The sequence below is a fragment of the Bradyrhizobium sp. AZCC 1578 genome (assembly GCF_036924675.1).
GTDB lineage: Bacteria > Pseudomonadota > Alphaproteobacteria > Rhizobiales > Xanthobacteraceae > Bradyrhizobium.
Genome location: NZ_JAZHRZ010000001.1, coordinates 3975264 through 4203860 on the forward strand (window position 1 = coordinate 3975264; position 228597 = coordinate 4203860).

Here is a 228597-nt window from a genome sequence, read left to right on the forward strand (position 1 = left end):
CGGATAAAGGCGCGGCGCTTCGCTTTTGCTTGGACTGGTCACCGGCAACTCCTCGCATTGCGTTACCTCACTAGTATCGCGAGGCGAGGGCGGTCGGCTTGAAGATTTGTTACCTGACCGGCTACGCGTCCAGTGCGTCCAGCGGGCGCAGCAGGCGGCTGTCAGTCAGCGCCAGCCGGTGGGCCCAGGCCGTTGGCGATTCGCCGGCAAGGGTTGAAAATTCGCGGGCGAGATGCGCCTGGTCGGCATAGCCGCTTTCGGCCGCAATCCCTGCCCAGCCGCTTCCCGCTCCCGTCCGCGCCAGTCGGCAGGCTTCGTGAAAGCGCATCATGCGGGCAACCGGCTTCGGCGCCAGACCAATTTCCGCTCGGAAGCGATCGACCAAGTGCTTGCGGCTCCAGCCGATCTCTCTTGCAAGCGCAGTGATGCGCACGCTGCCCGCGCTGCGTGCGAGCCGTCCATAGGCGAATGCGATCTCGGGCGAAGGCCGATGGCTGGCACGCCCTGCAACAAAATCCTCGACCAGATCGAAGCGATCCTGCCAGCAGGATATCGCGCCAAGCCGCTCGCGCAGGTGCGGTCCCTCAGGCCCCAGTACGTCACCGATGTCGACCATGCGCGCGGTGAGATCGGCGACGGCCCCGCCAAAGAAGCGATAGGCGCCAAGCGGCGTGAAATCCACCTGCACGCATTCGGCGCCGCCATCGGATTCGATATGAACCGGACCGGCATAAAGCCCGGCGGCGAAACTCGGCTGCCGATCATCAGCGTCAGGATCGCGTCCGAGAGCGATCAGGAACGGTGTGCCGAAGCTGATGATCAGCGGGACTACCAGACCTGCGGTTTCGCGCTGGAAGAACCGGCCGGGCGCGGTTTCGCGATAGCCCGTCATGCCGGCGATCAGGCCTGTCATGCGCTGCGATGGCGCACGACGAATCATCTCGAACGCGAGTGGAGCCGCTGGACCTGACATCCCAAACCCCTGAAGCGGGCAAGACGAACGCACTAGGCCGCGATATCGCCCGACTGGATGCGCTTGACGCCGGCCTTGGTCATGTCGGCCCAGGCTTTTGCGAGCGAGCCCTGGGTGTCGATGCCGCGGCAGGCGTCCTCGATCACGTAAGTCTCGAAGCCCGCCTTGCGCGCATCCAGCGCGCTCCATGCCACGCAGAAATCGGTCGCGAGGCCAGCGAGGAAAACCCGCTTCACCTTGCGCGCCTTCAGGTACGCCGCGAGCCCCGTCGTGGTCTTGCCGTCGGCCTCGGTGAAGGCCGAATAGCTGTCGATGTCCTTGCGAAAACCCTTGCGGATAACGAGGCCGGCATGCGGGATCGCGAGGTCCTTTGACAGCGACGCACCCTCGGTCCCCTGCACGCAGTGATCCGGCCACAGCACCTGATTGCCGTAGGGGAGATCGATGGTTTCGAACGGCTTCTTGCCGGAATGGGTGGAGGCGAACGAGACGTGGCCCGCGGTGTGCCAGTCCTGCGTCATCACCACATTGGCAAAGCCCTTGGCGATGCGGTTGATGACGGGCACCACTTGATCGCCGTCTTTCACGGCAAGGCTGCCGCCTGGCAGGAAGCAGTTTTGCACGTCGATGACGAGGAGCGCGGAGGCGTTGTCGGGTTTCATCGGTGCAGCCCATGGCGTCGTTGGAACGAGGGCGAGGACGGATGCCGCGCCAAAGCCTGTCAGAACCAGTCTGCGAGAAAGCATAGCGCGTCTCCCTGCCATGAACCCGGCAGGGGGAAGGCTAGTTCCATTGGTGTACGAACGAAAGCCCGAAATTTCAGCGCGTCCTGAATATCAGGGCGCGCTTTTTTCGAATTCGCGATCAGGCTCGCGGCCGGATTCCGTCGCGCACGGCGCGGAAGCGTGGAAAGGCCTTGGTCCAATCATCGCGCGGCGAAGAGCCGATGATGCGCATCGAGGTCTGGGCGCCGAACCGCAGCCATTGCACGATCGTCACCGGCGTATTGTCCTTGCCGCTGATGGCGTCGATCCGGGTCTCGTAGCCGGGCTGGCCATCGATGCGGACCGGCTCCGACATCGTGATCCTGCCATCGCGGACGCCGGGAATGGTGGTCGCGATCTGCTGGGCAAAGCGGCCGCGATCGTCAGGCGACGCCGCCGTCGAGCCGATCAGGCCGATGATCATGAACGGCGCGACCTCGAAGCCTTTCTTTTCGTCGCTGTCGGAGAGAATGAGGGCGGCGCCCGGCGCCAGCGTACGGACGTTCTTGAAGCTCGAGAGTTCGCCGATCTTGAACGGCATCATCCCGAGCTGTTCCTCGACAGGAACCTCAACGCGGATCACGGCAGATGCGAACATCTGACGCACGGCATCGTCGGTATAGATCTTCGAGGCGTTCTCCGGCACCTGCACGGCGACGTAGCCGGAGAAGGTAGGGCCGGGCAGGATCATGGAATAACGGCGCACGCTGGTGGCGCCGTCCTTGGCGTTTTCGACGGTGTAGTAGGCGAGCCCCGCTTTGGTCTCGATGCTTTCCGGCTTGATGCCGCCAGTGCCGCCGGGATTGGCCTTGAAGGCATTGGCGACCTCGCCATAAGCCTCGGCGGGCAGGTCGGCGACCAGCACCTTGACGCCCTGGTCTTCGGTCTCGAATCCCGTGAACGCCCTGGCCTTGTTGAGGCCGACCAGCGGCGTCATGCCGACCCTGGCGCCCGGCGGGAAAACCGGGTCCGCGGCGAACGCGGAGGAGGTGGCGGCAACGAGGAGGGCAACCGCAGCAAAATATCTAAGTGGCTTCATGGAGGGTCTACCGGGTTTGCATGGAGGCCGTTCAAAGATCGGACGGTGGTGGAATCTGGGCCTCGGGGCGCGACTGGGTCGTTCCGTTCGGCCCGCTTTTAGCGGTTTTGGTGTCCCTGCAACAGGGCAGGACGGGCGTCCGTTCCCCCGCCTCGCTCCTATTTCGCGGCATTCTGCCCGGCCTCCGAGCTCTTTTTTTGGGCGCTTCCAGCGGCCAAATACCGCGTCCCCTCAACCGGCGGCCGGTCCACGCCGTGAGGATGCTGCCGTATCGCTGTGCAACGCTTCGGGGTGTGAGCGATAAAGGAGTTGCCGATTTCTTAACGCCGGTCACGGCACGGGGGCCCGGCCCCAGGCGGCACAATCTTTCAAACGCCAGCCTTTTCAGGCCCTAAGCTTGCGCTCGGTCCTTGCAGGCACAACCCCCCCTCCTATATGAGGCTCACCGTCGCAATATCGCGAGTATTTGAACGTTGGGGGTTCGGTTAGGTGCGCCGTCCAGGGCCCAGCCAACCTGCCGCAAAAAGAAGGATATGAGGACCATGGGAAAGGTCATTGGGATCGATCTCGGCACCACGAATTCGTGTGTCGCCGTAATGGATGGCAAGACTGCAAAAGTCATCGAGAACGCGGAGGGCATGCGCACCACGCCCTCGATCGTTGCCGTCACCGATGACGGCGAGCGCCTCGTCGGCCAGCCTGCCAAGCGCCAGGCGGTGACCAATCCCGAGCGGACATTCTTCGCGGTGAAGCGCCTGATCGGCCGCCGCTATGACGACCCGATGGTCGAGAAGGACAAGAAGCTCGTTCCCTACAAGATCATCAAGGCATCGAACGGCGACGCCTGGGTCGAGGCCGACGGCAAGACCTATTCGCCCTCGCAGGTCTCTGCCTTTATCCTGCAGAAGATGAAGGAGACCGCGGAAGCCCATCTCGGCCAGAAGGTCGACCAGGCCGTCATCACCGTTCCCGCCTACTTCAACGACGCGCAGCGTCAGGCCACCAAGGATGCCGGCAAGATCGCTGGTCTTGAAGTGCTGCGCATCATCAACGAGCCGACGGCGGCAGCGCTCGCCTACGGTCTCGACAAATCGAAATCCGGCACCATCGCGGTTTACGACCTCGGCGGCGGCACCTTCGACGTCTCGATTCTCGAAATCGGCGACGGCGTGTTCGAGGTGAAGTCGACCAACGGCGATACCTTCCTCGGCGGTGAAGATTTCGACATGCGCCTGGTCGGTTATCTCGCCGACGAATTCCAGAAGGAGCAGGGTATCAACCTGCGCAACGACAAGCTCGCCCTGCAGCGCCTGAAGGAGGCGGCCGAAAAGGCCAAGATCGAGCTGTCTTCGACGACGCAGACCGAAATCAACCTGCCGTTCATCACGGCCGACCAGACCGGGCCGAAGCATCTGACGATGAAGCTGACGCGCGCCAAGTTCGAGGCTCTCGTCGACGATCTCGTTCAGAAGACCATCGAGCCCTGCCGCAAGGCGCTGAAGGATGCGGGGCTCACCGCCGCCGAAATCGGCGAAGTGGTGCTGGTCGGCGGCATGACCCGCATGCCGAAGGTCCAGGAGGTCGTGAAGCAGTTGTTCGGCAAGGAGCCGCACAAGGGCGTCAACCCGGACGAAGTCGTCGCCATCGGTGCGGCCATTCAGGCGGGCGTGCTGCAGGGTGACGTCAAGGACGTGCTGCTGCTCGACGTGACACCGCTGTCGCTCGGCATCGAGACGCTGGGTGGCGTGTTCACCCGCATCATCGACCGCAACACCACGATCCCGACCAAGAAGAGCCAGGTGTTCTCGACCGCCGAGGACAACCAGAATGCCGTTACCATCCGCGTCTTCCAGGGCGAGCGTGAAATGGCGGCCGACAACAAGGTGCTCGGTCAGTTCGACCTGATGGGCATTCCGCCGGCGCCGCGCGGCATGCCGCAGATCGAGGTCACCTTCGACATCGACGCCAACGGCATCGTCAATGTCTCGGCCAGGGACAAGGCGACCGGCAAGGAGCAGCAGATCCGGATTCAGGCATCCGGCGGCCTCTCCGAAGCCGACATCCAGAAGATGGTCAAGGACGCCGAGGCCAACGCGGCCGAGGACAAGAAGCGACGCGAGGCGGTCGACGCCAAGAACCATGCCGACGCGCTGGTGCATTCCACCGAGAAGGCGCTGGCCGAGCACGGTTCGAAGGTGGAAGACTCAGAGCGCCGCGCCATCGAGGACGCCGTCAGCGATTTGAAGGAAGCGCTGAAGGGCGACGACGCCGAGGCCATCAAGGCCAAGACCAACACGCTGGCGCAGGCTTCGATGAAGCTCGGCGAGGCCATGTACAAGCAGCAGGCCGAGGCGGACGCCAAGCGGGATGCTGCCAAGGATGACGTGGTCGACGCGGAGTTCACCGAGGTCGACGACGACAAGAACAACAAGAAGTCAGCATAAGCGGGCTTTCGATCATGACCCTCATCCAAAAGAGCGCACGGCTCGCGTTCGATGGGTGGGGGTCATTTTTCTTTAAGCCGATGGCGGCATCTTCGATTGAAGGTGCTTTCGGCATGAAGGCGAATTTCGGGCGGGTTTGACTGATGTCCACCAAGCGCTGCTATTACGAAACCCTGGAAGTCGAGCGGAACGCGGACGAATCCAAGCTCAAGTCGGCCTTCCGCAAGCTCGCGATGAAATGGCATCCGGACAGGAATCCAGGTGATGCCACCAGCGAAATGAAATTCAAGGAAATCAACGAGGCCTATGAAGTCCTGAAAGACGGCGACAAGCGCGCCGCCTATGACCGCTACGGCCATGCCGCGTTCGAGCAGGGCATGGGCGGCGGTGGTCCTGGCTTCGGCGCCGGCTTCGCCTCGTCGTTTTCAGATATTTTCGAGGACCTGTTCGGCATGGCCGGGCAGCGCGGGCGCGGCGGCGGACGCGAGCGCGGCGCCGATCTGCGCTACAACATGGAAATCACGCTGGAGGAAGCCTACCTCGGCAAGACCGCGCAGATCGAAATTCCGGTCTCGGTCACCTGCGAGCCCTGTTCGGGCACCGGCGCCAAGGCCGGCACCAAGCCGAAGACCTGCGCGGTGTGCGGCGGCGCCGGCCGCGTCCGTCAGGCTCAGGGCTTCTTCACGCTGGAGCGGACCTGCCCCGGCTGTCAGGGCCGCGGTCAGATGATCGAGGACGCCTGCCCGAATTGCGCGGGCACGGGACGGGTGACGCGCGACCGAACGTTGTCGGTCAACATTCCGCAGGGCGTCGAGGACGGCACGCGTATCCGGCTGGCCGGCGAAGGCGAGGCCGGTGTCCGCGGCGGCCCGCCCGGCGACCTCTACATTTTCTTGTCGCTGGCCACCCACGAATTCTTCCAGCGCGACGGCGCCGATTTGCACTGCCGGGTTCCGATCTCAATGGTCGCTGCCGCGCTCGGTGGCGAATTCGAGGTGCCCACCATCGACAAGGGCAAGACCAAGGTGAAGGTGCCGGCGGGAACGCAGTCCGGCCGCCGTTTCCGCATTGCATCAAAGGGCATGCCGGTGCTCCGATCGCGCCAGACCGGCGACATGTATGTCCAGGTCATGGTCGAAACGCCGCAGAATCTGACCAAGAAGCAGCAGGAACTGCTCGCCGAGTTCGAAAAGCTGTCCTCCGGGGCAACCCAGCCGGAGGCGTTAGGCTTCTTCACCAAGGTCAAGGACTTCTTCGGCAGCCGCGCTGGCTCCTGAACCGTATGCACGTCGCCGGGGCGAGCGCCGTTCTCGCCCCGGCAGTCATGATTCATTCAGCTTGCACAGGGTGTTATCGCCGGATCGCGGGCACTTTGGCGCGTCTGGCGCATTACCGTCTGGCTTGACCATATCCCCGTCGACCTATACGTGTTCATGACTGTTTTTTGACATTCCCGCCCGTCAGCGGGTCCCGCCTGGTAGCGACATGCCTTTGCAATCGTCCGTGCGTGCGTTGAAGAAGCCTCGTCTCGACGACGAGGTGCGCTTCCTTCGTTCATGGATTGAAAAGCCGCTGCACATGGGCGCGGTGATGCCGTCGAGCAAGGTGCTCGCCCGCACCATGGCGCAATATGTCGATGTCGATTCCGAAGGGCCGGTCGTCGAACTTGGGCCCGGGACCGGCGCGATCACCAACGCGCTGATCGAACACGGCGTGGATCAGAAGCGGCTCGTGCTGGTTGAATATAATCCGGGTTTCTGCGCCCTGCTGCGCGATCGCTATCCTCAGGCCAAGGTCGTACAGGGCGATGCCTACACGCTTCGCGCTTCGCTCGGAGATGCGCTGGATGCGCCGGCGTCTGCCGTGATCTCCGGCCTGCCGCTCGTGACAAAACCGATGCTGACCCGCCTAAAGCTGATCCGCGACGCCTTCCTGGCGCTGGCGCCGGGCGCGCCCTTCGTGCAGTTCACCTATTCGGTGGCGCCGCCGATTCCGAAATCGCTGCCGGGCGTGTCCACAGAGGCCTCCGAGCGGATATGGATGAACCTTCCGCCCGCGCGGGTCTGGGTGTATCGCAAGGGCTAGGCCGTCCGCCTGCGCGGCCGGTTGGCCCCGAGTGCGATTTCTAAGAAATGTCCGCGTTGAAAATCCTCGTGATCCCGGGATCGCTCCGCACCGGCTCGCTCAATGCGAGGCTGGCGGCGGTGGCCGTGCACGAACTGGCGCAGGCCGGCGCCGAAGTCACCCGCATCTCGCTGGTTGATTTTCCGCTGCCGATCTATGATGGCGACCTGCAGGCGAAATCGGGCGTGCCGAAACACGCGGTCAACCTGAAGCGGATGATGGCAGCCCATCATGGCGTGCTGATCGTGACGCCGGAATACAATTCCTCGGTGCCGGCGCTGGTGAAAAACACCATCGACTGGGTCAGCCGGGTGCAGGATGCGCACGAGACCCGCGGCCAGGTGTTTCGCGATCGGGTGTTTGCGATTGCGTCGGCCTCCGGCAACCGGCTCGGTGGCGCCCGCGCGCTGGCCGCGCTGCGGCTGATCCTGTCGGCGTGTCATGCAACCGTGATACCGAACCAGTTCGCGCTGGCATTCGCCGACGATGCCTATGACGAGATGGACCGCCTGAAGAATGCTGCTGATGCCGAGGGGCTGAAAGCGCTGGTGCGGCAGTTGATCGACGTTTCCCAACGCATGATGTGAGGTGACATGCAGCCAGCCAGTATCGCGCCGAAGGATCGGCTGATCGTTGCGCTCGACCTGTCCGAAGTGTCTGAAGCGGAAGCGTTGATCGCGCGGCTCGGCGACAGCGTGAGCTTCTACAAGATCGGCTATCAGCTCGCCTATGCCGGCGGATTGCCGCTGGCGCAGCAACTGGCGAAGTCAGGCAAGAAGGTTTTTATCGATCTCAAGCTGCACGACATCGGCAATACGGTGGCGCGCGGCGTTGAGAGCGTCGCCAAACTCGGCGCGACCTTCCTAACCGTGCACGCCTATCCTCAGACCATGAAGGCCGCGGTCGAGGCGCGCCAAGGCTCGGGTCTGAAAATCCTCGCCGTCACCGTGCTGACCTCTTATGACGATGGCGACCTGCATGCCGCCGGCTATCGTCTCAACGTCTCCGACCTGGTGGAAGCGCGCGCCCAGCAGGCGCAGGTGCTCGGCGTCGACGGCCTCGTCAGCTCGCCGGAAGAGGCGGCCGCGTTGCGCAAGATCGTCGGTCACCAGATGCATCTGGTGACACCGGGTATCCGCCCGGCGGGCGCTGCGACCGGCGACCAGAAGCGCATCATGACGCCGGCGAGGGCGATTGCCGCGGGTGCAGACTATCTGGTGGTCGGACGCCCGATCACGGAAGCCGCCGATCCCAGGCTTGCTGCGGATGCCATTCAGGCGGAAATCAAGCAGGCGATCACGTAACAACAAGAAGGAGATTGAGATGGCCAAAGGATACTGGATCGGACGCGTCGACGTTCACAATGACGAGGGCTACAAGCCGTATATGGCGGCCAATCCGGCCATCTTCCAGAAATTCGGCGGGCGCTTCATCGTGCGCGGCGGCAAGTTTACCGCGGTCGAAGGCCAATGCCGCTCGCGCAATGTGGTGATCGAATTCGACAGCTATGAGAAAGCGCTGGCCTGCTACAATTCGCCGGAATACCAGGCCAACATCAAGGTCCGTCAGCCGCACTCCATCGCGGACCTCATCGTCATCGAGGGCTATGACAGCCCGCAGCCCTGAGCGCGCATTATTTCGCGATCTATATCTGCGCGCCTCAGTGGCCAACGCAAAGATGCGGAGGTCCGGTAGAAGCGGCTAGTTTCGCGCCGCTTCGCGGGACCCCACCGTCTAAAGAAAATCGCATCAAGAAATATGTGCGAATGTTTCCGATCGTGCCTGGCCGATCGGCTCCCGTCGAAAAATAGCAAATAGCTGATCGTCATTCCAAGCGAACGCGGGGTCTGCGGGCCCAACGTCCGCTATCCGACATTTCTTTTGTCCCCAACTGGGGATTGTGACGCCGCCCCGGCTTCATCAAGTTGCGCGCCATCGAACTCCACATGGATCGTGATGGAAATCGAGCCAACACAAAATCGCTAGTGCATGACGGGCCGCGAGCCGACCCGCATCGCGAACGCGCGGGCGCAAGGAGTAGAAACCATGGCACTCATCAATGGAACGGCTGGCGACGACACATTACCTGGCACGGCAATGGACGACCAGATTAACGGCCTCGCCGGCATGGATACGATAACCGCGTTGGAAGGCGATGACGAGGTGAGCGGCGGGCCCGGCGACGATGTAATCGACGGCGGGGCGGGCAACGACACGCTGAATGGCAATGCCGGGAATGACGAGGTCACCGGTGGCGATGGCGATGATGAGATCAATGGCGGCGCCGGAGACGATACGCTGAACGGAAACGCCGGCATGGACACGATCAATGGAAACGCCGGTAACGACATTATCGACGGCGGAGCTGACGATGATGTTCTGTCTGGTGGCGCAGGCGATGACGACATCCACGGTGGAGATGGAAACGATACCGTTAGCGGCAACGCCGGTGTCGATACCCTCTGGGGCGATGCCGGTGACGACACGCTCAATGGCGGTGCCGGCAACGACGAGCTGAACGGCGGTGACGGCGTCGATACGCTGAATGGCGGTCTCGGCGATGATGTCCTGAACGGCGACGCGGGAACCGATACGCTCAACGGCGGCCTGGGCAATGACGAGTTGAACGGCGGTGCCGATAACGACGTTCTGAATGGTGGCGCCGGCAACGATACGCTGAATGGCGACGACGGTGACGACACCATGAATGGTGGCGCCGGCGCGGATACCATGGATGGCGGTGCCGGCAACGATACGATGTCTGGCGACGCCGGCGACGACGTCATGGCCGGTGGCGCGGGTGACGACGTCATGAGCGGCGGCGACGGAGACGACGAGCTCAGCGGTGGCGACGGCACCGATACGTTGGACGGCGATGCCGGAGATGACACGCTCGATGGCGGCGACGGCAGCGATACGCTGAATGGCGGCGACGGAGCCGACATACTGGCGGGCGGTGCCGCCGCCGACACTCTGAACGGCGATGCCGGTGACGACGAGCTGGACGGCGGCGCTGGCGCCGATGTCCTCAATGGTGGAGCCGGCGACGATCTGCTGACCGGCGGTGGCGGAACGGATACGCTCAACTTCGGCGATGGAACCGGAGCCAGCTTCGGCGACGACGAAGTCACCGATTTCAGCTTTGACGACGGCGATCAGATCAATGTCGATGCCGCAGTCGGATTTGATCCGACCACGGTCGTCGTCGATGACGACGGCACCAATACGGTGATAGACTTCGGCTTCGGCAGCATCACGCTCGATGGAATCTCGGGTGGCGCAACGGCATTCACGTCGATCGACGACATCAACGACGCCGCCGGCGATACGCTTATCGAAATCGTGTAATGCCTGCTTCGGTGGGGCGGCCGCCGGGCCGCCCCGCTCCGGCCCTCTGCAGTACTCAATTCGTGACAGTGCCGGCCGCTCATGCACTTGCGTACTCGTTGTGAAACTCCAGCGCAGCGCTCGCTGCTTGGATTGATTCCGGGGCGATCCGCATTGATGTGGATCGTCGCCTTCAGCGTGTCGATCAACATGCTGCTCCTGGTCGTGCCCTTGTACTCTATCGAAGTGTTCGATCGGGTGATCAGCAGCGGTAGCGTCGAAACGCTTGTCGGTCTCACCGTGATCGCCGTAATTGCTCTTGTTTTCAGCGCCGCGTTCGACACCCTGCGCAGCCGGCTACTCAGTCGCTTTGCGGTTAGATTTGAGCGCCACATCGCTCCCATCGTGCTTGAAAGCATGATTGTTGATGCCACCAATCGCGGCGACAGCAGGGCGCAAGATCTTGTAAGGCTACGCGAGTTGAGGACGTTCCTTTCCAGCGCAACGATTGCATCGCTGCTCGATGCTCCCTTTCTTCCGGCGTTTATTTTCATCCTGTTCTTTCTGCACCCCTGGTACGGCCTGATTGCGCTGGTCGGATCGGCGATTCTGCTCGCCATGGGCATCGCCAGCCGCTGGATCGCGCGCACTGAAATTGCGCAGTCGTCCCAGGCCGCACAGAAGACCCAGGCTGCTCTCGACGGAATTGTCCGGCATTCCGCTCTGGTGCGTGCGATGGGCTGGACCAGAGGTGCCATCCGCGAATTCATGGACCTCAACGACCAGGCCTTGTCTCCCGTGGTTCGAGCCAGCGAGCGCGTTTATGCAATCGGCGCTGCGGCGCGCATGGTGAGAACGATATTGCAGGTAGCCGCGATCGGCGCAGGTGCCTGGCTCGTTCTACAGAGCGAAGTGCTGGCGGGCAGCCTGATTGCGAGTTCGATCCTGATCGCCCGCACGCTGCAGCCGATGGAGGGTCTGATCTCGGCGCGGCGCGTGCTTACATCCGCGCGCGAGGCCTGGACACAAGTTCAGGCTGCTGCAGCGCCGGTTCTTGTTCGAGAGAAACGTACGCTGCTTCCGTCGCCATCCGGCAGAATTGAAGTCGAGCGGGTGACATATCGGACGGCTACGATGCCGCGCCCAATCCTCGCAGGCATAAATTTTCGATGCCCGCCTTCCAGGCTAGTCGTCGTGATCGGTCCAACTGGCGCCGGAAAATCGACCTTGCTGCGCCTGATGGCAGGGCTGGAACGACCGAGTGGCGGCACGATCCGGCTGGACGACGCGGCCCTGCATAACTGGGACCCTGACCAGCTTGGTCAGTTTGTCGGTTACCTTCCTCAGGACGTGCAGCTTCTGGGCGGCACGGTGGCCGAAGCTATCGCCGGCTTTGAAGAGCATGCGCGTGACCAGGACATCGTTGCCGCGGCCATGCTCGCGCAGGCTCATGAGATGATCCAGTCTCTGCCAGCCGGCTACCAGACCGAAATAGGGCGCGACGGTAGCAAGCTTTCCGGTGGCCAGCGCCAGCGTATCGGTCTTGCCCGTGCCTTCTTTGGCAATCGCAAATTAGTCCTGCTGGATGAACCAAATGCCAATCTCGACCCGGAGGGCGAGCAAGCGCTATGTTCCGCCATCGAGCTGGCGAAAGCGCGCGGCACGACACTGGTCATTGTCACCCATCGGCCTCGACTATTGACCATCGCAGATGCGGTGCTCTTTTTGAGGGATGGCGTGCAGCTCGCTTTCGGGCCGCCTGATGACGTTCTCCGTTTCCCTGTCACCTCCGTCTCGAAGCCGCACGTAGTCCGGCACAGTACGGAATCTCCGAAACTGGCCACGGGGAGAACTGCTCGATGACGGAAAGAGATCAAGATCGTGCAGTCGTCGTTCTCCACAAGGAACGGCCACGATCCGATATGCGGCGGATCGTCGGATGGGGATGCGTGCTGCTCGTTCTGCAATTCTGCTGCTTCGGGGTGTGGGCTATGACAGTCCCGCTTCGCGGCGCGGTTGTGGCATCAGGTGTCATAAAGGTTCATTCGAAGCGCAAGGCAGTCCAGCATCTTGAAGGAGGAATAGTAAGATCGATTCACGTCAGGGAGAACGATCAGGTCAAGGCCGGCCAGCTCATCGCCCGGCTCGACACCACCCAGATTGAAGCAAACCTCGGCTCGTTGGCGACGAAATATTTCTCGGTCCTGGCGATGGAGGCGCGGCTGGCGGCAGAAGAGGCCGGCGCAGAATCGATCTTGTTTCCTGACGAACTGAAGAAAAACGCGAACCATGCGTCCGCGCGCATTGCCATGCAAACGCAGGAGGCCGAGTTTGCGGCGCGACTGGCCGCGATCGAGAATGAGCGCAAAATGATCGATCAGCAGATGCTGCAATTGACGGACTCCATCCGCGGCTTCGAAAGCAGCACCAAGGGTGTCGAGCAGCAACTTGCGTTATTGCAAGAGGAAATAGCTGACACCAGCTATCTCCTCTCAAAGGGCCTCGCCCGAAAGCCACGGCTGTTGGCCCTGAAGCGAGCCGAAGCCGAAGCCAGCGGGCAGATTGCTCGCAATTCGGCGTCGGTGGCGGAGAAGCGAGGCAAAATGGCGGAGCTCGAGGACAGGCGTCGACAACTCGGCTTCAATCAGAATCAAGAAGTCGCGAAGCTGCGGCATGCGGCGAGCGAGCGAGATTGGGGATCTGCGACATCGAATTGCCGCTTTGCGGGATCAATTGAGCCGGTCTGAACTGCATGCTCCCGAGAGTGGAAAGATCGTGGGCCTCAACAGCCGAGATCTTAGAGCCGTGCTTGCGCCCCGCGAAACGCTCCTCGAAATCGTTCCAACAGAGGACCGGCTTGTCATCGAGGCAGCATTGAAACCAATAGATCGGGAGGAGGTTCATGCCGGACAGGCCGCGCGCGTGCGGGTTCACGCCCTGAATATTCGTCGCCGCCCCATGCTCGATGGAAGAGTCGTCGCCGTGGCGGCAGACGCGCTGACCGATGCCAAGAGCGGCGTCACGTCCTACATGGCGGAGGTGGAACTCGATACCGACGCGCCGACCGCCTCGTACTTCTCTTCGTTAGTGCCGGGAATGCCCGTTGAGATATTTATCGAGACGGGAGAAAGAACCTTTGCGGAATATTTACTGCAGCCAATGGAACTGCGTATCAACCGCGCGTTTAAGGAGCACTAAGCCGTCGGCATGAGTTCGACGGCATCTTGTTACGGGAGGCGCCCGTGCATGAAAATGGCAAAACACTACCCTCCAGGCAGGGTGGATTTCGCTTCAATGACGCTGAGCGCGGCGAGCCTCTTCAGTACGCCGAAGATCCTCCGATAGGGGGCCCTGCGAAGCAAGGCCCAGACCGGAGCGCGATGGAATATTTCGGCAAGGCTGTTGCCGAACTGTTCGATTGCAACAGTTGCTACGTCGCGGCCATGTCTCACACCGGTGGATCGGAGCTTAACGAGGTCCGGATCGGACACGCCGCAATCGATCCCTCGTGCACCATGACCGTCGCCCGAATTGCCCGCAAGGGCGCCGGGGCAGATTGCGCCTTTCTCGAACCTGTCAACGCACGCACCACGTTTGTGCGGAGACTGATCGGCTCCGAGCCAGGAACAAGCGGTCATTCCGTCATCGGCAGATTTGCCTCTCGCGACAGATCGACCGTAGTGTTTGTCGCAGGTTGGCGGCAGGCTGCGCTGGTTCGGGCCGAAATTCCGTGTCTCGCGCGTGCGGTGCGTACGGTTTGGGAGACGGCTCATTCCCTCGTGCAGTGTTCACCCAATCGACATCCGGACGCAGAAATCTGGCTGGAAAACCTGGCATTCCCTGCGTTCATCGTGGACGAAGGCCTGCATGTTCACGAGGTCAACCGCTGTGGTCGAGCACTATCTGCAAGGGGCGAACTTCTCAAGGTGGATGGTGGCAGGCTCGCAGGGTCCAGCAGACTGGTAACCGAGCGTTTGAGGGTGGCGATCCGCGAGGCGTTGATTCCCAGGCCCGGTCAGGGCTGGCTGAACACAACCGTGCCCCTCTCTACCGAGCGTCAGCAGTTTGCCTTCGCCAAGATCGGAGCCGCACCAACACATTGCGACAGGGGGATGGCGTTGGTCATCGTGCCGCAATTCGATGAAGTGCTGGGGGCACACCGTATTGCATCCGCCTTCGGCTTGAACTGGGCTGAAGAGAGAATCATCGCCCGGATTCTTCAATTCCAGAGTCCACGTGATATCGGCGCCGACCTTCGGTTGACCGAGGCGACCGTAAGAACCTACACCAAGCGCATCATGCTCAAGTTGGGAATTAATCGGCAGGCCGAGTTCTTTCTGCTTTATCATCTCACGCAGTCCCCATTCGGAGCCGGCAGGCGCGAAAAGGCCGTCGCGCCGATATCACCGGATTGCCGGTTGCTCTGTGCGGCTGATAAGCGGCCTCCGAATTGATGCGCCAGCTTTTGCGATGGTCCAGGACTTCAAGCGTCGTGTGACTTCTTATCGAGCCTTTGCCATCGCGGCGGCACTGGGCTTTTCTTCCAATGCGATCGCCGAGAGCATTCAATTGAGCATGCACGTGGCACCTACAAGGCCACATATGGAGCGCGACGGCCGGATGGTTCTGGAGAGAAAGCTGGAACTCACCCTCTAGAGCAACCCGTCTTCGGGGCATCTGGTTTCGGTCGGCGGACACGACGCCGACCGATCCCGATCATGGCAGGATCGAGTAGGGCATGGCAGGATCGCCACCCTGATTGCCCCTCGCCTCCGCCCGTCCGGATCGCCTTGGCCGCCGGCGGGAGCCGCAAAAGCGCCTGATTGGTTGCCGGATCGGCCTCATCCCGCTATAGGGCGTGCAGAGGTAAAAGCCATGGCCGATATGCGATTGATCGTAGCGGGGGCCGGCGGCCGGATGGGCCGCGCGCTGGTGCGCGTCATTTCGGAAACGCCGGGTGCGGTGCTGACCGGGGCGCTGGAAGCGCCGGGCTCGGAACTTCTGGGCAAGGATGCCGGCGTGCTCGCCGGCCTGCCGGCCAATGGCATCGAGTTGTCGGCGGACCTGTGGAAATTGTCCGCCAATGCCGACGGCATTCTGGATTTCACCGTGCCCGCCGCCACCATCGCCAATGTCGCGATCGCCGCCGAACGCGGCCTGGTGCACATCGTCGGAACCACCGGCCTGTCGGTATCAGACATGGCGGTCATCAAGAGCGTCACCTCGCGTGCGGTGGTGGTGCAGTCCGGCAATATGAGCCTCGGCGTCAATCTGCTCGCCGCGCTGGTCAAGCGCGTCGCGCAGTCGCTGGACGAAAGTTTTGACATCGAAATCCTCGAGATGCACCACAAGGCCAAGATCGACGCGCCCTCGGGCACGGCCTTCCTGCTCGGTGAAGCTGCCGCCGCCGGCCGCGGCGTCGACCTCCACGCCCGCTCCGCGCGCGGCCGCGACGGCCAGACCGGCGCCCGCCGACCCGGCGATATCGGCTTCGCTTCGCTTCGCGGCGGCACCGTCACCGGCGATCACTCCGTGATCTTCGCGGGTCCGATGGAGCGGATCGAACTGACCCACCGCGCCGAGGACCGGACCATGTTCGCGCAGGGCGCGATCAAGGCGGCGCTGTGGGCGCGGGGCAAGACGCCCGGCTTCTACACGATGACCGACGTGCTGGGGCTCGCCGACTTCTAACCATCGAAAAACGGAATCCTGGAATGAGCGATCGTCTTCTCGTGCTCGTGCGGCACGGCCAGAGCGACTGGAATTTGAAGAACCTGTTCACCGGCTGGAAGGACCCCGACCTCTCCGAACTGGGTGTATCGGAAGCAAAAGAGGCCGGCCGCAAGCTGAAGGCGCAGGGATTGACGTTCGATGTCGCTTTTACCTCGGTGCTGAAGCGGGCGCAGCGCACGCTCGACCTGGCGCTGGCCGAGATCGGCCAGACCGGATTGCCGACCAAATGCGATCTGGCGCTCAACGAACGCGATTACGGCGAGCTCTCGGGACTCAACAAGGATGACGCCCGCAAGAAATGGGGTGAAGAGCAGGTCTTGATCTGGCGCCGCTCCTATGACGTGCCGCCGCCCGGAGGCGAAAGCCTCAAGGACACGCTGGCGCGCGCGCTGCCGTATTACGTGCAGGAGATTCTGCCTGGCGTGCTGCGCGGCGAGCGCACGCTGGTCGCCGCCCACGGCAACTCGCTGCGTGCGCTGATCATGGTGCTGGAGAAGCTGACGCCCGAGCAGATATTGAAGCGCGAACTCGCGACCGGCGCGCCCGTGATCTACCGGCTCAATGCCGATTCGACGGTCGCGTCGAAGCTCGATCTGGCGGCGTAGGTAGGCAAAGCCAACGGGTCGCGCGAATGCGCGCCGGCGACGAGCGCAAGGCCGCTCGCGGAGTGATGACAGGCTCCGCGTGCCCACCATTTCAGTTGACGATCAGGAGAGATGGTGGGCACGGCGCAAGAGCGCCTTTGCCCACCCTACGAAATTCAATGCAATCCGACCTGCCCCGCTTCCCAGCCGAGCATCGCCTGCTTGCGCGTGATGCCCCAGTGATAGCCGGTTAGGGCGCCGCCTTTGCCGAGGGCGCGATGGCAGGGCACCACGAACGACACCGGGTTGCGGCCGACCGCGGCGCCGACCGCGCGCGAGGCTTTCGGGCTTTTGATCTTGGTGGCGATGTCGGAATAACAGACCGCGCGGCCCATCGGGATCTTCAACAGCGTCTCCCACACCCGCACCTCGAAATCGGTGCCGATCAGCACCACGCGCAACGGCTGGTCCGGCCGCCACAGCCGCGTATCGAAGATGCGTTGGGCGAGGCCAACGGTGCCGTCATGGTCCTCGACATAGGTCGCATTCGGCCAGCGCCGCTTCATGTCGGCGAACGCCGTCGGCTCGTCGCCGGGATCGGCGAAGGCGAGCCCCGCAAGGCCTCGCTCGCTCGCGATCACGATTGCCGTGCCGAATGGCGAAGCATGGAACCCGTAACTCAGCGTCATGCCGGCGCCGCCATTCTTCCATTCGCCCGGTGACATCGCTTCATGGGTGACGAAGAGATCATGCAGCCGGCCCGGGCCAGACAGCCCCGAGTCGAGCGCGGCATCGAGCACGCTCGCGGAATCGCGCAACAAGCCCTTCGCATGGTCCAGGGTAAGCGCCTGCATAAACGCCTTCGGCGTCAGTCCGGCCCAGCGGCGGAATAGATGATGCAGTTCGTCCGGCGTCACGGCGGCGGCATCCGCCATCGCCTCGATGGTCGGCTGCGTCCGCCACTGTTCCGAAATGAACGCGATGGCCCGGCGCACCGAGTCATAGTCGCGCAGCGCGGCGCTCTGGTGGCCCGGCTTGGCCAGGCGCTGGTCATGTATGGCTGATATCATCATAGGGTCTGATTTAGGGGGCATGCGGCCTCCAAACCACCCGATTTCTGACAACCACCTCAAGCCACCGGATTATAGGTCAGCCCGCGCTTGGCGACCTGTAGTGCGGCCAATAAGGCTTTGGCAAAGCTGGCTTTTTCGTCGGGTCCCAGGACTTGGCCGATCGATACCCGGTGGCCGCGGGAGACCAGGTAAAGCCGCTCGATGCCGAATTCCGGGTCGCCGGTCTGCTCCAGTTGCACCCAGAGCGGATTGCACGACCATTCCATCAGATGGCCGCGATGGCTGACCCGCCGGACGCGCAACTCCGTCGGCGTCACCATGATGTCCTCGGTGGCATCAGCACTGCGAAAATTGACCCGGAACGCCCAGTAAATCACCAGCACATCAAGGCCGAAAAAGCCGACCACTGGCCAGGCGCCCATCAGCATAAATGCGATGCCGGCGACAAAGCTCACGCCGCCGATGAAAATCATCAGCACCAAAAAGCCGGTGCGGTTGAGCGAACGATGCGGCGTCACCCGCGCCGAAAACAGCGTCGGCTGATCAAGCGTCGGATCAAAGTCGTTGCTTGCGGTCATCGCGTATCAGTATATCCCCGATCATGGCCAAAATCATCCGCGCTTCCGGCGCCAAGACCAATGTTCCGTCCGTGCCGAAGAAGCCGACGAAGAGGGGCGCCAAGGCGTTGCCCAAGCCGAAGAAATCGCCGAAGCCAAAACCCTGGACGCCGGCCGAGATCCACGAGGCCTTCAGCCGATTTCGCAAGGCCAATCCGGAGCCGAAGGGCGAACTCGAACATCTCAACCCTTACACGCTGCTGGTGGCGGTGGTGCTGTCGGCGCAGGCGACCGACGCCGGCGTCAACAAGGCGACGCGCGCGCTGTTTGCGGTGGCCGATACGCCGGAGAAGATGCTGGCGCTCGGCGAAGACAAGGTGCGCGACTACATCAGGACCATCGGGCTCTATCGCAACAAGGCGAAAAACGTCATCGCGCTATCGCAAAAGCTGATTGATGAATTCGGCGGCGAGGTGCCGCGCACCCGCGCTGAAATCGAATCGCTGCCCGGCGCCGGGCGCAAGACCGCCAACGTCGTGCTCAACATGGCCTATGGCGAACACACCATGGCGGTCGATACGCATGTGTTCCGCGTCGGAAATCGCACCGGTCTCGCGTCCGGCAATACGCCGCTCGAGGTCGAGCTAGGGCTGGAAAAGGTGATCCCGCCGGAATTCATGCGGCACGCCCATCATTGGCTGATCCTGCACGGGCGCTATACCTGCCTCGCCCGCAAGCCGCGCTGCGAGGTGTGCTTGATCAACGATCTGTGCCAGTGGCCCGAAAAGACGGTGTGAGTCCCTTCTCCCTCTCCTCGCGAAGAGCGGGAGAGGGAGAGGGAGAGGGAGAGGGAGAGGGAGAGGATTACACCACCGGCATGCCCGGCTTGCGCGCGGGCTCGATCAACTCCGGCCGCGGGCCCGATAACCGCTTGTGCATGTGGACCATGAAGGCCATGCCGAATAGCGGCGTCGCCAGATTGACGATCGGAATCGACACGAACGCCGCAATGAAGAGGCCCGCGGTAAACACGGTCGCGGCGTGATCCCTGCGCATCGCGTTGGCTTCCGCCGGCGGGCGAAAGCGCATGGCGGCGAGTTCGAAATATTCGCGGCCCAAAAGCCACGCCGTGGCGATGAAGAAGATCAGGAAGCCCGCGCCTGCGAACAGCACGAAGGGCAGCGCAATCAGGTAGACCAGAATGGTGAGCAGCGCCGTCTTGATGCCCTCGGGGATGGCGACGCCGAGCGGCAGCGCGTCGCCGGGACGCTCCGCCGGATAGTGTTCGCGCTCGACATGCTCGGCGACGTCATCGACGAACACGCTCGCAACCAGCGAGGTGACCGCCGGCATCAGGAAGATCCCGCCGAGCACGACGCCAAGGCCGGCCGCGATCGAGATGATCCAGGAAAGGATATTGAGCGACGTGTGGAAGCCCGGGCCGAGCATCGCCTCGGCCCAGACTTCGCCGTACTCAGCGAACCAGCTCAACGCGCGCTGCAAGCCAACGGCCAGCACCGTAATCAGCACCAGCGCCAGCCCGATCGAGCGCCACAGGATGGTGCGCATCGGCGGCGACAGGATCTGCGAAAGCGCCTTGGCGGCGGCGTCCAACATGGCGGTTCTGCCTCTTGTGAAAAAGCCCTCGCGAGAGGTAGATAGCCGCAAGGGCTTCGGCAAGAGCCTGCCCCCCGGGAGGCGAGACTGCCGTCAAGAACAATGCCGCATGAGGCTGCCATGACCCGTGTTGAGGAGATCTATCCCGACAACAAGATCGTGCTGCGCGAGGTGGGCCTGCGCGACGGCCTGCAGCTCGTGAAGAGATTTCCGTCCACATCCGCCAAGCAGCGCTGGATGCACGATGAGTATGCCGCGGGTGTGCGCCATTTCGAGGTTGGCTCGTTCCTGCCGCAAAAGACGTTTCCGCAGTTCGCCGATGTGCGCGACATCATCGGGACCGTGGCGTCGCTGCCCGGCGCCTACGGCATCGCGCTGACGCTGAACGAGCGTGGCGTCAACGAGGCGCTGGCGTCTGGCGTGGCCGAAGTAGCTTCGGTGGTTTCGGCTACTGAAGAACACAGCCAGGCCAACGCCAACCGGTCGCGCGCATCCGCAATCGACACCGTCAGGCGGCTCTGTGAATTGCGCGACGCCAGCGCGCACAGACCGGTGGTGAACGCCGCGATCTCGATGGCGCTGGGCTGTTCGATCGTCGGGCCGGTAGACCCTGCCGAAGTGCTGCGGCTGACGGAAAAGCTGTTCGAGGCCGGCGTCGACATGGTCGCGATCGCCGACACGGTCGGCTATGCCGGGCCGAAGCAGGTCGGCGAACTCGTCGCAGGCGCAGTGAAGATCGCAGGTGGAAAGCCGATCTGCATTCACCTGCATGATACGCGCGGCATGGGGATCGCCAACGCTTCCGCCGCGCTCGATGCCGGCGCGCGCGTGCTCGATGGATCGCTCGGCGGCCTCGGTGGTTGCCCGTTCGCGCCGGGCGCGACCGGCAACGTGGTGTTCGAGGATCTGGTGTTTCTGTGCGAGAGCAAGGGATTTGCCACAGGCATCGATATTGAAAAGTTGATCGCGGTGCGCGGCATTCTGAAATCGGAAATGCCGGGTGAGACGCTGTATGGCGGGCTGGCACGCGCCGGATTGCCGCGCGGGAAGGCGGCCAAGGCGGCGTGATGGGCGTCGACTGAGTTGGCTTACGACGACGCTTCTACACGGGAAGTATGTTCCCTCCCCCCTTGCGGGGGAGGGTTAGGGAGAGGGGTGGCCGCAACGGCAGTGCTCGTTGTCAACGGGACCCGTGGGCAAAGCTATCGACGATCTGTCCGGTCCGTGCGCGTGGAGAGAACCCCTCTCCCCAGCCCTCCCCCGCAAGGGGGGAGGGAGCTCACCGTTCGTGCGGTGAGAGTGTCGCACATTGCCCTATCGTCGTCCGGAGCGACTCCTACAGCCGCGCCAGCCGCAATCGCAGCGCGTTGCCGACGACGCTGACCGACGATAGCGCCATCGCCGCCGCCGCGATGATCGGTGACAGCAATAGCCCGAACGCCGGATAGAGAATGCCGGCGGCTATCGGGATGCCGGCGGCGTTGTAGATAAAGGCGAAGAACAGGTTCTGCCTGATATTGCGCATGGTGGCCTGCGACAGCCGGCGGGCGCGGACGATGCCGCCGAGGTCGCCCTTGAGCAAGGTGACGCCGGCGCTTTCCATCGCAACATCCGTTCCGGTGCCCATTGCAATGCCGACTTCGGCTGCGGCGAGCGCCGGCGCGTCGTTGACGCCGTCGCCGGCCATCGCAACGATCTTGCCGGCCTTCTGCAGTTTTGCGACCACCGCGCTCTTCTGATCGGGCAGCACTTCCGCCTCGACCTCGGCGATACCAAGGCCGCGTGCGACGGCGTTCGCCGTGGTCCTGTTGTCGCCGGTCAGCATGATGACCTTGATGCCGTCCGCCGCAAGTGCCTTTAGGGCGTCAGGTGTCGACGCCTTCACGGGATCGGCGATCGCGAACAATCCCGCAAGCTTGCCGTCAACCGCCATGTTGATCACCGTCGCGCCGTCGCCGCGCAGACGTTCGCCCTGTTCGTTCAACGGGCTGGCATCGATGCCGAGGGACTGCAGGAAGTTCGCGTTGCCGAGCACGATGGTCTTGTCGTCGACCTTGCCGGTGGCGCCCTTGCCGGTCGGCGAATCGAATGTTTCGACCTTGCCGAGATCGAGATTGCGCTCTTTGGCCGCCCGCACGATGGCGTCGGCCAGCGGGTGTTCGCTCGCCCGCTCGACACTCGCCGCCAGCCGCAGAATTTCTGCCTTTTCAAATCCCGCGGCCGTCACGACGCTGACCACCTTCGGCTTGCCCTCGGTCAGCGTGCCCGTTTTGTCGACCACCAGCGTGTCGACCTTCTCCATGCGCTCCAGCGCCTCGGCATTCTTGATCAGAACGCCGGCCTGGGCGCCGTGGCCGACGCCGACCATGATCGACATCGGCGTGGCGAGGCCGAGCGCGCAGGGGCAGGCGATGATGAGGACGCTGACGGCGGCGACCAGGCCAAATGCCATGCGCGGCTCCGGTCCGAACCAGGCCCAGGCGCCGAATGCGATCAGCGCCACGGCGATGACAACGGGCACGAACCAGCCGGAAACCTGATCGGCCAGCCGCTGGATCGGCGCATGGGAGCGCTGCGCATCCGCCACCATTTTCACGATCTGGGAAAGCAGCGTATCGCGGCCAACTTTGTCGGCGCGCATGATGAAGCCGCCGGACTGGTTGAGCGTGCCGGCGATGACCTTGCTGCCAGGTTCCTTGGTGACCGGCATGGATTCGCCCGTTACCAGCGCTTCGTCGAGCGAGGAGCGGCCTTCGAGGATGACGCCGTCGACCGGCACCTTCTCGCCGGGCCGGACCCGCAGTTTGTCGCCCACCGCCAACGCGTCGATCTTGACCTCATGATCCGTGCCGTCGTCGCCGATGCGGCGCGCGGTCTTCGGCGCAAGTTGCAGCAACGCCTTGATCGCGCCTGACGTCGCTTCGCGGGCGCGGAGTTCGAGCACCTGGCCCAGCAGCACGAGCACGGTGATGACCGCCGCCGCTTCGAAATAGATCGCGACCGCACCGCCATGGCCGCGGAAGGTGGCCGGGAAGATGCCGGGCGCAACCGTCCCGACCACGCTGTAGGCATAGGCCACGCCGGTGCCCATCGCGATCAGCGTGAACATATTGAGATTGCGCGTTACCAGCGACTGCCAGCCGCGCACGAAGAACGGCCAGCCGGCCCAGAGCACGACCGGGGTGGCGAACGCTAGCTGAATCCAGTTCGACAGCGTCTGGTCGACCCAGCCATGGCCGCCGACGAGGTGGCCGCCCATTTCGAGGACGACGGCCGGCAGCGCGAGCACGAGGCCGATCCAGAAGCGACGCGTCATGTCCGCCAGTTCTGGATTGGGCGGCGCATCGAGGCTTGCCACCTCCGGCTCCAGCGCCATGCCGCAGATCGGGCAGCTTCCAGGACCGACCTGGCGGATCTCGGGGTGCATCGGGCAGGTGTAGATCGTACCCTCCGGTACGGCGGCCTTCGGTGCCTTGTCCTTATGGAGATAAGCGACGGGATCGGCGGCGAATTTGGTGCGGCAGCCGGCCGAGCAGAAATGAAAAGTCTCGCCATGATAGTCGAAGCAGTGCTTGCTGATCGCGGGGTCGACGGTCATGCCGCAGACGGGATCGCGCACCGTTGCCGAGCCGGCGGCTTGATGGCCGTGGTGGCTGTGACTGGCGTGGCCATGCCCGCCGCAGCACGCGCCCTTCGAAGCGCCGTTTCGATCGGCGTTTTCATTGTTGTTCATCATCATCTCCGGCACTTGAAACCTATACCCTGTGGGGGTATATAGGCCGCATGCGAAAAGACATCAAGGCGTCCTGTCAGAAGCGTCTCAACCGGATCGAGGGCCAGGTCCGCGGCCTGTCACGAATGGTTGATGAGGACCGTTATTGCATCGACATCGTCACCCAGATCTCCGCCGTCCGGGCAGCGTTGCGGCGCGTCGAGGAGGAGGTCTTGCGGGATCACGTGGCGCACTGCGTCGAGCACGCCATCACCAGCGGCAACAAGGCCGATCAGCGCGAAAAGATCGCTGAACTGATGGACGTGATCGGGCGCTCGGACCGGTAGCATCGCGGCAATGGTCTCGTGAGATGGTCGGCGATTGTTGCTTCCGAGCCAGCCGCCGCCTTGATCCAGATCAGCGTCAGTCGTGCCGGTGCGTGTGCCTGCGCGCCCGCGGTTTCTTCTCCGAAGACGTCGGGATCATCACCACGCGTCCGTAACGCACGCCGCGCTCGGCGATGATGTGATCGGCCAGGTGCTGGACCTCGCCGCTTGCGCCCTTCAGCGCTGTCACCTCCATGCAGCTATCGTCGTCGAGATGCACATGCAGCGTCGCCAGCGACAGATCGTGATGGCCGTGGAAATTCTGTATCAGCCGTTTCGAGAGATCCCGCGCGGCATGATCGTAGACGTAGACCAGTGCAGCGACGCATTGGCTCGACGGCGTGGCGTTCTCGGCGCTTTGCTGCAGGCCGGCGCGGGCGAGATCGCGGATGATCTCGGAGCGGTTCTGGTAGCCGCGGGCTTCCGCGGCCGCGTCGATCTCGGCAAGCAGTTCGTCTTCGATGGTGATGGTGATCCGTTGCATCCCAAATCCGTCCTGACGCAGTATGATATTCCTGTTGAGTCGTCATACTTCACTTGCTAACATGAGGCGCCCGGTCAAATCGAACTGATGCGGTCGCGCGCCGACTGTAGCAGTTATCATGCGGGGGCATGAGCGTTGCGTAGAGCTGCCTGGGGAGTGTTTTCCGCCGCGTCATTATTTGTCATGGTGCCCGCAGCGGACGCGCAGAACGTCGCGGCGCCTGCGTCCGGCGAGCTTCCTGCCGTGACCGTCTATCCCCCCGAAGCGAGGCCGCGCAACCGGCCCAGGCCGCCGCGCCGCGAGCGTACCGCGCGAAATCCATCAGCAATTCAACCAAGCGTGCCCGTTCCACCGCAGGTCAGCACCGGCGTGACGTCGGAGTCCGCGACTGCAGGGCCGGCATACATGCAGCCCACCGCTGCCAGCGCCATGACCATCAGCGGCGCGGAAGTGAACGCGCAGCCATTCGCGCGCGTCGGCGAGGCGCTGGAGGTGGTGCCAGGGCTGATCGTCATCCAGCATTCCGGCGAAGGCAAAGCCAACCAGTATTTTCTGCGCGGCTTCAATCTGGATCACGGCACCGACCTCGCCATCACGGTCGACGGCATGCCGGTCAACATGCCGACCCATGGCCACGGTCAGGGCTATGCCGACATCAATTTCATGATTCCCGAGCTGGTGCAGTCGATCACCGTGCGAAAGGGGCCTTACTTCGCCGACCGCGGCGACTTTGCCTCCGCGGGCTCCGTTGCCATCGACTATATTAACAGGCTCCCGAAGAACATCGCCGAGCTAACGTTCGGAAGCTTTGGCTACCGCCGCGCGCTGGCGGCAGGATCGACAGCGGTCGGCGCGGGCACGTTGCTCGCCGCCTTCGAGGGCGTCAGGAATGACGGTCCGTGGGACGTGCCTGACAATGTGCGCAAGCTGAACGGCGTGCTGCGCTACAGCCAGGGCACCGCTACCGACGGGTTCACGCTGTCGGCTATGGCCTATTCCAACGGCTGGAATTCGACCGACCAGGTGGCGCAGCGCGCGATCGACCAGGGTTTGATCGGCCGGTTCGGGACGCTCGATCCGACCGATGGCGGCGTCTCGAGCCGATTTTCGCTGTCGAGCAATTGGGCGCAGTCGAGCCAATACGGACAGAGCAAGGTCAACGCCTATGTGATCAATTCGTCGCTGCGGCTCTACAACAACTTCACCTATTTTCTCGACGATCCCGTCAATGGCGATCAGTTCAGCCAGATGGATCGACGCACGGTCTATGGCCTTAACGCCAGCCACGCCTTCGATGTACGCGTGGGCGGGATCGAAACGCAGACCCGCATCGGATTGCAAACGCGCGGTGATGATATCCTGGTCGGCCTGTTCAAGACGTTGCAGCGCGAGACGCTTTCGACCGTTCGCGAAGACAGCGTGAGAGAAGGCAATGTCGGCCTGTGGGCCGACACGACGGCGCGCTGGACCGATTGGCTGCGCACCACGGTCGGTATTCGTGAGAACTATTTTGCGGGCCGCGTCGTCAGCGACACGCCGCAAAATTCGGGAAACGCACAGGCGTCGATGACGAGCCCCAAAGCCGGTATCGTGCTGGGGCCGTGGCACAAGACCGAGTTCTACGGCAATGCCGGTTACGGCCTGCACTCCAATGATATCAGAGGTACGACCATCACGGTCGATCCGATCGACAAGGTGACGCCGCAGGATCGCGTGCCGCTACTGGTGCGATCAAAGGGCGCCGAGATTGGCGTCCGCACCAAGGCGGTCGAAGGCCTCACCAGTTCACTTGCGGTGTTCGTACTGGACTTCGATTCGGAGTTGCTGTTCGTCGGCGACGCCGGGACGACCGAAGCCAGCCGGCCGAGCCGGCGCGTCGGCGTCGAATGGACCAACCAGTATCAGGTGCTGCCGTGGATGCGGCTCGATTTCGATGTCGCCTACACCCGCGCCCGCTTTACCGATGTCGATCCGGTCGGAAATTTCATCCCGGGCGCGCCGGCATGGGTCGCGAGCGGCGGTGTGACATTTGGCGGCGAGGCCGGCTGGTTCGGCGCGCTGCGGGGACGCTATTTCGGCCCGCGTCCCCTGGTCGAGGACGACACCATCCGTTCGCAATCAGCGCTGATCTTCAATGCACGCGCGGGCTACAAATTCGACAATGGCCTGCGGCTGCAGCTCGACGTGCTCAATCTCTTCAACGCAAAGACCAACCAGATCGAGTACTACTACTTGTCGCGATTGCCGGGCGAGCCGACAGGCGGCGTGGCCGATCGTCATGTTCATCCGGCCGAGCCGTTGGCCGTGAGGCTGACGCTGGCGGGAAGATTTTAGATTGGAGGGTAGGCAAAGGCGCGTCAGCGCCGTGACCACCATCCATCCGGAGTGTCTCTCTTAATGGTGAGCATTTAATGGTGGGCACGCTTCCGCCTTCGCTCGTTGAGCTACGGCGGACAAGTCGCTTTGCCCCCTCTACACCGTCATCTCCGGTGTGCGCGGCCTCATGCGGCGCTCCGGCTGGCGGACCGGGACATATTCGACGGCGAGATAATGTTCCGACACGGTGATGCGTTCGATCATCGCGGTTTCGACGGTGACTTCCTCAACAGTCACTTCTTCAGCCGCAGCCGGAAGCGGCGTCTCTTCGTCAATCTCTTCAGGAACAAGCGGCGGCGACTTGACCTCTGGAAACACACCGAATTGGCCCGCTACCTCCGGGAGCGGCTTCTGCTTGTCGGCCCAGTGCAGGGCCGTGTAGTCGAAGCCGTGCACGATGGTGGGTTTGACGACTTCGAAATAGGGCGAGATGTCGAAATCGCGCGGCATGTAGAGCGAGGAATCACGGATATGCAGGATTTCGCGCCGGGCCTTTCGCGAGGCGGCGCGGGTAATCTTCGGCAGGATCGGATAGCGCACGGCGTCGAATGCCTGCGCGATCAGCGCCGAGCAGATGATCTTGGTGGGATCGCCGGAGCCGAACGCGATCATGCGCCGCCGCCATCGCTGCGGTATCGGCAACGGAATCAGATAGCGCATCAGGTCGACGATGTTCTTGGTGTCGTAGCCGAAGCCGATCCGGTTGATGGCGTAGCGGCACACCGTGGTGCGGTCCTCGTAGGACAGGCCGACCGGCCGACAGATCCGGGTGTGATAGGGAAAATATTTCGACAGCGGCGCCGAGGTGACGCCCTCGCCGATATTGGCCTCGATCAGCACATGCGGCTCGCCGTCGGGCTCGGTGGCGCCGTCAACCGGGCCGACATAGAGCGCGCCATGCGACCAGGTCGACTGCGTGAGGTATTTGATGATGCCGGAGATCCGGTTGTTGCCTTCGACCAGCAGCACATCGCCGGGCTCGATGACGCCGCGCAGATGTTCGGGGTCGCTGGGCGTGAACGGCTCATAGCCCGGGACTTCCTTCTGCAGGTAGCCCGCGATCAACTGGCCGATGGTGTCGAGCATTACGCCCATGAAACTCCCCCAGAGCGGCTTTTCTTCCGCTTTTTTTGTTTCCTTATCATGGTCGCAAGCCGTTTCAATTTAGTTCATGCGAGATGCGGGTCAATCATGATTGATTTACCATGAGTGTTGCTGCGTCACGTGAGATGCTGCACAGTTCGCTAGCTGTTCTCGCGTCCTTCAGGTCCTGGAAACCATGACATGACATTGACCCGCCGCACCTTTCTGTCGGCGTCCGCAGGCCTGGCGGCGGTTCCGGTTTTGTCTGGTTCACGTGCGGGGGCCGCGCCCTTGCCGCGGGATGCCGACATCGTGGTGATTGGCGCAGGCGCGGCCGGCATTGCTGCGGCGCGGCGGATCATGGCGGCGAACCGCAGGGTGATCGTGGTGGAGGCAGCAAGCCAGATCGGCGGCCGCTGCCAGACCGACGTTTCGACTTTCGACGTACCGTTCGACCGCGGCGCGCGCTGGATGCACAATCCCGAGACCAATCCGATGATCAAGCTGGCGCGGGCGGCCGGGCTAGAGATCACGAGCGCGCCATCGGGCCAGAAGATCCGCATCGGCCGCCGCAATGCCCGCGCCGGCGAGACCGAAGAGTTTCTGGCAGCGCTGGTTCGTACCAACCGCGCCATCGACGACGCCGCGCGGCGGTTCGATGTTTCCTGCGCCTCGGTGCTGCCGAAGGATCTCGGCGTTTGGGCGGGCACGGCAGAATTTGTGCTCGGGGCCGGCTTCTCCGGCAAGGATCTGAACGACGTCTCGGTCGGCGACAAGTCGCGCGCGCAGGACCGCAACATCGCGATTGGCTGCCGCCAGGGACTGGGCACGCTGATCGCAAAACTTGGCGAGCAGGTGCCGGTGGCACTGTCGACGCCCGCCAATCGCATCATCTGGAGCAACCGCGACGTCATGGTGGAAACACCTGCCGGAAAGATCGTCGCCCGCGCTGCCGTCGTCACAGTGTCGAGCAACGTGCTGGCGGCCGGCAATATCAAATTCGCGCCCGACCTCCCGAAGCGCATGCTCGACGCGGCTTCGAAACTCAGCCTCGGCAGCTACGACCGGATCGCGCTGCAGATGACGGGCAATCCGCTCGGCCTCGCCCGTGACGACGTCGTCATCGAGCAGAGCAATTCGACCAAGACGGCGCTGATATCAGCCAATATCGGCGGCTCGTCGCTCTGCACCCTCGATGTCGGCGGCTCGTTCGGCCGCGATCTTTCCGCGCAGGGCGAGAAGGCCATGGTGGCGTTTGCGGTGGAATGGCTGACGAAGCTGTACGGCAGCGAGGCGGCCGCCGCGGTGACGAAATCGAGCGCGACGCGCTGGAACGCCGCGCCGTTCGCGCTCGGCGCGATGTCAGCGGCCGGTCCTGGCGGGCAGTCATCGCGAAAGGTTCTGACCGATCCGATCGGCTGCATGTATCTCGCGGGCGAGGCGACCCATGAAACGCTGTGGGGAACGATCGACGGCGCCTGGGAGAGCGGCGAACGCGCGGCGGATGCGGCACTGCGGCGGATCGGTGCGTTGAAGGACCCCGAACCGGAGGCGCGGCCAGCGAAGCAGCGGCGGCGCGCACCGTCTCCGAGCAACTGATGGCCCGTCCCAAAGCACTGATCTCCTGGTCGAGCGGCAAGGATTCAGCCTTTGCGCTGCATGAAGTGCTGCGCGCGGGAGAATTCGAGGTGGTCGGCGCGCTGACCACGGTGACCGAGACGTTCGGCCGCGTCTCGATCCATGGCGTGCGGCAGGAGATCTTGCAGGCGCAATGCGAGGCCGCCGGCCTGCCGCAGCGGGTCGTGGCAATTCCCTATCCCTGTCCGAACGAGATTTATGAAGCGCGGATGGGCGAGGCAGTCGCGCAAGCGGTTGCCGACGGCGTCACGCACATGATCTTCGGCGATCTGTTCCTGGCCGACATCCGCGCTTATCGCGAACAGAAGCTGGCAGGCACCGGAATCACGCCGCTGTTTCCGCTCTGGGAGCGGCCAACGCCGGAGCTCGCGCGAGCAATGATCGCAAGCGGGCTGGAAGCCCACATTGCGACCGTCGATCTGAAGAAGCTGCCGGCGGAATTTGCCGGTCGGAAATTCGACGCAACGCTGCTCGCCGACTTGCCGGACGGTATCGATCCCTGCGGCGAGAACGGCGAGTTTCACACCTGCGTCGTGGCAGGGCCGATGTTTTCGCGACGACTTGCGGCGATGACCGGCGAGCGCGTCGAGCGCGACGGGTATGCGTATTGCGATCTGGTGTTGGATAGTGAATCTTCCGTCGTCCCGGCCAAGCGAAGCGCGAGCCGGGACCCATAGCCACAGTGGTAGTGCTGTAGCGCGCTGGGGCTACATCCAATTCGAATCCCAAGCGCCTGTGGTTATGGGTCCCTGCGTTCGCACTAGGGCATCTACACGCTTGCCGGGCCATATACGAGGAGTTGGAAGCGAGCCATTCCCATGTGGAAGGTGATTGGTCCAGGTGGGCGATGAGAGGCGTAACCGGTCCATCCGCCGAGCTTTGCGATGATCCATGCCGCCCAGGCGACAGTGTTGGGGCGATGGTGGTTCTTCTGGAGCTCGGTGCGGCCTTTCAGGGTTTTGTTGATGGCCTTGAGCGCTTCGATCTCGTCCGGCGTGAACACAAATTCGACCTGCAATTGTTCGCCGCCATTGCGGGCTTGAACGAGCTGGATGACGATACATGCTACTCTGGTGGCGATCGCCACGAGTTTGATCAGGCCTTCAGCGCTGTCGAGCTGACTATCCTCGATGCGCAGACCCTGGCTCTTCAGCGAGCGAAAGAGCTGTTCGATGATCCAGCGCTGCTTGTACCAGGAGACGATCCGCCAGGCATCGGCGGCGGTGACGACCGGATGAGTGGTCAGGAGCAACCAATGAATGGGCTTGGCGCTCTTCGGGGGGTGCAACTCGACGACCTCCACGAAGCTGACTTTGACGCCCTGTGGCAGGTCTTTCACGCCGGGGCGCTGCGGTCGTTTGAGCACAACGGTTCCCAGGCGCATGGAGAGGTGGGCCTGGCGACCGTGGCGATCCATTCGCTTTGGTAGATCGATCACCGCCTTGTCGCAGAAGCGGGCCCGCGCGACCGCCTGATAAAGCGTGCCGCCATCGACCAGCGCATGGTCGTGCATGGCGCGCGACAGGAGGTGGACATTGTCAGCGGGTGTCAGCGACCAGTGAGCAAAGAAATCCCCCTCGCGGTCGTTGACGACGGTGATCATACGAGCAGCGACCAGAACCTCGCAGCCTTGCTTAGCCGTCGTCACCCAGCGCGCCGATTCCTTGTCGGCCAAGGCGCGCTTCTCGTGAGCGATCCTGGCCTTGCGCTTGCGCGTCCACACCTCACCGCCGGTGAGCCCGAGACAGACCCCGCTATCGGCATCGACCGCCATCATGGCATGCAGCAGCACGCCGCAGCATTGCCTTTGCCGACCTTGCCCAAGTCGCGCCGATGTCCCGGACGAGTGTGGAAGTTGATCTCGCTGGTGTCCTGGATCGACAGCACATGACGCCCGCTGACCGCCATCGACGTCTGCAGGCTCCAGCCTTCAATCAGCTTGTCGATCGTGACTTGCGGATTGTTCACAAACCGCCAGAACGCCATGTTCGCGGCCCAGTTGCCCTGCGCCATCTGGCGCAAACAGACACTGCGCGTGCAAAGCATAGCCCGGAGAAGCGCCGCCCCCTTTTATCGAGGCGAACGTCTCCAAACTTACCCAGGGACAAATCCGGTTCCTGCTGCATCTCTGGCGCTCCTTCGAATCAAAGCGCCAGAGAGAGAATCATACAAAACGCTGCGGCGAACGCACATCATGCCGCCCCGAGTCAATCTGTCGCGTCCCCAAGACGTGTAGATGCCCTAGTGCTTTCGCAGGGACGACGGTGACGTCACCGCAGCACTCCATCCAGCGCCGGCAACCCGAAGATCACCGCGGCCGCGATCAGCGCGTAACAAATCGAGCGGAATACGGCTTCGCTGGCCTTGCCGAACAGCGATGCGCCGAACCAGACGCCGATGCCGTAGACGGGGCCGACCACCAGCGCGAGCTTGATCGCATCCATCGTGATCAGTCCGGTCGCGGTGTAACTCACGGCGGAGAAGAAATCCGAGGCGCCGAAGAACAGCACGATGTTGGCGCGGGCGATCACGGACGGAATCGGGCGGCCGAGCCAGTAGCCGACGATCGGTGGGCCGCCGGTCTGGGCCAGCCCGCTGCAAAAGCCTGACAGCCCGCCGATGCCGATCGAGACCGCCACGTGGTCCTTGCCGCGGTAACGCCAGCCCGAGAGCAGCAGCAACAGCAATGCGAACACGAAGACGGAAATGACCCAGCGCGTCGTCACCGGCTCTAACCGGCTCAGGAAATAGGTCCCGATCGGCACGCCGATCAGCGCGCCCACCACTATGACCGCAGTCGCCTTGCGGTCAGCCTTCTCCCACGCATTCGGCAACAGCGGCGCGGCGGCGACGAAATCGATGATCAGCAGCAGTGCGGCCACCAGCCGCGGGTCGGCGATCGAGCTGGCCAGCGGCATGAAGATCAGCGCCGCGCCGAAGCCGGAAAAACCCCGCGCCGTTCCCGAGACGAAGGCGACTGCGCAAATCGCGAGGGCGGCGTTGAGACTGATGTCGGGTGGAATCAGGCCAAGCGAGTTCATTCTTTAGCGCCTGAGATTGGGTTGAGCTGCGACCGCATCAGAGGTGGGCTCCTTCTCCCGCTTGCGGGGGAAGGCTGGGATGGGGGTGTCGCAACAAATGAGACTGTTCGAGAGGAGGGAGCCCCCACCCGCATCGCATCTTTCGATGCGATGCGACCTCCCCCGCAAGCGGGAGAGGTTGCAGCTCGTCGTGCGGTTATCCTGTCAGACCCGTCGGCTCATCCCCGCAACGTGCCGCCGGTCTTCTTCGTCACTTCGGCCACGATCTTCGCCGCTACGGCGTCGATCTCCTGATCCGTCAGCGTCTTCTCGCGCGGCTGGATCGTTACAGCGATCGCGATCGACTTTTTGGCCGGATCGATGCCCTTGCCTTCATAGACGTCGAATACGGCTACGTCCGTGATCAGCTTCTTGTCCGCGCCTTGCGCCGCGCGCACCATGTCGCCGGCCTTGACGGCGCGATCGACGATGAAGGCAAAGTCGCGCGATACCGGCTGGAACGCGGAGAGTTCGAGCAGCGGCTTGGCGCGGGTCGGCCTCTTCTTGGCGTCGGGAATGCGGTCGAGGATCACCTCGAACGCGATCATCGGGCCATCGGCGCCGAGCGCCTCCAGCGCGCGCGGATGCAGCTCGCCGAAATAGCCGAGCACGTTCTGCGGTCCGATCTGGATCGTGCCGGAACGGCCGGGATGCAGCCACGCAGGTCCACCGGGAACGATCTGCAGCGCCTGCATCGGCGCGCCGGCCGCCGCGAGCACCGCGAACGCATCGGCCTTGGCGTCGAGCGCGTCGGTCTGAGCAGAGCCGGACCAGTGCCGGCCCGTGCCGTTCGAAGAGGCATAGCCGTGGCGCACGCCGGAGGCTGCAACCAGTTGATCTCCCGGCTTGTCGCCGGCGAAGACCTGTCCGACTTCGAACAGTGCCAGATCCGGAACACCGCGGTTGATATTCGCCTGCGCCGCCGTCGCGAGACCGGGCAGCAGGCTCGGCCGCATGTCGGACATATCAGCCGCGATCGGATTGGCCAGCGACAGTTCAGGGTGGCCGCGGCGGTTCGCCAGCGCATGGTCAGGCAAAGCGCTGGGCGGATCGCGGTCGAACATCTCAGCGTGCGGCTTGGAGATGAACGACCACGTCACGGCTTCCACCATGCCGCGTGTGGCCAGCGCGCGCTTGGCGCGGCGGGTGCGGGACTGAATCGTGGTCAGCACTGGCTTGCGCGCTTCGTCGCCGCGCTCGAACGGCGTCATCGGCACCTTGTCGACGCCGACGATGCGGACGATTTCCTCGACGATGTCGGCCTTGCCGTGCACGTCGGTGCGCCAGGAGGGAACGGCGACCTTCACCACCGGGCCGTTGCCGGCCACCATGAAGCCGAGATGGCCGAGGATGCGCCGCATCTCGACCAGCGGCACCTCGATTCCCGCCAGACGTTTGACCTCGCTCAGCGGGAAATCGATGATGCGGTCATCGCCGAACGCATTGCCGACGACCACCGTCTCGGACGGCGTGCCGCCGCAGAGCTCCATCACCATTTTGGTCGCGAGCTCGAGCCCCGGCACCATGAAGGCCGGATCGACGCCGCGCTCGAAGCGGTAGCGCGCATCCGAATTGATGCCGAGCTTGCGCCCGGTTTGCGCGATGTTGATCTCATTCCACAGCGCCGATTCGATCAGCACGTCTGATGTATTCTCGTCGCAGCCGGAAGTCTCGCCGCCCATGATGCCAGCGAGCGATTCGACGCCGTGCTCATCCGCGATCACGCAGATCGAGGGATCGAGCGTGTAGGTGCGGCCGTCGAGCGCCAGCAGGCTCTCGCCTTCCTTGGCGCGGCGCACTGTGAGATTGCCCGTCACCTTCCTGGCGTCAAACACATGCAGCGGGCGGGCGCGGTCGTAGGTCATGAAGTTGGTGATGTCGACCAGCGCATTGATCGGCCGCAGCCCGATCGCGGTCAGCCGCGTCTGCAGCCATTCCGGCGAGGGGCCGTTCTTGACGCCGCGCACCAGCCGCAGCGCGAAGCCCGGACACAGCGTCGCATCTTCGACCGTCACTCTCACCGGGCAGGGGAATTCGCCCTTCACCGGCCTGATGCCGGGGTCGATGAGCTTGCCCATATCGGCGGCGGAGAGATCGCGCGCGATGCCATGCACGCCGGTGCAGTCCTGCCGGTTCGGCGTGAGGTTGATTTCGAGCACGGGATCGCCAAGCCCAGCCCATTCGGCATAACCCTTGCCGATCGGCGCATCGGCCGGCAATTCCATGATGCCGTCATGGTCCTCGGAAAGCTGCAGCTCCGCCGCCGAGCACAGCATGCCGCGGCTCTCGACGCCCCGGATGGTGCCGACGCCGAGCGTGATGTTCTTGCCCGGGATGAACGTGCCGGGCGGCGAGAACACGCTGACGAGCCCAGCGCGCGCATTCGGCGCGCCGCAGACCACCTGCACCGGCGCAGCACCATTGCCGGTGTCGACCATGCAGACCCGCAGACGATCGGCATTGGGGTGCTGCTCGGCCGAGATCACCCGCGCGATGGAGAATGGCGCGAGCGCCTTCGCCTTGTCCTCGATGCTCTCGACCTCGAGCCCGATCATGGTGAGCTTGTCGGCAAGCTTTTCCAGCGGCTCGTCGGTGTCGAGATGTTCCTTCAGCCAGGAGAGCGTGAATTTCATTGTGTGTTCCTAGAAAACCTCGACCAGCCGGAATCGTTCACACATCAGCGTCATGTCTTCGCTGAACCGGCCTAGCCGTCCGAAATATTTGCGGTGTGCCTGCCGCCAGTAGGCGAGACTGCGGTCGCCTTCGCCTTCTTCACAGGCAAAGGCAGCATCCACCTCGGGGAAGCGGCGGTAGCTGACTTCGATCGTCTCAATCACGCAACGTGGCTCGCCGCGCCCGTCGAGCACAATCCATTGCTCGCCCGGCGTCGACGTGTTCGGCTCGTCCTCGGTAGAGCAGGTCGCGGTCTTCACGCCCTTGATCACCAGGTCGAGCAGTTCGTCGGCAAGCTCCGGCCCGTCGCCGAACGCGAAGGAGCGCAAACCCTGATATTTCGCAGGGACGGCACTCACGTGCTCAATCCCCCCGCCAGCGTCGGCACGTCGAGCGCCTTGAAGCCGTAATGCGAGAGCCAGCGCACGTCGTTCTCGAACAATTGCCGGAGATCGGACATGCCGTATTTCAGCATCGCGATGCGGTCGATGCCCATGCCCCAGGCAAAGCCCTGATAGACATCAGGGTCGATGCCGCAGGCGCGCAGCACGTTCGGATGCACCATGCCGCAGCCAAGAATCTCCAGCCAGTCCTCGCCCTCGCCGAAACGGATCTCGCCCTTGTCGCGGCGGCACTGAATGTCGACCTCGAGCGAGGGCTCGGTGAACGGGAAGAACGACGGGCGGAACCGCATGTTGATATGGTCGACCTCGAAGAACGCCTTGCAGAACTCGTGCAAAATCCATTTGAGGTGGCCGAGATGCGAGCTCTTGTCGATCACGAGGCCTTCGACCTGATGGAATTGCGGCGTATGGGTCGCGTCCGAATCGATGCGATAGGTGCGGCCCGGGCAAACCACGCGGATCGGCGGCTTCTGCGACAACATCGTGCGCACCTGCACCGGCGAGGTGTGGGTACGCAGCAGCATGCGCGAACCGTCTTCCTTCGGATTGAAGAAGAAGGTGTCATGCATCTCCCGCGCCGGATGGCCCTCGGGGAAGTTCAGTTTCGTGAAATTGTAATCGTCGGTCTCGATATCAGGACCTTCGGCGATCGCAAATCCCATATCGGCGAAGATCGTGTTGACTTCCTCGAAGACCTGGCTCAGCGGATGGATGCGGCCCTGTTCGGCAGGCGTCTCGCGCAACGGCAAGGTGACGTCGATGGTCTCGGAGGCAAGCCGGGCATCGAGTGCGGCCGACTTCAGGATGTCGCGGCGCGCCGAGAGCGCCTGCGTCACCTTATCCTTGGCGAGGTTGATCGCGGCGCCTTGTGTCTTGCGCTCGTCCGGCGACATCTTGCCGAGGGTGGCGAGCAGCGCGGAGATTGAGCCCTTCTTGCCGAGTGCTGCGACGCGCACGGCTTCGAGCGCGGCTTCGTCGCCGGCGGCAGCGATCTGGCCGAGAATTTGGGATTCGAGTTGAGCTAGGTCGGACATGGCGACGGTACCTTTGGGCAACGCGCGCTCGCAGTCCAAACGGGACCCTCACCATCCGCGACTTGTCCGCCGAAGCTCAACGAGCGAAGGCGGAAGGCGGATGATCCAGTAACCCCCGGAGTCAAAATGTCGGTCGGTGGTTACTGGATGCCCCGCCCCAGTGCGCAATTGCGCACAAGGCGGAGCATGACACCGGAATTGCAAGAACGCCGCAGCGATTGCGAATTAGGCCGCCAGCGCGGCCTTGGCCTTCTCGGCAATCGCCTGGAACGCCGCCGGCTCGTTGATGGCGAGATCCGACAGCACTTTTCGATCCACCGTGATGCCCGACTTCGAGAGGCCGTTGATAAAGACGCTGTAGGTCATGCCGTACGGACGCACGGCGGCATTGAGACGCTGGATCCAGAGCGCACGGAAGGTGCGCTTCTTGCGCTTGCGGTCGCGAAACGCATATTGCCCGGCCTTCTCGACCGCGGCCTTGGCGGCGCGGATGGTGTTCTTGCGGCGGCCGTAAAAACCCTTGGCGGCCTTGTAGACTTTCTTGTGCTTGGCGTGAGCGGTCACACCGCGTTTGACGCGAGACATGACTGGTATCCTTGATCAGAAACAAGATGACGGGATCGCCGCGCGGGCGCGGCTCGGCTGTAATGACGTGAACGCGATCAGGCGTTCGGCAAGAAGTACTTCTTGACGTTGTCGCCGTCGGTCTTGAACAGCACGCGGGTGCCGCGGAGCTGACGAATCTGCTTCTTCGTCCGCTTGATCATGCCGTGGCGCTTGCCGCGCTGGGCGTGCATCACTTTGCCGGTGGCAGTCACCTTGAAGCGCTTTTTAGCGCCTGACTTGGTCTTCAGCTTGGGCATTTGGCTCTCCTGTGGCCGCAGAAAAACGCGCCCGAGGGGCGCTTTTGCGGCTTAAAATGCTCGTTAGAGCGTTGAAAGTGCTCAGGTTTTTCTCAAAAGCGAGGCAACCCGCACGGACATCGACACGGCAGCCCTTGATCAGCCGGGCGATGAAGGTCGGGCTTATGGCAGAGGAAGCGCCAAATGGCAACGATGAACCGCGAAAGGCAGTGTCGCTACCTACCCGCTGACGTCATTTAACCATCCGCGCCCGGAGCAGGAACAAATGGCCCATTTTCAGCGATTGATCGCCCGTTTTGGCGCTTCTTTTGGCCTGCGCACCGCGCGCTGGCTTCCTGTTTTCGTCGCGCTGGCCGTGATGGCAGCCCCGGACACAGCCGAAGCCGCGCGGAGGGGAAGCAGGGCGGTCCGAGCCTATGATGGCATCTGGAACGTGGTGTTTGCCACGACGCGGGGTAATTGCAGTTCCGGTTATCGCGTTCCCTTCACCGTTATCGGCAGCCGGGTTTCATCGGCTGGCGGCGGCAGGGTTTCAGGATCAGTCAGTCGCACTGGTGCGGTTGCGGTCAGTGTTTCGGTCGGCGCATCCCGCGCGAGCGGCGGCGGCCGGCTTGTGGGCAGCTATGGTGCAGGCCGGTGGCGCGGCATCATCACCGGTGACTACTGCAGCGGCACCTGGCAGGCCACGCGGACCTAGATCCAACTCGTGTCCCGGACGCGATGCAGCGCGACAAGCGCGTGAACGCGCTGTTGGCGTTGCGCAGCATCCGGGGAACGCAATCGTCACCAACGAAAACGGCCCGCCGGATCATCCGACGGGCCGCTTTCGATTCTACTAACTCAACTTAGCGCGGCGCCAGCACCATCACGACCTGGCGTCCCTCGAATCTGGCGTCCTGCTCGACCTTGGCGAATTCGGCGACGTCGGCCTTCACCTTGTCCAGGAGCTTGGTGCCGATCTCCTGGTGCGCCATTTCGCGGCCACGGTAGCGCAAGGTGATCTTCACCTTGTCGCCTTCCTCGAAGAACCGCTGCATGGCGCGCATTTTCACGTCGTAATCGTGATCGTCGATCATCGGCCGCAGCTTGATCTCCTTGATCTCGACGATCTTCTGCTTCTTGCGCGCCTCGGCGGCTTTCTTCTGTGCCGAATACTTGAACTTCCCGTAGTCCATGATCTTACAGACGGGAGGATTGTTGTTCGGCGAAATCTCGACAAGATCCATACCCGCCTCGAGCGCCATCTTGATGGCGACCACGGTCTCGACCGTTCCGTGGTTGGTGCCGTTCTGATCGATCAGTTGGATTTGCGCGTTGCGGATATCATCATTGGTGCGCGGCCCGTCTTTGGTTGCAGCGGGCGGGGCTCTGTTGGGACGGCGAATGGGTAACTCTCCAAAGTTGTGAAAGAAGGGCCGCAGTTTGAAGCAATACGCTCAAGACAGCAAGCGAACTCGCGGTCTGCGCCCGAAAACCGTCAAATGCGAGGCATTTCGGTCACGTCCGGCAAATATAGCGCGGCGGCCTGATCCGCAAGCGCCGGGCGGTCTCGTGCTTGACCGATAGAGCGCGCTCGCGGACAAAGCGGCAGGGCGAGAGTGACAGATCCATGACTGATTCAGCGACAAATTCAGCGCAAATCGACCAGGAACCGACCTTTATCGAGGTGGGGGAGCGTGCCGCCGGCCGCCGGATCGCGGTGCGCGCCCGCGCCGGCAGCGGGCCCGGGCTATTCTGGCTCGGTGGCTTCAATTCCGACATGCGGGGCACCAAGGCGCTCGCGCTGGACGCTTGGGCTGCGGAACATGGCCGGGCCTGTATTAGATTCGATTATTCCGGCCACGGCGAATCGGGCGGCGCTTTCATCGATGGCACTATCGGACGCTGGCTGGAAGACAGCGTTGCTGTATTCGAGCAGTTCTGCCGGGGCCCGCAGGTCGTGATCGGCTCATCGATGGGCGGCTGGCTGGCGCTCCTGCTGGCGCGCGCCATCGCCGAGCGTGAGGCAGCGCCTGCGACGCTTGCTGGCCTGGTGCTGATCGCACCGGCGCCTGATTTCACCGAGCAATTGATGTGGAACAGCTTCTCCGACGAGGTTCGCGAGGAGATCAGGACCAAGGGCGTGTGGATGCGGCCTTCGGAGTATGGCGACGGCGCACCCTATCCGGTCACGCGCGCACTGATCGAGGAGGGCCGCAACCACCTGTTGCTCGGCAGCGCTATCGAGGTTGGATGCGCCGTGCGCATCCTGCAGGGTGCGCAGGATCCCGACGTGCCCTGGCAGCATGCCTTCGCGCTGGCGCACCGGTTGCCGGCCGAGGACGTGGTGCTGACCATGATCCAGGACGGCGACCACCGTCTGTCCCGCCCGCAGGACATCGCGCGGATCATCGCTGCGGTGGCGGAGATGGGGTAAGTTCTCACCGGTAGCTACGGTGTCATCGTCCGCGAAGGCCTTCGCGGGGCATGACGAGTTCGGGAGGCAACACCGTGAACACCACAACCATGCTCCGCGCCTTCTGCGACGCGGTCGAGCAGCGCAACGGCAGGGCGTTCGCGGAACTGTTTACGGAAGACGGCGTCTATCACGACGTGTTCTATGGTGCGTTCGAGGGCCGGGCCAAAATCGCTGACATGATCGACGACTGGTTCTACCGCACGGCGACCGATTTTCGCTGGGACATGCATGATCCCGTCAGTGACGACCACGCGCTCTATGCGCGCTATACGTTCAGCTATCGTTCGACGCTGCCGGAAGCAAAAGGGGCGCGGGCGATGTTCGAGGGCGTCGCGATCATGCGGCTGCGCGACGGCAAGATCATGGAATATCACGAGGTCGCCAACACCGCGCCGGCCTTCGTCGACCTCAAATTCGCGCCTGAGCGGATCGCCAAGATCGTTGCCAAGCAAGGCGCGGCGCTGAAGGCGCGGCCGGAGATGAAGCGGCATTTGGCCTGAGCGCTAATCTCTCCGCCGTCATTGCGAGCGAAGCAATCCATAGTTCGGCGTATGCGGGACGATGGATTGCTTCGTCGCTTCGCTCCTCGCAATGACGGGTGAGATCTACGGCGGCGGCACGTTCGCCACCGGCTTGCGTTGCGCCAGGGTTAGGCGCCACTCTTCGCGCACATTTATGTCAGCCTCGGCGCTTATCGCCCTCGCAGCCAGCGCGTCGAATCTCTCCTGCTCCATCAATTGCGACAGCGCCCAGACCGCTGCGCCACGCACGAGCGGGCTTGCATCGTCAAGCAATCGCTCTGCTTCAACCGCCAGCGCCGCATCCCCGGCATTGCCGATCGCGATCAGCACGTTGCGGACAAACCGGTCACGGCCGATGCGCTTGACCGGCGATTTCGAAAACAGAGCGCGAAATGCGACGTCGTCGAGCCGCGCCAACTCCCCTAGCGAAGGCGCGCGCAATTCCGCGCGCGCGGCGAGTTTGGTTTCTCGGCCTTTTTGCGCGAATTTGTTCCACGGGCACACGGCGAGGCAATCGTCGCAGCCATAGATGCGGTTGCCGATGCTCTTGCGAAATTCGTGCGGGATCGGGCCCTTGTTCTCGATCGTCAGGTAGGAAATGCAGCGCCTGGCATCGAGCTTGTAAGGTGCGGGGAACGCAGCAGTCGGGCAGATCTCCTGGCAGGCGTTGCAGGTTCCGCAATGGTCGGTGTCGGCAGTGTCGCGCGGCAGCTCGGCGGCGGTGAAGATCGCGCCGAGAAACAGCCATGAGCCGAACTCGCGCGAGACCAGATTGGTGTGCTTGCCTTGCCAGCCTAGCCCTGCCGCCTGCGCCAGCGGCTTTTCCATCACCGCTGCGGTATCGATGAACACTTTCACTTCCTCGCCCGATGCCGCGACCAGCCACCGCGCCAGCGTCTTCAGGCGCTTCTTGATCACGTCGTGATAGTCGTCGCCCTGGGCATAGGCGGAGATTGCGCCACGTGTGCGCTTTTCGAGGAGCGCGAGCGGATTGTCATCGGGTCCGTAATTGAAGCCGAGCATGATGATCGACCGTACGCCCGGCCATAGCACGCACGGATCCATCCGCCGCTCGGGCTGAGCGGCGAGCCAGTCCATGTCGCCATGCGCGCCGGCATCGAGGAACTCGCGGAAATACTTTCCGGCATTGCCGAGCGCGCCGGGATCGGTGACGCCGATGCAATCGAAACCGAGCGTCGCGGCTTCGCGCATGAGCGCGGACTTTAGATCGCTGGCGGAGAGCTTGACGGCCTGGTTCAGAAGTCGAGGTCCACGTAGGTGCGTGACGCCGGCACGCCCGCCAGCCACTCGCTCAAGAGCGGGCGGAACGACGGGCGGGATTTCACCCGCGCGTACCACATCTTTGCCGCTTCGTCCTCGCTCCATGGCACATCGCCCAGATAATCGATCGCCGAAAGGTGCGCCGCGGCGGCGAGATCCGCGTAGCTCAGCCGGTCGCCGGCGAGGAAGTTCCGCGTCTGCGCCAGCCAGCCGATATAGGCCAGATGATAGCGCACATTGGCCTTGGCTGCGCGGATCACATCGGCCGCCGGCGCGCCGCCGCCATTCTCCTCGCTCATGAAACGCTTATAGATGCGCTCGGTTACCAGCGGATTCGATGCCTCCTCGAAGAATTTTTCGTTGAACCACGCCATCAGCCGGCGCACCTCGACGCGCTCCGCCATCGACGCCGGCAACAGCCGCCGCTCGCCGGCCTCCAGGCCATGCGTCTCGTCGAGATATTCGGCGATGACGCCAGCGCCGGGAATCGGCGGAAAGCCGTCAGCCATCAACACCGGCGTGGTGCACGCGGGATTGAGCGCGAGAAACCCTTCACGCCGCTCCCAGGCTCGCTCTTCCACCAGGCGCAGGTCGAGGCCGTGTTCGCCCAGCACCAGGCGAATGAAGCGCGAATGCGGACAGAACGGATGATGATAGAGCGTGTACATGAAATCCTTGAACAATTCGCGGCGACGCTCAAGGAACCCGAGCGGTCGAGCCGCGTCATGCGAATCGCAATACTAGAGCCTATTCGGTTCTGCCTGAAATCAGAACGGAGTAGGCTCTAGCCTTTGTTTTGACGCGTTTTGTTTGCGCGAACCGGGATTCAGTTCGCCCGAAAACGCTATAGCCAAGCCGGCGCAAGAGGCAACTGTCTTTGGCGTATTTTTTGCGATTGCGGCATGGGGATGAATAGGCGAGAAGGACGCGGTTTTTCCAGACAAAACGGACCCCCATCATGATGTCGGATGTAGTGAAGGCGGTGGTTCTCGGCATCATCGAGGGCGTCACGGAATTCCTGCCGGTTTCGTCGACCGGCCATATGCTGGTCGCGCAACGATTCTTCGGGCTTGGCGAGGGCGCGTTCTGGCAGAGCTTTGTCGTGTTGATTCAGCTCGGCGCGATCCTCGCCATCGTCATGCTCTATTTCGTCAAATTGTCGCGCGTCGCGCTTGGCATGTTCACCAACCCCGACGACCGGCGTTTCGTGATCGGCGTATTGCTGGCGTTTCTGCCTGCGGTGGTCATCGGCCTGGTTGCCGGCAAGTACATCAAGGAGTTTCTCTTTAATCCATGGGTGGTGTGCTTCACCCTGATCGTCGGCGGCGCAATTCTGTTGTGGGTCGATCAACTCTATCTCAAGCCGACGCAGCATGACGCCACGCGCTATCCGCTGCTGATGTATCTGTGGATCGGCATTGCGCAATGCGTGGCGATGATTCCCGGCGTGTCGCGCTCCGGCGCCAGCATCGTGGCGGCGATGCTGCTCGGCGGTGACAAGCGATCGGCCGCGGAGTTTTCGTTCTTTCTCGCGATCCCGACCATGATCGGCGCGTTCGCCTATGATTTCTACAAGAACCGCGCCGAGATGACGACCGATCACATCGGCATCATCGCGGTCGGCTTCGTGGTCTCGTTCATCACCGCGGCGATCGTGGTGAAGACGTTCCTCACCTACGTCACCCGCCACGGATTCACGTTCTTTGCGTGGTGGCGCGTCGCCATCGGCGCGCTCGGCCTGATCGCACTGGCGCTGGGGAGGTAGGTCTCTGTCGTCCCCGCGAACGCGGGGACCCATAACCACGAGTGCACGTGGTTATGCCGTGCTGGCGGCCCAGCGGGTTAAACAACCATCAATGGTGGTTATGGGTCCCTGCGTTCGCAGGGACGACGAAAACCTACGCGGTCTTCCTTTGAAACTGGCCGGCGGCGCGGAAGCGCCAGAGATATTGCGGGGCGATCGCTTCCATCGCTTCCGGCGTAATGCCGAGCCCCTGCAGCGTCAGACCAGCCGCCTTCGCTTCGTCCGACACGACATTGTCGACTTGCAGCATCGCCACCTGGTCCGGCGTCAGCTTCAACGGACCCGGCGCGAATTGCAGGAACTGCGACTTTAGCCTTGCCAGTCCCCACGGCAGCGAAATCAGCATGCGCTTGCGGTCGGTGATCTTGAGGATGATTTCCATGATCTCGCGCATGGTCAGCACATCAGGCCCGCCGAGCTCGTAGGTCGCGCCCGGCTTGGTCTTGCCCTCGGCGGCGTCGGCGACCGCGTTGGCGACGTCGGCGACATAGGCCGGCTGCACCCGCGTCTCGCCGCCGCCGATCAGCGGCAGGAACGGCGATATCCGGGCGAGCGACGCAAAGCGGTTGGTGAATTGATCCTCGGGCCCGAACAGCAGCGACGGCCGCAGGATCGTGGCCGATGGCGCTGCCGCCAGCACGGCCTTCTCGCCTAAAGCCTTGGAGCGGAAGTAGGCCGACGGCGAGTTCTCGTCGGCGCCGATCGCCGATACATGCACCATCTGCGCGCCGATGGCGGCGGCGGCCTTGGCGATGGTTTCGGCGCCTTTGGTCTGCACCGCGTCGAAGGTCTGCGCGCCGCTCTCGGCCAGGGTGCCGACCAGGTTGACCACGGTTTCGGAACCGCGCATCACCGCCTCCACCGAAGCCGGGTAGCGCAGATTGGCCTGCACGGGGTGGATCTGGCCAACGCGGCCGAGCGGTTGCAGGTGCCCGGCCAGTTCGGGCCGCCGCACCGCTACCCGAATCCGATAGCCGCGCTTGGCCAGCGCCCGGACCACGTTTCGCCCCAGAAAGCCCGATCCGCCAAATACCGTGATGAGCGTTTCCAGGTTCGCTGCCGCGTGCGATGTCATCGGGGTCAATTCCTGCCGGTCAAATTCGAAGATATCGGTGGGATTTAGCGGATTCGCGATACGCCAACGTGGGCCCGCTGTACAGCGGATTTCGGATGGCATTGAAGCGATTTGACAAGCGCGTGACTGATCCTTACTAACCCGCCCGGGCCCAGGTGGCGGAATTGGTAGACGCGCTGGCTTCAGGTGCCAGTGGCTTCACGGCCGTGAAGGTTCGAGTCCTTTCCTGGGCACCATTGCCCTTGCCCAAGTATTGCCTCCCAAGTATTGCCCATGCCCAAGTCATGTGAGCGGCTGGCGAGGCGCCGGCCGGACGCGCCCGAACATGGGCCATAGCCGTCCTATTTGATCTGATCGCCGACAGGAGCAGCATCCTGCGGATTCGGCAGCGCAGCGAAACAGCCCCGTTTCCCCACCCGACCGGTTGCCAGCGAGCCGGCTTCCATGGCTAAATGGAACTGTACGTTTGTTTTTAAGACAAGGGATATGCTGCAGTCCGGGCGAGCGTATAATTGCCGCTGGAGAATACCCATGACAGGGACCGTCAGGCTGCCGCGCAAGCTGTCCAAAGAGCGGAAGCCGGCCCTGCCTTCCGGCAGCGGGCTCGTCGTCTTGCGCGAAGCGGGCGATGGCCTGACTGGCGGACAAAATCACGGCGAACTCCGCAATTCCCGTCCTATAAGCCATGCCCAACCGCTCGCCTCCGGCGGTTTCGGGCGCTAGTGTTTCCGCCGAATCGACTGAAGACACGAGGCTTCCCTTCATGACAATCCGCCTGCATCGCGGCGACCTGCCCGATCTGTCCCGCTACAAGGATTCGGTGGCGATCGATACCGAGACCATGGGGCTCAATCCGCATCGTGACCGGCTCTGCGTGGTGCAGATGTCGAATGGCGATGGCAGCGCTGATGTCATTCAGATCCCGAAGGGCCACACCGACGCGCCGAACCTGAAGGCGCTGCTCGCCAATCCCGCCATCACGAAGATCTTCCACTTCGCTCGCTTCGATGTCGCCGTGCTCTACAACACCTTCGGCGTGATGCCGCAGCCGATCTATTGCACCAAGATCGCCTCGCGGCTGAGCCGCACCTATACCGACCGCCACGGCCTGAAGGACCTGGTGCGCGAGGTGCTCAACATCGATCTGTCGAAACAACAGCAGTCGAGCGACTGGGGATCAGAGAGTCTGAGCGAGGCGCAGCTCGCCTATGCCGCGTCCGACGTGCTGCATCTGCATGGCCTTCGCGAGCGGCTCGATGCCATGCTGGCGCGCGAGGGACGCACGGCGATGGCGCAGGCCTGTTTCGATTTCCTGCCGACCCGGGCAAAACTCGATCTCGGCGGCTGGGAGGCCGAGGACATCTTCGCGCATTCGTGACCGGGACCATTTGAAGCGCCTGGCTGCCCGCCTCCGCCCCGTTTCGGTCACACTCATCGCGAGTGTCCGGGCTGCATAATCCCGCGATTGCGGGTAGGATGACGCCCTCTTGGGCGTCTTTGGAGCCGCGGTGAACTCGATACAGAACCCAGCCTTTGCCACCGGAATGGAGGCGCGCTTCGCTGCGGCCGCCCGTCACAGCCGGATGGTGCGGGTGCTGCGGGTCGCGGTTCCGGCAGCCGTGCTGCTGGCCATGGCCGGGATCGTCGTGATCTCGATCTTTAATCCGTTCCGCATCACGGGGCTCTCGAAGCTGCCGGTCGACATGGGCAATCTCGTAGTGTCAGGCACCAAGATCACCATGGAAACGCCGCACCTTGCCGGCTTCTCCACCGACCAGCGCCCATACGAATTGTGGGCCAAGGCGGCGATCCAGGATCTGGCCAACCCCGATCACGTCGAACTCCAGACGCTGCGGGCCAAGGTCATGATGGAGGACAAGAGCACCGTGACGATGGATGCCCGCACGGGGTTTTTCGACAGCAAGCAGCAGATGCTCGACCTGCGAAAGGACATCTTCCTGCAATCCTCCACCGGCTACGAGGCGAAACTGTCGCAGGCCTATGTCGATATCAACAAGGGAACGGTGACCTCGGACGAGCATGTCGACGTGAAATTGCTGAACGGTACGCTCATCGCCGATCGGCTCAGGATCATCAACAGCGGCGAGATCGTGCGCTTCGAAGGCAATGTCGTGATGAACCTGATCATGGAAAGCCCTCCGACGCCTGAGCCTGAGCCCGAGCCGCAGCCAGCGCCCAAGACGCGGTCCATCAGCGGCAAGTCCGCCAACACGAAATGATATCTATGATGCAGTTGTTCTCGCGCAGGTTTGCGGCGGCAGCTCTTGTGCTCGCGTTGACCGCCTCCGATGGCGCCTTCGCGCAAGGTGCCATGTCGGGCGTGCCGAATGCGATGCAGGGTTTTTCGCAAAACCGCGATCAGCCGATTCAAATCGAGGCGGCGTCGCTCGAGATGCGCGACAAGAAAAAGGAGGCGACCTTTTCCGGAAACGTGAAGGTCGTGCAGGGCGATACCACCATGACCTCGAAGTCGCTGGTGGTGTTTTACGATTCCGGTCCGGCATCGGACGCGCCGCCCGTTGCACCCAAGGGATCGAAATCCGCGTCGATGCAGTCCGCGAGCCCCGGGCCTGGCGGCAGCTCGTCTATCCGCCGGCTCGAAGCCAAGGGCTCCGTCGTGGTCACGCAGAAGGACCAGGTCGTGACCGGCGAGACTGCGATTTTCGACACGCGGGCCAACCTCATCACCATGGTGGGCGGGGTCGTGCTGACCCAGTGCAAGAACGTGCTCAAGGGCGACCGCCTCAAGGTCGACATGACGACCGGCGTGTCGCGCGTCGAATCCGACAGCGGCAAGGTGCAGGGCATGTTCATCCAGGGAGAGAATTGCGGGTCGGGATCGGGCGGGTCGAAGCCCGCGCCGGTCCAGATACCCTCGCTGATCCCCGGTAAAAAATAAGCCAGATCAGCGTCTTAAAGATTATTTGGGCCGGTCACGGTTGAAGCCGGTAGCGCGAGCCTGTATCTACAAGGCAGGGCGCACGGCGGGGTGTTTCGCTGGGCAGGGACATCCATTCATTCATGGTTCGCTAGCGAAGCGATTCGCCGGCGGGCGCGTCGCGGAATCACCGTGAAAGGCTTAAGCGAAGCGGGATGGTGGATTTATTCGGCATGTTCCGTCGACGCCCCGCGAAACGCGGCCCTGTAGGCTTTGCGCGTTCGCGCGAGGACATCACCGCGCTCGGCGATTCCTTCGGCGACATGCTGGCGAGCCCGGTGCGCGATGCGCCGCCAATGGCGCGTTCGGCCTCGCTGCCCGGCCTGCAATTGCCGCAGCCCGAGCCCCACGTCGAACCCCGCGAGGAGAGAGCGCGTTCACGGCCACAGGCGCCTCGCGCCAAGGCCAATGGCGGCGAAGCGCCGCGCCTGATCAAGCGGCCCGGCTTTCTCGCTGTGCACAGCGTGGAAAAGAGTTTTGGCACGCGGCAAGTGGTGCGCGGCGTCAGCATCTATGTTCGCCGCGGCGAGGCGGTCGGTCTGCTCGGCCCGAACGGCGCCGGCAAGACCACCGTGTTCTACATGATCACCGGCCTGATCAAGGCGGATCGCGGCGCCATCGAACTCGACGGTCACGACGTGACGAAGCTGCCGATGTATCAGCGCGCGCGGCTCGGCATCGGCTATCTGCCGCAGGAAGCCTCGATCTTTCGTGGCCTCACCGTCGAACAGAATATTCGCGCCGTGCTGGAAGTCGTCGAGCCCAACCGCAAGAAGCGGGAGGCCGAACTCAATTCGCTGCTCGACGAATTCAACATCACGCGCTTGCGCAAATCGCCATCGATCGCGCTCTCCGGCGGCGAGCGCCGCCGCGTCGAAATTGCGCGCGCGCTGGCGACGCGTCCGAACTACATGCTGCTCGACGAGCCCTTTGCCGGCATCGATCCGATCGCGGTCGGCGACATTCAGGACCTGGTCCGCCACCTCACCAACCGCGGCATCGGCGTCCTGATCACCGACCACAATGTGCGCGAAACGCTCGGCCTCACCGACCGCGCCTATATCGTCTATGCCGGTCAGATACTGACCGAGGGCAGTCCGGAAGAGATCGTCAACGATCCGGATGTACGCCGTCTTTACCTTGGTGAGGAATTCCGACTATAGCGCACGACCGCAAAAATATCGGCGGTTCGGTCATAAGGTATTGCGCTCAATCAGGATTTTCTGGCGCGCCCGGGAGCGGCTCGGCTTCCCGCGGTCGCTGATCGCGCCATAGCCCAATTTTCGCATTCGTCAAGGCGTGTACAAGGGCATTGGACTAATATAAGCAAGAATCGGACCAACTTTTGGTGGATCGATTCTTGGCCTCATGGCGCTGACGCAGAGATTAGAGTTCCGGCAGTCGCAGTCGCTGGTGATGACGCCGCAATTGATGCAGGCGATCAAGCTGCTGCAACTGTCGAATCTCGACCTCTCGGCTTTCGTCGAGGAGGAATTGGAGCGCAATCCGCTGCTGGACCGGGCCAGCGACGGCCCCGAACCGCCGGTTGCAGGCGAGCCGGTACCCGAACGCGCCGAATTCTCCGATTCCGGCAGCTATGGCGAGGATGGCGGCGGCGATGCCTCCGATATGGGCACCGGCCCAGGGAGCGAGACCTTCGAGCCCGGCCAGGAGGACTGGCTGAACCGCGACCTCGGCAGCCGGACCGAGATCGAGCAGACGCTCGACACCCCGCTCGACAACGTCTTTTCCGAAGAGCCCGCCGAAGCCGCCGCGCGCGCCGCACAGGACGCGGCGCCGACCGCCTACACCGAGTGGGGCGGAGGCGCCTCCAATGACGACGAATATAATCTGGAAGCCTTCGTCGCCGCCGAGGTGACGCTATCCGGCCACCTCGCCGAACAGCTCGCGGTCGCCTTCAGCGCGCCGGCGCAGCGCATGATCGGGCAGTACCTGATCGACCTGGTCGACGATGCCGGCTATCTGCCGCCGGATCTGGGGCAGGCTGCCGAGCGGCTGGGCGCCTCGCAGGCGGACGTCGATGCGGTGCTCGCGGTGCTGCAGACGTTCGATCCGCCCGGCGTCTGCGCGCGGAACCTGAGCGAATGCCTCGCGATCCAGCTCCGCGAACTCAACCGCTACGACCCGGCCATGCAGGCGCTGGTGGAAAATCTCGATCTGCTGGCGAGGCGCGACATTGCGTCGTTGCGCAAACTGTGTGGCGTCGACGACGAAGACATCACCGACATGATCGGCGAGATCCGGCGTCTCGATCCGAAGCCCGGCCTCAAGTTCGGCTCGGCGCGCACGCAGACCATGGTGCCCGACGTCTATGTGCGGCCCGGCCCGGACGGCGGATGGCATGTCGAACTCAACAGCGACACCTTGCCGCGCGTGCTGGTCAATCAGGTCTATTACACCGAGCTGTCGAAGACGATCCGCAAGGACGGCGACAAATCCTATTTCAGCGACTGCCTGCAGAACGCGACCTGGCTGGTGCGCGCACTCGATCAGCGCGCCCGCACCATCCTGAAGGTCGCCACCGAAATCGTCCGCCAGCAGGATGGGTTCTTCACCCATGGTGTCGCGCATCTGCGACCGCTGAATTTGAAAGCGGTGGCGGACGCGATCCAGATGCATGAATCCACGGTGTCGCGGGTCACCGCCAACAAATACATGGCGACCAATCGCGGCAGTTTCGAGCTGAAATATTTCTTTACCGCCTCGATTGCTTCGGCCGACGGCGGCGAGGCGCATTCGGCGGAGGCGGTCCGCCACCACATCAAGCAATTGATCGATGCGGAAGCGCCGAGTGCGATCCTGTCCGACGATACCATCGTGGAACGATTGCGCGAATCGGGCATTGATATTGCCCGCCGCACGGTCGCGAAGTACCGCGAAGCCATGCGCATTCCTTCTTCGGTCCAGCGCCGCCGCGACAAACAGAGCATGCTCGGTAACGCCCTTTCCGCTCCCGCCACTTCCTCCGACCGGTCCCGCGATACGGCGCCGGCCTGATTGCGTTCGCGCCAGATCGCGATAGTGTCAGGTCCCCGACAGAGCGCGGCCCGGAAAGCGACGCCGGCTTTCCGAATGGGCCACGCTCCGGCAACACCAGAGTAGTCGAGGCATCAAGCGAGGCATCAAATGACCCTTCGAATCTCCGGGAAAAGCATCAGTGTCGGCGAGGCGCTTCGTTCGCGCGTCAGCGAGCGCACCGATGAGGTCTTGAGAAAATATTTCGACGGCAATTATTCCGGCCACATCACGCTGAGCAAGGATGGCTTCGGCTTCCGCACCGATTGCGCGCTGCACCTGGACTCCGGGATTACGCTGGAGGCCGACTCCAATGCTCCCGATGCCTATGCCAGCGCCGACCAGGCGCTCTTGATGATCGAGAAGCGCCTGCGCCGCTACAAGAGCCGGCTGAAGGACCGCTCGGCCCGCAAGGCCTATGCGGCCTCCGCGGCGCTGGCCGAGATCAATACCCCGGTGCTCGATGCGTCGAGCTATGTGATCGAGGCGCCGGCGGGAGGCGACGAAGAGGTCTCATCCTACAGCCCCGTCATCATCGCGGAGGCGACCACGTCGCTGAAGCGGCTTTCGGTCAGCGAGGCGGTCATGGAACTCGATCTGACGGGGGCCGCCTGCATCGTGTTTCAGCACGGGTCCAGCGGCCGGGTGAACATCATTTACCGCCGGCCGGATGGCAATGTCGGCTGGATCGACCCTCCCTCGGTTACCCCCTGAGAATCATGCCCATGGCATTGACGCCCCCACTGGCCCTCCCTATGGTCCGCCGCTCTTTAAGCAGGGCGCAGGAACTGGCCCTTCGGGAGTTGGCACCGTGCCTGCGTTGGAGTAGAAGCCGTGCAAATCGGGACCCGGGCTTAACCCCGCCTCCCGTCTCATCTTCTTGACGCCCCGGTTCTAGAACCTATCTCGCAACCTGACGGTTTAATTCACCTCGGAACGCCCCATGACGATTACCGATCTGGTCGCACCCGAGGCGATTCTCCCCGCTTTGAAGGTCATCAGCAAGAAGCAGGCGCTGCAGGAGCTGGCCGCGCGCGCTTCCGCCCTGACCGGCCAGAACGAGCGCTCGGTATTCGAGGTGCTGTTGCAGCGGGAGAAACTGGGCACCACCGCGGTGGGCTATGGCGTCGCCATTCCGCACGGCAAACTGCCGAAACTGGAAAAGCTGTTCGGCCTGTTCGCCAGGCTGGAACGCCCGATCGATTTCGAGGCGATGGACGGCCAACCGGTCGACCTGATCTTCCTGCTGCTGGCCCCGGAAGGCGCCGGCGCCGATCATTTGAAGGCGCTGGCGCGGATTGCGCGACTGTTGCGCGACCAGGACGTCGCCAAGAAGCTTCGCGCCTCCCGCGACGCTCAGGCGATCTATTCGGTACTGGCGCTGCCGCCGGCGAGCGCGGCGTAATTCCGCGCGTCGGAACGGTTTCCTGGCGGTAGTACGCCAGAATAAACGCAATTTTAAGCTAAATAGCAGCTTATTTCGGGCGCTGGGATTTTTTACTAGGCCCGGAGAACATTGCCATGACGCTGCGCCTGACGATTTCGCGCGCAATTTTGATTTTCGGATTGGTTACCGCCTTAGGCCTCGGTGCCGTGATTGCCACCAGCGTTTATGCGCTGTCGCAGCTCAAGGTCGGAGGTCCGCTCTATAGCCAGATCAAGCTCGGCAACGACCTGATCGCCGACATCCTGCCTCCGCCGGAATACGTCATCGAGGCCTATCTCGAGGCCACCCTCGTGCTGCACGATCCGGCGCAGCTTTCGTCGCATCGCGACCGTATTGCGCAGCTCAAGAAGGAATATGACGAGCGGCACGATTTCTGGACCAAATCCGATCTCGATCCGATGCTGAAGACGAAGTTGGTCGAGAAGTCCGACAGCGAGGTGCGCCGCTTCTGGACCGCAATCCAGGACGGCCTGTTACCTGCGCTCGCCAAGGGCGACGGTACGGCTGCGGCGAAATCCTATGCCGAGATCACCGCACGCTATACCGCGCACCGCGCCATCATCGACGACATTGTCAAGCAGACCAACGAGCAGAACGCGGCGACGGAGGTCGCGGCAACGGGGCGCGTCAGCACGTTCACGTGGGTGCTGTGGGGCGTTTCGGCCGCGGTGTTTCTGGTCATCGGCGCCGGCATTTTCGGTGTGGCATTCGGCGTCATACGCCCCATCGCCGAAATGACCGACGTGATGAAGGGCCTTGCCGGCGGCGATCTCTCTGTCTCGGTCCCGGCCCTCAGCCGCGACGACGAAGTCGGCGCCATGGCGCGCGCGGTTCAGGTGTTCAAGGACAACGCGCTGCGCGTTCAGTCGATGGAACAGGAGCAGGCAAGCCTGAAGTCGAAGGCCGAAGGCGAACGCAAGGCAGCGATGCAGCAGATGGCCGACGGCTTCGATGCCGCGATTGGAAAGATCATTCAGACCGTATCGACCGCCTCGTCCGAACTCGAATCATCTGCCGGACAACTAACCAAGACCGCCGAAGTGACCCAGATGCTCTCGGCAACCGTTGCCTCCGCATCGGAGCAATCCTCGGCCAACGCGCAGTCCGCCGCGGCGGCCGCAGAAGAGATGGCCTCGTCGGTGTCGGAGATCGGCCGCCAGGTCCAGGATTCGCACAAGATATCCCGCGAGGCGGTCAGCCAGGTCAAGCAGACCAATGCGCGGATTGCCGATCTCGCTCAGTCCGCCAGCCGGATCGGCGAAGTGGTCAAGATGATCAGCGCGGTCGCCGAGCAGACCAACTTGCTGGCGCTGAACGCCACCATCGAAGCGGCGCGCGCCGGTGAGGCGGGACGTGGATTTGCCGTCGTCGCCTCCGAGGTCAAGGCGCTTGCCGCGCAGACCGCGAAAGCGACCGAGGAAATCGGCGAGCAGATCGGCCAGATGCAATCGGCGACCAATCAGTCGGTGTCGGCGATCCAGGAAATCGGCGGCACGATCGGCCGCATCGCGGAAATCTCGCAGGCAATCGCGGCAGCGGTGGAAGAGCAGGGTGCAACAACCCAGGAAATCTCGCGCAACGTGCAGCAGGCGGCGCAGGGTGCCACGCAGGTCGCAGGCAGCATCACCGACGTCAACCGCGGCGCGACCGATACCGGCGCGGCATCGACGCATGTGCACGGTCTGGCCCGCTCGCTGCTGGGACAGAGCAATCATCTCAAGGGCGAAGTGGAGAAATTCCTCTCGACCGTCCGCGCGGCCTAGAGCATGATCCGGAAAAGTGCGAAGCGGTTTTCCGAAAAGATCATGCTCAAACAAAGAGATGAGATCATGATGCGATACTACGAAATCGCATCATGATATAAGCGGATTGGAATTTGCTATTGACGAAGATACGCGGGCGATGCCCGCGTATCCGAAACTCTCTTCTCGCATTCACCCGGCATCAGATCAGTCGATGCCGGCGAAGCTTCGTCAGTGACAGCAGCAAGAGCTGCGTCAGTGCACGCTGACGGCCTGAAGCTCGTTGCTCCATGCGTTGGCGATCGCAGCTTCCCGGCTGTCGGTCAGCATGATCGGGGTGCCGTCGGCGGCATGCAGCGCGAACAGCTTCAGCCCCGGCGCGATTTTCGGCGCCTGCGGAAACAGTCCCGGCACGTCCTCGGAACGGACTTGTTTCACGTAGGCGATATGGCCTTCACCAAGATGGGCCAGCGCCTCAACGGAAACCTTTTCGGATTCGAAGGTCACACTCACGTCACTCATGGTCTCGACTCCTCTGGAGACTAAGCGGTCGAGTCCGCTCCTTGTTCCACTATTATTCGTGCTCATTGATAGCGATTGTCTTAACGACCCTTTCAGGTTCCGGCCTGGCAAGGTCGATCGACAACAGCCCGTTTTTCAAATCCGCGCCCAGCACCTGCATCCCCTCCGCCAGCACGAAGGTGCGCTGGAAGTGGCGCGCGGCGATGCCGCGATGGATGTACTGCCGAGCCTTGTCGTCCTGCTGGCGGCCCCGGATCACGAGTTGGTTTTCCTCAATGGTCACATCGAGTTGGTCACGGGTAAAACCCGCCACCGCCAGCGTGATGCGCAACCGTTCGGGTTGGCCGTTGGCGCGGTCACACCGCTCGATGTTGTAGGGAGGATAGCCGTCGGCGCCTTTGACAACGCGATCGAGCGCACGCTCGATTTCGTCGAACCCAAGCAGGAACGGACTTGATAACGAAGGAACACGAGACATCACAAAGTCCTCTCGAAGCGACTTTGAGGGGCCCTTGCGGCGCCCCATTCAACCGGCCGGCCGACTTGCCGTCCGGTCAGAAGGGAATATGGGGGTGATTTGGGGAGGGTTCAAGCACCTCTGAATGCAGCGTAAATCGGCGATGGTGGGGTTTTCCACCGTCCGGATCATCCCGGAATGACGGATTACCCGCCCACGCGCTTCCTTCCATCGGCGGTAAAGAGATGCAGCTTGTCGGGCGCGGCGACCGCCGTGATTCGCTCGCCGATGGCGGGACCGATGGCGCCGGCAATCCGCACGATGATTTCCCCCGGCGGCAACTCGCCCGGGGTGGCGGCTACCCCCTGCATTTCCTGCTGCCTCGTCCCGTAGACGAATGTCTCGGCGCCGACGCGCTCGATCGCTTCCACGGTGAGGCCGAGCGCCACGCCGCCGGACACCGTTTGGTTCGAGATCACAAAGTCCTCAGGCCGGATGCCGATGATGCCGGCTTCGGCGGCGCGGGCATCGCCGGCCAGTTGCGATTGCAATTCGGAGCGCAGCGGCATCAGGTTCATCGGCGGGGCGCCAATGAAGGAGGCAACGAAGGTGGTGGCGGGCCTCTGGTAGATATCCAACGGATTGCCGATCTGCTCGACCTGGCCGCCGTTCATCACCACGAGAATGTCGGCCAGCGTCATCGCCTCGAGCTGGTCGTGGGTGACGTAGATCGATGTCGTGGACAGCCGGCGCTGCAATTTGCGGATTTCGACGCGCATGGCGATGCGCAGTTTGGCATCGAGGTTCGACAGCGGCTCGTCGAACAGAAACACCTTTGGCTGCCGCACGATGGCGCGGCCCATCGCCACGCGCTGGCGCTGGCCGCCGGACAATTGCCGCGGCTTGCGTTCGAGCATTGCGCCGAGCTCGAGAATGCGCGCGGCTTCCCCGACGCGCGTCTTGATCTCGCTCTCCGCCATGCCGCGGTTGCGCAGGCCGTAGGCCATGTTGTTGTAGACGCTCATGTGCGGATAGAGCGCGTAGTTCTGGAACACCATTGCGATGTCGCGATCGGCCGGCTCGATCTGGTTGACGACGCGCCCGCCGATATCGATCTCGCCGCCGGTGATGGTCTCCAGCCCCGCGACCATCCGCAGCAGCGTGGACTTGCCGCAGCCGGATGGGCCGACCAGCACGCAGAACTGGCCGTCGCCGACCTCGAAATCGATGCCCTTGATGGCCTCGAAGCCACCAAGGTAGGTTTTGCGGACGTTGCGGAGCGTTACATTGGCCATCGAGTATTCGCCATATTCACTTTTCCGTCTGGACCAGGCCGCGGACGAACAGCCGCTGCATGAATATGACTACCGCGACCGGCGGCAGCATGGCGAGGACCGCAGTCGCCATTGCGAGCTGCCATTCGGCCAGCTCGTCGGTCGCCACCAACATCTTCTTGATGCCAATCACGATGGTCTGCATCGAATCCTGCGTGGTGATCAAAAGCGGCCAGAGATATTGATTCCAGCCATAGATGAACTGGATGACGAACAGCGCCGCCATGGTCGTCACCGACAGTGGTAAGAGCGTATCCCAAAAGAAGCGGAAGGGGCCGGCGCCGTCGATCCGCGAGGCTTCCAGGAGTTCATCCGGCACCGTCATGAAGAACTGGCGGAACAGCAGCGTGCCGGTGGCGGATGCAATCAGCGGCAGGATCAGGCCGGCATAGGTGTCGAGCAGGCGCAAATCGGCGACTACCTTGTAGGTCGGATAGATGCGCACTTCGACCGGGAGCATCAGCGTGATGAAGATGATCCAGAACGCGGTCTTGCGGAAGGGGAAGCGAAAATAGACCACCGCATAGGCCGACAGGATCGAGATGAAAATCTTGCCCACCGCAATGCCGATCGCCGAGACGAAGGAATTGATAAGCATGTTGGCCACCGGCTCGCGGCTGGTGCGCGAACCGCCGACGAAGATGGCGCGGTAGTAATTTTCCAGCGTGCGGCTGCCGGGCGACGCCGGCATGTGGCCACCGACTACGGTCGCCGCGTCATGGGTCGAGGCGACCAGCGCGAGATAAACCGGGAAAGCGACGATGAACACGCCAAGCGTCAGGATGGCGTAGGCGATGAAATCGGTGAGCGGGCGGTGCTCGACCATCAGTACTGCACCTTGCGTTCGACATAGCGGAACTGGATCGCGGTCAGCGCGATCACGATGACCATCAGCACGACCGACTGCGCCGCCGAGCCGCCGAGGTCGCCGCCGAGACGGCCGTCGGCGTAGACCTTGTAGACCATGGTGGTGGTGGCGCCGGCGGGTCCGCCGCCGGTGACAGCGTCGATGATGCCGAACGTGTCGAAGAAGACGTAGACGACGTTGACCACCAGCAGGAAGAACGTCGTCGGCGACAGCAGCGGGAAGATGATGGTCCAGAAGCGGCGCACCGGCCGGGCGCCGTCGATGGCGCTGGCCTCGATCACGCTTTTCGGGATCGATTGCAGGCCGGCCAGGAAGAACAGGAAATTGTAGGAGATCTGCTTCCAGACGGACGCCATCACCACCAGCATCATGGCGTGGTTCTCGTTAAGCAGCGGATTCCAGTCGAGACCCATGCCGCGCAGCGGGCGCGCCAGCATGCCGAGCGAAGGCTGGAACATAAAGAACCAGAGCACGCCGGCCACCGCAGGCGCCACCGCATAGGGCCAGATCATCAGCGTCTTGTAGGCGGGCGCGGCCTTCAGATTCTTGTCGGCCTGGGTTGCGAACAACAGCGCGATCGAGAGCGAAAGCGCCGCAACCAGCGTCGAGAAGACCACCGTCGTCAGCATCGACCGGTAATATTCCGGCTGAGCGAACAGGGCCTGATAATTTTCCAGCCCGACGAATTCGGAGACCAGGCCGAACGCGTCCTCGCGCAGGAAGGACTGCCAGATCGCCTGGCTTGCCGGCCAGTAGAAGAAGACAACCGTGACGACGAGCTGCGGCAGCAGCAGCAGATAAGGCAGCAGGCGATTGTTGAAGACGGTGGACTTTTCCATTCAGGCGTCGCGGTCTTACCGGTGATGCAAGCGCTCCCTCCCGCATTGCAGGAGGGAGCGCCGGTAGTCTGGTTCAGCTTCGCCTACTTTGCAGTCTTCTCGAAAGTGCGCAACATCGCATTGCCCCGGGAGACGGCGGCATCGAGGGCTTCCTTCGCGGACTTCTTGCCGGCCAGCGCCGCCTCGATCTCCTCAGACCAGAGGTCGCGCATCTGCACCATGTTGCCGAAGCGCAGGCCGCGCGAGTTCTCGGTCGGCTCCTTGTTGGTGAGTTCCTTCAAGGGAGTCTGCAGGGTCGGGTTCTTCTCATAGAAGCCGTCCTTGATCGACTTCTCGTAGGCCGCCTTGGTGATCGGCAGATAGCCGGACTCCTGATGCAGCTTGGCCTGGCGGTTGGTGTCCGACAGGAAGGTGAAGAACTTTGCGACGCCCTTATACTCTTCCGGCTTCTTGCCGCCCATCACCCACAGCGAAGCGCCGCCGATGATCGAGTTCTGCGGGGCGCCGGCGACATCAGGGTAATAGGGCATCGGCGCCGAGGTGAAGTCGAATTTTGCGGTGCCCTTCGCAGTGCCATAGTAGCCGGACGAGGTCAGGAAGATCGCGCACTCGCCGGAGCCGAAGCGGGCTTCGTTGGTGCTGAGGCGCCCACCATAGTCGTAGGTCTTGTCCTTCTGCAGGTCGACGAGGTTCTGCAGGTGCTTCACATGCAGCGGCGAGTTGAACTTCAGCTCGGTGTCGAAACCGTCGAGGCCGTTGGCCTTGGTGCCGATCGGCACATTGTGCCAGGCGGAGAACTGCTCGATATGCGCCCAGGGGGCCCAGGCGTTGGAGAAGCCGCAGGTATCGTGGCCGGCTGCTTTCAGCTTTTTGGCGGCGGCGAACACGTCGGGCCAGGTTTTCGGGATTTCTGCGACGCCGGCCTTCTTCAATTCGTCCTTGTTGATCCACATCACCATCGAGGACGAATTGAACGGGAACGACAGCATCTCGCCCTTGGAGGTCGAGTAGTAGCCGGTGATGGTCGGCAGGTACGCCTTGGGATCGAACGGCTCGCCGGCATCCTTCATGAGCTGGTAGACCGGCTTGATGGCGCCTTTGGCACTCATCATGGTGGCGGTGCCGACCTCGAACACCTGCATGATGTGGGGTGCGTTGCCGGCCCGGAACGCTGCGATGCCGGCGTTCATGGTGTCGGGATAGCTGCCCTTGTAGGACGGGATGATCTTGTAGTCGGACTGGCTGGCGTTGAATTCCTCGGCAAGCCTGTTGACGACATCGTTGTTGCCGCCGGTCATGGCGTGCCACCACTGGATCTCGGTCACAGCGTGGGCAGGTGTTGCGAACGCCAGCGCAGCAGTGACTGCCGCGGCTGGGCCAAATTGTCGAAATGCCATGTAATTCCTCCGGGTTGGGGTCGTCACCTTCGTTTCGCGCGATAACAGCGCCGGATGACGTGCAAATGACCCTATAAGCGAAAGGATGCTAGTGGGAAAGCGTGCGCGGAGGGAAGCCGGAAAATAGGCGAAGGAGCAAATGGTAGCCGTCGCCCCTGCGAACCGCAGGGGCCCATAACCACAGCGGTCTGTGGTTGAAGCAGAGCGGCTACCATAGTGCCCAAAGCGAAGCCGCGGCGTATGGGCCCTGCGTTCGCAGGGCGACGACGTTTAGCGCTTGCGTTCGGGGCCGCAGACCGCGCCCTTGGCGACCAGCGCCTCGATCTCGCCCTTCGAGTAGCCGAACTCGCCCAGCACCTCCGATGTGTGCTGGCTGAATTTCGGCGGCGTGCGGCGCAGGCTGGGCTTGGTCCGCTCCAGCCGGATCGGGGAGGCGACGCCCTTGTACCAGTCCTTTTCAATGATATCGCCACGATGCAGCGTATGCGGATTGGTCAGCGCCTGGTCGATCTTCTGCACCGGACCGGCCGGCAATCCCGCCGCCAGCAGCCGATTGCAGAGCGGTTCGGCCTCGTGCTGGCTGAACACGGCAGCGAGCTCGGCGCGCAGCGCCTCGCGGTTGGCGATCCGGTCCTTGTTGCGGGCAAAGCGCGGATCGGTGCCGAGTTCGGGCTTGCCGATTTCCTTGGCGAGCTTGCGGAAGGTGCCGTCATTGCCGACGCCGATGAAGATGTTGTCGGTCTTGGTCGGGAAGATCGCGTAAGGAACGAGGTTCGGGTGCTCGTTGCCGGTAAGCGACGGCGGCTTGCCATGCATGAAATAGTTCGCGGTGTGCGGATGCATGATCGCGAGGCCGGTTTCATACAGCGTGGTTTCGAGAAACTGGCCGAGCCCCGAACGCTGCCGCTCCGACAGCGCCATCAGGATGCCGATCGCCGCGTAAAGCCCGGTGGTGATGTCGACCAGGGGTACGCCGATCCGCATCGGGCCGCTTTCGGGCGAGCCGGTCGCCGCGATCATGCCGGTCATGGCCTGGATGATCGCGTCATAGCCGGGATTGCCGCCGCGCGGACCGTCGGCGCCGAAGCCGGAAATCCGGCAGTGCACCAGTCTTGGAAACTTCGCGCGCAAGACGTCGTTGCCGATGCCCCATTTGTCGAGCGTGCCCGGCTTGAAATTCTCGATCAGGACGTCGGCCGTCTCCAATAGCTTCATCAGCACCGCGCGCCCGTCTTCGGACGCGAGGTCAAGGCCGATCGAGCGCTTGTTGCGGTTGATGCCGACGAAATAGGCCGCATCCTCCTCGTGGAACGGAGGGCCCCAGTCGCGTACCTCGTCGCCGGCCGGCGGCTCGACCTTGATCACGTCGGCGCCGTGGTCGGCGAGGATTTGCGTGCAATAGGGGCCGCCAAGCACGCGCGTCAGATCGATCACGCGCAGGCCGGTCATTGCGCCGGGAGAACTCATGGAGAGGACCTTCGCTCAGGATGAGAATGGAGGCTTTGAGCTAGCGGTCTTCAGGCGCGGCGGCAATGGCGTCTCGCGCACAGGCGCATGACGCGGCCGCCGTGGCACGAGGTGAAAATTCCGCGGGACGAACGGCCCGCCGATATCAGCGGCGGGCCATCGGGCATCGTCGTCAGACGACGGTGAGGCGCACGTCGACATTGCCGCGCGTGGCGTTGGAATAGGGGCACACCTGGTGGGCCTTCGCGACCAGGGCCTCCGCATCCGCCTTGGGAACGCCGGGCAGCGAAACGGCGAGTTCGATATCGAGGCCGAAGCCGCCGGCCGAGCGCGGGCCGATGCCGACGGTGGAGGTCACCGAGGCGTCCGCCGGCACCTTCGGCCCGCCCTGCGAAGCCACGAATTTCATCGCGCCGATGAAGCAGGCGGCATAACCGGCCGCGAACAGTTGCTCAGGATTGTTGCCGGCGCCACCGCCGCCGCCGAGTTCTTTCGGGGTGGCGAGCTTGACGTCGAGTGCGCCGTCGAGGGTGGCGGCGTGGCCATCGCGGCCGCCGGTTGCCTTGGCGCTGGTCTTGTAGAGCACGTTCACGGACATGTCGGTCTCCTCTGGGTTGGCCGTTTCGGTGGACTATGTATTGCACACAATTAGATTTTGCACAATCTACATTATTGCAGAGGCCGCGATTTAATTGTATGCAATTGAAATCAAGCGCTTACGGCTCCGAATCGGAGCAGGGGCGCCGCCCGTTGACGAGGTTGTGATGGCCAGAAAACACGCGGCAGACCTGCCGCTGAAGCTCGACAATCAGCTCTGCTTTGCGGTGTATTCCACCGCGCACGCGTTCAACCGCGTCTACAAGCCGCTGCTCGACCGGCTCGGACTCACCTATCCGCAATATCTGGTCATGCTGGTGCTGTGGGAGCGCGATGGCGTACCGGTGAAAGACATCGGCGAGCGGCTGCATCTGGACTCCGGCACGCTCACGCCGCTGCTCAAGCGGCTGGAGGCGGCCGAACTGATCAAGCGGACACGCAGCACCGAGGACGAGCGGCAGGTGCTGATCGCGCTGACGTCAAAAGGCGAGGCGCTGCGGGAGAAAGCGCGGGCTGTGCCGCAGGCGATCCTGGCGGCGTCGGCCTGCTCGGTCGGCGAACTCGTGGCGATGAAGAACGAGATCGTCGCGTTGCGCGACCGGTTGAATGCGGTGGTGGGCGAGTGAGGGACGGGCGCCTAGAGGCGCTTCTTGGCGAAGGCGCGGCCGGAGGCTGACTTCAGGTACTTTTCGAAGGCAGCCGCCTGTGCAGCGTTGCTGAACGCCACGTACGTCTTGATCCGCCAGGGCCCATACTTCGAAGTATGCGGGACTTCGCCGACGTTATGTTTTGCCAATCTCGCGCGCAAGTCATCGGTGATGCCGACGTAGAAATGCAGCGAATCGAGACTTTCCCGAATGTAGACGTACTTCATGGGCCTGCCTGCTGTTGGCCTCGTCTTGGAGGCTTTCGCAGAATATCGCGCTTTTGCGGGCGGCTTGAGGAGTTGTTCTGTCGCGATGGCTTGCCCCGGCCCGGCTTCGCCCTTCGGGCTACGCCGCGGCAGCCTTCGCTTGCTTCGCTACGATAGGGCACGGCGTGGCTTGCCGAGCCGTAGCTTGCGAAGCAAGCGAAGGCTGGTGGAGCCAGGCGGGATCGAACCGCCGACCTCTTGCATGCCATGCAAGCGCTCTCCCAGCTGAGCTATGGCCCCTTAAGAATCGCGCGCCTCAATTCGGCGTGCGGGCAACGACCCTGAACCACAGTTTAGGGCCGATCTCAAGTCTCTTCGTCACCTCCGACGTCGCCGATGATGTCGGTAACGTCCTCATCGCCCTCTTCCTCGTCGGGAATGAAGGTGGAATCGTCGTCGTCATCGTCCTCGATGGTCTCGTCGATCTCGATATCGTCTTCCGATTCGGGAACCACGGCCTTGACCTTGCCGGTGTTCTCCTCGGCATCGGCCTCCTCGAGCGAGACCAACTCCTCGGCCTCGGCGGCCTCCGGCATATCGGCAGCAGCGGTAGCCGACGCGGCGGCTGCAGCGCGCGCGGCATCGCCACGGGCGGCGCGCGGCGGCGCGATCGGGGCAATCGGGACGACCTCGCCGGTGTAGGGCGAAATCACCGGGGTCTTGTTCAGGTCATAGAACTTCTTACCCGTCGTCGGGCAAATACGCTTGGTTCCGAGATCGGCTTTGGCCACGTGTAGATCCTGGGAAATTCTGAAAAACGGTGCTTCACTTGGCTAGTTGAGGGGCCGGTGTCAATAGCGCTTTGAAGCTTTTGAGGGCCGCGTGACGCCGTGTGGTCCATGTGATACTGCCGCCCCGCAGAGGACCACCATCTTGACCCATTCAACCACCCAGACCCCGCTGGAATCCCGCGCCAGCGGTCCCTTGGCCGGCAAAGTCCGCGTTCCCGGCGACAAGTCGATTTCGCACCGCGCACTCATCCTGGGGGCGCTTTCGGTCGGCGAAACCAGGATCTCCGGCCTGCTCGAGGGCGAGGACGTCCTCAACACCGCCAAATCGATGCAGGCACTGGGCGCCCAGGTCGAGCGAACCGGGCCGTTTGCCTGGCAGATCAGGGGCGTGGGCGTGGCAGGCTTCGCCCAGCCGGCCTCCCCGCTCGATTTCGGCAATTCCGGCACCGGGTGCCGGCTGGTGATGGGGGCTGTGGCCGGCTGTCCGATCACGGCCGTGTTCGACGGCGATGCCTCGCTGCGCTCCCGCCCGATGCGCCGGATCCTCGATCCTCTGGAACTGATGGGGGCCAAGGCCGGGGAGACCAAGGAAGGCGGCCGCCTGCCGCTGACGCTGCATGGCGCCCGCGATCCCGTGCCGATCCTGTATCGCACCCCGGTGGCCTCGGCTCAGATCAAGTCGGCGGTGCTGCTGGCGGGACTTGCCGCGCCGGGCGTTACGACCGTCATCGAGCAGGAAGCCAGCCGCGATCATACCGAACTGATGCTGAAACATTTCGGCGCGGATATCGTCTCAGTCAGGGAAGGCAGCCACGGCCGCAAGATCGCGCTCACCGGCCAGCCCGAACTGCATGGCGCCGAAGTCGTGGTGCCTGCCGATCCATCCTCGGCGGCATTTCCAATCGTGGCGGCGCTGATCGTCGAGGGCTCCGATGTGACCTTCTCCGACGTCATGACCAACCCGTTGCGCACCGGCCTGCTCACGACGCTGCGCCAGATGGGCGCCGCCATCGAGGAAAGCGAGGTTCGCGGCGACGCCGGCGAGCCGATGGCCCGCTTGCGCGTCCGCGCCTCAAAACTGCGCGGCGTCGAGGTGCCGCCGGAACGCGCGCCCTCGATGATCGACGAATATCTGGTGCTCGCGGTCGCAGCCTCGTTTGCCGAAGGCACCACCATCATGCGCGGCCTGCAGGAACTGCGCGTCAAGGAGTCCGACCGGCTGGAGGCGACCGCCGACATGCTGCGCGTCAACGGCGTCAGGGTCGAGATTGCCGGCGATGATTTGATCGTCGAGGGCCGCGGCCACGTGCCCGGCGGTGGTCTCGTCGCCACTCACATGGATCACCGGATCGCCATGTCGGCGCTGGTGATGGGGCTCGCAGCCGACAAGCCGGTCAAGGTCGACGACACCGCCTTCATCGCCACCAGCTTTCCGGATTTCATTCCGATGATGCGATCGCTGGGAGCTGAGTTTTCATGAGGCAGGCGCGATGAGTGCAGCCTTCGATCGCGATGCGCTCCTGGACGCTTTCGATCAGATCGGGCGTGCTGCGGTCGAGGCCGGAACGAAGTTGCAGATCGCGGTGTATGGCGGGTCCGCGCTGATGCTGGCGAGCAATTTTCGGCTTGCGACCGAAGACGTGGATATTCGCGAACTTGGAACCGATTGGCCTGAATGGCTTTCGCAGGCCGTAACCGAAATCGCAGCCAAAAACGGCTGGTCGGCGACCTGGTTCAACGATGCGGTAACTTTTCATCTGAGCCCGCTGGCAAGCCATGACCGGGATCACCTCGCCTATGGTACCTTTCCAAGGCGTAGCGAGCATGTCGGTCTATCGGTGTTCATCCCGACCGCGCGCTATATGCTGGCGTTGAAGCTGAAATCGCTGCGCATTTCAGACTTCGACAAAGGCGCGCAAGACATGTCGGACGCCGCTCATCTCTTGAAGGTCCTCGGGCTGACGGATGTTGAACAGGCGATAGGTGTGTTGGCCGAATTTTTCCCGAGGAGTGCTGCAGATGCAGACAAGCAGCGCTTCGTGCTAAAACGTCTGCTCGCTGGAGATACTGCTATCGATGCGCCCCAATACCCTCGCACAGACGGCTGATCGAATCATGGCAGGGGAAACGCGCGACAAGGCGTTGTCGGAATTTCTTGACGAATTCTATCTCGCCGGAACGACCGCGCAGAGAGTAGCCATGCTCCGCGATGAGCCTAGGCCGACGGGTGACGCCCATCTCGAGGGATTGCTGGGGGCGGTCGCGGAATATCTCGCTCATCAGCATGGTCTGCCAACCGTCCCTGCGTGGGCTTTTTCGCCGAACAGGTATCTCGACCATGCGTGGCATGCGTCACCGTTTGCTGATGACGGTATGCGCGAATACCTGACCTTCAGCAGCCCGGCCGAGTTTGCTTCGCGCAACATTTTCACCGAAGAACGGCCGCTGCGACGGGCGCGCGGCCCTCATCCATCCAGGCCATAGGCAAACATGATCATCGCCATCGACGGACCGGCGGCATCCGGCAAGGGCACGCTCGGCAAACGCCTCGCGCATCATTACGGCTATCGCCACCTTGATACCGGCGTGATCTATCGCGCGGTGGCGAAGGCGTTGCTGGACGAGGGGTTCGATCTGACGGACGAGGCGCGGGCGGTCGCTGTCGCGATGGAGCTTGATCCCGAGAAGTTCGGACATCCAGAGCTGAAGACGCAACGGATTGGGGACGCCGCCTCAGTGGTGTCGGCGATCCCCAGCGTGCGCGAGGCGCTGGTCAATTTTCAGCGCCAGTTCGCGGCCGGTCCGCCGGGCGCCGTGCTTGACGGGCGCGACATCGGAACCGTGATCTGCCCGAATGCCGACGTAAAGATTTTCGTAGTCGCCGATCCGCAGGTGCGGGCTCGCCGCCGGACGCTCGAAGCCCGCGCGCGGGGCGAGGAGGCCGATGAGGCGCTGGTGCTGGCCGATATCCTCAAGCGCGATGAGCGGGACCGCAATCGCGCTGCCGCCCCGCTCAAAGCGGCCGACGACGCCCACGTCCTGGATAATTCCAATCTCGACATCGAGGCCGGCGTTCGCGCCGCGATTGCCATCGTCGAGGCCGTCCGCGCCCGGCGGAAATAGCCAGGATTTGACCCGTCGCGGCGGCCCGAACCGCCTGCAAATCGGGCATTTCCGGCTTGCCGAAAATGGCCCGTGGGGCTATATCCACGCCCATCCGGGCCGCCATCGATGAGATCAGGGCTGTCCGAGCGGGCCGGCCGGAGGTTTGAACCTCCCGCCGTCATTGGAGGAAAGCCCGCTCCAGGTTCTTGAAGTCGATATGCTCGTTTCAGGCTCCGGATTTCTGACGCTACGCGCACTCTTCCGCTGAACCGGTACCCGCTTTTGCGGAATGCGCGACATCAAACGTATCGAACGTGCAGGCATGCTGCCGGCCCGCTTTTGCGCCCTCCGCAAATGCGGTCGTCAGGGTTTGCGGACCCCTGACACTTCACGCGCGATGCGCCCTTTAACCCGAACGGCCGGCAATATCCCGCATTGGAGAACAAATGGCTTCGACTACTGCTGCTTCTTATAATCCGACCCGCGACGATTTCGCTGCGATGCTGGACGAGTCCTTTGCCGGCGGCAATCTGCAGGAAAGCTCCGTCATCAAGGGCAAGGTGGTTGCAATTGAAAAGGACATGGCCGTCATCGATGTCGGCCTGAAGACCGAGGGCCGCGTGGCGTTGCGCGAATTCGCCGGCCCCGGCCGCGAAAGCGATCTCAAGGTCGGCGACGAGGTCGAGGTGTTCCTCGACCGGATCGAGAATGCGCTCGGCGAAGCCGTGCTGTCGCGCGACAAGGCGCGCCGCGAGGAAAGCTGGGGCAAGCTCGAGAAGGCCTTCAACAACAACGAGAAGGTTCACGGCGTTATCTTCAACCAGGTCAAGGGCGGCTTCACCGTCGACCTCGACGGCGCTGTCGCCTTCCTGCCGCGCTCGCAGGTCGATATCCGCCCGATCCGCGACGTCGCCCCCCTGATGAACAACTCGCAGCCGTTCCAGATCCTCAAGATGGATCGCCGCCGCGGCAACATCGTAGTGTCGCGCCGCACGGTTCTGGAAGAGACCCGCGCCGAGCAGCGCCAGGAACTGGTGCAGAACCTCGAAGAAGGTCAGGTGATCGACGGCGTGGTCAAGAACATCACCGATTACGGTGCGTTCGTTGATCTCGGCGGCATCGACGGCCTGCTCCACGTCACCGATATCGCCTGGCGCCGGGTCAATCACCCGACGGAAGTGCTGACCATCGGCCAGACCGTGAAGGTCAAGATCATCAAGATCAACCACGAGACCCACCGCATTTCGCTCGGCATGAAGCAGTTGCTGGACGATCCGTGGCAGGGCATCGAGGCGAAGTACCCGCTGAACGCGCGCTTCACCGGCCGCGTCACCAACATCACCGACTACGGCGCTTTCGTCGAACTGGAGCCGGGCATCGAAGGCCTGATCCATGTCTCGGAAATGTCGTGGACCAAAAAGAACATGCACCCCGGCAAGATCGTTTCGACCTCGCAGGAAGTCGAAGTGCAGGTGCTCGAAGTCGATTCGGTCAAGCGCCGCATCTCGCTCGGCCTCAAGCAGACCATGCGCAACCCCTGGGAAGTCTTCGTCGAGAAGTTCCCGGTCGGTTCGGTGGTCGAGGGCGAGGTCAAGAACAAGACCGAGTTCGGTCTGTTCCTCGGCCTCGACGGCGACGTCGACGGCATGGTCCATCTGTCCGACCTCGACTGGAAGCTGCCGGGCGAGCAGGTCATCGACAATTTCAAGAAGGGCGACATGGTCAAGGCCGTGGTGCTCGACGTCGATGTCGAGAAGGAACGCATCTCGCTTGGCGTCAAGCAGCTCGAAGGCGACCCCTTCGCAGAACCCGGCGACGTCAAGAAGGGCGCGGTCGTGACCTGCGAAGTGCTCGAGGTGAAGGAAGCCGGCATCGAGGTGAAGATCTCGGGCACCGACTTCACCACCTTCATCAAGCGCTCCGAACTGGCCCGTGACCGCAACGATCAGCGCGCCGAACGCTTCGCCGTCGGCGAGAAGGTCGATGCCCGCGTGATCCAGTTCGACAAGAAGGCCCGCAAGGTGCAGGTCTCGATCAAGGCGCTGGAAGTTGCCGAAGAAAAGGAAGCCATCGCGCAATACGGCTCCTCCGATTCGGGCGCGACGCTCGGCGATATTCTCGGCACGGCGCTCAAGAACCGCGAGAAGTAAGCGTTCGCTTATTGCCTGCGACATCAGGCCCCGGTTTCGACCGGGGCCTTTTTCTATCCGTCGTCCCGGACAAGCCAACGGGTCGCGCGAATGCGCGCCCGATGACAGGCTCCGCGCGATCCGGGACCCACAGGTGGATTGTATTGGGCGCGCTGGAGCCCCATCGAATGCGACAATCAGCGCCTGTGGCTATGGGTCCCCGCGTGCGCGGGGACGAGGGAGCCTTGCTTTCTTCATATTGCATCGCAATTGATGTATTCAGGTAACGCTTCGCTCACGCTGCGACTGCAAAACGGGCTGATGCTTTCAGGAGAATTTCGATGTCGCTCGATTCGGACGTGATCGTCGATCGCCGCAGGATCCGCCGGAAGCTCACGTTCTGGCGCATCATGGCTGGCCTGGTGACCATCGCGGCGATCGTCGCCGCCGGTGCAATCGCGACAACGAGCGGGCCGGCTGCCCTGACCCCATCGGGGTCGATCGCGCGTGTCAATATCGAAGGGCTGATCCGCAGCGACCAGCAGCGCGTCGAGGCGCTGGAGCGGCTGGAGAAATCGAGCCATGCTGCGGTTATCGTGCACATCAACTCGCCGGGCGGCACCACGGCCGGCTCCGAGCAGCTCTACGACTCGCTGGTGCGCCTGAAGGCCAAGAAACCGCTCGTCGTGGTGGTGGAGGGGCTGGCCGCGTCGGGTGGTTACATCTCGGCGATGGCCGCCGATCATATCGTCGCCCGGCAGAGCTCGCTGGTCGGATCGATCGGCGTGCTGTTTCAATATCCGAATTTCACCGAGCTGATGAAGACCGTGGGCGTCAAGGTCGAGGAGGTGAAATCCTCGCCGTTGAAGGCCGCGCCCAATGGTTTCGAGCCGACCAGTCCTGAAGCGCGCGCTGCGCTCGACGCGCTGGTGAAGGATTCCTATGCCTGGTTCCGCGGCCTGGTGAGGGAGCGGCGCGGCATGGATGAGGCGCTACTGGAAAAAGTCGCGGACGGACGGGTCTTCACCGGCCGCCAGGCGGTCGAACTGAAACTGGTCGATCAGCTCGGCGATGAAAAAGCAGCCGTTGCATGGCTGGTCGCCGAGAAGAAGATCAAGAAAGATCTGCCGGTGCGCGATTACAAGCTGAATCCGCAGCTTGGCGACCTGACGTTTCTGCGAACGGCGGCTTCCATCGCGTTCGAGGCGCTCGGTTTGAGTTCCATTGCACGCCAGATTGAACAGGCCGGCGTCGCCCAGGCGGTCGATCAGCTCGCGCTCGACGGCATGCTGGCATTGTGGCGCCCCGCAGCCTCCAACTGAGCCGCAGCGGCTGCCCTTCGTGACGTTCTCCCGCATTGCGGGTGTTGCCACAAACCCCTTCCGGGCCGTTTGTCACACCATTTCGCGCTGCCCAAAAGTGAATTAGCGTCTTGACAGTGCAAGGCATTTTCACGGAAATGGAAGTCCGCACGATCCCGGACCCCAACTTCGATGATCAAATCCGAACTTGTTCAGCGCATCGCCGAGCACAACCCGCACCTCTATCAGCGGGATGTGGAGAACATTGTGAACGCGATCCTCGATGAGATCGTCGCTGCCTTGGCGCGCGGCGACCGTGTCGAGCTGCGCGGCTTCGGCGCCTTCTCGGTCAAGCATCGCCCGGCGCGGGCGGGGCGCAATCCGCGCACCGGCGCCCATGTGCCGGTCGACCAGAAGAGCGTCCCGTTCTTCAAGACGGGCAAGGAAATGCGCGAGCGGCTGAACCGCGACAACGGCTCTCCCGAGGCCGGCGCGTAACCAATTTTTGCGATCTGTAGCCGTGTTGCGGGCCTCGTGCCCGCCTTTCTCCATCACTGCGAGAAATGGTCATGCGAAAGTTCTTCACGGCGCTGGTCGTCATTCCCTTAGGGCTGATCTTCATCATTTTCGCCGTCGCCAACCGCCATTTCGTGACGGTATCGTTCGACCCCTTCAATTCGATCGATCCGGCAATCGCGGTGAGCTTGCCGCTGTTTGCCGTGATCATCACGGTGGCCATTTTGGGGGTGGCGGCGGGCGGCATAGCGACATGGTTCCGCCAACGGCACTGGCGCCGTGCGGCGCGCCAGCATGAGGCGGATGCCCGCCGGGCAAGGGCGGAAGCGGCCGATTTACGGGCCGCGGCGGCAGTTTCGCGGGGCCATCAGCAGCGGCTTCCGGCACCGTCCCAGTATGGCTTCTACGGGGCCGCCGGGCGAGACAAGCAGGGCGCGACGTTGTAGAACCCGCCCCGTCAGCCCCTGTTCCAGCCGGTTACGGGGCGAAATATGCGCCCGAGAGACCATGTCCCTGCTCGTCAAAATTTGCGGCCTGTCCACGCGTGAGACGCTCGAGGTAGCGCTTGAGGCGGGTGCCGACATGGTGGGATTCGTGTTCTTCTCCCCGTCGCCGCGTCATCTCAGCCTCGAGACGGCGCGCGAACTCGGCCGGCAGGCCAAGGGCCGCGCGGCCAAGGTGGCATTGACCGTCGATGCCGACGACGCGACGCTTGAAAATATCGCCGAGACGCTGCAGCCGGACCTGCTGCAACTGCACGGCAAGGAAAGCATCGCGCGGGTGCGCGACATCAAACAAAAATTCGGACTGCCGGTCATGAAGGTGATCGCCGTTGAAACCTCGGCCGATCTCGCCGCGCTGCCGGGCTATGCGAGCGTTGCCGACCGCATCCTGTTCGATGCTCGCGCTCCCAAGGGCGCCACCCGTCCTGGCGGGTTGGGGACCGTGTTCGACTGGCACGTTTTGGAAAAGCTCGATCTCCAATTGCCCTTCATGGTCTCCGGCGGGCTCAGCGCCGACAATGTCGCGGACGCCATTCGCGTTACCCGCGCCGGCGGCGTCGATGTATCCTCGGGCGTGGAAAGTGCGCCCGGTGTCAAGGATCCCGAGCTGATCCGCCATTTCATTCGCGCCGCGCGCGCCACCGAAGAATTGATGGTCCGATGAATCAACGCCTGCCCAATTCATTCCGCACCGGTCCCGACGAGCGCGGGCATTTTGGCAATTTCGGCGGCCGCTTCGTCGCGGAAACGCTGATGCCGCTGATCCTCGACCTTGAAAAAGCGTATGCGGTGGCCAAGGCCGATCCGTCGTTCCAGATCGAGATGAACGGCTATCTCAAGGATTACGTCGGCCGGCCGTCGCCGCTCTATTTCGCCGAGCGACTCACCGAGCATCTCGGCGGCGCCAAGATTTACCTGAAGCGCGAAGAGCTGAACCATACCGGCTCGCACAAGGTGAACAACGTGCTCGGCCAGATCATGGTCGCGCGCCGCATGGGCAAGAAGCGCATCATCGCCGAGACCGGCGCCGGCCAGCACGGCGTCGCCACCGCGACGCTGTGCGCGCGCTTTGGTCTCGAATGCGTAGTCTATATGGGCGCGGTGGACGTCGCCCGTCAGGCGCCGAACGTGTTCCGCATGGAGATGTTGGGCGCCAAGGTCGTGCCGGTGCAGTCGGGTACGCGTACGCTGAAGGACGCGATGAACGAGGCGCTACGCGACTGGGTCACCAACGTGCACAACACTTTCTATTGCATCGGCACGGTGGCGGGGCCGCATCCCTATCCGATGATGGTGCGCGACTTCCAGTCGGTGATCGGCGAGGAAACGCGCAAGCAAATGCAGGAGGCCGAAGGCCGGTTGCCGGATTCGCTGGTCGCCTGCATCGGCGGTGGCTCCAACGCCATGGGCCTGTTTCATCCGTTCCTCGACGACCCCTCCGTCGAAATTTTCGGCGTCGAAGCGGCCGGTCATGGACTGACGCAACTGCATGCCGCCTCGATCGCCGGCGGCCGGCCCGGCGTGCTGCACGGCAACCGCACCTATCTCTTGATGGACGATGACGGCCAGATCCAGGATGCGCATTCGATCTCGGCGGGCCTCGATTATCCCGGTATCGGCCCGGAGCATTCCTGGCTGCACGAGACCGGCCGCGTCACCTACCTCTCCGCGACCGATGACGAAGCGCTCGCCGCCTTCATGCTGCTGTCGCGACTGGAAGGCATTCCACCCGCGCTGGAGTCGGCGCACGCGATCGCCAAGCTCACGGAGCTCGCGCCGAAGCGGCCGAAGGACCATCTGATGGTGGTCAATCTTTCCGGCCGTGGCGACAAGGACATTCCGCAGATCACGGAGATCTTGAAAGGCAGGAAGCAGTGACCACCCGCATCGACGCACGCTTTGCCGAACTCGCAAAAGAAGGCCGCTCGGCGTTTGTCACCTTCCTGATGGCCGGCGATCCCGATCCCTTAACTTCGCTCGACATCATCAAGGCGCTGCCCAAGGCGGGCGCCGATATCATCGAGATCGGCATGCCCTTTACCGATCCGATGGCGGACGGGCCGTCGATCCAGGCCGCGGGCCTGCGCGCGCTCAAGGGCGGCATGACCCTGCGGAAAACGCTCGAGATGGTGCGCGGCTTCCGCAAGGAGGACGACACCACGCCGCTGGTGCTGATGGGCTATTACAATCCGATCTATATTTATGGGGTCGACAAGTTCCTCGCCGACGCCAAGACCGCCGGCGTCGATGGCCTCATCATCGTCGACCTGCCGCCGGAGGAGGATGATGAGCTCTGCATTCCCGCGCTGAAGGCCGGGCTCAATTTCATCCGCCTGGCGACACCCACGACGGACGACAAACGCCTGCCCGCCGTGCTCGCGAACACTTCCGGCTTTGTCTACTACGTCTCGATCACCGGCATCACCGGCGCGGCGGCGGCCGATTCGAAGGTGGTCGGCGATGCGGTAGCCCGTATCAAACGCCACACCAAGCTTCCGGTGTGCGTCGGTTTCGGCATCCGCACCCCGCAAGCGGCGCGCGCGATTGCCGAGAAGGCGGATGGCGCCGTGGTCGGCACCGCCCTGGTCGATGCGTTGCGCGACAGCCTCGACGCCCAGGGGCAGGCGACCGCCAAGACGGTGGCCATCGTGGCCGACGTCGTGGCGTCGCTGGCGCAGGGCGTCCGGGGCGCGAAGCAGGCTGCGGAATAAGCCACAATTGCGTGGAAATAGGCGTTAACAGCGGCTTGCCGGCCTTGGAGCTGGCCGCCATATATCCAGTCAATGCGTTCAACCGCATTCGGAGCGAACCATGAATTGGCTCACCAATGTCGTACGGCCGAAAATCCGCAGCATCCTGCGCCGCGAGACGCCGGAGAACCTGTGGATCAAGTGCCCGGATTCCGGGCAGCTCGTGTTTTACAAGGACGTCGAGGCCAACCAGTTCGTCATTCCCGGCTCGAACTACCACATGCGCATGGGCGCGGTGGCGCGGCTGAAGTCGATCTTCGACAACGAGACCTGGTACGACATCGCGCTGCCTGAAGTGACAGCCGATCCGCTGAAGTTCCGCGATGAACGCAAATACGCCGACCGCATCAAGGACGCCCGCGCCAAGACCGGGCTGAACGACGCCATCAAGGTCGGCTACGGCAAGCTCGAAGGCGCCGGCGTCGTCATCGCGGTGCAGGATTTCGATTTCATGGGCGGCTCGCTCGGCATGGCCGCAGGCGAGGCGATCGTGCGCGGGCTCGAACTGGCGGTGGAAAAGAAGTCGCCGTTCATCGTGTTCGCGGCTTCCGGCGGCGCACGCATGCAGGAAGGCATCCTGTCGCTGATGCAGATGCCGCGCACCACCGTCGGCGTACAGATGCTGCGGGAAGCCAAGCTGCCCTACATCGTGGTGCTGACCAATCCGACCACCGGCGGCGTGACCGCATCCTACGCCATGCTGGGCGACGTGCAGATCGCCGAACCCGGCGCGCTGATCGGTTTTGCCGGCGCGCGCGTGATCGAGCAGACCATCCGTGAAAAATTGCCGGAAGGGTTCCAGCGCGCCGAATATCTGCTCGACCACGGCATGATCGACATGGTCGTGCATCGCCACGAGATGCGTTCGACGCTGGCGCGGCTGTGTCGGCTCCTGACCAAATCGCCGCCGCTTGACGTCGCCTCAAAGCCTTTGCCGCAGGCCATAGACCCGGCCCAGATCGTCTCGGCCCCGGAAGCGGTGCCGGCTGCGCCCCACGCGTGAGCCTGCCTGCCGCCAGATCCCAGCCGCTCGGTGAATTGATCGCGCGGCTGTCTGCCTTGCATCCGAAGCGCATCGATCTCAACCTTGATCGGATGCACCGCCTGCTGGCGCGGCTCGATCATCCGGAGCGGCTGTTGCCGCCGGTGATCCATGTCGCCGGCACCAATGGCAAGGGCTCCACCATCGCCTATCTGCGCGCGATCCTGGAGGCTGCAGGCCTGCGCGTGCACGTCTACACCTCGCCCTATCTGGTCAGGATCAACGAGTGCTTCCGGCTGGGCCAGAAGGGCGGCGGCCGGCTGGCTGATGATGCCGAACTGCGCCGGGTGCTGGAGTATTGCGAGCAGGTCAACGCGGGCGATCCGATCACGATTTTCGAGATGGAGACCGTAGCGGCGTTCTGCCTGTTCGCGGAGCATGACGCCGATGTCGTGCTGCTGGAAACCGGGCTCGGCGGAAGACTCGACGCCACCAACGTCATCGACCGGCCGGCCGCGACCGTAATCACGCCAGTCAGTATGGACCATACGGAATTTCTCGGTAACACGCTGACCGCGATCGCCGGCGAGAAGGCCGCCATCATCAAGCGCGGTGCGCCGGTGATCTGCGCGGAGCAGGCGCCGGAGGCGATGGCGGTGATCGAGGCGCAGGCCGACCGCATGCGCGCGCCGTTGCATGCTGCCGGGCAGCAATGGCATGTCGGTGTCGAGCGCGGGCGGCTGGTCTATCAGGACGAGCGGGGCCTGATGGATCTTGCGGCGCCAAAGCTGTTCGGGCGGCATCAATTCGACAATGCCGGCCTTGCCATCGCCACGCTGCGCGCGATCGAGGCGTTCAGGATCGGAATGGCGGCGTTCGAGGCCGGCATCGTTGGTGCAGAATGGCCGGCGCGGATGCAACGGCTGGTCTCGGGCGCACTGGTCGATCAGGGGCCGAAGGGCTGCGAGATCTGGCTCGATGGCGGACACAATGCGGAAGGCGGCCGCGTCGCTGCGGCCGCGCTAGGCGATCTCGAAGAGCGGGTGTCGCGGCCCCTGGTGGTGATCGCGGGCATGATGGCGAACAAGGATGCCGGCGCGTTTCTCGCCAATTTCGCAGGACTGACGCGGCACATCGTGGCGGTGCCGATCCCCGGACGCGACAATGCGATGCCGCCGGACCGGCTGGCGGATGCGGCGCGCGCGCTCGGCATGCGCGTGGAAAATGCTGCAAGCGTCGAAGCCGCGCTGCACGCGCTCTCGCGTCTCGCCTACGAAGTGCCGCCGCGGATTCTGGTCGCCGGCTCGCTCTATCTCGTCGGCCATGTGCTTGCCATCAACGGCACGCTGCCGGCATAGTATTCCCCAAAATTAAATGACCGCTGGAATCGCTTCCAGCGGCCGCCCGGGAAAAAATATCGATTGCTTAATGAAACTAGCCAGCCCCGGTCTTTGCAAAGACTAGCCAAGACGCCTGAGAGCTGCGAGTCGGAACCTTCGTTCCGCAATAGGAAGTAAGGATAATGTTGCAGGCTGGCTTCACCCAAATGAGGTAGATGGCGCAGCATCGTTCTTGCAGGGCCGTGCGACAATCATCAAAGCTGGAATCCCCATGCGTTTTGCCGCCATTGCCGACGTGCACGGAAATTATCTCGCGCTGGAAGCCGTGCTGGCCGACATCCGCGCGCTGGGCATTGGCGAAATCGTCAATCTCGGCGACATGGCGAGCGGACCGCTCGACGCGCGACGCACCATGGATGCGCTGATGGCGCTCGACGCCGCTCACGTACTAGGCAATCATGATCGGTATCTGATCGACCGGCCGCCGGAGAAGATGGGATCATGGGACCGGCCGGCGCACGCGCAGCTCGAAGAGCGCCATCTCGATTGGCTGCGCGCGGTGCCGAAGACGGCCGTGTTTCGCGATCGGGTCTTCCTCTGCCATGCAACGCCCGAGCATGACGAGGTCTACTGGCTGGAAACGGTGTTGCCCGACGGCACCTTGCGAATGTCATCGCTGGATGAAATCGAGGAGCGCGCGCGGGGCGTCACGCAGTCCCTGATCCTCTGCGCGCACACCCATCTTGCCCGCGCGGTCAGGCTTCGCGATGGCCGATTGATCGTCAACCCCGGCAGCGTCGGCTCGCCCGGCTATCGCGACGTGCATCCCTTTCCGCATGTCGTCGAAGCCGGCACGCCGGATGCGCGTTATGCGATCCTCGAACTTGCTGACGGCGCCTGGCGCGTCACGTTCCGGCATGTGCCGTATGATCACGGCGCGATGGCTGCGCTCGCGCAACGGAACGATCAGGCCGAACTCGCCAGCGCGCTAGCGACAGGATGGATCAGATAGCTCCAAAACCGGCACCGGTGCAGCCGATGCATGACTACGACGCGGAATACCGCCGCCTGAAGATAGCCGGCCACCGGGGTTGGTCAGGAAGTGCGCAGGAGCGGAATCTTGCGCGCATGACCGACACGCTCGATCGGCTCGAGCGGGAATTCCTGCCCTCGCCGCCGGCGAGAATTCTCGAGCTAGGCTGCGGCAACGGCATGTCGTGGTCACTGCTGATGGCCGGAAAGGGCTACGAGGTGCACGGCGTCGACATTTCGGAAACGGCGATCGTCTGGGCAAAAGAGCAATTCGCCGAACGCGGGCTTTCCGGCGCTTTCCGGGAAGGCAATGTTTGCGAGATGCCGTTCATTCCCGACGCGTCGTTCGATACCGTGATGGACGGCAGTTGCCTGCATTGTCTGGTCGGATGCGATCGAACCCGGTGCCTTCAGGAAGTTCATCGAACTCTTCGACCCGATGGCGTCTTCGTCGTCAGCACCATGTGCGGCTTGCCGAAATCCGACGAGGCCAAGGCGCGCTTCGACGCGGCAAACTTTCAGCTCTTGCAGAACGGCCGTCCGTACCGAACGCTGAAGCCGCTGACGGATATTGAACGCGAACTGATGGACGCGGGCTTCGAGGTGCGGGACAGCAGAGTGAGCGTCAATTCCTGGTGGGATCATGTCACGATGGTTTGCCGCGTCGGAGACGGTCAAAATTCATCCAGGTAATTACCCGCTGCCGGCTTATGTTCTCGCAACGCAAACGGCCGGCTATTCGCCGGCCGTCCTCGGAAAAGTTATTAAGGGGTCGATCAAACCGCCGCGGTGATCCACTGCTGCAGCTTCGCCTTCGGCGCGGCGCCGACCTGGCGGGAGGCCATCTCGCCGCCCTTGAAGATCATCAGGGTCGGGATCGACATCACGCCGTATTTGGAGGCCGTCTTCGGGCTCTCGTCGACGTTCAGCTTCACGATCTTGACCTTGTCGCCCATGGCGCCGGAAATCTCGTCGAGCGCGGGCGCGATCATGCGGCAGGGGCCGCACCATTCGGCCCAGAAATCGACGACCACCGGCCCGGTCGCCTTGAGCACTTCGGCTTCGAAATCGGCGTCAGAAACCTTGCCAACGGCCATCGGAATTACCTCGTTCGGTTAGAAATTAAGGGGCGCGGTCAAGAATCGCGCCCGGGGATGATAGTGGCAAACCTATGAACGCGACCCTGCCGGGTCAAGCGCGGTCACGCCGAGATGATGGATGCCAGCTCGGCCTCCAGCGCGGAAGCGGAAATCTCCATCAATTCAGAGGTTTCGGTCCAAAGCAGCGCGGCCCGCACCGGGCGCTGGGGATAAAGCTTGCCGAGCACCGCCCGGTACAGCGCGAGCTGGCGGACATAGCCCCTCGGCGCCTCCTCGGGCCGGCCCGGCGGGGCGTGGTAGGTCTTGAAATCGACAATCAGGACTTCGCGCTCGGTCACCACGAGGCGGTCGATCTGCCCGGATACCAGCGCCGGCCGGCCGCCCGGCCGCTCCAGCCGCCCGACGATCGAGACTTCGGCGCGGCTTCCGGGGGCGAAAGCGTGCGCAAACCGCGCATCGGCGATCAAGGCGAGCGTGCTTTCGGCCAGCACCTGCCGCTCCTTCTCGGTCCAGCCATCGGCATTGCGGGCCAGATAGGTCAGCGCGGCCTCGCGGCGGCGCTCGGCGGCGACATCGGGCAGCGACTGCAGAAGCCGGTGCACCAATGTGCCGCGCTGCAGGGCGCGGGCGCGCTTCGTGAGCGACTCCGCCGTACGTACCGGGCGGCTGTCGCTGTCGGCGGGGTCCGAAGGCCGCAACAGACTTTCCGGGGAAATTTCGGGCTGCGCCGGCGTCAGTAGCCAGGTGGGCAGCACGATCGGCGCCGCCGGGGACGACGCAGCAGGTGGAGCGGCCGAGGGTGCGGACTCCTCGGGCCGCGTATAGCGCTTTACCCGGCCGATGGCGGTCTCGATCTCCTGAAGCTGCAAGATGGAGCCGGCGAGCCCCTTGGCGATCAGATCGTACCACGACAGCGGCCGGACGCTCTTCATGTTGCCGGGCAAGCAGCCGCCGACGATCAGGCGGTCCGCTGCACGCGTCATCGCGACATAGAGCAGGCGGCGGTATTCATCCTCGGTATCGTCGATCATCGCGGCGCGGGCGGCGGCGACAGCCGGGGGGTCCTCCGCCTTGCGGCCGGCCCACACCACCACACCCGGCGCATGCGGATCGGCATTGCCCAGCGGCAGGTTGATGAGCTTCAGCCGCTGCGTATCCGAGGGAGACGTCGTGGTGTCCACCAGGAACACGACGGACGCTTCCAGGCCCTTGGCGCCGTGCACGGTCATGACGCGAACCTCGTCGCGCGAGATCTCCATGTCGCGCTTCACTTCGAGATCGGCGGTGCGCAACCAGGCCATGAAACCCTGCAGCGAGGCCGGCGCCTTGCGTTCATAGCTCAGCGCCAGCTCCAGAAACTCATCCAGCGCGTCGTTCGCCTCGTGCCCAAGCCGCCGCAGGATTCGTGCGCGGCCGCCATCGCCGCCGAGCAGCCAGGCATAGAACGCAAACGGCGTTTCGCTGGCAAAGCGGCGCTCGCACTGTTCGAGCCGCCACAGCGCATCCCTCAGCCGGCCATCAGCCGCGGCGCGCGCGGCCAATGCGGTGCGCAACGATCCCTTGCGCTGCCAGGCGATCTTGAACAGGTCGTCATCGTCGAGCCCGAACAGCGGGCTCTTCAGCGCCACTGCCAGCGCCAGATCGTCCTGCGGCAGCAGCAGCGCGTCGGCCAGGTTCATCAGGTCGATGATCGCGATGTGCTCGGTCAGCTTGAGGCGGTCGGCGCCGGCGACCGGGATACCGGCGTGCTTCAGCGCCTGGATCACGGCGTCAAACGCGTTGCCGCGCCGGCGCACCAAGACCAGCATGTCGCCATAGCGCAGCGGGCGGCGGTCGTTTTTGCTGCCGGTCATCGCGCCGCTGCCGACCAGCGCCTTGATCTCCGCCTGGATGCGCCGGGCCAGCTTCACTTCGGGGCTGGTCGCGGAGACGCCGTCGAACGGCGCGCGCCAGCCCTCGATATCCTGCCGGTCATCGGCTTCCGCCAGCTCCCAGAGATCGATCTGGCCGGGACCTGCATCGGCCAGCGCGTGATGGATCGGATTGCCGATATCGACCGCGTGAATGCTGCGGTAGATATCCTGCTCGCGAAACACCCGGTCGACCGCGTGAAGGATCTCCGGCCCGGAGCGGAACGAATAGGTGAAGGATACCGGATCGAACTTCAGTCCGGCGCCCTCGAACTTCCTCTGCAACGCGCGGCGGCGCAGGTCGAATTCGCGCGGGGCCGCGCCCTGGAACGAAAAGATCGACTGCTTCTCGTCGCCGACCGCGAACACCGTTCGCACCACGCCGTCGCGCGCGCCGGCACCCGAAGTGAATTCGGAGATGATGTGCGCGACGATGTCCCATTGCCGCGGGCTGGTGTCCTGTGCCTCGTCAATCAGCACATGGTCGACGCCGCGATCGAGCTTGTAATGCACCCAGCCCGAGGAAACGCGGTCGAGCATTTCCAGCGTCTTGTCGATCAGGTCGTCATAGTCGAGCAGGCCGCGCTCCTGCTTCTCGCGGCGATAGTTCGCCGCTGCAGCGGTTGCGATATATAGCAGCGCCTCGGTGCGGTCGCGCGCCACCAATGCGCGGCGACGTTCGATCAGGGGAAGCACGCGGCCGACTTCCGAATCGAACAATCGACCAACCGCAGGATTCTTTTTGACAAAGCTGTTGGTGACGACCGTTGCTCGTGGCGTGCGTTCATCTGTGAGAAATAATCCGAGATACGCGTCAACTTGGGCAGCCCCGGTAAATGCCAGCGCCTCTCGAAGCCGATCGGCCTGTTTCTGGTCGGCTTTACTGCTAGTATCCAGAACCAGGGCGACTTCCTGCCATTGCGATCGCGGCAGGTTGGGTCCTTCAACGATCTCACGCTCGACGTCTTCAATGCGATCATTGGGACGGACGCCAAGTGCGGCTGAGATCTGCGCGGCAGCCGCCTGCGCGCTGCCGGCGGCATCCGTCCAGGCCATGAAATGATCGCGGCTGAGACAGGCCTCGCGCACGACGTCCTTGAAGGTGACGTCGGCAGCGCTCGCCATCGCCGTCATCAGCGCGCGCCCGGTCGCGCTATCAGGGTTGCGCGACGCCTCGAGGAAGACGGCGAGATTGGCCCGCTCCATCATCTCGTTCTGGTCGCGCTCGTCGAGCACGGCGAACCGCGCCGGCACATTGGCCTCGAACGGGAATTGCTGCAGCAGCCGCGTGCATAGCGCGTGGATGGTCTGCACCTTCAGCCCGCCCGGCGTCTCCAGCGCGCAGGCGAACAGTTTGCGCGCCGATTTGCGCAGGCGTGCGCTGGGATGGGGAATGCCGGCCTCGCGAATCGCCGCATCCAGCGCGTCATCGTCGAGCGTCACCCAATGGCCCAGCGTGGTGAACACGCGCTCCGCCATGTTGGCGGCGGCGGCTTTCGTGAAGGTGATGCAAAGAATTTTCTCCGGCGGCACGCCTTCGAGCAGTAAGCGAATCACCCGCTGAACCAGCACATGCGTCTTCCCCGAGCCGGCGTTTGCCGAAACGAAGGCGGACGCGGCCGGATCGGACGCGCGCGCTTGCGTCGCACGAACGGCGTCGGGGATGATGCGCCGGGCCTTCACCATTCCTCGATCCCCAGCCCGCCGGCCGCCGACCATTCCTTGATCCGGGCGAGGTCGTCATAGGCACCGTAGCGGTTCGACCACATCGACAGGTTCAGAGAGGTATAGGCGGTTTCCACGTTCTCGAATTTGCGGATCAGCGCCTCAAGCTGTTCGCGCGCGTAGTCGGCCGCTTCGTCCGGCCGCTGCGGCGTATCGTTGTTCCTGATTTTCAGTTCCAGCGAGCGCTGCTCGCCGGGCGGATTGTTGCCGCTGAGCCTGACATAGACGAGTTCGCCGACGGATGAGCCGGAGTGGATATTCTCAAACCCGCCCTCGCGCAGGATAGCCGCCTCCAGCGTCAGTTGCGGCGACAGGCCCATCCGCACCTGCTTGCCGGTCGGCGGCTGTCCGGTCTTGTAATCGAGGATCGCAAAGCTGCCGTCATGGCGCTGCTCGATCCGGTCGGCGCGCGCGGACAGCGTGAAGATGCGCTCGCTATCGAGCGGAATCTTGATCTCGCCCTTGATCTCGGCGGCAATCTTCTCGATGTCGTCGCGCCGCGCCTTTTCCCATTCCGCAAACCAGGTGGCGATGCGCTGAAACCGCGGCCACCACAGGGCGCGTGCCTCCGGCCGCTCCATCAATGGCGCGAAATATTTCTCGCCGATGCCGCGCAGCGCCTGCGCGGGCTCTGGCGGAAGGACGTCGGCGAATTCTTGCGTGAATTCGCCGAGCGCGTCATGGATCGCCGAGCCGCGGTCGGCCGCCGACAATGGCATGTCGACGGGATCGAGCGGATCGAGGCGCAAAATATGCTTTGCGTAGATCGTATAGGGATCGCGCAGCCAGTCCTCGATCGCCGTGACCGACAGCTTGAGCGGCCGCGTCTCGACCGGCGGCTTCGGCGCGGGCTGCTCGATCGGCTTGACCTCGTCGGGCTGATCCAGTTCGGCGGCGAAGCGGACGTAATTTTCTCCGGCACGTTTGGCTTCCTCCCAGCGCGGTTCGCCGGCCACCGCCTCCAATCGGTGCAGGAAGCGCGAGGCGACCGCCGGCGCGCCGCCGACTTTGGCCGAATGGGTGAGAATCACATCTGGCGTGCCCAGCAATTGCGCGAAATCGTGCGCGGAGAGGCCGATGCGCCGCTCCGGCAGGTCGAGGCCGAGTTCATGACGCATCGGCCGGCTCAGCCACGGATCGACCCGCGGCGCCGGCGGCCACACGCCTTCGACCAGCCCGCCAAGGATGACGCGGTCGGATTCGGTCAGCCGCGCTTCGAGTTGGCCGTAGATCTGGAGCTGCGCATTGGCGGATTCCGGCCGCCGCACCATGCGGTCGGCATAGGCGGTCTGGAACACGTCGGGGTAATCGCCGAGCTGAACCATCAGGCCGCTCGGCTTTTGCTCGGCCAGCAGGTCGTCGAACGCCGCTGACAATGCCGAGCCCTGCGCTTCCTCGAAGACGACCGCAATTCCGTTTTGATCCGAGGACAGCGCGATCAGCGTTTCACGATGGCGCAGCGCCAGTTCGGCGAAATCGTACGGCTTTGATGAGCCCAAGATTTCCAGCGGCGACAGCGCCTTCTGCAACGCCGCGATCAGCGCTTGGGCCTGATCGAGTTCGTCATCCCTTAGTTTCGCGCGTGGCTCCGAGGCGTGAAGCGAGGAAGCTTCCTTGCGCCGGAGTTTTCCGAGCTCGACGCAGAAGCGATCGAAGTCGCGTGCCAAGCCCGCCGTTCCTGCCTGCGGCCGGGTGCCGCGCAGCAGCGCCAGTTCGAGGGTCTCGATGGCGTGCTTGAACGCGCCGAATGCACCACCAAGCCGAAACAGCGGATGTTTCAGTAGCGCGAGCAGCGTCGGGGGCTCCAGCTCCTGGGCGGCGGCTTCTGCGGCGAGGCGGGCAAAAATACCGCTTGGCGTGTCCATCAGCGCGTCGCCACCGGAATCATCAAATTCGAGATTCCAGCGCCTCAGCGCCGCCATCACCCGCCGTGCCAGCGCGCGATCCGGCGTCACCAGCGCGGCGGATTTACCGAGGTGCCGCGCCTCGCGCATCGCCACCGCGATCGCCAGCGCTTCCATCTCCGAGTTGGGTGCTTCGACGACGGCGAGATTTGCCATGCCGGCAGCGATCCTGGCAGACACTTCCGCCTGCGCCAGCCGGTCGTGCCATTGCTCGGTCGCCGTCGACGGGCGCATCGTCTCCGATACCAGCACCTCGCGCCCCCGCTGCGCTGGCGTACCCAGGGTTTCGACGTCGCTTCGCTTGATGCCGAAGCGATCCAGCAATCCATGCATCGCGAATTGCGGGTGGTTCGAGGAGGGCTGCGTGGTGAATTTGCCGTGCGCGTCCCTGACGCCGCCAATCGTCTGCCAGGCTTCCTCGTCGAGATCAGTGTCGAGCCCCGGCAGCACCACCGCGCCCTGCTTCAGATGGGCTACGGCAGTGAGGAATTTCGCGGTTGCCGGCATTGAGCCGGTCGAACCTGCCGCCACCACCGGCCCCTCATGATGTGCGGTCAGGCGCGCGGCTTCCGCCTCAATCAGGCGGTCGCGCCGTTCCGCAGGTTCGATCCGGCCGATTTCCTTTAAGTGTTCCGGCCATGCCTTGCGCGCGATGCGCAGGAATTCCAGCGAGTGCTGCCAATATTTGTCGAACTGGTCGGGTACCAATTTGTCGAGTGCCTCCCAGGCGACGCCGCGCGTCACCATGTCGTCCATCAACCGCGCCAGATCGCCGGCCAGCGCTAGCGTCGAGGCCGGGCCGCCGACCACGAGCGGCGCCGACACCGGGCTTTTTGCCCATGCCGCAACCAGATGCGCCAGCGTCAGGCGGCGCTCCAGTTCGCCAAGTTTTGGCGGAACGTCGAGCGGCGCGACGCCGCTGAATTGTTCGGAACCTTCCGCAAACGCCAGCTCGTCCTCGTCGATGTCGCCGAGCGCTACGATGCGCGGCAGGATCGCAGCATCGGTCTTCAGCTCATCAAGAAATATCTCCCGCGCCAGCCGCCCGGCGCGCCGGGTCGGCAGATAGAGCGTTGCCGTTGCGAGATTCAGCGGGTCCTTGCGCGCCTCGAATCCCTCGACCAGCCGGCCGTCGACCAGCGCCGCGGATGACGGTGCGCAGGAACGGTGCGGAGACGGGAACGCTGAAAACGCGCATGGGCTTCCTGATTCGAGGTCAGACGCCAATATAGGGAGCGAGGAGGGAGAGGTCATGCGGGTGAGGCCGGCGTCCCCGCTACTCACTGCCAAAGCAGTCGCCATTCTACTTTGCATGGGCTTGTTTTCGAGATTTTTTGTCTGAGCGGTAGGGTGGGCAAAGCGAAGCGTGCCCACCATTCCTACCGAAATCCGGGATGCATGGTGGGCACGGCGCGACGCGCCTTTGCCCACCCTACGGGACTACGGAATGCGGCTAGGCCACGCTTTCCAAAAACGCCTCTTCCGCGGCCTGTACCGCGTCGGGGGTTCCGACATGCATCCATACGCCGTCGAGCCTGAGGCCAAACAGTCGTTCCTGCTCGTTGGCGCGGTCGAACATTTTGGTCAGCGAAAACTCGCTCTTAGGCGCGTCGGCAAACAGCGACGGCGACATGATCGCGGCACCCGCGTAGACGAACGGCACCACCTGGTGTTCGCGCCGCTTGCGCAGCGCGCCATCCGGCAGCATGGCGTAGTCGCCACGGCCGGCATAGCCGATGCTGCTCGTGGTCGGCGCCATCAAGAGCAGGATGTCCATGCGATCGGGATCGAAGGTTTCGGCAAGCCGCGTCAGATTGGGCCGCACGCCGTCGATCCACATCGTATCGGCGTTGACGTGGAAGAACGGCTCCTTGCCGAGCAGCGGCAGCGCCTTCACCACCGCGCCACCGGTGCCGAGCACCTGGTCGCGTTCGTCGGAAATGATGATGCGGGGCCGGCTACGGTTCGCCGTGTGCTGGATGATCTGGTCAGGCAGGTAATGCACATTGACCACGGCCTCGCTGACGCCGGCGCCGGCGAGTTTGTCGAGCACGTGATCGAGCAACGGCTGGCCGGCCACACTCACCAGCGGCTTCGGCATATGGTCGGTCAGCGGGCGCATGCGCAAACCGAGACCGGCGGCAAGGACCATGGCTTTGGTGGGCGTAACAGACATTTTTGGAGTTTCTCGAACCATCAAATTGCGCCGCGGATCATACCACGGCGATTCGCTTGAACCCAGCCAACCATGAGGCCTTAGTGGGCGCTCATGACGGCCGTACGACGGCGCGCCGGCGCTTGCCAATTTCAGGCGTCGGCGTCCTCGGCCCCGCGCTTGGCCATTTTCTTCTTCTTGTCGCCCTGCTTCAGGAAATTGACGCCGATCTGATCGCCATTGACCCAGGCCAGCTCGCAGCGCCGATAGGCCAATCCCGTCGACGACAACAGCAGGAAGAATTCCTTCAGATGCAGGCCCTCGACCGAGCCTTCGACCGTCAGCTTGGCGCCGGTCTCGGAGACGTCTTCCATCACGCAATCACGCCGCCAGGTGCCGTCGATTCCCATCATGTGCGCCGCAAAGCCGCGCTCGAACACGACTCGATCTCCCTTGCGCCGTTCCGCCGCCGCCATGGCCGTCCTTCCGCTTCAAAAGATGCTGGCCACGCCTGCGCAGCGTGCCGGTTCCAGATTAAATGCGGGGTGGCTAACAGGAGGTAAATCAGGGCAGCGGCGGCGGCACGTTGGCGGCGTACCATTCGCGAAACGCCGCCAGCGCGGGGTGCGCCAGCGAGCGGTTCAGGTAGGTCCAGATCCGGGGCTGGTGGCGCAGATATTGCGGCTTGCCGTCGCGCCCGTTGAGCCGGGCGAAGGTACCGAGCAGGCGCGTATTACGCTGCGCCGACATGATGGCGTAGAGCTCGGCAAAGCTGGCCGGATCGAATTGGCCATCTGCCGCGCGGCGCGCCTTGATGTAGCGGGTCAAAAGCGACAACTCGAGTGGTTCGGGGACGTCGATACGCGCGTCCTGCAGCAGGGAAACCAGATCGTAGGCGGCAGGGCCCAATGCGGCGTCCTGGAAGTCGATGATGCCGACACGTAAAATCCCGGTGCGATCGTCGAGCCAGATGATGTTGGGCGAATGAAAATCACGCAGCACCCAGGTTCGCGGTGCAGCCGCCGGCTTTTCCAACAGCGTTCGCCACATCGCGATGAATTCGTCGCGTTGTTGCGAACTGACTGCAGCGCCGCGAACCGGCAGATACCATTCGAGCATCAGCCCGATCTCGACCAGCCATGCATCGATATCGTAGACCGGAATTTCGTAAGAGCCCTGCGGCCCAAGCGGCGCCGTTTCGGGCAGGGTTTCGCGGTGTAACGCCGCGAGCATGTCGGTTGCCGCCTCATAGCGCTCGGCGATCGGCCGCGGCGGATCGCCTTCGACGATGCCGGCGCTGCCGAAATCCTCGGTGATCAGAAAACCGGAATCGAGATCGGCGTGGCGGATCGCGGGCGCCGAGAAGCCGTGTGCACGCAGGCCATTGTCGATGGCGACGAACGGCTTGACATCCTCGGCGAGATGAACGGCCGCGCTGTAGGATTTTCCGCCATAGATCGCCGGTCCATCCGGACGGCGCGGCGAATTCATCAGGATGGATGTGCCATCGTCGCCGATCAGACGCGCATAGGAGCGCGTCGAGGCGTCGCCGGGCATGCGCTCGCGCGCTGCATCCAGAAAGCCTGCCTCAGCGAGAAATTTGCGCAAGCTGCTTAGTCGCGCCACCTGCGCCGCTGCCTTGCCATAGCCGGTGATTTCGGCGGCCCGTGCGCTCGATCCGAGCGCGGGACGATGGCTGAAGGCGATGTCAATGCGATCTTCGGGCAGTGCGTCGGGTGCGCGCTCCGGCCACTCGATCAGCGCCAGCGTGTCCTCCGGCAGTGGCGACAAGCCGATTTCCTCCAGCTCGCTCGAATCGTTGATGCGGTAGAGATCGGCGTGGACAATCGGAAATGGCAGCTCGTAGCTCTGCGCCAGCGTGAAAGTCGGGCTCGGCACTTCGAGCGCGGGATCGTCGGCGAGATAACGGATCATGGCGCGCGCCGCCGCGGTCTTTCCCGCGCCGAGATCGCCCGACAGCGTAATGACGTCGCCGGGGCCGACCAGCAGCGCGAGGTCGGCCATCAGATGCGCCGTTGCCGCCTCGTTCGCCAACGCCACCGTAAATGTCGCGGGCGCGGTCATTCGGCAGCGTTACGGTGGGCGTTCTGGTCGATCGGGAAATCGCAGGTGACGGTCGTGCCTCTGCCGACGACCGAGTCGACGCGCACCTTGCCGCCATGCAGTTCGACGAACGAGCGTACCAGCGACAAGCCGAGGCCGGCGCCGCGGTGGCGCGAGCCGTGGGAGTGGCTCTCGAACCAGTCGAATACCTTGTCTTTCACCTCGGCGGGAATGCCGGGGCCGGAATCGGAGACGGTGAAGATCACGCGGTGCTCGGTTCGCCGCGCGCTGATCGTGACCGCGGCATCGTGCGGCGAGAACCCGACGGCGTTGGCAAGCAGGTTATAGAGCACTTGCACCACGCGCCGCTCGTCGCCGGTGAAGTTGCCGATCTCAGGATCGATATCGACCTTGAGCTCGATGCGGTCGGTCGCCAGCCGGTCCTGGATGCCTTCGGCGGCGGCCTGAATGGCTTTTTCGATATTGACCGGCCCGAGCTCGAGCTTCATGGCGCCGGCATCAATGGTGGCGAGATCGAGGATGTTGTTGGTGAGCGCGAGCAGCGCGTTGGTCGACTTGGTAACGTAGTCCAGATACTCGGCCTGCTTTGGCGTCAGCGGGCCGGTCGAGGGATCGCTGAGGAAATGTGCAAAGCCGATGATGGTGGTCAGCGGTGCGCGCAGCTCGTAGGACACGTGGTGGACGAAATCCACCTTCATCTGGTCGGCAGCTTCCAGCGCCTCGTTGCGCTCGCGCAGCGCGCGCTCGACATTTTCGGTGTCGGTGATGTCCTGGAACGTCAAAAGCGTCGCGCCGTCGGGTAGCGGCATGGTCATGCAATCCAGCACGCTGCCGTCCTTGCGCTCGAGTTTCAGCGCCACCTGCGCCCGGTTCTCGATCGCGGTGATCGCCTCGCGCAGCGCCCGCCAGGTCAGCGCGTCGTCGAACAGCGGCTTGCACCACGCTTCCACGGTCTCGATGTGGGGCTGCTCTTTGAGCGATTCCGCCGAGAGCTTCCACATTTTCAGGAAAGCGGGATTGAACAGTTCCACACGGCCGTTGCTACCGAACACGGCGACCGCTTCAGCCAGATTGTCGAGCGTTTCATGCTGGACCCGGGTCAGCCGGTCATAGCGGCGTGCGAGATCGAGGCTCTCGGTGACATTGTCGAACAGATAGGTGACGCCGCCTTCGAGGTTCGGCGTGGTGACGACGCTGACGGCGCGGCCGTCGGGCAGAAACCAGGTGTAGTTCTCCGGCTCGACGGCGCGGTAGGCGTCGTGGAGCTTGGCCTTCCAGGCGCGGAAATCGGGCTGTTCGGGCAGTTTGCGCGCCGCGCGCAGCCGGTCGAGCACGCTTGAGTCGTCGGGGTTGGAATCGAGGAAGGCTTGATCGAGGCCCCACAGCCGCCGGTACGATTCGTTGTAGAAGGCAAGCCGCCGCTGGCCGTCGAATACGGCAACCCCCGACGACAACTGGTCGAGGGTGCGGCGGTGGGCTTCCGCCATCCGCTCCATGGCGTCGCGCAACTGGGTCGCCTCGCTGGCGTCGATGGCGATGCCGGCGCTGCCGCCGCCGAGCTTGAGCGCCTGAACATCATAGATGCGTCGCTCGCCGCCGACCACGATCGGCAGCCGCGCGGCGTAGGTGGAATTGTCGTTCAGCACCCGGCCCATCTCGGAACGCTGGTCGTTCTCCAGGAGCTCGAGGTTGCGGTAGATCGTGTCCGCGACGCTTGCGCCTTCGGTGGCCCGCACATAGGCCGCGTTCGCGTAACGCAGATTGCCCTCGGCGCTCTTGGCCCAGATCGGCCAGGGCGCCGCGGCGGCGAAGTTGCGCAACAACTCGGTCTCCTCCAAAAGCGTCCTGTAGCGGAGATTGGATTCGGCGAGTTCACGGCGCAAGCCGCCGAGTTCGCGAATCCGCACAATGGCTTGTCCCCCAATGGCACGGCCCATCGCTTCGATGGCGCGGCCGCTCGAGGTGGAGAGGTTGAGCAGAAAACCTTCGCCGGCCTCGCGCAGCGCGTCGACCGCACGGTCCATGCGCAGCGCCGGTTCCGGCGGCAGCCAGGTTCCAAAGGCGAGAATGCGTTGCGGCGAATTCGACAGTGCTTCCTGCGAGATCAGAAGCGAAGTGTCGCCGCTGATCTGGGGCCGGTTGTCCCCCGCGGCCCAGGCAATCAGGATCTGCGGCTCGGCGAACAACAGCGCGCGCAGCCGGTCGGCCTGTACCTGCAGATCGGCGATGTCGGAGCGCAGGTCGAGTTCCGTCCGGGTGGCCCGAATGCGCGTGCGCATTAGCAGGATTGCGGCCACCACAGTAAAGCCGAGCAGCGATAGCGCCGTGGTCAGCGCCGCGAACTCCTGGTGATTGAGGGCGAACAAGGCGGAAATCGCCTGCGTGATGGTCAATTCGTCGGCCAAAGCGGGCTCCGGCAGCGCCGAGAAGGCGGTGGCGAGCGCAATCACGCCGTGGCGCGCCAGCGAGGTGCACGACAGCAGGGTTCGACGCATCGCAGCGACTACGCCCGACATTATTTGCCCCAAGAACGCATGACTGCAGGCACCACCCCCAGCGCATAATCCGCCAAAATGTGAGCGGTTTGCGTTGAGATTGTGCGCCGACTAAGGATTGAGCGCGCCCGGACACAAAACCGGACCCCACTTTTGCTGGTCGCGCTCTACACGAATCGGGTCGAGAGTATCCCCTTCGGAAGTCGACCGGTAAGAGTCCAGACCGTGAACGCAAAACTGCCTGTGAAAAAATCAAGGCGGCGTCGTTCCGAACCGTTCAAATTGAAAGGATTCAGCGGCCGGTCGAGCCAAAACCGCCACTGCCACGGCCGGTTGCCGTCAGCGAAGTGACGGGAACCAGTTCCGCTTGCACCACAGGCGCGATCACCATCTGCGCGATGCGCTCGCCGCGCTTGATTGGAAAGGGCGTATCGCCGTGGTTAATCAGGAGCACGTTGATCTCGCCGCGGTAATCCGCATCCACCGTGCCGGGCGAGTTCAGCACCGTGACGCCGTGTTTGGCGGCAAGCCCGGAGCGCGGCCGCACCTGCGCCTCATATCCGGAAGGCAGCGCGATCGTGAGCGCGGTCGGCACCATCGCGAATTTTCCGGGCGGGAGGATCAGCGGCGTATCCGCCGGCACCGCCGCGAGCAGGTCGAGCCCGGCGGCATCGGCGCTCTGATAGGCCGGCAGTGCGAGGCCTTCACCATGTGGCAGTTGGCAGACGTCGACCTTCACCATCACGCTCACGAATTCTTCTCCATGGTCTGCGCAATCTTCGCCACCAGTTCGGCTGCGACCTGTTCCTTGGTCATCACCGGCCAAGACTCCACTTTAATGCTGTCGACGTTGATCTCCTCGCCATCGCGCGTCAGCAGGTGAACAGTGTTGCGGTCGCCGCCCATCACACCGGAGGCAGGCGAAACGTCATTGGCGACGATCCAGTCGCAGCCCTTGCGCACGATCTTGGCCTTTGCATTGTCAATCAGATGTTCGGTCTCGGCGGCAAAACCGATCACCAGCGGCGGACGCTTCTCCTTCAGTTTCGAGATCGTCGCCAGAATGTCGGGATTTTCCACCAATGTGAGCTGCGGCATGCCGGCGGACGTCTTTTTTAGTTTCTGCTCGCCTTCATTGGCAACGCGCCAGTCGGCAACGGCGGCGGCGAAGATCGCGATGTCCGCCGGCAAGGCGGCTTCCACCCGATGCAGCATGTCACGCGCCGATTCGACCCGGATCACCGTGACGCCGGGGGGATCGCGCAAGTCGACCGGGCCGGACACCAGCGTGACGTCCGCGCCCGCGGCCTGTGCCGCGGCGGCGATGGCAAAACCCTGCTTGCCGGAGGAGCGGTTGGCGATATAGCGCACAGGATCGATCGCCTCATGCGTCGGCCCTGCCGTGATCAGCACACGCTTGCCCGCGAGCGGACGCGGTCGCGGCGGGCGCAGGATATCGATGGCGGCGGCGGCAATCTCGACCGCCTCCGACATCCGCCCGATGCCGGCCTCATTGGACTCAGCCATTTCCCCGGCGGTGGGGCCGATCATGTGAACGCCGTCGCGGCGAAGCTGCATGACGTTGCGGCGGGTGGCGGCGTTGTTCCACATCAGGGGGTTCATCGCAGGCGCCAGCAGGATCGGCCGGTTGGCTGCCAGCAGGATGGCGGTAGCGAGATCGTCGGCATGGCCGTGCGCCATCTTCGCCATCAGGTCGGCGGTCGCCGGCGCCACGATGATCAGATCGCATTCGCGCGCCAGCCGGATATGGCCGGCGTCGAATTCGCTCTCGGGATTGAACAGGTCCGTATAGACGCGCTCATGCGACAGCGCGCTGGCCGAAAGCGGCGTGACGAATTGCTGGGCGGCCTTGGTTAGCACGCAGCGGACGTGAATGTGTCGCTCCTTCAGCCGCCGGATCAGCTCCAGCGACTTGAACGCGGCAATGCCGCCGCCGATGATCAGGGTGACGTTCCGCGTGCTGGAGGCGCTGGCCGACGGCGCTGCCTCTGCGGAGGGTAGTGTGGCGCCTGATAGTTCGGGACGCCCTTGGATTAGTTCTCCCAGGATGACCCGGACTTCCTCTTCGACGGAGCGGCCGTTTCCCGCCGACCTGAGCCGCAGATAGGCTTTGACGGCTTCATCGAGTTTTCGGATGGTCAGGCTGGCCATAGGGCGGCCTCCGGCAAAATTATGCAGTCAATGCTAGCACGATATGCTAGCATTGCAATCACAACTGCAGGATCGCAAACAGAATTCCGATAAACGTCGCCGCAATGATCCAGAGCGCCACCGTGCGCCAACGGCTCTTGCGGCCTTCTGCACGGCCCAGGGCCGCAATAGTCTCCGGCGACAGCGTCAGGCCCTCGCGGGTCATCTTTTCCATGTTCTCAATCACGGCAACCGCCCGCGAGGCGATCGCCGGCAGGCCCGTCATCACGCGGCCGAGTTCGCCGGCGCCGGTCATGGCGCCCTGAACCCGCCCGAGCGGGCCGAGATTGCGCTCGATCCATTCGCGCACCACGGGGTCTGCCACTTTCCAAATGTCCAGTTTCGGGTCGAATCCGCGGGCAACGCCTTCGACCACCACCATGGTCTTCTGCAGCAGGATCAGTTCGGGCCGGGTCTGCATGTCGAACAGGCCGGTGACCTCGAGCAGCAGGGTCAACAGCTTCGCCATCGAGATTTCTTCGGCGGTGCGGTTGTGGATCGGCTCGCCGATGGCGCGGATGGCCTGCGCGAAATTTTCCACCGAATGATGCCCCGGCACGTAGCCGGCCTCGAAATGGACTTCCGCAACGCGGCGGTAGTCGCGCGTGATGAAGCCCAACAGAATTTCGGCGAGGAAGCGCCGCTCCTTCACACCGAGCCGGCCCATGATACCGAAATCGACCGCCACCAGCCGGCCGGTATCGTCGAGAAACAGATTGCCGGGATGCATATCGGCATGAAAGAAGCCGTCGCGCAGCGCGTGGCGCAGGAAACTCTGGATCACCTTGCGCCCGAGGTCGGGCAAATCGACTTGCGCTGCTTCGAGGCGCGCATGGTCGTTCAGTGCGATGCCGTCAATCCACTCCATCGTCAGCACGTTATGAGTGGTGCGGTCCCAGTCGACCACCGGCACGCGGAAATCCGGATCGTCGCGGGTGTTCTCCGCCATCTCGGAAAGAGCGGCAGCCTCAAGCCGCAGGTCCATCTCCATCGCGACCGAGCGCGACATCGTGTTGATGACCTCGATCAGCCGCAGCCGCCGCGCTTCGGCCGAATGCGCTTCCGCGTTGTGTGCGACAAAGAAGAAGTCGGAGAGGTCGCGGCGAAAGCGCGAGGCAACGTTGGGCCGGAGTACCTTTACGGCGACCGGCTGGCGCACGCCATTGCGCTGGATCTCGCCACGATGCACCTGCGCGATGGACGCGGCGGCGACCGCCGGGCCGAGGCTGACAAAGGCCTTAGCCACAGAGCGTTCCAGCGACAGCGCGATCACCGCTTCCGCTTCACTTTGCGGAAACGGCGGCAGCCTGTCCTGCAGGCTTTCCAGGTCGCGCGCCATCGCAACCCCGACCACGTCGGGGCGGGTCGCCAGAAACTGTCCGAGCTTGAGGTAGGCCGGTCCCAGCCGCGTCAGCGCGCGGGATAGTCGCGGGCCGGATTTGGCACCGGGCCGCTCGATCAATCGCGCCAGCCGCAGCGCGAGCTGCCCGGGCGCCGGCACCAGGCTCGGATCAATGACGCCGAACACGCCCTCGCGCGCGAACACGTAAGCGGCGCGGACAAGCCGCGCGATGTGGGTCGCCGCAGAAATCACAAGCGCCAGCCCGAATGCAGCGCCACGATCCCGCCGGACAGGCTTTCCCACTTCACCCGCGCAAAGCCGGCGCCGCGGATCATCTCGGCAAATACATTGGGCCGGGGAAATTTCCGGATCGATTCGACGAGATACTGATAGGATTCGGCATCGCCGGTCACGGCGCGGCCGAGCGGTGGGATCACCTTGAACGAGAACTGGTCGTACAGCCAGTCCAGTCCGGGAACGTCGACGGTGGAGAATTCCAGACAGAGGAATCGGCTGCCCGGCCGCAGCACGCGATAGGCTTCGCGCAGCGCCACATCGATCCGCGGCACGTTGCGAATGCCGAAGGCGATCGTGTAGGCGTCGAACGAACGATCCGGGAAAGCCAGCGTCTCGGCATTGCCTTCGACGAAAGACACCTGATGGTCGAGATGCTGCGCCAGCGCGCGGTTGTGACCCACTTCCAGCATATCCGTATTGATGTCGCAGACGGTGGCGCGGAAGCCAAAGCCTGCGGCCTTGGCCGCGCGGAAGGCGATGTCGCCGGTGCCGCCGGCGACATCGAGCAGCGCAAACGGCGCATCACTTTTCGGCGGGTTGAGCGCCGTGATCATGACGTCTTTCCAGACCCGGTGCAGGCCCGCCGACATCAGGTCGTTCATCAGGTCATAGCGCCTTGCCACGCTGTGAAACACGTCGTTCACCAGCGACTGCTTGTCCCCTAAGGGCACGTCCCTGAAGCCAAAATGGGTGGTTTGATCCGGCCGATCCATTAGATGTACTCCACTACCGGACCATAGCGCGCCCGTCGCAATGGCGCTATCACGTCACCTCCATAAGGTGAATGCCTGCATGCCTGAATTGCCCGAAGTTGAGACCGTCCGCCGCGGCCTGCAACCCGCCATGGAGGGGGCGAAAATCCTCAAGGCGGAAGCCCGGCGCAAGGATTTGCGGTTTCCCTTTCAAAAAGACTTTATCGCTCGGCTGGAGGGCCAGACGGTGACCGGCCTTGGCCGCCGTGCCAAATATCTGATGGCGGACCTTACCTCCGGCGACGTGCTGCTGATGCATCTGGGCATGTCCGGCTCGTTCCGGGTGCTCGATGGCGGCGCTAACAATGCGCCCGGCCAATTCCACCATCCGCGCAGCGAGGACCGCGCGCATGATCACGTGGTGTTTCACATGTCGTCGGGCAGGTCCGTCGTGTTCAACGATCCGCGCCGCTTCGGTTACATGAAGATTATTGCCCGCAACGTGCTGGAGGATGAACCGCTATTGAAGGGTCTCGGGCCCGAGCCGCTCGGCAACGAATTCGACGCCGCGATGCTGGCGCGGTCCTGCTTCAACAAGAAGACCAGCCTGAAGGCCGCGCTGCTCGACCAGCGCGTGGTTGCCGGCCTCGGCAATATCTACGTCTGCGAGGCGCTGTACCGCTCGCATCTTTCGCCGCGCCGGTTGGCGGCGACGCTGGCAACGAAGACGGGCGAGCCGACCGACCATGCCGGGCGGCTGGTGAATGCAATTCACACAGTGCTCAATCAGGCCATCAAGGCCGGCGGCTCCTCGATCAACGATCATCGGCTGACCTCGGGCGAACTCGGCTATTTCCAGCACTCGTTCCAGGTCTATGATCGCGAGGGCGAGAAGTGCCAAACTAAAGGCTGCGGCGGTGTCGTGCGACGCTTCGTACAGAACGGCCGTTCAACCTTCTGGTGTCCGAAATGTCAGAAATGACCATCACGCCGACGCTCGAAACGAGGCGACTGATCTTGCGGCCGCTGGCGCTATCCGATGCGCCGGCGATCCAACGTCATTTCAACAACTGGAATATCATCCAGCATCTCGCATCGGTTGTCCCCTGGCCATATCCGGAGGACGGCGCGACCACTTTCATTACGAGGGAGTTGGAGAGGGTCGCCGCAGGGGAAGAGATCTATAATTGGATGCTGGTGTTGCGCGGCGGTGATGGCGAGGCGATCGGGAATATTCGCTTTCGCCCGAGGGCGGATAATGCGAAGGGCAACCGGGGCTTCTGGCTCGCGGAGCGCTATTGGAATCAAGGCCTGATGAGCGAAGCCGTCGCGGAGGTGAACAATTTCGTCTTCGGCGTACTCGGCCTCGAGGTTTTCTACGTCTGTAACGCGGTAACCAATGAGGCATCGCGCCGGGTCAAGCAAAAGACCGGTGCCGAATTGGTCGGCTACACCGAGCTTGCCCATCACAACGGTCAGACGCTAGCGGAACGATGGCGTGTGACGCGGGAACAATGGCTGCGCCGGAACAGGTAGGCGGAGCGAAGCAATCCAGCGGGGCTGGTCGGCTGGATTGCGTCCGTCTTCCCGCGAAGCGGGAATGTCAGACTCGAGCCGGCGCTCTCAGGAAGAGAGCGCTGTCGTTCGCGATGACCGGCAGCGCAGCCATAGCCGGAAGTATCGCAGGCGTTTCCACCAACTCCTCGATGATCGGCTCGTCGCCGGCCGCTGCCATATTGCCGAGCTGCACTTCGATCCACTGCCACAGAGCGCGGATTTCCTCGGCAGATTTGCCGCACGGCGCGTATTCGCAGACCGCAAGTCCGGCGCTGAGCGCATCCTGATGATCGTTGCGCATCACGATGAAGGGTTTGGCAAGGATATCGCCGATGTCGAGCGCGGCCTCGTCGCTCAGCGCGGTCTCCGCGCTGGTGAGGCGCGTGCCCCGGATCGGCGTCTGGTTCAGGACATAGGCGAACGGCTTGCGCCAGGCCCTGACGACGCTGAGCGTCGGGGCGGTCGCCTCAATGTCCGCGATGCTCGGGCGCGTCGGGATCAGGCAGAAATCCGCATAACGAATCGCTGAATTGGTCGCGGCGCTGACGCCGCCGGCGGTATCCACGATCGCTACCGTCACGCCCTCGCGATCGAGCGATTGCAGGCGGTGCTCGACCTCCCTGGCGGCATAGACCGGCTCGACGACCGGCGCGGCATAGGGGCGGCGGCGCTTCCAATTCGAAAGGGTGCCCTGCGAGTCCGTCTCGATCAGGCGGACATTGTGCCCGGCCCGGATGGCGGCAAGCGCAAGGCTGATGGCGAGCGTGCTTTTGCCGGAGCCACCCTTCTGGGTGGCCAATACGATCGTCTGCATTTCAGATCCTTTGGATGGCTTTCAGGCATTTTGGTTACGGCACACGAGCCGCGCCGCATTCTGCGACGCCGAGTTACGCGCTCGCTCAGACGTGCCCAGCCCGATCCAAAGGTCAGGGGATCGCGGTAGTCCGAATCAGTCAGCTTGCAATGATGCCCGATTATGGAAGTGTGGTCATCCGGGCAAATACTGCCGTGCGGCGCATCGGCGCCCGATCATCGACGGCATGGCCCATATCCGGCTGGCCGATGGCCGCCACCATGCCACTCGCCGACGTCATGCGGCCTGCTGGCGTGCGGACGGCACACCCGGCGGTATAGGTCCCGGCTCTGCGGTCCACCGCTGACGCGCTGCACCGCGTCCGGAACACGAACTCCTACTTCCTGACGCAGATCACGCGGACCACCGACGCTTTGGCGTCCGTCGATCCGCCAGCCGCGTTGATGCCGTTGGCCTTGAGGAAGTCGCGTACCGTTTCGGCGGTCACCAGCATCGCTTGCGGCGCCGGCACGCCATTGGTAGGTCCCGCCACTTGAATTGGCTTCAACAGCGCGATGCCGGCGAATTTGCTGTCGCCGTCCTGCGCGGGCGCGCCGGAGAAGCCAAGCGCCGGCGCGGGCGTCAGCGCGATATCGCTGCTGCCGCCTAGCTGGGCCACCGTGGCCCTGGTGCTGGTCACCGCCACGCCGCCGCCCTGGTTCTGCGGATCGGCAATGCCGGTGAGGTCGAGCGTCGGTTTGGTGGCGGCATTGGCGAGATTGAGCGCCTTCAGCCCGCGCGCGCCATAGATGCGCAAGAGCGCCAGATCGTGCTCCTTGTCCTCGGCGACACGATCGGCATTGCCGAACCCTGCGATCGCGACCGTGAGGCAGCCGTCGGTGATCTGGCGGTCGGCCAGAATCGCGCCATCGTCGCCGACGACGACACCGGTGCCGTACTCCACGCTCTTGCGCGGGGGAGGCCCCGCCGTCTGCGCGGCCGCCGGAAATGCGTTGAACGCGCTCGACATCGCGATCACCACGGGCTCGACGGTGTTTTCGGTTGCCTGGTCGTACATGATGGTGAGGATGCGGACCTCGTCGCCTTTGAAGGTGCCGCGCATATAAAACTTCTTCAGGCCCTGCAGGCCGGACAGGACGAAGAAATCCGGCTTGACCACGGTGTAATCGATGGTGCGGCCCGGCTCTTTCTTCTCGCGCTCGGCGAGTTTTGCCGTGGTCGGATTGGCTTCCTTGCGCCGCGAAAGCTGGATCTGGATCGTGCCGGTTGGTGACGTCCATTTGGTGCCGTTGGCGTCGCTGGCCTGCTGCGGCACCAGCTTGGTGGGAATGCCGAGCCGCGCGCTAGTGCCGGGATCGATGACGATTTTCCAACCGACGCTTTCCTGTTTTTTTCTGGCAGTGTCGGCGAGGAGGCCGCGCTCCTGCGGATTGAGCACGCCGGTTGATTTAGCCCCGCGCGACTTCTGGAATTCCTTGATCGCATTGACCATGCGCTCGCTGACGTCGCCGGTGATGGCGCCGTTATATTGCCCGACCCAGGCGAGGTCCGACTGCAGCGCCAGCCGCTCGGCCTGGCCCAAGGCCTTCGCCGTGTCCTCCGGCTTCTGCAGCGCGGGACGGGTCGGCACCGTCGTGACTTGCTTCGGCTTGGCGCCCGTCGTGGAAGGGGGCGTCATTTGCGCCTGCGCGGCGGCCCCGGAGATCACAAAAGCCGAGGCTGCGATCATCAATGTTGCTGAAAGCACCAATCTCATGACAAATCCCGGCAGAATAAGGAGAGTGCGATCATTGACGCCCGGCCAATTAAGCACATCTGTTTAGTCGGCAACAACCGCGCCCCGGTTCAGGGGGATTATCGCCTCATCCTGAGGAGCCGCGAAGCGGCGTCTCGAAGGATGAAGGCCCGGCCGGGCCTCATGGTATCCCGGCGATGCGAAGCATCGTCCGGTGGACGCGCGTTCCGCGCTCCTCACCATGAGGGTTTGCCAGCGAAGGAAGGACAGCACGCTCATGCTGAGCGCCGACGAACTTGAACGCTACGCCCGCCATATCGTGCTGCGCGAAGTCGGCGGTCCCGGGCAGGCCGCCCTGAAAGCGGCATCCGTGCTGGTGATCGGCGCCGGCGGACTTGGCGCGCCCGTCCTGATGTATCTGGCGGCGGCCGGTGTCGGCAGGCTCGGCGCTGTCGATGACGACGTGGTCTCGCTGTCCAATCTGCAGCGGCAGATCATCCACGCCACGCCGGACATCGGGCGGCCCAAGGTCGACAGCGCCGCGGAGACCGTTCACGCGCTCAATCCCCACGTTCGTTTCGAGGCGCATGGCGTGCGTCTCGATGCGGGGAACGTGATGTCGCTGATCGACGACTACGATCTCGTGCTCGACGGCTCCGACAATTTCGAGACCCGCTATCTGGTTTCCGATGCCTGCTTCTTTGCCGGCAAGCCGCTGATCACGGCGGCGCTCGGGATGTTCGACGGATCGCTGACCACGATCCGGGCGCATGAACGAGACACCGGCGGCCACTTCAATCCGACCTATCGCTGCCTGTTTCCCGAACCGCCGCCGCCCGGCACCATACCGGCCTGCGCCGAGGCCGGCGTCATGGGCGCGCTGGCGGGCATGCTCGGCTCGATGATGGCGCTGGAAGCGATCCGCGAGATCGTCGGCTTCGGCGAGAGCCTGGTCGGCCGACTGGTGATGGTCGATGCACGCGCGATGCGGTTTGAAACATTGCGCTACACACGCGATCCGCAAAACCCGCTCAACGGCGATACGCCTACGATCACTGATTTGAGCGGGCACGCGGCGTAGTATTCACCGCTTCTCGCTGTCCATATGCGCAAGTTGCGACTCCGGATAGCGCGCCCCGGCCGCCACGCCGGGCGGAAACGCCTCGGCCAGCGCGGACAAGTGAGCCCGCGTCAGTTTTACATCGAGCGCGCCGAGCGCCTCAGCGAGGCGGTCACGGCGGCGGGCGCCGACCAGCGGCACGATGTCGTTGCCCTGCGCCGCGACCCATGCAATCGCGACCTGTGCGGGGGAGGCGCCGAGCTCGCTTGCAATCGCACGCAATGAATCCACCAGCGCCAGATTGGCGTCGAGATTGCCTCCCTGGAAACGCGGGCTCATGGCACGAAAATCCTTGGTCCCGCGATCGGCCGTCCAGTGTCCGCTGATCAGCCCGCGCGACAGCACGCCATAGGCCGTGATGCCGATGCCGAGTTCGCGGCAGGTCGGCAGGATGTCATCCTCGATGCCGCGCGAGATCAGTGAGTATTCGATCTGCAGGTCGGTGATCGGGTGCACCGCATGGGCGCGTCGAATGGTCTCCGCGCCGACTTCCGACAGGCCGATATGCCTGATCCAACCGGCCTTCACCATGTCGGCCATCGCACCGACCGTCTCCTCGATCGGCACGGCCGGATCGAGCCGCGCCGGCCGATAGATGTCGATGGTCTCGACGCGGAGCCGCTGCAGCGAATAAGCGAGGAAATTCTTGATCGCCGCCGGGCGGCTGTCATAGCCGGACCAGTTCTTTGCGGGGTCGCGCAGCGCGCCAAACTTGACGCTGAGCTGGACGTTGTCGCGGCCGCGCGCAGCGAGCGCTTCGCCGATCAGCATTTCATTGTGACCCATGCCGTAGAAATCGCCGGTGTCGAGCAGGGTGATGCCGGCATCGAGCGCGGCGTGGATGGTGGCGATGCTCTCGCTGCGGTCGGCCGGGCCGTAGAAGTCTGACATGCCCATGCAACCGAGGCCGATGGCAGAAACGGTTGGGCCGGTAGAGCCGAGTTTGCGTCGTTCCATGGCGGTTCTCCTCGTAGTCGGCGCCGGATCTGCGCCGTGATGACGAGGCGGATATGGACCTTTTCGACTGAGCCGGTAAGATGGACAATTCCAAACAGCTTGTTCACTATGTCAAACAATGAAAGATCTCGACCTCCGCGACCTCGACGTTTTTGTTGCCGTGGCGCGCACCCGGAATTTCCGCCGTGCCGCGATCGAGCAGGGCGTCTCCGTCTCAAGCATCAGCCAGCGGCTGCGCGACATGGAAGAGCTGCTCGGTGTGCGCCTGATGAATCGCACCACGCGCAGCGTAGCCCTCACCGAAGCCGGCGAGTTGTTGCTGGGGCGCGTCGGCCCGGCGCTCTCGGATGTCGGCGCGGCGCTCGATCAGGTGCGCGGCCTGCGGGCCGTGCCGTCGGGGCGTTTGCGCATCAACGCGCCGCCACCGGCAATCGACCTGGTGATGGCGCCGATGGTCGCGCCGTTTCTCGAGAAGCATCCCAAGATCGAGCTGGAGATCGTCGGCGAGAGTTCGTTTGTCGATATCGTCGCCGGCGGGTTCGACGCCGGCGTGCGCTATGGCGAACATCTGGCGCAGGACATGATCGCGGTCTCGCTCGGGGCGCCACAGCGTTACGCAGTGGTGGCGTCGAAGGAATATGTTGCTCAGCATGGTCGACCGCAAGTGCCGAAGGATCTGCTCGACCATGCCTGTATCCGCACCCGCTTCGGCAGCGGCGCGATGCTGGACTGGGAGTTTGAGAAAGCGGGCCGTGTCGTGAAGGTTTCACCGCCGGCCAAGCTGGTCGCGACCCATCTGGGGCTGGCGTTGCGCGCCGTCCATGACGGGGTGGGCTTCTGGCTGACGTTCGAAGGTTATGTTCGGTACGGCATCAAGTCGGGCGCGCTGGTCAGCGTGCTCGACGACTGGTGCCCGCCGTTTCCGGGACCGTTTCTGTATTATCCGAGCCGTCGCCAGCCGCCGCCGGCGCTTGCCGCGTTCGTGGCGTTTATTGCGGATTGGCGGAAGCGGGAGAAGCGGAAGAGCGAAAAATCTATCGTCGTCCCGGCCAAGCGAAGCGCGAGCCGGGACCCATAACCACCGATGTTGCTTGTCAGGAAGACCTTAGGCCCTAGCGTGTCGTAACCACAAAGGCCTGTGGTTATGGGTCCCTGCTTTCGCAGGGACGACTTCGTTGAAGCCTCCCGCTCACAGCATGCTGGGCAGCACGCGATCTGGCGGCTTGTGGTTGTCGAGGAAGGTCCGGATGTTGATGATCACCTTCTCGCCCATCTCGACGCGGCCTTCGATGGTGGCCGAGCCCATATGCGGCAACAGCGTCACCTTGCCGGCTTTCGCCAGCCGAACCAGTTTCGGATTGACCGCGGGCTCGTGCTCGTAGACGTCGAGGCCGGCGCCGCCGACGTCACCGGCTTCGAGCAGCTTGATCAGCGTGTCCTCGTCGATCACGCCGCCGCGCGCGGTGTTGACGATGTAGGCGTCTTTGCGGATCAGCTTGAGCCGCCGGGCCGACAACAGGTGATAGGTTGCCGGCGTGTGCGGACAGTTCACCGAGATGATGTCCATCCGCGCCAGCATCTGGTCGAGGCTTTCCCAATAGGTCGCGCCGAGTTCCTCGGCAATAACAGGCGCCACCGGACGGCGGTTGTGATAGTGGATCTGCAGGCCGAAGGCGCGCGCGCGGCGAGCCACCGCCTGGCCGATGCGGCCCATGCCGATGATGCCGAGGCGTTTGCCGCCGATGCGGTGGCCGAGCATCCAGGTCGGCGACCAGCCCGGCCAGTTCTTGCCGTCGGGGAGGATCGTTGCGCCTTCGATCAGCCGCCGCGGCACCGCGAGAATCAGCGCCATGGTCATGTCGGCGGTATCTTCGGTCAAAACCTTCGGCGTGTTGGTCACGGTGATGCCGCGCGCATGTGCCGCCGCGACGTCGATATTGTCGACGCCGTTGCCGAAATTGGCGATCATGCGCAGCTTGCAGTCAGGGTGCTTGAGCATCTCCTCGCTGATCGTGTCGGTGACGGTCGGCACCAACACGTCAGCCGAGCGGCTGGCTTCGGCAATCTGCTGCGGCGTCATCGGCGTGTCGTCGAGATTCAACGTCGCGTCGAACAGCTCGCGCATCCGGGTCTCGATCGAGTCCGGCAATTTGCGAGTGACGACGACGAGAGGTTTTTTCTTGATCGACATGTCCTGCTCTCATGAGGGAGGTGCGCAGACGCGCGCCGTTCAGACCTCATTAACCCGGTTGTTCGACACTGCGATGGCCACGCGGTCTCGGTATCCGGCTGTTTGCCGAGGTTAAGTCCCTTGGGTTCCCCAATACTTGCCTCGGATTTTCGGCGGAAAATCCAGGCGTTCTGGTTCTAGGCGTTCCGTCCTCTCTATCAGAAGACCGGGCCAAGACAAGAACCCTCGGCCGTCGCAAGCCGGGTACGGCCAAAGCGGGGCACGGGGTCTGGGGTTTCGGGCGTTAGCGGGCGGTTTCAACTCGGAGAATTCGAGTTGGGCGTGACTCGGCAGGAGACGGGTTGATGGCGTTGGGGCGTTTCTGTTCGGTAGCGGTGCTGGCGGCGTGCTGGCTTGTCGCTTCCGTCAGCACAGGGTTTTCGGCCAAGGATTCGGCCACCACCACGAGCGGCCTGCCGGTGCCACGATATGTCAGCCTCAAATCCGATCATGTGAATGTGCGGGCCGGTCCGACCAAGGACAACGACGTCGCCTGGGTCTACACCCGCTCGGGCCTGCCGGTCGAAATCACCGCCGAGTTCGAGAACTGGCGGCGCGTGCGCGATTCCGAAGGCGCCGAGGGCTGGGTCTATCATTCGCTGCTGTCCGGCCGCCGCACTGCGGTCGTAACCATGAAGAGCAAGGACGAGTTGGCGTCGCTGTACGATAGTCCCGATCCGACCAGCGCGGTTGCGGCCCGCCTGCAAGCCGGCGTCGTCGCGCAAGTCAAGAAATGCGCCAATGGCTGGTGCCGCGTCGTCGGCAACGGCTTTGACGGCTGGATCGAGCAGCAGCGCCTATGGGGCGTGTATGCAGACGAGAGGGTGGATTGAGGATATTGGTCGTCCCTGCGAACGCAGTGACCCATACGCCGCGGCTTCTCAATAGGGCGCGCGGGTAGACGCCTTTCCTCACAACATAGATTTGTGGTTATGGGTCCTGCGTTCGCAGGGACGACAGCTAGCGCTTCTTGCGCAGTCGCACGACCATGTCGACGCGTGCGATCTCGTAGCCCTCGGGCACGTCGGGCATCTTCGACAACACCAGATGCGGATCGGGAATGTCGACCAGTTCGTGATTGTTCTCGAGATAGAAGTGGTGATGCGCGGTGACGTTGGTGTCGAAATAGGTCTTGGTGCCGTCGACCGAGACCTGGCGCAACAGGCCGGCGTCGGTGAGCTGATTAAGCGTGTTGTAGACCGTGGCCAGTGACACCGGAACCTTGGCGAGCGTCGCTTCTTCGTAGAGCATTTCCGCGGTCAGATGGCGGGCACCCTTGCCGAACAGCAGCCAGCCCAGCGCCATGCGCTGGCGGGTGGGCCGAAGACCCGCGGCCTGCAGCATTTCGTTGACGTCGTGCCATGGACAGCCGGTCAACGCCGGCTGGTGTCCGGAGGCGCGGGCAGCCGGATCGATACCGTCGTCGTTCAGGGGCGAGGTCTGGTCGTTTCTGTCCACTTCGGTACCACACGCGCTAACTTGGGCAATATTCTTGCCCAATATAAAAGGAAATCAGGTAGATGCAAGTTTTTCGCAACTAGAACCGGCCCAAGGTTAAGAGGAACCAGCGTGACTATGGGGCGTTTTAGCCCGTTCCAGTGCTTTGCCGGGCCGTAATGCCTATGTTACAGAGCGCGCGGACCACATATGCGATTTCGGCAGAGACTAGTGCCGATAGCACCCTAAGTAGCGCCAAATTGCGGGAGCCAAACGTTCTCCCGTGGGGAAACGGGTCCGGTTCGCTCAAAAGCGCTCCATCGGGACATCTTAAGGTGAGGCTGAATACGATGCTGGATCGGCGCAGCGGTTATGAATACGAGGATTTGCTTGCCTGCGGCCGCGGCGAGATGTTCGGCCCCGGAAATGCGCAGCTACCGCTGCCGCCGATGCTGATGTTCGACCGCATCACCGAGATCACCGACAAGGGCGGCGAGTTCGGCAAGGGTCTGATCCGCGCCGAACTCGATGTGAAGCCGGACCTGTGGTTTTTCGGCTGCCACTTCAAGAATGACCCGGTCATGCCGGGCTGCCTTGGCCTGGACGCGATGTGGCAGATGGTCGGATTTTACCTCGGCTGGATCGGCGGCGAGGGACGCGGCCGGGCGCTGGGGCTCGGGGAATTGAAGTTCTCCGGCCAGGTGCTGCCGAACGCCCGCAAGGTTGTGTACAACATCGACATGAAACGCGTGATGCGTTCAAAGCTGGTGCTCGGCGTCGGCGACGGCTGGCTTTCCATGGATGGCGAGATTATCTATCGCGCCAAGGATCTGAAGGTCGGGCTGTTCAAGCAGGGCTCCGCGCCGGGCGGCTGAGCAACACGATCACGCAGCAGCAAACCTTCACAGAACACGTAAACGGCGAGGCGAGGCGATCATGAGGCGGGTTGTCATCACGGGGATGGGTATCGTCTCATCCATCGGAAACAACACCCAGGAAGTGCTTGCGAGCCTTCGCGAGGCAAAATCCGGCATCACGCGTGCGGAAAAGCACGCCGAGCTCGGTTTTCGCTCGCAGGTGCACGGCGCGCCAACGCTCAATCCCGCTGACGTCATCGATCGTCGCGCCATGCGATTCCTTGCCGAAGGAGCGGCTTGGAATCACGTCGCGATGGAGCAGGCGATCCGCGATTCCGGCCTTGAACCCAACGAAGTCTCCAATGAGCGCACCGGCATCATCATGGGGTCGGGCGGCCCGTCGACGCGGACGCTGGTGGAAGCGGCCGACATCGCGCGCACCAAGGGTCCGAAGCGGATCGGCCCGTTCGCGGTGCCGAAGGGCATGTCATCAACGGCCTCGGCGACATTGGCGACCTGGTTCAAGATCAAGGGCGTGAACTATTCGATCTCGTCGGCCTGCGCGACCTCGAACCATTGCATCGGCAACGCCTATGAGACGATCCAGATCGGCAAGCAGGATGTGATCTTCGCCGGCGGTTGCGAGGAGCTCGACTGGACCCTGTCGGTGCTGTTCGACGCCATGGGCGCAATGTCGTCCAAATACAACGACACGCCGGCGACGGCCTCGCGTCCCTACGACATCAGCCGCGATGGTTTTGTCATTGCCGGTGGCGCCGGCGTGGTGGTGCTGGAAGAGCTCGAACGTGCCAAGGCGCGCGGCGCGCGCATTTACGGCGAACTGGTCGGCTATGGCGCGACGTCGGACGGTTACGACATGGTGGCGCCGTCGGGCGAAGGCGCCGAGCGCTGCATGCGCATGGCGATTTCGACGGTGAAGACGCCGATCGACTACATTAATCCGCACGCCACCTCGACGCCGGCCGGCGATCCGCCGGAGATCGAGGCGATCCGAAAGGTGTTCGGCACCGGCGACAAGTGCCCGCCGATCTCGGCGACCAAGGCGTTGACCGGCCATTCGCTCGGCGCTACCGGCGTGCAGGAGGCGATCTACTCGCTTCTGATGCTGAACAACGGCTTCGTCTGCGAGAGCGCCCATATCACCGAACTCGATCCGGTGTTTGCCGACATGCCGATCGTGCGCAAGCGCATCGACAACGCCAAGCTCGGCACCGTGCTGTCGAACTCCTTCGGCTTCGGCGGCACCAACGCCACGCTGGTGTTCAAGCGGCTGGATGCGTGATGTACTCGTCATGCCCCGCCACCGGGTCTCGCCTTCGGCGAGCCCGATGACAGGCTCCGTCGGGGCATCCAGTGCGCCGCGGCCTCTCGGCTAAATCACTGACGCCTCTGGACTACTGGATCACCCGCATTCGCGGGTGATGACGTCGAAGACAATGGGAGCGAGCGTACGATGCAAGACCTGATGAAAGGCAAGCGCGGGCTGATCATGGGCGTCGCCAATGATCATTCGATCGCCTGGGGCATCGCCAAGACGCTTCACGCGCAGGGCGCCGAACTCGCCTTCACCTATCAGGGCGAGGCGCTCGGCAAGCGCGTCAAGCCGCTGGCGCAATCGCTCGGCGTCGATACGGTGCTGTCGTGCGACGTCGAAGACCTTGCCAGCGTCGATTCGGTTTTCGCGGCGCTGAAGGCCAAATGGGGCGGGCTCGACTTCGTCGTCCACGCGATTGCGTTCTCCGACAAGAATGAGTTGAAGGGGCGCTATGCCGATACCACGCGCGAGAACTTTTCGCGCACCATGCTGATCTCCTGCTTTTCGTTCACCGAAATCGCCAAGCGCGCCGCCGAGCTGATGCCCGAGACCGGTGGCTCGATGATCACGCTGACCTTCGGAGGGTCGGTGCGCGTGATGCCGAATTACAACGTGATGGGTGTGGCGAAAGCGGCGCTGGAAGCGTCAGTACGCTATCTCGCCGCCGACTTCGGCCCGCGCAAGATCCGCATCAATTCGATCTCGGCCGGCCCAGTGCGCACGCTGGCGGGCTCCGGCATCGGCGATGCGCGCGCGATGTTCGCCTTCCAGCAGAAACACTCGCCGCTCGGTCGCGGCGTGACGCTGGAAGAACTCGGCGGCTCCGCGCTCTATCTGTTGTCCGACCTGTCAGGCGGTGTCACCGGGGAAATCCACTACGTCGATTCCGGTTACAACGTGATCTCGATGCCGCGACCCGAAGAGCTGAAGGGAACGGCCGAATAGCCCATTTCTCGTCATGCCCCGCGTATGCGGGGCATCCAATACGCCGCGGCCTCTCGTTTCAATCACCAACGTCTCTGGGATACTGGATCACCCGCCCCAGTGCGCAATTGCGCACAAGGCGGTGATGACGGCGAGGTTCACCCCGCCGCGATCTTCTCCGCGCGCTGAAAGGCCGGACGCGCCGCGCAGCGGTCGATATAAGCGTCGAATGACGGCCGTGGCGGCACCATCTTGAACATCCGCACCGCAAAATTCAGCCCCGAGCCGAGCATGATGTCGGCGGCCGAAAACTTCTCGCCGAGAATCCAGGGGCCCTTCTGCAGGGCGGCATCGAGCACGTCGAACGTTTGGGTCGCACTGCCCCATGACGCTGTGCTCGACGGCACCTCCAGCTTCGTGAAGAGCTGGATCAGCGCCGGTTCGATGCAGCTCGGCGAGAAGAACAGCCACTGCAGATATCTTGCGCGCAGCGGATCGGTGGCGGCCGGCGCAAGGTTGGTTTCGGGATAGCGGTCGGCGATGTAGGCGCAGATCGCTGCCGCCTCCCCGAGCGCGGCGTCGCCGTCCTTCAATCCCGGCACCTTGCCCATCGGATTGATCGCTAGATATTCCGGCGCCTTCTGCGCGCCCGTAGTGATGTCGGTGAGCACGCGTTCATAAGGCAGCCCGGCTTCTTCCAGCAGCCAGATCGCGGAGAAGGAGCGGGAGCGCGGCGACCAGTAGAGTTGGATCATGGGACGAGCCTTTCTTCGGCGTGGACGAACAGCGCTTGTTCATTGCGCGTCTGCCGCGAATTGGCAACGCACTATGCCTGGAACCAACGAGCCGTGCTCCAACGATATGTTGGTCAACTTCATTTCGCGCAGCAGATCGGTTGGCAGTTTCCAGAGACTCTAACCACCGGGGCCCCGCTATGCAGGAGTGCTCAATCGTTCTTGAGATAGTCGGGCAGCGTCTGATCGAGCCTTGCCGCAACCAGCGCACGGGTTCTTTCGCGAAGCATCGCATTACCCGGAACGGCTGTCGCCGGCTCGGGAAACAGCGAGTTGTCGAGTTTGGTGAGCGGATCCTCGGTCAGTCGCAAGCCTTCGGCCAGTCGCGTGCCTAAGCCAGCGAACGGACGACCAATAGTCTCGTAGTTGCCGCCGTCGAGCAGAGTCACGCCAACATTGGCGAACAGGTGCGAGTGCCTGACGACCGATCCTAGTCCGCGACTATATGCGCCGATGCCGTCAAGCATCAGATTGGTGCCCGGCACCTGCCCCTTGAATCGGGTTACAACAAGGTAGCGCTCGCAGTTCGCAGTCGGCGTGATGCTTCTGACGATCGCCGGCAGGCCCTCGCGGGGATCGGGTAAGAATCGTGACGTCGGATTATAGAAGGGCTCAAACGCGCCCTTCGGATAGGTGATCCTCCGCACGGCTGGATCAGTGCCGGTTGCCGCGCGTACCCGCGCGACTACGAGATCATCGAGTCCCCACCCCTCGACCGTGACCGCGCTCTCCTCGGTCTCAAATATCGTGAGGCCAAATCTTTGTACGGCAAAGCGGTCCCCGAGCGCCGAAATGACGCCAAGTCGGCAGGGACCCGTTTCCGCGGCAACCGGTTGCTTCGCGGCCGCCTTGGCCTTGGGCGCCGCCTTCTTTGCGGCGGCTCTTGCGGGTGTCGATGCCGCCGGGGCGTTCGTTGCTGAAGGGGACTGGGCCCACCCGTCTATCGCGAAGCATGACACGACGATGGCGGCAGCGAAGCTACGGAACATGGCCTGAAGAACGAGAGTTGATGACAGTGAGCAAATAAACTAGAGGGTGCAGGCTCCGTCCGCAAGCCGAGCGATGGCCTTCACGCCGATTTTCGCCAGCGATAATATTTCATGAAGCGGCTGATCGCCGGTTCGACCTCTTCCCTCTCGAACACAAAGCCCTCGCGCTCGTACCAGCGCCAGGCCTTTTCGTTCTCGCGCACGCAGCGCAGCCAGATTTCGTCCGGCAGATGTTTGCGCGTAAAGGCGAGTAGTTGGCGTCCGACGCTGTTGCCCTGATATTCCGGCGCGACGAACAACTGGTCGAGATAGCGATCTGAAAGATGCAACGCGAGCATCGCCGCCAATTTCCCGTTGTCGTCGGCGACGTAAAGGCTCCAGCCCTTCTCCACCTCCATCGGGACACGCGCGCGCAACTTTGCCAGCAGGGCGTCGCTGGCATCTTCCAATCCGGTCGAGACCCAACTGTCCATCCAGACCCGGGCGATACGGTCATACTCGTCTGGTCGGGCGAGGCGGATGATGATTTGTGACACGGTGATATCTCCCGAGGCGCCTGATGCGTCAGGTCCGTGATTTCCGTGATGACGATCCCGTCTTGCGCTGTTCGCGCAATGCGTCGGCTGCGAGGCAAACCACTTCGGAGATTTGCTGGAGCTGTCCGGCGAGCGGGCTTGTCTTGCGCCAGACCATGCCGATGGTTCGCGACGGCTGCGGATTCCTGAAGCGGGCAACGGAGACCGGCGCCGAGCGGGTTTCCACCGCGACCGCCATTTCCGGGATCAGGGTGACGCCGATACCGGCGCCGACCATTTGCACGAGCGTCGACAGCGAGCTCGCGTCCAGAACTTCCCGCGGCGGCGAGGACTGCATGTTGCAGAACGACAGCGCCTGATCGCGGAAGCAATGGCCCTCCTCGAGCAGCAAGAGCCGCATTTCGCGCAGCGTGTCGTGGCTCGGTACCGGCGTTCCTTCATCCTCGCCCGGCCGCACCAGCAGGAAATTCTCAGAAAAGCACGCGACCTCGGTCAGTGAAGGCTCCGACACCGGCAGCGCAACGATCGCGGTATCGAGCCGGCCCTCGACAACTTCCTTGATCAGCTTCGGCGTTAGCGTCTCGCGCACGTGAATGTCGAGCTCCGGATGCAGGCGCGCGAGATTCTCGATTACCTTCGGCAAAAGATAGGGCGCAATCGTAGGAATCATGCCGATGCGTAAGCGCCCTGCGAGCCGGTCACGCGAGGCACGGGCAAAATCTCCGAGTTCGTCGACCGAGCGCAGGATGTCGCGGACACGCTGGACGATCTCTTCGCCGAATTTCGTCAGCGTCACCTGTCGCGCGCTTCGTTCCAGCAGCACGCCGCCCAGGACCTCTTCCATTTCCTTGATTTGCATCGACAGCGCCGGCTGCGAGATCGAACATGCCTCTGCTGCGCGTCCGAAATGGCCGTGACGTGCCAGCGCATCGAAATAGCGAAGCTGTCTGAGTGTCATCTGGATCATCAGAATATCTTATCAGATCGATCATTAAAATCAACTTTACCTGATGGAAGGCACTGCTTAGAGTGCTTCCAATCCGAACAGGAAGCGACCTCAGGAGACAATCATGGATGACAAGACCAAATGCCCGTTCTCGGGCGGCAACCGCGCACGCACGAACCGCGACTGGTGGCCGGACGCGCTCGACGTTTCGATCCTTCACCGCAATTCCACGCTCTCCGATCCGATGGGCGAGGCGTTCGACTACGCCAAGGAATTCAAGACGCTCGACCTCAATGCCGTGATCAAGGACCTGCACGCGTTGATGACGGACTCGCAGGAATGGTGGCCGGCCGACTTCGGTCACTACGGCGGCCTGATGATCCGCATGGCGTGGCACAGCGCGGGCACCTACCGCATCACGGATGGCCGCGGCGGCGCCGGCGCCGGTCAGCAGCGCTTCGCGCCGCTGAATAGCTGGCCTGACAACGCCAACCTCGACAAGGCGCGCCGGCTGTTGTGGCCGATCAAGCAGAAATACGGCCGGAAAATCTCATGGGCCGACCTGATGATTCTGGCCGGCAACGTCGCGCTGGAATCGATGGGCTTCAAGACGTTCGGCTTCGCCGGCGGCCGCCCCGACGTCTGGGAGCCCGAGGAGCTGTTCTGGGGGCCTGAGGGCACCTGGCTCGGCGACGAACGCTATAGCGGCGAACGCCAGCTCGCCGAGCCGCTCGGCGCCGTGCAGATGGGCCTCATCTACGTCAACCCGGAAGGGCCGAACGGCAATCCGGACCCGATCGCGGCGGCCAAGGATATCCGCGAGACCTTCTTCCGCATGGCGATGAACGACGAGGAAACCGTCGCCCTGATTGCGGGCGGCCACTCGTTCGGCAAGACCCACGGCGCCGGCGATCCGTCGCTGGTCGGAGCGGACCCGGAAAGCGGTGCGCTCGAGGATCAGGGCCTCGGCTGGAAGAGCAAGCATGGCACGGGCGTCGGCGTCGACGCCATCACCGGCGGCCCTGAAGTCACCTGGACGCAGACGCCGACCAAGTGGAGCAATCTGTTCTTCAAGAACCTGTTCGAAAACGAATGGGAACTGACGCAGAGCCCGGCTGGCGCGAAGCAGTGGAAGGCAAAAGGGACGGAAGCCACGATCCCGGACGCCTACGACAAGTCGAAGAAACATGTGCCGACCATGCTGACCACCGACCTGTCGCTGCGCCTCGACCCGGCCTACGAGAAGATCTCGCGGCGCTTCTACGAGCATCCGGACCAGTTCGCGGATGCGTTCGCGCGTGCCTGGTTCAAGCTCACGCACCGCGACATGGGCCCGATCGCGCGTTACCTCGGCCCGCTGGTGCCGAAGGAAACGCTGATCTGGCAGGACCCGATTCCGGCGGTCGATCATCCGCTGATCGGCGAGCAGGACATCGCCGCGCTGAAGGCGAAGATTCTCGCCTCCGGCCTGTCGGTGTCCCAGCTCGTCTCGACCGCATGGGCATCGGCCTCGACGTTCCGCGGCTCCGACAAGCGTGGTGGCGCGAACGGCGCGCGGATTCGCCTCAGCCCGCAGAAGGACTGGGAGGTCAACCAGCCGACCGAGCTCAAGACCGTGCTGCAGAAATTAGAGTCGATCCAGAAGGAGTTCGGCAAGAAGGTTTCGCTTGCCGACCTGATCGTTCTCGCCGGCTGCGCGGCGGTCGAAAAAGCCGCCAAGGACGCCGGACTGGACGTCAAGGTTCCGTTCTCGCCGGGTCGCATGGACGCCTCGCAGGAGCAGACCGACGTCGAATCCTTCGCCCCGCTCGAACCGCGTGCCGACGGCTTCCGCAACTTCGTCAGCGCCAAGAAGCACCAGTTCATGAAGCCTGAGGAAGCATTGGTGGACCGGGCGCAGTTGCTGCGGCTGACGGGGCCCGAGATGACAGTTCTCGTCGGCGGCCTGCGTGTCCTCGGCGCCAATTTCGGCGGGTCGAAGCACGGCGTGTTCACCCAAAAGCCCGGCACGCTGACGAACGACTTCTTCGTCAACCTGCTCGACATGGGCACGCAATGGCAGCCCGCCGGCTCCGACGGCGTATACGAGAGCCGAGACCGCAAGACGAATGCCGTCAAGTGGACCGGCACCCGCGTCGACCTGATCTTCGGTTCGCACTCGCAGCTCCGCGCCTTCGCGGAAGTCTATGCGTGCACGGACTCGAAGGAGAAGTTTGCGAAGGATTTCGTGGCGGCGTGGACCAAGGTGATGAACCTCGATCGATTCGACATCGCCTGATCCTGGCAAGAGCCATCCGGAAAACAAAAAAGGGCGGCCGAGAGGCCGCCCTTTTCACTTGGGATGCGCTCAAACGCCGAGTGTACCGGCCTTCGCCGCGGCATAACGCTCGGCGATCTTGGCCCAGTTCACCGTATTCCACCACGCTTTCAGATAATCCGCGCGGCGGTTCTGGTAGTTCAGGTAATAAGCGTGCTCCCAGACGTCGTTGCCCATCAGGGCGCGCTTGCCGTCCATCATCGGATTGTCCTGGTTCGGACGGGTCTCGATCGCAAGCTTGCCGTCCTTGCCCACCGTCACGAACACCCAGCCCGAGCCGAACTGGCGTCCGCCGGCAGCATTAAAATCGTTCTGGAATTTTTCCATGCCGCCGAGATCGCGGTCGATCGCCGCCAGCACCTCGCCTTCCGGCTTGCCGCCGTTCGGACCCATGATCTCCCAGAACATGGTGTGGTTGGCATGGCCGCCGAGATTGTTGCGGACGGTGAATTTGATGCTGTCGTCGAGCGCATTCAGGTTGCCGAGCACGTCCTCGATCTTCGCCGTGCCCAATTGCGCATTGGTCTTGGCGACGTTGTTGAGGTTGGCGACATAGGCTGCATGGTGCTTGCCATGGTGGATTTCCATCGTCTTGGCGTCGATGTGGGGTTCGAACGCGTTGGTCGGATAGGTCAGCGGCGGCAGCGTGAACGGCCCGGTTGGGGCGGCGGCCGGGGCGGGAGCGGCGGCCTGCGCGAAGACGAGACGTGGGGCTGTAGCCACGGCCGCGATACCGGTTGCAGCAAACATCAAGTGGCGTCGGGACATGGATGGCATCGACTTCTCCTGTAAGTGAACTGAGTGAATATCCGTTGGACAGAACGCCGTAGGCCGCTGCGCGCGGCAATGTACGGATGATGGGCAGGATCGGGTTTCGTTTTCTGTCCTCGTAAGCCTGCGACGTAATCGCACAGGTGCTGCCGTCCCGACAATGTAACTCAGGCCGCCAACAAAAAAGGGCGGCCGTTCGGCCGCCCTTTTGTTCACATTTTAGCGATGCCTTACTCGCCGGCGGCTTCACGCGGCGCCTGGCCTTCTGCCTTCTGTTTGGCCTCGAGGTCCTCGCCGGTCACCTGATCGACCACCTTCATCGACAGCCGTGTCTTGCCGCGGTCGTCGAAGCCCAGCAGCTTGACCTTGACCTTGTCGCCTTCCTTAACGACGTCGGAGGTCTTCTGCACGCGGCTGGCGGCGAGCTGGCTGATGTGGACCAGGCCGTCCTTGGCGCCGAAGAAGTTCACGAAGGCGCCGAACTCCATCACCTTGACCACAGTGCCCTCATAGATCTGGCCGATCTCCGGATCGGAGGCGATCGACTTGATCCACTTGATCGCGGCCTTCATCGCCTCGCCGTCGTTGGAGGCGACCTTGACGGTGCCGTCGTCCTCGATGTTGACCTTGGCGCCGGTCTTTTCGACGATCTCGCGGATCACCTTGCCGCCGGTGCCGATCACTTCACGGATCTTGTCGGTCGCGATCTTGAAGGTCTCGATCCGTGGCGCGTATTCGCCGAGCTCGGCGCGGGCGTTGGTCAGCGCCTTGGCCATTTCGCCGAGGATGTGGACACGCCCTTCCCTCGCCTGACCGAGCGCGACCTTCATGATCTCCTCGGTGATGCCCTCGATCTTGATGTCCATCTGCAGCGAGGTGATGCCCTGGTCGGTGCCGGCGACCTTGAAGTCCATGTCGCCGAGATGATCCTCGTCGCCGAGAATGTCGGACAGAACCGCAAAGCGTTGGTCTTCCAGGATCAGGCCCATCGCGATACCAGCGGTCGGCCGCTTCAAGGGAACGCCGGCATCCATCAGCGCCAGCGAAGCGCCGCACACCGATGCCATCGACGAGGAGCCGTTGGATTCGGTGATCTCGGAGACCACGCGCACCGTGTAGGGGAATTCGTGGTGCGGCGGCAGGACCGGGTGGATCGCGCGCCAGGCGAGCTTGCCGTGGCCGATCTCGCGGCGCTTGGTGCCGCCGAGGCGTCCGGTTTCACCGACCGAGTAGGGCGGGAAGTTGTAGTGCAGCAGGAACGTTTCCTTATACGTTCCCGACAGCGCGTCGATGTACTGCTCGTCCTCGCCGGTGCCGAGCGTGGTCACGACCATCGCCTGGGTCTCGCCGCGGGTGAACAGCGCCGAACCATGGGCGCGCGGCAGGACGCCGACTTCGGCGATGATGTTGCGCACGGTCTTGACGTCGCGGCCGTCGATGCGCTTGCCGGTATCGAGAATGTTCCAGCGAACGATCTTGGCTTCGAGCTCCTTGAACACGCCGGCGATGCGCAGCTTGTCGTATTTCGGCTCCTGGCCTTCCGGGAAATAGTGCGCAATCACCTTTTCCTTGGCCTTGCCGACCGCTGCATAGCGCTCCTGCTTGACCGGAATCGCGTAGGCCGAGCGCAGGTCCTGCTCGACCAGGCCGAGCATTTCCTTCTCGATCTCGCTGTTGTCGATGATGGTGACTTCGCGCGGGTCCTTGGCGGCCTTTTCGGCCAGCTCGATGATCGCCTTGATCACCGGCTGGAAGTGGCGGTGACCGAACATGACCGCGCCGAGCATGATCTCTTCCGAGAGCTCCTTGGCTTCGGATTCGACCATCAGCACCGCGTCCGACGTGCCGGCGACGACGAGGTCGAGCTGCGTGTCGGTCATTTCATCGAGCGTCGGGTTGAGGATGTATTCGTCGTTGCTGAAGGCAACGCGCGCGGCGCCGATCGGTCCCTTGAACGGAGCGCCCGACAGTGTCAGCGCGGCCGAGGCGGCGACCATCGACAGCACGTCGGGATCGTTCTCCATGTCATGCGAGAGCACGGTGACGATTACCTGGGTTTCATTGCGCCAGCCGTCGGCGAACAGCGGACGGATCGGGCGATCGATCAGGCGGGAAACCAGCGTCTCCTTTTCGGTCGGACGTCCCTCGCGCTTGAAGTAGCCGCCCGGAATGCGGCCCGCGGCGTAGGTCTTTTCCTGGTAGTCCACGGTCAGCGGCAGGAAGTCGACGCCTTCGCGCGGCGCTTTGGCGGCAACGACGGTGGCAAGCACCACGGTCTCGCCATAGGTCGCCATCACGGCGCCGTCGGCCTGACGGGCGATCTTGCCGGTTTCCAGCTTGAGGGGACGTCCACCCCAGTCGATCTCGACGGAATGCGTATTAAACATAGTGGTCTTCTTTCATGGGTTCACGAGAGAGCGGAGCCCAAAAACACAAAGACCATGCGCAAGATGGCGGGACGCTGATCGCAACATGAGATCAGCACCCCGGCGATCCTGCCATGGTCTTTATCTTTCGGATGGCGTCCATCCTCCCGGCAGTCATGGGCACCTTGCCCTGTCCAGCGGCCGGATTGCTGCTGGACGTTTGTCGAGCACGATCCTTGTCGGATGATGCTCCTTGCGCATGATCGTCTCCAAAAACTGGAGTCCGCTTCTTCGGAAAATCATGCGCGCGCAAACTGCGCGCGCGCACACTCAAATCAACGGCGAATGTTATGCTTTTCGAGCAACGCCTTGTAACGCGCCTCGTCCTTCTTCTTGATGTAGTCGAGAAGCGAGCGGCGCGTCGACACGAGCTTCAGGAGGCCGCGGCGTGAATGATTGTCCTTCACGTGGGTCTTGAAGTGGCCCGTGAGATTGTTGATGCGTTCCGACAGGATCGCAACCTGGACCTCGGGCGAGCCGGTGTCGCCGGCTTTGGTGGCATTCGTCTTGATGACTTCCGCTTTGCGTTCGGCGGTAATCGACATCGTCAAACTCTCTCATTGCTGCGACCGGGACTGGCAGTCAGCCCGGTCAGGTTGAACACGCGCTTGGGGATGAGTTCGCCATTGCCAATTTCAGCAAGCGCCAAAAGGCGGCCTGCCACCGTGACATAGACTGTGCCGCTACTATTGGGCGCATCCCGTCCGCGCAACAAAACGGCCTGGCCCCTGTGGAGCCTTGCCGCATCAGCCCGTGTGACGGCCAGTGCCGGGATGTCGTCCAGCGCGGTCTCAACGGGCAAAAGCGCGTCGGCGAGGCTTCCCTCGCCAGACGCGGCTCTATTGCATAAAGCCTCCAATTCTTCCAGCGGAATCATGTCCGTCTCGCGGAACGGGCCGACCAACGTCCGCCGTAACGCGCAGATATGGCCGAAACAGCCCAGAATCCGGCCGATATCGCGGGCCAGGGCCCGGACATAGGTGCCCTTGCCACACTCCGCCTCGAACACGGATTGACCGCTATCTCCATGTTCTACAAGGGTTAATTCGTGAATCTCGACCGGCCGTGGCTTCAATTCGACGGTTTCGCCGTCCCGCGCCAGGTCATAGGCGCGCTCGCCCTGGACCTTGATCGCCGAATATTGCGGTGGGATCTGCTCGATCAGCCCGGTGAACTGGGGCAGCAGGGCCCGGATCGCGTCCGCTGACGGGTGGAGTTCGCTGCGCTGGGTCACCCGCCCCTCGGTATCGTCGGTGTCGCGCTCCTCGCCCCAGGCGACCGTGAAGCGGTAGCGCTTGCGGCCGTCCATCACGAACGGAACCGTCTTGGTGGCCTCGCCGAGCGCGATCGGCAGGCCGCCGGACGCCAGCGGATCGAGCGTGCCGGCATGGCCGGCGCGCTTGGCCTGGAACAGGCGCTTGAGAATGGCGACCGCATGCGTCGAGGTCATGCCGATCGGCTTGTCGAGAATCACCCAGCCATGAACGTCGCGCTTGTCGCGCCGCGGCTGGTTGTTCTGGCGCGGCTGTTTGGTGTGGCGCGGATCGTTGTTGTCGCGGCGATTACTATCGTCCGCGCGGCGTTCGCCGTTGTCGACGCGGCGTTCACCATCGTTGCGTGAATCGGAAAAATTATTTTTTTCAGGGTCGTGCGAATCGGCAGTTTGCTGCTCGATCGCGCGGTTGGCAGCGGTCGTAACCATCACTTGTCGTCCGAATCGGGTGCGAGGTCTCTTTGCACCGCAGGTGTTCGCAGTAATTTCTCGATCCGTTCCGCTTCGTCGAATCGTTCGTCGACGCGAAAGCGAAGGTCGGGAGCAAATTTTAAGTTAACGCGATGCGCGATCTCGCCGCGCAGGAACTTCTTGTTGCGTTCGAGCGCCGCAATCACGACGTCGGTGTCGCGTCCACCGAGCGGCATCACGTAAATCGTCGCGAGTTTCAGGTCCGGCGACATTCGCACCTCGGGAACGGTGATGATGTGGCCTTCGAGGTCGGGGTCGTGCACGTTACCGTGCGACAGAATATCGGCGACCGCATGGCGCACCGTTTCGCCGACGCGCAATTGTCGTTGCGAGCCGCCGGGAGCGGAACCCTTGTTGTGGTGGCGGGGCATTGTCGAAATCCCAATTGTCGTCATCACCCGCGACAGCGGGTGATCCAGTATTCCGTGCTCAAGTTAATTGCGATGGCTACTGGATGCCCCACCCCAGTGCGCAATTGCGCACAAGGCGGGGCATGACGGTTTAGTTCAAAAATTCCAAGCTCTTCGTAAGACTTGGACTTACAGAAGACTTGGACTTACAGAGAGCGCTGGATCGTCTCCACGCGATAACACTCGATCACGTCGCCGACACGCATGTCGCCGTAATTCTCGAACGCCATGCCGCATTCCTGGCCGGACTGCACTTCCTTCACTTCGTCCTTGAAGCGTTTCAGCGTCGAAAGCTTGCCTTCGTGCACGACGACGTTGTCGCGGATCAGGCGAACATTGGCGCCGCGCTCCACGGTGCCGTCGGTGACGCGGCAGCCGGCGACCTTGCCGACCTTGGAAATGTTGAACACTTCCAGGATCTGCGCATTGCCCAGCATGGTTTCGCGCAGCGTCGGCGCGAGCAGGCCGGACATCGCCTTTTTGATGTCGTCGACGAGATCGTAGATGATGTTGTAGTAGCGGATCTCGATGCCGTTGCGCTTGGCGGCCGCGGCAGCTTCCTTGTTGGCGCGCACCGAAAAGCCGATGATCGCGGCATTAAAGCCTTCCGCCAGCGTGACGTCGGATTCGGAGATGCCGCCGACGCCCGCGTGCAGGATGCGCGCGGCGACTTCGTCGGTGCCGAGTTTTTCCAGCGAACCCAAAATGGCTTCGAGCGAGCCCTGCACGTCGGCTTTGACGATCAGCGGGAATTCCTTGCGGCCCGCGGTCTTGAGCTGCGACATCATCTGCTCGAGCGAGCCGCGCATGCCGGAAATCGAGGCGGCGGCGTTCTCGCGCTTCTGGTGGGCGCGATAGCTCGTCACCTGGCGGGCCCGGGCTTCGTTCTCGACAACCGCAAGGCGGTCGCCGGCTTCCGGCGGGCCGTTGAAGCCGAGCACCTCGACCGGCACCGAAGGTCCGGCTTCGTCGATGTTCTCGCCCTGGTCCGAGATCAGCGCGCGGACACGGCCCATTTCGGCGCCGGCCACGATGATGTCGCCAACCTTGAGCGTGCCGCGCTGGACCAGCACGGTCGCAACCGGGCCGCGGCCACGATCGAGCTTGGCTTCGATCACGGTGCCTTCGGCAGGCCGTTCCGAATTGGTCTTGAGGTCGAGAAGCTCAGCCTGCAGCGCGATCATTTCGAGCAGCTTGTCGAGATTGGTCTTGTTCTTGGCGGAGACCTCGACGTCGACGACTTCACCGCCGAACGATTCGACCTGAACCTCGTGCTGCAACAGCTCGGTGCGCACGCGTTCCGGCTTCGCGTCCGGCTTGTCGATCTTGTTGATCGCCACGATCATCGGCACCTTCGCCGCCTTGGCGTGGTTGATCGCCTCCACCGTCTGCGGCATGACGCCGTCATCGGCCGCCACCACCAGGATCACGATGTCGGTGACCTTGGCGCCGCGCGCACGCATCGCGGTGAACGCTGCGTGGCCGGGCGTATCGATGAAGGTGATCTTCTTGCCGCTTTCCGGCGAGCTCACCTGATAGGCGCCGATATGCTGGGTGATGCCGCCGGCTTCGCCCGACACCACGTTGGCGTGGCGCAGCGCGTCGAGCAGCGAGGTCTTGCCGTGGTCGACATGGCCCATCACGGTGACGACCGGCGAGCGCGGCTCGGTATCGGTGGAATCATCGACGACGTCGAACAGGCCCTCTTCCACGTCAGAGGCGGCGACGCGCTTGACGGAGTGGCCCATTTCCTCGGTGATTAGCTGCGCGGTGTCGGCATCGATCACGTCGGTGATCTTGTGCATCGCGCCCTGCTTCATCAGCAGGCGGATGACGTCGACCGCGCGCTCCGACATGCGGTTGGCGAGTTCCTGGATCGTGATCGCTTCTGGGATCGTGACCTCGCGGATCAGCTTTTCCTTTGGCTCATTGGAGGCGTGGCCCTTCAGACGCTGGGTGCGGCGGCGGAACGAGGCGATCGAACGCTCGCGCACGTCGTCATTGAGCGCGGTGACCACCGTCAGGCGGCCGCGCTCCTTTTGCGGGCCGGGCTTGTGGGTGGTCTTGGGAGCGGCTACGGGGCGCATGGCGCCGCCGGGGCCGCGCCGAATCTGACGCGGACCTTCGTCTTCATCGGAACCGTCGGCGGCAACGCCCGGGGCACGCGCGGGCGGCACTGCTGCCGCCGGACGGGCGCCGGCCGGGCGGGCTGCGGCGGGTCGCGCTGCGGCGGGTGCCGGCGTCGCCGCGGGCTTGGCCTCGGTCTCGCCGAATCGCTTCTTGGCCTCGACTTCGGCCTTGCGCTTGGCTTCCTCTTCCAGGCGGTGCCGTTCTTCCTCGGCCTTGCGGCGGGCTTCGGCGGCCTCACGTTCGGCCTGTTCGATGCCTTCACGGCTGGCGCGGCGCTTGGCCTCTTCCTCGGCCAGACGGCGTTCCTCGATTTCGCGCATCTTGGCGTCGGCCAGCGCGCTAGCGCGGGCGGAACGCTCGTCTTCCGTCAATGTTCGCAGCACCACGCCCGAACCGCCGCGCGGCCCGGCACCCGGCGTTGCTGCAGGGCGGGAGAGGGGGGCCTTTGCGGCGGGCGCCGCCTTGGCGGCGGCCGGCTCGGGCGCATGCGTCTCAGTGGTGGGCGCGTCGCCGCCGACGCGGCGCTTGCCACGCTTTTCGACCACGACCTGCTTGGTCCGGCCATGGCTGAAGCTCTGGCGCACGGTGCCCGTCTCGACCCGCGGCTTCAGCGTCAAGGTCCTGGTCGGAACACTCAAAGTCTTGTCGCCAGGCGTTTTGGTATCAACCATTCAGCAGTCCTAATCTCGTTAGCGTTGTGCGGTTTCCGCACCGTCATTGAAGCAGGTCTTCGGAACCAATCTTCGTCAGTCAGAATTTCTGGCCGCCATCCCGGTCTTGTCGTCATCGTCCGTCCGGTATCGAACCAGGATCTGGCAGCGCGACAGGAACGTCTTGCTCGCCGGGCCCGCGAGCAGCGCAGCATGTATCACATTTGACCGGCCCAGTGCCAAATCCAATTGTGCCGAGGTTAAAGCACTAACAATCGGCAAATCCCGCGATTCACCGGTATTTCGGCCCCTTTGCCCGGCGATCGCGTCCAATTTGCGGATTCCGTCGGCCGCGCCGTCGGAAGCGTGGACCAGGACTTCGGCCCTGCCCTGCTCGAGCAGGCCCTCGACCTTGGCAAAGCCGGAAATCACCTGACCGGCCTTGGCCGCCATGGCCAGTGCCTCGGTGCAGCTTCGCTCCAGCAGGGCCTCGGTATCGGCGGGAAGGGTCGCCGCGACCCGGACGTCGCGCTTGAACCCTCTGGTAAATTGGTGACGCCGCACCGCTTCCGCAACCGTCCGGCGCGAGGCCGATACCCAGAGGCCGCGGCCGGGCAGCTTGCGTTTCAAATCGGGGATCACCTCGCCCGAGGGGGCGACAACGAACCGGATCAGCTCGTCGACCGGACGCACCTCGCGACTGACCGCGCACATCCGCATGGTCGCGGACTTGTCGGTCCGCGGCCCATGGTCGAGATCGGGGTCAGCCAAAGCAAGCATGCGTGTTTTATAGCTCCAGTCATCTGCGCACGGTCTGCGCGCAGAAAAGAGTTTCGGTTTTGCGGAACACCCGCATTACGCCGTCTGGTCTTCGGTGGCTTCAGCCGTCTCGGATTGCTTGGCGAGTTCGGCCTCGGTGATCCAGCCGGCAATGACGCGAGCCTGCATGATCATGGCTTCCGCATCTTCGCGCGAGATCTCGTTGGCGTCGAGAATGCCGGGATGCTTGGTCGGCTCGCCGCCTTCCTTGCGCTCGGTCCAGCCGACCAGATCGTCGGTGGCGCAGCCCGCCAGATCCTCGACCGTCTTGATGTCGTTTTCGCCGAACTTCACCAGCATCTTCGAGGTCACGCCGGGGACCTTCTTCATTGCATCTTCCACGCCGAGTTCCTTGCGCTTGTTTTCCAGCTCGGTTTCGAGCTGCTCCAGATATTCTCTCGCCCGGCTCTGCAGCTCGTTGGCGGTTTCCTCGTCGAACCCCTCGATGCCGGCCAATTCCTTGGCATCGACCAGCGCCAGTTCCTCGACCGACGTGAAGCCTTCGGATGCCAGCAACTGACCCACCACTTCGTCGACGTTCAGCGCTTCCATGAAAACGCGGGTCGAGTTCTCGAAATCGGCCTGACGGCGCTCAGATTCTTCCTGCTCGGTGAGGATGTCGATATCCCAGCCGGTCAATTGCGAGGCGAGGCGCACGTTCTGGCCGCGACGGCCGATCGCCAGCGAGAGCTGGTTGTTGGTGTCGGGAACCACGACCTCGATCCGCTCGCGGTCCTCGTCGATCACGACCTTGGCGACTTCGGCGGGCGCCAGCGCGTTGACGACGAAGGTCGCGATGTCGGGCGACCACGGAATGATGTCAATCTTTTCGCCCTGCAGTTCGTTCACCACCGCCTGCACGCGCGAGCCACGCATGCCGACGCAGGCGCCGACCGGATCCACCGAAGAATCCCGGGAAATCACGCCGATTTTCGCGCGCGAGCCGGGATCGCGGGCCACCGCCTTGATCTCGACGATGCCGTCGTAGATTTCCGGCACTTCCTGCGCGAACAGTTTGGCCATGAACTGCGGATGGGTGCGGGAGAGGAAGATCTGCGGTCCGCGGGTTTCGCGGCGGACGTCAAAGATGTAGGCGCGGACGCGGTCGCCGTTGCGGAACACCTCGCGTGGCAGCATTTCGTCGCGGCGGATGATGGCTTCGCCGCGGCCGAGATCGACGATCACGCTGCCATATTCGACGCGCTTGACGACGCCGTTGACGATGTCGCCGATGCGGTCCTTGAATTCCTGGTATTGCCGGTCGCGTTCGGCCTCGCGCACCTTCTGCACGATCACCTGCTTGGCGGATTGCGCGGCGATGCGGCCATATTCAAGCGGCGGCAGGGTATCGGCGATGGTGTCGCCGACCTGGGCGCCCGGATTGGCGCGCTGCGCGTCCGCCAGCGAAATCTGGTTCGCCGAGTTCTCGACGTGATCGACCACCAGCATGTGGCGGGACAGCCGCAGCTCGCCCTTCTTGGCGTCGATCTCGGCGTGAACGTCGGTCTCGCTGCCGTAACGGGCGCGGGCCGCCTTGGCGATGGCGTCTTCCATCGCGGCGATCACGATGCCGCGGTCGATCGACTTTTCGCGGGCAACCGCGTCTGCGATCTGCAGCAACTCGAGTTTGTTGGCACTGACTGCCATGGTCTAGTCTCCTTCGGTAGGATCGATCTCGCCCCTGCGGAGTCTCTCTGCAGCGAGGCGGTGCTTCTTTGTATTCGTCGGCTCCGGCTTCTTGCCAATCTTCGGTTTCTTGCCCTTCGCCGGATCGCTCTTTTTTGCGTGCGGCGGAGGCGGCGGCACCAGCCCGAGATTCTGCTTCAACTCGCGCTCGGCTTGCTTGCCGCGCCGCATCGATTCAGCGACCAACTCGTCGGTCAGTACCAGCCGGGCGTCGGAGATGTCTTCCATCACCAGGAGCACGTCGGCATCTTCGTCCGCGCGTGTGTCATCCCGATGTAGCCGCACGGCATTGCCTTCGACACCTGCCAGCGTACCACGGAAACGCTTGCGGCCCTGATGGGCGACCGCCATTTCGATCTTCACGAGATGACCTGAGTAGCGCTCGAAATCGGAGCGGCGCACCAGCGGGCGGTCGATGCCGGGCGATGAAATCTCCAGACGGTAGGCGCGGTCGATCGGATCGGCGACGTCGAGCACTGGCGACAGCGCCCGCGAGATCGCCTCGCAATCCTCGATCTGCATCGAGCCGTCGGGCCGCTCCGCCATGATCTGGACGGTGCAGCCGGCCTCGCCGGAAATCTTGATCCGAACCAGCCGGTAGCCCATTCCCTGCAAGACCGGCCCGGCAACGGCCGACACCCGCGCCGCCACGCCCGGCTCGACGACGAGACGGGGCTCGGCCAAGAGGTCGGCATCCTCGGGAACAGCAGTTGGATCGGTCATGTCCAGGGTCAAAAGCGTCTTACTTGCATGGGTTTAGGCCGGGCCTAACCGGAGGTCCGGCCGGTTCCCCGAACCGCCCTTGAGGCCCCGTTCTGGGCAAGGCGGGTTCAGGTAATAAAAAAGAGCGGGTCCCGGGGGGCCCACTCTCAATACGCGATCGTATGAGAACCATAAGTTGCCGCGGATATAGCGGTTTTTCCGCAATCCGACAAGGCCCACAATCCCGTTAAGGCCGATTTTGCCAAGCTTTGAGAGCGGGGTAAAGTCTAACCCTTCATTCATGAACGCTGCCTAGATTTCCCGAAAAAACCAGCCAATTTTGGCCGGTTTAGGCGGGTTTATGATTGTTTCACCATCGCTGATCCCTGAACTCGACGACATTGTCAGTCGTGGCGACCCCAAGCGCCGCGCCGATGCCGCGCGTCGTATCAGCGAGCTTTTCCTGCAGGGTGCAGCAAGCTTCCGCCCCGATCACGTCGATTTTTTCGACGGCGTTCTGACCAGCCTCGTTCCGCATGCCGAGATCGAGGCGCGCGCCGAGTTGGCCGAGCGCTTGTCGACGCTGGCGAATGCGCCGAGTGGCCTGGTCGGCCAACTCGCCCATGAGGATGAAATCGCCATTGCAGGCCCGTTGCTGCGCCGCTCGCCGGTCATCGACGAAAGGATGTTGCTCGAAATTGCGTCCATGAAGGGCCAGGGTCATCTGCTGGCGATGGCGGAGCGGCCGACGCTTTCGGCCGATCTCACCGACGTCATGATCGCCCGCGGCGACCGCGCGGTGGTCAGGCGCGCCGCCGGCAATGCGGGCGCGGCCTTTTCATCGGAGGGCTATTCGACGCTGATCAAGCGCGCCGGCCAGGACGGCGTGCTGACGATCAGGCTCGGCCAGCGCGACGACCTGTCACCTACGCAATTGAAGGAGTTGCTCTCCGGCTCCATCGACGTCATCCGTCGCCGCCTGTTCCAGGTCGTCAAGCCCGAGCGGCAGGCCGATATCAGGCAGGCAATGACCGCTATCGCCGGCCCGTCCGAACGCGAGGAGCGACGCGACTTCGTGCCGGCGCAGCGCACGGTGCTGAAACTCCACCGTGAGGGCGCGCTCGGCGAAGGCGCGCTGCTCAACTTTGCCAGGGCCTTCAAATACGAGGAATCCATCGCCGCGCTGTCGGCGATGACCGGCGTCAAGATCGAAACCCTCGACCGCCTGATCAGCGGCGATCGCCACGATCCGATCTTGATCGCCGGCAAAGCCATCGATCTCGAATGGGCGACGGTGCGCGCACTGATCATCCTTCGGCTCGGTCCGAACCGGGCGGCACCGCCTGCCGACATCGAAAGCGCGCGTGTGAACTACGTGCGACTGATGCCTATGACCGCCCAGCGCGTCGTCGAGTTCTGGAAGACGCGGTAACGGTCTCGCCGGCCGCCGGCGTCATTGCGCGTAGCGGCGGACTTCGTTCTAGCGGAGCTGGGCGTACGGTGTAGCATTCATCAGCAGCACACCAAACAGAAGAACCAGATAGAGTATGGAAAACGCAAACAGGCGACGAGCAGGCCGCCGTTGCTTATCGTCGCTGCGATGTACTTGCCATGAAAGAAAAACCATGATCGCCCCAAGGATCGCCGCAGCCGCGCCATAGATCGCTCCGGCGAACCCCAGCGCCCAAGGTAGCAGTGAGATCAGAGCGAGAAAAACGCTGTAGAGAAGAATCTGGCGTTTTGTTTCGGCCTCGCCGGCTACGACCGGCAGCATCGGCACGCCGGCCCTTGTATATTCTCCAGCAAGATTGAGCGACAGTGCCCAGAAGTGGGGTGGCGTCCAAAGGAAGATGATCAGGAACAGGATCAGCGGCTCGATCCCGGCATTTCCTGCGGCAGCAACCCAGCCGATCACCGGAGGAAGTGCGCCAGCAGCACCGCCAATGACAATGTTCTGCGGTGTTCGGCGCTTGAGCCACATCGTGTAGACGACGACATAAAAGAAAATTGTGAAAGCAAGCAGCGCAGCCGCGGCCAAGTTCAGCAAAGTGCCGAGAGCCAGAACGGCGCACACGCCGAGCATCAGTCCAAAAACCAATGCTTCCGAGCGAGATACACGGCCGCTAGGAATGGGACGCATGGCGGTACGCGCCATCACCGCATCGATGTCGGCGTCGTACCACATATTGAGAGCACCTGCAGCGCCGGCTCCGGCAGCTATGCAAAGAAGGGCGACGATACCGGCGAATGGATCGATGTCGCCTGGCGCGACCATGAGACCGACGAGTGCCGTAAACACGACCAGCGACATAACGCGCGGCTTTGTCAGCGCGACATAATCCCCGACGTTGGCATACCTGCCGTGAAGGAGAATTGAACGATTGATTTGCATGAGACTGTTGCCCCCTGTTGCAAGCGGATCGGCGACGCCTTGAAGCACCTCCGCGCGAAGCAAAATAACTATGTCGGTGACGCGAAGAACAGGACCCGGATGAGGTGCGTGTACTCGGATTCGAACACCATGATGGCCACGAACACCAGCACCAGCACCGGCGGCAGCAGGATCGCATAGGCCAGGGCCAGCCGCTCCCAGGCCATGTGCATGAATACGGCGACGATCAGGCCGGCCTTCAGCACCATGAACAGCAGGATCAGCGACCATCTGAGATAGCCGTGCAAGCCGAAATAGTCGACGAGATAGGAGCAGGTGCTGAGAACGAACAACCATCCCCAGACCACGAGATAGAGCTTGATCGGGTGCTGCTGCCCTTCTGCGTGCGCGGCTCCAGCAGCGACTGCGACTGCCTCATGCGTGCGAGTGTGCAGCGAAGGTTGTTGGGTTCCCAAATCTACCGCCACGTTTGTCATGCGCTGACCTCACCAAAGATAGAAAAACGCAAAGATGAACACCCACACAAGATCGACGAAGTGCCAGTACAGGCCCATTATTTCGACGATCTCGTAGTTCCCCTTCCGACTCGTGAAGAATCCGCGTCGTCCGTAATCAAAATCTCCGCGCCAGACCTTTCGCGCGATAGCGATCAGGAAAATCACGCCGAAGGTCACGTGCGTGCCGTGGAAGCCGGTGATCATGAAAAAGCTGGAGCCGAACTGCGCCGCACCCCAGGGGTTCTCCCAAGGCCGCACTCCCTCCATGATCAGCTTGGTCCACTCGAAGGCCTGCATCCCGACGAACGTTGCGCCAAGTGCTGCCGTAACCAGCATCAGGACTGCAGTTTTGACGCGATCGCGGCGGTAGCCGAAATTAACGGCCATCGCCATCGTCCCGCTGCTGCTGATCAGGATGAAGGTCATGATGGCGATCAGGATGAGCGGGATGTGATGCCCCCCAATCTCGAGAGCGAACACCTCACTCGGATTGGGCCACGGCACGGTCGTGGACATTCGCGCCGTCATGTACGAGAGCAGGAAGCAACTGAAGATGAAGGTGTCGCTCAGGAGGAAGATCCACATCATGGCCTTCCCCCAGGACACGTTCTTGAACGCGCGCTGATCCGAGGACCAGTCGGCGGCGACACCCTTCAAGCCGGCAGTCCGCGCAGGCGACTGTCCATGGGTTGTCAGCGCAGTCTCTGCCATCTGGGTCCTCCCTAGCTGAGCAACCGGCGACAGATGTTGACGAAATCGTCCGTCCAGCCCGTCAGCAGGCCAAGCACGACCAGCCATACCAACAGCAGGAAATGCCAGTAGATGACACAGAGCTCCACGCTCAGGCGTAGCTGGGGCATCTCAGCGCCACGCCACACCTTGGCGGTCGTTCTCCCCAGGGCCGCCAGACCGCCCATCAGATGCAGCCCGTGCGCCGCGGTGATCAGGTAGAAGAAGGAATTGGCTGGATTGGAGGCCACGAAATACCCCGCGACGCTTAGCTGTCGCCACGCCAGCAACTGCCCGATCAGGAATATGATGGCGGATGCTCCTCCCGCGCAGATGCCGACGATTACACCATCCATGTTGTTCCGTTGCACGGATACGTATGCCCATTGCATCGTGACACTGCTCAAAACCAGGACGCCGGTGTTGAACCAGAGCAGTGCCGGGACAGGCAGTGCCCGCCAGTCCACCATGTCCATGCGCATGGAGTAGGCGCTGATGAAGAGCGCGAACAACGAGGTGGCGACAGCGAGAAACACTCCCAATCCGAGCTTCGCCGCCGGCACGGTCATCGCTCCCGTGCCCGGGAAGTCATCGATCGAACCTTCTTCCAGCCAGGGCTTGGCTGTCAGCCGTTGCTGTGACAGCCACCATCCCACGATGACCGCAATCACCGCCATGAACAGGACGATGGCGCTCACGGCGTGGCTCCCTGGAGGGCCCGTGTCGCCGGCGGCTGGTTCTGCGGAATGAAATCTTCCTTGGCGCCTGGCACGCTATAGTCATACGCCCAGCGATAGACCACCGGGAGCTCCTTGCCCCAGTTGCCATGTCCAGGCGGCGTCTCCGGCGTCTGCCATTCCAGTGTTGTCGCCCGCCACGGATTGCCGCCGGAAGGCCTGCCCTTGAAATAGCTCCAGACGAGGTTGAACAGGAACACGATCTGGGCGAGGCCCACGATCAGCGCCACCACGCTCATGAAGGCATTCAGCGTGTGCACGGATGGCGTGATGAACGCCGCTTCGCCGATCTCGTGATACCGGCGCGGCACCCCGAGCAGTCCAAGGTAGTGCATGGGAAAGAAGATCAGGTAGGCGCCGAGGAACGTGACCCAGAAATGGAACTTGCCCATCCAGTCATCCAGCATCCGGCCGGTGACCTTGGGGTACCAATGATAGATCGCGCCCAGCACGACCATGATGGGCGCCACCCCCATCACCATGTGGAAATGCGCGACAACGAACATGGTATCCGAAAGCGGGACATCCACGACGACGTTGCCGAGGAAGAGACCGGTGAGCCCGCCGTTCACGAATGTTATGATAAAGCCGAGCGCGAACAGCATCGGCACCGTGAGATGAATGTCGCCGCGCCACAGGGTTAGCACCCAGTTGTAGACCTTGATGGCGGTCGGGATGGCGATGATGAGCGTCGTTGTGGCGAAGAAGAACCCGAAGTGCGGGTGCATGCCGCTCACATACATGTGGTGCGCCCACACGATAAAGCTGAGTGCGCCGATCGCCACAATGGCCCAAACCATCATGCGATAGCCGAAGATGTTCTTTCGCGCATGCGTGCTGATCAGATCGGAAACGATGCCGAAGGCGGGCAGGGCGACGATATAGACTTCGGGATGACCGAAGAACCAGAACAGGTGCTGGAACAGGATCGGGCTGCCGCCGCCATACTTCATCTGCTGCCCCATCTCGACGAGTGCGGGCATGAAGAAGCTGGTTCCGAGGAGGCGGTCGAACAGCATCATGACGGAGGCGACGAACAGCGCCGGGAAGGCCAATAGCGCCATGATGGTAGCCGTGAAGATGCCCCATACTGTCAAGGGCAACCGCATCAGCGTCATGCCGCGGGTGCGCGCCTGCAGCACCGTCACCACGTAATTCAATCCACCCATGGTGAAGCCGATGATGAACAGGATCAGCGAGGACAGCATGAGAATGATGCCCCAATCCTGCCCGGGGGTGCCGGACAGAATCGCCTGCGGCGGGTATAGCGTCCAACCGGCGCCGGTGGGCCCGCCGGGTACGAAGAAAGTCGAAGCCAACACGATGACGGCGAGCAGGTAGACCCAGTAGCTCAGCATGTTCACGTAGGGGAAAACCATGTCCCGGGCGCCGACCATCAGCGGGATCAGGTAGTTGCCGAAGCCTCCCAGGAACAAGGCTGTAAGCAGGTAGATCACCATGATCATGCCGTGCATGGTGATGAACTGGAGATACTGGCTTGCATCGATGAAGGAGAATGTGCCGGGAAATCCCAGTTGCAGGCGCATCAGCCACGACAGCACCAGCGCCACCAGACCGATTGCAGTTGCCGTCAGCGAGTATTGGATCGCGATGACTTTGGCGTCCTGCGAAAAGACGTACTGCGTCCACCAGCTTTTGGGGTGATAGAGTTCGACCTCTGCCACTTCGGCAGGCGGAACGTCGACGGTTGCTTCATATGGAACATCGACCATAGAAATACCTCCTCGGTCGTTTCCGTCGGGGGTGAAGACCCGGTCTCACGCGCCCGATCTATCTTCGCAGCGGCACCTACTTGCCGCCTGATCTGTATGTCGCCTTCGTAACGGCGCTTCGGCCTGACAATTCCGCAAACGTCTTCTGTTGCTCTAGCCAGGCGTGATATTCGCTTTCTTCCTCGACGACGACTTTCGCCCGCATCTGCGCGTGCGCTGCGCCGCACAACTCGGCGCACAGCACGTCGAACGTTCCGGTTCGGATCGGAGTCATCCAGAAATAGGTGACCATGCCGGGCACCATATCCATCTTGGCCCGGAATTCAGGCACATAGAAATCGTGCAGGACGTCGACTGAGCGGAGCAAAACCTTGACCGGCTTTCCAACCGGGAGGTGCATCTCGCCACTTTCGATCACGACGTCGTCCTGCCCGTGCGGGTCGTCGCGATTCAAGCCCATAGGGTTCTCGGCACTCACGTGGCGGACATCGGTCGTGCCCATCCGGCCATCCTTCCCCGGCAGGCGGAAGCTCCATTGCCACTGCTGGCCCATGACCTCGATCTCGGTAGCGTTCGCCGGAACCGTGACGAACTGGTGCCAGACGAACAGGCCAGGCGCCAACATGGCTGCGACGCCGACGGCGGTACCGATGCTGAGCCACCACTCGAGCTTCTTGTTCTCCGGATTGTAGTGCGCCTGTCTTCCTTCCTTGTGATGGAAGCGGAAGACGCAATAGGCCATGAAAGCGATCACCGCGAAGAAAACCGCCCCAGTGATCCAGAAGGTTATGTTGATGGTGTCGTCAATGTAGCGCCAATTGGTGGCGATCGGCGTCCACCACCACGGGCTGTAGATGTGAAACAGCACCGAGCCGACTGCGACCAGAAGCAGGACAATGGCGACAATCATCCCTCATTCCTCCTTGCCACCTAAGGCAATGGAGACAAATCAGAGGGCGGAGCTCGCATCTGTCTTGATGGCCGACTGCGCCATCGCAGTGCGTCTTGCCTCGCCCACTTTGACCGGTCGCGACATCCAAACGTGGCGCCGAGCACACGTTACGACCGATTACCATCAAATCTGGGGCGTCAGGAGTGAGGATGGTACGCGTCGGGGCTGGCGTCAATAGATCACTTCAGCGTCTGCGCGGATGCCGCAAGCCGGCCGAGTGTCAGCCGGCACAATCGTTTGAGATGACGCAACGCACCAAATGACCGTGAACGTGCACTGTTCACCGAACCGTGAGCGCTGTTCGGTTCGCTTAGCGCTAAGCTGTGAGGGAGGTCGCGACAAGTTTCGTCCGGCTAAGCTCCTTTCGATGCATTTGGGTTTGCCGTACTCGGCTCGACCGCGACTCTCGCACATCAGGGCGGAGACGCGCATGTTGCGGCGCGTCGTTTCGACCGCCGCAACTGTGAGCACGGGAGGGTGCGTCCATGGCCACTGTCTATTCCGACAACATCTCAAAAGTTGCACGGCACGTATTCGGCGACGCCGCCACATATCCCGTTCGCAAGATCAAACTATCCGACCTGGGCGAGGCGCTGCGCCTGGGCTGGGAAGACTTCAGTGCGATGCCAAGTCACGCGGTCGTCCTGTGCGTGATTTATCCCGTTCTCGGTATTTTTCTGTTCAGGTTGGTCCTTGGCTATTCGGTATTGCCGCTGCTGTTTCCGCTGGCAGCCGGGTTTGCCTTGATTGGCCCCTTTGCCGCGATTGGTCTCTACGAACTCAGCCGCCGCCGCGAGCGCGGCGAGGAGGTCGGCGCATGGGATGCGCTTTCCGTGCTGCGCGCTCCGGCTTTCGGGGCCATGATCGAGCTCGGCGTGCTCCTGCTCGTTCTGTTCGGGGCCTGGATCGGCGCTGCGAACGCTATCTACGTCTCGATCTTCGGCCACGCTCCGGCTGCGAGCATTCCCGATTTCGCAACGCGCGTGCTGACGACGCCGGAAGGATGGTCGCTCATCATCGTCGGTTGCGGCGTTGGTTTTCTGTTCGCGGTCGTGGCGCTGTGCGTCAGCGTTGTGTCGTTTCCATTGATGCTCGATCGCCATGCGACTGCAATCGACGCCATCCGGACGTCGCTGCGGGCTGTCATGATGAATCCGGTTGCCATGGCCGGGTGGGGGCTGATCGTCGCGGCGCTGCTGGTTGCCGGCTCGCTGCCGGTCTTCGTCGGTCTCGCCGTCGTTCTGCCCGTGCTCGGTCATGCCACCTGGCATCTGTACCGGAAAGTGGTGGAGCCGGATCCCAACCCTCCGCAGCAAGAACCCCGCCTGCGGAAAGGACACCGCTACGCCGCGGATTTCCCGGCCAATCTCTTCCCGTGGAGCCGTGAGCGTTAGCGTGTGGCGGTGAAATAGAACGGGGGATGGCGCCATCGAGTGGCCGTCGCCCTTCGAGGGCCGCGCTTTGCGCGGCCACCCCGGGATGAACGCGATCGCGTTCATCCCGGGGTGACGGAGCACATTGATTGAAGCTTGCTTTATCAGGCTCTAGAAATTGGCCCCCGACACCAACAGAACTCCTCCGAGTGCCATAAGGAGAATGCCCGGCCAATTCGCGCCAAGCCCCAAGAATCGCACGCTGCGCTGTGGCGGCTCCAACGTCTGGCGAACCGGTCCGGCGGAATCCCGGCCGCTAAGCGGTCCCCGCCAAATGGTGGTGCGCGCCATATACAGGAGTCCGCCGATAACGAGGAGCGCGCCAAGTCCCATCAGGAACATTACCGCCTCTCAATTCGTCGCTGCCCCGCACAATATGGCGTGGACTCAAGTATCCGGGCTCCAAAACGTTCCGGCCAGGCGCTGTAATTCAGCAGGTCGCTTTGTCCGACATGGGTGACGTCTGGCCGACCCGCCGAAACCGCAGATACGCCGCCACTCTTCCCTCGCGTTCAGCTTTGCGGCCGTAGCGCGTCATCGTGTAGCGGTCCCAGGGCTTTTGCCAGTCGGCGGCACGCTCGGCGGTCCAGACAAAATCCGGCGAGCGCATCAGATGAGCCAGCGTCCAGGCACAGTAATCGTCAATGTCGCTGACGAAACGAAACTCGCCGCCGTCTTTAAGGATACGCGCCATCGCCTTCACCGTTGCGTCCTGCACGAAGCGCCGCTTCCAGTGCCGCCGCTTCGGCCAGGGATCGGGATGGATCAGGTCGATCCGCGCCAGCGAACGCGGCGGCAGCCAGGCGAGCAGTTCCGCGGCGTCGCCGGCATAGAGCCTGATATTGCCGATGTCGTGTACCTCGATCTGCGTCAGGATCTTGGCCATGCCGTTGACATACGGCTCGCAGCCGATGAATCCGATGTTCGGATAGGCCTGCGCTTCCGCGATCAGATGTTCGCCGCCGCCGAATCCGATCTCGAGCCTGACATCCGTAGCTCGGCCATCGAACAGATCGGTAAGCCGCCCCGGCACAGGCGTCGCAATGTCGAGCGCGAGTTGCGGCAGCAGTTTGTCGATCAGGTCGGCCTGGTGGATGCGGAGCTTGTGGCCCTTGCGGCGGCCGAAGAACGAACCGTGCGCATGTGCCGACGCGCCGTCATCCGGAGGTGCGTCGCGGTCGCCGGTGTCGCGCGGGGCGGTCATCATCGCAGCGTCTGATAGAGACGGTACAACAGCCGCGCCCTCGGCTCGATCGAGGAGATGTACATCTGCTCGTAATGGGTATGCGCGCCCTGGCCGTCGACGCCGAGGCCGTCGAGGGTCGCGGTATGCGGCGCGGTGAAATTGCCGTCGGAGCCGCCGCCGGTCGAGGTGTCGACCAGATCGAAGCCGATCTCCGCCGCAATCGTCCTGGCGTGCTCGTAGAGCGCGGCGCCGGCATTGCTTTTTTCGTATGGCGGTCGATTCAACTCGCCGATCACTCTGACGCTGACGCCCTCGGTGCGCGATTTCAGATTGAGGATTCTTGACGCGAGCTCGTCGGCATCCGACATCGTCGGCACGCGCAAATCGACCTCGGCGTAGGCTTCCTCCGCGATCACGTTCGGCCTGGTGCCGCCGCGGACAACGCCGACATTGACGGTGATACCGCGCGCAAGATCGTTCATCGCCTCGAGCGTCTGGATGACATTGCCGAGTTCGCGGATGGCGCTGCGGCCGTCCTCCGGCCTGGTACCGGCATGCGAGGGCACGCCCCTGATGAAAACCTCGAACCGCCCGACACCCTTGCGTCCGGTGACGATCTTGCCGCCGTCGCGCGCCGGTTCGGTGACCAGCACATATTTCGCCTTGCGTCCCTCGGCCTCGATCAGCGCGCGCGAGGTCGGACTGCCGATCTCTTCATCGGAGACATAGAGCTGCGTGATGCCGAGCGACGGCCGCGCACTGTCGGCGCAGACTTGCCGAAACGCGTGATAGGCGAGATAGGCGCCGCCCTTCATGTCGTAGATGCCCGGGCCGAATGCGCTGTCGCCCTCGATCCGGAATGGCAGCCGCTCGATGAATCCAAGCGGATGCACCGTATCGAGATGGCTCAGCACCAGGATGCCCGGTTCGTCCTGTCCCCATGACGAGCGCGCCACCAGATGATCGCCGCAGCCGAAATGCCCGGCGATCCGCTCTAGCGTCGCGGGCAGGCCGCGATAGCCTTCAGCGACGAGGTCGACGAGCTTATTGACCTGCTCGGGCGCTTCGGTTGGGCTCTCGATCTCAACCCAGCGGCGGATGCCCTCGAGGATCGGCGCGGGGTCGAAGGGATTGTCTGTCGTCATGTCGTATCCGATACGGCGTCATGCCCCGATGCGCAATTGCACATCGTAGGCCCGCGCCAATGCAGCGCGAAATGACGGCATATTCCGGAATACGAAATTCTCAAACCGTGCGGGATGAAAGTCAGCGCGGGTCCGGGCCGTCGCGCGACGCGATCTGCTCGACCAATTCGACGATGGAGCGGCGCATTTTGGAATCGGTGATGCGCGTGAACGCGCGCGTCAGCGCCAGACCCTCTGACGTCGCGAGGAAATCGGACACGTAGGCCGGAGAGGCACCGTCGCCAAACCCGTCCGCATTCGCTATGCCGCTCGGCCCGCCATCGAACAGAAACGATACCGGCACCTGCAAAATCTCGGAAATCTGCTGCAGGCGGCTGGCGCCGACCCGGTTGGTGCCTTTTTCGTACTTCTGGACCTGCTGGAACGTGAGGCCGAGCGCTTCGCCCAGCTTTTCCTGACTCATGCCCAGCATGATGCGGCGCATCCGGACGCGGCTGCCGACATATTTGTCGACCGGATTGGGCGCTTTGGTGGACATCTGCATCACTCCTAGGATTGCGCGCCGGGAATGAGGCAGTGGAAATTCGCAGTGGAAATTCTATGCCTCAGGCGCGCCGGTACCGTCATATCCTGCTCGGAGGATCGGGTAGAATTGCGGACGATCTGAGCAACGGAAGTGACTGGTTGTCGTTTTTAGCTTGCAAGCGCAGAAAGCGAATCGCAGGCTGTCTGTCAACTGGTGGAACCGCGCACGCAGCTTTTTTAGTAAACCAGTGACAACTCGGTCATGTGCAAATCTCAGGCAGCGTGCTTCGCAACGCGGCGTCTGACGACGACCAACAAGGCTGCGGCCACAATCACGGCCGCCGGGATATCTCCAAGGCGAGCATAAACCGTTGGCGACAGCGCGAACGGCAGGCTGGCATCTAGCACGCCTTCGATGCCGAGGCCGAGCTGTGCCACAATTCGCCCCGAGGGATCGATCACCGCCGAGATGCCGGTGTTGGCGGCGCGCACCATCGGCAGACCTTCCTCGATCGCACGCAGCCGCGCCTGCTGCAGGTGCTGGTAGGGGCCTGTTGAATTTCCAAACCAGCCGTCATTGGTCAGGTTGACGATCCAGCCGGGGCGGTCGTCACGCGCTGCAAGATTTCCGGGAAAAATCGCCTCATAACAGATCAGCGGTAGCGCGCGCGGCGCATTCGGTATCTCCATCGCGCGGAGCCGCGTGCCCGGAATGAAGCCGCCGTGGACTTTTGTAAGCTGCACGAACCCGAGCTTTTCCATCCATTCCTGAAACGGCAGATACTCGCCGAACGGCACCAGATGCAGCTTGTCGTAGACCGACAGCACGCTGCCGTCATGGTCGATCACATAGATCGAATTGTAGGCGCGCGAGACACGCACGCCGGGCGGGGTGTCCGGAGCGCGCACCGAGCCGGTCATCAGCACCGTGCCCTTGGGCAGAAGCTCGGCGATCTGTGCCATCGCATCGGCTTCGCGCGTCAGGAAAAATGGGAAAGCCGATTCCGGCCAAATCAGGATTTGCACGTCGCGCACGCCGGTGGACTGCGGGCCTGAAGCGCGGTCGGACAGAGCAAGGTATTTCTGCATCACCTCCGCTTTGGCGCCATAGTTGAATTTGACGTCCTGCTGCAGGTTCGGCTGCATGATACGTAGCTTGACCTTGGTCAGGGCCGTCGGCTGCAGCGACAGCCGCACAGCGCCGTAAATTCCCATCGCCACGAGCAGCAAGAGTGCCGCCACCGGCGCGATCCAGGGCTTGCGGCCGCGCGATGAACCGTCGATCAGCGCCGCCGGGCTGGCAAAGATCGCAACGCTGAGGAAGGTCATGCCCCACAGCCCGATCAGCGACGCCGCCTGCGCCAGCGCCAAGGGCTCCGACAGCGCGTAGCCGAAGGCATTCCAGGGAAATCCCGATAGCACATAGCCGCGCAGCCATTCGCTGACCGTGAGCCCGATCGCGAGCGCCAGAACCCGCGACGCATCCCGCGTCCAGATCAGCCGCGCCAGTGCGAAGCCGAGCGCCGGAAACAAGGCGAGATAGGCCGGTAGGCCGAGCACCGCGAACGGCATCAGCCAGGCAAAGGTCGGCGCGTCGACCAGGAAAGCGTTGCCGATCCAGTAGAGCCCGGGCACGAAATAGCCGAGCCCGAACCAGAAGCCCGCCATCGCCGCCGCCGGCAACCCCCGCCATTTTCCCGCCGCCGCGCCGTCGATCAGCCAGACCACGACCGGAAACGTCACAAACAGCACCGGCCAGGCGTTGAACGGCGCCATCGAAAGAGCCGACATTGCGCCGGCGACGAGCGCAATCGCTGCGCGCTTCCAGCCCCAGGCCAGGATGATCGAAAGTCCCGCGGCGCGGAATTTGCTGGTTGGGATCACTGCGAGCCGGCTCCATCGCCGGAAGCCGGCGGCGTATTGTCATTGGTCGGCGGCGTGCTGGTGTCGGGCGTGGCCTCGCGGCGGCTTCGCTCGCGCGTCGCGCGCGGCGCGGGGCGTTCTTTCCGGATCCCGATCCGCAGCCGCTTGACCCGCCGCGGATCGGCATCGAGCACCTCGATCTCGAAATTGCCCGGACCGGCAATGACCTCACCGCGCACGGGCAGCCGGCCGACCTGGGACACCAGATAGCCACCGAGGGTGGCGACTTCCTCGCTCCCCTCGCCGGTCACGAACTCCTCGCCGATCATCTTGCGTGCATCCTCGAGGCTGGCGCGGGCATCCGCGATGAAGGCGTTATCTCCCTGGCGGACGATCGATGGCGGCTCGTCGCTGTCGTGCTCGTCGTCGATTTCGCCGACGATCTGCTCGACGATGTCCTCGATCGAGACCAGCCCGTCGGTGCCGCCATATTCGTCCACCACCAGCGCCAGGTGGATGCGCGAGGCCTGCATCTGCGCCAGCAGATCGATCGCCCGCATCGACGGCGGCACGTACAGGAGCTTGCGGATGATGTTGGTCTCGGCCAGAGGCATCGCGAGGTCGACCGCGCGCAGGTCGAGCCCCGCCGGGAACGGCTTCTTGCGCTTGGGCTTGGTGGTATCGCCGACGCGCGCCTTCGCGGTCATGAACGCCAGCAGGTCACGGATGTGAACGATGCCTTCGGGGTCGTCGAGGGTTTCGTTGTAGACCACGAGCCGCGAATGCGCCGCGCTCTCGAACAGGCTCATTAATTCGCCGAGCGGAATATCTCGCTTGACGGCGACGATGTCGGCGCGATGCACCATCACGTCAACGATCCGCCGCTCGTTGAGGCCGAGGATGTTGCGCAGCATGGTGCGCTCGATGGCGGAAAAGCCGGCATCGTCAGGGGTGGACGTATCGAGCACGACCTGAAGATCGGCGCGCACCGATCCCGCCCTCCAGCCGAATAGTGTGCGGATCGCCCGTATCAGCCAGCTCTCGGCGGCCGGACGCAGCACCTCGCCTTCCTGCACCACCACCGGCAAGTTGCGCGTGTTGCGCGGGTTGTCCTGTATCGGGTCGGAGTCCGGCATTTCAGTCCATCCGCCCCCGGTCCGCATACGGATCGGGAATGCCGAGCTGCGCGAGTATCTCCCGTTCGAGATCCTCCATGGCCTCGGCGTCGTCGTCCTTTTCGTGGTCGTGCCCGATCAAATGCAGGAACCCGTGAACCGCAAGATGGCTGAGGTGATGATCGAACGGCTTTTCTTCCTCATCGGCCTCTTTCCGGGTGGTCTCATAGGCGATGGCGATATCGCCGAGCATACGCGGCGCGTCCGCAGGCGCGCCCGCGGCCGGCTGCAGCGCCGGAAACGACAGCACGTTGGTGGGCTTGTCGATGCCGCGCCAGTTGCTGTTCAGCGTGCGGATTCCAGCATCGTCGGTCAGCATGACCGCAAGTTCCGTGTCGCCGACGTCAGCATCGGCGATTTCGGCCGCCGCATTGATGGCGCGATGGATCACCGCCTCGGCCTCCGGCTCGGTCTGCCAGCAATCGGCGACGACGAGAACTTCGGTGAGGGGAAGGACGGACGACACGAGCGTTCCAGCGGTTTGCATTGCAATGTTGGGGTTGCGGCCCCGGCCCGCCGGCGGCAGGTCCGGGCGCGAAGAGTTTGCGGTCAAGATCTTCCGGTTGCCGGTTTCTGCGGCAATCCCTCATAGGCGGCGACGATCCGCGCCACCAGTTCATGGCGGATGACGTCTTCCGCGGTGAATTTCACCTGCGCAATGCCTTCGACGTTGTCGAGCAGCTTGCAGGCCTCGGCAAGCCCCGAAGCTTGTCCGTTCGGCAGGTCGACCTGCGATGGATCGCCGGTGACGATCATCCGGCTGTTCTCGCCGAGCCGGGTCAAGAACATCTTCATCTGCATCGACGTGGTGTTCTGCGCTTCGTCGAGGATGATCACGGCATTGGTCAGGGTGCGGCCGCGCATGAAGGCCAGCGGCGCGATCTCGATTTCTCCGCCCTGCAATGCACGTTCCACCACCCGCGCGTCCATCAGGTCGTACAGCGCGTCGTAGATCGGCCTCAAGTAAGGATCGACTTTTTCGCGCAAGTCGCCCGGCAGGAAGCCGAGCCGCTCGCCGGCCTCGACCGCAGGCCGCGACAGGATGATGCGATCGACTTCCTTGCGTTCGAACAATTGCGCGGCATGCGCCACCGCAAGCCAGGTCTTGCCGGTGCCGGCCGGGCCGATGCCGAACACCAGCTCGTGGCGTTTCAGCGCGCGGATGTAGGAATCCTGCGCCGCGGTGCGGGCGCGCACCGGACGCTTGCGCAGGTTGATGGTCTCGAACGAGGGTTTTGCGGTCTTGGCGTCGAACTCGAACAGCGAGCCCTGCGCGAGGACGGCGCGGATCGCGCCTTCGACTTCGCCCTGCGAGAGGTCGTGGCCTTGCACGGCCTGTGAATAGAGCGTCTCCAGCACGCGCCGCGCGGCGTCGCAGCCGTCACGCGAGCCGGCGATGGTGATGTGGTTGCCGCGGGAATCGACCACAACGCCGAGCCGCCGTTCGACCAGCGCCAGGTTCTGGCCGTAAGGGCCGACGAGGGCGGAAGCGGCGCGGTTGTCGTCGAAATCGATGACGACTTGGGTCTCGGGCGGAATTTGCATGTCGCGATCAAATTTGCGGCTGGGAGCGAGCGAAGATGAATCCGATGCGCTTTTTGGCAAGGGTTCAGGCTCCCCGAGTTTCTTGAGAAGATCTGGTCATGTATGAAAGCACTGAGGATCCGGCCCGCGTTGAGTGGCCAGCGAGTTCGCCGAGCAGGCTGTAACGCTCCAGGCTCTCGATCCTGACCGGCAGCACCTGTCCGATGATGTCGGGCGAGGCAAACACATGCGCGGGCTGAAGATAGGCGGTGCGGCCGACGATCTGGCCGGGATTGCGGGCCGCGCGTTCGAACAGCACATCGACGGTATTGCCAATCATGGCCGTGTTGAAGGCCGATTGCTGACTGTCGATCAATTCCTGGAGCCGCACCAATCGCTCGTCCATTTCAGCCGCTGACACCGTCTCCCGCATGTCCGCCGCCGGCGTGCCGGGCCGCGGCGAATACTTAAACGAATAAGCCGCAGCGTACCCGATTTGCGTGACAAGCGCGAGGGTCGCGGCAAATTCTCCCTCGGTTTCGCCCGGAAAACCGACGATAAAATCCGATGAAAATGCAATATCTTGGCGCGCCGAGCGAAAACGGTCGATGACGCGGCGGTAGTCATCGGCGGTATGCCTGCGGTTCATGGCGGCAAGAACGCGGTCGGAGCCGGACTGCACCGGAAGATGGACGAACGGCATAAGGCCCGCGAGATCGCGATGCGCTGCAATGAGCGAATCGTCGACGTCGCGGGGGTGGCTGGTCGAATAGCGCAGTCGCACGATGCCCTCGATTTCCGCCAGGCGATGCAACAGTCTGCCAAGCGGCCAGGTCCGTCCATCGGGGCCGTCGCCATGATAGGCGTTGACGTTCTGCCCGATCAGGGTGATCTCGCGCACCCCGTTGTCGGCCAGCCGCTTCACGTCATCGACGATTTTTGCGACCGGGCGCGAGACTTCCGCGCCGCGCGTATAGGGCACCACGCAGAAGGTGCAGAACTTGTCGCAACCTTCCTGCACGGTGACGAAAGCGGAGATGCCGCGCGCGCGGATCGCATCCGGCTTGGGGGCGGGGAGAAAACCGAACTTGTCTTCGACTGGAAATTCGGTTTCCAGCGCGCGACCTTCGCTCTTCGCGCGCGCCAATAGCTGCGGCAAATGGTGATAGCTTTGCGGCCCGACCACGACGTCAACCGTCGGCGCGCGGCGGATGATCTCTTCGCCCTCGGCTTGCGCGACGCAGCCGGCAACCGCAATGCGCATCTCGCGCCCGTTGCGTGCCGCCTCGTCCTTGGCGACGCGCAGCCGGCCGAGTTCGGAGTAGACCTTTTCGGACGCCTTTTCCCTGATATGGCAGGTGTTGAGGATCACCAGATCCGCATCGTCAGCGCTTTCAGTCTCGACAAAGCCCTCGCCCGCCAGCGTATCCGCCATGCGCTGTGCATCGTAGACGTTCATCTGGCAGCCATAGGACTTGATGTGCAGCTTGCGCGGCGGCTTCATGGGACCTTGGATATCGGGCTTGAGTGGCGCCAATCCGGCGCGCGGGGCTTACTTATAGGCTAACCCGTTGAAAATCCAGCGTGTGGGACGTCATTCCGGGGCGATGCGGCAGCATCGAACTATGGGGCGCCCCTGCGCCCTGAGAATCTCGAGATTCCGGGTCTGGTCCTTCGGACCATCCCGGAATGACAGGCAGGTTCAGTTTGCAGCACCCCAGAGATCGAACAGTTCGGGCGGTGGAACCTCCACCCACTGGTTGCCGAGGTTAATGCGGTAGGGGGTGCTGCTCGAAGGCCCCGATGGACGCCACAATCCTGGATCGACGGGGCGACCGTTGGCACGCACCCATCGAGCGATCGGCTCGAGCGCCGCCGCCTGCTTCGCGGGCGCCAGGGTAAATCCGCCAAGCATCACGAAGCGCAGTTGCCTGTCGGAGACCAGCCGTTCGATGTCGGAAGGTTTCAGGATCGGATCGTCGCCGAGATATCCGCCCATTGCCATGACAGGCAGGCCGGTCGAGATAATGAGTGGCGCGGCGACGTTTGCGTTGGGAACCGCGACGAGAAAGTTTGCGGCCTCGCGATTGGCGATCAGGTAGCCGGTGAGTTTCTTGCGGAAGGCTTCCAGCCGCCATGTCCGCAATGCCACACGTTCAGTATCTGGCGGTGCGAGCAGCGCGCTCATGTTGGCGACCGGCGCCGCTAAGTTCGGGCGCCGCAGAACGACGCTCGCGGCGGTCAATGCCGGCGGAACCAGCAGTGCGCCGATCGCTGTGACCGCGAAGAGTTTCGATAATGTGTTCTGCAGCGGAAATACGTAGAGAGCGGCCGCGCACATCGTGGCGATCCCGACCGATGTCAGCCATGTCAGGCTGAGCCAGTCAGATCCGATCGTCTCGGATTGAGCGGTGCACAGATAAACCTGCCACGCGGCCGTGACCGCGATGATCAGCGGCAGGAATATCCGCGCTGGTGTACCCATCTTCCATCTTGACCAAAGCTCGACGACGGCGATGCCGGAAAGTACCGCAAGCGGTGGACCGAGCACGGCGACATAGTAGGTGTGGATCAGCCCGCTCGCAAAGCTGAGCACGATCCAGTACATCACGAGCCAACCGGTCCAGACGGCAGCGGCGATGCGGCGTGACGCCGGCGAGGCCGGAGCCGATGCATCCGACCAGGCGAAAACGAGGCCTGCGAGCGCAAGCGGAAGCAGCCAGGCGAATTGTGTTGCAGCCTTCGGCCGGAACAGGCGGAGAATACCTGTCGGCGAGTCATCCGTCATAACGGGTTGCGACCGGACTTCCGCGCCTGCAGGTGCCGTCTCGCCCGAGACGGCGGGGGAGGGGTTTGCCGAACTCGTGGCGAGGAAGCGGGCCGCGCCATTATGCACCAAGGCGAGCTCCAGCATCGAATTGTGTTTGGTGCTGCCCGCATAGGGCCGGTCCCGGGCCGGCGCGAGATCGAAGAAGATCGCCCAAGACAGCGAGACGGCAACAAGGACGACGCCCGCGATGGCCTGTCGTCCGATATGCCAGGTGATAGGCGCGGCCGGCCGGGCGAGGCTGAACGTCAGGGCCACGACCGGCGCCAGCACCAGCGCCGCGCCCATCTTCACGTTGAAGCCAATGCCGATCGCGGCCATTGCGGCGCAGAGCATCACGAGCCGGCCGGTTTCGGCGGCCCGTATCGCAAGCCATGCGCCGGCCAGCAGCACCAGGATGAGACAGCTCTCGGTATTGTTGGAGCGGTCGACGGCAACGTTGACCGGGCTGAGCGCGAGCGCCAGTGCGGCCATGGCTCCGGCCGTCCTCCCCCAATATTTCTGCACGAGGACGTAAACGAAGAGGATCGCGGCCAATCCCGCCATCACTTGCGCGAGCAGAATCGAAAGCGCGCCAAAGCCGAACAGTTTGGCGCTTGCGACCTGCAGCCAGATCGCCACCGGCGGCTTGTCGATGGAGACAAAGCCGGCAGGGTCGAACGCGTTGAAGAGGAAATTGTGCCAGCTACCGAGCATGCTGCGCACCCCGGCAGCATAATACTGCCTTCCAAAATCGTTCTGCGAAAGCTGCCAGGTTCGCGCAAGCGCAGCCAGCGCTACGATGAGCGAGAGCGGCAAGGCCGTCTTCAATATCTGGCTGTCGGGTAATTTCAGAATGCGCCGCTCCCCTCGCGCAGGTCGATCTGAAATTATCACCTGCGGCGCCGGCGCCCAGTTAACTCGCGGCAAGGTTAGCTCGCGGCAAGGCATCTCATGTCCCGGACGCGTCGCAGCGCATCGCGCCGCAAGCCATCGCGTGTCTAGGACACGCGTGAACGCACTCTGATCCAGGTCATTGCCAGCTTTGCGCACCCGGCAAGCTGACGCTCACTTGACTCCCAGGACGTCCTTGAGTTCTGCCGCTTTCTTCATGCACCCTGGTTCGTCGCCAGCCTCAGACATCTTGCGGGCTTCGGCCATCAGTTGGTTGGCATGCTCGGCGCTCTTCTGGGTGCTGCTCTTGCTCGTGACTTGTTCCTGATGCGGTGAAGTGGGCTGCACGGCCGCTGCCGTTGATCCGGTGGTTTCAGGCTCAGCGCTCTTTTGCTTACCGGCCAGAACCTCCTCCTGGTGCTTGGTCCCCGGCATTCCCGTTTCGCTCGCGCCCGTCCCTGCGGCAATGATATTCGGTTCGAGGGCCTTCAGTTCCTGGTTACAATCAGCAAACGCTGGCGAAGCGAGGATGAGGGTGAATGCTGCTGCGGTCACTATGCGTGTAGACATCTGAACCTCCTGCTTGAGGTTGTCTCTCGCTCGAAATGAGGGATACAGGAAAACGTCCACCAATATTCAGTGGTTCCTTCAAATCTGGCGACGGTCTGATCTGCAAAGCGCCTCAGCCCCAATCTTCCTGATGAGTCCGGGCAATTGCCGCATATCGTCGAAAACAGCGACGGCTCCGGCATCGCGCAGCCTGTCCCCATAGCCGGGGCGGCAATGGCTGCCACCGTGAAAACCGAGCACGGTCATGCCAGCGGCGCGGCCGCCGGTGACGCCGGGAACGCTGTCCTCAATCACGACGCAGCGTTCCGGTGCGACGTTCATCTGTTCGGCCGCGAACAGAAACAGGTCCGGCGCCGGCTTGCCATGCCGCACTTGCACGGCGGAAAAAATATGCGGCGCGAACCGATCGTACAAACCCGTGCAATTGAGGCTGGCGCTGATCTTCTCCGGCGGCCCGCTCGATGCGACGCAGACGGGCTGCACAATCTGCGCAAGGGCTTCGCCAATGTGAGGCATGGCTTCCAGCGAAGCCGCAAACAACCGGAAAATCTCGGCGTATGTTTGGGAGGCGAAGTCGTCCGGCAGGCTGCGGCCGAGCTCGGTTTCAACTTCGATCGTGGCCTGACGCATCGAGCGGCCGAGAAACCTTTCGAGCACCTGTTCTGCCGTGATTGGATAACCGTGGCGCGTCAGTGTCTCCGCATGCGCGCGGCACGAAATGACTTCGCTGTCGACCAGCACGCCGTCGCAGTCGAAGATGACCAGATCGAGGTTCGGATTCAAGTCGGCACGCGATCAGGATTTGTCGTCGTCAAGCGGCACGCAATAAAGCTCCAGCCGGTGATCGACCAGTTTGTAGCCGAGCTTGCGGGCAATCTCGGCCTGCAATTTCTCGATCTCCTCGGAGGTGAACTCGATCACTTTGCCGTCGCGCAGATTGATCAGATGATCGTGGTGGCTGTCGGGCATCTGCTCGTAGCGCGCGCGGCCCTCGCGGAAATCGTGCCGCTCGATGATGCCGGCATCCTCGAACAGCTTGACGGTGCGATATACCGTCGAGATCGAGATCTTGTCGTCGACCGCGACGCAGCGCCGGTAAAGCTCCTCGACATCCGGATGGTCGGCCGATTCCGCAAGCACACGCGCGATCACCCGGCGCTGCTCGGTCATGCGCATGCCGGTGGCGGCGCAGCGAGCCTCGATGCCGGTATTTTTTTGCGCAGACGGGGATTTCAGTACGGGCATGACCTTGGGGCCTTGAAGAACATGTCGGGGCTGTTGTGCCACCCTGCGCATATTACGACAAGTCACGCCGCATCAGAAGTGCATTCAATTGCTCCCCGCCGGGTTGCTGATAGTAGCGTTCCCGGCGGCCGACGACCTCGAAGCCGGCCCATTCATACAGCCGCCGCGCCGGCTGATTATTTTCTTCAACCTCGAGGAACACCTTGCGCACGCCGCGGCCGGCGAGATGGCCGAGATGCGTCAGCAACAGGTTGCGTGACAGGCCGCGGCCACGCTCAGTCGCGTCGATGGCGATCGACAACAGCTCCGCCTCGTCGGCCGCCATGCGCGACACCGCAAAGCCGATGATCTTGCGCCCGAGCCTGAGACGGTGCGCGAGCGTGTTGCGCTCGGTCAGCATCACCTCGAATTCGCCTTCGCCCCAGCCGCGGTGAAACGATGCGCCGTGCAGTTGCGCCAGACGTCGCGCATCGCGCGGAATGGCCGGTTCGATCACCGAAGTGCCGCCGCCCCACCATTCGGTGAACCAAGTCATCATGATGCCGGCGGCTGCGATGCGTCGGATAACGCATTTTTCGGCGGCTTGGCGTCGGGGGCGCGCAGATAATAGGGCCGTGCCGGTGAGCTGTCGGGATTGACCGCGGCGCCCAGCCACGCCACCCAGGCGATGTCTGGCGCGGCCTGCTGATTGATTTTGAAAGGCGGCGGCGCATCGGCGGGCCAGCGCTCGGCCATCATTTTCGCTGCATTGCCGACCAGATGCGGCGCGCCGAAGCGCGCCGCATCGAGCGCTTCGGCGATCGGCGCCACCTTCGGCTTGACCAGCGAACTGCCGTCGCCGCCGAGCACCTGGAAATAGACGTGATCATGCCGCGCATCGATCGCGGCGATGACGGGATGTTCGCTGCTCTCGCTGACGATGGGGGCGGCAAACACGGTCAGTGTCGTCACGCCTACCACGGGCTTGCCGGCGGCGAGTGCAATACCACGGGCGGCGGATAGGCCGACACGCAATCCGGTGAAGCTGCCCGGACCGGTCGTCGCGGCGACGCGGTCGAGCGCGGCAAAGGCAACGCCGGACGCCTTCATGACGCGCGCGATCAGCGGCATCAGCGCCTCGGCATGACCGCGCTTCATCGCCAGCGATTCCCGTGCGATGACGCCGCCCGCGGTGTCGAGCACGGCGGCGGCGCAGGCATCGAGCGCGGTATCGATGGAAAGGATCAGCATGAGGGGGCGAATAGCGAATGGTGAGTGACGAATAGATTATCGATATCCGTCTCTATTCGCCACCCGCTACTCGCCATTCGCGTCCCCTTACATCGGCCGGACTTCGACCACGTCAGGCACGAAATGCCGCAACAGATTCTGGATGCCGTGCTGCAACGTCGCCGTCGAGGACGGGCAGCCGGAGCAGGCGCCCTTCATGTTGAGATAGACGACGCCGTCCTTGAAGCCGCGGAAGGTGATGTCGCCGCCGTCATTGGCCACTGCCGGCCGCACCCGCGTCTCGATCAGGTCCTTGATGGTCGCCACCGTGTCGGCGTCGGCCTCGTTGAAGAACTCGCCTTCCTCGTCCGCCGCCTCGTCATTGCCGACCGTGCCGTCCGCCAGCAGCGGCGCGCCGGACATGTAGTGCTCCATGATGGCGCCGAGGATCGCGGGCTTGAGGTGTTGCCAGTCGCCGTCCGCCTTGGTCACGGTGACGAAATCGTAGCCGTAAAACACGCCGGAGACGCCTGATACACCGAATAGTCGCTCGGCAAGCGGCGAACGGGCGGCGGCTTCGCGGCTAGAAAATTCCATCGTGCCGGTGTCGAGCACGGTGCGGCCAGGTATGAATTTCAGGGTGGCGGGATTGGGCGTGGCTTCGGTCTGAATGAACATTGGTTTTCTCCGGCGTCGCCGGTTCAAGGCCGGCGCGTGGGGTGTCCCATAGCAGATGGCGACCGCCGGCGCACGGTCAAGGGGGAAATCAGAAATTCTCTAACCAGATCAAGCCCTAAGACAGCCCGTCAATCTCGGGATCGCTGAGATCGCCGGGGACGATGACGACCGGAATCGGGAACGAGCCGGCGGCCTGGGCCATCATGCTGATCAGCGGCCCCGGCCCCTCGGGACCCGGATTGGCCGCCAGCACCAGCATCGAAATATCGACGTCCTGGTCGATCACGTCGAGAATCTGGGTGGTGGGATCGCCCTCGCGAATCACCCGTTCGGGCGTGATCGCGGCGATGCCGTTGGCGCGGCCGGAGGCGCGGTCGAGCGCCTCATTGGCGGCGTCCTCGGCCTCGGCGCGCATCAGGTCGGCGACACCAAGCCATTGCTGGTTCTGGTCTTCGATCGCGATGATTCGCAGCATCACCACGCCGCCGCCGACGCGCACCGCCCAGCGGCTGGCGTAATACACCGCGCGGTCCCATTCCGCGGTGTCGTCAACGATGACGAGGCATTTCGGTTTGTGACCCGTCTCGTAGCTTCGTCGCTGGGTGGTCATGCATGTCCCGGTGCTGCGCCAAACCGCCGCATGCTGCCACGGCGCAGCCGCTTTCGACAAGCGGCGACGCTGTTCCACATTCTCGCGGCGGCGGAATCTTACCCTCCCCTGGAGGGGGAGGGTCGGCTCGCATGAGCGCAGCGAACTGCGAGACGGGGTGGGGTGACAGTCTCTCAACACGGACGCTGTTGGATGCGGAGAGACCGTCACCCCACCCCGCCGCGCGTTACACGCGCGTCGACCCTCCCCCTCCAGGGGAGGGTGAAAACCAGCTTCGGATACGCGTTCTAGCTCTTTCGAATGAAACCGACGATGTCCCGCGTCGCCCGCATGGTTTCGTCGGCGAGGACGCGTGCGCGGTCGGCGCCGTCGACCAGGATCTTGTCGACATGGCCGGGATCGGCCACCAGCCGCTTCATCTCGGAGGCGATCGGCGAGAGTTTTGCCACGCAGAGTTCCACCAGCGCATTCTTGAAGCTGGAGAACTGCCCGCCGCCGAATTCGCGCAGCACATCGGATTTGTTGCGCTCGGCCAGCGCCGCATAGATGCCGACGAGATTGTCGGCCTCGGGCCGGTTCTCCAGGCCCTTTTCCTCCGACGGCAACGGTTCCGGATCGGTCTTGGCTTTCCGGATCTTCTGCGCGATCAAATCCGCATCGTCGGTCAGGTTGATGCGCGAATTGTCCGAGGCGTCCGACTTCGACATTTTCTTGGTGCCGTCGCGAAGCGACATCACCCGCGTCGCCGGGCCGGTGATAAAGGGCTCGGGCTGCGGGAAGAACAGGCCGTCGTTGAAGCCGTGGCCGCGTATAGAATCGCCGAAATCGTTGTTGAACTTCTGCGCGATGTCCCGCGACAGCTCAAGATGCTGCTTCTGATCCTCGCCGACCGGCACATGGGTGGCGCGGTACAGCAGAATGTCGGCCGCCATCAGCACGGGATAGTCATAGAGCCCGACGGAGGCGTTCTCGCGGTCCTTGCCGGCCTTCTCCTTGAACTGCGTCATGCGGCTGAGCCAGCCGATCCGCGCCACGCAATTGAAGATCCAGGTCAGCTCGGCGTGGCCGGCGACCTGGCTCTGGTTGAACACGATATGCTTGTTCGGATCGATGCCGGCAGCGATGAAGGCCGCCGTGACCTCGCGGGTGTTGCGGGCCAGTTCCGCCGGGCCGCCCCAGACGTCCATGCCCATCGTGATCGCGTGCATGTCGACGACGCAATAGATGCAGTTATGGGTTTCCTGCATCTTCACGAAGTTGACGATCGCGCCGAGGTAATTGCCGAGATGCAGATTGCCCGTCGGCTGGACGCCCGAAAAAACCCGTTCAACAAAAGCCATTGTCAGCTTCCCCAAGGATCCTGTCTCGGATGCCTGTTTCGCGCCGTCGTTTGCCACGCAGGGGCTATCTGCGCAAGTCAGGCATGATCCGGAAAAGTGGGTACCGGTTTTCCCTCGGGACAAACGCGAAGCGTTTGCCCGGAGATCATGCCCAAATCAAAGAGATAGAGCAGGATGACAAAGTCATCGTGCTCTACCCCTTTGTTTGCCTGACGGCGTTAACCGTGTCGCGCCAGCCGATGACGCCGAAAGTTCGCAGAAGCAGGCCGTAAATCGCAATTCCTGCCGAGATCACGACCAGCAGCAGGATGGCCTGCACAAGGCCGTGCGCGCCCGAGGTGAGGGAAGGCAGCGACCGCGTCGCAAGCCACAGCAGCGCGCCCATGGCGAGCGCCGCCAGCGCGATGCGCGGCAGCCGCCGTTTTGCTTCCCTGTCGATCGAAAACCCGAAGGTTTTCGCGCCGCGGCGGATCAGGCTGAACGCCATGCTCCAGGCGCCGACAGCAATGGCCGCCGCGATGCCGTCTGCGCCGTACCAATGGCTGAGCAGGAAGGCAGATGCGATCGCCAGCACCACGCCTTTCAGCGCGGCGGTCAGCGGCGTCATCGTATCCTCGCGTGCAAAGAACGCCGGCGACAGCGCCTTCACCAGCACATGCGCCGGCAACGCCAGCGTCAGCCACATCAGCGCGCGGGCGGTGGCTTTGGTGTCATCGGCGGTGAACGCGCCATGCTCGAACAACAGCCGCACGATCGGTGCAGCTAACACGATCAGGCCGAGCGTTGCGGGCAGTGCCAGGCCAACCGCGAGTTCGAGGCCGCGGGATTCGGCGTGAGCAACGGCAGCACGGTCCTCAGCCCGCACCGCGCGCGTCAGTTCCGGGATCAATACCGTGCCCATGGCGACACCGACAATGCCGAGCGGCAGTTCGACCAGCCGGTTGGCGAAATAGAGCCACGATACCGCCGACGGCGAGGAAGACGCGATGATCGCGCCGGCCACGACAAGCAATTGCGGCGCGCTCGATGCCATCATGCCCGGCACAGCCTTGCCGAGAAAGCCGCGGATCTCCTTGTCGAACGAGACGCGCAAAGGTGTCGCGATGGTCTCGCCACGGCGCAGCACCAGCACGGAGAGTTGCAACAGCCCGGCGATGCCGACGGTCGCGGCGATGATCTGCGCGGCCCGTGTGGCATCCGGCTGCACGGCCAGCAGCACGGCCATCACCGCGATCAGCGCGATGTTGAACAGCAGCGGCGAAAACGCCGTCAGCGCAAATCGCCCCTGTGCGTTCAAGAGCGCCATCATCACCGTCACCGGACCGGCAAAGGCGAGGTAGGGCAGCATCAGCCGCGCATTGTCTGTCGCGAGCTGCAGCGTCTCGCGGCCGGCAAATCCCGGCGCCAGCACGGTGATGATCAGAGGCATGACGAGCGCCATCAATGCCGTGGCTGCGATCAGAGCAGCCATGATCGTGCCGAGCACCCGGCCCGCATAGGCCGCCGCAGCCGCCACGCCGCCGCTCTCGCGCACCCGCAGCCAGGCCGGCACCAGCGCAGCGTTCAGCCCGCCCTCGGTCAGCAGCCTTCGCGCCACATTGACTAGCTGAAACGCCGCCAGGAACGCATCCGCCACGGGCCCGGCGCCAAGCAGCGCGGCGAGCACGGAATCGCGCACGAACCCGAGCAGCCGCGAGGCCAGCGTTCCCGAGGATACCGTGAGGAAAGGGCGGATCATGGCGGGCTGTATAGCAGCAGCTTCCCTTGCTGGCGCTACGCCGATCTGGTAGGCCGCAGCCTTCTTAGCCGTGCTCGGCTTCTTCGCGCAACGCCGTAAACAGGACGGGTGGATGACTGACGCAAAATACGACGTTCTCGCTATCGGCAATGCGATTTTCGACGTCTTCGCGCAAACCGATGAGAAATTTCTGGCCGATCACGGCATGACCAAAGGCGGCATGGCGCTGATCGACGAGGCCCGCGCCACCTCGATCTACCGCGACATGGGGCCGGCGACGGAGGTGTCGGGCGGATCGGCCGCCAACACCATCGTCGGCATCGCCAATTTCGGCGCCCGTGCCGCCTATGTCGGCAAGGTCAAGAGCGACCAGATCGGCGGCCTCTACACCCACGACATCCGTGCCGCCGGGGTCACCTATGAGACCAGGGCGGCTGAAGCCGGCCCGGCCACCGGCTGCTCCTACATTCTGGTGACGCCGGACGGCGAGCGCACCATGAACACCTATCTCGGCGCGGCGCAGGACCTGAGGCCGGCCGACATCGACGAGGCGCAGATTGCGGCATCGCGCATCGTCTATCTCGAAGGCTATCTCTGGGATCCCCAAAACGCCAAGGAAGCCTTCGTCAAGGCAGCGGGCATCGCCCATGGCGCCGGCCGACAGGTGGCGCTGACGCTGTCGGACTCCTTCTGCGTCGATCGCTATCGCGACGAGTTTCTCGATTTGATGCGCAAGCGCACCGTCGATCTGGTGTTCGCCAACGAGGCCGAACTGCACTCGCTGTACCAGACCTCGGATTTCGAGGGCGCGCTGAAGCAGCTCCGCGAGGATACCAAACTCGCCGTCGTCACCCGCAGCGAGAAGGGCTGCGTCGTGGTGTCGTCCGATGGCGTTGTCGCGGCGCCCGCATTCCCGATCGAAAAGCTCGTCGACACGACAGGTGCCGGCGACCTGTTCGCCGCCGGCTTCCTGTTCGGCCTGGTGCGCAATGCGAGCCATGAGACGTGCGGCCGGCTGGGCGCGCTGGCGGCAGCGGAGGTGATCCAGCACATCGGCGCAAGGCCGCAGGTGTCGCTGAAGGAATTGGCGGGGCAGAACGGGCTGCCGGTGTAGGCGGCGAAGGTCTTTCCACTCGTCATGGCCGGGCTTGACCCGGTCATCCACGTCTTCCTTCCTTGCTGCATCTCAAGAGCATGGATGCACCGATGTCGCTCCAATGAGCGGTCTACAGGCTTCCGATCAGGCGCAATTTCGCTTAGAAGTTGATCGTGAACGAAGCCGCGTTGCACCCGGAGGACAAGGCCGTCAGCAAGGTCCGCGACAAGCCGCTGAAGAAGAAGCCGTTCGATGCGAAGGCGTGGTTCGCGCGTCTCGATGGGCTTGGTGGACGCGATTTCTTGCCAGAAGGTATCCCCGACGAACCGCCGGCTGAGCCGGACCCGTGCGTCTTCTTCGACGAGTGATTTGATGAAGGATAATTATGATTTCTTGACCGCAAAGCGCGGGAAGTTCTTTCGGGAAGGCGCGCGCCTGGTGCCGCCGATCCACCTGGACCCCGAGGTGCTTGACTATCTCTCCGAGCGGGCCTTGGCTGGGGGAGTCTCGTTGAGTTCGCTGGTAAACGCGCTGTGCAAGAAGGGCATCGAACTGATCGAAGCGGCAAAGTAGCCGCCGCGCATCAACTTCGCTATGCGCAGTCCGATCACGCGATTGCTTTCTAGCCCCAGCATCATCCAGTTCCACATGCTGTGATTCCTAGCCAAGGCGTTGATTTGCACGGCGGCACGCCGTTAGGAATCACATCGACGACCACGGTGTGCACGACGTCCAATCAAAGCCGCGTGGCTGTCATGACGGGCACAATCTGCTCGCTCATTCCCTCCTGAGCCTCCCTTGGCAACACACGTCCCTATGACCACCGACCTTGCAAGGGTTCCTTCACCTTGATCTAGGGAACACCCGAATTGGCAATAGCCGGGGCTCGCTTCGCGTGAAAAATCAGACTGCCGCTGCTGGGGGCCAACGGAGATATCCGATGGGTGTGGTAGGCTGGCGCTTTGCGCATGTGAAGAGAACTATCCGCGTCCGGGCGGCCCTTGTGGGCCTACTCGAAGAGTTGCCTTTTATCTGCCCGGTGGTCGTAGCAGTCGGCTCGACGGTCATGATCGTAATCAAGCTCTGCAAGGATTTGCCGCAGTGAGGCCGCCCGACCGCCAAGGCGCTCGTGTGCACGCCTTTGTGTGCCGATCGGCATAAAATATAGCCGACATTGCGCGACTGCAAATATCCTCAAACGGCGCGGTCGCGCGGTCCCGGCACCAATACCCCCCTCGTCAAAGGACCCGCGAAACGAGGAAGCCCATGACCTTTGAGTTGCCGACTGGCACAAAACTGCACATGCCATCAGCCGCCCTAGGGTGTATGGTTTCCGACGCGCAGTAAAGTTGGGGTACGGGCCATGGCAGACGACCTTACGTATCGCATATGCGTCACCGTAGGTGGCTTGATCCCCGTCGTGTTGGTCGCAATCGCAGTCTTCGCTTGATGGACAACCCGATACTCAGCCCGCGTGAGAAGCGCCTCTTGCGGCGTCTAGCCCGAGGCCGGTCTGACCATGCTATTGCGGTTCAGATTGGAGGAAGAGAAGATCAGGTTGGCGAACAGCGGAAGCGCCTGTTGCAGAAACTGCAAATCAGTTCGCAGTCTGAGATCGCAGAAGCCGCCGCGCGGTTGGCGTTCTGGCCATCTCACAGGGCCGCTGACGAGTTGGCTCTCCTTGGCCGAAGCGCAGGGAGGACGGCGGCCACGAACCGCTGTCCTGAACCTCGGTTGCATCAATACCGATAAGGATATTGCCCCGCACAAATGTACTGTCCGTAGCTGTCATAGTAGCAGCCGGAGTTGTAGTAGCCGTAGGCGCCCGCCGCAGCGGCTGCGCCCACTGCGGCAGCGCCATAGCCCCAACCCGGGCGATAGTAGCCGCGGCCATAACCGGGGTAACCCGCGATCGGACGGCCGGGACGACCCGCGATCGGACGCCCCGCGATCGGATGCGCTGGCCGCGCAATGCGTCCGGCGTGTATGCCACCGGCACGCATGCCGCCGCCGTGAAAGCCACCTCCACCGCCACGGAAGCCGCCGCCTCCGCCACGGCGCGCATACGCATCATCGGGAATGAGAGTTGCAGTGAGCAGGACAAATGCCGCTAGACCGGCGAGAATATATTTGAGCATCATGCTCCTCCCGACCTTGGAGTTCGCGAGCGAGACTGCTGCGCCGCCTGCAGGCGACGTTGATGTAGATCAACGTTTACCCGCGGCGGCCGGACGCTAACTGAAATCGCGGCGCGTCACCTAGCCCCGGCACACGCTCCCCTCGGACGACCTTGGTCTCGATCCCCACAATCAAGAAAGGCCAAATCGTTCGGAAGTCCGCGGCCGTTCCACGCGATGCAAAGAACTTCAAATACGTTTCCAGCGGGCCATCGCGCGGTCCCGGCACTAACCCCTCCCTATCGGTAGTACCTGCAAGCAATGAGTGGGCGCACACCTCGCCCTCACCATCGCCAGCCGTGGCGCGCGCATCACGTCGACCTCGACCTCGACCACGACCACAGCGGCAGCGTCACGACGGCAGCGGCAGGTGATCTGTTTCGCCAGGCGGCACGCCTGACCAACAATTGTCCCTATGGACAATTGCACGCTTCGGTTTTGTCGTCTTTTATGGGCGGGCGTATCACCCAGCCCGATATGCCCTCGGCAACGGTCCCGTAGCTGCCGCCAGTTGTGGGACTGTTGTTGGGGGGCGAGACCACCGAAATCATGCATGGCGTCGCGCGCTAGCGCTCGCACCGCATCGACCTTGTTGTCAGGGTTCGATGACGGACGGCATCCCGCACGGGAGCGAGACAGGCACAGAACAACGACTCGCATCGTCGCCGCATCACGGCTACCAAAGCTTATTTTGGACAGACAAGCTCAATGACGGCGCCCCACGATCTTCGCCCGGCTCGGCTAGTGGACCCACAGGGCTACGAAGGCACAGGCGAAGCCCACCACTAGGAGGCCTGAGGCTGCAATTGTGACTAGGTCAATTGACCAGTGATGGCCGACCAAATCGAGGTGTCTGGAGTGATTTTCGTCCCGATATGTCTGAAGGCGCATGGCAGCAGCACCTCCTCGTGCGCGTCTGGCACCTAATTCAATCGGCTGTTGCTAAAATAGTTCCCTGCGTCGCCCCAACGTTGCCGGTGACCCAAATCCAACACCGTGGCGGATGTGGATATTCGGTGCGCCGATCTCGCCAAATCCCACCGGAGACCATTTCGTGCGCGCGCCGCGTCGACCGAACGAACGCAGCGCCCGTTCGCACATTCTGGCAGATTTTGCAGACACAAGATCACGAAGTACGCCGTAAAACCATTGCGCAGGGAAGGCCGGATGCTCTCCGCTGGACCTGTATGCTCGTGTGCGCGTTCTTTTTGCGCAATTGCACACGAGACCGCGGGTGCAGCGCGCACCCGGTCTTCCCTGCGCCCTCTTTCTCAAGGGGCGCGAAAGATAAGGGCAAAGCTCGGGCGGAACGCGCCGCGAGATCGCGAGATCATGTCAGTTGAGAATGTGCGCCAGTCTCTCCCCCGTCATTGCGAGCGAAGCGAAGCAATCCATCTTTCAGCACATGCGGCACGATGGATTGCTTCGTCGCTTGCGCTCCTCGCAATGACGCTGGGGAGACAGCGATGATTGAAACGAGAAGCCCCAGCGTACTGGATGCCCCGCCTTCGCGGGGCATGACACGCGTGGATGAGGTGAGGGCGTACCACGCGACGAAGCGTCGCCGCCCTCCTTCTTTTTCACGCCGCGCGCTGACCGCTGCCGGCATCGAGCCCGGCATAAACCCCGCGCTCAAACCCTGCAAAGGCCTCCAGGCATTTTGCGTCGGCGAACGGCAACAACTGCATCAGGATCACACCGCTGACGTCGCGCGCCGGGTCGATCCAGAAATAGGTGTTGGCGAGACCGGCCCAGGCCAGGCTGCCGGCGCTGCGCCCCTCGGCCGTCGGGGCGGTGTTGATGAGGAACGAGAGCCCCCACTTCTTGACGATGTCGGGATAGAGATCGACGTCGTTGGTGTAGATCGGCGCCACCGTCACCATCTTACCCATCGTGAGATCGCCGATGTGGTTCTGGCTCATCAGCGCGACCGTCTCGGGCTTCAGCACCTCGTTGCCGTTGCCGCGGCCCTTGTTGAGGATCATCTGGGTGAACTTGATGTAGTCGGCCGCCGTGCCGTAGAGGCCGCCACCGCCCATGTGGAATTCCGGCTCCTGCTCGAGTTCGAACGGGATCGGCGCCAGCGAGCCGTCCGCGCCGCGGGCATGCATGCCGACCAGCCGCTGGCGCATCGAGTCAGTGATCTTGAAGGCGGTGTCGTTCATGCCGAGCGGCGTGAACATGTGGTCGCGCAAATACGCATCGAGCCGCTTGCCGCTGACGGCTTCCACTGCCCTGCCGACGAAATCGATACTGGTGCCGTATTCCCAGCGCGTGCCGGGCTCGGTCATGATCGGCGTCTTCAGCGCGGCGAGCTGGCAGGTGGTGATCGCCGGGGTTCCGGTCTTGTCGAGATACTGCGCGCACTCGACGCTCCACATGTTGTAGGCAAAGCCGGCGGTGTGGGTCATCAGATGACGCAGCGTGATCGGCTTCGTCGCGGGACGCAGCTTCGGCTCGCCATTGGCGTCGAAACCCTCCAGCACTTGCGGGCTGGCGAGGTCAGGCAGCACTTTTCCGATCGGCTCGTCGAGCGAGAGCTTGCCTTGCTCCACGAGCTGCATGCCGGCCGCGGCCGTGATCGCCTTGGTCATCGAGGCGATCCAGAACACGCTGTCTGCGGTCATGGCATCGTCCTTGGAAAGGTCGCGCTGGCCGAACGCGCCCTGGTAGATCACCTCACTCCCGGTGGCCGCCATCGCGACCACGCCGGGAATTTCCTTCGCCTCGCATTTCTGACGCAGAATCTGATCGATCGCGGCCTTGCTTTGCATCGGTCTCCTCCCGCTGTTTTTTATGGAGTGGCGCGATCTTCCTCCCGGCCGCGTGATCCCGCAAGCGCTCGGCGGACGCTGCCGCCAATGTCGCGATCTCGTGATAAGCAAGGACGGTGGGCAGCAGGCGCGCCGGGCTGGCGGCACAAAACGGCAACACCTCGCCGCATTCTGCGGGGGACGCAGGGCAATGGCAGTGACCGGTTTAACCATCCACGATAACGTGATTAGGCCTGCGATTCCCTTCGCCGATCTTTTTCAGTAAGGCGTTCAGATTCCAGCACAAACGCCAGAGCGTTGGCTGGGTCAAATTAACCAAAATGGTTGTCATTTCTCTGCTGTGCATAGGTACGCAATGATTTCGACTTGGAGTGAATGGAAGCGCTATCCCCGTCCCGGGCGTAGCGAAAATATCGAGGCGCCGATCTCGCCCGGCATTTATGAGGTGCGCTACGCGGGCACCGGCGCGCTGCACTCGTTCGAGGCGGTCGATAACGTCGCCCAGGCGCTGGCGCTTTTGCCGGTCGGTGGTTCCAAGTCCTGGTTCAGCCGCCGCGACCCCGCCAAACTGCCCGATCTCGAATACCGCACCTGCGCGACCTCCACCAAAGCCGACGCCAAGGCCGCCGCGCAGCGCATGATCGGCCGCCGCGAGGCGTATTTGAGCGGGGCGGCGTAACGCGACACCGTCACCCTCAAAATTGCTTGAAGCAGACCCGCGTCTGCCGCCGGTGCATCGGCGCTGGTTTGGGCCTATACTCGGACCAATCCTTCAATAAAATCCGAGGAGTACGCCATGAACCCGCCCGTCGCCGCACGCGCTTCAAAAACCTCCACCCCCTCGCTGCACGATCGCCTGAAAGACCCCTCGCTGCTGCGCGACCGCTGCTACATCGACGGCGCCTGGGTCGGCACGCCGTCGCGCCCGGTCACCAATCCGGTCAACGGTGTCGAACTCGCAAAAGTCCCGGCGTTCAGCACGGCCGAAGCGACGCAAGCCGTCGAAGCCGCCGAGCGCGCATTCCCCGCCTGGGCCAAGCTCACCGCCAAACAGCGCTCCAACATTTTGCGAAAGTGGTTCGAGCTGATCGCGGCCAACCGCGAGGATCTCGCGCTGATCCTCACGTCGGAACAAGGCAAGCCGCTGGCGGAAGCGCTCGGTGAAGTCGATATCGGCGGCGCCTATGTCGAATTCTTCGCCGAGGAAGCCCGCCGCGTCTATGGCGAAACCATTCCGACCCAGCGGCCGGATGCACGTCTGCTCGCCATCAAGCAGCCGATCGGCGTCTGCGGCGCGATCACGCCGTGGAATTTCCCGTGCTCGATGATCACGCGGAAAGTTTCGCCGGCGCTCGCCGCCGGCTGCACCGTGGTGCTCAAGCCCGCCAATGAAACGCCGCTGACCGCGCTGGCGCTGGTCGCGCTCGCCGAAAAGGCCGGCGTGCCCAAGGGCGTGTTCAACATCCTCACCGGCAATTCGTCCGCGATCGGCAAGGTGCTGTGCGAGCATCCCGCGGTGCGGTTCGTCGGCTTCACCGGCTCGACCGAGGTCGGAAAGATTCTCTATCAGCAGGCCGCCGTCGGCGTAAAGAAGCTCGGCCTCGAGCTCGGCGGCAACGCGCCGTTCGTGGTGTTCGACGACGCCGATATCGATGCCGCGGTCGAGGGCGCGATGATCTCGAAATACCGCAACATGGGCCAGACCTGCGTCTGCGCCAACCGCATCTACGCCCAGGACAAGATCTACGACGCGTTCGTCGAGAAGCTTTCCAAGAAGGTCGCTGCGATGAAGATCGGCGACGGCACGGAGCAAGGCGTGGTGCAGGGTCCACTGATCAACATGGACGCGGTGCTCAAGGTCGAGAAGCACATCGAGAATGCGGTGAAGGGCGGCGCCAAGATCGTCACCGGCGGCAAGCGCCATGCGCTCGGCGGCAGCTTCTTCGAGCCGACGGTGCTTTCGAATGTGAAGCCGGACGCGCTGGTCGCGCACGAAGAAACGTTTGGGCCGCTGGCGCCGGTGTTCCGCTTCAAGGACGAGGCCGACGTGATCGCGATGTGCAACGCCTCGCCGTTCGGCCTCGCCTCCTATTTCTATTCCCGCGATCTCGGCCGCGTCTGGCGCGTCGCCGAAGCGCTGGAATCAGGCATGGTCGGCGTCAACACCGGCCTGATCACGACCGAAGTAGCGCCGTTCGGCGGCGTCAAGGAGTCAGGCTTGGGCCGCGAAGGCTCGCATCACGGCATGGAAGAATATGTCGAGATCAAATACGTGATGATGGCCGGGGTGTAGCCCCTATCCATCGTGGTCCCCGCGAACGCGGGGACCCATAACCACCGGCTTCAGCTTCGAAAGAAGATGGAGCCACAGCGACCTTAACAACAGACATCAGTGGTTATAGGTCCCTGCGTTCGCAGGGACGACAGTCAATCGCTGGCGTCACTCGCAAACGCGCCGTGACGTCCCACGCCGGAAGCAAACCGCGTCGCGCCCGACAGCGTTTCGCCTGAGGCAATCACCGCGAGCCCGCCGCGCATCTCGTTGTCGATCGCTTCCTCTTCCGCAAGATCCCATTGCCGCAGCGCCGACAGCCGGTCGGCGCGCAGGCATTTTTGCGGAAAGCGCGCGATCTCCCGCGCCAGCGCAATCGCCTGGGCGGCAGCCTCGCCGCGGCCAACGACGCGATTAGCCAGCCCCATCCGCAGCGCTTCCTGCGCGCCGACCGGCCGGCCGGTGAGGATCAGATCGATCGCCTGCGAATGGCCGATCAGCCGCGGCAGCCGGATGGTGCCGAGATCGATCAATGGCACGCCGAACCGGCGACAGAAGATGCCGAAAGTCGCGTCTTCCGCAACCACGCGCATGTCCGCCCATAGCGCGAGCTCCATGCCGCCGGCCACCGCAAAGCCTTCGACCGCGGCAATCACGGGCTTCGACAGCCGCAGCCGGCTCGGTCCCATCGGCGCGATCGAATCGTGGCCGCCTAGCTCGCGCCGCTTATTGGGATCACCCGCCGCCACCGCCTTGAGATCGGCGCCGGCGCAGAAATAGCCGCCGGTGCCGGTGAACACCGCAACCGACGCGCTCTCGTCGGCATCGAAAGCAAGAAACGCGTCGTAGAGTTTCCGCGCGGTCGCGCCATCCACGGCGTTGCGGCAATGCGGACGGTTGATGGAAACGATGGTCACCGGACCATCACGCTCGACGAGCACGGAATCGACTTCGGTCATTGAGGCGCTCCCTGAATGTTGTTTCCCGGAAGCTTGGCGTTAGACGCGAGGGTGACGCAATCCCAACGCCGTCATTGCGAGCGAAGCGAAGCAATCCATACTTTCCGTGCGGCGGGATGGATTGCTTCGTCGCTGCGCTCCTCGCAATGACGCGGTTAGATACTCAACTCATCCCCCGTCACGCGCCGGTACGCTTCGAGATAGCGCTTGCTTGTCGCCTCCAGCACGCTGTCGGGCAGCGGAGGCGGCGGGGCGTCGCCGTTCCAGCGGCCGGCATGGCGCTCGGCGTCGAGATAGTCGCGCAGCGGCTGCTTGTCGAAACTCGGCTGCGGCCGGCCGGGCCAGTAGACGTCGGCCGCCCAGAACCGCGAACTATCCGGCGTCATCACCTCGTCGATCAGGATGATGCGGCCGTCCGCCGCGCGGCCGAATTCGAACTTGGTGTCGGCGATGATGATGCCCTGGTGGCGGGCGATCCGCTCGCCGAAATTATAGACCGTGCGTGCCATGCTCTCGAGTTTTTCGGCGACGTCGCTGCCGACGATCTCGCGCATGCGCGCGATGGTGATGTTCTCGTCATGGCCGGTCTCGGCCTTGGTCGCCGGGCTGAAGATCGGCGGCTCGAGCTTTCCGCTTTCGAGCAGGCCTTCCGCCAGCTCCTCGCCCGCAAGCGTGCCGGAGGCCGCATACTCCTTCCAGGCGGAGCCGGAGATATAGCCGCGGATCACGCATTCGACCGGAAACACGGTGGTGCGCCGGCACAGCATCGCGCGCCCGAGAATGTCGGCGCGGTGGTCCTTGAGGCCAGGCACCTTGCGGATGATCTCGTCGGCGTCGGCGCTGATCATGTGATGCGGGACCACGCCTTCGAGCTGGCGGAACCACCACGCGCTGATCTGCGTCAGCACCGCGCCCTTCATCGGGATGGTTTCCGCCATCACCACGTCAAACGCGCTGATGCGGTCGGTGGTCAGCAGCAGCACGCAGTCGCTGCCGACGGCGTAGATATCGCGCACCTTGCCGCGGCCGATCCGGGGCAGGGGCAAGTCGCTGGCGAGCATCGCGTTCATCTGGTCAGGCTTTCGAACAGGCGGCCTCGTGCAAGCGCGAGGCGGCAAATGAGAAAGCGGAGCAATAGCTCACTCCGGCAGCGGAATGAACTCATGTTCTTGCGGAACGGCTGCAAACCGGCCGGTTTTCCAATCCTGTTTGGCCTGCTCGATCCGCTCCTTGCTTGAGGAAACGAAATTCCACCAGATGTGCCGCGGGCCTTCCAGCGCGTCGCCGCCGAGAAACATCATCCGCACCGGCGTGACCGCCTTCACCGTGATGCGGTCGCCGGGCCGGAAGATCAGGAGCCGCGGCCCCTCGTAGTGCTCGTTCGCGATCTCGACTTCGCCGTCGACGAGGTAGATCGCGCGCTCCTCATGGTCAGGGTCGAGCGGCACGCTGGTCCCGGCCTGCGCCGTCACTTCAGCGTAGAACCAGGGCGAGACCATGCCGACCGGCGATTTCACGCCAAAGCCGCTTCCTGCGATAATGCGCGCGGTGAACCCGCTCTCCTTCACGGTCGGCAGCGCTTCGGCCGCGTAATGCTGGAACGACGGCGCGATCTCTTCGGAGCCCGCCGGCAGCGCGATCCAGCTTTGCAGGCCGAGCATCTTCTGGCCATCGCGGCGCTGCACATCGGGCGTGCGCTCGGAATGAGCGATGCCGCGGCCTGCCGTCATCAGGTTCATCGCGCCGGGCTGGATCTCCTGAATGTTGCCCTCGCTGTCGCGGTGCATGATCGAGCCGTCGAACAGGTAGGTGACGGTGGCAAGTCCGATATGCGGATGCGGCCGCACGTCCATGCCGCGGCCGGCCATGAACTGCACCGGGCCGAAATGGTCGAAGAAGATGAACGGCCCGACCATCTGCCGCTTGCCATGCGGCAGCGCGCGCCGCACCGCAAATCCATCGCCGAGATCGCGGGTGCGTGGCACGATGATGAGGTCGAGCGCGTCGCAGCTTTTGGGGTCGCCGAGCACGGGATCGTTGGACGGTTGCCAGCTCATGGGGAGCTCCTTGATGTTTGCGACGATTATAGCAGGAATCGCGGGATTGCGTTCAAATGCCTCAGCATGTCGTCCCTGCGAATGCAGGGACCCATACCCCGTGTCCTATCGTTTGGCAGCAATGGCAGATATCGTCTCCAACAATCGACAACGGTGGTTATCGGTCCCTGCGTTCGCAGGGACGACGTAGGATGATGAACCAATGATCCCTCCGCTCAAGCCCGGTACAAAATTGCTGAAGGTCGATGGTCCCGTCGTCGAGACCGCGCGCCTGGAAAGACTGATCGGTGGAAATTGAACCACAAAATGATTCACACTAGATTGACCGCGCGGGGATGACCCGCGCGAACGGACCGTCCGATGCTGCTATCCACCTTCGACATCGCCCTGCGCGGCGCCACCGTGGCGCTGCTCCTGGTGCTGGCGGTGTCGCTGTTTCGCAGTTTTGGAACGGTGCTCGCCGGACGGCTCGCAGTGGCCGTTGCAGTGGGATCAGCGGCGCATGCCGTGACCTCTTCGATCGGTGTGACATCGAAGGTAGCCCCGGCGGTCGCGCCCGTGATCGCGCTGTCGACCGGCAATGCCGTGGTGTTCTGGCTGTTTACGCGCGCGCTGTTCGAGGAGACGTTCAAACTGCGCTGGTGGCACGCGCTGGTCTGGGCGGCGGTCGCAGCTTTCAGCTTCGTCAACTGCATGTGGCTGGCGCCCGCATCCGGCGTGCAGTTCTCCATCATCACGGTCAACATTCTCGCGCTCGGCTTCATCGTGCTGGCCGTCGTGCAGACCGTCGCGTCATGGTCGGCCGATCTGGTCGAGGGCCGACGCCGCATCCGCGTCTTCATCGTCAGCGCGGCGGCACTGTACGGCGGGCTGAATGCGGTGCTGCAGATATCACTGTCCGGCGGCAGCGCCGCGGACCTTGCCAACACTCTGAATTCGGCGGTGCTTGCCGCGGTGGTGGCGGCAATCGCGATTGCGATGATGCGTGTCGATGGGGCCGATTTGTTCCCGGCCGCCGCGATCGGCAAGGCCGATCCAATCGAAGCAGCGATCGTCGCCGAGTCCAGCGCCGCCGATCGAAAACTCATCGATGCACTGACGCGCCTGATGGCCGACGAGCGCATCTATCGCCACGACAACGTCACCATCGGCACACTCGCAACCAAACTTGCCATTCCCGAATACCGGCTGCGGCGGCTGATCAACCAGCGGCTCGGCTACCGCAATTTCAATGTCTTCCTCAACGAGCACCGGATCGCCGAAGCCAAGGCGGCGCTGGCTGATCCAAGCCAGGCCGAGGTCCCCGTGATTACGATCGCGATGGATGCCGGCTTCCAGTCGCTCGGCCCGTTCAACCGCGCCTTCAAGGCCATCACAGGCGTCACGCCGACCGAATATCGCCGGCTGAAGACGAGCGCGGCCTAGTCCGCATCATATTGTTGTTGCTGCATAATTTTAGAATCGTCGAGGCGTGTCGAGCATTCGGCCAGCGCGAGTTCCAAATCCGGCGAGCGGCCGGCGGCGGCCTCATCAACATCTCCGGCACGCGCTGATGCGTCATACCGGAGGCCTGCGTGACCAGACGAAATCTCATCCTCATCCTCGCCGCCACCACGGCGATCAGTGCGCTCGCGCTCTCAGTTGCCCGCGCCCGCGACGTGCCGAAGGTCGCGACCGGCTTCGTCGCCAGCGTGCTCTGCACCGAGACCTTCGTCTCCGGCCTCGACCCGGCGCGGGTATTCGCCGAGACCACGTCCGCGATGCCGGGCGCCGGCCTGATCGCCTGGGCGCTCGACTATCGCCTCGACCGCGCGCGCAAGGACGTCACCGTGACACTGTTCGGCCTGGGCGGGAGCCACGCCGTCTACCGCGGCGAAGGTCTGGGCTGTTATCTCGATCATGGTGGTGCCGTGGCCGAGATTGTGTTGCCGCCGTCGGAGACCAAACCGGCGCTGCTGCCCGACATCGCTGGCCGTGCCATTGTCGAACCGCAGGCGCCGCAACTGGCTCTCGCACTCGACCGCGCCTTCGCCGAGCCGGACAGGTCGACGCCGCAAAATACCCGCGCTGTGGTGGTCCTGAAGGACGGGCGTATCGTGGCCGAACGCTATGCCGAGGGCATCGGCATCGACACGCCGCTGCTTGGCTTCTCCGCCACCAAATCGATCATCTCGGCGCTGGCCGGCGTCCTCGTGCGCAAGCGCGCGCTGAAGCTGCATGAGCCCGTGCCGATCGCCGCGTGGCAACAGCCTGGTGATCCAAGGCGCGCCATCACGCTCGAACATCTGCTGCGGCACACCGCGGGGCTAAGGCTCGGCAGTTCGCTGCAGGCCTCGCTGGCGTCAGCGCTCGAGCCGGTCAATCGCATGAAGTTCATGGAGCCTGATATGGCGGCCTATGCCGTGAGCATGCCGCTGGAGTCGGCGCCGGGCGCGGCATGGAACTACCACGACGGCAACACGGTCATCCTCGCGCATCTGATCCGCCAGGCCACCGGCGGCAGCGCGGCCCATATGATTGACTTCGCGCGGCAGGAGCTGTTCGAGCCGCTCGGCATGCGCAGTGTGACGCTCGAATTCGACACCTCGGGCAATGCGGAAGGATCAAGCCAGTTACTCGCCAGCGCGCGCGACTGGGCGCGCTTCGGCCAGGTCTATCTCAACGATGGCGTTGCCGGTGGAAAGCGCATCCTCCCCGAAGGCTGGGTGAAATATACGGCGACGCCGACACCGAACGCCTGGGTCGGCCAGGGCGCCGGCTTCTGGACCAATCTCGGCGACAGTTTTGGCGCAACCTACCGCACCGAGCGCGGCTGGCCGCGCGACGCGTTCTACGCGAAGGGCACGCTCGGGCAATACGTGATCGTCGTGCCCTCCGAACGGCTGGTGATCGTCCGGCTCGGGCGCTCGCCGAATTGGCCACCGGAAGCCGACGGCGTGTTCGAACTCGTGCGAAATGTGGTCGCCGCGACGGGCAATAAGGGGAAGGTGGCAGGGACGAATTAAGGCGCGCATACCCTCCCCTGGAGGGGTCCGAGACGAGCAAAGCTCGCTCGTGGGTCGCCGCTCATGAAATAAGCGGCGGGGTGGGGTGACGGTCTCTCCACCTCCAACAAAGCCCGAGTGGAGAGATCACCCCACCCCGTCTCGCATTCACTACGCTCACGCGAGCCGACCCTCCCCCTCCAGGGTAGGGTAAACGCCGCCGATGTTGATAGTTTCGGTCTACTGCCGCCCCAATTGCGTGGCCTTCTCGACGCGGTCGAACCGCTCCAGCGACAGGATCGCGTCGGCGAGCTGGTCGGCGCGGCCGTTCAGCACGGGGCGGGCGAGCGTGAGGAATTTTTGCTGCATCGCCTGCGCGTCGGGAAACGTATCCGGCTCGCCGGAGGGATCGGCATAGAGCTTCTCATGCACGCCGTCGTCGGTGGTGATCGAGACGCGCGCACCGAAGGGATGGGTGCGGCCGATTTCCAGGCGATCGTCCTGCACCACGTCGAATTTATCCGCGAGCGCATTGACGGCGGCATCGCCGAGCCGCTCGTAATCGTCCCAGCCAAAACGGCCCTGGTCGAGCGCCAGCGCGCCGGTGAAGAACATCGAGAACTGTCCGCCGACGATCGAGGTCGGATGCCGCTTGGTGGCGGCATCGCCAGTCAGTGTGATGCCGTTGCGGTGCAGGCCAATCTCGACCCGCTTGATCTGATCCGGCGTCAGATTTTGCTCCCTGCGCATCGCGATCAGCGCATCGAGCGCCGCATGAGTATAGCGGCAGCTTGGATAAGGCTTCACGCCGATCCGCAGCGTCTCGTACGTCTTGCCGAGGCCGGCTGTCGCCTTGTCGGGATGAGCGTCGTCGCTGTAGCCTACGAGGAGGCCATGCTTGCCCTCGACCGACTCGGTCGAGCCGACAAAATTGTTGCGTGCCAGCGTGGCGGCGATGACGCCGTTCATGGCGGCGGCACCGACCTGGTAGCGCTTGTTCCACGCGCCGTTGACGAGGAACTGCAGCGAGCCGGCGGCCTGGCTGCCGGAAACGCCGAAGGCTGAGACGATCTGGTCCTTCGAGAGGCCGAACAGCTTCCCCGCCGCGGCTGCCGCGCCATAGGTTCCCGCCGTCGCGGTCGGATGAAAGCCGCGCGCATAATGCGAGGTCGGATCGAGCGCGTTGCCGAGCCGGCAGCACACTTCATAGCCGGCCACGATCGCGGTCAGCACGTCGCGCCCGGATGCGCCGACCATTTCGCCGACCGCAAACGCCGCTGGCACCACGGGCGCGCTCGGGTGCAGCGAGGAGTCGGCATGCGTGTCGTCGAAATCGAGGGAATGGCCGAGCGCGCCGTTAAGCAGCGCGGCGACCGCGGGCGTCCAGGTCTTCGCATCGCCGAACACAGTGGCCTCGCCCTTGCCGTCCAGCGCCAGCGCTTCCAGCATCTTCAGCAGCGAGGGCGTGGATTCCGCATCGCGCCGCGCCCGGATCGTGCTGCCGAGGAAATCCAGCGTCAGCACCTTGGCGCGCTCCAGCACTTCGGGCGGAATATCTCTAAATTTCAGGTCGGCGACATAGGCTGCGAGCGTTGCGGTTTCGTGGGCCATCGTGTTTCCTCGTTCTGCCTGATAAGGGTAGGCGGGCCAACTTGACCTTTCAAGCCGCCTCCCGTCGCAGGCGCCAGCCGTGCTTGACGTCGTCTAGCACAGACGCGGCGCGCAGATTCCGGAACGCGGCGCATGATGGCCTTCGCAAAACGCGTGCTTGGATCGCTTCGCAGCCGCAAGACGCAACTGGCGCTAGCGGTCAGGCTCGCCATCGTCGCGGCCTGCTCGCCAGCAGCCGGAAGCGCAACAGCAGAAGCACGGCATAGACAGCGGTCCCGACCGAGAGCCCGCTCCACACGCCGACGGCGCCCAGCGAGGTCCAGAAGCCAAGCCACCAGGCGCAGGCGAACCCGATCAGCCAGTAACTGAGGATCGCGAACAACAGCGGCACGCGTGTGTCGTTCATGCCGCGCAACGAGCCGGCGGCAATCGTCTGGATCGCGTCAGCGATGAAGAAGGTCGATCCGACCAGCAGCAGCGTTGCCGAGAGTTCGGCCGTCGCGTCGGTGTTCTCGCCAAGAAAAATCTCCGCAATGCCAAAGCGGCTGATCACCACCGCGAGTGTCAGAATCGCCGCCAGTACGATGCCGAGCCAGGTTGCGACGTAACCGGCACGCCGCACCGCGCCGGCGTCGCCGCGGCCGATGGCATGACCGACCCGCACGGTGGCGGCCATGCCGATGCCGAACGGCACCATGAACAGGATGGCCGCGACCTGCAGCGCGATCTGATGTGCCGCCAGCGCGGTGGTGCTGATGATGCCCATCAGCAGGCCCGCGGCGCCGAACAGGCCGTATTCGAGCAGGAAGGAGAGCGAGATCGGCGCACCGATCACAACGAGCTGCCGCATCAGCTTCCAGTCGACGTGCCAGAAATGGCCGAGTATCTGAAATTTTCGGAATGGGCGGCGCCGTGCGGCAAACCACAGGCCCGCCAAGAATGTGCCGAGATTGACGATCGAGGTCGCCAATCCCGCGCCGAACAGGCCAAGCTGCGGCAGGCCGAAGGCGCCATACAGCAAGAGATAGACCAGTAGCGCATTGGCCGGGATCGCGGCGAGCGTGATCCACAGGATCGGCTCGGGCCGGTTGACCGCGCTCATGAAGCCGCGAATCGCCATGAACCACAGTGCGGGCATGACGCTCCAGGTCAGGCCGAGCAGATATTCTTGCGCAAGGCGTGCAGCCGTCGGCGCCTGGCCCAGCATCAACAGGATCGGCTCGCCGTAGAACGACAGCGCCATCATCGGCAACGACATCAGGAATGCAGCCCACATGCCGACGCGGAGCGACCGCCGGATCAAATGCGGATTGCGTGCGCCAAATGCCTGCGCCGCCAAGGGTGCTACGGCAGATACCAGTCCCATGCCGAAGGTGAAGCTGACAAAGAAGACGGTATGCGCCAGCGCGGCCGCAGCCATGGCCTCGCTGCCGAGACGGCCGATCAGGGCAATGTCGGTCGTCATCATCGCGATCTGCCCGAGTTGGGTCAGCGCGATCGGCACCGCGAGTTTGAGCGTCTCGGCAAGCTCGATCGCGAGGTGACGGCCGGGCACGGCCGCAGAGACGGGCGGCGCCATCGCTGCGCGTTCAATTTTATCGAGCGAGGTCATTGCAACAGACTAACACCGGCGAAGGTCGAAAAAGTGACGCCGGCGTCCGCAGCCCAGCGAAAGCTTGCCCCGGACTTGATCCGGGGTGGACACCGGTTCGCGTCAAGAAAACGCGTCAAACAAGAATCTAGCGCCCGGTCCTGATTCAATCAGAACCGAGAAGGCTCTAGTGGCCGTCGCGTGCCGGAACTCGGGTGATTCGCGCGCCCAGCGCATTGAGCCGCTGCTCGATGCGCTCGTAGCCGCGCTCGATCTGGTCGGCGTTGTTGATCGTTGAGGTGCCTTCGGCGGCGACCGCCGCCAGCAGCATCGCCATGCCGGCGCGGATGTCGGGCGAAGTCATCGGCGCGCCGCGCAGCCGGCTCGGGCCGGCCACGATCGCGCGGTGCGGGTCGCACAGTACGATACGGGCGCCCATAGAGATCAGCTTGTCGACGAAGAACATCCGCGACTCGAACATTTTTTCGAACATCAGGATGACGCCGTCGCATTGCGTCGCGGTCACGATCGCAATCGACATCAGGTCGGCCGGGAAGGCCGGCCACGGCTGGTCCTCGAGCTTCGGCACATGGCCGCCGAAATCGTCATGGATCTTCATGGTCTGGCCCGAGGGAACCACGAGATCGTCGCCCTCGACGCCGCAGACGATGCCGAGCCGTTCAAATCCCATCCGGATGGAGCGCAGATGCTCGACGCCGGCCTTGGCGATGCGCAGCGGCGAGCGCGTCACCGCGGCAAGTCCGATCAGCGAGCCGACTTCGATATGGTCGGGCTGGATCGAATAGCTTGCGCCGCAAAGCGTCGCCGGGCCGTGCACGATGATGGTGTTGGTGCCGATGCCCTCGATCTTGGCGCCGAGCGCTACGAGGAAATGCGCGAGGTCCTGTACATGCGGCTCGGAGGCCGCGTTGCGCAAGAATGTGGTGCCGTGAGCGGCGACCGCCGCGACTAGCGCGTTCTCGGTGGCCGTAACGCTCGGCTCGTCGAGAAAGACGTCGGCACCCTCGAGGCGGGAGGCGCGGAATTCCAGCCGGTGGGTGGCGGTGACGGTGGCACCTAACTGCTCAAAGGCGAGGAAATGCGTATCGAGACGACGGCGTCCAATGACGTCGCCGCCGGGCGGCGGCAGCGCCACCTCGCCGCAGCGCGCCAATAGCGGCCCGGCCAGCAGGATCGAGGCACGGATCCGCGCGCAAAGTTCAGGATCGAGATCGGCGGCGCGGACCTCCTTGGCGTGGATCGCAAGCGTATTGCGCGCCTGCCATTCGGCGGAAGCGCCGACCGAGCGGATCAACTCAACCAGCGTCTCGGTGTCGCGGATGCGCGGCACGTTTTCCAGCGTGACCGGATGTTCGGTGAGCAGGGCGGCCGCGATAATCGGCAGCGCAGAATTCTTGTTGCCGGATGGCTCGATTGTTCCCGCCAGCCGGTGGCCGCCTTCAACGATATACTGAATGGGCGGCATGGGCGCGTCCTGCCTCACACGTCGACATTGGCGCTGAGCGAATTATCCTGGATGAATTCGCGGCGCGGTTCGACGACGTCACCCATCAGCTTGGTGAAGATGTCGTCGGCCTCGTCGACCTCCTTGATCTTCACCTGCAGCAGCGAACGTTCGTTGGTATCGAGCGTGGTTGTCCAGAGCTGTTCCGGGTTCATTTCGCCGAGGCCTTTGTAGCGCTGCAGCGCCACGCCCTTGCGGCCGGCGTCGGTTATCGCCTCGAATAGGCTGACCGGTCCATAAACGGCGGTTTCCGTATCCTTACGGCGCAACACCCCGGTCGGGTTCGGATAGGCCTCCTGAAGTCTCACGGCATAGTCGTCGAGCTTGCGGGCGTCGGCGGAGCCGAGCAGGGCGTCGTCGATGATGGCGACATCCTTGACGCCGCGGATGGTGCGCTCGAAGAAGAAGCCTTCGCCTTCGGTGAAACGGCCGATCCAGCCGCGCTCGACCTCGTCGGCCAGCGCATCGAGACGCCTGGCGATGTAATCGGCGGCGGCATTGGCGGTCGCGATGTCGCCGGTGATCCTCGGATTGAGCACGCCCGCGATCGCGGCTTGCTCGACCACCTTGCGGTTATAGCGGCTGTGCAGATTGTTCAGGATGCCGCGGATCACGCGCGCGTCCTCCACCAGCGACAGCAGGTCGCGCCCGCCGCGTTCCGAGCCCGACGCCGGCTTGAACACGCAGTCATCGAGGCCGGTCGCGATCAGGTAATCCTCCAGCGCCCGCTCGTCCTTCAGGTACTGCTCGGACTTGCCGCGCGTCACCTTGTAGAGCGGCGGCTGCGCGATATAGAGGTGGCCGCGGTCGATCAATTCGCGCATCTGCCGGTAGAAGAATGTCAAGAGCAGCGTGCGGATGTGGGCGCCGTCGACGTCGGCGTCCGTCATCACGATGATCTTATGATAGCGCAGCTTGTCGGCGGAGAAATCGTCGCTGATGCCGGTGCCGAGCGCGGTGATCAGCGTGCCGATCTGCTCGCTCGACAGCATCTTGTCGGTGCGGACGCGCTCGACATTGAGGATCTTGCCGCGCAGCGGCAGCACCGCCTGGAATTCGCGGTTGCGGCCCTGCTTGGCGCTGCCGCCGGCCGAGTCGCCCTCGACGATGAACAGTTCGGACTTGGCTGGATCCTTCTCCTGGCAGTCGGCGAGCTTGCCGGGCAGCGAGGAAACGCTGAGCGGGCTCTTGCGCGTCAGTTCGCGCGCCTTGCGGGCGGCTTCGCGCGCGGCCGCCGCCTGGATCACCTTGCCGACGATGACCTTGGCCTCGGCCGGGTGCTCCTCGAACCACGCCGCCAGCGCCTCGTTGATGACGTTCTCGACCACCGGGCGCACTTCCGAGGACACCAGCTTGTCCTTGGTTTGCGACGAAAACTTCGGGTCCGGCACCTTGACCGACAGCACGGCGGTGAGGCCTTCGCGGCAATCGTCGCCGGTCAGCGCGATCTTTTCCTTCTTCGCGTTGGCGTCAGCATAGCCGTTGACCTGGCGTGTTAGCGCGCCGCGGAAACCGGCGAGATGGGTGCCACCGTCACGCTGCGGGATGTTGTTGGTGAAGCACAGCACGTTCTCATGGTAGCTGTCGTTCCACCACAGCGCCGCCTCGACACCGATGCCGTTGGATTCCGACCGCACCATGATCGGGACAGGCACAATCGCCTTCTTGTTGCGGTCGAGATATTTGACGAACTCCTCAACGCCACCGTCGTAGCGCATCTCCTCGCGCTTCTCGACCGCGTGACGCATGTCGGAGAGGATGATGTGAACGCCGGAATTGAGGAACGCGAGCTCGCGCAGCCTGTGCTCCAGCGTCGCGAAATCATACTCGATGTTCTTGAAGGTCTCGCCCGAGGCGAGGAAGGTGACCTCGGTGCCGCGCTTGCCTTCGGCCTCGCCGACCACCTTCAAAGGTGCCAGCGCGTCGCCGTGGGCGAACTCGACGAAATGCTCCTTGCCGTCGCGCCAGACCCTGAGCTTCAGCGAGCTCGACAGCGCGTTGACGACGGAGACGCCGACGCCGTGCAGCCCGCCCGATACCTTGTAGGAATTCTGGTCGAACTTACCGCCGGCGTGGAGCTGGGTCATGATGACCTCGGCGGCGGAAATGCCTTCACCCTTGTGGATGTCGACGGGAATGCCGCGGCCGTCGTCGCGCACGGTCACGGAATTGTCCGCGTTGAGGATCACGTCGACGCGCGTGGCATGGCCCGCGAGCGCTTCGTCAATGGCGTTGTCGACGACCTCGTAGACCATGTGATGCAGGCCGGAACCGTCATCGGTGTCGCCGATATACATGCCCGGCCGCTTGCGAACGGCATCGAGGCCCTTCAACACCCGGATCGATTCCGCACCATATTCAACGGGAATGGGATGCTCAGTGTCGGCAGGGGTCCGCCGGGCAGGTTCTGTCATGTGAGGCCTTCGAGGATGTCCCGAATCAGCTGCGCAATATGAGGCGCTGATTAGTCTATTTGTGCCATGAAACAGGCACCGCGCCTAGCGCAATCTCTCGGTACGCAAGTTATTGAATAAATGGTGGTTTTTTACCCTTTTTCAAGGTCTCCAAGGGCCGATTCTGGAGGTCCCGAAAAGCGCGATTCGGGGGCAGACTCAGCGCCCTCGATCGTCGGATTTTTGGACGCCGCGCGATGGGAAATGGCAGTCTGCTGCGGACCTGCTAGAGAAGGCGGTGCGGCAGCTTGTAGTCGTTGTCCGCCGTCCACAGCGATCCCGGGTTAGCCCTCCAATTGACCTCGCCTTCACCACGGGCAGGCATCAGAGGGTAAGAGGCGTTGAATAGCTTCTAGCTGCGGCGGCTCACCTGGCCAGACTCGACGTCAAAAATCTCGCCGGTCTCGCCGATGTCGACGAACGCTGCCGGATCGGCGCCGGTCATCCAGACCTGCGCGCCAAGCTTTGCGAGTTCATCGAACAGCGCCCTGCGCCTGACGGGATCAAGATGCGCGACGACTTCGTCGAGCAGCAGCAGCGGCACGATCCCGGTCATCTCGGCGACCAGCGTGGCATGGGCCAGCACCAGCCCGATCAGCAGCGCCTTTTGCTCTCCGGTGGAGGCGTCGCGGGCCGGCATGTTTTTTGGTGCGTAGATCACCTGCAAGTCCGTGAGATGGGGCCCGTCCAGCGTGCGGCCGGCGGCGGCGTCGCGGGCGCGGCTGGCGCGCAGGATATCGCGGTAGCGATCCTCCACGGCGGTTGCGGATTCATTGACCAGCGCATTCTCCATCCAGCCGTCGAGCATGATCTGCGCCGACGGAAAGGCCGAAGCCGCGCCACGTTCACGCAGCATCGCCGCCAGTCTAGTCACCGTCTGGCCGCGCGTGGCGGCAACCGCAACCGCCAGCTCGGCAGTTTCGCGCTCGATCGCGTCACACCAATGGTCGTCATAATTGCGCACTTCGAGCAGACGGTTGCGCGAACGCAGCGAGCGCTCCAGCGCGGAAACGCGACTGGAATGCTCGCTGTCGATCGCCAGCACCAGGCGGTCGAAGAAGCGCCGCCGCTCCGAGGCCGCGCCAAGGAACAGGCCGTCCATCGCCGGCGTCAGCCACACCATGCGCAAATGATCGCCAAACGCCGCCGCCGAACCCACCGGCTCGCGGTCGATCCGGCAGCGACGGCTGGACGAGGCCTCTGTTCCCGGCGCGTCGATGCCGGTGCCGAGCGTGGCAAGCCCCAGCGCGCCCTCGACCTCGGCCGACACCGCCCAGGAGCCGTCGCCCTGATTGTCGGCGACATCCTCCAGCCTCGCGCGCCGCAGGCCGCGTCCCGGCGACAGAAACGAGATCGCCTCCAGGCAATTGGTCTTGCCGGCGCCGTTTGGCCCCACCAGCACCACCATATCGCGGCGCACCTGCACGCTCGCCGCGCGATAATTGCGGAAATGTGTGAGCGAGAGCCGATGGATACGGGACGGGGTCATAGCCACTCGTCATTGCCAAGATTCAGAAAAATGGCGGCAACCTCTGTCGTCATCATCCGCGAAGGCGGATGAATCCAGTACGCCGAGCTGCTCGATTTTTCCACTGAGGCTGGCGATTACTGGATACTCGCCTTCGCGGGTATGACAGTTGGATTCTTGTCGTGTGCCACCCTCTCCTCCAAGAGGAGCGGGACGATCAGTGCGCGTGTCACCAGAAGGGGTCACACCCGCATCGGCATCAGCACGTAGAGTGCGCCCTTGTTGTCCTTGTCCTGTACCAGGGTCGGCGAGCCGGGGTCGGCGAGGCGGAGCACGGCGACTTCGCCTTCGATCTGGGCGGCGATGTCGAGCAGGTAGCGCGAGTTGAAGCCGATATCGAGCGCGTCGGAGGCGTATTCGACTTCGAGCTCTTCGGTGGCGCTGCCGGAATCCGGATTGGTCACCGACAGCACGAGCTTGCCGGCGGACAGCGCCAGCTTTACGGCACGGCCGCGCTCGCTCGAAATGGTCGAGACGCGATCTACCGCCGCCTCGAAATCCTTCTTGTCGACGATCAGTTCCTTGTCGTTGTTCTGCGGGATGACGCGGCCATAATCCGGGAAGGTTCCATCGATCAGCTTTGAGGTCAGCACGACATTGCCGAGGGTGAAGCGGATTTTGCCCTGCGACAGTTCGATTTTGACTTCGGCTTCATTGTCCTCGATCAGCCGCAGCACCTCGCCCACCGTTTTGCGCGGCACGATCACGCCGGGCATGCCGGTGGCGCCGGAGGGCAGCGCCAGATCGATCTGCGCCAGCCGATGTCCGTCGGTCGCAACCCCGCGCAGCGTCGCGGCCTTGGCGCTGCCGGCCGTGTGCAGGTAGATGCCGTTGAGGTAATAGCGGGTCTCTTCCGTCGAGATCGCAAACTGCGTACGGTCGATCAGGCGCTTGACGTCGGCAGCCGCGAGCGAGAACGAATGCGTCATGTCGCCGGCGGCGAGATCGGGGAAATCGCTTTCAGGCAGGGTCTGAAGGGTGAAGCGCGAGCGGCCGGCGCGGATGGCCATCACCGAGCGGTCGCCGTCGGCCTCCAGCACGATCTGCGCGCCGTCGGGCAGTTTGCGGACGATGTCATAGAACATATGCGCCGGCACGGTGGTGGAGCCGGCGGTTCCGGTCTCCGCCGCCAGCGTTTCGGTCACCTCGAGATCGAGGTCCGTAGCCTTCAGCGACAGCCTGGCGTTTTCGGCGCGGACCAGCACATTGCCGAGGATCGGAATGGTGTTGCGGCGCTCGACCACGCGATGGACGTGACCCAGCGATTTCAGCAGTTGCGCGCGTTCGACGGTGACCTTCATTGCAATATCCGCCAGAGATGGAAAAGCCGGGCGGCCCGTCAAGGCAGCGCCGCGGCATTGGAAACCCGAAAAGCCGGATCAGGACCGGATTTGATCAAACCCCCGGGGGGACCGCAAGGTGGCGCGGATGGGGCGCCGGTGCAAGGGAGGCAGGCCGCCGTTCCCCCACTTTTGCGGCGAAAATTGGCAGCAGAAAAAAATCTCCCGCCCACCCAACTCGGGTTTGCCCGAGTTGGGTGGGCGGGAGAGGCCTGGGAGGAGCCAGATCCTGTTCCCTGCTGGAGCATCGGCTCTGACTGAATCAGAACCGATGCTCTAGATTCGTGTTTTGACGCGTTTTCTTCACGCGAACCGGTACCCATCCACGGATCAAGTCCGAGGGACATGCTTCGCTCAAAAACGCCATAGGCGCTATTCCTGCAATTGCCGCTTCAGAGAGTCGACCTCTTCGGACAGCGCGATATCCCGGGCCACCAGTGCCTCTATCTTGCGCACGGCGTGCAGCACCGTGGTGTGGTCGCGTCCGCCGAACCGTCGGCCGATTTCGGGCAGCGAGCGCAGTGTCAGCGTCTTTGCCAGATACATCGCCACCTGGCGCGGGCGAACCACGTTCGCGGTCCGCCGCGATGACAAGAGGTCCGAACGGCTGACATTGTATTGCCGGGCGACAACCCGCTGGATGTCCTCGATTTTGATCCGCTTCGGTTCCTGCGGACGGATCAGGTCGCGCACTTCGCGCTCGGCCATTTCCAGCGTCACCGGTTGGGCGTTGAGCTTGGAATGGGCGAGCAGGCGGTTGATGGCGCCTTCGAGGTCGCGGCCGTTGTGGGTGATGGTGCGCGCCAGATAATCCAGCACTGCCTCCGGCACATCGAAGCTCGCATGATGCGCGCGGGCTGCTGCGACGCGCGATTTCAGGATGCCGAGCCGCAGCTCCTCGCCAAGCGAGCCCATCTCGACAACGAGACCGCCAGCCAACCGCGAGCGCACGCGGTCGTCCAGACTCTCGAGATCGGACGGCGGGCGGTCGGCGGCGATCACCACCTGACGTCCGGCATCGATCAGCGCGTTCAGCGTGTGGCAGAACTCGGCCTGGGTCGACTTGCCCTGCAGGAACTGCAGGTCGTCGATCACGAGCACGTCGATGCCGCGTAGCGCCTCCTTGAACGCCAGCGCCGTCTGTGTCTTCAGCGCAGCGACAAAGCCGTACATGAATTTCTCGGCGGTGAGATAGAGCACCTTGCGCTCGTTCCCCGAATTGCCGGCCCATGTCACGGCCTGCAGCAAATGGGTTTTGCCGAGGCCGACGCCGGCGTGAATGTAGAGCGGGTTGAACATCACGGGATCGCCGCGGCGGCCTTCTGCAACCTGGCGAGCCGCCGCATGGGCGAGGGTATTCGAGCGACCGATGACAAAACTTGCAAAGGTCAGGCGCGGGTCGAGCGGAGAGCCGCCGAGCGCATCATGGCTGGCGGACACCGGCGCAGTGGCGGTGGCGCGCAGTTCAGGCGCGGGCCGGCCATTGATCTGCTCGATACGGCGTTGATCGGCCGGCGCGGTCGGTTCCTTGACGGGCGCGGCGGATCGCATCGCCGTGCGCACGGTGAGGTCGATCCGGTGTACTTCCGGCATCTCGGCCTGCCAGCAGGTCAGGACACGGTCGGCGTAATGCGCCTGGATCCAGCTCTTGAGAAAGCGGGTCGGCACCGACAGACGGACGCTTTCGTCCTGCACGCCTTCGAGGTCCATGCGCGCAAACCAGCTCGTGTAGACGTCCTCGCCCACACTCGTCCGCAACCGCCCCTTCACGCGCGACCAGCGATCCTGTTCCGTATTTGTCATTGCCTGAGAACTTTTCTGAATGAGTAATGGTGTCTTGTGAAATCGGCTGGCGGTACCTTTGCAGGTTTCCTGCCAGACCTGACCTCGGCGCGGCGCTTCAACCACCAGACACAGATCTAACGTTCGGCGGAATCGCCGTTGCACAGATCAAAGGCTGGATGGAGTGGAAGGCTGCCGCGAGGTCAGCGCGTACTCGACGCTCGGTGTGGAGCTCGCGTAGGGGGACGGCCAAAAACGTTGTTCAGGAATTCTGAAGCGGTCTCGATGGAAATAAGCGTGCCGAATGTCGCGTTGATTTCGTAAAGCATAGTACCTCCCCCTCTCGCCGCGAGAGCGCGCGGCGAGTAACCAAATCACCAGTGTTTCAAAGCCAGTCTGCCGCTACCGAACATCCGCTTGTCCGACCGCTGCGTCCGCCGCGTACCTCAGTCTGTCGTCTTCAACACGTTCACGAGCTCCGCGTTCCCAATCGCTGCATGGTCGGCAAGCATCTTATTCCCCTTGTCCGGAGCGCGCTTCAAACGTGAGCGCCACGTCGGGAAATTTAGACACAGAACAACCGTCCTCATATTGCTATGAGTTACCAACTCAGCTTCGCTTGGAAAGCGTCGCTAACGCGCACACCGCCGCCGATTTGCACGTCCGCTCTTGGGTCTCATACCGCGCTGGTCAGGAGAGCCTTGAGCGTCGCGAACGAGTAACAAATACACCAAGCGTGATTTCTGACAATCCGTGATTCGACGATGTCGCGTGACTCTTCGGCTGTGTTGCAACACTGCAAATGCGACACTCCACACCAAGTTTTTGAATCAGCGCAGAGAATCCCGCGGCGCGAACGATCGTGACAATTTTCGCCGCACGCGCAAAATTTTTTAAGAAACCGTTACAATCTTGGTTACCGGGACCAATTTTCAAAACGCTTGTCCTCGCTATGTGGATAAGTGACTAGCGAGACGAAGCTTTTCGGAATTGTTTTTGCAGGGTAACTCGCGCGGCGATGCCGGCGGAGAGGCGGGTGTTGTCTGATCAGGTCAGCCGCCGCGATCGCACTTCGCGCAAATGCGCACGGCAACGCTGGTGCAATAAGTTGCACCTCGTAAAACTACGGGTGCCCGAAATATGACACGCAAGCCGGCGCTCAGCAACGAGACAATTGAATTGTCACGGTTGATCCGGCGCGCGGCCTTTGGTGTGTGTCCGAAATCCAACAGGGTGCACGTCCGTGACGAAAATGAATTTCGTGCTCGTGCTCATGCGCCGGTATGGCAGAAAAAGAAAAGCCCGGCGGCGCCGGGCTTTTGACGAATATCTATTTCTGTCAGTTCACTTCGCGAGCTTGGCGATCGCATGCGTCAGGCGCGACACCTTCCGGCTCGCATTGTTCTTGTGAATGATGTTGCGCTGCGCCGCCTGCATCAGTTCTGGTTCCGCGCGCTTCATTGCTTCCAGCGCCGCATTGCGGTCGCCGCTCTTGATCGCTTCCTCGACGGTCCGGACCGCGCCGCGCATCTGGGTGCGACGCGACTTGTTGACGATGGTGCGGCGGGCAATCTTGCGGGTCGCCTTTTTGGCGGAAGTCGTATTGGCCATGTTCTCAACTATCCTTCGGCTGTCATCGCTCGGGTGGTCGGCCCTTGAGCGCGCCGGCCGTTCAAATTGCGTGATCGCTGGTTGTATTTTCCAGGGTGTTCGTAACGTAAGCCGTTCTTGAGGATGCCATGGACGGAAGCCAAAATGCTCCCGCAAGCGGCGCTGCTCAAAGAACAGCGGCGGCGGGATTGCGCCCGCCGCCATTGGGGGTCTTATAGAGGGCGCATCCTGCACCGTCAACGCTTTCCGGCCTCCCCGAAAGGCCGGAAAAGGCGGCGGAACGGGGCACGTAAGGTGCTGACGAGGTTGAATTTCCGGGGTGCCCCCGGTATTGGCTGACGGCCTTTTGGGGGCGACAGATATAAGGTGACCCATGATCCGCGGTTTTTTCCGGCTTATCGGCCTGCTCCTTCTGGCCGGCGGATTCATCTTCATGGTCTATGACGGGGCCCGTTTCGTTGCCGACCAGACCCTGCGGTTTACCCGGTTCGGCCAGTTCTGGAACGATGTCCATCAGTCCAGCCAACTTGCGTTCCGGACCTGGATCGAGGCTAACGCACCCTGGCTCTGGGACAGTATTATGAAGGTCCTGCTGGACCAGCCGGTTTTCGCCGTCCTGGGCGTGGTCGGCATTCTGCTGATGATCCTGTTCCGGCCCCGCAAGCCGTTGATCGGCTATTCGCGGGACTAGCCTGGCCGGCCGCCGGCCTCGGCCAGGTAACAGGGCTGCGGCAACAGGCGTAAAAGACATATATAGAAGTCCAACCGGCCGATGCTGTCGTCGCGTCCGCCGATCTCCCGCCTGGAGGTACTCCATGTTGTTCATGCGCAAGACCACCGCGTTGCCGAGCGCAGCCGAAGCGCTGCCGGGCCGTGCCACCCCGATACCGACCGCAACCACGCATTTCGTCAACGGCCGCAAGCTTCAGCCACCCTATCCTGCGGGCCTCGAACAGGCAGTTTTTGGATTGGGTTGCTTCTGGGGCGCCGAGCGCAAGTTCTGGGAGCTCGGCGACGGCATCTATGCGACCGCCGTCGGTTATGCCGGCGGGCATACGCCCAACCCGACCTATGAAGAGGTTTGCTCCGGTCGCACCGGTCACACCGAAGTGGTGCTGGTCGTGTTCGATCCGAAGATGATCACCTACGAGCAGCTCCTGAAGACGTTCTGGGAAAATCACGACCCGACGCAGGGCATGCGCCAGGGCAACGATGTCGGTACCCAGTATCGCTCGGCGATCTAACACGTTTGGGGACGCGCAGCGCCAAGCCGCCGACGCGTCGAAGACTACGTACCAGAAGGCGCTGGCGGCGAAAGGCCTTGGCGCCATCACCACCGAGATCACGCCGGCGGGCGAATTCTATTTCGCCGAGGACTATCATCAGCAATATCTCGCCAAGAATCCGGCGGGCTACTGCGGGCTAGGCGGCACCGGCGTGTCCTGCCCGATCGGCGTCGGCGTGAGTGCTTGATTCTTGCTTCTCTCTCCCTCTCCCCGTGAAGAACGGGGAGAGGGAGCTTTGAGCGCCGTCGTCGCACTCGACCTTCCAAAAAACCGTTTATTAACCATACCCGATGCAAGACTAGAGCTGTCTCGCTTTGAGGGATGGCCTAGGTGCGGGTTGTGCGCGCGTTTCGAATACCGATCACTGCGATCATCACCGCGCTCGCGCTGTCGGGCTGCATGCGCACGACCGGGCCGGTTGCGGTCGCACCACAAGGCGATCTCGACCAGATGGCCTATGGCCAGCCCAACAGTCCACCGCCGCGGACGGTCGTGGTCGATTCCGGTGGTGGCGCCATTGGCGCGCTTCGCGCCGCCTTTGCCGCGGCGCCACGCACGGCGTCGGCACCCGCCGTCGTTGCCGCGCCTGTCGCCTATCCCGAACCCGCGCCCGCGCGATACGACGCGGCCTATCATCTCGATGCCGGCGACAAGCTGCGCGTCGTCGTCTATGGTCAGGAGGGCCTGACCAACACCTACGCGATCGACGCCGGCGGCGCGATCACGATGCCGCTGATCGGCTCGGTGCGGGCGCGCGGCCGCACGACCGCGGGGCTGGCGGCGGCGATTTCAGCGAAACTGCGCGCCGGCTTTATCAGGGAACCATCGGTCGCCGTCGAGATCGAAGCCTATCGGCCATTCTTCATCCTCGGCGAGGTCGCAGCACCCGGGCAATATCCCTACGTCCCCAACATGACGGTCGAGAGCGCGGTGGCGATCGCCGGCGGCTTTTCGCCGCGCGCCCGCCGCGACAGTGTCACGGTCACCCACGCCGATGCGTCCGGCACGTCGCGCTTCGTCGTTCCGCCCGGCAGCCCGATCAGCCCCGGCGATACCGTGCTGGTCAGCGAGCGCTGGTTCTAAAGCGCCACGCCATCATCGAATTGTCATCTCGACCGGGCTTGTTTCCTGAGCATTTGTGTCAGGCAAATGCCTCGCATTTGACCAAGAAAATTCACCATCCGTTGTGCGTGAGCGCGAACGCTGCGTTCTGCATCACCTCGAGCCGCTTCGGTGCGATGAATTGGCGCTATGCGCCGAATGCGTTCGAAAGCATGTTCCATCTTGCGCTGCAGCGATGTAGAAACCCGCGTCATTGAATCGAGGCGCTCCGGTTTGTCGGTTGAGTGCCTGCAATCCGGAGTATGACCATGAACTATCACTTGCCGGTCCGCGTGGTGCGCGCGGCGACTGCGGCAGCGTTGCTCGCTTCCATCGCCGTGACGGCCCTGTGCGCCTCTTCGCATCCGGTGTCGGCGGCGGATCCCTATCCGAGCCGGCGCATCACCTTCGTCGTGCCGTATCCCGCGGGCGGCGCCACCGACGTCCTCGCCCGTCTGCTTGCCAACAAGCTGTCGGAGTCGTGGAAGCAGACCGTCCTCGTGGAGAACAAGTCCGGCGGCGGCGGCGTGGTCGGCAACGACTACGTGGCCAAGGCACAGCCCGATGGTTACACCGTGCTGGTCGGCATCACGCAGATCATTCAGGCGCCGAGCCTCGTTACGAAGCTGCCCTACGATGTCTTCAAGGATCTCGCGCCCGTTACCCAGATCGCCTTGTCGACCATCGTTCTGGTGGTCCCCGAGCAGCAGCCGATCAAGTCCGTCAAGGAACTGATCGAATATGCCAAGGCGAATCCCGGCAAGCCTTACGGCACCTTCGGCAACGCCACGACGTCCCACCTCTACGGCGAATTGCTCAAGAAGACCGCCAATATCGACATGACCCATGTCCCCTATCGCGGCTCGGCTCCGCTGACGAACGACCTGCTCGCCAACACGGTTACCTCGGCGTTCCAGGATCTGACCACGGCGAGCTCGCAAATCAAGGCGGGCAAGCTCAGGGCGCTGGCGGTTGGCGGCGAGAAGCGCAGGAAAGCGTTGCCCGACGTGCCGACGATGGGCGAACTCGGTTACCCCGGCTTTGAAATCGAAGGCTGGCTCGGCGTGTTCGTGCCTGCCGCAACGCCCAAGGAGATCGTGAAGAAGCTTTCGGACGAACTCGCCCGCATCATCGCCTCGCCCGAGGGCGTCGCCGGGATCGAGACGCTCAGCCTCATACCGGTGGGCGGATCGGCGGAAACGTTCGAGAAAGTCCTGCTCCGCGACCACGCGAAATGGGCCGATGTCGTGAAGGCTACCGGCGTCAAGGGCGAGTGAGCAGGGGGCACTAGTACTTGTGTCGTCGTTCCGGGGCGCGTCGAAGACGCGAACCCGGAACCTCGAGATTCTCAGGTGCGCAATTGCGCGCCATAGTTCGCGCTAAAGCACGCCCCGGAATGACGGCGGAGAGAGTGCGCGTCCTACTTCTTCAAATGCTTCTCAAAGAACGCCAGACTGCGCGGCCAGGCGATATCGGCGCTGGCCTTGTCGTAGCTGGCGCGTTCGTCGCAGTGAAAGCCATGCTGCGCGCCGGGATAGAGATGGACTTCGACGTCCGGCCGCTTGGCCTTGATGGTTTCGACGTCGGTTAGCGGAATGCCCGCGTCCTTTTCGCCGAAATGCAATTGCGTCGGCACTTGCGGCTTGTCGTCGGCAAAGCGGACAACGGCGCCGCCGTAATAGCCGACCGCGGCAGACAAGCCCGACAGCTTGGTCGCTGCCGCATAGGCGATGCTGCCGCCGAGGCAGAAGCCGATGATGCCGACCGGGCCGACATCCTTCACGGCGTCGATCGCGGCCTGGGTATCGCGCAGCATCGCGGCCCAATCCGGATTGGCGATGAACTTTCGTGCGTTTGCAATCTCGTCAGGCGAATAGCCGCACTGGAAGTTCGGTTGCGTGCGATCGAAGATCGACGGCGCAATCGCGACATAGCCTTCGCCCGCCGATCGGTCGCACACCGAGCGGATGTGGTGGTTGACGCCAAAAATCTCCTGGATCACGATGATCGCCGCTTTCGGCCGACCTGCAGGATCGGCGCGATAGCCGCCCAGTTTGAAACCGTCCGAAGCCGTCAGTTCGATATCTTGTCCCACGGGTCATCCATTTGCGTTTGAGTTGCACGAGATCGATGTTCTGGGGTCGGCTACTGCCACATCCAGTTGTGACCCCAGTCGCCCTTCCAGCCGGCCAGCCTGCCCTTGCGAAATTGCAGATAGAGCCGGTCCTTCTTGTAGAACAGCCCGCTGCCGCCGACGTTGCGGAACGCGAGAAAGATTTCATCGCCGGGACGGCCCCTTATGTAATTGAGCGGGACGCCGAGCGCGCGTGCGGCTTCATCGGTCTCCATGCCGAACGCCAGCGGGATGTTGTTCGACAGCGTCTCAGTGAACGGTGGCGGGTAGGGGCCGTGGAGCGGCGGCAAGTGCTGCGCGGTCGCTTGCGTGAAGCTGCCTGCGATAAGGGCGAGGGCCGCCGCGGCTGTCTTCATGACGCGGCCCTCTTTGGTGTCTTGGCATCAAGGCTATCGAGGAACGGCAGCACGGCATCGATGAAGGCCTGCGGCTGGTCGATGTTGACGGCGTGGCCGGCAGCCGGGATCACCACCTTCTGCGCGCCCGGAATCTTGGCCGCCATGTAGTCGGAAGCGGCGAGGAACGAGGTGTCGTCGGCGCCGACCACGATCAGCGACGGCACCTTGATATCGGGTAGCGATTCGATCACGCGGGCATCGCGCTGGGTCAGCATGCCGCGCGCGGCGCGCGCCAGTCCCGACGCATCGCGATGGGTGACGCTGGAGCGTTCGCGGCTGGCCGATTTCAAAACCTCCAGGCCCTCGCGCTCGAAGCGATCGCCAGTATCGTTCGCGCGCTTGTTCCAGGCCTCGCGGGCCTCGTCCTTTTTGAAGCCCGGGCCGGTATCGATGATCAGCAGCGCGCGGACGCGGTTTGGATGGGCACGGTAGAACGCCAGCGACATGTAGCCGCCCAGCGAGAGCCCGCCGACGATCGCCTTGTCGGTGCCGACGGCGTCAAGCAGCGCCGCCATGTCGGCAACCGTCAGCGCTTCGCTATAGGCTGCGGGATCACTGGGATAATCGAACTGGCCGTGGCCGCGCATGTCCCACAACACGAGCTTGTGATGCTTCGACAAGGCCGCGATTTGGCCCTGCCACATCCCACTGGTCGATGAATAGCCGTGGGTCAAGAGCAGCGGTGGGCCGGAGCCGTGAACCTCGTAATAGATGCGGACCCCGTCGCGATCGATCGTCGGCATTGCGGCTCCCTGGGAATTCCCATGCAATTGTCGGCCGCATCCTAGCGCGATCTGATCGCGAATGGGAAATGCGGAAAGCGAGGGGCATATCAGCGCTTTGACAAGGCCATGACCGCTTGTTGACGACAGCCCGAATTACTCCAGCGAACGATGAGCAAAACAGCGACCAGCATCGGCTCGCGATCTCCGCCGCTTTAATATTTCATCCTTGTACCCCTTCATGTTCGGCCGAACCGTCAGCCAAGCCGGCAAGCGCAGTTGCAGCGCGAATGCCCGCAGCAAGCATGGCGTCTGACAACTCCGGGTCATCGACGGCGCGCGAAAGCTGAAGCGCCCCGATGAAGACGGCAAGGATCGCGATCGCTGTATTCTGCGCTTCAGGGATGGAGTTCTCCTGCGGCAACCGTCGCGCTATCTGCTCGATGAGCGTGCGTAACCGAGCGGTGTAAGCCTTCCGGACGGAGAGGGGCTGGCGGGCAATTTCGGGCAGTAGCGCCGCGGAGGCACACCCGGTGCCGGGCCGGTCACGATGATGCTGAGACAAATAAGAACGGATCAGGTGAGCTAATGCGCCCGGCCTGGGGTCGGGCTCGGCCAGGCTTTGCAGTTGGTCGGCGAGCGCTCGCTCTAGGCCTTCCCTGACCAGGTCACTCTTCGAGCGGAAGTGCGAGTAGAACCCGCCGTTCGTCAGTCCTGCCTCCGCCATGATCCCGGTCATTCCGGCGGCAGCAATGCCGTCCCGTCTGAACCTTTTCGCTGCAGCCTTCACGATTCGCTCGTGCGAGATATCTTTTTGTCGCTTGGCGTAGCGCATCGCGGGGTCCTCCGGCCGAACGCCTATTGCATTACGATCATCATGTGATATTTATACCTTAATCTAAGCTGTTGTTCAACGCGTCGACGGAGGTCCTCATGCGGCAAGACGGTAAAGTGGCGATTGTGACCGGGGCTTCCACGGGCATTGGGTTGGCTTCAGCAAAGGCCTTGCGCGAGGCCGGATTTCGCGTGTTCGGCACCAGCCGACGGATGGCCGCAAGCGGCCCCGACGGCATTACGATGGTCGCCTGCGATGTGACCGATGACGGTTCGGTGAAGCTTGCCGTCGACAAGGTGCTCGATACGGCGGGCAGGATCGACGTTCTCGTCAACAACGCCGGGACCGGCCTGATGGGCGGAGCTGAGGAATCGTCAATCGGTCAAGCCCAGGCGCTGTTCGACGTAAACCTGTTCGGAGTCATGCGCATGAGCAATGCGGTGCTGCCGCACATGCGAGCTCGGCAGGGTGGAAGGATCATCAATATAAGTTCGGTGCTTGGCCTGATACCGGCGCCGTTCTCGGCGCTCTACGCCTCCACAAAGCATGCGCTCGAAGGCTATTCGGAATCTCTCGATCACGAGGTACGGAGCTTCGGCATCCGCGTTTGCTTGCTGGAGCCGGCGTATACCAGCACTTCCTTCGAACAGAACATGGTGCTTCCGGATCAGGCACTGGATGCATACCGCTCGGCGCGAATGCGAGCGGTCACGGTTCTGCAGGACGTGATGAAGACGGCAGATAGGCCCGAAGTCGTCGCCACGAGAGTGGTTGAGGCCGCGACTACAGCATCGCCTCGTCACCGATACACGTGCGGTAAGATGGCTGGCCGGGTGAGCGTGCTGCGCCGCTTTGTTCCCGAGAGCATGTTCGACAAGAGCCTTCGTAAGCAAATGGGGCTGCCGGCATAGTCGTTTTCACGCGCCATCTTCAGACCAACGGTGCGGCTCATGCGCAACGACGTGGGCAATCGCATGCCAATGCCCGACAAGACATCCGCTCTCGCGGATGATGACGTCGCGGGTGCGGCGCATCGCGAACCAGATCGCTAAAATTTTAGCGTTCACAGTAGCCTAAATTCACGATGCCTCTTAAGCCTCGGGGAACCCCTTATCCGCTAGCCTCGGTTGCAAGTCATCATCGCTAGGGGTCTGGGGTTTCATGACATCCGCAACCAACAAGACTGCGACCAGGCGCCGGCTGTTGCTCGCTTCGGATCGGAGCGATCAGAGCAGCGAACTCGCCAGCATTTTGCGGTCCGTCGGTCAGGTCGACACCATCGCAACTTCTGACATTCCCGACAGCCCGGAACGGGACCTGGCGGGCATCGTGGTCGACATCAATCTGCGTTCCGCCGAGAGCGTGCAACTGGTGCGCAACAAGCTGCGGGCCGAGGCCTATCGCGAGATGCCGCGGCTGTTCGTGCTGGCGGACGCGCTTCACCACGGATCGATGCAGGCCTGGGCGCTCGGTGCCACCGACACGATCGCGCGGCCGTTCGATGCACAAGGCATCCTGCAGCGGATCCGCGCCGCGTTTCCGGACAGCGACGGCTACGACGAGACCGATCGCGGCAAGGCCCTCAACAGGGGCGTCGAGGCGGCGCATGCCGTGATGGTCAAGATCTTCGAAAAGCTTCCGGCCGGCGTTCCCCTAAAGTTCAGCGACATCGTCGAGGCCGAAAGCAAGATTCTCAAGGCGATCAAGCACTCCTCCTTGCGGGAATGGTTGACTGCGGTCGGCTGCCACCACACCGGCAGCTATCGCCATTGTCTCTTCGTCACCGGCTTTGCGGTGGCGTATGCGCAGCATCTCGGCATGCGCGACGACGACCAGCGCCGTCTCGCCCGCGCTGCCCTGCTGCACGACGTCGGCAAGGCGTTCATTCCGGTGGCGATCCTGGACAAGCCGGGCCCGTTGACGTTGGAAGAGATGGAAGAGATGCGCCAGCATCCGCGCCGCGGCTACGACGCGCTGTCCGCGCAAGGCGGCTTCCCGCCCGAAATGCTCGACGTGGTGCTGCACCACCACGAATTCCTCGACGGCACGGGCTATCCCAGCGGCCTGAGCGGCAAGGAGATCAGCGACATCGTGAGGCTGACCACGATCGTGGATATCTACGCGGCCCTCGTCGAGAAGCGCGCCTACCGGCTGCAGTTCACCCACGCCCGGGCCTATGGCATGATGGAAGAAATGGGCGACAAGCTCGACCAGCATCTGCTGCACGCCTTTCGCCCGGTGGCGTTTGGGTATTATTGATCTCTCGCTCTACGTGCTGCTATCCAGCATCTTCCGCAGTTCCGCCTTTGCGACCTTCTCCAGCGTCGAGCGCGGCATGTCGTCGACGAAGTGAATTTCGCGCGGTACCTTGAAGTCGGCGAGGGCGGTCCTGCAGGCGGCCATCACGGTGTCGTGCAGATCGCGAGGGGCGCCCGCGACGCCGGCTTGCGGAATGATGAAGACCACGGGCACTTCATCCAGCATCGGGTGCTTCTTTGCCACCACCGCGGCCTCGCGCACGCCGGGCACCACAGCGATCACCTGTTCGATCTCGGAGGCCGCGACGTTTTCGCCGCCGACCTTCAGCATGTCCTTGGTGCGATCGCCGAACTGGATGAAACCGTTCTCGAGCAGCGAGACGCGGTCGCCGGTGATGAAATAGCCGTGCTCGTCGAAACTTTCGCGCGTGGCTTTTTCGTTGTGGAGGTACTCTGAAAACAGCGACAAGCCGGGAATGCCCTTGATCAGAAGATTGCCGGTGTCGCCGACTTCAGTCGGCGTGCCGTCGTCCTCGACGATGCGGATCTGATATTCCGGCGCCGCGCGGCCGATCGACATCGGCCTATTGGGCTGGTCGACTTCGCCGACGATGCCGTGGGTGATGGTCTCCGTCATGCCCCACCAGCCGATCGTCTTGACGCCGAAGGCGGCGAACGGCGGCGGCTCGGATACCGCGGTGCCCCAGAGCCGGAATTTGTGGCTCTTCGGAATCTCGTGTTCCAGCAGCGCTTTCATGCAGAAGGGAATCGTCGAGGTCCATGTGCAGTTGTGCTCAAGCGCCACGCCCCAGAAGCGGCTCGCCGAAAACCGCGGCTGGATCACGCAGGTCGCGCCGACCCACAATGACGCCAGCATCGAATAGGCCAGCGCGTTGGTGTGAAACAGCGGCAGATAGGTCTGGTGCACGTCGCCCGCATGCAGGTCCTCATGCGCGGCGTTGATCTTGGCGCCCCACAATGCGTTGGCATGCGTCCATAGCACCGCCTTTGGCCGCGACGTGGTGCCGGAGGTATATTGCACGCTGCACGGCGCGAACGGATCGGTGGCGCGGCGCGGCCGGTCGGCGCTGTCGGCGAAGAGCTTCTCAAAACTGTCGCCGCGCGGCGCGACTTGCGCCGGCGTACTGCCAGCGTCGTGCGAGATCACGGCGATCCAGCGCAGGTCGCGGCAATTGGCCGAGATCAACTCGGCATAGGCCGGCTGGGTGATGGCGGCGACCGCGCCGCAATGGCCGGCGAAATACTCCATCTCGGCTGCCGCCGAGCGGGTGTTGGTGGTGACGGCGATCGCGCCGAGTTCGACGCAGGCGAACCAGGCCAGCATGGCCTCGATGCAATTGTCGAGATGGATCAGGACGTATTCGCCGGGCTTGACGCCGCGCTTGGCAAGGCCAGCGGAAAGCGCGCCGACGCGCTCGTGGAATTCCCCGTAAGACCAACTCCGCGCCGGCCCCTCGAACGGCGCCCAGATCAGGAATGGATGGTTGCGGCGGCTTTCGGCGCGCATCCGCAGCAGCCACGGCACGTCGAGCCCTGCGAACGGTCCGACAATGCCCGGTGCGGCCTGCGAAAGTGGCATGATTCCTCCCGCGCGGCTCTACGGCCGCCTTGATTTTTGCTTGGGAGTAGTTCTGCCATCGGACGGCGCGGGGCGCAAATCGGGATTCCTACGCTTTAGCCCGTCCTGTCCTCGTACGACGAAATCTCGATCAAGCTCCCGTCCGGATCACGGCAGTAGACCGAGCGCAGCGTGCCGCGGGCGCCTTGCTTCGCGACTGGGCCTTCCTCGATCGCGACGCCGTTGGCCTGCAGGTGCGCCACGACTTCGTCCGGCGTGCTCGACGTCAGGAAGCACAGATCGTCGCTGCCGGCGGTTTCGTGGTCGGCCGTGAACCACTCGACCTTGTCGGCGTCGCGCGGCCGCACGTTGATCTTCTGGTCACCAAACACCAGCGAAGTCCGCGGCGTTTTGCCCGGACCGGGATCGAACACCTTGACCTCCATGCCGAGGATCTTCCGGTACCACTCGGCGGAACGCGCCACGTCCGACACATTGATGACGAGATGGTCGAGAGCGTTAACCCTGACAGACATGCCTTATCCTTTCGTCGCGGTCGGAGACGCTGCGCCCCACTGGCCGCACCCGGGTTTGTTTGTTACAACGCGCGCCGCGTTCGGTTCAATGGAACCGCGCCTCAATAGAAACGGACCGGGCCTGAACCCCGGCCTCCAAGGAGAAGTTTTATGATTTCACGCCGTACCGCGATTTGCCTGGCCGTCATCGGCCTTTCCACTGCCGCTTCGATCGGCAGCGTTTCGGCGGCGGATTATCCGACCCGGCCGGTGAGATGGGTCGTTGGATATCCGCCGGGTGGCGCGACCGATATCATTGCGCGGCTGATCGGGCAGCGGCTCTCCGAGCGGCTCGGCCAGCAATTCGTGATCGAGAACAAGCCCGGCGCCGGCAACAATATCGCGACCGAATCCGTCATCAACGCCGAGCCGGACGGCTACACATTGCTGCTGGTCAATCCCGCGAACTACATCAACGCCACGCTCTACTCCAATCTGAAGTTCAACGTGGTCCGCGATCTTGCGCCGATCGCGGCGTTCAATCGCGTGCCGAACGTGATGACGGTGAACAAGGACGTGCCGGCCAAGACGGCCGCCGAGTTCATCGCCTATGTGAAGGCCAATCCGGGCAAGGTGAACCTGGCTTCGTCCGGCAACGGCACGTCCGTGCATCTATCGGGCGAAATGTTCATGGCGATGTCCGGCGCCAAGATGCAGCACGTGCCCTATCGCGGTGCCGCGCCCGCGATCACCGATCTGCTCGGTGGCCAGGTCCAACTGATCTTCGACAACATGCCTTCCATCCTCCAGCATGTCCGCGCCGGTTCGGTGCGGGCGCTGGCCGTCACCAGCACGACAAAGTCGCCGCTGTTGCCTGATGTGCCGGTGCTCGCCGACACCATCCCCGGCTATGAGGCGAGCGCGCTGTTCGGCGTCGGTGCACCGAAGAACACGCCGAAGGAAGTCATCGCCAAGCTGAACAAGGAGATCAACGAGATCCTCGCCGAGCCGGCGATCAAGGCCCGCCTGACCGAGCTTGGCGGCGAGCCGCTGATCGGACCGCCGGAGGCATTCGGCAAGATGATCGTGGCCGAAACCGAAAAGTGGAAGAAGGTGATCGAGGAAGCCAAGGTTGAAAAGGTGCAGTGATCTACGTCACGGAACATAGGCGCAGCCGCGGTGTTTTATGGCAAAGGCGACGCGGCCTTGCGTCCTGTGAAGGAGATCGAAGATGCGCAGTGCAATACTAGCGACATTGGCGCTGACGGTGGCGACAGTCGCCACCGTCGCGGGCAGTTCACCCGCGGCGGCGTATGACTATCCCTATTGCCTCCAGGGTCGCACGATCGGCATTCCTGGCGACTGCTCCTACAGCAGCTATGGTCAGTGCATGGCATCGGCGTCGGGGCGCGGGCTCTACTGCAACGTCAATCCACGCTTCGCCTATGGGCAACAGCAGCGGCGGATGCGGGTTTATCGGGATTATTGATCGCGCCTCGCAAGCCTTCCGCATGATGGCCGGGCGAGAGCGCTGTTCGCGCTGAACGATCCGGCCATCGGTGTCTCTCTCTTCCGCCACTCCCGACTTCGTGCACACGCCGGCTTGACGGCGTTTTGTTTGCATCTATACTAAACCACATGGTTAAGTATCAGGAAGACGTTCTCGACCGCACCTTTGCCGCACTGTCCGACCCAACCCGGCGCGCGCTGCTGGCGCGGCTTGGCGATCGCGAAAGCCTGTCGGTCAGCGAACTGGCCAAGCCGTTTTCGATGTCGCTGCCCGCGATCATCAAGCATCTCGATGTGCTGTCCGATGCCGGCCTGATCGCGCGCGAAAAGACCGGACGCACGGTCGCGTGCCGGTTGACCGCCGAGCCGATGGAGCAGGCGATGGACTGGCTCAACCGCTACCGGCGCTTCTGGTCCGACGCGCTCGACCGCCTTGCCGCTTTTGTGGAGGAAGACCCATGGCCACCCAGTCAAGCCTTGCCAAGCACGATACTGCCCGCGACGCCGAACTCGCCGCGCGGCCCGGCCTCACGCTCACGCGCCGGTTCAGCGCGGCGCCCGAAAAAGTCTACGCCGCGTGGGCCGACCCGCAAAAGCTAGTGCAATGGTTCGGGCCGACCTCCGTCGAGGAGGGCTCGGTCAAGGCCGACATCGATCTGCGCGTCGGCGGGCGCTACCGCATCAGCTTCCGCGCCAATGGCGATTACAACGAGGTCGGCGGCGTCTATCGGGAGGTCGTTCCGAACGAGCGGTTGGTGTTTAGCTGGGCATGGCATTCCACGCCGGAGCGGGAATCGCTGGTTACCATCTCGATCAGGCCGGAAGGAAGCGGTTCGCTGCTCGTCTTCAATCACGCGCAGTTCGTCGACGAGAAAGCGCGCGACAATCACCAGCGCGGCTGGACCGAATTCCTCGTCAAACTCGAAAACTATATGGCCTGAACGAGGAGCCTGCCATGCCATCGAACGCCGTTGTTTCCCGCGAGGAATGGATCGTCGCCCGCAAGGCGCACCTTGCGCGTGAGAAGGAATACACCCGAGCGCGCGAGCGTCTGAGCGAAGAACGGCGCGCGCTGCCCTGGGTCAGGGTCGAAAAGAACTACGTATTCGATGGGCCCGGCGGAAGGGTCTCGCTCGGCGACCTGTTCAAGGGGCGGAGCCAGCTCGTGGTGCAGCACCTGATGTTCGCGCCCGACTGGAGCGAGGCCTGCAAGAGCTGCTCGTTCTGGGCAGACGGTTCGAGCGCATGATCCCGCATCTGGCCGCCCGCGACACCACGATGGTCGCGATCTCGCGCGCACCGCTGCAAAAGCTTACCGCATTCAAGCAGCGGATGGGCTGGACCTTCGATTGGCTGTCGTCGGGTGCAAATGAGTTCAATTACGATTACGGTGTCTCGTTCACACCCGAGCAGCTCAAGTCAGGCGCCACGCTCTACAATTTCGGCACGACTCCCTTCGGCGGCGAAGAGGCGCCGGGCATCAGCGTGTTCTACCGCGACGAGGCCGGGAACGTCTTCCACACCTATTCCTGTTTCTCGCGCGGCCTCGACATGATGAATGCCGCCTATCACTATCTCGACCTCACCCCGCTCGGGCGTCACGAGGAGGGCCTGCCGTATCCGATGGACTGGGTGCGACTACGTGACCAATACCAGCCGTCACAGGTTCAGGCATCCTGTTGTCATGGTTAGTCGTCGCTAGCCCCACATTCCCAGTCGTCATTCCGGGATGGTGCGCAAGCACCAGACCTCAGATGTGCAATTGCACATCGGGGAATCTCGATATTCTCAGGTGCGCAATTGCGCACCACAGTTCGATGCTGCGCATCTCCCGAGATGACGTCGTATCGACAGAAATACCGGAGAGTAATGCAATGCCTTACGTCGATGGCTTCATCGTCGCCGTGCCGAAGAAAAATCTCGAGGCCTACACCCGCTTGTCGAAGAAGGCCGGCAAGATCTGGCGCGAATATGGCGCGCTCGACTATCGCGAATGGGTTGCTGAGGACGTCAAGGTCGGCAAGGTCACGTCGTTTCCGCGCGCCGTGAAGCTCAAGCCGGGCGAAACCGTCGTGTTCGCCTGGATCACCTACAAGTCGCGCGCCCAGCGCGACAAGATCAACGCCAAAGTGATGGCGGACCCGCGGCTTAGCGAAATGATGGATCCGAAATCGAAGCCGCCGTTCGACGGGAAGCGGATGATCTATGGCGGATTCGAGAGCCTGGTGAAGGTGTAGGCGGAGCTTCGCCGGTGCATCAGCCATGTTTCGGGGGGCGGCCGGTGGAAAGCTGGGGCCAAGCCCGGCGGTTCGTTCCATTGTGATACAACTGTCAAACAAGCCCTTTAGGACATCCGGTACCGCAGCCACGGATACCGGATTGAAATGGCCGAGATCGAGATTTGGGCGCTTCGCAAGGCTTTTGACGGCGCCGAGGTTCTGAAAGGCGTCGATCTCACGATTCAAGACGGGGAGTTCATCTCCCTCGTCGGCCCATCCGGGTGCGGCAAATCCACGCTTCTGCGCGTTATCGCCGGTCTCGAACCGCAGTCCTCCGGCGAAGTCCGGATTGATGGTGTCAGTGCCGACGGCATCAGGCCGAGCGCGCGCAATCTGGCAATGGTGTTCCAGTCCTACGCGCTTTATCCGCACCTGAGCGTGTTTGACAATATCGCCGTTCCGCTGCGGATGAAGCGCCTGTCTGCGCTGGAGCGGGCGCCGTTCGTGGGCCGGCTGATGCCGAGCCGCCGCCGCGCCGAACGCATCATTCGCGACGATGTCGAAAGGGTGGCCGAGCAGCTCGAAATTTCGCCGCTGCTGAAGCGCAAGCCCGGGCAATTGTCCGGCGGTCAGCGCCAGCGCGTTGCCGTCGGCCGCGCCATCGTGCGTCAACCGCGCGCGTTTCTGTTCGACGAGCCGCTATCCAATCTCGACGCCAAGCTTCGCGTGCACATGCGCGCCGAGATTGCCCAGTTGCACCGCCAGCTCAAGACGACCTTCATCTATGTCACCCATGACCAGGCCGAGGCCATGACCATGTCGGGCCGGATTGCCGTCATGATCGGCGGCGAGCTCATTCAGGTCGGCACGCCCGCCGCTGTCTATGACGACCCCTGCGATATCCGCGTCGCCGAATTCGTCGGAACGCCGAAGATAAATGCATTTCCCGGTCGTATCCGCAGCGATGGCCGGTTGGAGATGCTCGGACATGTTCTCCATATGGCGACCGCGGCGCCGGAAGGAGAGTGCCGCATCTGCGTCCGGCCGGAGCGGATCGAGCTGGCTTCGCACGGATTGCTTTCCGGCACGGTCGTGCATCTGGAAAATCTGGGATCGGAAGCCTTCGTCCATATCGGCAGCGCGGGCACGGATGCGCCTGTGGTGGCGCGCGTCAACGACCCCAGTCAGTTGCCCGCGATCGGGGCCACCGTCGGCTACGGTTTTGCGCCGGAGGCGGTTCGCGCCTTCGACGCTGATGGCAAGCGCATCGTGACTTCGGTCCCGTCGCGCGTCGAGCGGCCGCGGGAGATGGCCGTTGTCTGACGCCGCCACCGCGCTGCAGGGAGTGGCGATGGCGCCACGCGTCCCAGCGCGGGTGATTGCCAGTTTCCGCCGGACAGGGCGATCGCAGGCAGCCTATGCGCTGGCCGCGCCAGCCTTCGTGCTGATGCTGCTGATGCTGATCGGCCCGCTCGCCGGCGTGATCGCGCTCTCGTTTACCGACTATCAGCTCGGCGCGCCGGCGTTCTCCTGGATCGGCCTCTCGAACTACCGGGAGATGTTCGCCGACCGGGTGTTCTGGATTTCGCTGAAGAACACGCTGACCTATGTCGCGATCGTAGTGCCCGGCGCGGTGGCGCTCGGGCTCGGCGTTGCCCTCCTGATCCAGAGCGGCGCCGGGCTCAAGAGCTGGTATCGCACCGTCTACTTCCTTCCTGTCATGGCGACGTTGATTGCGATGGCGATCGTCTGGGAATTCATGCTGCATCCGCAGTTCGGCCTGGTGAATGGACTTTTGCGCGTCGCCGGCCTGCAGGGCCATAGCTGGCTGCAGGATCGCGGCACCGCGCTTTATTCGCTGTGCGTGATCGGTATCTGGCAGGCCACTGGCTTCAACATGGTGCTGTTTCTCGCCGGCCTCGTCTCGATCCCGAAGCATCTCTACGACGCGGCCGAGATCGACGGCGCCGAAGGCGCGTGGTCGCGTTTCCGCCTGGTGACGTGGCCGATGCTCGGGCCGGTCACCCTGTTCGTGGTGGCGATCTCGGCCATCCGCTCGTTCCAGGTGTTCGACACCGTTCAGGTCTTGACCAAGGGCGGCCCCTCGAAATCGTCGGAAGTACTTATCTACACGATGTATACCGAAGGGTTCGAGTTCTTTCGCTCCGGTTACGGCGCGGCCGTTACCGTCGTGTTCCCGGCCTTCGTGCTGCTGCTCACCCTGCTCAAATCGGCGCTCGGCAACCGGGAAGTGCACTACGCATGACGCCGCGGGCTCGCATGCTTCTGTGGTCTGCGATCCGGCACATCGTGCTGCTGGCGGGAGCGCTGGTGATGCTGACGCCGTTCATCTGGATGGTGTCGACCGCGTCAAAACCTCAAACCGAGATTTTTTCATCCGATCTGCACCTGATCCCCTACCACTTCGCGCTGTGGGACAATCTGCTGATAGCTTTCGCCAAGGCCGATCTATGGCGCTATCTGCTCAACGGCTTGATCGTCACGGCCTCGATCTTCGGCCTTCAGGTGCTGGTCGCCCTGCCGGCCGCCTACGCCCTCGCCAAATTGCGCTTTCTCGGCCGTGACGTGCTGTTCGCGCTCGTAGTGTTTTGCATCCTTATTCCGCCGCAGGCGACCGCGATCCCGGTCTTCCTGCTGCTGCATAAACTGGGTGTTCTCGATAGTTATGCGGCGCTGGTTCTGCCGTTCACGATCTCGGTGTTCGGGATTTTCCTGATGCGCCAGTTTTTCAAGACCGTGCCCGACGACCTGATCGACGCCGCGCGAATGGACGGGATTTCCGAGTTCGGCATCGTCTGGCGCGTGATGCTTCCGACTGCGATTCCGGCGGTGACCGCGTTCGGCATCTTCTCGGTGGTCGCGCACTGGAACGATTATTTCTGGCCGCTGATCGTGCTGAACAGCGAGCATTTGCAGACGCCGCCGCTTGCGGTCGCGCACTTCCGAAACAATGAGGCCGGAACCAATTACGGCCCGCTGATGGCGGCGGCGATGGTCATCATCGCCCCGCTCGTCATCGCCTTCCTGTTCGCCCAGCGACGCTTCATCGAAGGCATCACGCTCACCGGCATCAAGTAACCGAGTTTTTCAAACCTCAGGAGACGACAATGTTCAGAACATGGATTGCCGCAGCCGCCCTTTCGCTTGCCGCCGGCCTCGCGCATGCGCAGACCGAAGTCGTCGTTCAATACCCCTATGCCGAATTGTTCGAAGGCACGCACAAGCGCATCATCGAGGAGTTCGCCAAGGTGCGACCGGACATCAAGGTCACGCTGCGTGCGCCCTATGATTCCTACGAGGAAGGCACCCAGAAAGTGCTGCGCGAGGCGGTGACCAACCAGATGCCCGACGTGAGCTTCCAGGGTCTCAACCGCATCCGCGTGCTGGTCGACAAGAACATTCCCGCCGAACTCGACGGCTATATCGCGGCCGAGAAGGATTTCGACAAGCAGGGCTTCCATCAGGCGATGTTCGATATCGGCACGGCGAGCGGCAAGGTCTATGCGCTGCCGTTCGCGATTTCGCTGCCGATCGTCTACGTCAATCTCGATCTGGCGAGGAAGGCCGGCGCCGACCCGGCCAATCTGCCGAAGACCTGGGACGGGCTGATCGATCTCGCCAAGAAGATCAAGACATTGGGCCCTGATATCAACGGCATCACCTATGCCTGGGACATCACCGGCAACTGGCTGTGGCAGGCGCCGGTGTTTTCGCGCGGCGGCACCATGTTGAACGCCGAGGAAAACAAGGTGGCGTTCAACGGGCCGGAAGGCCAGTTCGCGATCAGGACCCTGGCGCGCCTTGTCAGTGAAGCCGGCATGCCCAATCTCGACCAGCCGGCGATGCGCGGACCTTTGCCGCCGGCAAGACCGGCATTCACGTCACCTCGACCTCCGACCTCAACAAGACCACGCAGATGATCGGCGGCAAGTTCGAGCTGAAGACCCACACGTTCCCGGACGTGGCATCGCCGAACGGCCGGTTGCCGGCCGGCGGGAATGTCGTGATGATCTTGGCCAAGGATAAGGCCAAGCGTGACGCGGCCTGGGAGGTCGTGAAATTCTGGACCGGCCCGAAGGGCGCTGCGATCATGGCGGAGACCACCGGCTACATGCCGCCGAACAAGGTCGCCAACGACATCCACCTGAAGGATTTCTACGTCAAGAATCCGAATAATTACACAGCGGTCAGCCAGCTCGCGCTGCTGACCAAATGGTACGCCTTCCCCGGCGACAACGGTCTCAAGATCACCGACGTGATCAAGGATCATCTCAACTCCATCGTGACGGGTGCTCGCACCAAGGAGGCGGAAGCCGTGCTCGCCGACATGACGAGCGACGTGCAGAAGCTGCTGCCGAAGACGGTAGGTTCGGTGCGTTGACGACAACTGCCTTACCAGGAACCGCTGCGGCTACCACGCCACGCCGCGGCGGTCGCTAGCAGGGAGACATGGTTCGATGAAATTCGTCATTCTCACCGACACTCATTTCGTCGCCCGTGGCCGTAGGCTTTACGGGCTGGATCCCACCGAGCGGCTTGGCGCGGCGGTCGAGCGGATCAACCGCGATCATCCGGATATTTCCTTTGTGATCGTGACCGGTGACCTTGCCCATTGGGGCGAGGACGCCGCTTACGAAAATCTCGCCTCGGTCCTGGCGCGGCTGAAGGCGCCGACCATCCTCTTGATGGGCAACCACGATAAGCGCGGTCCGTTTGGCCATTTCTTCCCCGGCGTGCCGCGCGACGAATCCGGCTTTGTGCAGTCCATTCATTTGTTCGATGCTGCCACGATCGTCACGCTGGATACGCTGAACGAGGCCGCCCCTGATCATGCCGGATGGCTGTGCGAGGCGCGGCTCGCGTTCCTCGAACACGCGCTCGGCTCGGCACCAGCCGATCGCCCGCTTCTGCTGTTTCAGCACCATCCGCCGTTCGATGCCGGGTTGCGCTACATGGACAACATCAAGCTCGCCAATCCCGAGGCCGAATGGGACGTGATCGCACGCACGCGAAAGCCGGACTATCTGTTCATGGGCCATCTGCACCGGCCGATCTCGGGCGTCTGGCGCGGCATCGCCTTCCACATCCAGCGCGCGCTATCGCATCAGGTGGCGTTCGACCTCGATACGGCGGATCACATTCCCGGGTCGCACGAACTGCCGGACTATTCGCACGTGACCGTCGGCGCCGGGCAGGTGGTGATTCACCAATGCTCGTTCCTTTACGATGGACCGCTGTTTTCGTTGCAGGACCGCGCCGCAATCGAATGGACCGACCGATAACGCCGGGTAAGGCCAGGCACGCCGCGATCGGCCGTCAGCCCGGCCGGGACTGCGCTTCCAATTGCCGGCTGTAGCGCGACATAGCAAAGCAGAACACGAAATAGATCAGCCCGACGAACACGTAGACTTCAACGCTGAACTGCTGCCAGGCGGGATCGATGATGGAGGTCTTCGCCGTCGTCAGCAGGTCGAAGATACCGATGATCAGCACCAGGCTGGTGTCCTTGAAGAAGGCGATGAACGTATTCACCAGTGGCGGGATCACATGGCGAATCGCCTGCGGCAGGATGATCAGGCCGTTCTTCTTCCAGTAGGTGAGTCCGAGCGCGTCGGCGGCGTCGTGCTGTCCTCTCGGAATGGCCTGAAGGCCGCCGCGGATGACTTCGGCAAGATAGGCGCCGGCGTACAGTATGAACGCGATCTGCGCCCGGAGCAGTTTGTCGATGTTGACGCCGTCGGGCAGGAACAGCGGAAACATCACGCTCGCCATGAACAACAGGCTGATCAGGGGAACGCCGCGGATCAACTCGACATAGAGCACGCAGAGCGACCGGATCGCAGGCAATTTTGAACGGCGGCCCAGCGCCACCACGATCCCGAGCGGGAAGCCGAACGCCAGCCCGAACGTCGCCAGGATCAGCGTCACCGGCAGCCCGCCCCAGCGATCCTGTGAAACGTAGGACAGCCCGAAGACGCCGCCCCACATCAAGACGCCAATCAGGACCAGCGCCGCCGCCCACACCAATACCAGTTCCTTGCGCCACCAATTGCGCCGGCTCGACACCCAGAACAGCGCAATGAAGGTGAGGCACACCAGCGCCGGCCGCCACTGCTCATTGAAGGGGTAAGTGCCGAACAGGATGAAGCGATATTTTTCAGGGATCACAGCCCAGCAGGCGCCGAGCCCACGGATCGACCGGCAGGGGCCGGTCTGGTTGCCGGAAACGATCCAGATTGCATTCCAGTAGCCCCACTGCACCAGGCTGACGAACGCCTTGGCGAGCAGCGCGATCAGGAGCACGGAAATGATGCTTGACGCGACCGAGGCGAACAGGTTCGCGCGCAGCCACCGGATGGCGCGACCGGCCGGTGTCCTGCGGGGTCGCGCGTCGAAGGGAAGCGGATTTTTCGGAGCGTCCGTGATCGACGTCATGGCATCAGCGCTCCACCAGCGCGATGCGCGCATTGTACCAGTTCATGAACAGGCTGATGCCGAGGCTGATGGTGAGGAACACGGCCATGATGAGCGCGATGGCTTCGATCGCCTGTCCGGTCTGGTTCAGCGTGGTATTCGCGATCGACACCACGTCCTGATACCCGACCGCAACCGCAAGCGAGGAATTCTTGGTCAGGTTCAGGTATTGGCTGGTCATCGGCGGAATGATGACGCGGAGCGCCTGCGGCAGCACGATGCGCTGAAGCACAAAGCTACGGCGCAGGCCGAGCGCATTCGCGGCGTCCCATTGGCCCCGTGGAACAGCCTGAATGCCGCTGCGCACGATTTCGGCGATGAACGCCGAGGTGTAGGTGACGAGCGCGATCAGCAGCGCAAAATATTCCGGTGCGAGTGTCAGTCCGCCGACAAAATTGAAGCCGCGCAGTTCGGGCAACGTGATGGTCCATGACGCGCCGAGGCCAAACGACACCAGCGCCGGCAGGCCGACGAGCAGGGCCAGCGCATAGGGCCAGAACGGACGCGCCTTGCCGTCCGCCATCTGCCGCGCCACTAACTGCCGTCGCAATAGATACAGGGCGCCCAGGCCGGCAGCGGCCGCAGCGATGACCCACAGATTTGCTTCCTCGATCGGAATCGCTGGCAAGACCAGGCCTCTGTTCGACAGAAAGACGCCTTCGATCGGCTTCCAGGCCGCGCGTGCCGCCGGAAGTCCCTGCATCAGCACGTACCAGAACAACAACTGCAGCAGCAGCGGAACGTCGCGCAGCACTTCGACGTAGACCGCAGCCAGCCGCGACAACAGCCAGTTCGACGACAGCCGCGCGATGCCGATCAGCGTGCCAAGCACGGTCGCGAGCACGATGCCGATGACCGCGACGCGGAGCGTATTGACGATGCCGACGATGAAGGCGCGGGCGTAAGGATCCCTGGGGCTATAGGCAAGCCAGCTATCCGCGATCGGCATTCCGGCCTCGCGGCCGAGAAAGGCGAAGCCGGTCGAAATCCGGCGCACCGACAAATTGTGCAGGGCGTTGGACCAGAGCCAGCCAACGATCGCGACCGCGATGGCGACCACCACGATCTGCCAGACGAGGCCGTTGATCTGCTGGCGATTCAGGCGGAGGCGCATCCGCCGGCGGCGAGGGAATTCGGGCGTGGATGTCGTCACAGCACAAGGATCCTCGACTTAAGCGGCGATGACTTTGATCAACGATGTATTGCAGCAGCGACCTTCCAGTAGCGATCTTCGGCGATGGGCCCGCAAGGCGCATTTCAAATGTTGCACCAAAATGGATTCTGTGCAACATATGTTTCATGGCGCAGCTCCGGCCGAAATCCTCGCCGCTGAACGATTTGTGCAGTGCGCTGCCATCGTTGCCGATGCGGCTGCAGCAAGTCGGCCGGTTCGTTGCCGCCAATGACTATGACGCCACCACGCGCTCGATGCGTGATCTCGCCGCCGAGGCCGGCGCCGATCCCGCCGCTTTCACCCGGCTTGCAAAAGCGCTCGGCTATTCCGGATGGGACGAATTGCGCGCCGCGCTGACCGAGGCCCGCCGGCCCGCGCAATCTTCGCCGTTTTCGGGTCGCGCCAGGGGCGGCGGGAAAGGGCCCAACGCCGAGATATCGCTGGTCTCCGACAAGCTGGAAGCCGAGGCGGCAGGTCTTGCGCGCATTTCGGCCGGCTCGGTGGCCAACGCGGCCAAGGCTCTGCACGCCGCGCGGCGCATCTGGATCGCCGGCTTTCGGAGCTGCCGCAGCGTTGCGGAATTGCTCAATTATCAGCTCCGCCTGTTCCGGCCGGACGCGGTGCATCTGGTCGGCGGCTCGGGTCCCGAAGATCTCGATCTGGGCGCGTTCCATAGCGGCGATGCCGTCGTCGTTATCGGGTTTGCGCCCTATTCGAGGGCAAGCGTTTTGTCGGCGCGGGTGGCCCATGATTCCGGCGCCACGCTAGTTGCGATTGCCGATACGATTACGGCGCCGATGGCGGAGGGGGCTGACCATGTGTTGCTGTACGAGGCCGCCGCGTCGCCCGGATTCTTTCCGAGCCTGACCGGCGCCATCGCCATCGCACAGTCGCTGGCCGCCGTGACCTTCGTGCTGGGCGGCGCCGGCGCCAAGCGGCGCCTCGAAGAGACCGAAGGCCGGTTGACCGCGCTGTCGCAATATGTCGCGGAGAAAGGTTGATCGCCATGGGAGCCAGCAAAAGCCGGTTGCTGCACCGAAGCCTGCGTGAAACGCCGCCGAAGGCCATCGGCGGCGATGGCGTCTGGCTGGTCGCCGAGGATGGCAGACGGATTCTGGATGCTTCCGGTGGCGCGGCCGTCTCCTGCCTCGGCCACCAGCACCCTCGCGTGCTCGAGGCCATGACGCGGCAGGCATCGAAGCTGGCCTTTGCCCATACCGGGTTCTTCTCGTCGGAGCCCGCCGAAGCGCTGGCTGAGGCGCTCGTTGGCGACGAGCCCGGCGGCCTGGCCTACGCCTATCTCGTCAGCGGCGGGTCGGAAGCGATCGAGGCCAGCATCAAGCTGGCGCGGCAATACTTTGTCGAAAGCGGCCAGCCGCAACGCCAGCGCTTCATCGCGCGCCGCCAGAGCTATCACGGCAATACGCTGGGCGCGCTCGCCGCCGGCGGCAACGCCTGGCGGCGCGAACCCTACGCGCCGCTATTGTCGTCGGCCTTCAGCCACGTGACGCCGGCGTTCGCCTATCACGAAAAACGTGACAGCGAATCCGAGGCGGATTTCGTGGCGCGCCTGGCGGCCGAGCTCGAAGCCGAATTCCAGCGCCTTGGTCCGGATACGGTGGCGGCATTCATTGCCGAGCCGGTGGTGGGCGCCACCGCCGGATGCGTGCCGGCGCCGGAGGGATATTTCCGCGCCGTCCGCGAGATCTGCGACCGGCATGGCGCGCTCTTGATCCTGGACGAGGTGATGTGCGGCATGGGCCGCACCGGCACGCGCCACGCCTGGGAGCAGGAGGGCATCGCGCCCGATATCCAGACCATCGCTAAGGGGCTTGGCGGCGGCTATCAACCGATCGGCGCCATGCTCGCCGGCGGGCGCATCGTCGATACGCTCCGGGATGGCTCGGGCGCATTCAAGCACGGCCACACCTATCTGGCGCATCCGCTCGCCTGTGCCGCGGCGCTCGAGGTGCAGCGGGTGATCGATGACGAGCAACTGCTCGACAGGGTCAAGGATCTTGGCCGCCAGCTCGAACGGCGCCTGACCGAGCGTTTCGGCAATCACCGCCACGTCGGCGATATCAGGGGGCGGGGCCTGTTCCAGGCCATTGAGCTCGTCGCCGATCGTGCCACCCGCGCGCCGTTCGATCCTGCGCTCAAGCTCCACCAGCGGATCAAGGCCGCCGCGTTCGAAGGCGGCCTTGCCTGCTATCCCTCGGGTGGAACGGCGGATGGCCGCAGCGGCGACCACGTCCTGCTGGCGCCGCCCTATATCGCGACATCAGACGATGTCGACATGATCGTCGACCGGCTGGGTCACGCCGTCGACTGGGCCTTGAAGAGTGTTGGTCATTAGGAGGAGCAGAATGAAGAGAATCATCATCGCTACAGGCTTGCTCGCCGCGTCGGGCTTGATGGTGCAAGCCGCAACGCTCGATACGGTCAAACAGCGCGGCACGCTGGTGTGCGGCGTCAGCATCGGCTTCGCCGGGTTCTCCACCCCGGACTCGCAGGGCAATTACAAGGGGCTCGACGTCGACTATTGCCGCGCCTTGGCGGCCGGTGTGCTCGGCGACGCCAGCAAGGTGCGCTATGTCGCGCTCACGGCGCAGAACCGCTTCACGGCTTTGCAGTCGGGCGAGATCGACGTGCTCTACCGCAATTCGACGCAGACCTATCTGCGCGGCGCAACACTGGGGCTGCGGCAGGGGCCGGTCAATTTCTACGACGGCCAGGGTTTTGTCGTAAGGGCCGACGCCGGCGTAAAGGACCTCAAGGGCCTCAATGGCGCCACCGTCTGCGTCGCGCAGGGCACGACCCATGAAGTGACGCTCGGCGACTACGGCCGTGCCAACGGCATCGAATGGAAACCGCTGGTGTTCGACCGCACCGATACCATGTACCAGACGTTCTTTGGCGGGCGCTGCGATGCCATGACCCAGGACGCTTCCGCGCTCGCCGGCGCGATCACCACCGCGGCTTCCAATCCGGCCGACTACACCGTGCTGCCGCAGACCATCAGCAAGGAGCCGCTCGGGCCGTTCACCCGCAACGGCGACGACGTGTGGACCGACATCATCGCCTGGCTTCACTATGGCTTGATCGAGGCGGAAGAGCTTGGTGTCACCGCTGCCAACGCCGAACAAATGGCAAAATCCAATGTGCCGGCCATCCAGCGGCTGCTCGGTACTTCGGGCGAGCTCGGCTCGCGATTTGGCCTCGACAACAAATGGATGCTGCAGGCGATTAAGGCGGGCGGCAATTACGGCGAGATCTTTGAGCGCAATGTCGGCAAGGCGAGTCCGCTAAAACTCGATCGCGGCCTCAACGCGACCTGGACCAAGGGCGGCCTGATGTACGCTCTGCCGTTCAAGTAGTGACACGTTGCGGCGCGGCGGGTTGACACAAGTCGCGCCGCAGCCAGACTGACCCATATGCGCATTACCCTGATCCACGCCCTGAAACACTCGATTGCGCCGATCGAGGCTTCCTTCGCCAGGCTTTGGCCGGAGGCCCGCCTGATGAATCTGCTCGACGACAGCCTGTCGGCCGATCTGGCGCGTGACGGCGGGCTCACCGACGCGATGACTGCGCGTTTCCTCCAGCTTGGACGCTACGCCGTCGGTACCGGATCGGATGCGATCCTGTTCACCTGCTCGGCGTTCGGTCCCTGCATCGAAGCCGTCGCACGGGCCCACGCCCCGATGCCGGTGCTCAAGCCCAATGAAGCGATGATCGAGCAGGCCGTCGCGCGTGGCCGCAGGATCGGGCTGTTGTCGACGTTTCCGCCGACGCTCGCCTCGATGCCGCCGGAGTTTCCGTCGCAGGTCGAGCTGGTGCCGATACTGGCGGAAGGCGCGTTAGCCGCGCTCGATCGCGGGGATCGCGCGACCCATGACCGCCTGGTGGTGGAAGCATCGAGGAGCTTGGGCGACTGCGACCTGATCGCGCTCGCCCAGTACAGCCTGGCGCCAGCGGCAGACGCGGTCGCCGAGGCGACGGGACGGCCGGTGCTGACCACGCCCGACAGCGCGGTGCAGAAACTGATCAAGATGCTCGGCGTGGACCGAACCTAGGCTTCTTCCTCGTTTGGCGTCTTTTCGGCTAGGCTTGCTCAACGTCATCTCTTGCCGCGGGCCGCTGGCCAGCGGCAAATGCTGCTCCAATCGCAGCAACAAGCAGAGCGGCTCCTCCCCAAGCGAGCGCATCCGCACCGAACCAAGTGATCAGGCCGCCACCGAAGGCGCTGCCGAGCATTTGCCCGAAATACGTGGCGGACAGGTTCAATGCCGCCGAGGCTGAAGCCAGTTCCGGCGCCAGGAGCACCAGCCGTGCCTGCTGAGACGGATGAATAGCGAAACCGCCAAGCCCCCAGATCGAGATCGCCAGCATCGTAGTCACCAGCGAGCCGTGTGCGATGGGCCACATCGCAAACGCTGCAATCATAAGGGCAAGGCAAACGCCAACCACACGTCCGGCGCCAATGCGATCAATCACGCGGCTCGCGAAGTAATTGCCGGCAAGCCCCGCTACTCCGAACCAGCCGAACAGAAGGCCAATTCCCGTCGCATCGATGCCCAGGCTGTCCCTGAGGATGGGGGCCAGGTAGGTATAGAGTGTAAATTGACCTGCACACTGGAGAGCCGTGGTCAGCAACAACCATAGAATGACTGCGTTGCCCGCCAAAGACCGCCATGCGTTCCAGTCTACCGGTGTATTCGGCAGTTTGGCTGAAACCGTGAGCGCGACCCACGCCGCGCTCGCGAACGACATTGCGCCGACAAGGCCGAGCGTTACGCGCCAGCCAAGAACCGCTCCGAGTGCGTTTCCTGCGGGTATCCCGATCACGATCGAGAGCGTGAACCCGAGAAACATCGTGGCGATGGCTCTTCCGCTCCGTCCGGGCGGAGCTGCAAGACCCGCGGCAGCGATCGAGTGCGGAGTGGCGACCGCGGCAGCAAGGCCTGCAAATATGCGCGCCGCTGCAAGCGTGCTGTAGGTCGGCGCCACCGCCGCGGCAAACTGCAGGACTCCAAACAAGCCAAGTCCCGCCGCAATCAAGTCCCGCCGACCAAATCGCCTCGTGAGAGGTATCAGCAGCGGCGCCCCGACCGCGAGCGCAAGCGAGTAGGCGGACATCAACTGTCCCGCACCTGCGACTGACGTCCCAAGCTCCCGCGCGATTTCGTTGAGCAGACCAGTCACCGCGAAAGCGCCGATCCCCACAACGAAGTAGCCGAATGCAAGAGCTGCGGTGGATTTTGGTTCTGCGCACACGACCTCACGTAAGCTCCGGATGTGGTCGCTGGACACGCCGGCAGCCGCTCACATGCGGCGCGCACGAATATCGACTTCCTTCCGCCAGTTTTCGTGGTCCAAACTCCGCTCCGCCGTCCAATGAAAAGACGCCGGTTCAATTTCGGAAAAGGTCCAGCGCATCGAGCCGCCTCGTGGATCCGGACCTTCCTGCACAATATCTCGGTCTCGTGCGCGGCCGATCTGTTGCGTGAAAACGTCGGTGTCGCAGGGTCATTCCATAGAATGCGCCAAGCATCGAGATTCGGATCGTAGATGCGCAGCGTCGTTCCGTACCAATTTCCTGCCCCGGGGAGCTGTTCAATACCCGGGCGCCGTTGCTCGAGGCGCGGGATCATCCAAACGTCCTGTATGGCGCGGCCCTGCAATATCCAGCCTGCGTGAATCTCGCCGCGACCGGCATGGGTGGACCCGTCCTCAAGTATTGTGGTGACGTCCATCTCCCACTGACCGACGAGCCACGAATACAGTTCTAGCTTGGCCTTGCGCTCTGGATCCGGGCCATCGGCGTGGAGCACGCGAGGAAATGATGTGGTAAGCGAGCTTGGCGCTTGCGCATTTCTGGTGTGCGCAGATGTCATCGTAGCCTCCTCTGACTCTAACGATTGGCCTCACAGTGGGCCTCGATCCGATAATCCATCGGGATAAATCAAAGGTCGCCGCATGGAACTTGCTGACTGTCACGGGCCGTGCCGCGAAACTGAAGCGCAAGCCTGAGGCGGGATCCGGATCGACCGGTTGGCCCTGCAGATGTGGCGCGGCGCCGGTTTTCGCTTGGGAAAAATTGCTAAATATGGTGGGGCTGGCCGGAACAGCCCGTTGCCCGCTCTGTTGGAGAACCCGAGACCGAATTGTGCGTTCTGGCGTTATGGCACTCAAGATTCAGGTATTGGCGTCTGGCCCCGGTTGGAGCGTGCGCGACGTGGTCTGCGACTTCGGGCCGCACGACCACTCTTTCGTCGAGCAGCATGCCGAAACGGCAATCTCGCCAGTGGCGCAAGGAAGCTTTCAGTACCGGACGCAGGTTGGAGCCGCGACGCTCGTGCCGGGATCGCTTCTGCTCGGCAATGCCGGCAGTTGCTTCGAGTGCGGACATGAGCATGCGCAGGGCGACCGGTGTCTCGCGTTTCATTTCGCGCCAGCATTCTTCGAGAGCATTGCCGCAGGCGTGCCGGGCGCACGCAGGACTACATTCGTCCATGCCGGCTTGCCTCCGACAAACGAACTCATTGGTCTACTCGCCGATGCTGAAGTCGCCCGCGATCAGCGCGACGGAGCAGCTCTCGAGGAAATCGCGACCCGACTTGCCGGCGCCGTTTTGATGATGACGGCCGACAAAGTCGCGCCTATCCGCACTCCAAGCGCGCACGATGAGCGGCGGATTACCCGGGCGATCCGCCGCATCGATGCACAACCAGATGGAAGGATAGGGCTCAACGCGCTTGCCCGCGAAGCTGCAATGAGTCCCTATCATTTTCTGCGCACGTTCCGGCAAGTAGCCGGAATGACGCCGCATCAGTACATTCTGCATACGCGGCTCCACCGCGCTGCAAGGCGGCTCCGCGAGAGCTCGGATCCGATTTCCAGGATCGCTTTCAAGGCTGGCTTCGAGGATCTGGCCACTTTTAACCGGCGATTCCGCCGACTGATCGGTACAACGCCGAGCACCTACCGCGCGGTCAGTTAGACAGTCACTGCGGCGAGCTCGAATAGAGAGCAGGTTCTTGAGCACTTTGCTGGCAGGATCGCTATTGTAACCGCTGCAACAAGCCGCATCAGAAGGCGATGCTTGGCACCGATCGCGGCTAGGCCTCTTTCTTCTTGGCCGGCTTTTTCGCCGCCTTCGCCGTCGCTGCTTCCTCGGCCGCGTTCCTGATCGCCCGCGCGTAACTATCGGCGGTGTTTTGCGCCGAGTTTTGCAGCCGCTTGGCCGCGGCCGTGCCGAGCTCCATCGTGCTCTTGGCGATCAGCCGGAATTGGTCCCGCGTCTCCTTGTCCTTTGCCTTGGCCGCGCGGGCCATGATCTGGTCGCGCCGCTTCTTCACGGCTGCCATCAGGCTCTTGTTCTGCGCTTTTGCGATTTGCCGGATGACGACGTCGAGATCGGCTTCAGCCATTATGAGTCACTCTTGCCGCACCATGCCACCGGTCAGGGTGCGCTGATGCATTGGCGCATTACGGTTGATGAAGGAACAGGCAACATTGTGTCGCCCCGGCGTGATGATTTCAAGCGCGATTTGGCAGCGGTGCGGCGTGACGGCTTGCTCAACCTTGAAGCTGACGCACAAAGCCGGGCGTCATGCCGGAAGGATCCGCCGATAACCGTCGGTTAACGTTGTGTTGCTACGCATTCGCAACCGGCAGGAAAGGCAAGCGGATGCGAAACCTCACCGTCTATCAGCGCTTTGCGATGGTCATTGCGGCGCTGACGATCGTGCTGCTGGCCGTCTCCGCCTTGCAGATCCTGGTGCTGCGCGATGCGGTCCTGGCCGAGCGGCGCACCACGGTCCGCAATCTTGTCGAGTCCGCGACGAAGATCCTCGCCCAGTACGAAGGTGAGGCCAAGGCCGGCAAGATCGAGCCTGACCGGGCGCGTCAGATGGCCTTTGCTTCGATCGGCGCCATGCGCTGGGGTGAACACGCCGACTACATCGGCGTGTACGGCACGGGAAGCGCCGATGCCGGCGTCACCTATGTGCACGTCAATCCGAAATACATCAACGTCAACCGCTGGGAGTTCAAGGACAAGAGCGGCAAGCTGTTGATCCAGGATATCGTGCGGACCGCGCGCGCCGGCGGCGGCTTTGTCGAGTATCTGGCGCCCCGCTCCGCCGGCGGAGCCGAACTTCGTAAGCTCGCCTATGTCGGGGCGTTTGGCACAGGCGACAAGCTTCTCGCCATCCAGGCCGGCGTTTATGTCGACGACATCGACGCGGTGGTCTTCAGTCGGATGATCTGGGCTGGAATCGCCGGGCTGGCCGGACTGGCAATCGCGGCCTTCTCTGCATTCTGGCTCGGCCGCGGCATGGTCGTCCCGCTCAACAGAACCTGCTCGGCGATGGACGAACTGGTCAAGGGCAACCTTGCTGCCGAGATTCCGTTCGTCGACCGGACCAACGAGATCGGCCGGATTGCGCGAAGCCTCCAGGTCTTCAAGGATCATCTGGTGGAAACCACGCGGCTGCGCACCGAACAGGAAGCGATGAAGACGCGTTCCGCCGAGGAGCGGCAAGCGGTTCTGTCCCGCATCGCCGACGAATTCGAGCGTAGCATCGGCGGGGTGATCCAGGGCACCGCAACGGCCGCCGACGAATTGCAGAATTCGGCTTCGTCGATGTCCACGATTGCGGTGGGAACGACGGATCAGAGCGCGAAGGTCGCGGCCGCCGCCGAGCAGACGGCGTCGAATGTCCAGACCGTTGCTGCGTCAGCGGAGGAGCTGTCGTCCTCGATCCAGGAGATCGCGCGGCAGGTTACCCAATCTTCGTCAATTGCCCAGAATGCGGTCGGGCAGGCCAACCGGACCGAGGCCATGGTCGGCCGCCTGGTCGAGGCCTCGCAAAAGATCGGCGAGGTCATGGCGCTGATCCAGACCATCGCGGGACAGACGAACTTGCTGGCGTTGAACGCGACCATCGAAGCTGCGCGGGCCGGCGAGGCCGGCAGAGGCTTCGCCGTCGTCGCCAACGAGGTGAAGGCGCTGTCGGCGCAGACCGCCAAGGCTACCGACGAAATCACCAGCCAGATCCAGGAAATCCGCGATGCGACCGGTTCGACGGTCAATGCAATCCGCGAGATCGGCACCACGATCGGGCAAATGAACGAGATCGCAGGCTCCATTGCGGCCGCCGTCGAAGAGCAGGGCGCTGCGACCAACGAGATCGCCCGCAGCGTCCAGCAGGCGGCGCAAGGCGCCCAAGAGGTGATGCAGAACATCACGGGCGTGCGCGAAGCTTCGAGCAAGGTCGACGCTGCCGCGAGCCTCGTGCTTAATGCCGCCGGTCAACTGACGTCGCAATCCGAGCAGCTCAAAACTGAAACCGGCAAATTCCTCGGCAACGTCCGGGCCGCGTGACATCTCGCGTCAGCCCTTCCGCGTTTGAAAGGGACTTGCGATGATCAGTCGCCGAGCCGCAAATTGAGCTCGCGCCCGAGCCACTCGCCTCGATCGGCCAGCGGCGTCAGCGTTCAGTTCAGCCGCGCGCCGATCCCCGTGAGCACGCGATAATCCGGCTTGGATTGAACGCCGTTGTGCTGGTTGATGACCGGCACGCCGACGGAGACAAAGCCGGAGAAGCGATCGAAGCCCACCCGCACGCCGGGCGAGAGATAGACCGTGGTGCCGCCCGAATTGGGGTCGGGAATTCCGGCGATGCGCTGCTTGTCGTGCCACTCGCCATTGAGCTCGAGAACGAGGTCGAGCGTATAGGGCGTCTTCTTCATGTCGCTGTGGTCGTGGTTGGCGTGATAGAGGCAATGCTCCTGCAATTGATTGCGCGGCTGCATGCAGTATTCGTGCAGCTCCACCTCTTTCGCGGATCCGGTTGGCCCGACCAGGCGATACGACACGGCGGTGCCGAACAAAAAGCGGTCGCCGAGATTGGTGTCCTGCGTGCCCGTGCTGATCAGGTAATAGAGGCCGCTCACGTCGAACGACCAGCGGCCAGCGCGTTTGGTCAAGGCGGCGCCGAACAGGCCGTCCCAGGACCCCGAGCCCGGCTGAAATTCGGCCTGAAAAAGTTGACCGGCGGCGTCACGCCGGTTGGTGACACCCGTCGGTGCCTTGAAGCCGAACAGCACGGCGGCCGACGTTCCCGTCTGCGCGTTGTTGTGGAAGCGATATTGCCCGAGCATGGTCACGTCGCCGAACCCTGCCGAATTGCCGCGCCTGTTGATGCCGTCGGGGCTCATCAGGCTGCTCATGTCGCTCATATTCATCATGCCCATATGGCCGCCGCTCAGCATGTCCTCGGCGGGCTCGCTGATACCCGAGCGGCGGACGCCGGCGGCGCGAACGGCAACGGTCAGGTCATTGGTGATGCCGTAGGCCACCGAAAGCGAGACGGCATCGATCGAGCGGATCGAATGCGCGTGCGTGCCGCGGCTCGCGGCGGCAAGCAGGTCGGCGTCGCTGAGCTGGCCCAATCGGATGAACTCGTAGCGGACCGATGCGGCGATCAGTCCTTCGGAAAGCGTGTCGGCCGAAATGGTGTTGATGGGGCCGCCACTGCCGGTATTGCCCCCGCCGCCCGGATGATGCGCTTCTGCGGGAGCGGTGAGAAAAAGTATCATGGATGAAAAGATGCCGGCCGCAGGCCGTCTAAGATACGCACACACATACGCCCCCTGTACTCACTGTCCGGCGATTAGCCATCGCAATCGGGCGCGAGATTGACTGGATCTTGCGAGAAGCGCGGCTGGCTGGCGACCGAAGCAAAGCGGAAAAGCGAGCGCGTCATCGCGGGCGAGGCGTCTGTGTGGCTGTCGCGTGTTGGGCCAATGGCGAGAGAGGCGCAATCGTTTGCTTGGTTGTATGTCCGGGGTCGCTCGCGTCACAGCGCAGTGGCCGCAATCACGTCCGGCAGCGGCCGTAATCACGGCGAGCGCCAGCCGTAATCGCGTCCGATTGATTCTCTACACGCTTCTCTGTCCAGCGCGCGTATCGGAGTAGGACAATTATGACAAGTATCGTCAGAGATATCTTTGTGTTTGTCACCGCGGCTATTTTTGTCGCAGCGAGTTTGCTCATTGCGACCAGCGTCGGCGCGCATGAGTACAAGGTCGGCGCGCTCGACATCGGCCATCCCTGGTCGCGCCCGACTCCGAAGGATGCCAATATCGCGGGCGGCTATCTCACCATCACCAACAAGGGAAAGACTGCGGATCGTCTGATCGGCGGCACGTCGCCCGTGGCAGGCCAGATCGAGGTGCACGAGGTGGTCGATGTGGACGGTATGGCGAAGACGCGGCCGCTCGCGAACGGTCTTGAGATCAAGCCCGGCAAGACCGTGGAGCTCAAGCCCGGCGCCTATCGCATCCTGCTGATGGGCCTCAAGGAGCCGTTCCTGATTGGCCAGAAGGTGAAGGGCACGCTGGTGTTCGAGAAGGCCGGGCCTGTCGATATCATCTACAACGTCGAGGAGAACGTCGGAGCCGCCGTCAGTGGTGTCAATGGTGCCGCACACAAGCACCATTAAGGTACGGCTTCACATCATCGTCGGATGAGTATCAACACCGCGCCTAGGTGTGTCCTGACCACCAAACGTGTGCCCAAGTAGTCGCGCGATGATTGCAAGTTGCGGCTTCGTCGCGCGTCCGGCGTCTCCCCGACGGACCAGCAGTAGCGCTGGTTGAAGTGTCATCGTGGGCAGTGATTTCTTGCAGTCCGAACTCCTCATTTTCAGGTCGATCGAATGTCAGTCATCACTGCAAGCGAGCCGCAACCATCGCCGCGAGGAGAGCGGGCAAGACTGCCGTCCGCGGCCGCACTTCTGTCTGCATCACTTCTCGGCCTCGGGCTGGCCTACCTCGCCTGCGCCCTGCTGATCCCGGCGATAGCGCGCGAGGGGAGCACTGTGTCCCTTATTTCGGCTGGCAATCGTTCGGAAGGGGTTCTCTGTTCGAATAGCAATCCCTCGACCTCGCCGCAGTCAACGCGCACAGCCCAGATGAGTGAAGCGGTCGAGCGTGCGGACTCCGGTGGGGCCGCACCGTCGGCCGAGCATCCGCCGTCAACAGTTCGGAAACCACACGCGCTCTCTTCCAGTCCCGCTAACTAATCGAAAATCGTTCTGCCGCAAATTCGTGCCCGGGAAAGGGAATGGGGAGATCCAAACAATGAACGGGCTGGCCATCATGGAAAACGTTCGCCGCTACCGCACAATCGCATCGTTGTACCGCCAGACCGCGGCCTTCCGGCCGCTTCATAGCGGTTCCCTGCTGGCGCAAGCCAGGGAATGGGAGCATCGCGCCGTAGCGGAGCTGGAAGCCTATTATGAGGCTTTCTGTCAGGCCGCTTCCGGCAATACGCCAACCCACTCCGCAAGCTGCGCGGTGAACTGACGGCGGTGCGCTCCGGAGTTAACGAATTCAGGCGGCGTGGTTAAGATCCATTTACCTTCGCCGTCCCAGATGGGTAACTCGATCGATCCAACTGCCATCCTCGACAGTGATACGATCGAAATTTACGGTGGCCCGCTTGGGGCTTCTTTCGTGGGTTGCATATCAGCTCGCCGACGCTATCAGTCCGACCCGCATGTCCCTGGCGACATAGACGCATGTATCGTCGGCAAACACACGGCCGTTCGCAATTGCAACCGCCAGTTTGCTGCGCCTGACATGGCGCATGCTGACCTCGTATCGCACGCACCTTGTGTCCGGCTTGACACCGCCTTGTAGCTTGACCTCGCCAACGCCGACCGCGCGTCCTTTGCCTGGGGAGCCCGACCAGCCAAGCCAATAGCCAATGACCTGCCACATGGCGTCGAGACCGAGGCAGCCCGGCATTACCGGATCACCGGCAAAGTAGCAGTCAAAAAACCAGAGGTCCGGCGTGATATCGAGCTCGCCGATGACATGGCCTTTGCCGAATTCGCCGCCGTCTACGCTGATCTCGATGATGCGGTCCATCATCAGCATGGGCGGTGCCGGGAGCTGAGCATTGCCCGGGCCGAAATAGCCGCCTTCGCTCGACTTGAGCAGATCCTCTCTTGTGTAGGACGATTGCGGAGCGTGAAAGTCGCGCGGGTTGGACACGGCCATGCACCTCTGACGATGTTTAGCGGGCGGTTGTCAAATGTGCTTTCCGTAGCCTGACTTCAAGCCAAAGTTTCCGCCGCATGCCTTCGGGTCGCGCTCGATGGCCGGCAATGGTCCACGCGGCGGCCCATCCGATACGCTGGGCGCGAAACTTCTTATGATCTACGGTCTTATCAACACATCGTAGATTCAATGAAACTGGACTCTGGTGACTGTTGAGTCGATCCGGATGCCGAAGACCTTGCGCCCGATCGTGTCGTTGCTCCTGGGGCTGGCGTTCCTGCTGGCGGGCAGCGGCTTGCAATTCACGTTGCTGCCGTTGCGCGGCAGCGCGGAAGGTTTTGACGATCTTGCGCTCGGTGTCATCAGCTCGGCCTATTACGTCGGCTTCGTCAGCGGCTGTCTGCTCGCGCCTTATCTGATCCAGCGCGCCGGACACATTCGCGCTTTTACAGCGATGGTGGCGGTGGCGGCAGCCGTGGCGCTTGCCCACGCGCTCGCGCCGGTGGTCGTGGCCTGGATAGTTTTCCGCGGCGTAACCGGCCTCTGCCTCGCCGGTCTCTACCTGGTGGTCGAGAGCTGGCTCAACGATCGCGCCTCCAACGAGACTCGCGGGCTCGTGCTGTCGGCTTACGTGGTGGTCAACTACGGCGCCATCACATTTGGTCAGGCCCTGGTAACGCTTTATCCGATCGCTGAGGCTGGGAACTTCATGGTGGCTGCCATGCTTTCCTCGTTGGCCATCGTTCCGGTGGCCCTGACCCGTGCGGCGCAACCAGCACCGATTACCACCGTCAGCCTTCGCGTCGGACAGCTATACCGCGCGGCACCCGTCGCGCTGGTCGCAAGTTTCATGATTGGCGCAGCTAACGGTGCATTCTGGGGCCTTGCGCCGCTGTCGGCCGCCGGCAGCGGCCTCAGCATCGATCAGGTGGCGCTGTTCATGAGTACGGCAGTGCTGGCCGGAGCCATCGTCCAGTGGCCGGTAGGCCGTCTGTCCGACCGCGTCGATCGCCGCCTGGTGCTGCTCGTTCTCTTGATCGGAGCCGCCGCCGCGGGCATTGCCTCGTGGCTGATCTCCGCATCCGGAATGATGCTGCTGCTGTTCGGTATCCTCTTCGGGGCGCTCGCGCTGCCCGGCTATTCGCTCGCTGCGGCTCATGCCTATGACAAGACCCCAGCGAGTGATGTCGTACCGATCGCCGCCACGATCCTGCTCACCAACGGCCTCGGTTCAGTGGTCGGACCGCTCATTGCCGCTGCCTTCATGTCGGCGGAAGGGCCACGCGCCTTGTTCCTGTTCACCGCGATGGTCCAGGCGTTGCTTGCGGCCTACGTTTTGTATCGGACGCAGGTGCAGGTCTCGCTCGCTTCGCCACAGAAGACCGACTTCGATCTTGCCTCGACAGCACTCGTGGGTACGGTGGTAACGCACGATGCGCTGGACCCGGCCGATCCCTCGATTATTATCCCGGAGGCCTATGCGCGCGCGCCCATGCAAGCCAATGCCAGCTCGACTCCATCGTCGGAGAGCTGACCTTGGGCTCGCCGGTTGACGCGGCATCATGAACGACAAGGCCTGCTGGTCGAGCCGCACGCTTTTAGCGGAGGCGGAGCGTGAACTTGGCCGGTAGAGCCGCGACTATCTCGTCGCACGCGTGCGCCCGGCAACAGTGCACGCGCCACGGTCGATGGAGAGGGCACTATTGCTTCGCCGTGGCGCTATGATGGCGCAGCAAATTCGCTGATGGTGTACGCTGTTGCGCGCGGCGATGCGCAGGATGCCTACGCAAAAGAAGCCCGCATCCGGTGCCGTCGGGCGCTTCAGCGCGGCACGAAAGGCGCCGCCAGGACCGCGAGCATGCCAAAGGCGGCGATGTTCCAGAACAGCGAGCGGATGAGCGGTATTCCGGATATATAAAGCGCGGTGTAAGCGATGCGCCCGCCGATATAGGCAATCGATCCCCAATGGGTCAGCTCATTGTGAACGCCCGCCGCCTGAACAATGAGAACCGCCGCGGCAAAGAACGGAAACGTCTCCATGTAGTTGCGGAAGTTACGATTGATGCGCCCGGGGATGGGCGTGAGCGGCGGCATCTCGACGTCGCGCGGGCTCGCGGCCCATTTGAGGCCGTACTGCGCGTTTGCGGCCTGCGCCGCAGCGACGAGCTGAAGGAAGCCCCAAAGAGTTGCGGTTGCCAGCACCATTAGCTCGAAGCTCATGCCCATCCTGGGTCCTCTTTCAAAAAGGTGCGGCGGGCTTTCAGCATTCCCGCGTTACCCCGCACTCCAAACGCCATGCCGAGGGCCCCGTCGACCATTTGCGCGACAAAGCCGATCGCGATCAGAGTGAGAAACTGAATGTCCATCGAGGGGCAATCCCCGGCCTGGGTCCCGCGTGGTCACGTGTTATAGAGGAGGCGCGCCTCTCTCGTCAGGTGTCGATGGCGCCTTTGATACGTTTTCGCGCAAGCGGCGGTTCGCACAGAAGCGTGCCGGTGGCGCTCACCACGGCATTCGCAAGGCAGCCGCGATTGCGGGGGAAACGCTTGACCGGGACGTATATCAGACATCAGACGGACGTCGACGTACCCGGCAGCCAGCTAGCGAAACAGCGGGATCGAACAGGTGCTCCAGTCGTGGTGGTGATCCAGGTCTGCTTCGGCGTGGCGCACCCGACACGATTCGAACGTGTGACCTTTGCCTTCGGAGCAAGATAACGTGCCCATCCGAAAAATGCGATAGGGCACGCTATGCTACTATCCATCTGAAGCAACTGGATATTCTCAACAACACGAGCGGCGTTCCTATCCGAAAACCCGCACTGATTTTTCTCCCGCGTGCTTACGCACTGCTTACGCGGCTTGTGCAGGCTGTGGCGCTTGTGCCTTATGATGGCCAAGAGCGCAGGTGGCCCCGATGCCCGAGTTCAAAAAAAGTGCGATATCCAGCACGGCAAGTTCGCATCGGTGGATGGCGCTAAGTACGCGTCTCCTAAGCGCTGTTGTATTAGCGCTCGTTGTTGGCGTCGTTGCGGCTGTCGCGGATTCGGCTGTGTCTGTGGGCAGCCTTGGCGCCGCTCTCGCGATTGTAGTTCTCGGCGCCTTCGTCTGCGCGGAGTTCCGCCGCGTTTCGTGGCTACGCTTGATCGGCATTGACACCGCGCTCTGCCTAGTCGTCCCATCGCTGCTTGCAGACCTTTCATGGGTGCCCCGAAACACGATCGGGTCGCTGGGCGCCGCCATGGAGCGTTTGGACGTCGTGGGATGGGTTATCAGCGTTCTTGTTCTCGGCGGCTGCGTGCAGGTCGACTGGAAAATCATGCGGAGCATGGCCATGAAGCTTGGCGTCCCGGTCTTCTGCGGAAGCCTCGCGGCATTGGCGGCGACATGGGGTTGGGCGGCCCTATGGGCGACGGATTTCTCCAGTGCGTTTTTCCTGCAGGTGGCACCGATGATGGCCGGTGGGTTGACTGCTGGAGCGCTGCCGCTTGCGACGGGTTACGCCAACCAATGGGGGCAGATGCAGGGGGCGCTGCTGGCCCAGATGCTTCCTTCGCTGCTCGTCGCCAATCTCCTGGCGATTGCCGTCGCGGGGATAATCGGCATGATCCGTCCGGCCGATGGGGTCCGGGGCGCCGCCGCTACATCGGCCGCCGCGGAGTCTGTCCGCGCCGGCGATATCGGCATGGCGATCGGCGCCATCATCGCGCTGTATGTCTGCGGCGCCGTGGTTTCGCATTGGTTCGGAGTTTCCAGCCCCTTGGTCGTGATCCTCGTGGGCATGACGGCCAGCGCGCTGGATGGTATACCGGCACCCGTTGTGCGCGGAATGAAAGCCGTCCAGAACTACTTCACGTCCTACCTGCTCTTTCCCGTGTTGTGGCTGGTCGGCCTGATGCTCGTGCCTTGGGAATACCTCGTGGCGGGCCTTGCAGCGCCCCTCCTGAGCATGGCGTTCGCAGCGGTCCTGGCTCTTTCCGTTACCGGTTATCTCGTCTCGAGATGGATGGGGCTGAACCCGGCCGACGGCGCAACGATCACGCTTTCAAGGGTAGCCATGGGCGGAACTGGCGCCATTGCGATCCTCAGCGCAGGAGATCGCGTGAACCTCCTACCCTTCGCGCTTCTGGTGACTCGCCTCGGCGGAGCGCTGACCGTGTTGCTCACGTTGCAGGCCGCGACTGTGCTACAACCTTGACGAGGTAAACCGAGACGCACGCGGGCGCGAAAAGGGGGCAGCTTGCAACTGCGGCACCTGCGATACTTCGTCAAGATCGTCGAAGCGGGAAGCTTCTCCCGGGCCGCCGCGACGATCCATGTGGCGCAGCCCGCGCTCAGCCAACAGATTGCGGAACTCGAAGAAGAACTCGGCGTGCCGGTGTTGCAGCGCCATGCGCGGGGCATAAGCCCTACGCCCGCTGGCGAGGTGCTTTACCGCGAAGCAGTGGTCATATTGCGGCGGATCGAGCAATTGCCGGGAATTGTGCGTTCGACCGGCGGCGAGCCTGACGGCGTCGTGGCTCTCGGCATGTCATCCACTCTGGCGGCGACGGTTGGCGGGCCCTTCATCCAGACGTGCCGCGCGCGGCTTCCAAAGGTTATGGTGAAGTTTCACATCTCGGACAGCGAGACGCTGAAACGCGAAATCTCGACCCATGCGCTCGACCTGGCGCTTCTTTTCGAGGATCAGTTTGCCGCCGGCTACTCTCGAGCGCCTCTTTTCCGACAGCGTCTCTATTATATCGGAGACAAGCGGATATCGCGGTCCACCGGGACGATCTCGATGGAAAAGCTCGCAAAGCTTCCGCTTGTTCTTCCGACCGCACCGAACATCCTGCGCTCCGTTCTCGATCGCGAGTTCGCCGGGATCGGCGTGTCGCCGAATATCGTCAGCGAGGGAGATCAGCTCAGCTCGATCATGTCTCTTGTCCGACAGGGGCTGGGCGGGACAGTGTTGCCGCGCGGCTTCGAACATGGCGAAGGAGCCGCCGATCTCGGGGTCCCGTCACTGATTGAGCCGCCTCTCTTCCTGACAGCCTCCGTGATGTGGTCGAGCGACACTGCGCTCAGCCGTGCGGCGGAGGCGGTACGCCTCGCGCTAGCGGACTACGTCATCGCGCTTACGCGCGAGCATGTCTATCCAGGGCTCGAGCTTCTTGGTCAAAGTTAGCTATCGGCGGTCAATATAGGCGCATACGAAGACGGTATTTGTGCGCCTTATGGAGATCGGGTTTGTCTGCGGTCCAATGAAGTCGCGCCAATACTGGCGGCCGGCATTGAAGGATCGAAGCAATGGCAAATCTGATTTACCGCGTGGTGTCTGCCTGTGGCGCGCTGGGCTACGGCTATCCGAAGGAATGCCTCGACGAAGCGCTGAAGGGGCGCATCGACGCCATCATTTCCGACGCCGGCTCGATGGATGCCGGTCCCTACTATCTCGGGACGGGTACGGAATATTTCGAACGCGATGCCGTCAAACTCGACTATCGGCACATGGTCGAAGCTGGCAGCAGGCTCGGCGTTCCCGTCATTCTGGGAAGCTGCGGCATGGCCGGCGGCGACCGCAATCTCGACTACATGCTGGATATCGCCAAGGAAGTCTTCGCCGAACTGGGGATCGCCAACGCCAAAGTCGCCGTGATCAGCGCCGAGCTGGACCCCGAAGTCGTCATCAACGAGCTCAAAGCGGGCGCGCTGCGCTGCACCGGGCTCGGTCCGGAGCTCGACGAGGAAGCGCTGCGTGAGAGCACGATCGTCGGACAGATGGGAATCCACCCGCTGATCACAGCGCTGGAGAGTGGCGCGCAATATATCTTTGCCGGCCGCTCTTGTGACATCGCGCTCTTCGCCTCGGATATGATCCGCCGCGGCATCGATGCCGGCCTCGCCTACCATGTCGGGCATGTACTTGAATGCGGCGCGCTAGCCTGCGATCCAGGTTCGCCGTCGGATTGTCTCGTCGCCGAAGTCTACGACGACAACTCGGCGCTGTTCGTCGCCCCCAATCCCACACGCCGCTGCACTTCGTACTCGATCGCCGCGCACTCGCTCTACGAAGAGAGCCATCCGCAGCTCCAGTTCTACCCCGAAGGCATCCTGGCGATGGAGAAGACGGAGTTCTTCTCAAAAGATTCGCGGGTCGCCGGCATACGCAACAGCCGCTTTGTCCGATCGGGTAAGCCCTGGCCGTGGAGCATCAAGCTGGAAGGAGCCCGCCGCCTCGGCGCCCGCAAAGTGTCGCTGCTCCATATCGACCCCGCCGACCTGCCGAAAGTGCCGGCGGACGTGCTGGTCTACGGCCGCAACGGCGTGCAAGCCCAACCCACGGCTTCCGGCCATCGCGAGCTTGGCATCATCATCGAGACCACCGCAAAGTCCGAAGAGGCTGCCGTGCTGCTGGCTAGCCTGCTCACCCATTACCTCATCCACTACGGCTATCCAGGACGAAAGGCAACCGCCGGCAACATTGCCTATCCGCTCTCGCCCAACCTCGTCAACTTCCGCCGATCTAACGGCTCGTTCGGTGCGATCGTTCCCAGCGGCACCCGCGATCCGGTGTTCTTTGCCAACTATGACAAGATCAAGAAGGCGGTGATCAACCTGATCGAAGCCGAATTTCCTACGGCACTTAAAGATGCGAGCTACCGGATCATCGATGCCGACGAGACTGCCCCCGCGATCCTCGTACGCACCATCGATCGCGATGCCGCATCGCTCGCGGCGCGACACGCTGCCGAGGTCGCACGGATCACCAATCTTGTCACGCCCAAGCCAGGCTCTTTGATCGGGCTCGATGCACCCGACGCTTACGAGTGGACGCTCTACCACCTCCTTCAGAACGAGGATGTGATCAAGAACGCCATGTTCCCGATCACCTACTACGACGCGAAAGGAGCGAGCTGGACGAAGACCGGAGAAGCGCGGCCTGCCTATTTCGACGTTGGCGAGACCGGATACTCGCGAAGCCTGGACGACCGCACCCTCTGCCTCATTCAGGAAGTGCCCGTCTCCGGCCTCCGGGTCGGTGAGCATCGGCTGCTCGACATGGCGGTGGTCATCCGCTCCAAGGACGCCGGCATCAATCGGCTTACCTTCGATGTGATCTTCACCTCCGGCGAGAACTACGAGATCGCGTTGAGCTCGAACATGTTCACGCGCGAGAGCGTGGCGCGCATCCTCGACCTGCCGTTGGATCGCGTCGTCGGCACCTTCTTCGTCGATACGTGCAACGCGATCAAGATCTCGATCGACCGGCTCAATATTTCGGCCTCGCCCGACGAACGTGATGTGTTCGGCGCGCAGCAGCAGTCCGCGATCGAGAACCTTTCGGTACCCGTCTATGCCCAAGCACTCGCCAAGGTATCTTCGTTCTGAGCCAACGTCCGCGGGGAGCACTGTCTCCCGCTCCCCGCGACTTTCCTTCAGCAATACCACTCATGGAAGCAATTGTTCTTCGAGCTTCCGACCAACATCGTCAGTTGCCATGCTATCTGCACTCGGTGACGATTTCCCTCGGAATTGCCTACTCCCTCGAATGAGACAGAACTGGAGTTTCGGTTCGCGCGCGCATATCGCGTTGTAAAATAAAGGAAAGATGGCGCACCCGACACGATTCGAACGTGTGACCTTTGCCTTCGGAGGGCAACGCTCTATCCAGCTGAGCTACGGGTGCAACAGGGCTTCATTTAGCCGATTGGCCGGGCAGGGGCAACGGCCCTGCGGGATTCGTTTTTGGAGTGTGTCAGGCACCTGCGCCGTCCCCGAAACGTTGCCGGTAGGCGCGGACATAGGCCTGCTCCGCCGGCTTGAGGTGACGCCTTGTCAGCATGATCAACTCGTCGCGGCGGGAATGCCGAAGGGCCTCGATCATGGCAATGTGATCCTGGCGGGCCTCATTCAGCGCGCCCGGGTTGGCGTAGGCATAGGAGCGGATGCCCGAAACCTTTTGCGCCAGATTTTCGATAGTCTCGATCAAGCAGTTGTTGCCGCATAGCCCGAACAGGGCGCGGTGGAATTGCACATTGCTGTGGAACACCGCCAGGAGGTCGCCGGCATCCACGGCCTTGCCGTGCTCGCGCTGCACGGCTTCCAGCCGGACGATATCGGCGGGCGCGACGGGAAACGGTAGAATCCGCACCGCCATCACCTCGAGTTCCTCGCGAACATTGTAGATGTCGCTCACCTCACGCGGCTTCAGATCGCGCACGATCGCGCCGCGGTTCGGAATGCGCTCGACGATGCCCCGCTTTTCCAGCTCGAACAGTGCCAGGCGGATGTCGCCGCGATGGGTGTCGAAGGCCGCGCACAGATCCTGCTCAACCAGACGCTCGCGCGGATGCCGCCTGCCAAGCACGACATCTTCCTCGAGCTTTCTGGCGATCAGATGCGCGATCGGCTCGCGCTCATGCGTCGCCGCCGGCGGCAAGACAGCCCCGGAAGTTTTCGCAATGTCGCCGCGAGGGGGCGGCCTTTTGAAGGTTTTGGCAGTGGCCATGGCGCCAATGTGCCATCGGCCGAAACAGTATACAATCTAAAATACTATCTTGTTAACAGAGTGGCTTCGGTCATAATGACCTGCCGCGGCCTGTCAGGGCGAGCGGCGGCAATCAGCCCGCAAAAGCGGCGAAGCAGGGGAGGAATTCAATGTCCGTTTCACGGTATCTGCCGTTCGTTCGCGGCATTCTGCTGGGCGTTGCCATTGCGATGGTGTCGTCGCCAGCGTCGGCGCAAAAGCGCGAATTCTCGTTCGCCTACGACCAGCCGAAGAACAGCGGCTACGGCATCGGCGCCGAAATGTTCAACAGGAAGCTGATGGAGCTCAGCAAGGGCACGCTCTCGATCAATCAATATCCCGGCGCCCAGCTCGGTACCGAGGCGCAGACCCTGCAAAAAGTCCAAACCGGCGACATCGATTTCGTGATGCTGTCGACCGCCAATGCCTCGACCGCGCAGCCGGAGTCGGGCGTGTTCTCGCTTCACTATATCTTCCGCGATGAAGCGCACGCCATCAAGGTGCTCGGCGATCCCGCCGTCATCGCGGCGATGAAGGAATTATACGCGGCCAAGATGAAGGGTGCCCACATGCTGGGGCTCGGCTCGCAGGGCCTGCGGCACATGTACGGCAAGAAGCCGGTGCAGGCGGTCGCCGACCTCAAGGGCGTCAAGGTTCGGGTGCAGGCGACCGTGACCGAAGATACGCTTTTCCCGGCCTATGGCGCCCAGGTCGTGCACATGCCGTTCGGCGAAGTCTACACCTCGCTGCAGACCGGCGTCGTCGACATGGCCGAAAACGGCATCAACAACTATCTCGTCAACAAGCACTACGAACCCGCCCCTGTGCTCTCGCTCACCGAGCACGAAGCGAACAATGCCGCTCTGTTCGTCAGCGACAAGGTATGGAGCAGTCTCACCGACGAGCAGAAGAAATGGGTGCAGGCGGCCGCCGACGAGGTCAGCAAGAACGAGCCGGCCCAGGCCTTCAAGCTCGAACACGAGGCGCAGGCGAAGCTCGAAAAAATCGGCGTCAAGGTCGTCAAGAGCGTCGACAAGAGCGGCTTCATGGCGATCAGCAAGCCGATCCAGGACAAGCTGGCGGCCGATCTCGGACCGAACGCCGTCAAGGTCCTCGGCATGGTGCGCAACGTCCAATAGCTGGCGGTTGATGGGCGGGCAGCCCGGCGGTTGCCCGCAGTGCCAGTGTCTTGCGGATCAGAGACTCGACATGCCCGGATTCAATAGCCTCGTCCTGGAGGAGCAGCGTCACCTGAAGTGGCGCGCGCTGGACTGGCTCGAGCAGGTTCTGATGATTCTCTGCGGCGTCGCCATCACCGGGTTCTCCGTCCTCGTGATGTGCGACATCGTTACCCGCACCATCGGTCATCCCTGGCTCTGGCTCCAGGAAGCGACGATGACGTTTTTCATCTATGGCATCTTCATCGGCGTGGGCGCGGCGACGCGGCGCAATGATCATCTCTATCTTGCCGTGCTGGCGGAATCGCTCACCGGCAACACGCGGCTGTTCTTCGAGACGTTCAACCGGCTGGTGGTGCTCGGCGTCGCGCTCTGCATGGTCTATTTCGGCTATTTGAATTTTCTGGACGGCTTCAAAAGCTTGCGCATGCCGTCAATGACGCCATTGGCCAGCCTGTACGCAGCCATTCCGCTCTGCGGTGTGCTGATCGCCCTTTTCACCATCGAGCAGATCGCCAACGGCTGGAAGAACGGCTTCGGCGGCTCATCGGATGCCGACGAGAAGAGGAAAGCGCTGTGACGACCAGTGGCGGGCTCATCTTCCTGATGGGATTTCTCTTTCTGTTTCTCGGCTACATGGGCGTGCCGGTGGCCTTTGCCTTGATTGCGTCTGTGCTGGTGGTGACGGCGTTCACGCCGGTCAGCCTCGCCTCGATGATGGCGCAGCTCTTCAACGGAATGGACACCGAGGCCCTGCTCGCGGTGCCTTTCTTCCTGCTCGTCGGCGACCTCATGACCTCGGCAAACGTCACCGCCCGCATGATTGCGCTGTCGCAAACACTGGTCGGACATTTGCGCGGCGGTCTGGCGCAGGTGGTGACGATCTTCAGCATGTTCTTCGCGGGCATCTCCGGCTCGTCCGCCGCCGACGTCGCCATCCTGTCGCGAACGCTGGCGCCCGAAATGAAGCGGGAAGGCTATGATCTCGCCTTCACGGCGGCGCTGATCGCCTCCGCCTCGACGATGGCCAATCTCATCCCGCCCAGCATCATGGCCGTGGTGTATGGCGCGACCGGCAATGTCTCGATCGGCGGCTTGTTCCTCGCTGGCGTGGCGCCTGGCGTATTCGTCGGCATCGGACTGATGATCTACAGTCACTTCTTCGGGCCCGTCGGCATCAAGCGCGAGCGCGCGACATTTGGCATGGTCGCGACTGCCACGAAGGAGGCGGCCGTGCCGCTGATGATCCCGTTCATCATCATGGGCGGCATCCTCACCGGCCAATTCACGCCGACCGAGGCGGGCATCATTGCCGTGGCCTATATCGTATTCGTGGCGATCCCGTTGCTCAATCGCCGGCATTACCGGCACTTGCCGCGCGACATGGCGCTGACCGGACTGCTTTATTCGATCCCACTCATCACCATCGGCGCCGCATCGGTATTCGGCTGGATGCTGGCCTATCTACGGGGGCCTGCCGTGGTGTCAGGCTGGATATCGTCGGCGGCTGGCGGCGATCCCTTCCTGATCATGCTGTTGCTGGTCCTCTTGTTCGTCGTGGTCGGGGACTTCATCGACGCGATCCCTGCGATCATCATTTTCATGCCCATCATCGACGATCTGACCAAGAACGCCGATATCAATCCGGTGCACATGGGCGTCGTCATCATCGTTACGCTGGCGTTCGGGTTGATCACGCCGCCTTACGGGCTTGCGCTGCTGATGGCATCGAAATTCGTCGGGGTGCGCTTCGGCCGGGCGATGCTGGCGTCGCTCCCCATCTACATCGTGTTCCTCGCCGCGATCGCGTTCTGCATCTTCTTTCCCGAAGTCGTGCTGTGGCTGCCCAAGCACCTGCTTCCGGAATCGGTCGGCTGCTTCAAGAATCCGAGCGGTGCGGGCTATATCTGTCCCTGAGACGACCGATGTGCCCGCAACAATGGTCATTCAGCCGGCAGGCCGGCCGGAGCGCCCCCCAATGGGCAGGGACACGGTTCGCGCCTTCCGCCAAAATTCTGATCCGTTCCGGCGAATTGGTGCTAGTCTTGACGCGTTGATCTTCTACCATGGATGGGGACGTCCGATGTATAAGAAGGTTCTTCTCGCCTATGACGGTTCGGTCGAGGGGCGGCGCGCGTTGCGGGAGGGCGCAAAGCTCGCACAACTCTGCCGTTCCGAGGTCTTTTTGCTCGCCGTCGTCGAGGTCTCCTCGATCATGACGCCCGAGGCCGGGCTTACGATCCCGATCGAGCTGCAGACCGAGGATTACAAGGCCATCCTGAACGAAGGCGCCGAGCGGCTGAAGGCGCTGGGATTTTCGCCGACCGTGCGGCTCGAGGTCGGCGATGCCGGGCAGAAAATTGCCGAGGTCGCCGAAGAAATCGGCGCGCATCTCGTCGTGGTCGGGCATCGCCCGCAGGGGACGCTGGCACGCTGGTTCGGCTCGATCGGCAGCTATCTGGTCAAGCGCCTGCGCTGCAGTGTGCTGGTGGGCCAGACCGAGATCAGCGACGCCGAATTCGAGCGGTTGAAACCGGCGGAAACGGTGGCCTCGGGATAGCCGTAAGGCTGCGCCGAACTTAGTTCGCGGGAACGATGATCTTGCCGATCGGCCACAGCGCGATCCCGGCAAGTTTTAAGTGTGCCCAGGCAAAGGGAACGCCGATGATGGTTACGGCCAGCAGCACGGCCGTGACGACATGGCCGAGCGCCAGCCACCATCCCGCCAGCACCAGCCAGATGATGTTGCCGATCACCCCGAGCGGGCCGGTGCCGATATCTTCCTGGCCCGTATAGGCGTCGCGCGAGACCGCCGTGAAGCCGAACGGGAACAAGGTGTAGGCCGCGATATTGAACGCGGCCCGCGCCCAGGGAATGCCAATGAGCGTGATCGCCATGACGACGGACGCGACCAGCCAGCCGAACGCCATCCACGCGCCGCCGAGCACGACCCAGATCACATTGAGGAGCAGTGAGACCGGTGACATGGCTGCTATCCCTGTGTTGACGCAATGCTGACGAAACCGCGCTGCGGGCGAACCCGATTGCCCCAGGCCCGGCAGACGCTAGACTGATTCCCACGACGATCAAGCAACAAGCGCGCCAAAGAGCACGTCAAGGGAGAAGCGTTCATGCGTCCGCTCGAATTCGGCTGGTATCTGCCCACGCATGGCGACACCACGGCCTATGGCCTGATGGAAGCGCAGATTCCGGGGTCTCCTGAACTGTGCGACCGCGTGGTGCAGGCGGCAGAGACGGCTGGCTTCGAATATCTCCTGATCCCGGTCGGTTCCGTGTGCTGGGAAGCCTGGATCACAGGTGCGTTCATGGCGGCGCGTTCGTCGTCGATCAAGCCGCTGATCGCGGCGCGGCCTGGGTACATCAATCCGGTGCTGCTGGCGAAGATGATCTCGACCTTCGACCAAATGTCGGGCGGGCGGATCTGCATCAATCTGATCGCCGGTCAGAACGAAAGCGAGGTCGAGGGCGAGGGCGTCCGTTATCCGAAGGAAGCGCGCTACGAATTGATGGAAGAGGAAGTCTCGATCCTGAAGGCGCTTTGGACGACGCGCGGGCCGGTGAATTTCGAAGGCAAGTTTCACAAACTGTCTGGCGCGCACATCCGCCCGCGCCCGCACCAGCAGCCGTTTCCAAAGTTTTATCTCGGCGGCGGCTCGCGCCAGGCCTGGGAATTGTCGGCCAAACATTCCGACGTGCATTTGTTCTGGGGCGATCTGCCGGAACAGATCGCCTCGAATATCGCCGAGATCAGGGAGATGGCGCGCGCGCATGGCCGCGGGAACGACATCGGCTTCGGCATGCGCCTTCAAGTGATCTGCCGCGAGAACGAGGCGGACGCCTGGGGGGCCGCCGATCATCTGGTACGGCATGCGACCGAGCGGCAGAAGCAGGAAATGAAAACGCTTTACAACAAATCGGAAGCGAACCAGCGCGTACAGCAGCTCGCCCGTGAGCATGGCGATCTCCT

At 63.2% G+C, this 228597-nt stretch carries 216 protein-coding genes, 3 tRNA genes and 4 pseudogenes (2 of these 223 running past the window's edge); 107 read left to right on the forward strand and 116 right to left on the reverse strand.

Translation table 11 applies throughout. The annotated features are described in order from the left end of the window. The 4 genes from V1290_RS18945 to V1290_RS18960 form a co-directional block, all read right to left on the reverse strand. Nucleotides 1-42 carry the beginning of a VOC family protein gene (locus V1290_RS18945; RefSeq protein WP_334365809.1) on the reverse strand. Its footprint begins 387 nt before the window's first position, so only the first 42 of its 429 coding nucleotides appear in the window; the start codon lies at nt 40-42; its stop codon lies off the left edge, out of view. 79 nt (nt 43-121) lie between these two features. Next, on the reverse strand, nt 122-973 hold the full coding sequence (locus tag V1290_RS18950; RefSeq protein WP_334365810.1) for a helix-turn-helix domain-containing protein: 852 nt from the start codon (nt 971-973) through the stop codon (nt 122-124). 32 nt (nt 974-1005) lie between these two features. Next, nucleotides 1006-1719 carry a bifunctional nicotinamidase/pyrazinamidase gene (gene pncA / locus V1290_RS18955; RefSeq protein WP_334365811.1) on the reverse strand — a complete coding sequence of 238 codons (714 nt, stop codon included), beginning with the start codon at nt 1717-1719 and terminating at the stop codon, nt 1006-1008. A gap of 118 nt (nt 1720-1837) precedes the next feature. Further along, on the reverse strand, nt 1838-2776 hold the full coding sequence (locus tag V1290_RS18960; RefSeq protein WP_334365812.1) for a hypothetical protein: 939 nt from the start codon (nt 2774-2776) through the stop codon (nt 1838-1840). A 542-nt stretch (nt 2777-3318) separates the two neighbouring features. Here V1290_RS18960 and dnaK point away from each other — a divergent pair. The 14 genes from dnaK (at nt 3319) to V1290_RS19030 (ending at nt 17009) form a co-directional block, all read left to right on the forward strand. Then, nucleotides 3319-5220 (forward strand): molecular chaperone DnaK, encoded by a 1902-nt coding sequence (dnaK, locus tag V1290_RS18965; protein WP_334365813.1) that lies wholly within the window; start codon nt 3319-3321, stop codon nt 5218-5220. A gap of 143 nt (nt 5221-5363) precedes the next feature. Beyond that, complete coding sequence (dnaJ, locus tag V1290_RS18970) at nt 5364-6497, forward strand: molecular chaperone DnaJ (RefSeq protein ID WP_334365814.1); 1134 nt, start codon at nt 5364-5366, stop codon at nt 6495-6497. A gap of 208 nt (nt 6498-6705) precedes the next feature. Continuing rightward, nucleotides 6706-7305, forward strand: coding sequence for a class I SAM-dependent methyltransferase (locus V1290_RS18975; RefSeq protein ID WP_334365815.1), 600 nt, complete (start codon nt 6706-6708; stop codon nt 7303-7305). Nucleotides 7306-7352: 47 nt separating this feature from the next. After that, complete coding sequence (locus V1290_RS18980) at nt 7353-7931, forward strand: NADPH-dependent FMN reductase (RefSeq protein ID WP_334365816.1); 579 nt, start codon at nt 7353-7355, stop codon at nt 7929-7931. Between the two features lie 6 nt (nt 7932-7937). Then, on the forward strand, nt 7938-8648 hold the full coding sequence (gene pyrF / locus V1290_RS18985) for an orotidine-5'-phosphate decarboxylase (protein WP_334365817.1): 711 nt from the start codon (nt 7938-7940) through the stop codon (nt 8646-8648). A 19-nt stretch (nt 8649-8667) separates the two neighbouring features. Further along, nucleotides 8668-8970: a DUF1330 domain-containing protein gene (locus V1290_RS18990; protein WP_334365818.1), complete on the forward strand. Its 303-nt coding sequence runs from the start codon at nt 8668-8670 to the stop codon at nt 8968-8970. A 363-nt stretch (nt 8971-9333) separates the two neighbouring features. After that, complete coding sequence (locus V1290_RS18995; protein WP_334365819.1) at nt 9334-10692, forward strand: calcium-binding protein; 1359 nt, start codon at nt 9334-9336, stop codon at nt 10690-10692. Nucleotides 10693-10848: 156 nt separating this feature from the next. After that, a complete protein-coding gene (locus V1290_RS19000) occupies nt 10849-12534 on the forward strand; it encodes a type I secretion system permease/ATPase (RefSeq protein ID WP_334369089.1) in 1686 nt (561 codons plus the stop codon). Nucleotides 12535-12620: 86 nt separating this feature from the next. Further along, nucleotides 12621-13418, forward strand: a complete 798-nt coding sequence (locus V1290_RS19005; protein WP_334365820.1) for a biotin/lipoyl-binding protein — start codon at nt 12621-12623, stop codon at nt 13416-13418. A gap of 28 nt (nt 13419-13446) precedes the next feature. Further along, nucleotides 13447-13869 carry an HlyD family efflux transporter periplasmic adaptor subunit gene (locus tag V1290_RS19010; RefSeq protein WP_334365821.1) on the forward strand — a complete coding sequence of 141 codons (423 nt, stop codon included), beginning with the start codon at nt 13447-13449 and terminating at the stop codon, nt 13867-13869. 182 nt (nt 13870-14051) lie between these two features. After that, entirely contained in the window at nt 14052-15125 is a 1074-nt protein-coding gene (locus V1290_RS19015; protein WP_334365824.1) for a helix-turn-helix transcriptional regulator, read from the forward strand. 16 nt (nt 15126-15141) lie between these two features. Next, a complete protein-coding gene (locus V1290_RS19020) occupies nt 15142-15327 on the forward strand; it encodes a hypothetical protein (protein ID WP_334365826.1) in 186 nt (61 codons plus the stop codon). Between the two features lie 219 nt (nt 15328-15546). Further along, a complete protein-coding gene (gene dapB / locus V1290_RS19025; protein WP_334365827.1) occupies nt 15547-16362 on the forward strand; it encodes a 4-hydroxy-tetrahydrodipicolinate reductase in 816 nt (271 codons plus the stop codon). A gap of 23 nt (nt 16363-16385) precedes the next feature. Then, nucleotides 16386-17009, forward strand: a complete 624-nt coding sequence (locus V1290_RS19030; protein WP_334365828.1) for a 2,3-bisphosphoglycerate-dependent phosphoglycerate mutase — start codon at nt 16386-16388, stop codon at nt 17007-17009. A 155-nt stretch (nt 17010-17164) separates the two neighbouring features. On the opposite strand, the gene V1290_RS19035 is transcribed toward V1290_RS19030, so the two are convergent. Together V1290_RS19035 and V1290_RS19040 are read right to left on the reverse strand one after the other, a co-directional pair. Next, nucleotides 17165-18061 carry a methylated-DNA--[protein]-cysteine S-methyltransferase gene (locus tag V1290_RS19035; protein ID WP_213286838.1) on the reverse strand — a complete coding sequence of 299 codons (897 nt, stop codon included), beginning with the start codon at nt 18059-18061 and terminating at the stop codon, nt 17165-17167. 56 nt (nt 18062-18117) lie between these two features. Then, entirely contained in the window at nt 18118-18639 is a 522-nt protein-coding gene (locus V1290_RS19040) for a DUF2244 domain-containing protein (protein WP_334365829.1), read from the reverse strand. A 23-nt stretch (nt 18640-18662) separates the two neighbouring features. On the opposite strand from V1290_RS19040, the gene nth reads away from it, so the two are divergent. Continuing rightward, complete coding sequence (gene nth, locus V1290_RS19045) at nt 18663-19415, forward strand: endonuclease III (protein WP_334365830.1); 753 nt, start codon at nt 18663-18665, stop codon at nt 19413-19415. Between the two features lie 67 nt (nt 19416-19482). Here the strand turns inward: nth and V1290_RS19050 are convergent, their stop codons facing one another. Further along, nucleotides 19483-20235 (reverse strand): sulfate transporter family protein, encoded by a 753-nt coding sequence (locus tag V1290_RS19050; RefSeq protein ID WP_334365831.1) that lies wholly within the window; start codon nt 20233-20235, stop codon nt 19483-19485. Nucleotides 20236-20355: 120 nt separating this feature from the next. Here V1290_RS19050 and V1290_RS19055 point away from each other — a divergent pair, with 120 nt between their 5' ends. Continuing rightward, nucleotides 20356-21303, forward strand: a complete 948-nt coding sequence (locus tag V1290_RS19055; protein WP_334365833.1) for a hydroxymethylglutaryl-CoA lyase — start codon at nt 20356-20358, stop codon at nt 21301-21303. A gap of 268 nt (nt 21304-21571) precedes the next feature. Here V1290_RS19055 and V1290_RS19060 read toward each other — a convergent pair whose 3' ends face one another. Next, the gene (locus tag V1290_RS19060) at nt 21572-23968 is read right to left on the reverse strand and encodes a heavy metal translocating P-type ATPase (protein ID WP_334365834.1); all 2397 of its coding nucleotides are present in this window, start codon (nt 23966-23968) and stop codon (nt 21572-21574) included. Nucleotides 23969-24018: 50 nt separating this feature from the next. Here V1290_RS19060 and V1290_RS19065 point away from each other — a divergent pair, with 50 nt between their 5' ends. Then, nucleotides 24019-24294 carry a metal-sensitive transcriptional regulator gene (locus V1290_RS19065; protein WP_334365835.1) on the forward strand — a complete coding sequence of 92 codons (276 nt, stop codon included), beginning with the start codon at nt 24019-24021 and terminating at the stop codon, nt 24292-24294. 76 nt (nt 24295-24370) lie between these two features. Here V1290_RS19065 and nikR read toward each other — a convergent pair whose 3' ends face one another. Then, a complete protein-coding gene (nikR, locus tag V1290_RS19070) occupies nt 24371-24817 on the reverse strand; it encodes a nickel-responsive transcriptional regulator NikR (RefSeq protein WP_334365836.1) in 447 nt (148 codons plus the stop codon). A 183-nt stretch (nt 24818-25000) separates the two neighbouring features. Here nikR and V1290_RS19075 point away from each other — a divergent pair, with 183 nt between their 5' ends. Continuing rightward, nucleotides 25001-27151: a TonB-dependent receptor gene (locus V1290_RS19075; protein ID WP_442894997.1), complete on the forward strand. Its 2151-nt coding sequence runs from the start codon at nt 25001-25003 to the stop codon at nt 27149-27151. 138 nt (nt 27152-27289) lie between these two features. On the opposite strand, the gene V1290_RS19080 is transcribed toward V1290_RS19075, so the two are convergent. Continuing rightward, the gene (locus V1290_RS19080; RefSeq protein WP_334365839.1) at nt 27290-28288 is read right to left on the reverse strand and encodes a YiiX/YebB-like N1pC/P60 family cysteine hydrolase; all 999 of its coding nucleotides are present in this window, start codon (nt 28286-28288) and stop codon (nt 27290-27292) included. A 189-nt stretch (nt 28289-28477) separates the two neighbouring features. Between V1290_RS19080 and V1290_RS19085 the strand changes: the two genes are divergently transcribed. Both V1290_RS19085 and V1290_RS19090 read left to right on the forward strand, forming a co-directional pair. Further along, a complete protein-coding gene (locus tag V1290_RS19085) occupies nt 28478-29875 on the forward strand; it encodes a flavin monoamine oxidase family protein (RefSeq protein WP_334365840.1) in 1398 nt (465 codons plus the stop codon). Continuing rightward, on the forward strand, nt 29875-30591 hold the full coding sequence (locus V1290_RS19090; RefSeq protein WP_334365842.1) for an ATP-binding protein: 717 nt from the start codon (nt 29875-29877) through the stop codon (nt 30589-30591). The genes V1290_RS19085 and V1290_RS19090 overlap by 1 nt, the downstream gene beginning before the upstream one ends. Before the next feature lie 92 nt (nt 30592-30683). Here the strand turns inward: V1290_RS19090 and V1290_RS19095 are convergent, their stop codons facing one another. The 8 genes from V1290_RS19095 to rpmI form a co-directional block, all read right to left on the reverse strand. Then, nucleotides 30684-31706 (reverse strand): IS4 family transposase, encoded by a 1023-nt coding sequence (locus V1290_RS19095; protein ID WP_334365843.1) that lies wholly within the window; start codon nt 31704-31706, stop codon nt 30684-30686. Further along, nucleotides 31688-31936, reverse strand: coding sequence for a hypothetical protein (locus V1290_RS19100; RefSeq protein ID WP_334365844.1), 249 nt, complete (start codon nt 31934-31936; stop codon nt 31688-31690). Before V1290_RS19100 ends, V1290_RS19095 begins: the two co-directional genes overlap by 19 nt. Nucleotides 31937-32184: 248 nt before the next feature. Continuing rightward, nucleotides 32185-32955: a sulfite exporter TauE/SafE family protein gene (locus V1290_RS19105; protein ID WP_334365845.1), complete on the reverse strand. Its 771-nt coding sequence runs from the start codon at nt 32953-32955 to the stop codon at nt 32185-32187. 218 nt (nt 32956-33173) lie between these two features. Continuing rightward, on the reverse strand, nt 33174-35627 hold the full coding sequence (pheT, locus tag V1290_RS19110; RefSeq protein WP_334365846.1) for a phenylalanine--tRNA ligase subunit beta: 2454 nt from the start codon (nt 35625-35627) through the stop codon (nt 33174-33176). A 9-nt stretch (nt 35628-35636) separates the two neighbouring features. Next, the gene (locus tag V1290_RS19115; RefSeq protein WP_334365848.1) at nt 35637-36026 is read right to left on the reverse strand and encodes an ASCH domain-containing protein; all 390 of its coding nucleotides are present in this window, start codon (nt 36024-36026) and stop codon (nt 35637-35639) included. After that, nucleotides 36023-37105, reverse strand: a complete 1083-nt coding sequence (gene pheS / locus V1290_RS19120; protein WP_334365849.1) for a phenylalanine--tRNA ligase subunit alpha — start codon at nt 37103-37105, stop codon at nt 36023-36025. The genes V1290_RS19115 and pheS overlap by 4 nt, the downstream gene beginning before the upstream one ends. A 225-nt stretch (nt 37106-37330) precedes the next feature. Further along, entirely contained in the window at nt 37331-37690 is a 360-nt protein-coding gene (gene rplT, locus V1290_RS19125) for a 50S ribosomal protein L20 (RefSeq protein WP_028347928.1), read from the reverse strand. A 77-nt stretch (nt 37691-37767) separates the two neighbouring features. Next, the gene (rpmI, locus tag V1290_RS19130) at nt 37768-37968 is read right to left on the reverse strand and encodes a 50S ribosomal protein L35 (protein ID WP_008539890.1); all 201 of its coding nucleotides are present in this window, start codon (nt 37966-37968) and stop codon (nt 37768-37770) included. Nucleotides 37969-38233: 265 nt separating this feature from the next. Between rpmI and V1290_RS19135 the strand changes: the two genes are divergently transcribed. Next, nucleotides 38234-38665, forward strand: a complete 432-nt coding sequence (locus V1290_RS19135) for a hypothetical protein (protein WP_442894998.1) — start codon at nt 38234-38236, stop codon at nt 38663-38665. A gap of 148 nt (nt 38666-38813) precedes the next feature. Here the strand turns inward: V1290_RS19135 and infC are convergent, their stop codons facing one another. After that, on the reverse strand, nt 38814-39353 hold the full coding sequence (infC, locus tag V1290_RS19140; RefSeq protein ID WP_028347926.1) for a translation initiation factor IF-3: 540 nt from the start codon (nt 39351-39353) through the stop codon (nt 38814-38816). Nucleotides 39354-39577: 224 nt separating this feature from the next. Here infC and V1290_RS19145 point away from each other — a divergent pair, with 224 nt between their 5' ends. Beyond that, a complete protein-coding gene (locus V1290_RS19145; RefSeq protein WP_334365850.1) occupies nt 39578-40384 on the forward strand; it encodes an alpha/beta hydrolase in 807 nt (268 codons plus the stop codon). Between the two features lie 74 nt (nt 40385-40458). Further along, nucleotides 40459-40926, forward strand: coding sequence for a nuclear transport factor 2 family protein (locus V1290_RS19150; protein ID WP_334365851.1), 468 nt, complete (start codon nt 40459-40461; stop codon nt 40924-40926). Between the two features lie 105 nt (nt 40927-41031). Here the strand turns inward: V1290_RS19150 and queG are convergent, their stop codons facing one another. Beyond that, the gene (gene queG, locus V1290_RS19155; RefSeq protein WP_334365852.1) at nt 41032-42255 is read right to left on the reverse strand and encodes a tRNA epoxyqueuosine(34) reductase QueG; all 1224 of its coding nucleotides are present in this window, start codon (nt 42253-42255) and stop codon (nt 41032-41034) included. After that, complete coding sequence (locus tag V1290_RS19160) at nt 42204-42896, reverse strand: glutathione S-transferase family protein (protein ID WP_334365853.1); 693 nt, start codon at nt 42894-42896, stop codon at nt 42204-42206. The genes queG and V1290_RS19160 overlap by 52 nt, the downstream gene beginning before the upstream one ends. A gap of 290 nt (nt 42897-43186) precedes the next feature. On the opposite strand from V1290_RS19160, the gene V1290_RS19165 reads away from it, so the two are divergent. Continuing rightward, entirely contained in the window at nt 43187-43993 is an 807-nt protein-coding gene (locus tag V1290_RS19165; RefSeq protein ID WP_334365854.1) for an undecaprenyl-diphosphate phosphatase, read from the forward strand. A gap of 133 nt (nt 43994-44126) precedes the next feature. On the opposite strand, the gene V1290_RS19170 is transcribed toward V1290_RS19165, so the two are convergent. Further along, on the reverse strand, nt 44127-45107 hold the full coding sequence (locus tag V1290_RS19170) for a complex I NDUFA9 subunit family protein (RefSeq protein ID WP_334365855.1): 981 nt from the start codon (nt 45105-45107) through the stop codon (nt 44127-44129). A gap of 149 nt (nt 45108-45256) precedes the next feature. Here V1290_RS19170 and V1290_RS19175 point away from each other — a divergent pair. The 10 genes from V1290_RS19175 (at nt 45257) to V1290_RS19220 (ending at nt 54312) form a co-directional block, all read left to right on the forward strand. Next, nucleotides 45257-45343, forward strand: a tRNA-Leu gene (locus V1290_RS19175). A 295-nt stretch (nt 45344-45638) separates the two neighbouring features. Then, the gene (locus tag V1290_RS19180) at nt 45639-45830 is read left to right on the forward strand and encodes a hypothetical protein (RefSeq protein WP_334365856.1); all 192 of its coding nucleotides are present in this window, start codon (nt 45639-45641) and stop codon (nt 45828-45830) included. Between the two features lie 40 nt (nt 45831-45870). Then, nucleotides 45871-46485: a ribonuclease D gene (locus tag V1290_RS19185; RefSeq protein WP_334365858.1), complete on the forward strand. Its 615-nt coding sequence runs from the start codon at nt 45871-45873 to the stop codon at nt 46483-46485. Nucleotides 46486-46615: 130 nt separating this feature from the next. Next, on the forward strand, nt 46616-47347 hold the full coding sequence (gene lptC, locus V1290_RS19190) for an LPS export ABC transporter periplasmic protein LptC (protein ID WP_334365859.1): 732 nt from the start codon (nt 46616-46618) through the stop codon (nt 47345-47347). Beyond that, on the forward strand, nt 47344-48027 hold the full coding sequence (locus V1290_RS19195) for an LptA/OstA family protein (protein WP_334365860.1): 684 nt from the start codon (nt 47344-47346) through the stop codon (nt 48025-48027). Before lptC ends, V1290_RS19195 begins: the two co-directional genes overlap by 4 nt. 194 nt (nt 48028-48221) lie before the next feature. Continuing rightward, nucleotides 48222-49229 (forward strand): LPS export ABC transporter ATP-binding protein, encoded by a 1008-nt coding sequence (lptB, locus tag V1290_RS19200; protein ID WP_334365861.1) that lies wholly within the window; start codon nt 48222-48224, stop codon nt 49227-49229. Nucleotides 49230-49434: 205 nt separating this feature from the next. After that, nucleotides 49435-51084: an RNA polymerase factor sigma-54 gene (rpoN, locus tag V1290_RS19205; protein ID WP_334365862.1), complete on the forward strand. Its 1650-nt coding sequence runs from the start codon at nt 49435-49437 to the stop codon at nt 51082-51084. A gap of 129 nt (nt 51085-51213) precedes the next feature. Next, on the forward strand, nt 51214-51816 hold the full coding sequence (hpf, locus tag V1290_RS19210; RefSeq protein ID WP_334365863.1) for a ribosome hibernation-promoting factor, HPF/YfiA family: 603 nt from the start codon (nt 51214-51216) through the stop codon (nt 51814-51816). A 229-nt stretch (nt 51817-52045) separates the two neighbouring features. Then, entirely contained in the window at nt 52046-52507 is a 462-nt protein-coding gene (gene ptsN / locus V1290_RS19215; protein ID WP_028347914.1) for a PTS IIA-like nitrogen regulatory protein PtsN, read from the forward strand. Nucleotides 52508-52623: 116 nt separating this feature from the next. Next, nucleotides 52624-54312, forward strand: a complete 1689-nt coding sequence (locus tag V1290_RS19220; protein ID WP_334365864.1) for a methyl-accepting chemotaxis protein — start codon at nt 52624-52626, stop codon at nt 54310-54312. Nucleotides 54313-54546: 234 nt separating this feature from the next. On the opposite strand, the gene V1290_RS19225 is transcribed toward V1290_RS19220, so the two are convergent. From V1290_RS19225 to V1290_RS19260, 8 genes are all read right to left on the reverse strand, one after another. After that, nucleotides 54547-54813, reverse strand: coding sequence for a DUF1150 family protein (locus V1290_RS19225; protein WP_028347912.1), 267 nt, complete (start codon nt 54811-54813; stop codon nt 54547-54549). A 52-nt stretch (nt 54814-54865) separates the two neighbouring features. Continuing rightward, complete coding sequence (locus V1290_RS19230; RefSeq protein WP_028347911.1) at nt 54866-55291, reverse strand: Hsp20 family protein; 426 nt, start codon at nt 55289-55291, stop codon at nt 54866-54868. Between the two features lie 185 nt (nt 55292-55476). After that, nucleotides 55477-56565 carry a sn-glycerol-3-phosphate import ATP-binding protein UgpC gene (locus V1290_RS19235; RefSeq protein ID WP_334365865.1) on the reverse strand — a complete coding sequence of 363 codons (1089 nt, stop codon included), beginning with the start codon at nt 56563-56565 and terminating at the stop codon, nt 55477-55479. 16 nt (nt 56566-56581) lie between these two features. Then, nucleotides 56582-57430, reverse strand: a complete 849-nt coding sequence (gene ugpE / locus V1290_RS19240; protein ID WP_334365866.1) for a sn-glycerol-3-phosphate ABC transporter permease UgpE — start codon at nt 57428-57430, stop codon at nt 56582-56584. Then, the gene (ugpA, locus tag V1290_RS19245; protein WP_334365867.1) at nt 57430-58311 is read right to left on the reverse strand and encodes a sn-glycerol-3-phosphate ABC transporter permease UgpA; all 882 of its coding nucleotides are present in this window, start codon (nt 58309-58311) and stop codon (nt 57430-57432) included. The genes ugpE and ugpA overlap by 1 nt, the downstream gene beginning before the upstream one ends. 83 nt (nt 58312-58394) lie before the next feature. Next, nucleotides 58395-59708: a sn-glycerol-3-phosphate ABC transporter substrate-binding protein UgpB gene (gene ugpB, locus V1290_RS19250; RefSeq protein ID WP_334365868.1), complete on the reverse strand. Its 1314-nt coding sequence runs from the start codon at nt 59706-59708 to the stop codon at nt 58395-58397. Between the two features lie 270 nt (nt 59709-59978). Continuing rightward, nucleotides 59979-61175, reverse strand: coding sequence for a CaiB/BaiF CoA transferase family protein (locus V1290_RS19255; protein WP_334408463.1), 1197 nt, complete (start codon nt 61173-61175; stop codon nt 59979-59981). A 172-nt stretch (nt 61176-61347) separates the two neighbouring features. Then, nucleotides 61348-61773, reverse strand: coding sequence for an organic hydroperoxide resistance protein (locus V1290_RS19260; protein WP_065746395.1), 426 nt, complete (start codon nt 61771-61773; stop codon nt 61348-61350). 166 nt (nt 61774-61939) lie between these two features. Between V1290_RS19260 and V1290_RS19265 the strand changes: the two genes are divergently transcribed. Further along, nucleotides 61940-62398, forward strand: a complete 459-nt coding sequence (locus V1290_RS19265; RefSeq protein ID WP_334365869.1) for a MarR family winged helix-turn-helix transcriptional regulator — start codon at nt 61940-61942, stop codon at nt 62396-62398. An 11-nt stretch (nt 62399-62409) separates the two neighbouring features. Here the strand turns inward: V1290_RS19265 and V1290_RS19270 are convergent, their stop codons facing one another. The 3 genes from V1290_RS19270 to V1290_RS19280 form a co-directional block, all read right to left on the reverse strand. Further along, entirely contained in the window at nt 62410-62646 is a 237-nt protein-coding gene (locus V1290_RS19270) for a GIY-YIG nuclease family protein (protein ID WP_334365870.1), read from the reverse strand. A 203-nt stretch (nt 62647-62849) separates the two neighbouring features. After that, nucleotides 62850-62925 (reverse strand) — tRNA-Ala (locus V1290_RS19275). A gap of 65 nt (nt 62926-62990) precedes the next feature. Continuing rightward, nucleotides 62991-63416, reverse strand: a complete 426-nt coding sequence (locus V1290_RS19280) for a TIGR02300 family protein (protein WP_334365871.1) — start codon at nt 63414-63416, stop codon at nt 62991-62993. A gap of 142 nt (nt 63417-63558) precedes the next feature. Between V1290_RS19280 and aroA the strand changes: the two genes are divergently transcribed. The 15 genes from aroA to V1290_RS19355 all read left to right on the forward strand — a co-directional run bounded on the left by aroA (nt 63559) and on the right by V1290_RS19355 (nt 77767). Beyond that, nucleotides 63559-64896 carry a 3-phosphoshikimate 1-carboxyvinyltransferase gene (gene aroA, locus V1290_RS19285; RefSeq protein WP_334365872.1) on the forward strand — a complete coding sequence of 446 codons (1338 nt, stop codon included), beginning with the start codon at nt 63559-63561 and terminating at the stop codon, nt 64894-64896. A gap of 91 nt (nt 64897-64987) precedes the next feature. Further along, nucleotides 64988-65524, forward strand: a complete 537-nt coding sequence (locus V1290_RS19290) for a hypothetical protein (protein ID WP_334365873.1) — start codon at nt 64988-64990, stop codon at nt 65522-65524. A 7-nt stretch (nt 65525-65531) separates the two neighbouring features. After that, a complete protein-coding gene (locus V1290_RS19295; RefSeq protein ID WP_334365875.1) occupies nt 65532-65900 on the forward strand; it encodes a hypothetical protein in 369 nt (122 codons plus the stop codon). 6 nt (nt 65901-65906) lie between these two features. Next, nucleotides 65907-66539, forward strand: a complete 633-nt coding sequence (gene cmk, locus V1290_RS19300; protein ID WP_334365876.1) for a (d)CMP kinase — start codon at nt 65907-65909, stop codon at nt 66537-66539. A gap of 428 nt (nt 66540-66967) precedes the next feature. Further along, nucleotides 66968-68671 (forward strand): 30S ribosomal protein S1, encoded by a 1704-nt coding sequence (gene rpsA, locus V1290_RS19305; RefSeq protein WP_028347899.1) that lies wholly within the window; start codon nt 66968-66970, stop codon nt 68669-68671. A gap of 320 nt (nt 68672-68991) precedes the next feature. Next, nucleotides 68992-69972 carry a signal peptide peptidase SppA gene (gene sppA, locus V1290_RS19310; RefSeq protein WP_334365877.1) on the forward strand — a complete coding sequence of 327 codons (981 nt, stop codon included), beginning with the start codon at nt 68992-68994 and terminating at the stop codon, nt 69970-69972. 171 nt (nt 69973-70143) lie between these two features. Then, nucleotides 70144-70449, forward strand: a complete 306-nt coding sequence (locus tag V1290_RS19315) for an integration host factor subunit beta (RefSeq protein ID WP_057844774.1) — start codon at nt 70144-70146, stop codon at nt 70447-70449. Between the two features lie 71 nt (nt 70450-70520). Further along, nucleotides 70521-70913 (forward strand): lipopolysaccharide assembly protein LapA domain-containing protein, encoded by a 393-nt coding sequence (locus V1290_RS19320; protein WP_334365878.1) that lies wholly within the window; start codon nt 70521-70523, stop codon nt 70911-70913. Nucleotides 70914-70974: 61 nt separating this feature from the next. Next, a complete protein-coding gene (locus V1290_RS19325; RefSeq protein WP_334365879.1) occupies nt 70975-71634 on the forward strand; it encodes a phosphoribosylanthranilate isomerase in 660 nt (219 codons plus the stop codon). Then, complete coding sequence (gene trpB, locus V1290_RS19330; RefSeq protein WP_334365880.1) at nt 71631-72848, forward strand: tryptophan synthase subunit beta; 1218 nt, start codon at nt 71631-71633, stop codon at nt 72846-72848. The genes V1290_RS19325 and trpB overlap by 4 nt, the downstream gene beginning before the upstream one ends. Then, nucleotides 72845-73681 carry a tryptophan synthase subunit alpha gene (trpA, locus tag V1290_RS19335; RefSeq protein WP_334365881.1) on the forward strand — a complete coding sequence of 279 codons (837 nt, stop codon included), beginning with the start codon at nt 72845-72847 and terminating at the stop codon, nt 73679-73681. Before trpB ends, trpA begins: the two co-directional genes overlap by 4 nt. A 100-nt stretch (nt 73682-73781) precedes the next feature. Beyond that, the gene (gene accD, locus V1290_RS19340) at nt 73782-74723 is read left to right on the forward strand and encodes an acetyl-CoA carboxylase, carboxyltransferase subunit beta (protein ID WP_334365882.1); all 942 of its coding nucleotides are present in this window, start codon (nt 73782-73784) and stop codon (nt 74721-74723) included. After that, on the forward strand, nt 74720-76060 hold the full coding sequence (locus V1290_RS19345) for a bifunctional folylpolyglutamate synthase/dihydrofolate synthase (protein WP_334365883.1): 1341 nt from the start codon (nt 74720-74722) through the stop codon (nt 76058-76060). Before accD ends, V1290_RS19345 begins: the two co-directional genes overlap by 4 nt. 253 nt (nt 76061-76313) lie before the next feature. Then, nucleotides 76314-77054, forward strand: coding sequence for a metallophosphoesterase family protein (locus V1290_RS19350; RefSeq protein WP_334365884.1), 741 nt, complete (start codon nt 76314-76316; stop codon nt 77052-77054). 116 nt (nt 77055-77170) lie between these two features. Then, nucleotides 77171-77767, forward strand: a complete 597-nt coding sequence (locus V1290_RS19355) for a class I SAM-dependent methyltransferase (RefSeq protein ID WP_334365885.1) — start codon at nt 77171-77173, stop codon at nt 77765-77767. A gap of 83 nt (nt 77768-77850) precedes the next feature. On the opposite strand, the gene trxA is transcribed toward V1290_RS19355, so the two are convergent. The 11 genes and pseudogenes from trxA to ubiE form a co-directional block, all read right to left on the reverse strand. Continuing rightward, nucleotides 77851-78171 (reverse strand): thioredoxin, encoded by a 321-nt coding sequence (trxA, locus tag V1290_RS19360; RefSeq protein WP_016847387.1) that lies wholly within the window; start codon nt 78169-78171, stop codon nt 77851-77853. Nucleotides 78172-78243: 72 nt separating this feature from the next. After that, nucleotides 78244-81770: pseudogene (gene addA, locus V1290_RS19365) on the reverse strand (double-strand break repair helicase AddA). Next, nucleotides 81764-84911: pseudogene (gene addB, locus V1290_RS19370) on the reverse strand (double-strand break repair protein AddB). Before addB ends, addA begins: the two co-directional pseudogenes overlap by 7 nt. A gap of 255 nt (nt 84912-85166) precedes the next feature. Next, nucleotides 85167-85889 carry a nucleotidyltransferase family protein gene (locus V1290_RS19375; protein ID WP_334365886.1) on the reverse strand — a complete coding sequence of 241 codons (723 nt, stop codon included), beginning with the start codon at nt 85887-85889 and terminating at the stop codon, nt 85167-85169. Nucleotides 85890-86020: 131 nt separating this feature from the next. Beyond that, entirely contained in the window at nt 86021-86344 is a 324-nt protein-coding gene (locus V1290_RS19380; RefSeq protein WP_334365888.1) for a PilZ domain-containing protein, read from the reverse strand. 88 nt (nt 86345-86432) lie between these two features. Then, complete coding sequence (gene tsaE / locus V1290_RS19385; protein WP_334365889.1) at nt 86433-87953, reverse strand: tRNA (adenosine(37)-N6)-threonylcarbamoyltransferase complex ATPase subunit type 1 TsaE; 1521 nt, start codon at nt 87951-87953, stop codon at nt 86433-86435. Beyond that, entirely contained in the window at nt 87950-90469 is a 2520-nt protein-coding gene (locus V1290_RS19390; RefSeq protein ID WP_334365890.1) for a PAS domain-containing sensor histidine kinase, read from the reverse strand. The genes tsaE and V1290_RS19390 overlap by 4 nt, the downstream gene beginning before the upstream one ends. Nucleotides 90470-90740: 271 nt before the next feature. Then, on the reverse strand, nt 90741-91190 hold the full coding sequence (gene dut / locus V1290_RS19395; protein ID WP_442895066.1) for a dUTP diphosphatase: 450 nt from the start codon (nt 91188-91190) through the stop codon (nt 90741-90743). A 5-nt stretch (nt 91191-91195) separates the two neighbouring features. Then, entirely contained in the window at nt 91196-92620 is a 1425-nt protein-coding gene (gene coaBC, locus V1290_RS19400; RefSeq protein WP_334365893.1) for a bifunctional phosphopantothenoylcysteine decarboxylase/phosphopantothenate--cysteine ligase CoaBC, read from the reverse strand. Nucleotides 92621-92678: 58 nt separating this feature from the next. Beyond that, nucleotides 92679-94253, reverse strand: coding sequence for a 2-polyprenylphenol 6-hydroxylase (ubiB, locus tag V1290_RS19405; RefSeq protein ID WP_334369095.1), 1575 nt, complete (start codon nt 94251-94253; stop codon nt 92679-92681). Next, the gene (ubiE, locus tag V1290_RS19410; protein ID WP_334365894.1) at nt 94250-95011 is read right to left on the reverse strand and encodes a bifunctional demethylmenaquinone methyltransferase/2-methoxy-6-polyprenyl-1,4-benzoquinol methylase UbiE; all 762 of its coding nucleotides are present in this window, start codon (nt 95009-95011) and stop codon (nt 94250-94252) included. Before ubiE ends, ubiB begins: the two co-directional genes overlap by 4 nt. Nucleotides 95012-95090: 79 nt before the next feature. Here ubiE and mutM point away from each other — a divergent pair, with 79 nt between their 5' ends. Both mutM and V1290_RS19420 read left to right on the forward strand, forming a co-directional pair. Further along, nucleotides 95091-95972, forward strand: a complete 882-nt coding sequence (gene mutM / locus V1290_RS19415; RefSeq protein ID WP_334365895.1) for a bifunctional DNA-formamidopyrimidine glycosylase/DNA-(apurinic or apyrimidinic site) lyase — start codon at nt 95091-95093, stop codon at nt 95970-95972. Then, nucleotides 95969-96526: a GNAT family N-acetyltransferase gene (locus V1290_RS19420; RefSeq protein WP_442893787.1), complete on the forward strand. Its 558-nt coding sequence runs from the start codon at nt 95969-95971 to the stop codon at nt 96524-96526. The genes mutM and V1290_RS19420 overlap by 4 nt, the downstream gene beginning before the upstream one ends. Before the next feature lie 67 nt (nt 96527-96593). Here the strand turns inward: V1290_RS19420 and V1290_RS19425 are convergent, their stop codons facing one another. Continuing rightward, entirely contained in the window at nt 96594-97361 is a 768-nt protein-coding gene (locus V1290_RS19425) for a ParA family protein (RefSeq protein WP_334365897.1), read from the reverse strand. Between the two features lie 376 nt (nt 97362-97737). After that, entirely contained in the window at nt 97738-99117 is a 1380-nt protein-coding gene (locus V1290_RS19430; RefSeq protein WP_334365898.1) for a serine protease, read from the reverse strand. 256 nt (nt 99118-99373) lie between these two features. Here V1290_RS19430 and V1290_RS19435 point away from each other — a divergent pair, with 256 nt between their 5' ends. Further along, a complete protein-coding gene (locus V1290_RS19435) occupies nt 99374-100177 on the forward strand; it encodes a HesA/MoeB/ThiF family protein (protein ID WP_334365899.1) in 804 nt (267 codons plus the stop codon). Nucleotides 100178-100180: 3 nt separating this feature from the next. Here the strand turns inward: V1290_RS19435 and V1290_RS19440 are convergent, their stop codons facing one another. Next, nucleotides 100181-101173, reverse strand: a complete 993-nt coding sequence (locus V1290_RS19440) for an aldo/keto reductase (protein ID WP_334365900.1) — start codon at nt 101171-101173, stop codon at nt 100181-100183. 118 nt (nt 101174-101291) lie between these two features. On the opposite strand from V1290_RS19440, the gene V1290_RS19445 reads away from it, so the two are divergent. Continuing rightward, entirely contained in the window at nt 101292-102251 is a 960-nt protein-coding gene (locus V1290_RS19445) for a LysR family transcriptional regulator (protein ID WP_334365901.1), read from the forward strand. 111 nt (nt 102252-102362) lie between these two features. On the opposite strand, the gene V1290_RS19450 is transcribed toward V1290_RS19445, so the two are convergent. Beyond that, nucleotides 102363-103364: a 2-hydroxyacid dehydrogenase gene (locus V1290_RS19450; protein WP_334365902.1), complete on the reverse strand. Its 1002-nt coding sequence runs from the start codon at nt 103362-103364 to the stop codon at nt 102363-102365. A gap of 344 nt (nt 103365-103708) precedes the next feature. Here V1290_RS19450 and V1290_RS19455 point away from each other — a divergent pair, with 344 nt between their 5' ends. Beyond that, nucleotides 103709-104236, forward strand: a complete 528-nt coding sequence (locus tag V1290_RS19455; protein ID WP_334365903.1) for an SH3 domain-containing protein — start codon at nt 103709-103711, stop codon at nt 104234-104236. Nucleotides 104237-104363: 127 nt separating this feature from the next. Here V1290_RS19455 and irrA read toward each other — a convergent pair whose 3' ends face one another. Beyond that, on the reverse strand, nt 104364-104834 hold the full coding sequence (gene irrA / locus V1290_RS19460) for an iron response transcriptional regulator IrrA (RefSeq protein WP_334369096.1): 471 nt from the start codon (nt 104832-104834) through the stop codon (nt 104364-104366). A 356-nt stretch (nt 104835-105190) separates the two neighbouring features. Between irrA and fabA (V1290_RS19465) the strand changes: the two genes are divergently transcribed. From fabA (V1290_RS19465) to fabI, 3 genes are all read left to right on the forward strand, one after another. Further along, nucleotides 105191-105715, forward strand: a complete 525-nt coding sequence (gene fabA / locus V1290_RS19465) for a 3-hydroxyacyl-[acyl-carrier-protein] dehydratase FabA (protein WP_057844746.1) — start codon at nt 105191-105193, stop codon at nt 105713-105715. A 61-nt stretch (nt 105716-105776) separates the two neighbouring features. Beyond that, nucleotides 105777-107000 (forward strand): beta-ketoacyl-ACP synthase I, encoded by a 1224-nt coding sequence (fabB, locus tag V1290_RS19470; protein ID WP_334365904.1) that lies wholly within the window; start codon nt 105777-105779, stop codon nt 106998-107000. Nucleotides 107001-107171: 171 nt separating this feature from the next. Continuing rightward, nucleotides 107172-107978: an enoyl-ACP reductase FabI gene (gene fabI / locus V1290_RS19475; protein WP_334365905.1), complete on the forward strand. Its 807-nt coding sequence runs from the start codon at nt 107172-107174 to the stop codon at nt 107976-107978. A gap of 137 nt (nt 107979-108115) precedes the next feature. Here fabI and V1290_RS19480 read toward each other — a convergent pair whose 3' ends face one another. The 4 genes from V1290_RS19480 to V1290_RS19495 all read right to left on the reverse strand — a co-directional run bounded on the left by V1290_RS19480 (nt 108116) and on the right by V1290_RS19495 (nt 111243). After that, nucleotides 108116-108712 (reverse strand): glutathione S-transferase family protein, encoded by a 597-nt coding sequence (locus tag V1290_RS19480; RefSeq protein ID WP_334365906.1) that lies wholly within the window; start codon nt 108710-108712, stop codon nt 108116-108118. Nucleotides 108713-108903: 191 nt separating this feature from the next. Beyond that, on the reverse strand, nt 108904-109740 hold the full coding sequence (locus V1290_RS19485; protein ID WP_334365907.1) for a hypothetical protein: 837 nt from the start codon (nt 109738-109740) through the stop codon (nt 108904-108906). A gap of 80 nt (nt 109741-109820) precedes the next feature. Beyond that, nucleotides 109821-110276: a GNAT family N-acetyltransferase gene (locus V1290_RS19490; protein WP_334365908.1), complete on the reverse strand. Its 456-nt coding sequence runs from the start codon at nt 110274-110276 to the stop codon at nt 109821-109823. A 28-nt stretch (nt 110277-110304) separates the two neighbouring features. Next, a complete protein-coding gene (locus tag V1290_RS19495) occupies nt 110305-111243 on the reverse strand; it encodes a LysR substrate-binding domain-containing protein (protein ID WP_334365909.1) in 939 nt (312 codons plus the stop codon). Between the two features lie 103 nt (nt 111244-111346). Between V1290_RS19495 and katG the strand changes: the two genes are divergently transcribed. Further along, nucleotides 111347-113500, forward strand: a complete 2154-nt coding sequence (katG, locus tag V1290_RS19500; RefSeq protein WP_334365910.1) for a catalase/peroxidase HPI — start codon at nt 111347-111349, stop codon at nt 113498-113500. A 69-nt stretch (nt 113501-113569) separates the two neighbouring features. Here katG and V1290_RS19505 read toward each other — a convergent pair whose 3' ends face one another. The 9 genes from V1290_RS19505 to rimP all read right to left on the reverse strand — a co-directional run bounded on the left by V1290_RS19505 (nt 113570) and on the right by rimP (nt 124898). Then, complete coding sequence (locus tag V1290_RS19505) at nt 113570-114316, reverse strand: superoxide dismutase (RefSeq protein ID WP_334365911.1); 747 nt, start codon at nt 114314-114316, stop codon at nt 113570-113572. 224 nt (nt 114317-114540) lie between these two features. Further along, nucleotides 114541-116697 carry a polyribonucleotide nucleotidyltransferase gene (pnp, locus tag V1290_RS19510; protein ID WP_334365912.1) on the reverse strand — a complete coding sequence of 719 codons (2157 nt, stop codon included), beginning with the start codon at nt 116695-116697 and terminating at the stop codon, nt 114541-114543. 314 nt (nt 116698-117011) lie between these two features. Further along, nucleotides 117012-117281: a 30S ribosomal protein S15 gene (rpsO, locus tag V1290_RS19515; RefSeq protein ID WP_028347859.1), complete on the reverse strand. Its 270-nt coding sequence runs from the start codon at nt 117279-117281 to the stop codon at nt 117012-117014. A 2-nt stretch (nt 117282-117283) separates the two neighbouring features. Beyond that, nucleotides 117284-118438: a tRNA pseudouridine(55) synthase TruB gene (truB, locus tag V1290_RS19520; RefSeq protein ID WP_334365913.1), complete on the reverse strand. Its 1155-nt coding sequence runs from the start codon at nt 118436-118438 to the stop codon at nt 117284-117286. After that, nucleotides 118438-118851 carry a 30S ribosome-binding factor RbfA gene (gene rbfA, locus V1290_RS19525; protein WP_065746435.1) on the reverse strand — a complete coding sequence of 138 codons (414 nt, stop codon included), beginning with the start codon at nt 118849-118851 and terminating at the stop codon, nt 118438-118440. The genes truB and rbfA overlap by 1 nt, the downstream gene beginning before the upstream one ends. A gap of 185 nt (nt 118852-119036) precedes the next feature. Continuing rightward, nucleotides 119037-121691 (reverse strand): translation initiation factor IF-2, encoded by a 2655-nt coding sequence (infB, locus tag V1290_RS19530; RefSeq protein ID WP_334365914.1) that lies wholly within the window; start codon nt 121689-121691, stop codon nt 119037-119039. A 75-nt stretch (nt 121692-121766) separates the two neighbouring features. Beyond that, nucleotides 121767-122450, reverse strand: coding sequence for an RNA-binding protein (locus V1290_RS19535; protein ID WP_334365915.1), 684 nt, complete (start codon nt 122448-122450; stop codon nt 121767-121769). A 75-nt stretch (nt 122451-122525) separates the two neighbouring features. Next, nucleotides 122526-124136, reverse strand: coding sequence for a transcription termination factor NusA (nusA, locus tag V1290_RS19540; RefSeq protein WP_057844732.1), 1611 nt, complete (start codon nt 124134-124136; stop codon nt 122526-122528). Nucleotides 124137-124139: 3 nt separating this feature from the next. Further along, nucleotides 124140-124898: a ribosome maturation factor RimP gene (gene rimP, locus V1290_RS19545; RefSeq protein ID WP_334365916.1), complete on the reverse strand. Its 759-nt coding sequence runs from the start codon at nt 124896-124898 to the stop codon at nt 124140-124142. 340 nt (nt 124899-125238) lie between these two features. On the opposite strand from rimP, the gene V1290_RS19550 reads away from it, so the two are divergent. After that, nucleotides 125239-126309 (forward strand): DUF2336 domain-containing protein, encoded by a 1071-nt coding sequence (locus V1290_RS19550; protein ID WP_334365917.1) that lies wholly within the window; start codon nt 125239-125241, stop codon nt 126307-126309. A 48-nt stretch (nt 126310-126357) separates the two neighbouring features. On the opposite strand, the gene V1290_RS19555 is transcribed toward V1290_RS19550, so the two are convergent. From V1290_RS19555 to V1290_RS19580, 6 genes are all read right to left on the reverse strand, one after another. Further along, entirely contained in the window at nt 126358-127269 is a 912-nt protein-coding gene (locus tag V1290_RS19555; RefSeq protein WP_334365918.1) for a heme o synthase, read from the reverse strand. Nucleotides 127270-127337: 68 nt separating this feature from the next. Next, a complete protein-coding gene (locus tag V1290_RS19560) occupies nt 127338-127745 on the reverse strand; it encodes a cytochrome C oxidase subunit IV family protein (protein WP_334365919.1) in 408 nt (135 codons plus the stop codon). Nucleotides 127746-127754: 9 nt separating this feature from the next. Further along, nucleotides 127755-128477, reverse strand: coding sequence for a heme-copper oxidase subunit III family protein (locus tag V1290_RS19565; protein ID WP_334365920.1), 723 nt, complete (start codon nt 128475-128477; stop codon nt 127755-127757). Between the two features lie 11 nt (nt 128478-128488). Beyond that, entirely contained in the window at nt 128489-129193 is a 705-nt protein-coding gene (locus V1290_RS19570; RefSeq protein WP_334365921.1) for a cytochrome c oxidase subunit 3, read from the reverse strand. Beyond that, entirely contained in the window at nt 129190-130965 is a 1776-nt protein-coding gene (locus tag V1290_RS19575) for a cbb3-type cytochrome c oxidase subunit I (RefSeq protein ID WP_334365922.1), read from the reverse strand. Before V1290_RS19575 ends, V1290_RS19570 begins: the two co-directional genes overlap by 4 nt. Nucleotides 130966-131041: 76 nt before the next feature. Then, nucleotides 131042-131875 (reverse strand): cytochrome c oxidase subunit II, encoded by an 834-nt coding sequence (locus V1290_RS19580; RefSeq protein ID WP_334365923.1) that lies wholly within the window; start codon nt 131873-131875, stop codon nt 131042-131044. A 527-nt stretch (nt 131876-132402) separates the two neighbouring features. Between V1290_RS19580 and V1290_RS19585 the strand changes: the two genes are divergently transcribed. Beyond that, nucleotides 132403-133311, forward strand: coding sequence for a DUF2189 domain-containing protein (locus tag V1290_RS19585; RefSeq protein ID WP_334365924.1), 909 nt, complete (start codon nt 132403-132405; stop codon nt 133309-133311). Nucleotides 133312-133780: 469 nt separating this feature from the next. Here V1290_RS19585 and trmB read toward each other — a convergent pair whose 3' ends face one another. The 18 genes from trmB to murJ form a co-directional block, all read right to left on the reverse strand. Beyond that, nucleotides 133781-134554 (reverse strand): tRNA (guanosine(46)-N7)-methyltransferase TrmB, encoded by a 774-nt coding sequence (gene trmB / locus V1290_RS19590; RefSeq protein WP_442895067.1) that lies wholly within the window; start codon nt 134552-134554, stop codon nt 133781-133783. Further along, nucleotides 134554-135681 (reverse strand): M20 family metallopeptidase, encoded by a 1128-nt coding sequence (locus V1290_RS19595; protein WP_334365926.1) that lies wholly within the window; start codon nt 135679-135681, stop codon nt 134554-134556. The genes trmB and V1290_RS19595 overlap by 1 nt, the downstream gene beginning before the upstream one ends. Before the next feature lie 121 nt (nt 135682-135802). Next, nucleotides 135803-136219: a helix-turn-helix domain-containing protein gene (locus V1290_RS19600; RefSeq protein WP_334365927.1), complete on the reverse strand. Its 417-nt coding sequence runs from the start codon at nt 136217-136219 to the stop codon at nt 135803-135805. A gap of 260 nt (nt 136220-136479) precedes the next feature. Further along, entirely contained in the window at nt 136480-138090 is a 1611-nt protein-coding gene (gene lnt, locus V1290_RS19605; RefSeq protein ID WP_334365928.1) for an apolipoprotein N-acyltransferase, read from the reverse strand. Beyond that, complete coding sequence (locus V1290_RS19610; protein ID WP_334365929.1) at nt 138087-139205, reverse strand: hemolysin family protein; 1119 nt, start codon at nt 139203-139205, stop codon at nt 138087-138089. Before V1290_RS19610 ends, lnt begins: the two co-directional genes overlap by 4 nt. A gap of 1 nt (nt 139206) precedes the next feature. After that, nucleotides 139207-139731, reverse strand: coding sequence for an rRNA maturation RNase YbeY (gene ybeY, locus V1290_RS19615; protein WP_334369097.1), 525 nt, complete (start codon nt 139729-139731; stop codon nt 139207-139209). 62 nt (nt 139732-139793) lie between these two features. Beyond that, nucleotides 139794-140849, reverse strand: coding sequence for a PhoH family protein (locus V1290_RS19620; RefSeq protein ID WP_334365930.1), 1056 nt, complete (start codon nt 140847-140849; stop codon nt 139794-139796). 4 nt (nt 140850-140853) lie between these two features. Next, the gene (gene miaB / locus V1290_RS19625; RefSeq protein ID WP_334365931.1) at nt 140854-142272 is read right to left on the reverse strand and encodes a tRNA (N6-isopentenyl adenosine(37)-C2)-methylthiotransferase MiaB; all 1419 of its coding nucleotides are present in this window, start codon (nt 142270-142272) and stop codon (nt 140854-140856) included. Between the two features lie 198 nt (nt 142273-142470). Then, the gene (locus tag V1290_RS19630) at nt 142471-144393 is read right to left on the reverse strand and encodes an ArnT family glycosyltransferase (protein ID WP_334365932.1); all 1923 of its coding nucleotides are present in this window, start codon (nt 144391-144393) and stop codon (nt 142471-142473) included. Between the two features lie 249 nt (nt 144394-144642). After that, the gene (locus V1290_RS19635) at nt 144643-145038 is read right to left on the reverse strand and encodes a hypothetical protein (RefSeq protein WP_334365933.1); all 396 of its coding nucleotides are present in this window, start codon (nt 145036-145038) and stop codon (nt 144643-144645) included. A gap of 78 nt (nt 145039-145116) precedes the next feature. Then, entirely contained in the window at nt 145117-145779 is a 663-nt protein-coding gene (locus tag V1290_RS19640; RefSeq protein ID WP_442894050.1) for an HAD family hydrolase, read from the reverse strand. Between the two features lie 54 nt (nt 145780-145833). Further along, a complete protein-coding gene (locus V1290_RS19645) occupies nt 145834-146283 on the reverse strand; it encodes a Fur family transcriptional regulator (protein ID WP_028347833.1) in 450 nt (149 codons plus the stop codon). A 52-nt stretch (nt 146284-146335) separates the two neighbouring features. Next, nucleotides 146336-146821, reverse strand: a complete 486-nt coding sequence (gene rimI / locus V1290_RS19650) for a ribosomal protein S18-alanine N-acetyltransferase (protein WP_442894051.1) — start codon at nt 146819-146821, stop codon at nt 146336-146338. Beyond that, nucleotides 146818-147513, reverse strand: a complete 696-nt coding sequence (gene tsaB, locus V1290_RS19655; RefSeq protein ID WP_334365935.1) for a tRNA (adenosine(37)-N6)-threonylcarbamoyltransferase complex dimerization subunit type 1 TsaB — start codon at nt 147511-147513, stop codon at nt 146818-146820. Before tsaB ends, rimI begins: the two co-directional genes overlap by 4 nt. An 87-nt stretch (nt 147514-147600) precedes the next feature. Continuing rightward, nucleotides 147601-148170 (reverse strand): NifU family protein, encoded by a 570-nt coding sequence (locus V1290_RS19660; protein ID WP_334365936.1) that lies wholly within the window; start codon nt 148168-148170, stop codon nt 147601-147603. A 115-nt stretch (nt 148171-148285) separates the two neighbouring features. Then, nucleotides 148286-148780 carry a universal stress protein gene (locus V1290_RS19665; protein ID WP_334365937.1) on the reverse strand — a complete coding sequence of 165 codons (495 nt, stop codon included), beginning with the start codon at nt 148778-148780 and terminating at the stop codon, nt 148286-148288. A 287-nt stretch (nt 148781-149067) separates the two neighbouring features. Further along, on the reverse strand, nt 149068-150120 hold the full coding sequence (trpS, locus tag V1290_RS19670) for a tryptophan--tRNA ligase (RefSeq protein ID WP_334365938.1): 1053 nt from the start codon (nt 150118-150120) through the stop codon (nt 149068-149070). Between the two features lie 193 nt (nt 150121-150313). Then, nucleotides 150314-151858: a murein biosynthesis integral membrane protein MurJ gene (gene murJ, locus V1290_RS19675; RefSeq protein WP_334365939.1), complete on the reverse strand. Its 1545-nt coding sequence runs from the start codon at nt 151856-151858 to the stop codon at nt 150314-150316. Between the two features lie 112 nt (nt 151859-151970). On the opposite strand from murJ, the gene V1290_RS19680 reads away from it, so the two are divergent. The 5 genes from V1290_RS19680 (at nt 151971) to V1290_RS36545 (ending at nt 154706) form a co-directional block, all read left to right on the forward strand. After that, nucleotides 151971-152972, forward strand: coding sequence for an adenosine kinase (locus V1290_RS19680; RefSeq protein WP_334365940.1), 1002 nt, complete (start codon nt 151971-151973; stop codon nt 152970-152972). Nucleotides 152973-153127: 155 nt separating this feature from the next. Next, nucleotides 153128-153322, forward strand: a complete 195-nt coding sequence (locus tag V1290_RS19685; protein ID WP_334365941.1) for a hypothetical protein — start codon at nt 153128-153130, stop codon at nt 153320-153322. Nucleotides 153323-153326: 4 nt separating this feature from the next. Next, nucleotides 153327-153527: a hypothetical protein gene (locus V1290_RS19690; protein ID WP_334365942.1), complete on the forward strand. Its 201-nt coding sequence runs from the start codon at nt 153327-153329 to the stop codon at nt 153525-153527. Nucleotides 153528-153894: 367 nt separating this feature from the next. Continuing rightward, the gene (locus tag V1290_RS19695; RefSeq protein ID WP_334365943.1) at nt 153895-154059 is read left to right on the forward strand and encodes a hypothetical protein; all 165 of its coding nucleotides are present in this window, start codon (nt 153895-153897) and stop codon (nt 154057-154059) included. A 344-nt stretch (nt 154060-154403) separates the two neighbouring features. Then, entirely contained in the window at nt 154404-154706 is a 303-nt protein-coding gene (locus V1290_RS36545) for a LuxR C-terminal-related transcriptional regulator (RefSeq protein WP_442895068.1), read from the forward strand. Here V1290_RS36545 and V1290_RS19700 read toward each other — a convergent pair. Next, entirely contained in the window at nt 154694-155092 is a 399-nt protein-coding gene (locus V1290_RS19700) for a hypothetical protein (protein WP_334365944.1), read from the reverse strand. The genes V1290_RS36545 and V1290_RS19700 overlap by 13 nt on opposite strands. A 1619-nt stretch (nt 155093-156711) precedes the next feature. Beyond that, entirely contained in the window at nt 156712-157905 is a 1194-nt protein-coding gene (locus tag V1290_RS19705; protein WP_334365945.1) for a serine hydrolase domain-containing protein, read from the reverse strand. A gap of 355 nt (nt 157906-158260) precedes the next feature. On the opposite strand from V1290_RS19705, the gene V1290_RS19710 reads away from it, so the two are divergent. Beyond that, nucleotides 158261-158584 (forward strand): hypothetical protein, encoded by a 324-nt coding sequence (locus V1290_RS19710; protein WP_334365946.1) that lies wholly within the window; start codon nt 158261-158263, stop codon nt 158582-158584. Between the two features lie 117 nt (nt 158585-158701). Beyond that, nucleotides 158702-160198, forward strand: coding sequence for an NAD-dependent succinate-semialdehyde dehydrogenase (locus tag V1290_RS19715; protein WP_334365947.1), 1497 nt, complete (start codon nt 158702-158704; stop codon nt 160196-160198). A 134-nt stretch (nt 160199-160332) separates the two neighbouring features. On the opposite strand, the gene V1290_RS19720 is transcribed toward V1290_RS19715, so the two are convergent. The 3 genes from V1290_RS19720 to V1290_RS19730 all read right to left on the reverse strand — a co-directional run bounded on the left by V1290_RS19720 (nt 160333) and on the right by V1290_RS19730 (nt 163193). Then, nucleotides 160333-161136: a crotonase/enoyl-CoA hydratase family protein gene (locus V1290_RS19720; protein WP_334365948.1), complete on the reverse strand. Its 804-nt coding sequence runs from the start codon at nt 161134-161136 to the stop codon at nt 160333-160335. A gap of 155 nt (nt 161137-161291) precedes the next feature. Continuing rightward, complete coding sequence (locus V1290_RS19725) at nt 161292-162206, reverse strand: phosphoribosylaminoimidazolesuccinocarboxamide synthase (protein WP_334365949.1); 915 nt, start codon at nt 162204-162206, stop codon at nt 161292-161294. Nucleotides 162207-162275: 69 nt separating this feature from the next. Further along, complete coding sequence (locus V1290_RS19730) at nt 162276-163193, reverse strand: pirin family protein (protein ID WP_334365950.1); 918 nt, start codon at nt 163191-163193, stop codon at nt 162276-162278. Nucleotides 163194-163553: 360 nt separating this feature from the next. Here V1290_RS19730 and V1290_RS19735 point away from each other — a divergent pair, with 360 nt between their 5' ends. Both V1290_RS19735 and V1290_RS19740 read left to right on the forward strand, forming a co-directional pair. After that, nucleotides 163554-164618: an AraC family transcriptional regulator gene (locus V1290_RS19735; RefSeq protein WP_334365951.1), complete on the forward strand. Its 1065-nt coding sequence runs from the start codon at nt 163554-163556 to the stop codon at nt 164616-164618. 149 nt (nt 164619-164767) lie between these two features. After that, the gene (locus tag V1290_RS19740) at nt 164768-166198 is read left to right on the forward strand and encodes a serine hydrolase domain-containing protein (RefSeq protein WP_334365952.1); all 1431 of its coding nucleotides are present in this window, start codon (nt 164768-164770) and stop codon (nt 166196-166198) included. A gap of 219 nt (nt 166199-166417) precedes the next feature. Here V1290_RS19740 and V1290_RS19745 read toward each other — a convergent pair whose 3' ends face one another. The 7 genes from V1290_RS19745 to dnaA form a co-directional block, all read right to left on the reverse strand. Then, a complete protein-coding gene (locus V1290_RS19745) occupies nt 166418-167788 on the reverse strand; it encodes an MmgE/PrpD family protein (RefSeq protein ID WP_334365953.1) in 1371 nt (456 codons plus the stop codon). Between the two features lie 199 nt (nt 167789-167987). Then, nucleotides 167988-169400: an MATE family efflux transporter gene (locus V1290_RS19750; protein WP_442894999.1), complete on the reverse strand. Its 1413-nt coding sequence runs from the start codon at nt 169398-169400 to the stop codon at nt 167988-167990. A 166-nt stretch (nt 169401-169566) separates the two neighbouring features. Beyond that, entirely contained in the window at nt 169567-170865 is a 1299-nt protein-coding gene (gene murA / locus V1290_RS19755; RefSeq protein WP_334365955.1) for a UDP-N-acetylglucosamine 1-carboxyvinyltransferase, read from the reverse strand. A 14-nt stretch (nt 170866-170879) separates the two neighbouring features. After that, nucleotides 170880-173318, reverse strand: a complete 2439-nt coding sequence (gene gyrB / locus V1290_RS19760) for a DNA topoisomerase (ATP-hydrolyzing) subunit B (RefSeq protein WP_334365956.1) — start codon at nt 173316-173318, stop codon at nt 170880-170882. A 391-nt stretch (nt 173319-173709) separates the two neighbouring features. Further along, a complete protein-coding gene (recF, locus tag V1290_RS19765; RefSeq protein WP_334365957.1) occupies nt 173710-174846 on the reverse strand; it encodes a DNA replication/repair protein RecF in 1137 nt (378 codons plus the stop codon). A gap of 221 nt (nt 174847-175067) precedes the next feature. Then, nucleotides 175068-176186, reverse strand: a complete 1119-nt coding sequence (gene dnaN, locus V1290_RS19770; RefSeq protein WP_334365958.1) for a DNA polymerase III subunit beta — start codon at nt 176184-176186, stop codon at nt 175068-175070. 411 nt (nt 176187-176597) lie between these two features. Beyond that, the gene (gene dnaA / locus V1290_RS19775) at nt 176598-178028 is read right to left on the reverse strand and encodes a chromosomal replication initiator protein DnaA (RefSeq protein ID WP_334365959.1); all 1431 of its coding nucleotides are present in this window, start codon (nt 178026-178028) and stop codon (nt 176598-176600) included. A 1119-nt stretch (nt 178029-179147) separates the two neighbouring features. Between dnaA and V1290_RS19780 the strand changes: the two genes are divergently transcribed. Next, a complete protein-coding gene (locus V1290_RS19780; RefSeq protein ID WP_334365960.1) occupies nt 179148-179330 on the forward strand; it encodes a hypothetical protein in 183 nt (60 codons plus the stop codon). 21 nt (nt 179331-179351) lie between these two features. Here V1290_RS19780 and rpsT read toward each other — a convergent pair whose 3' ends face one another. Continuing rightward, nucleotides 179352-179618 carry a 30S ribosomal protein S20 gene (rpsT, locus tag V1290_RS19785; protein ID WP_028347803.1) on the reverse strand — a complete coding sequence of 89 codons (267 nt, stop codon included), beginning with the start codon at nt 179616-179618 and terminating at the stop codon, nt 179352-179354. A 373-nt stretch (nt 179619-179991) separates the two neighbouring features. On the opposite strand from rpsT, the gene V1290_RS19790 reads away from it, so the two are divergent. The 4 genes and pseudogenes from V1290_RS19790 to V1290_RS19805 all read left to right on the forward strand — a co-directional run bounded on the left by V1290_RS19790 (nt 179992) and on the right by V1290_RS19805 (nt 183282). After that, a complete protein-coding gene (locus tag V1290_RS19790; RefSeq protein WP_334365961.1) occupies nt 179992-180309 on the forward strand; it encodes a hypothetical protein in 318 nt (105 codons plus the stop codon). A gap of 124 nt (nt 180310-180433) precedes the next feature. Beyond that, nucleotides 180434-181091 (forward strand): annotated as a pseudogene (gene msrA / locus V1290_RS19795) (peptide-methionine (S)-S-oxide reductase MsrA). A gap of 143 nt (nt 181092-181234) precedes the next feature. Then, nucleotides 181235-181987, forward strand: coding sequence for a polysaccharide biosynthesis/export family protein (locus V1290_RS19800; protein ID WP_442894052.1), 753 nt, complete (start codon nt 181235-181237; stop codon nt 181985-181987). Between the two features lie 287 nt (nt 181988-182274). Beyond that, nucleotides 182275-183282, forward strand: a complete 1008-nt coding sequence (locus tag V1290_RS19805) for a Bug family tripartite tricarboxylate transporter substrate binding protein (protein WP_334365962.1) — start codon at nt 182275-182277, stop codon at nt 183280-183282. 143 nt (nt 183283-183425) lie between these two features. Here V1290_RS19805 and V1290_RS19810 read toward each other — a convergent pair whose 3' ends face one another. The 4 genes from V1290_RS19810 to V1290_RS19825 all read right to left on the reverse strand — a co-directional run bounded on the left by V1290_RS19810 (nt 183426) and on the right by V1290_RS19825 (nt 186094). Beyond that, entirely contained in the window at nt 183426-184100 is a 675-nt protein-coding gene (locus V1290_RS19810) for a dienelactone hydrolase family protein (RefSeq protein ID WP_334365963.1), read from the reverse strand. A gap of 50 nt (nt 184101-184150) precedes the next feature. Next, on the reverse strand, nt 184151-184495 hold the full coding sequence (locus tag V1290_RS19815) for a hypothetical protein (protein WP_334365964.1): 345 nt from the start codon (nt 184493-184495) through the stop codon (nt 184151-184153). Further along, nucleotides 184492-185280, reverse strand: a complete 789-nt coding sequence (locus tag V1290_RS19820; protein WP_334365965.1) for an alpha/beta fold hydrolase — start codon at nt 185278-185280, stop codon at nt 184492-184494. The genes V1290_RS19815 and V1290_RS19820 overlap by 4 nt, the downstream gene beginning before the upstream one ends. A 202-nt stretch (nt 185281-185482) precedes the next feature. Then, on the reverse strand, nt 185483-186094 hold the full coding sequence (locus tag V1290_RS19825; protein ID WP_334365966.1) for a TetR/AcrR family transcriptional regulator: 612 nt from the start codon (nt 186092-186094) through the stop codon (nt 185483-185485). Nucleotides 186095-186192: 98 nt separating this feature from the next. On the opposite strand from V1290_RS19825, the gene V1290_RS19830 reads away from it, so the two are divergent. Beyond that, nucleotides 186193-187005, forward strand: a complete 813-nt coding sequence (locus V1290_RS19830; protein WP_334369101.1) for an oxidoreductase — start codon at nt 186193-186195, stop codon at nt 187003-187005. Between the two features lie 250 nt (nt 187006-187255). Then, nucleotides 187256-188353 (forward strand): HD-GYP domain-containing protein, encoded by a 1098-nt coding sequence (locus V1290_RS19835; RefSeq protein WP_334365967.1) that lies wholly within the window; start codon nt 187256-187258, stop codon nt 188351-188353. Nucleotides 188354-188362: 9 nt separating this feature from the next. On the opposite strand, the gene V1290_RS19840 is transcribed toward V1290_RS19835, so the two are convergent. Further along, nucleotides 188363-189952, reverse strand: coding sequence for an AMP-binding protein (locus tag V1290_RS19840; RefSeq protein WP_334365968.1), 1590 nt, complete (start codon nt 189950-189952; stop codon nt 188363-188365). Between the two features lie 95 nt (nt 189953-190047). After that, a complete protein-coding gene (locus V1290_RS19845) occupies nt 190048-190467 on the reverse strand; it encodes a VOC family protein (protein ID WP_334365969.1) in 420 nt (139 codons plus the stop codon). A 150-nt stretch (nt 190468-190617) separates the two neighbouring features. On the opposite strand from V1290_RS19845, the gene V1290_RS19850 reads away from it, so the two are divergent. The 12 genes and pseudogenes from V1290_RS19850 (at nt 190618) to V1290_RS19905 (ending at nt 199477) form a co-directional block, all read left to right on the forward strand. Further along, nucleotides 190618-191595, forward strand: coding sequence for a Bug family tripartite tricarboxylate transporter substrate binding protein (locus V1290_RS19850; protein WP_334365970.1), 978 nt, complete (start codon nt 190618-190620; stop codon nt 191593-191595). Between the two features lie 82 nt (nt 191596-191677). Next, nucleotides 191678-191935, forward strand: a complete 258-nt coding sequence (locus V1290_RS19855; protein WP_334365971.1) for a DUF3551 domain-containing protein — start codon at nt 191678-191680, stop codon at nt 191933-191935. A gap of 149 nt (nt 191936-192084) precedes the next feature. Then, complete coding sequence (locus V1290_RS19860; RefSeq protein WP_334365972.1) at nt 192085-192555, forward strand: ArsR/SmtB family transcription factor; 471 nt, start codon at nt 192085-192087, stop codon at nt 192553-192555. Further along, the gene (locus V1290_RS19865) at nt 192555-192896 is read left to right on the forward strand and encodes an SRPBCC family protein (RefSeq protein WP_334369102.1); all 342 of its coding nucleotides are present in this window, start codon (nt 192555-192557) and stop codon (nt 192894-192896) included. Before V1290_RS19860 ends, V1290_RS19865 begins: the two co-directional genes overlap by 1 nt. 14 nt (nt 192897-192910) lie before the next feature. Further along, a pseudogene (locus V1290_RS19870) lies at nt 192911-193647 on the forward strand (DUF899 domain-containing protein). Nucleotides 193648-193829: 182 nt separating this feature from the next. Then, complete coding sequence (locus V1290_RS19875; RefSeq protein ID WP_334365973.1) at nt 193830-194192, forward strand: DUF1428 domain-containing protein; 363 nt, start codon at nt 193830-193832, stop codon at nt 194190-194192. A gap of 147 nt (nt 194193-194339) precedes the next feature. Beyond that, a complete protein-coding gene (locus tag V1290_RS19880) occupies nt 194340-195497 on the forward strand; it encodes an ABC transporter ATP-binding protein (protein WP_334365974.1) in 1158 nt (385 codons plus the stop codon). A gap of 28 nt (nt 195498-195525) precedes the next feature. Further along, nucleotides 195526-196440, forward strand: a complete 915-nt coding sequence (locus V1290_RS19885; protein ID WP_334369104.1) for a carbohydrate ABC transporter permease — start codon at nt 195526-195528, stop codon at nt 196438-196440. A gap of 14 nt (nt 196441-196454) precedes the next feature. After that, a complete protein-coding gene (locus V1290_RS19890) occupies nt 196455-197273 on the forward strand; it encodes a carbohydrate ABC transporter permease (protein WP_334365975.1) in 819 nt (272 codons plus the stop codon). A gap of 29 nt (nt 197274-197302) precedes the next feature. After that, the gene (locus V1290_RS19895; protein WP_334365976.1) at nt 197303-198115 is read left to right on the forward strand and encodes an extracellular solute-binding protein; all 813 of its coding nucleotides are present in this window, start codon (nt 197303-197305) and stop codon (nt 198113-198115) included. Next, nucleotides 198070-198576 (forward strand): extracellular solute-binding protein, encoded by a 507-nt coding sequence (locus tag V1290_RS19900; protein ID WP_334369106.1) that lies wholly within the window; start codon nt 198070-198072, stop codon nt 198574-198576. The genes V1290_RS19895 and V1290_RS19900 overlap by 46 nt, the downstream gene beginning before the upstream one ends. A gap of 76 nt (nt 198577-198652) precedes the next feature. Beyond that, on the forward strand, nt 198653-199477 hold the full coding sequence (locus tag V1290_RS19905; protein ID WP_334365977.1) for a phosphodiesterase: 825 nt from the start codon (nt 198653-198655) through the stop codon (nt 199475-199477). Nucleotides 199478-199511: 34 nt separating this feature from the next. Here V1290_RS19905 and V1290_RS19910 read toward each other — a convergent pair whose 3' ends face one another. Beyond that, nucleotides 199512-200630 (reverse strand): amino acid ABC transporter permease, encoded by a 1119-nt coding sequence (locus V1290_RS19910; RefSeq protein WP_334365978.1) that lies wholly within the window; start codon nt 200628-200630, stop codon nt 199512-199514. A gap of 4 nt (nt 200631-200634) precedes the next feature. Continuing rightward, nucleotides 200635-201822, reverse strand: a complete 1188-nt coding sequence (locus V1290_RS19915; RefSeq protein WP_334365979.1) for an amino acid ABC transporter permease — start codon at nt 201820-201822, stop codon at nt 200635-200637. 146 nt (nt 201823-201968) lie between these two features. On the opposite strand from V1290_RS19915, the gene V1290_RS19920 reads away from it, so the two are divergent. Genes V1290_RS19920 through V1290_RS19935 form a run of 4 tightly spaced genes read left to right on the forward strand, consistent with a single transcriptional unit; the run spans nt 201969 to nt 205919 of the window. Then, a complete protein-coding gene (locus V1290_RS19920; RefSeq protein ID WP_334365980.1) occupies nt 201969-202844 on the forward strand; it encodes a MurR/RpiR family transcriptional regulator in 876 nt (291 codons plus the stop codon). 5 nt (nt 202845-202849) lie between these two features. Beyond that, on the forward strand, nt 202850-204199 hold the full coding sequence (locus tag V1290_RS19925) for an aspartate aminotransferase family protein (RefSeq protein ID WP_334365981.1): 1350 nt from the start codon (nt 202850-202852) through the stop codon (nt 204197-204199). Nucleotides 204200-204209: 10 nt separating this feature from the next. Next, nucleotides 204210-205220, forward strand: a complete 1011-nt coding sequence (locus V1290_RS19930) for an amino acid ABC transporter substrate-binding protein (protein WP_334365982.1) — start codon at nt 204210-204212, stop codon at nt 205218-205220. Nucleotides 205221-205277: 57 nt separating this feature from the next. Then, a complete protein-coding gene (locus tag V1290_RS19935; RefSeq protein WP_334365983.1) occupies nt 205278-205919 on the forward strand; it encodes an arylsulfatase in 642 nt (213 codons plus the stop codon). Nucleotides 205920-205947: 28 nt separating this feature from the next. Here the strand turns inward: V1290_RS19935 and V1290_RS19940 are convergent, their stop codons facing one another. Beyond that, nucleotides 205948-207156 (reverse strand): MFS transporter, encoded by a 1209-nt coding sequence (locus tag V1290_RS19940; RefSeq protein WP_334365984.1) that lies wholly within the window; start codon nt 207154-207156, stop codon nt 205948-205950. 619 nt (nt 207157-207775) lie between these two features. Here V1290_RS19940 and V1290_RS19945 point away from each other — a divergent pair. Continuing rightward, on the forward strand, nt 207776-208846 hold the full coding sequence (locus tag V1290_RS19945; protein WP_334365985.1) for a helix-turn-helix transcriptional regulator: 1071 nt from the start codon (nt 207776-207778) through the stop codon (nt 208844-208846). Between the two features lie 118 nt (nt 208847-208964). On the opposite strand, the gene V1290_RS19950 is transcribed toward V1290_RS19945, so the two are convergent. Next, complete coding sequence (locus V1290_RS19950; protein ID WP_334365986.1) at nt 208965-209276, reverse strand: hypothetical protein; 312 nt, start codon at nt 209274-209276, stop codon at nt 208965-208967. Nucleotides 209277-209288: 12 nt separating this feature from the next. On the opposite strand from V1290_RS19950, the gene V1290_RS19955 reads away from it, so the two are divergent. After that, the gene (locus V1290_RS19955) at nt 209289-209492 is read left to right on the forward strand and encodes a hypothetical protein (RefSeq protein ID WP_334365987.1); all 204 of its coding nucleotides are present in this window, start codon (nt 209289-209291) and stop codon (nt 209490-209492) included. Nucleotides 209493-209536: 44 nt separating this feature from the next. Continuing rightward, nucleotides 209537-211234 (forward strand): methyl-accepting chemotaxis protein, encoded by a 1698-nt coding sequence (locus V1290_RS19960; protein ID WP_334365988.1) that lies wholly within the window; start codon nt 209537-209539, stop codon nt 211232-211234. 113 nt (nt 211235-211347) lie between these two features. Here V1290_RS19960 and V1290_RS19965 read toward each other — a convergent pair whose 3' ends face one another. After that, nucleotides 211348-212451, reverse strand: a complete 1104-nt coding sequence (locus V1290_RS19965) for a transporter (RefSeq protein ID WP_334365989.1) — start codon at nt 212449-212451, stop codon at nt 211348-211350. Nucleotides 212452-212837: 386 nt separating this feature from the next. Here V1290_RS19965 and V1290_RS19970 point away from each other — a divergent pair, with 386 nt between their 5' ends. Further along, entirely contained in the window at nt 212838-213356 is a 519-nt protein-coding gene (locus V1290_RS19970; protein ID WP_334365990.1) for a copper chaperone PCu(A)C, read from the forward strand. A 640-nt stretch (nt 213357-213996) separates the two neighbouring features. After that, on the forward strand, nt 213997-214221 hold the full coding sequence (locus tag V1290_RS19975; RefSeq protein WP_035726722.1) for a hypothetical protein: 225 nt from the start codon (nt 213997-213999) through the stop codon (nt 214219-214221). A gap of 162 nt (nt 214222-214383) precedes the next feature. On the opposite strand, the gene fabA (V1290_RS19980) is transcribed toward V1290_RS19975, so the two are convergent. Continuing rightward, nucleotides 214384-214914, reverse strand: coding sequence for a bifunctional 3-hydroxydecanoyl-ACP dehydratase/trans-2-decenoyl-ACP isomerase (gene fabA, locus V1290_RS19980; protein WP_334369107.1), 531 nt, complete (start codon nt 214912-214914; stop codon nt 214384-214386). A 232-nt stretch (nt 214915-215146) separates the two neighbouring features. Here fabA (V1290_RS19980) and V1290_RS19985 point away from each other — a divergent pair, with 232 nt between their 5' ends. After that, nucleotides 215147-216454: an MFS transporter gene (locus V1290_RS19985; protein ID WP_334365991.1), complete on the forward strand. Its 1308-nt coding sequence runs from the start codon at nt 215147-215149 to the stop codon at nt 216452-216454. A gap of 287 nt (nt 216455-216741) precedes the next feature. Here the strand turns inward: V1290_RS19985 and V1290_RS19990 are convergent, their stop codons facing one another. Continuing rightward, on the reverse strand, nt 216742-217140 hold the full coding sequence (locus V1290_RS19990; protein ID WP_334365992.1) for an MAPEG family protein: 399 nt from the start codon (nt 217138-217140) through the stop codon (nt 216742-216744). After that, nucleotides 217137-217286, reverse strand: coding sequence for a hypothetical protein (locus V1290_RS19995; protein WP_334365993.1), 150 nt, complete (start codon nt 217284-217286; stop codon nt 217137-217139). The genes V1290_RS19990 and V1290_RS19995 overlap by 4 nt, the downstream gene beginning before the upstream one ends. Nucleotides 217287-217836: 550 nt before the next feature. Between V1290_RS19995 and V1290_RS20000 the strand changes: the two genes are divergently transcribed. The 3 genes from V1290_RS20000 to V1290_RS20010 all read left to right on the forward strand — a co-directional run bounded on the left by V1290_RS20000 (nt 217837) and on the right by V1290_RS20010 (nt 222293). Then, a complete protein-coding gene (locus tag V1290_RS20000) occupies nt 217837-219117 on the forward strand; it encodes a 2-hydroxycarboxylate transporter family protein (protein WP_334365994.1) in 1281 nt (426 codons plus the stop codon). A 42-nt stretch (nt 219118-219159) separates the two neighbouring features. Continuing rightward, nucleotides 219160-220089, forward strand: a complete 930-nt coding sequence (locus V1290_RS20005; protein WP_334365995.1) for a LysR substrate-binding domain-containing protein — start codon at nt 219160-219162, stop codon at nt 220087-220089. A gap of 122 nt (nt 220090-220211) precedes the next feature. Then, the gene (locus V1290_RS20010) at nt 220212-222293 is read left to right on the forward strand and encodes a DUF4387 family protein (protein ID WP_334365997.1); all 2082 of its coding nucleotides are present in this window, start codon (nt 220212-220214) and stop codon (nt 222291-222293) included. A gap of 221 nt (nt 222294-222514) precedes the next feature. On the opposite strand, the gene V1290_RS20015 is transcribed toward V1290_RS20010, so the two are convergent. After that, nucleotides 222515-222591, reverse strand: a tRNA-Arg gene (locus V1290_RS20015). A 69-nt stretch (nt 222592-222660) separates the two neighbouring features. Beyond that, entirely contained in the window at nt 222661-223413 is a 753-nt protein-coding gene (locus V1290_RS20020; RefSeq protein ID WP_334365998.1) for a GntR family transcriptional regulator, read from the reverse strand. A 149-nt stretch (nt 223414-223562) separates the two neighbouring features. Here V1290_RS20020 and V1290_RS20025 point away from each other — a divergent pair, with 149 nt between their 5' ends. The 4 genes from V1290_RS20025 (at nt 223563) to V1290_RS20040 (ending at nt 227169) form a co-directional block, all read left to right on the forward strand. Next, nucleotides 223563-224570 carry a TRAP transporter substrate-binding protein gene (locus tag V1290_RS20025; protein ID WP_334365999.1) on the forward strand — a complete coding sequence of 336 codons (1008 nt, stop codon included), beginning with the start codon at nt 223563-223565 and terminating at the stop codon, nt 224568-224570. A gap of 70 nt (nt 224571-224640) precedes the next feature. After that, the gene (locus tag V1290_RS20030; RefSeq protein ID WP_334366000.1) at nt 224641-225189 is read left to right on the forward strand and encodes a TRAP transporter small permease; all 549 of its coding nucleotides are present in this window, start codon (nt 224641-224643) and stop codon (nt 225187-225189) included. Between the two features lie 26 nt (nt 225190-225215). Next, a complete protein-coding gene (locus tag V1290_RS20035; RefSeq protein ID WP_334369109.1) occupies nt 225216-226526 on the forward strand; it encodes a TRAP transporter large permease in 1311 nt (436 codons plus the stop codon). A 166-nt stretch (nt 226527-226692) separates the two neighbouring features. Further along, the gene (locus tag V1290_RS20040; protein WP_334366001.1) at nt 226693-227169 is read left to right on the forward strand and encodes a universal stress protein; all 477 of its coding nucleotides are present in this window, start codon (nt 226693-226695) and stop codon (nt 227167-227169) included. A 19-nt stretch (nt 227170-227188) separates the two neighbouring features. On the opposite strand, the gene V1290_RS20045 is transcribed toward V1290_RS20040, so the two are convergent. After that, the gene (locus tag V1290_RS20045) at nt 227189-227596 is read right to left on the reverse strand and encodes a YccF domain-containing protein (RefSeq protein WP_334366002.1); all 408 of its coding nucleotides are present in this window, start codon (nt 227594-227596) and stop codon (nt 227189-227191) included. 144 nt (nt 227597-227740) lie between these two features. Between V1290_RS20045 and V1290_RS20050 the strand changes: the two genes are divergently transcribed. Further along, on the forward strand, nt 227741-228597 hold the 5' portion of the coding sequence (locus V1290_RS20050; RefSeq protein WP_334366003.1) for an LLM class flavin-dependent oxidoreductase. It continues 223 nt past the right edge of the window; the window shows 857 of its 1080 coding nt (coding positions 1-857); it begins with the start codon at nt 227741-227743; its stop codon lies beyond the right edge, outside the window.

Bases quoted from the DNA above. Each gene is read 5' to 3' on its own strand.
- V1290_RS19905 (WP_334365977.1), top strand. From the start codon at position 198,653: ATGAAATTCGTCATTCTCACCGACACTCATTTCGTCGCCCGTGGCCGT.
- infB (WP_334365914.1), bottom strand. From the start codon at position 121,691: ATGGTTGATACCAAAACGCCTGGCGACAAGACTTTGAGTGTTCCGACC.
- ugpA (WP_334365867.1), bottom strand. From the start codon at position 58,311: ATGGAAAAGTCCACCGTCTTCAACAATCGCCTGCTGCCTTATCTGCTG.
- V1290_RS19390 (WP_334365890.1), bottom strand. From the start codon at position 90,469: ATGTCGGGCGTAGTCGCTGCGATGCGTCGAACCCTGCTGTCGTGCACC.
- V1290_RS19745 (WP_334365953.1), bottom strand. From the start codon at position 167,788: ATGGCCCACGAAACCGCAACGCTCGCAGCCTATGTCGCCGACCTGAAA.
- nth (WP_334365830.1), top strand. From the start codon at position 18,663: ATGGCCAAAATCATCCGCGCTTCCGGCGCCAAGACCAATGTTCCGTCC.
- V1290_RS19055 (WP_334365833.1), top strand. From the start codon at position 20,356: ATGACCCGTGTTGAGGAGATCTATCCCGACAACAAGATCGTGCTGCGC.
- V1290_RS19255 (WP_334408463.1), bottom strand. From the start codon at position 61,175: ATGAGTTCTCCCGGCGCAATGACCGGCCTGCGCGTGATCGATCTGACG.
- V1290_RS19585 (WP_334365924.1), top strand. From the start codon at position 132,403: ATGGCCACTGTCTATTCCGACAACATCTCAAAAGTTGCACGGCACGTA.
- V1290_RS20030 (WP_334366000.1), top strand. From the start codon at position 224,641: ATGCCCGGATTCAATAGCCTCGTCCTGGAGGAGCAGCGTCACCTGAAG.
- V1290_RS19220 (WP_334365864.1), top strand. From the start codon at position 52,624: ATGACGCTGCGCCTGACGATTTCGCGCGCAATTTTGATTTTCGGATTG.
- truB (WP_334365913.1), bottom strand. From the start codon at position 118,438: ATGGTTACGACCGCTGCCAACCGCGCGATCGAGCAGCAAACTGCCGAT.
- rpoN (WP_334365862.1), top strand. From the start codon at position 49,435: ATGGCGCTGACGCAGAGATTAGAGTTCCGGCAGTCGCAGTCGCTGGTG.
- V1290_RS19040 (WP_334365829.1), bottom strand. From the start codon at position 18,639: ATGACCGCAAGCAACGACTTTGATCCGACGCTTGATCAGCCGACGCTG.
- V1290_RS19180 (WP_334365856.1), top strand. From the start codon at position 45,639: ATGACAGGGACCGTCAGGCTGCCGCGCAAGCTGTCCAAAGAGCGGAAG.
- V1290_RS19635 (WP_334365933.1), bottom strand. From the start codon at position 145,038: ATGTCTACACGCATAGTGACCGCAGCAGCATTCACCCTCATCCTCGCT.
- miaB (WP_334365931.1), bottom strand. From the start codon at position 142,272: ATGAAGCCGCCGCGCAAGCTGCACATCAAGTCCTATGGCTGCCAGATG.
- V1290_RS19480 (WP_334365906.1), bottom strand. From the start codon at position 108,712: ATGATCCAACTCTACTGGTCGCCGCGCTCCCGCTCCTTCTCCGCGATC.
- ugpB (WP_334365868.1), bottom strand. From the start codon at position 59,708: ATGGCATTTCGACAATTTGGCCCAGCCGCGGCAGTCACTGCTGCGCTG.
- V1290_RS19270 (WP_334365870.1), bottom strand. From the start codon at position 62,646: ATGAAGTACGTCTACATTCGGGAAAGTCTCGATTCGCTGCATTTCTAC.
- V1290_RS19375 (WP_334365886.1), bottom strand. From the start codon at position 85,889: ATGTCTGTTACGCCCACCAAAGCCATGGTCCTTGCCGCCGGTCTCGGT.
- hpf (WP_334365863.1), top strand. From the start codon at position 51,214: ATGACCCTTCGAATCTCCGGGAAAAGCATCAGTGTCGGCGAGGCGCTT.
- V1290_RS19165 (WP_334365854.1), top strand. From the start codon at position 43,187: ATGATGTCGGATGTAGTGAAGGCGGTGGTTCTCGGCATCATCGAGGGC.
- V1290_RS19135 (WP_442894998.1), top strand. From the start codon at position 38,234: ATGGCCCATTTTCAGCGATTGATCGCCCGTTTTGGCGCTTCTTTTGGC.
- V1290_RS19020 (WP_334365826.1), top strand. From the start codon at position 15,142: ATGGTCCAGGACTTCAAGCGTCGTGTGACTTCTTATCGAGCCTTTGCC.
- nusA (WP_057844732.1), bottom strand. From the start codon at position 124,136: ATGGCAGTCAGTGCCAACAAACTCGAGTTGCTGCAGATCGCAGACGCG.
- V1290_RS19845 (WP_334365969.1), bottom strand. From the start codon at position 190,467: ATGTCTGTCAGGGTTAACGCTCTCGACCATCTCGTCATCAATGTGTCG.
- rbfA (WP_065746435.1), bottom strand. From the start codon at position 118,851: ATGCCCCGCCACCACAACAAGGGTTCCGCTCCCGGCGGCTCGCAACGA.
- V1290_RS19975 (WP_035726722.1), top strand. From the start codon at position 213,997: ATGAACGGGCTGGCCATCATGGAAAACGTTCGCCGCTACCGCACAATC.
- V1290_RS18960 (WP_334365812.1), bottom strand. From the start codon at position 2,776: ATGAAGCCACTTAGATATTTTGCTGCGGTTGCCCTCCTCGTTGCCGCC.
- V1290_RS19185 (WP_334365858.1), top strand. From the start codon at position 45,871: ATGACAATCCGCCTGCATCGCGGCGACCTGCCCGATCTGTCCCGCTAC.
- V1290_RS19325 (WP_334365879.1), top strand. From the start codon at position 70,975: ATGTCCCTGCTCGTCAAAATTTGCGGCCTGTCCACGCGTGAGACGCTC.
- V1290_RS19710 (WP_334365946.1), top strand. From the start codon at position 158,261: ATGATTTCGACTTGGAGTGAATGGAAGCGCTATCCCCGTCCCGGGCGT.
- V1290_RS18995 (WP_334365819.1), top strand. From the start codon at position 9,334: ATGACGGGCCGCGAGCCGACCCGCATCGCGAACGCGCGGGCGCAAGGA.
- V1290_RS19780 (WP_334365960.1), top strand. From the start codon at position 179,148: ATGACACGCAAGCCGGCGCTCAGCAACGAGACAATTGAATTGTCACGG.
- V1290_RS19260 (WP_065746395.1), bottom strand. From the start codon at position 61,773: ATGTCCGTGAACGTGCTCTACAAGACCAGCGCCAAGGCAACCGGCGGC.
- rpsO (WP_028347859.1), bottom strand. From the start codon at position 117,281: ATGTCGATTACCGCCGAACGCAAAGCGGAAGTCATCAAGACGAATGCC.
- V1290_RS19065 (WP_334365835.1), top strand. From the start codon at position 24,019: ATGCGAAAAGACATCAAGGCGTCCTGTCAGAAGCGTCTCAACCGGATC.
- fabA (WP_057844746.1), top strand. From the start codon at position 105,191: ATGCTGGATCGGCGCAGCGGTTATGAATACGAGGATTTGCTTGCCTGC.
- tsaE (WP_334365889.1), bottom strand. From the start codon at position 87,953: ATGACCGCGCCCGCGACATTTACGGTGGCGTTGGCGAACGAGGCGGCA.
- trpB (WP_334365880.1), top strand. From the start codon at position 71,631: ATGAATCAACGCCTGCCCAATTCATTCCGCACCGGTCCCGACGAGCGC.
- V1290_RS20035 (WP_334369109.1), top strand. From the start codon at position 225,216: ATGGGATTTCTCTTTCTGTTTCTCGGCTACATGGGCGTGCCGGTGGCC.
- V1290_RS19835 (WP_334365967.1), top strand. From the start codon at position 187,256: ATGACATCCGCAACCAACAAGACTGCGACCAGGCGCCGGCTGTTGCTC.
- V1290_RS19730 (WP_334365950.1), bottom strand. From the start codon at position 163,193: ATGAGCTGGCAACCGTCCAACGATCCCGTGCTCGGCGACCCCAAAAGC.
- V1290_RS19230 (WP_028347911.1), bottom strand. From the start codon at position 55,291: ATGTCTCGTGTTCCTTCGTTATCAAGTCCGTTCCTGCTTGGGTTCGAC.
- coaBC (WP_334365893.1), bottom strand. From the start codon at position 92,620: ATGGCCAGCCTGACCATCCGAAAACTCGATGAAGCCGTCAAAGCCTAT.
- V1290_RS19555 (WP_334365918.1), bottom strand. From the start codon at position 127,269: ATGCAAATCAATCGTTCAATTCTCCTTCACGGCAGGTATGCCAACGTC.
- V1290_RS19990 (WP_334365992.1), bottom strand. From the start codon at position 217,140: ATGAGCTTCGAGCTAATGGTGCTGGCAACCGCAACTCTTTGGGGCTTC.
- V1290_RS19840 (WP_334365968.1), bottom strand. From the start codon at position 189,952: ATGCCACTTTCGCAGGCCGCACCGGGCATTGTCGGACCGTTCGCAGGG.
- V1290_RS19145 (WP_334365850.1), top strand. From the start codon at position 39,578: ATGACTGATTCAGCGACAAATTCAGCGCAAATCGACCAGGAACCGACC.
- V1290_RS19090 (WP_334365842.1), top strand. From the start codon at position 29,875: ATGGCCCGTCCCAAAGCACTGATCTCCTGGTCGAGCGGCAAGGATTCA.
- V1290_RS19170 (WP_334365855.1), bottom strand. From the start codon at position 45,107: ATGACATCGCACGCGGCAGCGAACCTGGAAACGCTCATCACGGTATTT.
- V1290_RS19690 (WP_334365942.1), top strand. From the start codon at position 153,327: ATGAAGGATAATTATGATTTCTTGACCGCAAAGCGCGGGAAGTTCTTT.
- V1290_RS18975 (WP_334365815.1), top strand. From the start codon at position 6,706: ATGCCTTTGCAATCGTCCGTGCGTGCGTTGAAGAAGCCTCGTCTCGAC.
- pheS (WP_334365849.1), bottom strand. From the start codon at position 37,105: ATGTCCGACCTAGCTCAACTCGAATCCCAAATTCTCGGCCAGATCGCT.
- V1290_RS20000 (WP_334365994.1), top strand. From the start codon at position 217,837: ATGCCCGAGTTCAAAAAAAGTGCGATATCCAGCACGGCAAGTTCGCAT.
- katG (WP_334365910.1), top strand. From the start codon at position 111,347: ATGGATGACAAGACCAAATGCCCGTTCTCGGGCGGCAACCGCGCACGC.
- rimI (WP_442894051.1), bottom strand. From the start codon at position 146,821: ATGATGACTTGGTTCACCGAATGGTGGGGCGGCGGCACTTCGGTGATC.
- V1290_RS19645 (WP_028347833.1), bottom strand. From the start codon at position 146,283: ATGCCCGTACTGAAATCCCCGTCTGCGCAAAAAAATACCGGCATCGAG.
- V1290_RS20010 (WP_334365997.1), top strand. From the start codon at position 220,212: ATGGCAAATCTGATTTACCGCGTGGTGTCTGCCTGTGGCGCGCTGGGC.
- V1290_RS19430 (WP_334365898.1), bottom strand. From the start codon at position 99,117: ATGAGATTGGTGCTTTCAGCAACATTGATGATCGCAGCCTCGGCTTTT.
- V1290_RS19085 (WP_334365840.1), top strand. From the start codon at position 28,478: ATGACATTGACCCGCCGCACCTTTCTGTCGGCGTCCGCAGGCCTGGCG.
- dnaA (WP_334365959.1), bottom strand. From the start codon at position 178,028: ATGACAAATACGGAACAGGATCGCTGGTCGCGCGTGAAGGGGCGGTTG.
- V1290_RS19455 (WP_334365903.1), top strand. From the start codon at position 103,709: ATGGCGTTGGGGCGTTTCTGTTCGGTAGCGGTGCTGGCGGCGTGCTGG.
- rplT (WP_028347928.1), bottom strand. From the start codon at position 37,690: ATGTCTCGCGTCAAACGCGGTGTGACCGCTCACGCCAAGCACAAGAAA.
- V1290_RS19350 (WP_334365884.1), top strand. From the start codon at position 76,314: ATGCGTTTTGCCGCCATTGCCGACGTGCACGGAAATTATCTCGCGCTG.
- V1290_RS19660 (WP_334365936.1), bottom strand. From the start codon at position 148,170: ATGTTCATTCAGACCGAAGCCACGCCCAATCCCGCCACCCTGAAATTC.
- V1290_RS18990 (WP_334365818.1), top strand. From the start codon at position 8,668: ATGGCCAAAGGATACTGGATCGGACGCGTCGACGTTCACAATGACGAG.
- V1290_RS19320 (WP_334365878.1), top strand. From the start codon at position 70,521: ATGCGAAAGTTCTTCACGGCGCTGGTCGTCATTCCCTTAGGGCTGATC.
- pnp (WP_334365912.1), bottom strand. From the start codon at position 116,697: ATGTTTAATACGCATTCCGTCGAGATCGACTGGGGTGGACGTCCCCTC.
- V1290_RS20040 (WP_334366001.1), top strand. From the start codon at position 226,693: ATGTATAAGAAGGTTCTTCTCGCCTATGACGGTTCGGTCGAGGGGCGG.
- V1290_RS19880 (WP_334365974.1), top strand. From the start codon at position 194,340: ATGGCCGAGATCGAGATTTGGGCGCTTCGCAAGGCTTTTGACGGCGCC.
- V1290_RS19030 (WP_334365828.1), top strand. From the start codon at position 16,386: ATGAGCGATCGTCTTCTCGTGCTCGTGCGGCACGGCCAGAGCGACTGG.
- fabI (WP_334365905.1), top strand. From the start codon at position 107,172: ATGCAAGACCTGATGAAAGGCAAGCGCGGGCTGATCATGGGCGTCGCC.
- V1290_RS19950 (WP_334365986.1), bottom strand. From the start codon at position 209,276: ATGGCTGAAGCCGATCTCGACGTCGTCATCCGGCAAATCGCAAAAGCG.
- V1290_RS19965 (WP_334365989.1), bottom strand. From the start codon at position 212,451: ATGATACTTTTTCTCACCGCTCCCGCAGAAGCGCATCATCCGGGCGGC.
- dnaJ (WP_334365814.1), top strand. From the start codon at position 5,364: ATGTCCACCAAGCGCTGCTATTACGAAACCCTGGAAGTCGAGCGGAAC.
- V1290_RS19235 (WP_334365865.1), bottom strand. From the start codon at position 56,565: ATGGCCAATGTAACGCTCCGCAACGTCCGCAAAACCTACCTTGGTGGC.
- murA (WP_334365955.1), bottom strand. From the start codon at position 170,865: ATGCCGCCCATTCAGTATATCGTTGAAGGCGGCCACCGGCTGGCGGGA.
- V1290_RS20020 (WP_334365998.1), bottom strand. From the start codon at position 223,413: ATGGCCACTGCCAAAACCTTCAAAAGGCCGCCCCCTCGCGGCGACATT.
- V1290_RS19495 (WP_334365909.1), bottom strand. From the start codon at position 111,243: ATGATCCAGATGACACTCAGACAGCTTCGCTATTTCGATGCGCTGGCA.
- V1290_RS19560 (WP_334365919.1), bottom strand. From the start codon at position 127,745: ATGACAAACGTGGCGGTAGATTTGGGAACCCAACAACCTTCGCTGCAC.
- ubiE (WP_334365894.1), bottom strand. From the start codon at position 95,011: ATGGATCGGCCGGATCAAACCACCCATTTTGGCTTCAGGGACGTGCCC.
- pyrF (WP_334365817.1), top strand. From the start codon at position 7,938: ATGCAGCCAGCCAGTATCGCGCCGAAGGATCGGCTGATCGTTGCGCTC.
- V1290_RS19970 (WP_334365990.1), top strand. From the start codon at position 212,838: ATGACAAGTATCGTCAGAGATATCTTTGTGTTTGTCACCGCGGCTATT.
- V1290_RS19315 (WP_057844774.1), top strand. From the start codon at position 70,144: ATGATCAAATCCGAACTTGTTCAGCGCATCGCCGAGCACAACCCGCAC.
- gyrB (WP_334365956.1), bottom strand. From the start codon at position 173,318: ATGACAGAACCTGCCCGGCGGACCCCTGCCGACACTGAGCATCCCATT.
- V1290_RS19160 (WP_334365853.1), bottom strand. From the start codon at position 42,896: ATGTACACGCTCTATCATCATCCGTTCTGTCCGCATTCGCGCTTCATT.
- cmk (WP_334365876.1), top strand. From the start codon at position 65,907: ATGATCATCGCCATCGACGGACCGGCGGCATCCGGCAAGGGCACGCTC.
- V1290_RS19850 (WP_334365970.1), top strand. From the start codon at position 190,618: ATGATTTCACGCCGTACCGCGATTTGCCTGGCCGTCATCGGCCTTTCC.
- V1290_RS19580 (WP_334365923.1), bottom strand. From the start codon at position 131,875: ATGATTGTCGCCATTGTCCTGCTTCTGGTCGCAGTCGGCTCGGTGCTG.
- V1290_RS19815 (WP_334365964.1), bottom strand. From the start codon at position 184,495: ATGAAGACAGCCGCGGCGGCCCTCGCCCTTATCGCAGGCAGCTTCACG.
- V1290_RS19505 (WP_334365911.1), bottom strand. From the start codon at position 114,316: ATGCCATCCATGTCCCGACGCCACTTGATGTTTGCTGCAACCGGTATC.
- V1290_RS19000 (WP_334369089.1), top strand. From the start codon at position 10,849: ATGTGGATCGTCGCCTTCAGCGTGTCGATCAACATGCTGCTCCTGGTC.
- V1290_RS19225 (WP_028347912.1), bottom strand. From the start codon at position 54,813: ATGAGTGACGTGAGTGTGACCTTCGAATCCGAAAAGGTTTCCGTTGAG.
- V1290_RS18980 (WP_334365816.1), top strand. From the start codon at position 7,353: ATGTCCGCGTTGAAAATCCTCGTGATCCCGGGATCGCTCCGCACCGGC.
- tsaB (WP_334365935.1), bottom strand. From the start codon at position 147,513: ATGCTGATCCTTTCCATCGATACCGCGCTCGATGCCTGCGCCGCCGCC.
- rimP (WP_334365916.1), bottom strand. From the start codon at position 124,898: ATGACCGATCCAACTGCTGTTCCCGAGGATGCCGACCTCTTGGCCGAG.
- V1290_RS19195 (WP_334365860.1), top strand. From the start codon at position 47,344: ATGATATCTATGATGCAGTTGTTCTCGCGCAGGTTTGCGGCGGCAGCT.
- ptsN (WP_028347914.1), top strand. From the start codon at position 52,046: ATGACGATTACCGATCTGGTCGCACCCGAGGCGATTCTCCCCGCTTTG.
- trpS (WP_334365938.1), bottom strand. From the start codon at position 150,120: ATGGCTTTTGTTGAACGGGTTTTTTCGGGCGTCCAGCCGACGGGCAAT.
- pncA (WP_334365811.1), bottom strand. From the start codon at position 1,719: ATGCTTTCTCGCAGACTGGTTCTGACAGGCTTTGGCGCGGCATCCGTC.
- V1290_RS19535 (WP_334365915.1), bottom strand. From the start codon at position 122,450: ATGCTTGCTTTGGCTGACCCCGATCTCGACCATGGGCCGCGGACCGAC.
- V1290_RS19925 (WP_334365981.1), top strand. From the start codon at position 202,850: ATGGGAGCCAGCAAAAGCCGGTTGCTGCACCGAAGCCTGCGTGAAACG.
- rpsT (WP_028347803.1), bottom strand. From the start codon at position 179,618: ATGGCCAATACGACTTCCGCCAAAAAGGCGACCCGCAAGATTGCCCGC.
- murJ (WP_334365939.1), bottom strand. From the start codon at position 151,858: ATGATCCGCCCTTTCCTCACGGTATCCTCGGGAACGCTGGCCTCGCGG.
- V1290_RS19830 (WP_334369101.1), top strand. From the start codon at position 186,193: ATGCGGCAAGACGGTAAAGTGGCGATTGTGACCGGGGCTTCCACGGGC.
- sppA (WP_334365877.1), top strand. From the start codon at position 68,992: ATGTCGCTCGATTCGGACGTGATCGTCGATCGCCGCAGGATCCGCCGG.
- V1290_RS19715 (WP_334365947.1), top strand. From the start codon at position 158,702: ATGAACCCGCCCGTCGCCGCACGCGCTTCAAAAACCTCCACCCCCTCG.
- V1290_RS36545 (WP_442895068.1), top strand. From the start codon at position 154,404: ATGGACAACCCGATACTCAGCCCGCGTGAGAAGCGCCTCTTGCGGCGT.
- V1290_RS19610 (WP_334365929.1), bottom strand. From the start codon at position 139,205: ATGCCGGACTCCGACCCGATACAGGACAACCCGCGCAACACGCGCAAC.
- V1290_RS19440 (WP_334365900.1), bottom strand. From the start codon at position 101,173: ATGGAACGACGCAAACTCGGCTCTACCGGCCCAACCGTTTCTGCCATC.
- V1290_RS19565 (WP_334365920.1), bottom strand. From the start codon at position 128,477: ATGGCAGAGACTGCGCTGACAACCCATGGACAGTCGCCTGCGCGGACT.
- V1290_RS19820 (WP_334365965.1), bottom strand. From the start codon at position 185,280: ATGCCGACGATCGATCGCGACGGGGTCCGCATCTATTACGAGGTTCAC.
- dnaK (WP_334365813.1), top strand. From the start codon at position 3,319: ATGGGAAAGGTCATTGGGATCGATCTCGGCACCACGAATTCGTGTGTC.
- V1290_RS19050 (WP_334365831.1), bottom strand. From the start codon at position 20,235: ATGTTGGACGCCGCCGCCAAGGCGCTTTCGCAGATCCTGTCGCCGCCG.
- V1290_RS19015 (WP_334365824.1), top strand. From the start codon at position 14,052: ATGGAATATTTCGGCAAGGCTGTTGCCGAACTGTTCGATTGCAACAGT.
- rpsA (WP_028347899.1), top strand. From the start codon at position 66,968: ATGGCTTCGACTACTGCTGCTTCTTATAATCCGACCCGCGACGATTTC.
- V1290_RS19035 (WP_213286838.1), bottom strand. From the start codon at position 18,061: ATGATGATATCAGCCATACATGACCAGCGCCTGGCCAAGCCGGGCCAC.
- V1290_RS19750 (WP_442894999.1), bottom strand. From the start codon at position 169,400: ATGACCTCGCTCGATAAAATTGAACGCGCAGCGATGGCGCCGCCCGTC.
- V1290_RS19450 (WP_334365902.1), bottom strand. From the start codon at position 103,364: ATGTCGATCAAGAAAAAACCTCTCGTCGTCGTCACTCGCAAATTGCCG.
- V1290_RS19600 (WP_334365927.1), bottom strand. From the start codon at position 136,219: ATGTCCACCAAAGCGCCCAATCCGGTCGACAAATATGTCGGCAGCCGC.
- V1290_RS19380 (WP_334365888.1), bottom strand. From the start codon at position 86,344: ATGGCGGCGGCGGAACGGCGCAAGGGAGATCGAGTCGTGTTCGAGCGC.
- recF (WP_334365957.1), bottom strand. From the start codon at position 174,846: ATGACCCCGTCCCGTATCCATCGGCTCTCGCTCACACATTTCCGCAAT.
- V1290_RS19985 (WP_334365991.1), top strand. From the start codon at position 215,147: ATGCCGAAGACCTTGCGCCCGATCGTGTCGTTGCTCCTGGGGCTGGCG.
- V1290_RS20045 (WP_334366002.1), bottom strand. From the start codon at position 227,596: ATGTCACCGGTCTCACTGCTCCTCAATGTGATCTGGGTCGTGCTCGGC.
- V1290_RS19855 (WP_334365971.1), top strand. From the start codon at position 191,678: ATGCGCAGTGCAATACTAGCGACATTGGCGCTGACGGTGGCGACAGTC.
- V1290_RS19920 (WP_334365980.1), top strand. From the start codon at position 201,969: ATGGCGCAGCTCCGGCCGAAATCCTCGCCGCTGAACGATTTGTGCAGT.
- V1290_RS19725 (WP_334365949.1), bottom strand. From the start codon at position 162,206: ATGAACGCGATGCTCGCCAGCGACTTGCCCCTGCCCCGGATCGGCCGC.
- V1290_RS19445 (WP_334365901.1), top strand. From the start codon at position 101,292: ATGAAAGATCTCGACCTCCGCGACCTCGACGTTTTTGTTGCCGTGGCG.
- V1290_RS19875 (WP_334365973.1), top strand. From the start codon at position 193,830: ATGCCTTACGTCGATGGCTTCATCGTCGCCGTGCCGAAGAAAAATCTC.
- V1290_RS19930 (WP_334365982.1), top strand. From the start codon at position 204,210: ATGAAGAGAATCATCATCGCTACAGGCTTGCTCGCCGCGTCGGGCTTG.
- V1290_RS19890 (WP_334365975.1), top strand. From the start codon at position 196,455: ATGCTTCTGTGGTCTGCGATCCGGCACATCGTGCTGCTGGCGGGAGCG.
- V1290_RS19295 (WP_334365875.1), top strand. From the start codon at position 65,532: ATGGCAGGGGAAACGCGCGACAAGGCGTTGTCGGAATTTCTTGACGAA.
- dnaN (WP_334365958.1), bottom strand. From the start codon at position 176,186: ATGAAGGTCACCGTCGAACGCGCGCAACTGCTGAAATCGCTGGGTCAC.
- V1290_RS19080 (WP_334365839.1), bottom strand. From the start codon at position 28,288: ATGGGCGTAATGCTCGACACCATCGGCCAGTTGATCGCGGGCTACCTG.
- V1290_RS19485 (WP_334365907.1), bottom strand. From the start codon at position 109,740: ATGTTCCGTAGCTTCGCTGCCGCCATCGTCGTGTCATGCTTCGCGATA.
- trmB (WP_442895067.1), bottom strand. From the start codon at position 134,554: ATGACCGCCCCGCGCGACACCGGCGACCGCGACGCACCTCCGGATGAC.
- V1290_RS19860 (WP_334365972.1), top strand. From the start codon at position 192,085: ATGGTTAAGTATCAGGAAGACGTTCTCGACCGCACCTTTGCCGCACTG.
- V1290_RS19575 (WP_334365922.1), bottom strand. From the start codon at position 130,965: ATGGTCGATGTTCCATATGAAGCAACCGTCGACGTTCCGCCTGCCGAA.
- V1290_RS20025 (WP_334365999.1), top strand. From the start codon at position 223,563: ATGTCCGTTTCACGGTATCTGCCGTTCGTTCGCGGCATTCTGCTGGGC.
- V1290_RS19910 (WP_334365978.1), bottom strand. From the start codon at position 200,630: ATGACGTCGATCACGGACGCTCCGAAAAATCCGCTTCCCTTCGACGCG.
- pheT (WP_334365846.1), bottom strand. From the start codon at position 35,627: ATGAAATTCACGCTCTCCTGGCTGAAGGAACATCTCGACACCGACGAG.
- V1290_RS19705 (WP_334365945.1), bottom strand. From the start codon at position 157,905: ATGCAAAGCAAGGCCGCGATCGATCAGATTCTGCGTCAGAAATGCGAG.
- V1290_RS19960 (WP_334365988.1), top strand. From the start codon at position 209,537: ATGCGAAACCTCACCGTCTATCAGCGCTTTGCGATGGTCATTGCGGCG.
- V1290_RS19720 (WP_334365948.1), bottom strand. From the start codon at position 161,136: ATGACCGAAGTCGATTCCGTGCTCGTCGAGCGTGATGGTCCGGTGACC.
- V1290_RS19595 (WP_334365926.1), bottom strand. From the start codon at position 135,681: ATGACGACAGACAATCCCTTCGACCCCGCGCCGATCCTCGAGGGCATC.
- lptB (WP_334365861.1), top strand. From the start codon at position 48,222: ATGGTGGATTTATTCGGCATGTTCCGTCGACGCCCCGCGAAACGCGGC.
- V1290_RS19075 (WP_442894997.1), top strand. From the start codon at position 25,001: ATGGTGCCCGCAGCGGACGCGCAGAACGTCGCGGCGCCTGCGTCCGGC.
- accD (WP_334365882.1), top strand. From the start codon at position 73,782: ATGAATTGGCTCACCAATGTCGTACGGCCGAAAATCCGCAGCATCCTG.
- V1290_RS19995 (WP_334365993.1), bottom strand. From the start codon at position 217,286: ATGGACATTCAGTTTCTCACTCTGATCGCGATCGGCTTTGTCGCGCAA.
- V1290_RS19665 (WP_334365937.1), bottom strand. From the start codon at position 148,780: ATGACCACCCAGCGACGAAGCTACGAGACGGGTCACAAACCGAAATGC.
- dut (WP_442895066.1), bottom strand. From the start codon at position 91,190: ATGGTGAAGGTCGACGTCTGCCAACTGCCACATGGTGAAGGCCTCGCA.
- V1290_RS19420 (WP_442893787.1), top strand. From the start codon at position 95,969: ATGACCATCACGCCGACGCTCGAAACGAGGCGACTGATCTTGCGGCCG.
- V1290_RS19935 (WP_334365983.1), top strand. From the start codon at position 205,278: ATGCGCATTACCCTGATCCACGCCCTGAAACACTCGATTGCGCCGATC.
- V1290_RS19680 (WP_334365940.1), top strand. From the start codon at position 151,971: ATGACTGACGCAAAATACGACGTTCTCGCTATCGGCAATGCGATTTTC.
- nikR (WP_334365836.1), bottom strand. From the start codon at position 24,817: ATGCAACGGATCACCATCACCATCGAAGACGAACTGCTTGCCGAGATC.
- V1290_RS18950 (WP_334365810.1), bottom strand. From the start codon at position 973: ATGTCAGGTCCAGCGGCTCCACTCGCGTTCGAGATGATTCGTCGTGCG.
- rpmI (WP_008539890.1), bottom strand. From the start codon at position 37,968: ATGCCCAAGCTGAAGACCAAGTCAGGCGCTAAAAAGCGCTTCAAGGTG.
- V1290_RS19790 (WP_334365961.1), top strand. From the start codon at position 179,992: ATGATCCGCGGTTTTTTCCGGCTTATCGGCCTGCTCCTTCTGGCCGGC.
- V1290_RS19435 (WP_334365899.1), top strand. From the start codon at position 99,374: ATGCTGAGCGCCGACGAACTTGAACGCTACGCCCGCCATATCGTGCTG.
- V1290_RS19355 (WP_334365885.1), top strand. From the start codon at position 77,171: ATGACCGACACGCTCGATCGGCTCGAGCGGGAATTCCTGCCCTCGCCG.
- V1290_RS19885 (WP_334369104.1), top strand. From the start codon at position 195,526: ATGGCGCCACGCGTCCCAGCGCGGGTGATTGCCAGTTTCCGCCGGACA.
- V1290_RS19105 (WP_334365845.1), bottom strand. From the start codon at position 32,955: ATGAACTCGCTTGGCCTGATTCCACCCGACATCAGTCTCAACGCCGCC.
- ugpE (WP_334365866.1), bottom strand. From the start codon at position 57,430: ATGGTCGAGCACCGCCCGCTCACCGATTTCATCGCCTACGCCATCCTG.
- dapB (WP_334365827.1), top strand. From the start codon at position 15,547: ATGGCCGATATGCGATTGATCGTAGCGGGGGCCGGCGGCCGGATGGGC.
- mutM (WP_334365895.1), top strand. From the start codon at position 95,091: ATGCCTGAATTGCCCGAAGTTGAGACCGTCCGCCGCGGCCTGCAACCC.
- V1290_RS19265 (WP_334365869.1), top strand. From the start codon at position 61,940: ATGGCCAGAAAACACGCGGCAGACCTGCCGCTGAAGCTCGACAATCAG.
- V1290_RS19425 (WP_334365897.1), bottom strand. From the start codon at position 97,361: ATGCAGACGATCGTATTGGCCACCCAGAAGGGTGGCTCCGGCAAAAGC.
- V1290_RS19895 (WP_334365976.1), top strand. From the start codon at position 197,303: ATGTTCAGAACATGGATTGCCGCAGCCGCCCTTTCGCTTGCCGCCGGC.
- trxA (WP_016847387.1), bottom strand. From the start codon at position 78,171: ATGGCCGTTGGCAAGGTTTCTGACGCCGATTTCGAAGCCGAAGTGCTC.
- V1290_RS19060 (WP_334365834.1), bottom strand. From the start codon at position 23,968: ATGAACAACAATGAAAACGCCGATCGAAACGGCGCTTCGAAGGGCGCG.
- V1290_RS19550 (WP_334365917.1), top strand. From the start codon at position 125,239: ATGATTGTTTCACCATCGCTGATCCCTGAACTCGACGACATTGTCAGT.
- V1290_RS19825 (WP_334365966.1), bottom strand. From the start codon at position 186,094: ATGCGCTACGCCAAGCGACAAAAAGATATCTCGCACGAGCGAATCGTG.
- V1290_RS19735 (WP_334365951.1), top strand. From the start codon at position 163,554: ATGCTGCTATCCACCTTCGACATCGCCCTGCGCGGCGCCACCGTGGCG.
- V1290_RS19695 (WP_334365943.1), top strand. From the start codon at position 153,895: ATGGGTGTGGTAGGCTGGCGCTTTGCGCATGTGAAGAGAACTATCCGC.
- V1290_RS19700 (WP_334365944.1), bottom strand. From the start codon at position 155,092: ATGCTCAAATATATTCTCGCCGGTCTAGCGGCATTTGTCCTGCTCACT.
- V1290_RS19805 (WP_334365962.1), top strand. From the start codon at position 182,275: ATGAACTATCACTTGCCGGTCCGCGTGGTGCGCGCGGCGACTGCGGCA.
- ybeY (WP_334369097.1), bottom strand. From the start codon at position 139,731: ATGCAAACCGCTGGAACGCTCGTGTCGTCCGTCCTTCCCCTCACCGAA.
- fabB (WP_334365904.1), top strand. From the start codon at position 105,777: ATGAGGCGGGTTGTCATCACGGGGATGGGTATCGTCTCATCCATCGGA.